Origin of the sequence: Polymorphospora sp. NPDC051019 (genome assembly GCF_040683055.1) — a bacterium.
GTDB classification, from domain to species: Bacteria; Actinomycetota; Actinomycetes; order Mycobacteriales; family Micromonosporaceae; genus Polymorphospora; species Polymorphospora lycopeni.
The window spans coordinates 57,672-230,732 of sequence record NZ_JBFBCH010000012.1; the positions used below are offsets into that span (position 1 = coordinate 57,672).

At 71.4% G+C, this 173,061-nt stretch carries 157 protein-coding genes, 2 tRNA genes, 1 other RNA gene and 2 pseudogenes (1 of these 162 cut by a window edge); 102 read left to right on the top strand and 60 right to left on the bottom strand.

Going from position 1 to position 173,061, the window contains the following annotated elements; translation table 11 throughout:
• From AB0M79_RS21395 to AB0M79_RS21425, 7 genes are all read right to left on the bottom strand, one after another.
• On the bottom strand, positions 1 to 5,835 hold the 5' end (the start) of the coding sequence (locus AB0M79_RS21395) for an amino acid adenylation domain-containing protein (RefSeq protein WP_364216323.1). Its footprint begins 7,770 nt before the window's first position; the window shows 5,835 of its 13,605 coding nt (coding positions 1-5,835); it begins with the start codon at positions 5,833 to 5,835; its stop codon lies off the left edge, out of view.
• A gap of 244 nt (positions 5,836 to 6,079) precedes the next feature.
• Complete coding sequence (locus AB0M79_RS21400; protein ID WP_364216326.1) at positions 6,080 to 6,745, bottom strand: hypothetical protein; 666 nt, start codon at positions 6,743 to 6,745, stop codon at positions 6,080 to 6,082.
• Positions 6,742 to 9,981 (bottom strand): amino acid adenylation domain-containing protein, encoded by a 3,240-nt coding sequence (locus AB0M79_RS21405; RefSeq protein WP_364216329.1) that lies wholly within the window; start codon positions 9,979 to 9,981, stop codon positions 6,742 to 6,744. The genes AB0M79_RS21400 and AB0M79_RS21405 overlap by 4 nt, the downstream gene beginning before the upstream one ends.
• A gap of 1 nt (position 9,982) precedes the next feature.
• A complete protein-coding gene (locus AB0M79_RS21410) occupies positions 9,983 to 15,448 on the bottom strand; it encodes an amino acid adenylation domain-containing protein (protein WP_364216332.1) in 5,466 nt (1,821 codons plus the stop codon).
• A 90-nt stretch (positions 15,449 to 15,538) separates the two neighbouring features.
• On the bottom strand, positions 15,539 to 16,819 hold the full coding sequence (locus AB0M79_RS21415) for an MFS transporter (protein WP_364216335.1): 1,281 nt from the start codon (positions 16,817 to 16,819) through the stop codon (positions 15,539 to 15,541).
• A gap of 113 nt (positions 16,820 to 16,932) precedes the next feature.
• Complete coding sequence (locus AB0M79_RS21420) at positions 16,933 to 18,054, bottom strand: hypothetical protein (RefSeq protein WP_364216338.1); 1,122 nt, start codon at positions 18,052 to 18,054, stop codon at positions 16,933 to 16,935.
• 3 nt (positions 18,055 to 18,057) lie between these two features.
• The gene (locus AB0M79_RS21425; RefSeq protein WP_364216341.1) at positions 18,058 to 18,594 is read right to left on the bottom strand and encodes a sigma factor-like helix-turn-helix DNA-binding protein; all 537 of its coding nucleotides are present in this window, start codon (positions 18,592 to 18,594) and stop codon (positions 18,058 to 18,060) included.
• 513 nt (positions 18,595 to 19,107) lie between these two features.
• Here AB0M79_RS21425 and AB0M79_RS21430 point away from each other — a divergent pair.
• Genes AB0M79_RS21430 through AB0M79_RS21445 form a run of 4 tightly spaced genes read left to right on the top strand, consistent with a single transcriptional unit; the run spans position 19,108 to position 23,147 of the window.
• Positions 19,108 to 19,806, top strand: a complete 699-nt coding sequence (locus tag AB0M79_RS21430) for a tryptophan 2,3-dioxygenase family protein (protein ID WP_357538785.1) — start codon at positions 19,108 to 19,110, stop codon at positions 19,804 to 19,806.
• Complete coding sequence (locus AB0M79_RS21435) at positions 19,790 to 20,968, top strand: tryptophan 2,3-dioxygenase family protein (RefSeq protein WP_364216345.1); 1,179 nt, start codon at positions 19,790 to 19,792, stop codon at positions 20,966 to 20,968. Before AB0M79_RS21430 ends, AB0M79_RS21435 begins: the two co-directional genes overlap by 17 nt.
• Complete coding sequence (locus AB0M79_RS21440) at positions 20,965 to 22,080, top strand: aminotransferase class V-fold PLP-dependent enzyme (protein ID WP_364216348.1); 1,116 nt, start codon at positions 20,965 to 20,967, stop codon at positions 22,078 to 22,080. The genes AB0M79_RS21435 and AB0M79_RS21440 overlap by 4 nt, the downstream gene beginning before the upstream one ends.
• Positions 22,077 to 23,147, top strand: a complete 1,071-nt coding sequence (locus tag AB0M79_RS21445; protein WP_364216351.1) for a methyltransferase — start codon at positions 22,077 to 22,079, stop codon at positions 23,145 to 23,147. Before AB0M79_RS21440 ends, AB0M79_RS21445 begins: the two co-directional genes overlap by 4 nt.
• A 63-nt stretch (positions 23,148 to 23,210) precedes the next feature.
• On the opposite strand, the gene AB0M79_RS21450 is transcribed toward AB0M79_RS21445, so the two are convergent.
• Entirely contained in the window at positions 23,211 to 23,456 is a 246-nt protein-coding gene (locus AB0M79_RS21450) for a hypothetical protein (protein ID WP_357513187.1), read from the bottom strand.
• A gap of 734 nt (positions 23,457 to 24,190) precedes the next feature.
• On the opposite strand from AB0M79_RS21450, the gene AB0M79_RS21455 reads away from it, so the two are divergent.
• The 9 genes from AB0M79_RS21455 (at position 24,191) to AB0M79_RS21495 (ending at position 36,032) form a co-directional block, all read left to right on the top strand.
• Positions 24,191 to 24,883: a hypothetical protein gene (locus AB0M79_RS21455; protein ID WP_364216355.1), complete on the top strand. Its 693-nt coding sequence runs from the start codon at positions 24,191 to 24,193 to the stop codon at positions 24,881 to 24,883.
• The gene (locus tag AB0M79_RS21460) at positions 24,880 to 26,817 is read left to right on the top strand and encodes an alkaline phosphatase family protein (RefSeq protein WP_364216357.1); all 1,938 of its coding nucleotides are present in this window, start codon (positions 24,880 to 24,882) and stop codon (positions 26,815 to 26,817) included. Before AB0M79_RS21455 ends, AB0M79_RS21460 begins: the two co-directional genes overlap by 4 nt.
• Positions 26,814 to 27,914, top strand: a complete 1,101-nt coding sequence (locus AB0M79_RS21465; protein WP_364216360.1) for a class I SAM-dependent methyltransferase — start codon at positions 26,814 to 26,816, stop codon at positions 27,912 to 27,914. Before AB0M79_RS21460 ends, AB0M79_RS21465 begins: the two co-directional genes overlap by 4 nt.
• Complete coding sequence (locus tag AB0M79_RS21470; RefSeq protein ID WP_364216363.1) at positions 27,899 to 29,320, top strand: alkaline phosphatase family protein; 1,422 nt, start codon at positions 27,899 to 27,901, stop codon at positions 29,318 to 29,320. The genes AB0M79_RS21465 and AB0M79_RS21470 overlap by 16 nt, the downstream gene beginning before the upstream one ends.
• Positions 29,321 to 29,390: 70 nt before the next feature.
• Positions 29,391 to 30,575: a hypothetical protein gene (locus AB0M79_RS21475; RefSeq protein ID WP_364216366.1), complete on the top strand. Its 1,185-nt coding sequence runs from the start codon at positions 29,391 to 29,393 to the stop codon at positions 30,573 to 30,575.
• A complete protein-coding gene (locus AB0M79_RS21480; RefSeq protein WP_364216369.1) occupies positions 30,572 to 33,151 on the top strand; it encodes an amino acid--tRNA ligase-related protein in 2,580 nt (859 codons plus the stop codon). The genes AB0M79_RS21475 and AB0M79_RS21480 overlap by 4 nt, the downstream gene beginning before the upstream one ends.
• Positions 33,142 to 33,639: a hypothetical protein gene (locus AB0M79_RS21485; RefSeq protein WP_364216372.1), complete on the top strand. Its 498-nt coding sequence runs from the start codon at positions 33,142 to 33,144 to the stop codon at positions 33,637 to 33,639. Before AB0M79_RS21480 ends, AB0M79_RS21485 begins: the two co-directional genes overlap by 10 nt.
• 30 nt (positions 33,640 to 33,669) lie before the next feature.
• Positions 33,670 to 34,593, top strand: a complete 924-nt coding sequence (locus tag AB0M79_RS21490; protein ID WP_364216375.1) for a hypothetical protein — start codon at positions 33,670 to 33,672, stop codon at positions 34,591 to 34,593.
• 20 nt (positions 34,594 to 34,613) lie between these two features.
• The gene (locus AB0M79_RS21495; protein ID WP_364216378.1) at positions 34,614 to 36,032 is read left to right on the top strand and encodes an FAD-binding oxidoreductase; all 1,419 of its coding nucleotides are present in this window, start codon (positions 34,614 to 34,616) and stop codon (positions 36,030 to 36,032) included.
• Between the two features lie 47 nt (positions 36,033 to 36,079).
• On the opposite strand, the gene AB0M79_RS21500 is transcribed toward AB0M79_RS21495, so the two are convergent.
• Positions 36,080 to 36,757 (bottom strand): class I SAM-dependent methyltransferase, encoded by a 678-nt coding sequence (locus AB0M79_RS21500; protein WP_364216381.1) that lies wholly within the window; start codon positions 36,755 to 36,757, stop codon positions 36,080 to 36,082.
• A 47-nt stretch (positions 36,758 to 36,804) separates the two neighbouring features.
• Between AB0M79_RS21500 and AB0M79_RS21505 the strand changes: the two genes are divergently transcribed.
• From AB0M79_RS21505 to AB0M79_RS21530, 6 genes are read left to right on the top strand one after another with little or no spacing between them, the layout of a single operon-like run.
• On the top strand, positions 36,805 to 37,677 hold the full coding sequence (locus AB0M79_RS21505) for an alpha/beta hydrolase (protein ID WP_364216384.1): 873 nt from the start codon (positions 36,805 to 36,807) through the stop codon (positions 37,675 to 37,677).
• 20 nt (positions 37,678 to 37,697) lie between these two features.
• The gene (locus tag AB0M79_RS21510) at positions 37,698 to 39,248 is read left to right on the top strand and encodes a peptide ABC transporter substrate-binding protein (RefSeq protein ID WP_364216387.1); all 1,551 of its coding nucleotides are present in this window, start codon (positions 37,698 to 37,700) and stop codon (positions 39,246 to 39,248) included.
• Positions 39,245 to 39,421: a hypothetical protein gene (locus tag AB0M79_RS21515; protein WP_364216390.1), complete on the top strand. Its 177-nt coding sequence runs from the start codon at positions 39,245 to 39,247 to the stop codon at positions 39,419 to 39,421. The genes AB0M79_RS21510 and AB0M79_RS21515 overlap by 4 nt, the downstream gene beginning before the upstream one ends.
• A 34-nt stretch (positions 39,422 to 39,455) precedes the next feature.
• The gene (locus AB0M79_RS21520) at positions 39,456 to 41,210 is read left to right on the top strand and encodes a carbamoyltransferase N-terminal domain-containing protein (protein WP_364216393.1); all 1,755 of its coding nucleotides are present in this window, start codon (positions 39,456 to 39,458) and stop codon (positions 41,208 to 41,210) included.
• The gene (locus tag AB0M79_RS21525) at positions 41,191 to 42,210 is read left to right on the top strand and encodes an SGNH/GDSL hydrolase family protein (RefSeq protein ID WP_364216396.1); all 1,020 of its coding nucleotides are present in this window, start codon (positions 41,191 to 41,193) and stop codon (positions 42,208 to 42,210) included. Before AB0M79_RS21520 ends, AB0M79_RS21525 begins: the two co-directional genes overlap by 20 nt.
• Positions 42,195 to 42,323 carry a hypothetical protein gene (locus AB0M79_RS21530; protein WP_357538766.1) on the top strand — a complete coding sequence of 43 codons (129 nt, stop codon included), beginning with the start codon at positions 42,195 to 42,197 and terminating at the stop codon, positions 42,321 to 42,323. Before AB0M79_RS21525 ends, AB0M79_RS21530 begins: the two co-directional genes overlap by 16 nt.
• Here the strand turns inward: AB0M79_RS21530 and AB0M79_RS21535 are convergent.
• From AB0M79_RS21535 to AB0M79_RS21585, 11 genes are all read right to left on the bottom strand, one after another.
• Positions 42,308 to 43,339: an NAD-dependent epimerase/dehydratase family protein gene (locus tag AB0M79_RS21535; protein WP_364216399.1), complete on the bottom strand. Its 1,032-nt coding sequence runs from the start codon at positions 43,337 to 43,339 to the stop codon at positions 42,308 to 42,310. The two genes, AB0M79_RS21530 and AB0M79_RS21535, sit on opposite strands and share 16 nt — an antisense overlap.
• A gap of 19 nt (positions 43,340 to 43,358) precedes the next feature.
• The gene (locus AB0M79_RS21540) at positions 43,359 to 45,155 is read right to left on the bottom strand and encodes an asparagine synthase-related protein (RefSeq protein WP_364216402.1); all 1,797 of its coding nucleotides are present in this window, start codon (positions 45,153 to 45,155) and stop codon (positions 43,359 to 43,361) included.
• Positions 45,152 to 45,985, bottom strand: a complete 834-nt coding sequence (locus tag AB0M79_RS21545) for a lasso peptide biosynthesis protein (RefSeq protein WP_364216405.1) — start codon at positions 45,983 to 45,985, stop codon at positions 45,152 to 45,154. The genes AB0M79_RS21540 and AB0M79_RS21545 overlap by 4 nt, the downstream gene beginning before the upstream one ends.
• A gap of 189 nt (positions 45,986 to 46,174) precedes the next feature.
• The gene (locus tag AB0M79_RS21550) at positions 46,175 to 47,143 is read right to left on the bottom strand and encodes a sulfite exporter TauE/SafE family protein (RefSeq protein WP_364216408.1); all 969 of its coding nucleotides are present in this window, start codon (positions 47,141 to 47,143) and stop codon (positions 46,175 to 46,177) included.
• A gap of 239 nt (positions 47,144 to 47,382) precedes the next feature.
• Complete coding sequence (locus tag AB0M79_RS21555) at positions 47,383 to 49,158, bottom strand: xylan 1,4-beta-xylosidase (RefSeq protein WP_364216411.1); 1,776 nt, start codon at positions 49,156 to 49,158, stop codon at positions 47,383 to 47,385.
• Entirely contained in the window at positions 49,155 to 50,687 is a 1,533-nt protein-coding gene (locus tag AB0M79_RS21560; RefSeq protein ID WP_364216414.1) for a glucoamylase family protein, read from the bottom strand. The genes AB0M79_RS21555 and AB0M79_RS21560 overlap by 4 nt, the downstream gene beginning before the upstream one ends.
• 28 nt (positions 50,688 to 50,715) lie before the next feature.
• A complete protein-coding gene (locus AB0M79_RS21565; RefSeq protein ID WP_364216417.1) occupies positions 50,716 to 51,558 on the bottom strand; it encodes a carbohydrate ABC transporter permease in 843 nt (280 codons plus the stop codon).
• A gap of 2 nt (positions 51,559 to 51,560) precedes the next feature.
• Positions 51,561 to 52,508 carry a sugar ABC transporter permease gene (locus AB0M79_RS21570; protein ID WP_364216420.1) on the bottom strand — a complete coding sequence of 316 codons (948 nt, stop codon included), beginning with the start codon at positions 52,506 to 52,508 and terminating at the stop codon, positions 51,561 to 51,563.
• A 1-nt stretch (position 52,509) separates the two neighbouring features.
• Positions 52,510 to 53,775 (bottom strand): sugar ABC transporter substrate-binding protein, encoded by a 1,266-nt coding sequence (locus AB0M79_RS21575; RefSeq protein ID WP_364216423.1) that lies wholly within the window; start codon positions 53,773 to 53,775, stop codon positions 52,510 to 52,512.
• Positions 53,772 to 54,806, bottom strand: coding sequence for a LacI family DNA-binding transcriptional regulator (locus AB0M79_RS21580; RefSeq protein WP_364216735.1), 1,035 nt, complete (start codon positions 54,804 to 54,806; stop codon positions 53,772 to 53,774). Before AB0M79_RS21580 ends, AB0M79_RS21575 begins: the two co-directional genes overlap by 4 nt.
• 84 nt (positions 54,807 to 54,890) lie before the next feature.
• Positions 54,891 to 56,378: an amidase gene (locus tag AB0M79_RS21585; protein WP_364216426.1), complete on the bottom strand. Its 1,488-nt coding sequence runs from the start codon at positions 56,376 to 56,378 to the stop codon at positions 54,891 to 54,893.
• Positions 56,379 to 56,544: 166 nt separating this feature from the next.
• Between AB0M79_RS21585 and AB0M79_RS21590 the strand changes: the two genes are divergently transcribed.
• Both AB0M79_RS21590 and AB0M79_RS21595 read left to right on the top strand, forming a co-directional pair.
• On the top strand, positions 56,545 to 58,713 hold the full coding sequence (locus AB0M79_RS21590) for a LuxR C-terminal-related transcriptional regulator (RefSeq protein ID WP_364216429.1): 2,169 nt from the start codon (positions 56,545 to 56,547) through the stop codon (positions 58,711 to 58,713).
• Positions 58,714 to 58,733: 20 nt separating this feature from the next.
• The gene (locus tag AB0M79_RS21595) at positions 58,734 to 59,276 is read left to right on the top strand and encodes a hypothetical protein (protein ID WP_364216432.1); all 543 of its coding nucleotides are present in this window, start codon (positions 58,734 to 58,736) and stop codon (positions 59,274 to 59,276) included.
• 22 nt (positions 59,277 to 59,298) lie between these two features.
• Here AB0M79_RS21595 and AB0M79_RS21600 read toward each other — a convergent pair whose 3' ends face one another.
• Together AB0M79_RS21600 and AB0M79_RS21605 are read right to left on the bottom strand one after the other, a co-directional pair.
• Positions 59,299 to 59,718, bottom strand: a complete 420-nt coding sequence (locus tag AB0M79_RS21600) for a YchJ family protein (RefSeq protein WP_364216435.1) — start codon at positions 59,716 to 59,718, stop codon at positions 59,299 to 59,301.
• Positions 59,719 to 60,076: 358 nt separating this feature from the next.
• Positions 60,077 to 61,072 carry an alpha/beta hydrolase-fold protein gene (locus tag AB0M79_RS21605; protein WP_364216438.1) on the bottom strand — a complete coding sequence of 332 codons (996 nt, stop codon included), beginning with the start codon at positions 61,070 to 61,072 and terminating at the stop codon, positions 60,077 to 60,079.
• 206 nt (positions 61,073 to 61,278) lie between these two features.
• On the opposite strand from AB0M79_RS21605, the gene AB0M79_RS21610 reads away from it, so the two are divergent.
• The gene (locus AB0M79_RS21610) at positions 61,279 to 62,154 is read left to right on the top strand and encodes a DUF6745 domain-containing protein (RefSeq protein WP_364216441.1); all 876 of its coding nucleotides are present in this window, start codon (positions 61,279 to 61,281) and stop codon (positions 62,152 to 62,154) included.
• A gap of 111 nt (positions 62,155 to 62,265) precedes the next feature.
• Here the strand turns inward: AB0M79_RS21610 and AB0M79_RS21615 are convergent, their stop codons facing one another.
• Entirely contained in the window at positions 62,266 to 63,015 is a 750-nt protein-coding gene (locus tag AB0M79_RS21615; RefSeq protein ID WP_364216444.1) for a PP2C family serine/threonine-protein phosphatase, read from the bottom strand.
• 106 nt (positions 63,016 to 63,121) lie between these two features.
• On the opposite strand from AB0M79_RS21615, the gene AB0M79_RS21620 reads away from it, so the two are divergent.
• Complete coding sequence (locus AB0M79_RS21620) at positions 63,122 to 63,280, top strand: hypothetical protein (RefSeq protein ID WP_364216447.1); 159 nt, start codon at positions 63,122 to 63,124, stop codon at positions 63,278 to 63,280.
• Positions 63,281 to 63,434: 154 nt separating this feature from the next.
• On the opposite strand, the gene AB0M79_RS21625 is transcribed toward AB0M79_RS21620, so the two are convergent.
• Positions 63,435 to 63,983, bottom strand: a complete 549-nt coding sequence (locus AB0M79_RS21625) for a hypothetical protein (RefSeq protein WP_364216450.1) — start codon at positions 63,981 to 63,983, stop codon at positions 63,435 to 63,437.
• Positions 63,983 to 66,430 (bottom strand): glycosyl hydrolase family 65 protein, encoded by a 2,448-nt coding sequence (locus AB0M79_RS21630; protein ID WP_364216453.1) that lies wholly within the window; start codon positions 66,428 to 66,430, stop codon positions 63,983 to 63,985. Before AB0M79_RS21630 ends, AB0M79_RS21625 begins: the two co-directional genes overlap by 1 nt.
• 174 nt (positions 66,431 to 66,604) lie before the next feature.
• On the opposite strand from AB0M79_RS21630, the gene AB0M79_RS21635 reads away from it, so the two are divergent.
• Positions 66,605 to 68,947, top strand: coding sequence for a flippase-like domain-containing protein (locus AB0M79_RS21635; RefSeq protein ID WP_364216456.1), 2,343 nt, complete (start codon positions 66,605 to 66,607; stop codon positions 68,945 to 68,947).
• A 9-nt stretch (positions 68,948 to 68,956) separates the two neighbouring features.
• On the opposite strand, the gene AB0M79_RS21640 is transcribed toward AB0M79_RS21635, so the two are convergent.
• On the bottom strand, positions 68,957 to 69,739 hold the full coding sequence (locus AB0M79_RS21640) for a sulfite exporter TauE/SafE family protein (RefSeq protein WP_364216459.1): 783 nt from the start codon (positions 69,737 to 69,739) through the stop codon (positions 68,957 to 68,959).
• A 113-nt stretch (positions 69,740 to 69,852) separates the two neighbouring features.
• On the opposite strand from AB0M79_RS21640, the gene AB0M79_RS21645 reads away from it, so the two are divergent.
• Positions 69,853 to 70,050 carry a hypothetical protein gene (locus AB0M79_RS21645; RefSeq protein ID WP_357538741.1) on the top strand — a complete coding sequence of 66 codons (198 nt, stop codon included), beginning with the start codon at positions 69,853 to 69,855 and terminating at the stop codon, positions 70,048 to 70,050.
• Positions 70,051 to 70,057: 7 nt separating this feature from the next.
• On the opposite strand, the gene AB0M79_RS21650 is transcribed toward AB0M79_RS21645, so the two are convergent.
• Together AB0M79_RS21650 and AB0M79_RS21655 are read right to left on the bottom strand one after the other, a co-directional pair.
• Positions 70,058 to 70,699, bottom strand: coding sequence for a lysoplasmalogenase (locus AB0M79_RS21650; protein WP_364216462.1), 642 nt, complete (start codon positions 70,697 to 70,699; stop codon positions 70,058 to 70,060).
• Positions 70,696 to 71,406 carry a GntR family transcriptional regulator gene (locus AB0M79_RS21655; protein ID WP_364216465.1) on the bottom strand — a complete coding sequence of 237 codons (711 nt, stop codon included), beginning with the start codon at positions 71,404 to 71,406 and terminating at the stop codon, positions 70,696 to 70,698. The genes AB0M79_RS21650 and AB0M79_RS21655 overlap by 4 nt, the downstream gene beginning before the upstream one ends.
• A 196-nt stretch (positions 71,407 to 71,602) precedes the next feature.
• Here AB0M79_RS21655 and AB0M79_RS21660 point away from each other — a divergent pair, with 196 nt between their 5' ends.
• The 3 genes from AB0M79_RS21660 to AB0M79_RS21670 all read left to right on the top strand — a co-directional run bounded on the left by AB0M79_RS21660 (position 71,603) and on the right by AB0M79_RS21670 (position 74,461).
• Complete coding sequence (locus AB0M79_RS21660; protein ID WP_364216473.1) at positions 71,603 to 73,153, top strand: LPXTG cell wall anchor domain-containing protein; 1,551 nt, start codon at positions 71,603 to 71,605, stop codon at positions 73,151 to 73,153.
• Positions 73,154 to 73,210: 57 nt separating this feature from the next.
• On the top strand, positions 73,211 to 73,471 hold the full coding sequence (locus tag AB0M79_RS21665; RefSeq protein ID WP_364216476.1) for a hypothetical protein: 261 nt from the start codon (positions 73,211 to 73,213) through the stop codon (positions 73,469 to 73,471).
• Between the two features lie 75 nt (positions 73,472 to 73,546).
• On the top strand, positions 73,547 to 74,461 hold the full coding sequence (locus tag AB0M79_RS21670; RefSeq protein WP_364216479.1) for a GNAT family N-acetyltransferase: 915 nt from the start codon (positions 73,547 to 73,549) through the stop codon (positions 74,459 to 74,461).
• Here AB0M79_RS21670 and AB0M79_RS21675 read toward each other — a convergent pair.
• Together AB0M79_RS21675 and AB0M79_RS21680 are read right to left on the bottom strand one after the other, a co-directional pair.
• Positions 74,458 to 77,034, bottom strand: a complete 2,577-nt coding sequence (locus tag AB0M79_RS21675) for an MXAN_6230/SCO0854 family RING domain-containing protein (protein WP_364216482.1) — start codon at positions 77,032 to 77,034, stop codon at positions 74,458 to 74,460. The genes AB0M79_RS21670 and AB0M79_RS21675 overlap by 4 nt on opposite strands.
• Before the next feature lie 206 nt (positions 77,035 to 77,240).
• A complete protein-coding gene (locus AB0M79_RS21680; protein WP_364216485.1) occupies positions 77,241 to 78,314 on the bottom strand; it encodes an alkene reductase in 1,074 nt (357 codons plus the stop codon).
• Between the two features lie 197 nt (positions 78,315 to 78,511).
• On the opposite strand from AB0M79_RS21680, the gene AB0M79_RS21685 reads away from it, so the two are divergent.
• The 3 genes from AB0M79_RS21685 to AB0M79_RS21695 all read left to right on the top strand — a co-directional run bounded on the left by AB0M79_RS21685 (position 78,512) and on the right by AB0M79_RS21695 (position 80,264).
• Complete coding sequence (locus tag AB0M79_RS21685) at positions 78,512 to 78,829, top strand: hypothetical protein (RefSeq protein ID WP_364216488.1); 318 nt, start codon at positions 78,512 to 78,514, stop codon at positions 78,827 to 78,829.
• Between the two features lie 29 nt (positions 78,830 to 78,858).
• Positions 78,859 to 79,140 carry a hypothetical protein gene (locus AB0M79_RS21690; RefSeq protein ID WP_357538731.1) on the top strand — a complete coding sequence of 94 codons (282 nt, stop codon included), beginning with the start codon at positions 78,859 to 78,861 and terminating at the stop codon, positions 79,138 to 79,140.
• Positions 79,141 to 79,214: 74 nt separating this feature from the next.
• A complete protein-coding gene (locus AB0M79_RS21695) occupies positions 79,215 to 80,264 on the top strand; it encodes an aldo/keto reductase (protein ID WP_364216491.1) in 1,050 nt (349 codons plus the stop codon).
• Here the strand turns inward: AB0M79_RS21695 and AB0M79_RS21700 are convergent.
• Both AB0M79_RS21700 and AB0M79_RS21705 read right to left on the bottom strand, forming a co-directional pair.
• Positions 80,180 to 80,599 carry a metalloregulator ArsR/SmtB family transcription factor gene (locus tag AB0M79_RS21700; protein WP_364216494.1) on the bottom strand — a complete coding sequence of 140 codons (420 nt, stop codon included), beginning with the start codon at positions 80,597 to 80,599 and terminating at the stop codon, positions 80,180 to 80,182. The genes AB0M79_RS21695 and AB0M79_RS21700 overlap by 85 nt on opposite strands.
• Positions 80,586 to 81,044 (bottom strand): hypothetical protein, encoded by a 459-nt coding sequence (locus AB0M79_RS21705; RefSeq protein WP_364216497.1) that lies wholly within the window; start codon positions 81,042 to 81,044, stop codon positions 80,586 to 80,588. The genes AB0M79_RS21700 and AB0M79_RS21705 overlap by 14 nt, the downstream gene beginning before the upstream one ends.
• Before the next feature lie 230 nt (positions 81,045 to 81,274).
• On the opposite strand from AB0M79_RS21705, the gene AB0M79_RS21710 reads away from it, so the two are divergent.
• The 3 genes from AB0M79_RS21710 to AB0M79_RS21720 all read left to right on the top strand — a co-directional run bounded on the left by AB0M79_RS21710 (position 81,275) and on the right by AB0M79_RS21720 (position 83,443).
• Positions 81,275 to 82,363, top strand: coding sequence for a lytic polysaccharide monooxygenase (locus tag AB0M79_RS21710; RefSeq protein WP_364216500.1), 1,089 nt, complete (start codon positions 81,275 to 81,277; stop codon positions 82,361 to 82,363).
• Positions 82,364 to 82,517: 154 nt separating this feature from the next.
• Entirely contained in the window at positions 82,518 to 82,922 is a 405-nt protein-coding gene (locus tag AB0M79_RS21715; protein WP_364216503.1) for a VOC family protein, read from the top strand.
• Complete coding sequence (locus AB0M79_RS21720; protein WP_364216506.1) at positions 82,919 to 83,443, top strand: DUF488 domain-containing protein; 525 nt, start codon at positions 82,919 to 82,921, stop codon at positions 83,441 to 83,443. Before AB0M79_RS21715 ends, AB0M79_RS21720 begins: the two co-directional genes overlap by 4 nt.
• Here the strand turns inward: AB0M79_RS21720 and AB0M79_RS21725 are convergent.
• Positions 83,433 to 84,275: a hypothetical protein gene (locus tag AB0M79_RS21725; RefSeq protein WP_364216509.1), complete on the bottom strand. Its 843-nt coding sequence runs from the start codon at positions 84,273 to 84,275 to the stop codon at positions 83,433 to 83,435. The genes AB0M79_RS21720 and AB0M79_RS21725 overlap by 11 nt on opposite strands.
• Before the next feature lie 173 nt (positions 84,276 to 84,448).
• Positions 84,449 to 87,538, bottom strand: coding sequence for a DUF3427 domain-containing protein (locus AB0M79_RS21730; protein ID WP_364216512.1), 3,090 nt, complete (start codon positions 87,536 to 87,538; stop codon positions 84,449 to 84,451).
• 256 nt (positions 87,539 to 87,794) lie between these two features.
• Here AB0M79_RS21730 and AB0M79_RS21735 point away from each other — a divergent pair, with 256 nt between their 5' ends.
• The 10 genes from AB0M79_RS21735 (at position 87,795) to AB0M79_RS21780 (ending at position 96,052) form a co-directional block, all read left to right on the top strand.
• Positions 87,795 to 87,929 carry a hypothetical protein gene (locus AB0M79_RS21735; RefSeq protein ID WP_364216515.1) on the top strand — a complete coding sequence of 45 codons (135 nt, stop codon included), beginning with the start codon at positions 87,795 to 87,797 and terminating at the stop codon, positions 87,927 to 87,929.
• Between the two features lie 157 nt (positions 87,930 to 88,086).
• Positions 88,087 to 89,325, top strand: coding sequence for a hypothetical protein (locus AB0M79_RS21740; protein ID WP_364216519.1), 1,239 nt, complete (start codon positions 88,087 to 88,089; stop codon positions 89,323 to 89,325).
• Positions 89,326 to 89,369: 44 nt separating this feature from the next.
• Positions 89,370 to 89,771: a hypothetical protein gene (locus AB0M79_RS21745; RefSeq protein WP_364216522.1), complete on the top strand. Its 402-nt coding sequence runs from the start codon at positions 89,370 to 89,372 to the stop codon at positions 89,769 to 89,771.
• 27 nt (positions 89,772 to 89,798) lie between these two features.
• Complete coding sequence (locus tag AB0M79_RS21750) at positions 89,799 to 90,488, top strand: transporter (RefSeq protein WP_364216525.1); 690 nt, start codon at positions 89,799 to 89,801, stop codon at positions 90,486 to 90,488.
• Positions 90,485 to 90,820 (top strand): transcriptional regulator, encoded by a 336-nt coding sequence (locus tag AB0M79_RS21755; RefSeq protein WP_364216528.1) that lies wholly within the window; start codon positions 90,485 to 90,487, stop codon positions 90,818 to 90,820. Before AB0M79_RS21750 ends, AB0M79_RS21755 begins: the two co-directional genes overlap by 4 nt.
• Positions 90,817 to 91,773: an ABC transporter ATP-binding protein gene (locus AB0M79_RS21760; RefSeq protein WP_364216531.1), complete on the top strand. Its 957-nt coding sequence runs from the start codon at positions 90,817 to 90,819 to the stop codon at positions 91,771 to 91,773. The genes AB0M79_RS21755 and AB0M79_RS21760 overlap by 4 nt, the downstream gene beginning before the upstream one ends.
• A gap of 10 nt (positions 91,774 to 91,783) precedes the next feature.
• Complete coding sequence (locus tag AB0M79_RS21765) at positions 91,784 to 92,521, top strand: ABC transporter permease (RefSeq protein WP_364216534.1); 738 nt, start codon at positions 91,784 to 91,786, stop codon at positions 92,519 to 92,521.
• 133 nt (positions 92,522 to 92,654) lie between these two features.
• On the top strand, positions 92,655 to 93,752 hold the full coding sequence (locus AB0M79_RS21770; RefSeq protein WP_364216537.1) for an LLM class flavin-dependent oxidoreductase: 1,098 nt from the start codon (positions 92,655 to 92,657) through the stop codon (positions 93,750 to 93,752).
• Positions 93,749 to 94,378, top strand: coding sequence for an FMN reductase (locus AB0M79_RS21775; protein WP_364216540.1), 630 nt, complete (start codon positions 93,749 to 93,751; stop codon positions 94,376 to 94,378). Before AB0M79_RS21770 ends, AB0M79_RS21775 begins: the two co-directional genes overlap by 4 nt.
• Positions 94,379 to 94,585: 207 nt before the next feature.
• Positions 94,586 to 96,052: a serine/threonine-protein kinase gene (locus AB0M79_RS21780; RefSeq protein ID WP_364216543.1), complete on the top strand. Its 1,467-nt coding sequence runs from the start codon at positions 94,586 to 94,588 to the stop codon at positions 96,050 to 96,052.
• Here AB0M79_RS21780 and AB0M79_RS21785 read toward each other — a convergent pair.
• The 4 genes from AB0M79_RS21785 to AB0M79_RS21800 all read right to left on the bottom strand — a co-directional run bounded on the left by AB0M79_RS21785 (position 96,030) and on the right by AB0M79_RS21800 (position 101,566).
• A complete protein-coding gene (locus tag AB0M79_RS21785; protein ID WP_364216546.1) occupies positions 96,030 to 97,247 on the bottom strand; it encodes a glycosyltransferase in 1,218 nt (405 codons plus the stop codon). The genes AB0M79_RS21780 and AB0M79_RS21785 overlap by 23 nt on opposite strands.
• Before the next feature lie 275 nt (positions 97,248 to 97,522).
• Entirely contained in the window at positions 97,523 to 99,193 is a 1,671-nt protein-coding gene (locus AB0M79_RS21790; RefSeq protein WP_364216549.1) for a DUF885 domain-containing protein, read from the bottom strand.
• Positions 99,194 to 99,256: 63 nt separating this feature from the next.
• Complete coding sequence (locus AB0M79_RS21795) at positions 99,257 to 100,330, bottom strand: PHP domain-containing protein (RefSeq protein WP_364216551.1); 1,074 nt, start codon at positions 100,328 to 100,330, stop codon at positions 99,257 to 99,259.
• A 135-nt stretch (positions 100,331 to 100,465) separates the two neighbouring features.
• Positions 100,466 to 101,566: a prephenate dehydrogenase/arogenate dehydrogenase family protein gene (locus AB0M79_RS21800; RefSeq protein ID WP_364216738.1), complete on the bottom strand. Its 1,101-nt coding sequence runs from the start codon at positions 101,564 to 101,566 to the stop codon at positions 100,466 to 100,468.
• 13 nt (positions 101,567 to 101,579) lie between these two features.
• Between AB0M79_RS21800 and AB0M79_RS21805 the strand changes: the two genes are divergently transcribed.
• Positions 101,580 to 102,782, top strand: coding sequence for a hypothetical protein (locus tag AB0M79_RS21805; RefSeq protein WP_364216554.1), 1,203 nt, complete (start codon positions 101,580 to 101,582; stop codon positions 102,780 to 102,782).
• A gap of 8 nt (positions 102,783 to 102,790) precedes the next feature.
• Here the strand turns inward: AB0M79_RS21805 and AB0M79_RS21810 are convergent, their stop codons facing one another.
• A complete protein-coding gene (locus AB0M79_RS21810; protein ID WP_364216557.1) occupies positions 102,791 to 103,561 on the bottom strand; it encodes a M23 family metallopeptidase in 771 nt (256 codons plus the stop codon).
• Between the two features lie 642 nt (positions 103,562 to 104,203).
• On the opposite strand from AB0M79_RS21810, the gene AB0M79_RS21815 reads away from it, so the two are divergent.
• From AB0M79_RS21815 to AB0M79_RS21830, 4 genes are all read left to right on the top strand, one after another.
• The gene (locus AB0M79_RS21815; RefSeq protein WP_364216740.1) at positions 104,204 to 104,521 is read left to right on the top strand and encodes a hypothetical protein; all 318 of its coding nucleotides are present in this window, start codon (positions 104,204 to 104,206) and stop codon (positions 104,519 to 104,521) included.
• Positions 104,522 to 104,635: 114 nt separating this feature from the next.
• Positions 104,636 to 104,803: a hypothetical protein gene (locus tag AB0M79_RS21820; RefSeq protein ID WP_357538710.1), complete on the top strand. Its 168-nt coding sequence runs from the start codon at positions 104,636 to 104,638 to the stop codon at positions 104,801 to 104,803.
• Positions 104,804 to 104,951: 148 nt separating this feature from the next.
• The gene (locus AB0M79_RS21825) at positions 104,952 to 105,479 is read left to right on the top strand and encodes a tRNA adenosine deaminase-associated protein (protein WP_364216560.1); all 528 of its coding nucleotides are present in this window, start codon (positions 104,952 to 104,954) and stop codon (positions 105,477 to 105,479) included.
• The gene (locus AB0M79_RS21830; RefSeq protein ID WP_364216563.1) at positions 105,476 to 106,066 is read left to right on the top strand and encodes a nucleoside deaminase; all 591 of its coding nucleotides are present in this window, start codon (positions 105,476 to 105,478) and stop codon (positions 106,064 to 106,066) included. Before AB0M79_RS21825 ends, AB0M79_RS21830 begins: the two co-directional genes overlap by 4 nt.
• Before the next feature lie 86 nt (positions 106,067 to 106,152).
• Here AB0M79_RS21830 and AB0M79_RS21835 read toward each other — a convergent pair whose 3' ends face one another.
• From AB0M79_RS21835 to AB0M79_RS21845, 3 genes are all read right to left on the bottom strand, one after another.
• Entirely contained in the window at positions 106,153 to 107,070 is a 918-nt protein-coding gene (locus AB0M79_RS21835) for a type IV toxin-antitoxin system AbiEi family antitoxin (protein WP_364216566.1), read from the bottom strand.
• Between the two features lie 199 nt (positions 107,071 to 107,269).
• Complete coding sequence (locus AB0M79_RS21840; RefSeq protein ID WP_364216569.1) at positions 107,270 to 108,415, bottom strand: HAMP domain-containing sensor histidine kinase; 1,146 nt, start codon at positions 108,413 to 108,415, stop codon at positions 107,270 to 107,272.
• Positions 108,412 to 109,068, bottom strand: coding sequence for a response regulator transcription factor (locus AB0M79_RS21845; RefSeq protein ID WP_364216572.1), 657 nt, complete (start codon positions 109,066 to 109,068; stop codon positions 108,412 to 108,414). The genes AB0M79_RS21840 and AB0M79_RS21845 overlap by 4 nt, the downstream gene beginning before the upstream one ends.
• Before the next feature lie 186 nt (positions 109,069 to 109,254).
• Here AB0M79_RS21845 and AB0M79_RS21850 point away from each other — a divergent pair, with 186 nt between their 5' ends.
• The 4 genes from AB0M79_RS21850 to AB0M79_RS21865 are packed head-to-tail and all read left to right on the top strand — an operon-like array spanning position 109,255 to position 112,770.
• Complete coding sequence (locus AB0M79_RS21850) at positions 109,255 to 109,809, top strand: hypothetical protein (protein ID WP_364216575.1); 555 nt, start codon at positions 109,255 to 109,257, stop codon at positions 109,807 to 109,809.
• Positions 109,806 to 110,861: a peptidoglycan-binding protein gene (locus AB0M79_RS21855; RefSeq protein ID WP_364216578.1), complete on the top strand. Its 1,056-nt coding sequence runs from the start codon at positions 109,806 to 109,808 to the stop codon at positions 110,859 to 110,861. The genes AB0M79_RS21850 and AB0M79_RS21855 overlap by 4 nt, the downstream gene beginning before the upstream one ends.
• A 26-nt stretch (positions 110,862 to 110,887) precedes the next feature.
• The gene (locus AB0M79_RS21860) at positions 110,888 to 111,571 is read left to right on the top strand and encodes an ABC transporter ATP-binding protein (RefSeq protein WP_364216743.1); all 684 of its coding nucleotides are present in this window, start codon (positions 110,888 to 110,890) and stop codon (positions 111,569 to 111,571) included.
• The gene (locus AB0M79_RS21865) at positions 111,568 to 112,770 is read left to right on the top strand and encodes an ABC transporter permease (protein WP_364216581.1); all 1,203 of its coding nucleotides are present in this window, start codon (positions 111,568 to 111,570) and stop codon (positions 112,768 to 112,770) included. Before AB0M79_RS21860 ends, AB0M79_RS21865 begins: the two co-directional genes overlap by 4 nt.
• Positions 112,771 to 112,909: 139 nt before the next feature.
• Here AB0M79_RS21865 and deoD read toward each other — a convergent pair whose 3' ends face one another.
• Positions 112,910 to 113,617, bottom strand: coding sequence for a purine-nucleoside phosphorylase (gene deoD, locus AB0M79_RS21870; RefSeq protein WP_364216584.1), 708 nt, complete (start codon positions 113,615 to 113,617; stop codon positions 112,910 to 112,912).
• Positions 113,618 to 113,692: 75 nt separating this feature from the next.
• Here deoD and AB0M79_RS21875 point away from each other — a divergent pair.
• From AB0M79_RS21875 to AB0M79_RS21885, 3 genes are all read left to right on the top strand, one after another.
• Positions 113,693 to 113,779, top strand: a tRNA-Ser gene (locus AB0M79_RS21875).
• A gap of 170 nt (positions 113,780 to 113,949) precedes the next feature.
• Complete coding sequence (locus AB0M79_RS21880) at positions 113,950 to 114,381, top strand: protein-tyrosine phosphatase family protein (protein WP_364216587.1); 432 nt, start codon at positions 113,950 to 113,952, stop codon at positions 114,379 to 114,381.
• Entirely contained in the window at positions 114,381 to 115,031 is a 651-nt protein-coding gene (locus AB0M79_RS21885) for an alpha-ketoglutarate-dependent dioxygenase AlkB (RefSeq protein WP_364216590.1), read from the top strand. Before AB0M79_RS21880 ends, AB0M79_RS21885 begins: the two co-directional genes overlap by 1 nt.
• A 114-nt stretch (positions 115,032 to 115,145) precedes the next feature.
• On the opposite strand, the gene AB0M79_RS21890 is transcribed toward AB0M79_RS21885, so the two are convergent.
• From AB0M79_RS21890 to AB0M79_RS21900, 3 genes are all read right to left on the bottom strand, one after another.
• The gene (locus AB0M79_RS21890; protein WP_364216593.1) at positions 115,146 to 116,108 is read right to left on the bottom strand and encodes an SDR family NAD(P)-dependent oxidoreductase; all 963 of its coding nucleotides are present in this window, start codon (positions 116,106 to 116,108) and stop codon (positions 115,146 to 115,148) included.
• Positions 116,109 to 116,155: 47 nt separating this feature from the next.
• Entirely contained in the window at positions 116,156 to 117,514 is a 1,359-nt protein-coding gene (locus AB0M79_RS21895) for a VWA domain-containing protein (protein WP_364216596.1), read from the bottom strand.
• A gap of 350 nt (positions 117,515 to 117,864) precedes the next feature.
• Positions 117,865 to 117,949: transfer RNA gene (locus AB0M79_RS21900), tRNA-Ser, on the bottom strand.
• Positions 117,950 to 118,033: 84 nt separating this feature from the next.
• Between AB0M79_RS21900 and ffs the strand changes: the two genes are divergently transcribed.
• From ffs to AB0M79_RS21945, 9 genes are all read left to right on the top strand, one after another.
• Positions 118,034 to 118,124: signal recognition particle sRNA small type (gene ffs / locus AB0M79_RS21905), an RNA gene on the top strand.
• A 95-nt stretch (positions 118,125 to 118,219) separates the two neighbouring features.
• The gene (locus AB0M79_RS21910; protein ID WP_364216599.1) at positions 118,220 to 120,667 is read left to right on the top strand and encodes a DNA polymerase III subunit gamma and tau; all 2,448 of its coding nucleotides are present in this window, start codon (positions 118,220 to 118,222) and stop codon (positions 120,665 to 120,667) included.
• Between the two features lie 107 nt (positions 120,668 to 120,774).
• A complete protein-coding gene (locus AB0M79_RS21915; RefSeq protein WP_364216746.1) occupies positions 120,775 to 121,083 on the top strand; it encodes a YbaB/EbfC family nucleoid-associated protein in 309 nt (102 codons plus the stop codon).
• A gap of 7 nt (positions 121,084 to 121,090) precedes the next feature.
• Positions 121,091 to 121,684, top strand: a complete 594-nt coding sequence (gene recR / locus AB0M79_RS21920) for a recombination mediator RecR (RefSeq protein WP_212825642.1) — start codon at positions 121,091 to 121,093, stop codon at positions 121,682 to 121,684.
• A 214-nt stretch (positions 121,685 to 121,898) separates the two neighbouring features.
• Positions 121,899 to 123,563 (top strand): ABC transporter substrate-binding protein, encoded by a 1,665-nt coding sequence (locus tag AB0M79_RS21925; RefSeq protein ID WP_364216603.1) that lies wholly within the window; start codon positions 121,899 to 121,901, stop codon positions 123,561 to 123,563.
• Positions 123,564 to 123,640: 77 nt separating this feature from the next.
• Positions 123,641 to 124,645, top strand: a complete 1,005-nt coding sequence (locus AB0M79_RS21930; protein WP_357538694.1) for an ABC transporter permease — start codon at positions 123,641 to 123,643, stop codon at positions 124,643 to 124,645.
• A complete protein-coding gene (locus AB0M79_RS21935; RefSeq protein WP_364216607.1) occupies positions 124,642 to 125,616 on the top strand; it encodes an ABC transporter permease in 975 nt (324 codons plus the stop codon). Before AB0M79_RS21930 ends, AB0M79_RS21935 begins: the two co-directional genes overlap by 4 nt.
• A gap of 10 nt (positions 125,617 to 125,626) precedes the next feature.
• Positions 125,627 to 126,664 (top strand): ABC transporter ATP-binding protein, encoded by a 1,038-nt coding sequence (locus AB0M79_RS21940; RefSeq protein ID WP_364216610.1) that lies wholly within the window; start codon positions 125,627 to 125,629, stop codon positions 126,662 to 126,664.
• Positions 126,661 to 127,758, top strand: a complete 1,098-nt coding sequence (locus AB0M79_RS21945; protein ID WP_364216613.1) for an oligopeptide/dipeptide ABC transporter ATP-binding protein — start codon at positions 126,661 to 126,663, stop codon at positions 127,756 to 127,758. Before AB0M79_RS21940 ends, AB0M79_RS21945 begins: the two co-directional genes overlap by 4 nt.
• A gap of 24 nt (positions 127,759 to 127,782) precedes the next feature.
• On the opposite strand, the gene AB0M79_RS21950 is transcribed toward AB0M79_RS21945, so the two are convergent.
• Positions 127,783 to 128,166 carry a hypothetical protein gene (locus tag AB0M79_RS21950; protein ID WP_364216616.1) on the bottom strand — a complete coding sequence of 128 codons (384 nt, stop codon included), beginning with the start codon at positions 128,164 to 128,166 and terminating at the stop codon, positions 127,783 to 127,785.
• Positions 128,163 to 128,837: an HNH endonuclease family protein gene (locus AB0M79_RS21955; protein WP_364216749.1), complete on the bottom strand. Its 675-nt coding sequence runs from the start codon at positions 128,835 to 128,837 to the stop codon at positions 128,163 to 128,165. The genes AB0M79_RS21950 and AB0M79_RS21955 overlap by 4 nt, the downstream gene beginning before the upstream one ends.
• A 114-nt stretch (positions 128,838 to 128,951) precedes the next feature.
• Here AB0M79_RS21955 and AB0M79_RS21960 point away from each other — a divergent pair.
• Together AB0M79_RS21960 and AB0M79_RS21965 are read left to right on the top strand one after the other, a co-directional pair.
• Positions 128,952 to 130,374, top strand: a pseudogene (locus AB0M79_RS21960) (DHA2 family efflux MFS transporter permease subunit); the annotation flags it as partial.
• Between the two features lie 203 nt (positions 130,375 to 130,577).
• Positions 130,578 to 131,633, top strand: a complete 1,056-nt coding sequence (locus tag AB0M79_RS21965) for a hypothetical protein (RefSeq protein WP_364216619.1) — start codon at positions 130,578 to 130,580, stop codon at positions 131,631 to 131,633.
• A 30-nt stretch (positions 131,634 to 131,663) separates the two neighbouring features.
• Here the strand turns inward: AB0M79_RS21965 and leuA are convergent, their stop codons facing one another.
• Both leuA and AB0M79_RS21975 read right to left on the bottom strand, forming a co-directional pair.
• Positions 131,664 to 133,355 carry a 2-isopropylmalate synthase gene (gene leuA, locus AB0M79_RS21970; RefSeq protein WP_364216752.1) on the bottom strand — a complete coding sequence of 564 codons (1,692 nt, stop codon included), beginning with the start codon at positions 133,353 to 133,355 and terminating at the stop codon, positions 131,664 to 131,666.
• 380 nt (positions 133,356 to 133,735) lie between these two features.
• Entirely contained in the window at positions 133,736 to 134,563 is an 828-nt protein-coding gene (locus tag AB0M79_RS21975) for a hypothetical protein (protein ID WP_364216622.1), read from the bottom strand.
• Positions 134,564 to 134,831: 268 nt separating this feature from the next.
• Here AB0M79_RS21975 and AB0M79_RS21980 point away from each other — a divergent pair, with 268 nt between their 5' ends.
• Positions 134,832 to 136,097, top strand: a complete 1,266-nt coding sequence (locus AB0M79_RS21980; protein WP_357538688.1) for an aspartate kinase — start codon at positions 134,832 to 134,834, stop codon at positions 136,095 to 136,097.
• Positions 136,098 to 136,101: 4 nt separating this feature from the next.
• A complete protein-coding gene (locus tag AB0M79_RS21985) occupies positions 136,102 to 137,163 on the top strand; it encodes an aspartate-semialdehyde dehydrogenase (RefSeq protein ID WP_357538687.1) in 1,062 nt (353 codons plus the stop codon).
• 26 nt (positions 137,164 to 137,189) lie between these two features.
• On the opposite strand, the gene AB0M79_RS21990 is transcribed toward AB0M79_RS21985, so the two are convergent.
• Positions 137,190 to 138,611 (bottom strand): diguanylate cyclase, encoded by a 1,422-nt coding sequence (locus tag AB0M79_RS21990; protein WP_364216627.1) that lies wholly within the window; start codon positions 138,609 to 138,611, stop codon positions 137,190 to 137,192.
• Between the two features lie 269 nt (positions 138,612 to 138,880).
• On the opposite strand from AB0M79_RS21990, the gene AB0M79_RS21995 reads away from it, so the two are divergent.
• The 3 genes from AB0M79_RS21995 to AB0M79_RS22005 all read left to right on the top strand — a co-directional run bounded on the left by AB0M79_RS21995 (position 138,881) and on the right by AB0M79_RS22005 (position 141,314).
• On the top strand, positions 138,881 to 139,222 hold the full coding sequence (locus AB0M79_RS21995; RefSeq protein ID WP_357538795.1) for a YciI family protein: 342 nt from the start codon (positions 138,881 to 138,883) through the stop codon (positions 139,220 to 139,222).
• 5 nt (positions 139,223 to 139,227) lie between these two features.
• Complete coding sequence (locus AB0M79_RS22000) at positions 139,228 to 140,487, top strand: DUF6596 domain-containing protein (RefSeq protein ID WP_364216630.1); 1,260 nt, start codon at positions 139,228 to 139,230, stop codon at positions 140,485 to 140,487.
• A gap of 179 nt (positions 140,488 to 140,666) precedes the next feature.
• A complete protein-coding gene (locus tag AB0M79_RS22005) occupies positions 140,667 to 141,314 on the top strand; it encodes a fibronectin type III domain-containing protein (protein WP_364216633.1) in 648 nt (215 codons plus the stop codon).
• Positions 141,315 to 141,320: 6 nt separating this feature from the next.
• Here the strand turns inward: AB0M79_RS22005 and AB0M79_RS22010 are convergent, their stop codons facing one another.
• The gene (locus tag AB0M79_RS22010; protein ID WP_364216636.1) at positions 141,321 to 142,211 is read right to left on the bottom strand and encodes a LysR family transcriptional regulator; all 891 of its coding nucleotides are present in this window, start codon (positions 142,209 to 142,211) and stop codon (positions 141,321 to 141,323) included.
• An 84-nt stretch (positions 142,212 to 142,295) separates the two neighbouring features.
• On the opposite strand from AB0M79_RS22010, the gene AB0M79_RS22015 reads away from it, so the two are divergent.
• From AB0M79_RS22015 to AB0M79_RS22035, 5 genes are all read left to right on the top strand, one after another.
• Entirely contained in the window at positions 142,296 to 142,655 is a 360-nt protein-coding gene (locus AB0M79_RS22015; RefSeq protein WP_364216639.1) for a DUF1801 domain-containing protein, read from the top strand.
• Positions 142,652 to 143,041: a VOC family protein gene (locus AB0M79_RS22020; protein WP_364216642.1), complete on the top strand. Its 390-nt coding sequence runs from the start codon at positions 142,652 to 142,654 to the stop codon at positions 143,039 to 143,041. The genes AB0M79_RS22015 and AB0M79_RS22020 overlap by 4 nt, the downstream gene beginning before the upstream one ends.
• Positions 143,042 to 143,172: 131 nt before the next feature.
• Entirely contained in the window at positions 143,173 to 143,526 is a 354-nt protein-coding gene (locus tag AB0M79_RS22025; RefSeq protein WP_357519827.1) for a winged helix-turn-helix domain-containing protein, read from the top strand.
• Between the two features lie 47 nt (positions 143,527 to 143,573).
• Positions 143,574 to 143,795, top strand: coding sequence for a hypothetical protein (locus tag AB0M79_RS22030; RefSeq protein ID WP_357519834.1), 222 nt, complete (start codon positions 143,574 to 143,576; stop codon positions 143,793 to 143,795).
• Positions 143,796 to 143,806: 11 nt separating this feature from the next.
• Positions 143,807 to 144,775, top strand: coding sequence for an NAD(P)-dependent alcohol dehydrogenase (locus AB0M79_RS22035; protein WP_364216646.1), 969 nt, complete (start codon positions 143,807 to 143,809; stop codon positions 144,773 to 144,775).
• Between the two features lie 69 nt (positions 144,776 to 144,844).
• On the opposite strand, the gene AB0M79_RS22040 is transcribed toward AB0M79_RS22035, so the two are convergent.
• Positions 144,845 to 146,131, bottom strand: coding sequence for an endonuclease/exonuclease/phosphatase family protein (locus tag AB0M79_RS22040; protein ID WP_364216649.1), 1,287 nt, complete (start codon positions 146,129 to 146,131; stop codon positions 144,845 to 144,847).
• A gap of 702 nt (positions 146,132 to 146,833) precedes the next feature.
• Between AB0M79_RS22040 and AB0M79_RS22045 the strand changes: the two genes are divergently transcribed.
• On the top strand, positions 146,834 to 147,709 hold the full coding sequence (locus tag AB0M79_RS22045) for a YDG/SRA domain-containing protein (protein WP_364216652.1): 876 nt from the start codon (positions 146,834 to 146,836) through the stop codon (positions 147,707 to 147,709).
• A gap of 115 nt (positions 147,710 to 147,824) precedes the next feature.
• On the opposite strand, the gene AB0M79_RS22050 is transcribed toward AB0M79_RS22045, so the two are convergent.
• The 5 genes from AB0M79_RS22050 to AB0M79_RS22070 all read right to left on the bottom strand — a co-directional run bounded on the left by AB0M79_RS22050 (position 147,825) and on the right by AB0M79_RS22070 (position 152,645).
• Positions 147,825 to 148,451, bottom strand: a complete 627-nt coding sequence (locus tag AB0M79_RS22050; protein WP_364216655.1) for a hypothetical protein — start codon at positions 148,449 to 148,451, stop codon at positions 147,825 to 147,827.
• Positions 148,452 to 148,526: 75 nt separating this feature from the next.
• Positions 148,527 to 149,417, bottom strand: a complete 891-nt coding sequence (locus tag AB0M79_RS22055) for a hypothetical protein (protein WP_364216658.1) — start codon at positions 149,415 to 149,417, stop codon at positions 148,527 to 148,529.
• Positions 149,418 to 149,690: 273 nt separating this feature from the next.
• The gene (locus tag AB0M79_RS22060) at positions 149,691 to 150,626 is read right to left on the bottom strand and encodes an NAD-dependent epimerase/dehydratase family protein (RefSeq protein ID WP_364216661.1); all 936 of its coding nucleotides are present in this window, start codon (positions 150,624 to 150,626) and stop codon (positions 149,691 to 149,693) included.
• A gap of 1 nt (position 150,627) precedes the next feature.
• Complete coding sequence (locus AB0M79_RS22065; RefSeq protein ID WP_364216664.1) at positions 150,628 to 152,151, bottom strand: helix-turn-helix transcriptional regulator; 1,524 nt, start codon at positions 152,149 to 152,151, stop codon at positions 150,628 to 150,630.
• Positions 152,152 to 152,282: 131 nt separating this feature from the next.
• A complete protein-coding gene (locus AB0M79_RS22070; RefSeq protein ID WP_364216667.1) occupies positions 152,283 to 152,645 on the bottom strand; it encodes a helix-turn-helix transcriptional regulator in 363 nt (120 codons plus the stop codon).
• Between the two features lie 619 nt (positions 152,646 to 153,264).
• Between AB0M79_RS22070 and AB0M79_RS22075 the strand changes: the two genes are divergently transcribed.
• The 21 genes from AB0M79_RS22075 (at position 153,265) to AB0M79_RS22175 (ending at position 169,155) form a co-directional block, all read left to right on the top strand.
• A complete protein-coding gene (locus AB0M79_RS22075; protein ID WP_364216755.1) occupies positions 153,265 to 153,510 on the top strand; it encodes a DUF6284 family protein in 246 nt (81 codons plus the stop codon).
• The gene (locus tag AB0M79_RS22080) at positions 153,510 to 153,866 is read left to right on the top strand and encodes an RRQRL motif-containing zinc-binding protein (protein WP_364216670.1); all 357 of its coding nucleotides are present in this window, start codon (positions 153,510 to 153,512) and stop codon (positions 153,864 to 153,866) included. The genes AB0M79_RS22075 and AB0M79_RS22080 overlap by 1 nt, the downstream gene beginning before the upstream one ends.
• Before the next feature lie 19 nt (positions 153,867 to 153,885).
• On the top strand, positions 153,886 to 154,224 hold the full coding sequence (locus AB0M79_RS22085) for a hypothetical protein (protein WP_364216673.1): 339 nt from the start codon (positions 153,886 to 153,888) through the stop codon (positions 154,222 to 154,224).
• A gap of 1 nt (position 154,225) precedes the next feature.
• Positions 154,226 to 154,498 (top strand): hypothetical protein, encoded by a 273-nt coding sequence (locus AB0M79_RS22090; protein WP_364216676.1) that lies wholly within the window; start codon positions 154,226 to 154,228, stop codon positions 154,496 to 154,498.
• The gene (locus tag AB0M79_RS22095; protein ID WP_364216679.1) at positions 154,498 to 155,349 is read left to right on the top strand and encodes a DUF2637 domain-containing protein; all 852 of its coding nucleotides are present in this window, start codon (positions 154,498 to 154,500) and stop codon (positions 155,347 to 155,349) included. The genes AB0M79_RS22090 and AB0M79_RS22095 overlap by 1 nt, the downstream gene beginning before the upstream one ends.
• 64 nt (positions 155,350 to 155,413) lie before the next feature.
• On the top strand, positions 155,414 to 155,710 hold the full coding sequence (locus AB0M79_RS22100) for a hypothetical protein (protein WP_364216682.1): 297 nt from the start codon (positions 155,414 to 155,416) through the stop codon (positions 155,708 to 155,710).
• A gap of 9 nt (positions 155,711 to 155,719) precedes the next feature.
• Positions 155,720 to 156,184, top strand: a complete 465-nt coding sequence (locus AB0M79_RS22105; protein WP_364216685.1) for a Pycsar system effector family protein — start codon at positions 155,720 to 155,722, stop codon at positions 156,182 to 156,184.
• Positions 156,185 to 156,209: 25 nt separating this feature from the next.
• Positions 156,210 to 156,497: a hypothetical protein gene (locus AB0M79_RS22110; protein WP_364216688.1), complete on the top strand. Its 288-nt coding sequence runs from the start codon at positions 156,210 to 156,212 to the stop codon at positions 156,495 to 156,497.
• Complete coding sequence (locus tag AB0M79_RS22115) at positions 156,494 to 157,933, top strand: hypothetical protein (RefSeq protein ID WP_364216691.1); 1,440 nt, start codon at positions 156,494 to 156,496, stop codon at positions 157,931 to 157,933. The genes AB0M79_RS22110 and AB0M79_RS22115 overlap by 4 nt, the downstream gene beginning before the upstream one ends.
• A complete protein-coding gene (locus tag AB0M79_RS22120; protein WP_364216694.1) occupies positions 157,933 to 160,134 on the top strand; it encodes a hypothetical protein in 2,202 nt (733 codons plus the stop codon). Before AB0M79_RS22115 ends, AB0M79_RS22120 begins: the two co-directional genes overlap by 1 nt.
• Positions 160,135 to 160,408: 274 nt before the next feature.
• Positions 160,409 to 161,110, top strand: coding sequence for a GGDEF domain-containing protein (locus tag AB0M79_RS22125; protein WP_364216697.1), 702 nt, complete (start codon positions 160,409 to 160,411; stop codon positions 161,108 to 161,110).
• Entirely contained in the window at positions 161,110 to 161,607 is a 498-nt protein-coding gene (locus AB0M79_RS22130) for a hypothetical protein (protein ID WP_364216758.1), read from the top strand. Before AB0M79_RS22125 ends, AB0M79_RS22130 begins: the two co-directional genes overlap by 1 nt.
• Before the next feature lie 28 nt (positions 161,608 to 161,635).
• Positions 161,636 to 162,523: a bifunctional DNA primase/polymerase gene (locus AB0M79_RS22135; RefSeq protein WP_364216700.1), complete on the top strand. Its 888-nt coding sequence runs from the start codon at positions 161,636 to 161,638 to the stop codon at positions 162,521 to 162,523.
• Positions 162,520 to 162,729 (top strand): hypothetical protein, encoded by a 210-nt coding sequence (locus AB0M79_RS22140; RefSeq protein WP_364216703.1) that lies wholly within the window; start codon positions 162,520 to 162,522, stop codon positions 162,727 to 162,729. Before AB0M79_RS22135 ends, AB0M79_RS22140 begins: the two co-directional genes overlap by 4 nt.
• Entirely contained in the window at positions 162,726 to 163,472 is a 747-nt protein-coding gene (locus tag AB0M79_RS22145) for a DUF6884 domain-containing protein (RefSeq protein WP_364216706.1), read from the top strand. Before AB0M79_RS22140 ends, AB0M79_RS22145 begins: the two co-directional genes overlap by 4 nt.
• A gap of 77 nt (positions 163,473 to 163,549) precedes the next feature.
• Entirely contained in the window at positions 163,550 to 164,722 is a 1,173-nt protein-coding gene (locus tag AB0M79_RS22150; RefSeq protein WP_364216709.1) for a DUF3631 domain-containing protein, read from the top strand.
• A gap of 268 nt (positions 164,723 to 164,990) precedes the next feature.
• Positions 164,991 to 165,164 (top strand): DUF3970 family protein, encoded by a 174-nt coding sequence (locus tag AB0M79_RS22155; protein WP_364216712.1) that lies wholly within the window; start codon positions 164,991 to 164,993, stop codon positions 165,162 to 165,164.
• Positions 165,161 to 165,523 (top strand): helix-turn-helix domain-containing protein, encoded by a 363-nt coding sequence (locus tag AB0M79_RS22160; protein WP_364216714.1) that lies wholly within the window; start codon positions 165,161 to 165,163, stop codon positions 165,521 to 165,523. The genes AB0M79_RS22155 and AB0M79_RS22160 overlap by 4 nt, the downstream gene beginning before the upstream one ends.
• A 62-nt stretch (positions 165,524 to 165,585) precedes the next feature.
• Positions 165,586 to 167,100 carry a LacI family DNA-binding transcriptional regulator gene (locus tag AB0M79_RS22165; protein ID WP_364216717.1) on the top strand — a complete coding sequence of 505 codons (1,515 nt, stop codon included), beginning with the start codon at positions 165,586 to 165,588 and terminating at the stop codon, positions 167,098 to 167,100.
• Between the two features lie 906 nt (positions 167,101 to 168,006).
• Positions 168,007 to 168,213, top strand: coding sequence for a TauD/TfdA family dioxygenase (locus AB0M79_RS22170; RefSeq protein ID WP_364216760.1), 207 nt, complete (start codon positions 168,007 to 168,009; stop codon positions 168,211 to 168,213).
• Positions 168,214 to 168,228: 15 nt separating this feature from the next.
• Positions 168,229 to 169,155, top strand: a complete 927-nt coding sequence (locus tag AB0M79_RS22175; protein WP_364216720.1) for a hypothetical protein — start codon at positions 168,229 to 168,231, stop codon at positions 169,153 to 169,155.
• A gap of 683 nt (positions 169,156 to 169,838) precedes the next feature.
• Here the strand turns inward: AB0M79_RS22175 and AB0M79_RS22180 are convergent.
• Positions 169,839 to 170,246, bottom strand: coding sequence for a kinase (locus AB0M79_RS22180; RefSeq protein WP_364216723.1), 408 nt, complete (start codon positions 170,244 to 170,246; stop codon positions 169,839 to 169,841).
• A 134-nt stretch (positions 170,247 to 170,380) separates the two neighbouring features.
• A complete protein-coding gene (locus AB0M79_RS22185) occupies positions 170,381 to 171,196 on the bottom strand; it encodes an AAA family ATPase (protein WP_364216726.1) in 816 nt (271 codons plus the stop codon).
• Between the two features lie 236 nt (positions 171,197 to 171,432).
• Between AB0M79_RS22185 and AB0M79_RS22190 the strand changes: the two genes are divergently transcribed.
• From AB0M79_RS22190 to AB0M79_RS22200, 3 genes and pseudogenes are all read left to right on the top strand, one after another.
• Positions 171,433 to 171,750, top strand: coding sequence for a hypothetical protein (locus tag AB0M79_RS22190; RefSeq protein WP_364216729.1), 318 nt, complete (start codon positions 171,433 to 171,435; stop codon positions 171,748 to 171,750).
• Positions 171,751 to 171,886: 136 nt separating this feature from the next.
• Positions 171,887 to 172,429, top strand: a complete 543-nt coding sequence (locus AB0M79_RS22195; RefSeq protein ID WP_364216732.1) for a DUF3307 domain-containing protein — start codon at positions 171,887 to 171,889, stop codon at positions 172,427 to 172,429.
• Positions 172,430 to 172,528: 99 nt separating this feature from the next.
• Positions 172,529 to 173,061: pseudogene (locus AB0M79_RS22200) on the top strand (hypothetical protein); the annotation flags it as partial.

Consider the following 173,061-nt stretch of genomic DNA (forward strand, 5'->3'; position numbering starts at 1 on the left):
CAGGTAGCCCCGCGCCACCCCCGCGCCACCGATGTGGATCTCGCCGACCACCCCGGCCGGCACCGGCTCGCCGGCCGCGTCCAGGAGATAGACCCGTACGTTCGGCAGCGGCCGGCCGATCGGCAGGCAGGCCAGCGCGGCGACGTCGGCCACGTCGGCCGGAAGCGGGTAGCAGGTGCTGTCGACGGCCGCCTCGGTCACCCCGTACGCGTTGACGATCCGCACCCGCGGCCCGCACAACGCCCGCAGCTGTACGGCGTTCGCCGCCGTCCACGCGTCGGAGCCGCAGACCACCGTCTCCAGGCCGGCGAGGCTGCCGCCGACACTGTCCAGATAGCCCATCAGCGGGTTGAGCACCGCCGGCACGAAGTCGGCGAAGTCCACGTCGTGCCGACGCAGCAGGGCGTACAGGCCGGGGCTGTCCAGCAGCAGCGGGCGCGGGCAGAGCACCAGCCGACCACCGAAGCCCAGGGCACGCACCACGTCGGCGGTGAACACGTCGAAGGAGAAGCTGGCCATCTGCAGGTGCACCAGGCCGGGACGCAGGTCGAAGAGCCGTTCCCAGGCGGCGGCGACGGCCACCAGCTGACCGTGCTCCACCATGACCCCGTTGGCGGCGCCGGACGTGCCCGAGGTGTAGATGACGTACGCCAGGTGGTGCGCCGCCAGGCCGTCGACGACCGGGACGGTCACCGGCAGGTCCGCCCAGCCGGCCGCGTCGGCGTCGAGGTCGACGACCGGAACGTCCACACCGGACAGCGCGGCGCCCAGCCGGTCCCGGGCCGCACCGTGGGTCAACGCCACGACCGGCGTGGCGTCCCGCAGCATGTGGGTCAGCCTCTCGACCGGGTATGCCGGGTCCAGCGGAAGGTAGGCGCCGCCCGCCTTGAGCACCGCCAGCAGTGCGACCACCGTGTCGAGCGAGCGTTCGAGACAGATCGCCACCAGCCGGTCCGGCCCGACCCCGCGGTCACGCAGGTGGTGTGCCAACCGGTTGGCGCGCGCGTCGAGTTCGCCGTACGTCAGCTCGTGGTCGTCGAGGACCAGGGCGACCGCGTCCGGGTTCCGCGCCGCCCGCGCCTCGAAGAGATGGTGCAGGAGCCGCTGCGGCGGATACGGCACCGCCGTCTCGTTGCCGTCGGCGAGCAGCCGGTTCCGCTCGGCGGGCGGCAGCACGTCGAGCCGGTCCACCGCCGCGTCGGGCGCCCTTTCCAGCGTTTCGACCAGGGTCTCCAGCGCCCGTTCGACCATGGCGCAGACCCGGTCGGCGGCGACCTCGGCGGTGGCGGCGACCGTCAGGATGAAGTCGTCACCGAGGTCGTCGACGTCGAGCGCCAGCGGGTAGTTGCCGCGCTCCTCGGCGGCCAGGTAGGTGAAGATGTCGGCGCCGGCCGCCGGCGTGGTGTCCGGTTTCGCCAGCACCTCCGCGTGCCGGTAGTTGAGCAGGGCGGTGAACAGCGGAGCCGGCGGCGCGACCCCGCTGCACGACTGCGCGAGCGCCAGCGGCGCGTGCTCGTGCCGGATCAGCTCGGTCAGTGCCCCGTGGGTACGCAGCACGCAGTCCGCGGCGCCGGTGTCGGCGAGCGTCACCCGCAGCGGAAGCGTGTTGATGAACGGGCCGAGCACCCGGTCGCTGCCGGCGCCGCCCTGCATCCGGCCGAACAGCACGGTGCCGAACACCACGTCCCGCCGGCCGCTGGCCCGGGCCAGCACCTGCCCCCAGGCGACGTGGAAGAGGCTGGTCACGCTGACCTGCAGGGCCTGTGCCCGGGCCCGCAACCGCACCGCCAACTCCGCGTCGACGCGTACCCGGGCGTCGCGCATGGTGCGGCCGTCGCCGTGGATGTCCAGCAGGCCGAACGGCGCGGTAGGCGCGTCGACGGTGCCGAGCATCCCGCGGAAGAAGCTCTCCTGCTCGATCCGGTCCACCCCGCGCCGGATCCGGGCCACGAAGTCGCGGAACGGCAGCGGCGCCGGCAACCGGTCGCCCAGCCCGGCCAGGTGCGCCCGGATCTCGGCGTTGAGCTGCTTGAGCGAGGTGTTGTCGTCGATGATGTGGTGGATCAGTTCGAGCGCCAGCCACCTGCCGTCGCGCGGATCGCGGGCGACCAGCAGCCGCACCAGCGGCGCCTCGTGCAGCGACAGCCGGCCGTACCGCCGGTCGAAGTGCTCGCGCAGCTCCCGGCCCGGGTCGTCGCCCGCCGGGTCGAGTTCGATCTCCTCCACCGGCAGGGTCACCCGGCGCCACACCACCTGCACCGGCTCGTTGATCCCCTGCCACACCACCGCCGTACGCAGGATGTCGTGCCGGGCGACCACGGCCTCCAGCGCGGCCCGGTAACGGTCCAGCCGCTCCCGGTCGGCGAAGGCGATGAGGCTGGTGACCAGGTACGGGTCGCCGTCGCGGGCCATCAGGTGGTGGAACAGGATCCCTTCCTGCATCGGGGCCAGCGGGTACACGTCCTGCACGTTCGGCGCCCCGCCGGGCACCGTGGCCACGATCGTGTCGATCTCCGACTGGGTCAGGTCGACCAGCGGCAGCAGGTCCGGCGTGATCCGGGCACAGCCGTCCGGGATCAGGTTGGGCGGCACCTCGACCTGGCCCGGCCCGGCCCCGACGGCGGCGGCCAGGTCGATCAGGACCGGCGCCCCGAAGAGCACCCGTACGTCGGCGTCCATGCCCTGCCGGCGCATCCGCTCCAGCACCCGCAGCGCCAGCAGCGAGTGCCCGCCCAGCGCGAAGAAGTTGTCGTGCCGGCCGACCCGTTCGATGCCCAGCACCTCGGCCCAGATCCCGGCCAGCGCGATCTCCGTCGGGCCGACCGGCTCGGCGTAGTCGCGGGAGGCGAACGCCAGCCCGTCGGGTGCGGGCAGCGCCTTGCGGTCGAGCTTGCCGTTGGCGGTCAGCGGCCACTCGGCGATCCGCACGTACGCGGCCGGGACCATGTGTTCCGGCAGGACCCCGGACAGCCGGGTACGCAGCGCGTCGGCGGTCAGCTTGCGTACCGAGGCGGTGTAGTAGCCGACCAGCCGCGTCTCGCCCGTCGCGTCCGTCGTGGCCAGCACCACCGCCTCGCGTACGCCCGGAGTGGCGGCGAGCTGTGACTCGATCTCGCCCAGTTCGATCCGGAAGCCACGGATCTTCACCTGGAAGTCGTTGCGGCCGATGTATTCCAGGCTGCCGTCGGCCCGGTGCCGGACCAGGTCACCGGTCTTGTAGAGCCGGTCGCCGGCCTCGAACGGGCTGTCGAAAAAGCGTTCCGCGGTCAGCTCGGGGCGGTTGAGGTAGCCGCGCGCGACCCCCGCCCCGCCGACGTGCAGTTCGCCGACGACGCCGTGCGGCACCGGTTCGAGCCGCTCGTCGAGCACGTAGAGCCGCAGGTCGCCGATTGGTCCGCCGATCGGGCTGACTCCCGGCCGGTCGGCGTCGGCCGCCGTCAGCGGCCGGTACGTCACGTGCACCGTGGTCTCGGTGATGCCGTACATGTTGACCAGTTCGGCGCGCCCGTTGCGGGGGTCGGCGTACCACGGCCGCAGCATCGCCGGGTCCAGCGCCTCGCCGCCGAAGACCACCGTACGCAGCGCGTGCGACCGGCCCGTCTCGGCCTGTGCCGCGATCAGGCTGCGGAACGCGCTCGGGGTCTGGTTGAGGACGGTGACGCCCTCGTCGCAGAGCAGCCGGTAGAAGTCGGCGGGCGAGCGGCTGGTCAGCCGGGGGACGACCACCAGCCGGCCGCCGTGCAGCAGCGCACCCCAGATCTCCCAGACGGAGAAGTCGAACGCGAAGGAGTGGAAGAGGCTCCACACGTCGGACGGGCCGAAGCCGAACCAGTGCGCGGTGGCCGAGAACAGCCGTACGACGTTGGCGTGCTCGACCATGACGCCCTTGGGCCGGCCGGTCGAGCCGGAGGTGTAGATGACGTACGCGAGGTTGCCCGGAGTGAGGTCGACGGCCGGGTCGGTGCACGGACGGTCCGCCCAGGCGGCGGGCTCGTCGAGGTCGATCACCGGCGCGGACGTCACGCCGTCGAGCACGGTCCGGGTCGCCGCGTGGGCGAGGACGACCGCCGGCGCGCTGTCGCCCAGCACGTACGCCAGCCGGTCGGCGGGATAGCCGGGGTCGAGTGGCACGTACGCGCCGCCGGCCTTGAGGATGGCCAGCAGGCCGACGATCATCTCGGTCGAGCGTTCCACGCAGATCGCCACCGGCTGGTCCGGACCGACGCCGTGGGCGCGCAGGTGGTGGGCGAGCTGGTTGGCGCGGCTGTTCAGCTCGCCGTAGCGCAGCGATCCGCCCTCGAACGAGACCGCCACCGCGTCGGGGGTGGCGTCGGCCTGCTCCTCGAACAGCCCGTGGACCGTCCGGCCGGCCGGATAGGCGGTCGCGTCGGCGTACGCGGCGAGCAGTTGGTGGCGCTCGTCCGGGTCGAGCAGGGCCAGTTCGGCCACCGGGCGTTCGGGGTGGTCGGCCATCTGGGTCAGGACCCGGTGCAGGTAGCGGGTGTATCGGTGGGCGGTGTCGGTGTCGAACAGTGCGGTGGCGTATTCGAGGCTGCCGGTGATCCGGCCGTCCTCTTCGGCCAGCGACAGCGTGAGGTCGAACTTGGCGCCGGCCCAGGGGGAGTGCAGGGTGGTGACCTCGATGCCGGCCAGGTCGAGGTCGTCCTCCTCGTTGTTCTGCCAGGCGAACATCACCTGGAACAGCGGTGTGTAGGCGAGGCTGCGGGTGGGGTTGACGAGTTCGACGACCTGTTCGAAGGGGAGGTCCTGGTGTTCGAGGGTGGTGAGGGAGAGGTCGCGTACGCGGTCGAGGAGTTGGGTGGTGGTGGGGTTGCCGGTGAGGTCGACGCGTAGGGCGAGGGTGTTGACGAAGAAGCCGATGAGGTCTTCGAGTTCGGCGCGGCGTCGGTTGGCGGTGGGGGTGCCGATGACCAGGTCGGTCTGGCCGGAGAGCCGGGACAGCACGATCGCCCAGCCGGTCAGCAGGGTCATGAACAGGGTGCCGCCGTGGCGGGCGCCGAGTTCGTCGAGCCGGTTGGTGAGTCCGGCGTCGAGTTCGACGGTGACCTGCGCCCCGGCGTGGTCCTGTTCGGCCGGCCGGGGGCGGTCGGTGGGGAGTTCGAGCAGGGCCGGCGCGTCGGCGAGGGCCTGTCGCCAGTAGGTCTCCTGCCGGGCGAGTACGCCGTCGGCGAGCCACTGTCGCTGCCAGGCGGCGTAGTCGGCGTACTGGATCGGCAGCGGCGGCAGCGGATCGGGCTCGTTGTCGTGGAAGGCGGCGTAGAGGGTGCCGAGTTCGTTGGTGAGCACGCCCTGCGACCAGCCGTCGGAGACGATGTGGTGCATCGTCAGCAGCAGCACGTGCCGGTCGGGGGCGAGCACGACCAGCCGGCCCCGGATCAGCGGCCCGGCCGCCAGGTCGAACGGGGCGTTGGTCTCGGCTTCCTGCAACTCGGCCAGGCGGGCCGACGCGTCAGGCAGGCCGGTGAGGTCGTCGACGTGCAGGGTGAAGCCGGTGTCGGGCGGGTCGATGTGCTGGTGGGCGTCGGCGCCGTCGGCCACGATCCGGGTGCGGAGCACCTCGTGCCGGGCGACGAGCGCGTCGAGGGCCGCGGTGAGCGCCGACCGGTCGAGCCAGCCGTCGAGCCGCAACGCCATCGGCATGTGGTAGGCCGGACCGACCCCGCCGAGGCGTTCGAGGAACCACAACCGCTGCTGCGCGAACGACAACCGCAGGGGACCGGAGCGGTCCGGCAGGGGCTCGATCTCGGTGGGGGGACGTGTCGTCCGGACCTGATCGGGAGCCGAATCACGGAACCGCTGATCGTCCGGCAACATGTGCCCCCTCGAGTTCTTGCTGGCATGCCACTACATCATGACGTTCGTAAAGGTGAATTAACATTAGTTCAACGGTCAGGCTAAGGCCAGGGTGAATGCTCTGATTCACCTCGTCGGTCGGGTTCCTGCCAAAACCTTGCCGGGCCCGTATTCCTGGGCGACTAATTTCTCCATCTACGAATAGCGAGATTAGTCAGAAAATCCCACTGAAATGGCACAGATACGCTCTGAAGCTGCCATGGGGTCAAACCGTGACCCGTCCCAGGATCTCGGCCAGCCCATCCACCAGCCGCCCCTGCTCCGCCCGGCCCGCGGCGAGATCGGCCCGGTTCGCCGCCGCCAGGACGCGGGCCCGCACCAGGGCATCCGGATACGTCTCCAGGTATGCCCGCTCGTCAGCCAATGCGAGCGCCGCCCCAATGGCATTCGCGTTTGCGATGGCATTGGCATTGGCGCACGCCTCGGCGTTGGCGCCGGTACTCAGATCTGCGTAGAACTGGGCGTACTCAACCGTCTCGTCGGCGCTGTAGCCGTTCGCGGTCGCGTACGCGCGCGCGTTGGCGTAGGCCACCGCGTGCGCGTCGGCGTACGGATAAGCGGCCCGGTACAACTCGCCCAGGACCGGACACAGCGCCTCGCTCCACTCCGCCGCCCCGACCCGCTCCCCGGCCGCCGCCCGCCGGCACAGCCCGGCGACAATCTGTTGTGGACCGTCGACATCGTCCGGTCCCGGTGCGAGCAGGAGCGCGTGCCACTCGTACACCACCCGGAACGGCATCCGGTCGCCGAGCCGGTCGAGTTCGCCACGAACCCGTCGGCCCCGGTCCGCCGCACCGGCGGAATCCTGACCGGCCTCCAACGCCGCGACCAGCGCGGCCAGCCAACGCGGCGGACCATCCACCCGGCTCACCCCTCCCACCCCGCCGGCCGCGGCCGGTCCATCGTGGCCAGCAGGTCGTCGACATCCGCGTCGGTCAACGTGTCGAGGTAGTCCGCACCACCCGTCGCGACGCCGCCGCCCGCCGGCCCCGACCCGGGCGGCGCCCCGGCCGCCGCGACCGCCGTGGCCAGCCCGGCCACGGTCGGGTCGTCGAAAAGCGTACGCACCGGCAGGTCGACCCCGTGCGCCGTCCAGATCCGCGCCATCAACTGGGTGGCCTTGACCGAATGTCCACCGAGGACGAAAAAGTTGTCCAGCACACCGGGCGGGTCGGGCAGGCCCAGCAGGTCGGCGACAAGCGCCGCCAGCTCCCGCTCCAGCGGAGTCCGCGGCGCGACCGCCGGCCCACCCGCCCCGGAACCCCAGTCCGGCTCCGGCAGCGCACGCGGGTCAAGCTTGCCCCGGGACGTACGCGGCACCTCGGGCAGCGCCACGAACGCCGCCGGCACCATGTACTCGGGTAGGAGGCGGCGGACGTACTCACGCAGCCCGGCCGGCGGCTCGGTCGCCCCGGTGACCACGTACCCGACCAGCCGTGCCCCGTCCGGGCCGGTCGACGTCGTCACGACCGCGTCGACCACCTCCGGATGGCCGCGCAGCACCGCCTCCACCTCCGCCGTCTCGACCCGGAACCCGCGTACCTTCACCTGCCGGTCGACCCGGCCGAGCGGTTCGATCCGGCCGTTGGGCAGCCAGCGGCCCAGGTCGCCGCTGCGGTAGAGCCGGCCACCGGCGGTGAACGGATCGGGCACGAACCGGTCGGCGGTCAGCCCGGGCGCGCCGGCGTAGCCCTGGCCGAGCCCGGCACCCCCGATGTAGATCTCGCCGACCACCCCCGGCGGCACCGGCCGCATCCACCGGTCCAGCAGGAAGACCCGGCTGCCGGCGATGGCCGGGCCGATGTCCAGCGGGCCCGGACCGGCGACGACCTCGGCGCCGGTCGAATACACCGTCGTCTCGGTCGGGCCGTAGCAGTTCCACAGCCGCACGTCCGGGCCGATCAGGGCGTCGGCGAGCGACTTCGGCAACGCCTCCCCGCCGCTGAGCCGCAGCCGGACCCCGGCCGGCACCCCACCGGCCGCCACCAGCATCCGCCAGGTCGTCGGCGTCGCCTGGAGCATCGTGGCGTCCGCCGAGGTCAGCAGCCGCCGCAGCCGGTTGCCGTCGATCACGTCGTCGGCACCGGCGACCACGACCGGCGCCCCGCACAACAGCGGCAGGAGCAGGTCGAGCAGGGCGATGTCGAACGCGAACGTGCTCACCGAGACGACCCGGTCGGCCGGCCCGAGCGGCACCATCTCCCGGAACGCGTGCAACAGGTGCGCGACCGCGCCCTGGGTGACCGTGACCGCCTTCGGCCGGCCGGTGGAGCCCGACGTGAACAGCACGTACGCCGCCGCCTCCGGCGGCAGCCCGCACGGCGGCGGCACCACCGGCTCCGGCCCGGTCAGCGCCGGCCCGGCCAGGTCGAGCAGCGTCACCGCCGCCTCCAGCTCGGCCAGCAGCGGCCCGGGAATCGCCGTACGGTCGGTGACGACGACCCGCACCCCGGCATCGGCGAGCATCCCGCGCAGTCGCCCCGGCGGATGGGTCGGGTCGAGCGGCAGGTACGCCGCCCCGATCCGCCACACACCGAGCAGCGCCGGCAGCGGCCGCGCCCCCCGGGGCAGCACGATCCCGACGGTGTCCTGGGCCCGTACGCCGTGCCCGACCAGTCCGGCCGCGATCCGGCTGGTCAGCTCTCGCAGCCGCGTGCCGGTGAGGGTCACGTCGTCGCCCCGGATCACGACCCGGTCGCCGGTGTCGACCGCGGCCACCAGTGCCGCCGCGGTCGCGCCCGGCGCCGGTACCGACGCCGACTCCGGCGCCGACCACACCCGGGTCACCAGATCCCGCGTCGCCGGTGCCAGGATGTCCACCTCGGACACCCGCATCTCCGGGTTCGTCGCCAGCGCGGCCAGGACCGCGCGCAGGGCGTCGGCGAACCGGTCCGCGCTCTGAGTGCTGAACAGGTCGGTGAGGTAGCGCAGCCGTACGGTCAACTCGTCCGGGCCGGCGACCGCCGCCAGTTCCAGCTCGAACTTGCCGGCGCCGTTGTGCACCAGCTCCGGGCGCCAGCGCAGGCCGCCCCGGGCCAGCGGCGGCGACGCGTCCTCGACCGTACACATCACCTGGAGCAACGGCGCCCGGGCCGGGTGCCGTCGCGGCCGGCACAGCTCGACCACCCGCGCGAACGGCAGATCCTGGTGGGCCTGGGCCCGCGCCGACGCGGTGTGCAGCCGGTCGAGAAGCCGCCCGAGCGTCGGATCCCCGTCCAACGTCGCCCGGATCGCGACCGTGTTCGCGAAGAGGCCGAGCATCCGCTCGGTCTCGATCCGGGTCCGGCCCGCCACCGGTACCCCGATCAGCAACTCGTCCACACCGCCCAGCCGGGACAGCAGCGCCGCGTACCCGGTCAGCAGCACGGCGAAGATCGTGCTGCCCCGGTCACCGGCCAGCCGCCGCAGCCCCGCCGCCAACCCGGCGTCCACGGGCACGTCCACCTCGGCGGCGGCCGGCGTCGGCCGGGCCGGGTACGGGTGGTCGACCGGCAGCGGCACCTCGGGCGGGGCACCGGCCAGCTCGGCCGACCAGAACCGCTCCGCGTCGGCGTGACCACCCGCCTCGACGTGCTCCCGCTCCCACAGCGCGAAGTCCGCGTACTGCAACTCGGGCTCCACCGACACCGCCGGCCGGCCGGCGGACAGCGCCTCGTAGTCGCCCGCGATCTCGTCGAAGAGCAGCCGGAACGACCAGCCGTCCGCGATCGCGTGGTGCGCCACCAGGCACAACACGTGCCGGTCGGGCGCCAGCCGCAGCAGCCGGGTACGCACCAGCGGGCCGCGTTCGAGGTCGAACGGCGTACGGACAAGCTCCTCGATCGCCGCCCGCGACTCCGTCCCGGCCAGCGGCTCGACCCCGAGGACGGCCGGCGGGGCGTCGTCGATCACCTGGATCGGCAGGCCGCCGTTGGCCCGGAACGTGGTCCGCAGGACCTCGTGCCGCCCGACCGCCGCCGCCCAGGCAGCACCGAGCGCCGCCACGTCCAGTGGCCCGGACAGCCACACCGCCCATCCGATGTTGTACGTCGCCCGGCCCGGATCCAGCCGGTCGAGCAGCCACATCCGCCGCTGCGCCGCCGACGCCGGAAACTCGAAGAACGCCATCTCAGCCCACCCGTCCGTCCACCGCGACGACCCGCAGTTCCGCCGTGTACCGGCCGCCGGCGCCGGTCAGCCACAACTGGTCCGGCGCCGGAAGCATCTCCACCACACCGACCACCGCGCCGTCACCGTCGTGCCGGCGGGCCCGGCGCACCGACCGGGACACCAGGTCGACCGAGGCGAGACTGGTCAGGTCGGCGTAGACCGGCTTGCGTTCACCCGCGCAGCGCAGGAACACGTGGCGGGGCAGGCCGTGCGCCGCCGCCCAGGCCCGCGCCCGCGCGAACCGGCGCGCCTCGTCCGCCGTACCGGCGAAGTCGATGTCGGCCGCCGCGAACGTCCACGCCTCCCGGCTGACCACCAGCGAGTCGACGGTGATCCGGGGGGTGTGCGCCGCCGGCGGCAGGACGCGGAAGAGCTGGGACAGTCCGGCGCCGACGACGTCGCCGAGCACGTGCATCAGGTCGACGTCGAGCCGGCCGTCGCGCGACCGTACCCGTAGGCCGGTGGACGACTCGACGAGGTCGCACTCACCGACCCGCAGGCTCTGCCGGCGGTCGTGCCCGAACGAGTCGTGCGCGAACACCAACCGGATGTCGTCCGGCCCGGCCAACCCGTTGCTCTGCCGGGTCGGGACACCGCCCTCCTGGCCGGTCTCGGCCGGATAGACGGCGCCGGCCCCGACGTCCCGCGCCATCGCCGCCCGCAACGCGTCCACCCGCGGGTGGTAGGCGACCCAGGTGGCGTACCGCAGGGTGTTGACCCCCGGGTGCAGTTCGCCGAGCACCCACTCGTCGCCGGCCAGCATCAGGTCCGGGCTGTGCTGCACCGCGGTCGGCCAGCCGGGCCGACCCGGCGGAAACGCGGCGGCCACCGCCGGGGCCAGGTCCGCCGCGGCGAGCCGGACCCGGTGCCGGTCGCCGGGCGGCAACGCCAGCACGTCGGCCCAGCGCCGGTGCAGCGCCGAGGTCAGCAGCGCGGTCATCCGGGCCGGCGGATGGAAGAGCGCCTCGCCGGCCAGCAGCCAGAAGTCGACGAGCGGAACCACGCCGGTGCGAAGCTCCGCCGCCCGGCGCCGGTAGATGTCGGTGAAAAGGCGCTGGTAGAGCGTGGCGCCGGCGGCCGTGAACCAGCGGGCACTGTCCAGCACCAGGCCGAGCGCGGCGCCGACCCCGGAAAGCTCCGCCTCCCCGATCCGGACCGTGCCGGCCCGCAGGCACTCCTCGTAGACCGGGGTACGTCCGGCGTACATCGTCCCGGCCCGGCGGGTGGCCGGAACGCCGGCCAGCCGGGTGAACGTCGCCGCCAGATCGGACATCGCGCCGGTCAGCCGGTGCGGGTCACCGGCAGCCGCCGCCAGTGCGTCCCGGGCGGCGCACAGCTCGTCCAGGGCGGCGAGCGCCGGCCCGCGTACGGCCTCGTCGGTGACCCGGGCCAGCCGGTCCCGCATCGTCCGCTCCGGCCTGGTGTCGTGCGGCGCCACCTCCGGCTGCCAGGCGATCCGGTGGGCCGCCGCCAGCGCGTCCAGCACCCCGTACACCTCCGGCGCGGACCGCAGCCCCGAACCCGGGTCGGCCAGCACCGCGGCGGCGACCCCGGCCGCGTCACGGACCCCGTCGCAGGCCCGCAGCACCGCCACCTCGGCGCCGTTCAGGGGCACCGGCGGGGCGAGCGGCACCCGCAACGCCGACCCGGCCAGCTCCAGGAAGGGCATCAGCCGGGGTACGAGCCACGGCCGCAACCCGGCCGCGTACGGCGCCAGCACCGCCGCGACCGCCCAGCCCTCGAGGTAGACGGTCCGGTCGGCCACCAGCGCCGGCGGATCCGCCCCGTCGATCCGGATGCCGGCACCGGGCTCGATCCGCGCCCAGCCGACCGGCCCGAAGAACCCGATCGTGTCGTTCTTCGCGCAGTACCGCTGCAGGTAGCTGGTGACCAGCGCCTCGTGCTGGCGGTGCTTGGTGTTGCGGCCGGCGGGGCTCGGCCCCCGGCGCAGCAGCGCGTCGATCCCGGTGGTCAGCGCGTGCGGGTTCTGCCACGCGACCGCCTCCCGGAACCCGGGGTCGCCCGCGACCGCGTGCAACGCCGCCGCGAGCCGCCCGACCGCGCGCGGGAACCCGTCCGCGTACGCCGCCTCCGCCGCCGCGAGAGCGGCCGGATCACCGGCGGCGCGGGCCGCGACCACCCGGTCCGCGGCGGCGGCGATCTCCGCGTCGCCGAGCGGGGCGAGCAGGTCGATCGGGAATCCGGCGCCCCGCAGGCACACTGTCCGCCACAGCGCCCAGCCGCCACCCAGCGCGACCAGGTCGGCCGGCAGTTCGCGCCCGGCCCGGCGCGGGACCCGCTCCCGGCGGCGCATCACCGGCCCGCCGCTCCCGCTGCCGGCCGCCGTGATCGCCGCCGCCGTCGCGGCCAGCGTCGGCGCCCGGTGGAAGTCACCCAGCCGCAGCTCGACGCCGAACGTCTCGCGCACCCGGAACATCAGCCGGGTCACCGTCAGCGAGTTGCCGCCGAGGGTGAAGAAGCTGCTCTCCCGCCCGATGCCCGCCGGGCGCCGGTCGCCGGGCAGCAGCCGCGACCACAGCTCGGCCAGCCGGTGTTCGGTCGGCGAGGCCGGGCCGGCCACCTCCGGCGCCAGGTCGGGCACCTCCGGCGCGGGCAGCGCGGCCCGGTCGACCTTCCCGTTGACGGTCAGCGGCAACCGGGCGAGGACGGTGAAGGACACCGGCACCAGATGTCCCGGCAGCCGGCCCGACACGAAGTCGCGCAGCGGGCCGTCGGCCAGGGCCGCGCCCTCGACCGGCACGACGTACGCCACCAGGTGCCGGTCGACACCGTCGCCCCGGACCCGGACCACCGCGGCGGCCACCCCCGGATGCGCCTTCAGTACCGCCTCGACCTCGCCCGGCTCGACCCGGAAGCCACGTATCTTCACCTGGTCGTCGAGCCGGCCGAGGAACTCCAGCACGCCGTCCGCCCGCCACCGGACGAGATCGCCGGTCCGGTAGAGCCGCCCGCCCGGGACCCATGGATCAGGCACGAACGACCGCGCGGTCGCCGCGGCGGCACCGAGATAGCCCCGGGCCAATCCGTCACCGCCGGTGTGCAACTCGCCGGCGAAGCCGACCGGAACCGGCCGACCGGCCGGGTCGAGCACGTACGCGGTCGTCTGTGGCACCGGACGGCCGATCGGCACCCGGTCACCGACCGGCTCCGGGCCACGCATCACGTGACAGCTCGTCATCGTCGTGTTCTCGGTCGGCCCGTACGCGTTGACCAGCGGAAGCCCGTCGCGGGCGGCCAGTACGGCCCGGACCGCGCCCGGGTCGGCCACGTCGCCGCCGGTCAGCAGTTGCCGCACGCCCGCAAGCGCCGCCACGTCCTCCTCGACCAGTCGCTGGAACAGCCCGGCGGTGAGGAACGCGACGGTGACCCCGCCGGTACGGATCAGCCCGGCCAGCGCGGGAAGGTCGACCGGATCAGGCGGTGCCACCACCGCCGTCGCACCGGTCAGGAGCGCACCCCAGATCTCCCAGGTCGACGCGTCGAACGCGATCGGGGCGAACTGGAGCAGCCGTTCGCCGGGGCCGAGGGTGGCGAAGTCGGGGCCTGAAACGAGCCGGACCACCCCACGGTGGGGGATGCCGACCGCCTTGGGTACGCCGGTCGAACCCGACGTGTGCAGCACGTGCGCCAGTTGCAGCGGATGGGTCCGTACCGGCGGCGGACCGGCCGGCACCGGTTCCCCTGACCCCGCGCCGACGTCGAGCACCCGTACGGCACCGAGGTCGGGCGGCAGGCCGGCGGTGCTGCCGGCCGTGACCAGGACCAGGCGTACGCCGGCCAGGGTGGCCGCGATCCGGGCCGGCGGACCGGTCGGGTCGACCGGCAGGTACGCGCCACCGGCCTTGAGCACGGCCAGCAGGGCCCGGATCAACGGCTCGCCCCGGGGCATCAGCACGGCGACGGGCTCCTCCGGGCCGACCCCGTGCCGGTGCAGCGTCCAGGCCAGCCGGTCGCTGTCGCGGTCCAGGTCCGCGTAGCTGACCCGGCGGTCACCGACGACCAGCGCGGCGGCGCCCGGATTCTCGGCGACCCGGGCCGCGAACACCTCCGGTACGGACGAGTCACGCGGATAGGGCCGCCTCGTCGCGTTCCAGCCGGCCCGCAGACCGGCCTCCGCGCCGGCGCCGAGGTCCAGGTCGGACAGCCGGGCGGCGGGCCGGTCCGCCAGCTCCAGCACCGTGTGCCGCAACTGCGCGACCATCTGCCGCGCCGACGCGTCCAGCAGCCGGGTGCTGTCCCAGACCGCGCCCAGCCGCAGCTCCGGCTCGTCGAACACGTGCACCGTCAGCGGATAGCCGGGCATCCGGTGTACGCGTACCGAGCCCCGTTCCGGCTCCGGACCGTCCTTCGCCAGTGCGGTGGACAGCCGCTGCCGCTCGAACACCACCAGGCTGTCCAGCAGCGGAGTGTCGGCGGTGAGACCGGCTCCCTCCAGGATGGCGGCCAGCGGGGTGAGCTGGTGCATGCGGAGCTGCCGCATGGCGCCGGCCGCGTCGGCGAGCAGCCGCCGGACCGTCGTGTCCGGAGCCGTACGCAGCCGGAACGGCACCGTGTTGATCAGCGAGCCGACGATCCGGTCGGCGTCCGGCACGCTGCCGTACCGGCAGGACCTGGTTACCGCGAACGTCACGTCGTCGACCCCGCCGTAGCCGCCGCGCAGCAGCGCCCAGGCCGCGTTGACCAGCGCGCTGACCCCGACCCCGGTGGCGGCCGCACCGGCCCGCAGCCGGTCGGACTCCGCCCGGGTCAGCACCATCTCGTGCGCCGCCGGTTCGGCGTCGACGCCGGGTGCCGCGCCGAGGTGACCGGGCAGCGCCCGGGGCGGTGGCGCCCCGGCCAGGTAGTCCTTCCAGAACGCCGCGCCGGCCGCCGGGTCGACAGCACCCCACCAGCGCACGAAGTCCGCGAACGGCGGCCGGTGCGGGTGGTCCGGCGGCCGCCCGGCCCGGCGCGCGGCGTAGCCGGCGAACACCTCGTCGAGCAGCAGCCGGGTGGACCGGCCGTCGAGGATCGCGTGGTGGAAGGTGAGTACGACGTGGTGGTCACTCAGGACGGTGACCCGCAGCAGGGGTGCCCGGCCGACGTCGAAGGGCTCGCGACGGTCGGCGGGCAGGAACGCGGCGAGCGTGCTGTCCCGCCAGCGCGGGTCGATCCCGGCCGTGGGCGCGACGACCTGCACCACGCCGTGGTCGCCGTCGACCTCGAACGCCGTACGCAGCACCGCGTGCCGCCGTACGGCGTCCTGCCAGGTCCGGGTGAACGTGTCGCGGTCCGGTGGGCCGTCCCACCTGATCGTGACCTGCTGGACGTCGACTCCGCCGGCCGGCTGCCGGAGGGTCTGCAGGATCATCCCGCGTTGGACCGCGAGGGCGGGGTACCGCTGGTGCGGGAAGCTGTCGTCCATGCGCGCCTGTTCGGGGGCCTTCGGGTCCGGGCAGCTTGGCACGTGCCTTAACGTTCGGTCAAGGGTCGTCGATGTCCCGTGGACGGACGGCTACCCGGCAGTCTCGGGAACCGGTGCCGCCGCCCGCTGCTCGGCCGTGAGCCCGTCGATCCGGGGCGTACGGGCGACCCAGCCGACCGCCGGCCGGGCGAAGACCGCACAGAGCAGGAAGATCCCCGCGATCACCCACCAGCCCCAGCCGCCGGTCTGGATCGCGAGCAGGGTCAGGCCGATCGGCGCGAAGATGTCGGCCACCGAACTGATCGTCTGGGCCGTGCCGATGTAGACCCCGCGCGACGCCTCCGGTGGAACGTCGGTCTGGAAGAACCACAGTGCCGCCGAGAACCACAGCTCGGTGGCGGTGATCAGCACCACGGCGAGGATGAGTACGGCGATCGTCCAGACGCCGCCGGTGATGCCGGACAACGCCGCCACCGGGCAGGCGATCGCGGTGACCAGGGCGGCCCGACGGAGCAGCCGGGCGGTGCCCGGCAGCGAGTCCGCGCCACGCGACGCCGGCACCTGGAGCGTGATCGCCAACACCGTGTTGAGGGCCAGCATCGCGCCGAGGATGGGCTTCGGGGCATCGGTGTGCGTGATCGCCCAGAGCGGCAGGATCTCGATGAGGATCACCGAGTGGAACATCATGATCGCGAGCAGGGCGGCGATCGAGACGTACGGGACGTCCTTGAACACCGCCAGCCGCGAGCGGCTGACCTCCTTGTCGTGGTGGACTACCGGCGCCGCCGGCAGCCGGGCCACGATGAAGGCGTTCAGCAGTGCCATCGCCGAGTTGAGCAGCACCATGGCGACGAGTGCGGCCGTGGAGTCGAAGGCCAGGACCAGGGCGCCGAGCCCGGTGCCGACGGTGAACCCGGCGTTGAGGTACGTCCGCGCGAAGGCCATGGTCCGCACCCGGTCCTTGGCCGGCAGCGCGTCGGCGGTGTAGATGGTGCGACCGGCCGTGGTGAACGAGTCGGTGGCGGCGGCCGCGACCATCAGCACGACGAAGCCCGCGAACGACGAAACCAGGGGATAGACCGCAAAGGTCAGGGCCGAGCCGATCGCCCCGATGACCCAGGCCCGCTGCCCGCCGATCCGGTCGGCGAGCGCTCCGAGCGGCAGCGAGGTGGCCACGCCGGTCAGCCCCGCGATTGAGAAGCCGGCCCCGATCTGCAGCGGGGTGAGCCCGAGGACATGGGTGAAGAACACGAGGCTGCCGGTGAGGAACGAACCGCTGCCGACGGCGAGCATGCCCGACTGGAACGCGATGACCCGCGGCAACCCCGACGGCGGCAGGAGTCTGGCTACGCTGAACCGGTTCCCACCCATGGTGCCGGTCAGACTACCCGGCGAAGCGCCCCGCCAATAGGTGTCGTCGGCCCGCCCCCGTTGTCATCGACGGGCCGACGACCCCATGCCTCACCAGCGTGGACGGTCCACCGTCATCGGCCGGCCCGGACCGTCTCCTGCCGGATCTCGTCCGGCCGGTACACGCCGTCGGCGTCGGCAGCCGGATCGACCACCGCGACCCGTACGGTCGTGTCGTCGTACCACGCCATCCCCACCGGCTGTTTCGGTACGGATTCGGCCTGCGGTGCCGACGGCCCGGCGATCACCGCGTCGGCACCGATCCCGCCGTCGGCGAGGTCGACGAGCGCGATCCGTACCTCCCCGGTCGCCTGTTGGTAGCTGACCGCCGCCCGGGCACCGTCGGGTGAGATCCGCACCTGCCCGAGCCCGGTGCAACGCAGCCCGGACAGACCGAACTCGACCGCGTCGGCGGTGCCCAGGTCGACGACCCGCAGCCGGCACGGATCCGCCCGGGTTCCGGCGAGCACCAGCCTCCCGCCGAGTACGTCGAGGCGGCCGATCGGCAAACGGTCGGGGAGGTCGCCCAGGACGGCCGCCGCCAGCAGTCGGCGCTCCCCACCGCTGTCGAGGTCGTGCTCGACGAGGCCGGCGGCCCGCCACAGGTACGCCACCCGCGCGGTCGCCGCGATGAGACGTACCTGCTCGTCTGAGGTGCCGACCGCCCTGCTCGACTCGACCACGCCACTTCCGGACACGACGACGAGCCGGGCCGGGGCGGAGCCCGCGTCCGGACCGGTGCCCACGCTCGCGGAGCCGAGCCCGACGAGCCGGCCGTCGGCCAGGGCGACGATCCGGTGCCAGCCGGCGAACTCCGGAAGCCGATGGTGGGTGATCGACGATCCCGGCAGCAGTTCGGCGATGCCGGTCGCCGGGCCGGCCGCGGACACCACGGAGATCGCGACGCCGGCTCCGCCGATCAGGAGCCGCTGGGCCGGAGCGGCGTACGCCCCGGCGGTCGTCGTCGGGCCCGCCGCCGTCGGCAGCGGCCCGTCGTCACTGCCGCGGACCGCCGTCGGCACGATCGCGACACCCACCACGACCAGGGTCCCGACCGCCGCCGCGGCCGACGTCATCCGCCGTCGGCGGCGCCGGCGCCACCGGTGTCGAATCTCCGCCGGATCACCCGCATGCATCGCGGCGACGGTCGCGGCCCGCCGTACCACTTCGGCGAGGTCGTCCGGAATCTGGCTCATCGGTCACTCCTCCAAGGCTTGCCGCAGCGTGGTCAGGGCGCGGGAGAGCCGGCTCTTGACGGTCCCCTCCGAGATCCCGAGGGTGGCCGCGGTCTCCGCGGTGGAAAGCTCCAGCAGCACCCGGCAGACCACGACACCGCGCTGTTTCAGCGGCAACCGCTCGACCGCGGCCCGGGCGGCCAGGGCGACCGGGTCGGGGCCAGCCGTCCGTGGGTGCAGCCAATCGTCGAGCCGGACCTGCTCCCGCCGGGCCTTCCGCCACCACGACGTCGCCCAGTTGAGCCCCACCCGGAACACCCAGCCACCCGGATTGTCCAGGCCACTGACCCTGCCCCAGTGCGCGTACGCCCGGGTCATCGCCTCGTCGGCGGCTTCCCGCGCGAGATCGTCGTTGCCGAGGGTCAGCGCGAGCGCCCGGTAGACCTTGCCGAGGTGGCTGCGGTAGAAGTCGGCGAACTCCCCGGTCCTGCCGGGCCGTCCGACCACCTCCGGCACCGGGTCGGTTTGGTCCGCGGCCGGGTCCGCGGCAAGGGCTTCCACACCCGGTACACGTCGGGGGCCGGGAGTCGGTTCCGATCGAACCGGTTCTCGGCGGTGCGACGGCGCGGCACGCCGGACACGCGGACGTCACCCGCGAGCGGATCGACGGCGCCGTCGGTCGGTGACCCGCTTCTCCTCGAACGGCTTGAACAGGCTGTGGGCTCGCGCCCGTACGACCGGTCGGCGTTCCGGTATCGGGGCGGGATTCTTGCCGGGGAAGCTCCGGAAACGAATGGGCCGAAAATCCGATGCTCTCTATCGGACATTCGGATGACGTCTCAGTGGTTGGACGTCCGAGGGCTGGCCGGACGGTCGACATCAGGCCACTGACCGGCCCTGACGTGGCCGTTCGAGATATTTCTCACCTGCGACATGGGCGTTACAGCCATTGATTCCAGATAATGTCTGTGGCCGATTTTCGTATTGGGGGTTGTCTGTTGATAACTGCAACGCGATGATCCTGTCTGGGCCACGGGGGTGGGGGCCCACCGGTGCCGATGGAAGGACAAATCCGTGAAGCGAGACACCCGACCTGTGCTGCCCGGGGACGGCGATACCGACTACGCGCGCTACATGCGTACCGACGTGTTACTCGACCTGCAGAGACGCCCCGAGGAGACAGTCCACCGCGACGAGCTGCTCTTCCAGGTGGTGCACCAGTCGGCGGAGCTGTGGTTCAAGCTCGCGGTCGCCGAGCTGACCGAGGCGATCGTCCGCGTCGACGCCGACGAACCCGCCCGGGCCGAATCGCACCTGGCCCGGGCCACCCTCGCGGTGCGGCTCGTCGCCGACCAGCTCGACATGTTCCGGCACCTGAGTCCGTCCGTCTTCCAGGCACTGCAACCGGCACTCGGCAACGGGTCCGGGGCCGAATCGCCGGGCTGGCGGCAGGCCCAGGCGGCGAGCCGCCAGCTCGGCCACGCGTTCCGCCGGCTGCTCACGGCACACGGCACCGACCTGCCCACGCTGTACGCCGGCAACCCCGCCGACCCGCTCTACCGCCTCGGCGAGGCGATGATCGACTGGGACGAGCAGGTGGCGCTCTGGCGGGTCCGGCACTACAAGATCGCGATCCGGGTCGGCAGCCACGGCGTCGTCGGCACCAAGGGCAGCCCGTCCGACATGCTGGCGCGGCTCATCGACTACCGGTTCTTCCCCGAGATCTGGCAGGCGCGGGCGGAAGTTGCCATGGGCGATGGTTCCCTTGCGTGAGCTGACGAACTGGCTGTCCAGCGGGGCCGACCCGGAAACCTTCCCCTATCTCGAGGTGGTCGCCGAGTTCCAGCGCACCGGCAAGCACTTCGTCGACAAGGAACTGCTCGCCCTGCTCGACCAGTGCCGGGCGGCGGCCGGGCCGGCCGGCCCGCTGCGGGCCTTCCTCGACATCGCCCTCGACAAGTGGGACGGCTGCTACGACTACCGGACCTACCTGGCGTTGCCGCTGCTCCGGATGCCCCGGGCGGACCGGGACACCAACGACCGGCTCCTCCTCCAACTGATCGCGGACGCGCTCGCCTTCGAACTGGCCGCCGAGACCGGCGACACCGACCTGTTGCCGGAGCAACGCCCCGAACCGGCCCTGGTCACCAAGCGCTACCGGCTCGGGCTGCGGGCGGCGTCGCCCGTACTGGCCCGTCTGGGGTTGCCGGCACCGCTGGGTGCCCCGCGGCCGGCCGCCGCGCTGCACGCGCTGGTGGTCGCCGACCAGAGCACCGACGAGGAACGTGACCTGCGGTTGAGCATGCTGCCGGTCTACGTCGTACACGACGAGTACATGTTCATCCGGGTGCTCCAGGCGTACGAGTGCACGTTCGCCTCGCTCGCCGCCGAACTGCGGTCGGCCGTCGCGGCGCTCGACGACGGCCTCGCCCGGCCGGCGGCCGACCATCTCGCGTACGCCCGCGACCTGCTCGACCAGGCCGGACCCCTGTTCTCGCTGATCGCGACCATGCAGCCGGACTCGTTCCGCACCTTCCGGCTCTACACCGAGGGGGCCAGCGCCATCCAGTCCCGCTCCTACAAGCTCGTCGAGGCGCTCTGCCGTACGCCGGATGAGTCCCGCCTCGAATCCCCCGCCTTCCGGTCGGTGCCGGACATCCGCGACCGGGTGCTGGCCGGACAGCCGTCGATCGAGCAGGCATACCGGGCGGCGGACCGGGCCGGCCGGCTGCCGGCCGCCGACCGGCAACCGCTCGACGAGCGGATGGCCGACTTCGCCGCGGCGCTGCTCCAGTGGCGCCAGACCCACTACCGGATCGCGACCCGGATGCTCGGCAACCGCACCGGAACCGGATACACCGAGGGCACGCCGTATCTGGCCGCCGTCCGTTCCATCCCGGTCTTCACCCAGGAAACCGGAGGCGAGCCCGAATGAGCGAGATCCGCGCCGAGTTCCCGCTCCTGGAAACCTGCGTATATCTCAACAGCAACTCGACCGGAGCGGTCCCGCGCGCCGCGGAAGCCGTCCTGGCCGGCTACTGGCAGACCCTGCGTACGTGGCGCGACGACGTCTGGGGCGGCTGGCACGAGGGCCTCGACCGGTACGCCGACGGGCTGGCGGCGTTCATCGGCGCCCCCGCCGGCAGCGTCGTCACCGACGCCAACCTGAGCACCCTCCTGGCCCGGATCGCGTCCTGTTTCGACTACCGGGCGCCCCGTAACCGGATCGTCACGACCGACCGCGAGTTTCCGACCGTCCCGTTCATCTGGCGGGCCGCGGGCCGCTACGGCGCCCAACTCGACGAGGTCGGCGACGGCGGCCCACGGATCGACCAGGACGCGCTGGAGAACCGGATCGACGAGCGGACGCTCCTGGTCTGCGTGCCGCACGCCAGTTTCTCCTCCGGCGCGACCGTCGACCTGGCCCGGCTGGTTAAGCACGCCCACGACGCCGGGGCACTGGTCGTGGTCGACGCGTTCCAGAGTGTCGGCATCATGCCGCTCGACGTCACCGCGCTCGGCGTCGACTTCGTCCTCGGCGGCTCGCACAAGTGGATGTGCGGCGTCGGCACCGCCTTCCTCTACGTACGGCCGGATCTGGCCCCCACCCTGCGACCGGCGGCGACCGGATGGCAGGCCGGCGACCGGGCACTCACGTTCCAGCCGTCGGCCGGCTTCGCCCCCGGCGCCCAGCGGTTCGCCGGCGGCACTCCGTACCCGCTCACCTCGCTGATCTCGCAGGTCGGCCTGGACCTGCTCAGCGGGGTCGGCATCGACGCCATCCGGCGACACTCGCTGGCCTGCACCGACCGGATCGTCGCCCGCGCCGAAGCGGCCGGCATCCCGGTGGTCAGCCCGGTCGAGCCGCAACACCGCGGCGGCGTCGTCTGCCTCGACGTCGCCGACGGCGAGGCGGTCAAGCGGCGGCTCGCCGCCCGCGACATGATCTGCAGCTGGCGCGGCTACCTGCGGATCGGTCCACACATCTACAACACCCTCGACGAGATCGACCGCTTCATGGACGCGCTGGAGGACGAATGTCGATGAGCACGGCACCGCTGTCCCACCGGGCGCTGATGAGCCTGCTCGCGAACGGCACCAAGGCCATGGACGTGCTGGCGACGGCCCTGGACATCGGGCTGCTCGACGCGCTGGAGAAGGGGCCGGTCAGCCTCGCCGAACTCGCCGACCGCTTCGACCTGCGACCGCTGCGGCTGTACAAGTTCCTCGACTGCCTGGAAAGTCTCGGCTTCGTGGAGCGGGAGGAGCCGACCGACGACATCGCCCAGGCCACCTACCGCGCCGACCAGGGGCTCGCGGCCGCCGCCGAGGCGGTCGTCGGGCCGAACGCCATCGAACGGGACCGCGACCGTTACCCGTGGCGGACGCTGCACGGCCGGCTCACCGAAAGCCTGCGCGGCGAGGTGAGCATCCCCGCCGACGACTTCGCCTTCCCACCGACCACGCCCGAGCAGACGGCCGCGTTCGAGCGGAGCATGGCGGTCGGGCTCGGACCGGTCGTCGAGACGTTCCACCGGCATGCCGGGCGGCTGTGGGCCGGCCGGCGCCGCCTGCTCGACATCGGCGGCGGCGACGGTACGCTCGCCGCGCGGTTGCTCGACCACACCCCGGACCTGGCCATCGACGTCTACAACCTGCCGGCGGTCGCCCCGTTGGTCGAGCAGACCCGGAGCCGGAGCGGCCACCCCGACCGGCTCGGGTTCGTGGCCGGTGACTTCCTCGCCGAGCCGCTACCGACCGGCTACGACGCGATGGCCTTCGTACGGGTACTGCACGACTGGGCGACCCCGGTGTCCCGCCGGCTGGTCGAGAAGGCGTACGCGGCCCTCCCGCCGGGCGGGTTGCTGCTGATCTGTGAGGAGTTCCGTACGCCGGACCGGCTGGCGATGCAGTTCTTCTGGACGTACTTCCAGATCGGCGCCGACAGCTCCGTCAGCCGGCTGCGGGAGGTCGACTTCTACACCGGGCTGCTGGCCGAGACGGGCTTCGACCGGATCGCCGTGCTGCCGGGCACGTGGGAGGTGGTCGTCGCGTACAAGCCCGACGACCGGACGGCGGGCGGGCCGCCCGTGGCCGGGGCGGGGCGGACGTAACCGCCCGTACGCGTTCGGGCCCGTCCGGTCGCCGACCGGGACGGGCCCGAACCGGGCGGGGGCTCACATGTTGAGCAGCAACGTGCCGATGATGGTGCCGATGACGGCGGCCGCGACGCTGGCGGCCGCCGCGTACCAGCCCAGCGGCTTGTCGCCGAGGACCGCGCCCACGACGCCGAGGACCAGGCCCAGGACGCCGAACAGGAGCGGCGACAGCAGGAGCGCGAGGCCGGCGAACACGAACGCGACGATCGTGCAGATGCGGGCGGCGGAGGTGCGGGACCGGGCGGGGCTCGTCAGGTTGGCCATTGCCGTCTCTCCTTCGAGGACACTCTTTTCGGATGCCGGCCTTCGTACCCATCCGGCCCGGGACGTACTCCTTCGACAGATCTCGATGTCCGAGGTGATCGTCGGCGCCGTCCGGTCGCCGAACTGATCGTTTGCTTTCGGGTTAACTCTCGGATACCCGCCGATCGACGGTTGACGGCGGATGGTTCCAGCATCGAGAATCGGCGTAGTTTTGACCGCACATTGACGCGGTGCCCCTGGGGAAAGCGGGGCCGCGCTCACCTTGCCGCGTTCACCTTACCGCCTTCACCTTTCCGCCGAGATGGCGTGTCGGATGCGTGTCGACCTGCTTCCGAAATGGACTGTCGCGATCTCGCCTGTCGATCCGTCGGTGGCACTGAAAAGAATCTGTGGCGTTGTCCGGATGTGCCGGCTTGAACGTGCTCTCACGGTCTGTCCGAAAAGTGACTTGATCCGCTCTGGCCTGCTGAAACTTGAGGCGGACCGCCGGGGCGACGGAGGGTGTCCGTCGGGCGCGCAGGGCTCCGGCCAGCACTTATGTCAGAAGACTGAAAGATTTGATCACTAAAACAGTGATCAATGGTTAACCGTTGCTGTGCTGCGGGTGGGGCGGTAGAGTCCAAAACCGAGGCCGGTTGCCGCGGCTTCACTTCACCTGGCTATTTACGTCCCCTCAATTGCGAGGCCCGTTCCAGAAAAGCGCCGTCCTCCGATTCTCCTGGGGGGATATGTCCATGCCGAATCCGCGCGATTCACTGGCCGGGCAGGTCGGCCACGTGGACCGCCCGGAGCAGCCCGCCGAGGTCAACGGCGACCTCACCACCGGTGTCTTCCGACGGTCGCTGCGGGGTCGTAGCCCACAGGTGAGCGCCGGTGCCTTCGTGGCGCCGACCGCCGTGCTCGCCGGTGACGTACGCGTCGCCGACGGCGCCGTCGTCCTCGACGGCGCGGTCGTCACGGCCGAATCCGCCCCGGTCGTCCTCGGCGAGGAATGCATCGTGATGGAGAACGCGGTCATCCGGGGCGCCGGACGACACCCGGTCGACATCGGCGGACGCACCCTCATCGGTCCGGGCGCGCACGTGACGGGAGCCCGGATCGGGGCCGAGTGCATGGTCGCCACCCGCGCGAGCGTGTTCAACGGTGCCCGGATCGCCGACGGCGTCCTGATCGCCGTCGGGGCGATCGTGCACGTCGGCACCGTCCTGCCGGAGGGCGCGGTGGTGCCGATGCAGCACATCGCCGTCGGCGACCCCTACCAGGTCTTCCCGCCCCAGGAGGCGAACGCGGCACACGACCTGGTCGACCGGATCGGGTTCACCGCGGTCGCCTTCGACCACGACACCTCCGGCCTCGACCTGCGGCAGTGCATGTCCTGGCTGTGCGGCGTCTACGCCCCCGCACTCCGCCGTACCCACGCGACGTGAGGAGCACCGTGTCCAAGCTGTTCCTGCTCGGTATCGACGGGCTCCCACCCGCGACCCTCCGGCGTTTCGTCGAAGAGGGGATCCTGCCCAACTGCGCGAAGCTCTTCGCCGACGCGGCGAGTCTCGACGTCATCCCCACGCTGCCGGCCCTGACCTCGCCGGGCTGGCAGACGATCGCCTCCGGCGCGCATCCGGGCACCCTCGGCGTCAGCAACATCCTGCTGCCCACGCTCGGCCGGGCACCCGACCACATCCGCAACGGTTTCGACCGGACCCTGTCCCGCGGTGAATACCTCTGGGAGGTGCTAGCCGCCGAGGGCGAGCCGGCGATCGTGATGAAGTATCCGGGCAGTTGGCCTCCGAAGGTCGAGGCGGACCACCTGATCCAGGTCGACGGTGCCGGCGGATACGCCGACATCACCTGCTCCTTCGAAGAGGTCTCCTCCACCTGCTATGCCTGCGGCTTCGAGATACCGACCTCGCAGGCCCAGGGCTGCTGCTCGGTGCCGCACGGCTACGACGACCACTGGCGGGTCGACAGCGCCACCGCCTCGGGCTGGAGCCCGGTCGTTGCCCGCGACCCGCTCAACTGGACCGGGCTTCCCGGCGGCACGACCCCCGGCTTCGAGACCGTCCTCACCCTGACCCCGGCCGGCCAGCGCCGCCGCCGGCTGCTGCACGCGCTGGCCCACACCGTCGACGGGCAACCCCGGCTGCTGGTCGGCACCACCAAGGACCACGGCGACCGGATCACCGAACTCGCCGTCGGCCAGTGGTCCGACTGGATCCACGACGAGTCCGGCCGGGGCGGCTACGCCTACCGGCTGAAGCTGCTCGAACTCGACGTCGAGCGCCGCGTGCTGCGCCTCTACCGCAGCGAGGGACACCGCACCTCCGGCTTCACCCGTCCCGCCCGGTTCGCCGACGAGTTGCTGCACGAGGTCGGACCGGTCGCGGAGTGGACCGGCACCTTCGACTTCATGAACGGCCTCATCGATCTCGACACCCAGCTCGAGATCTACGACCAGCACACCCGGTGGGTCGAGGAAACCCTGCGGCAACTCGCCGGCCGGCAGCCGTGGCGGGGCGCCTTCGTGCACTGGCACGTCGTCGAATACGCCCACCACATCGCGGGTGCGGCCCTCGACCCCGACCACCCGCGGCACGACCTCGACCAGGAGCGTTACCTGTCGTTCCTGCGGGACACCTACCGGCTCCTCGACCGGCTGGTGGGCACGGTCGCCGAACTGGTCGACGTCGACGACACCCTGGCCCTGGTCAGCGACCACGGCCACGACACCGTCCACAGCCTCTTCTTCATCAACGACTTCCTGCGTGAGCGGGGCTTTCTCGCCACCGGGCCGGACGACTCCATCGACTGGTCCCGGACCCGGGCCTACGGCCTGTTCCCGGGCCTGATCCTGGCCAACACGACCAGTCGGTGGTCCGGGGGCATCGTCGCCGAGGAAGACGTCGAGTCGCTGCGGCAGGAAATCGGCGCCGCCCTGCGGGCACTCGTCGACCCGCGGACCGGCCGGCCCGTCGTCAGCGCCGTGCTCGGCCCGACCGAGCTACGGGCCTACGGCCAGCACGGCGAGACCGCCCCGGATCTCTTCTTCGCGATGGACAAGGGATACGAACCGGCGACCCGGCTCCGGCACGACGCTCCGGCGCTGTTCGAACTGACCATCCCGGGAGCCGAACTGACCAGCGGCCACGGATCGTTCCACCCCACCTCCGCGTCGGCGGCGACGCTGGCCCTGATCCGCAACCCCGCGCTGCGGGGTGGATCGGTCGGTCGCTACCCGGTGTCGATGGTGGATCTGGCTCCGACATTCGCCGCGCTGATGGGTGTCCGGTCGCCGCAGGGCTGCGACGGCCGGCCGCTCGACTTCGACGCCTGCGGCCTGACCATTAAGGAAAGCGCGGAATGAAGTCCCAGGAGAGCCTGTTCACCGCAGCCATCGAGTCCGCACACATCTTCGACAACGCCGTCCGCGAGGTGTCCCAGACCTCCGGCCTGCTCTCGGCGCTGACCCATTTCCAGACGGTCGACGACGTCGTACGCCGGCTGGCCTTCCGGGCCGAGCGCACCGAACAGGTACGGCACCTGCTGAAGGTCCTGGTCGCCACCGGCGCCGCCGAGGAACGGCAGATCAAGGGCCAGACCGTCTACCGCGCGGTCAAGCAGCCGGCCACCGCGCTGCCGGAGCGCTACCAGCCCCGCTACGAGAACCTGACCTCGTGGTACGGCGAAGGCCACGCCGAGCTGATCCGTAACGGCAACAAGGGCATGCTCGGCGACGACCTGTCGTTCATGCGCTCGCCCGACGCCGCCATCGCGTTCAACCGCGATTTCGAGCACGCCTGGCGCACCAACCTGCAGAACCCGCTCTACGAGTTCGGCCGGATGATCGCCGTACGCGAACTCGCGTCGCGTGGCCACCGCTTCCTCGACCTGGCCTGCGGCCCCGGTTTCGGGGCGATGCGGCTGGCCGAGTTCTCCGAGCAGCCCGCCACCATCGTCTGCGTCGACAAATCGGCGGACTTCCTCGACATCGCGCGGACCAACGTCTACCCGCAGGCGTCCGTCACGTTCATCGAACGCGACCTCAACACCGGCCTGCCGCCGGTCGTGCCCGGCTCGTTCGACGGCGTGCTGTTCAACGGCGCCTTCCACTTCATGCAGGACCAGCCGGCCCGGCTGCGGGAGATCTGGCAGGCGCTACGGCCCGGCGGCGTCTTCGTGCTCGGGCACTGCTTCAGCTACAGCGGCTTCGCCGACGAGGCGATGCACGACTTCTACTTCTCGCTGCTGCGGGACAAGGCATACGTCCTGCCATGGGCCACCCTCAAGGACGTCGTCACCGAGGTCGGATTCTCGATCTTCAAGGAGCTGCACCGCGGCAGCCACAGCTACCTCATCGCCGAACGCCCTGTCGGCGCCATCGGCCCCGCGATCCAGACCGACTTCACCGACCTGGCCGCCCAGGTGAAGGTCCTCGGGGGTGATGCATGCCAAGAGCAATGATCATCGGGCTCGACTGTCTGGTGCCCGACGTGCTCGAGGCGCCGATGGACGCCCTCATGCCCACGGTCGCCGGCCTGGCCCGGCGCGGCATCGGCGGCGTACTGCGCAGCACGCTGCCGCCGATCACCGTACCGGCCTGGACCAGCATGCTGACCGGCCGCGACCCCGGCGAACTCGGCGTCTACGGCTTCCGTAACCGGCGCAGCTTCGGCTACGACGACCTCGTCATGGCCAACTCGACGTCGGTGCGCCTGCCCCGGCTGTGGGACCGGCTCACCTCGGCCGGCCGGCCGAGCATCGTCGTCGGCGTACCGCAGACCTCACCGCCACCGGCCATCGACGGCGTGCTGGTGTCCGGCTTCGAAGGGCCGATCGCCGGCGGCACCTACACCCACCCGGCCGGCCTCACCACCGAGATCGAGCAGGTGGTCGGCGAATACCTCTTCGACATCCCCGACTTCCGTTCGGCGGGCCTGCCCGACGTGCTGCGGACCGCCCGGCTGATGACCGAGCGCCGCTTCACGCTCATGCGCCACCTGGTGACCACCCGCGACTGGGACTTCGCGATGCTCCACGAGATCGCGCCCGACCGGATGCACCACTGCTTCTGGCGCTACCACGACGACCAGCACCCCGGCCACCCACCTGACTCGCCCTACCGCGACGCGATCCGCGACTACTACCGGTTCCTCGACGAGCGGGTCGCCGAACTGATCGACGCCGCCGGACCCGAGACGGCCGTGCTCGTCGCCTCCGACCACGGCGCCACCGCCATGCACGGCGGCGTCTGCGTCAACGAGATCCTTCGCGCGGCCGGGCTGCTCACCCTGCACACCGAGCCGGACGGACCCACCCCGCTGACCGCCGGCATGGTCGACTGGTCCCGCACCAAGGTCTGGGGCGAGGGCGGCTACTACGCCCGGATCTTCCTCAACATCGCCGGCCGCGAGCCGGCCGGCATCGTCCCCCGCGAGCAGGTGCCCGAACTGATCGACCAGCTCCGCGAGCTGTTCGGCGTCACCGACCTCGGTCCCGCCGGCATCCTGCGCAACGCCGTACACACCCCCGCCGAGCTGTACCGCCGGGTCCGCGGCATCCCGCCGGACCTGCTGGCCTTCTTCGGCGAGGAGAAGTGGCGGGCGATCGGCAGCGTCGGCTTCGGACAGACCTGGGTACGGACCAACGACACCGGCGTCGACGAGGCCAACCACTCGCGGAACGGGATGTTCGCCCTCGCGGCCCCCGGCCTGCAAGCCGGCGCGCCGCGCACCGCCTCCATCCTCGACGTGACCCCGACAATGCTCGACCTGCTCGGACTCGAACCCGACCCGACCCTGCCGGGGGAGAGCATGCTCGCCCACCAGCCGCTCGCGCTGGTGGCCGACCGCGGCGAGGTGGACGCATGAGCGAGCGGGGCGAGGGAATCAGCCGGCCCAGGAGCAGTCAGGCAACCGCCGAGCGGAGCGAGGTGGGTGCATGACCACGGCGGTGCAGCAGCTACGGTGCTGGGCCGAGCTGGCGGACGACCGCCCGCCCTACCAGTCCCCGCAGTGGTACACGGCGGCCGGCTGGCTGCCCCGTACCCGGCTGCTCACCGCCGGGCCGGCGGCCGTACCCGTCTGGACGCTGCACCGCGACCGGGGCCCGCACTACTTCCACGACCCCGTGGAACTGGTCACCGGCCGTCGTGAGGAACCCTTCCTGCGCGACGACCGCGAGTTGGCCGCCGCCGTACGCCGGGCCACCGCCGACGCCTCGGTACTGCTCACCATGAGCCCGTACGGCTACCGTGGCGGCGCCCTCGGCGGGCGGCACGCCAGCCCGGCCGACCTGGCCGAACTCGTGGCCCGGATGCTCGACCACGCGAGGGCGGCCGGTGCCTCGATCGTCGCCTCGCACTACCTGTTCGACGAGGACGACGACGCCTGGCTGACGGCGCTGACCGAGGCCGGCGGACTGCGCCTCGTGACCGGTGCCGACGCCGTACTCGACGTCGCCTGGCCCGACCTGGCCGGCTACTGGCACTGGCTCGGGCAGTCCCGCCGGTCGCTGCGCCGGGGCCGCAACATCCCCGACGGACGGCTCGACTGGGAGGTCACCGAGGCGGCCGGGCTGCCGGAGCCGCAGCGGGGCATCCCCGAACTCCTGCGCGGGTACGCCACCCGGTTCGACCCGGTGGCCCCCGCACCCGCCGCCCTGTTCCAGGAACTCGCCGACGGATACACCCTGCCGCGGACCGTGCTCTCGGTCCGTGAACCCGGCCGGCCCGCCCGCAGCGCCGCGGTCGTGCTCCGCCGGGCCGACACCCTCTACGCGAAGTTCTTCGGCAGCGGCGACCCACGCGCCGACTACCTGCCGCTGGCCTACCCACGACTGATCTCGTACGCGATCGACCGGGGCTTCCGGCGCATCGAGTACGGCGGCGGATCGCACCAGGCCAAGCTGATGCGCGGAGCCCGGCTCCGGCCGTGCTGGGGCGTCCTGTTCGTCCTCGACCAGCGGCTGCGGGCCGACCTCGAGGCGCTGGCCGTCCGGGTGTCGACCCGCAAACAGGCGTACTTCGCCGATCTCGTCCAGAGCTGGCAGGTCGCAACCCTGCCGGTAAATCCCGCGTTCGCGGGCAGTGGTCTTCACGGATCGTCACCAGGAGGCAGCCAATGAGTTGCAGCAGCGAGGACGCGCGCTTCGCGGTCCAGCAGGTGCCCAACGAGCGTTGGCGCCAGGCCACCGCGGCCAACCTGGCCGCCGACCATCTCAACGGCTACGACCTGTGGACGATGGCGTTCCTGGAGGGCCGTTCGGACTGGGAGGAGACGCGGGACTTCCTGCTCTCCGCCTCCCGCGACGAACTCACCGAACTGGTGGAGAAGACCCGCGGCGAAAGCCTCGCGTTCCTGGTCATGATGATGACCGGCGCCTGCAACGCCGACTGTCCCATCTGTTTCACCGACCGTCGCCGCAAGCGCGGCGAGACCACCGTCGAGCAGCGCGACCGGTTGCTGCGGGAGGCCGCCGGGCTGGGTGCCGGCTACGTCTACGTGCCGGGTGAGGGCGAGCCGACCATCGACCGCGGCTGGTGGCAGTTCCTGGAGACCTGCAAGGACACCGGCCTGGAGGCGATCGTCTTCACCAACGGGCTGATCTTCTCCGACTCGGCGACCAGCGAGAAGTACTGGGGCTGCCAGCCGGAGGAGGCCATCGAACGCCTCGCCGACTACCCGGTCTCGTTCTACGTCAAGATGTGGAGCACCGAACCCGAGCTGGTCGGCCGGATGATGGGGATCAACGCCGACAAATACCGGTTCACCGACTACGACGGCGTACGGGTGCCGCTGGGCATGGCCCGGCTGCTCGACCGCTACCCGCGCCAGCGGCTCGGCATCGAGGTCGTCGTCGAGGGCCGCAACGCCGACGAGGTCGTCGACACCATCGTCCCGTTCGCCGAGCGGCACGACCTCTCCCGCATCGTGGAGATCATCCAGCATAACGGGCGGACGCTCGGCAACCCCACGTACGACCCGACGCCGGCCCAGGTCGCCCGGGCCACGCCCCTGCTGAGCCCGACCAGCTGCACGGTCGCCACCTGCAAGGCGGTGGTCACCTCGCGCGGCTACCTCTCGCCCCGGATCGCGATCCTGGAGACGCAGTTGCCGACCGGCGCCCGGCACATCGACGACGGTTCGCTGTGGGACCTGCTGCACGGCACCGACTACCTCGTACAGCGCCGCTACGAGCAGAGCTGCCTGTGCGAGAGCGAGCCGGTGTCGCTGGCCGAGGCCGGCACCCCGACCCTGATCGGCCCGCAGAGCGTGGTGCCGCCGCAGCTCGCGGACCTGATCGACCCGATGCGGCCGACCGCGACCGCGACGGCCAACGACTTCACCAGCACCAGCACCGTCGCCGACCTTCTCGGCGGCCGGGTCGAGCACGGCACGGTCGTCCGCGTCGTCGGCCGGGCGCTGCCCGTCGGCCCCGGCCTGGTCCAGCTCGCCGACGGGCCGGACACGGTCTCGGCCAGCGGCGTCGAGGTCGCGGCGTACTCCTGGGTGGGGGTCGAGGGGACCTGGGACGGCCTGCTCGGCGCCCTGCGGGCCACCGACACCACGGTGATCAAGGAGTCGATGCGGCAGCCGATCAGCCGGGTGGTGTCGGAGTTCGCCATGGTCCGGCAGCCGGAGCTGCTGCGTTCCGTGATCGACCGCTCGGCCCTGACCGCGCTGCTGCGCAACCGGCTCACCGAACGCGGCTACCTGGAGGTGAGCACGCCGATGCTCACCGTCAACGGCGACATGGGACACGTCAGCCAGGCCCAGACCGAGCCGGTCCTCGGCCGCCGCTTCCACCTGCGCACCGACCCGGAGGAATACCTCAAGCGATACCTGACCGCCGGACTGCCGGCCGTCTTCGAGGTCTCCACGAACGTTCGCGCCGACAAGCCCGGCGACTGGCACCTGGTCGAGTTCCAGTCGGTCGAGTACTACCGGCGGCTGATGACGCTCGACGAGTCCATCGAGGTCGCCGACGAACTGGTCCGCGAGGGTCTGCGTGCGTTCGGTCCGCCGATCACCTCGTGGTCCGGGGTGATCCTGCACCCGGACCGGCCGTTCAACCGGATGCGGTACGCCGAAGCGTTCCAGAGCGTCCTAGGCGTGGACCTGTCGGCCGAGGAGTGCGCCACCGCCAACGGTCTCGCCGCGGCCCTCCGTACGGCCGGCTGCGAGATCGAGGTGCCCGAGCAACTCGTCGGGTGGCGCCGGGCCTGGCTGGAGGCGGCCTTCGACGGACACGTCCTGCCGAAGATCCGGCAACCGCTGTGGATCACCCACTTCCCGGCCGAACTCGCGGTGCAGGCCCGGCTCGACCAGGCCGACCCGCGCTACGCGCTGCGGGCCGAACTGTATCTGCCCGGCGGCCTGGAACTGGCCAACGTCTACGAGAACCTGGTCGACGGCGCCGAACTGCGGGCGCAGTACAACACCAGGCGCAGCCACCGGGTGGCCGCCGGAATGTCGCACGTGGCCACCAACGAGGCGCTGATGACCAGCGCCGAGGCCAGCATGCCGCCGATGTCCGGCGGCGCGATCGGCATCGACCGGGTGCTGATGGTGGCCCTCGGCCACGCCAGCGCCGGCGGCGGTCTGCTCTTCGGCCGGGAGGGGTTCGCCGAACTCAAGTCCGAGCACTCGGTCTGCGGCAGCGACGGCGGCTGCGGGAGCTGTGGCGGGGGATGTCGTTGACAGTCACCGTCCAACTGCTCGACACCCCCGACGCGGGTGAGGTGTTCCGTGCCGGCGCCGCACATCCCGTACTCGGTGAACTGATCGATCTGGGCACCTCGGCGGTGCTGGTGGTCGAACCCACGACCACGGTCGCGGCGGCGGTCACCGACTGCTGCGCCGCGCTCGGGCCGGACGTTTCGCTGACCCGGTCGGCCGGGCCGCTGCCGGCCGGCCTGCGCGACGACCTGGCGACCCGCAGCGGCAAGGGGGCGGTCTTTGTCGTACTGCCGCTGTCCGAGGCCGAGGCGCTGGTGGTGGCGGCCGGCCCCGACCTGCCGTCGATGGGGCCGCTGCCGTCGTGCGACCTGGAACGGTTCCGGGCGAGCCTGCGCACCGCGCTCGGCGACCCGCAGGAGGAGAGCCTTTTCACCGAACCCCACTTCGACACCGACCAGGACGAGGAGCGCCGGCTCAATGAGCGTCTTCGCCAACTCTATGGAGACTGACCGGGGCCGCCCGGCCCGGTCGGTGGGGCGGTGAACGTGCAGACCACCGAACTGGTCGGGCTGCGGATGGCGACCGTCGGTGTCCGGGAGGCGCTGGACACCGACTGGTCGGGCCACCAGTCCGACATCGACCTGATCCGGGTCGACCGGCCGGACCCCGGCGCCTGGGCCGACCTGGCCGCGGCCGGTTTCGTGGTGAAGCCGGACCGGGTCACCTGGCTCGCCGACACCGGCGCCGACGAACGCGACTTCCTGTCCCGGATCTCCCGCAAGGAGCGCGAGGGGGTGTCCAAGGCCCGCCGCGCGGTGGCCGCCGCCGAGCTGACCTGGCGGCAGGCACCGCTCGACGAGGCCGGTTGGCACGCGTTCCTCGGGCTCTACACCGACGCGGTGTCGCGGCTGCGCAACGGTCTTCCGGTGGCCGGCGCGCACTGGGCGGCCATCAGCGCCAAGCTCGACCGGTTCTTCCTGATCGGCGCCTACCGGGGCGACGACCTGCGGGGCGCGGCGATCGGCGAGTTCTGCTCCGAGGCCGCCGTCACCCGGGTCCGGTTCTCCGCCGTCGCCGGCGAGCAGCGCAACGCCAGCCTGTCCCGGGTGATCTACCTGGAGGCGGTGCGGGCCGCCCGCGAGGCCGGTTACCCCCGGGTCACCCTCGGCAACGACCCCAACCTGTACGGGCACCTGGTGATGCCCGGCCTCTTCGCGTTCAAGGCCCGTCTCGGCTTCGTCCCGGTGCCGTCCACCCTCGTCGACCCCGCCGACGGATGGGACGTGGCCGACCTGCTGCTGTCGATGAAGCCGCTCACCGACCCGGCGTTCATGCTCGGCTACCCGGCCACCGGAAAGGGACCCGACCTGGATTTCCACTTCTTCAGCCGGACCGACGACATCGACACCCGACTGTTCACCACCTGCCGGCCGGCGCCGACCCACGCGCACCGGATCGCCTAGAAAGAAACGAGGAGCATTCCATGGTCGGTATCGACTGGTCGAGCCTGGCACGGTCGCTCGACGGAGAGTTGCTGCTCGACAGCGATCCCGCGTACGAGTGGACGCGCAAACCGTTCATCGCCCGCTTCGATGAGATCCTGCCGCAGGTGGTGGTCATGTGCGCCACGCCCCAGGACGTGATCGAGGCGCTCGCGTTCGCCCGGCGCAACGACATCGACTTCGCGGTACGCAGCGGCGGCCACTGCTTCGCCGGCTACTCGTCCAGCCGGGGCATGGTCGTCAACGTCACCCCGATGGCACAGGTCAAAGTGGACGGATCACGGGTCGAGGTCGGCTCCGGCATCCGGATCGGCGCGATGACCAACGCGCTGATCGACCACGGACTCGTCGTACCCGGTGGTTCCTGCCCGTCCGTCGGCGTCGGCGGCACCACCCTCGGCGGTGGCATCGGAGTCCTCGGCCGGCTCTACGGGCTGACCCTCGACCACGTGGTCGGCGCGGAGGTGGTCCTCGCCGACGGCACCGTCGTCACCGCGGACGCCGAGCGCCACCCGGACCTCTTCTGGGCGCTGCGCGGCGCCGGCGCCGGCAACTTCGGCGTGGTCACCGCGTTGACGTTCGACGCCCGGCCGGCACCCCGGATGACCAACTTCTACATCGAGTGGGACTTCCAGGACGCGGCCGAGGTGTTGAAGGCCTGGCAGCGGTGGGCCCCGTCGGCGCCGGAGGAGATGACCGCCGGCCTCGGCTTCACCGCCATGGACGACCTCGACGAGCCGGCCGTCGCCGAACTCTTCGGGGCGATGGTCGGCACCGAGTCCGACGCGATGAAGCTGATCGGCGAACTCGTCGAGCGCTGCGGCCGGGAACCCGCCCGGGTCAACTGCCGCGAGATGGACTACCGGGAGACGGCGCTCTACCAGGCCGGCCTGCTCAGCGCGGTCAACAACCAGGTCGTGGAGACCCCGCAGGGGCAGATCGAACGGCAGGGCTGCCGGTTCACCAAGGGCGAGTTCTTCGACGGCCCGATCGCCGACGAGGCGATCGACCGGCTGGCCGAGGTCTTCGTCGCCGGCCGCACCGCCGGCGAGGTACGCGGGCTGGAGTTGGCGCCGTGGGGCGGCGGATACGCCCGTACCGACCGGCACGCGACCGCGTTCGTCCACCGGGACACCTCGTTCAGCCTCAAGCACGCCGTCATGGTGACGCCGGAGGCGTCGCAGGGGGCGAAGGAGGCGGCCTACCGGTGGGTGACCGAGTCCTGGTCGGCGGTGCACCCGTGGGGCAGCGGCCGGGTCTACCCGAACTTCCCCGACCCCGACCTGACCAACTGGGGCGACGCCTACTACGGCGAGAACTTCGCCCGGCTCAAGCGGATCAAGTCGCAGTACGACCCGCAGAACCTCTTCCGGTTCGAACAGTCGATCCCGCTGGGCTGAGGACGGCGGAACCGGCCATGGCGACGACCCCGACGACGAGGTCCCGGCTATCCGGCCGGGCGGTGCGCGAACAGATACGCCCGCTCGGTCGGCGCCTCGATGCCCGGATACGGCTGGCGCCGCATCCGGGCCCGCACCTCGAAGCCGGCTTCGGCCAGGCAGTCCGCCACGTCGTCGGGGTCGAACAGGTGGCCGTCGAACGACACCGGCCGGTCGAACCAGGTGTCGACGTGCAACTGGCCGGCGCCCACGTGGAAGGCGAGCAGCAGGATTCCACCCGGCCGCAGCACCCGGTAGAACTCGGCCAGCGCCCGGGGCAGCACCGGCCGGGGCAGGTGGATGACGGAGTAGAGCGACAGCACGCCGGCCAGGCTGCGGTCGGCGACGGCGAGCCCGAGGATCGAGCCGGCGCGGAAGTCGAGCCCCGGATGGCGTTCCCGGGCCAGGCGCACCATCTCGGGCGACAGGTCCACCCCGAACACGGGCAGGTCACGGTCGGCGAGATGGCGGGTCACCTGACCGGGGCCACAACCGAGATCGGCGACCGGGCCGTCGACGCCGGTGGCGCGTACCTGGTCGGCGAAGCCGTCGATCAGGGCCCGGTCCAGGGGCTTCTGCGCGAGTTCGTCGGCGAACTGGTCGGCGTACGGCTCGGCCACCGTGTCGTAGGCGACCCGGATCCGGTCGAGGAGCGCATCGTCGGGATCGATGTCAGGCGGGGTCACATCCGCTGACGGTACCGAAGAACCACGAACCACGCGGAAGGGATCACATGCACGAGCACACGGTCGACAGGGACGGGCGCCAGCTCCACGTGGTCGAGGACGGCCTGCCGGAGGGCTGGCCGGTCGTCGTCCACCACGGCACCCCAGGTGCGCCGCTGCTCTGGCCCACCTGGTCCGACGACGCCCGGCGGCGGGGCATCCGCCTCCTCGGGGTCGCCCGCCCCGGCTACGCCCGGTCCACCCGGCTGCCCGGGCGCTCGGTGGCCGACATCGCCGCCGACGTCGCCGCGGTCGCCGACGCGCTCGGCATCGACCGGTTCGCCACCTGGGGTGTCTCCGGCGGCGGGCCGCACGCCCTGGCCTGCGCCGCCCTGCTCCCCGGCCGGGTCACCGCCGTCGCCTCGCTCGGCGGGCTGGCCCCCTGGGACGCGCCCGGATTCGACGTACTCGACGGCATGCGCGAGGACAACGTGGCCGAACTGGTCGCCGCCCGCCAGGGAGCGGAGGCGCTCAACCCGCTGCTCCAACCGACCGCGACCGCGATGGCGACCGCCGACCGGCAGGACCTCATCGACCAGCTCGACGGGTTTCTCGACGAGGCCGACGCGCAGGTCGCCCGGACCGGGTTCGGCGGCCCTCTCGTCGACGGCATCCGGGCCGGGCTGCGGCCCGGCCTCGACGGGTGGTCCGACGACGACCTCGCCCTCGTCCGGCCCTGGGGATTCGACCTGACCGCGATCACCTGCCCGGTCGGCGTCTGGCACGGCAAACAGGACGCCATGGTTCCGGCGGCCCACGCCGACTGGCTGGCCGCGACGCTGCGGGCCGAACGGATCGACCTACCGCCGACCGACGGCCACCTCGCCGTGCTCGCCCACCGCGTCACCGACGTCCACGCCTGGCTGCTCCAGCACCAGTAAGCCCACCGGAGGGATAGACCATGACCGACGACCCGAACCGGGCCACGCTCGTCGAGGGCTGGGCGGAGGACATCGACACCTTCAACCCGGTGCTCGTGCAGGACACCTTCAGCTCCCTGGTGTCCGGGCTGTGCTTCGAAGGGCTGCTGACCTCCGACGCCGACGGCAACCTGCTGCCCGCCCTCGCGGTCGAGGTGCCCACCGTCGAGGCCGACGGGCGCACCTACCGCTTCGCGCTGCGCGACGGCCTGCGCTGGTCGGACGGGACGCCGCTGACCGCCGACGACGTGGTCTTCACCTACCGGCTGATGATCGACCCGGCGTACGGGGAGCTGCCCTCACCGCACCGCGGCGAGCTGACCCGGCACCTGGCCGACGTCTCCGCCGCCGATCCCCGCACCGTGGTCTTCCGCACCCACCGGGAGTACGCGCCGTTCCTGACCGGCCACGCCCAGCACGGCATCCTGCCCCGGCACGTCCTGCCGGAGCCCACCGCCGACGCGGTGGCGAACCTCGACGGCTACAACACCGCCCCCACGGTCGTCAGCGGCGTCTTCGCGGTCACCGAACGCACCCCGGACGAGATCCGCTTCACCCGCAACCCCAACTACCACCGGGGGCCGAGCCAGCTCGACGGGTTCGTCTACCGGATCTTCCCGACCGGCCTGGCGGTCGCCGACGCGCTACGCGCCGGCACCGTCGACGTCGGCCTGGTCGACCCGTCCCGGCTCGGCGAACTCGCCGGGGTGCCGCACCTCGACACGACCGTCATCGACCTGCCGACCGGCAACTTCTACGCCTGCCAGCTGGATCCGGCCACCCCGGCCGGCCGCATCCTCGGCGACGTCCGGGTCCGCCAGGCGCTGCTGCTGTCGGTCGACCGGGAGACGATGGTCAAGGAGGTCTACCTCGGGCAGGCGAGCGTCGCCGACTCGGTCCTGCCGCCCACCTCCTGGGCCTACGATCCGGGCGTCGAGCCGCGCTACCCCTACCAGCCGGAGCGGGCGGCGGCGCTGCTGGACGAGGCCGGCTGGCGGCCGGGGCCGGGCGGCGTACGCGAACGCGACGGCGAGCCGCTGCGGTTCGAGGTCGTCGCCGGCACCAACACGAAGGCGTGGGTCGACACCGCCCACGTCCTCGCCGAGAGCTGGCGTCGCCTCGGCGTCGACGTCGAACTGACCCTGCTCGACTTCGGCGAGCTGATGGGCAAGGTCGTGCAGCGCCGCGACTTCGGCGTCTTCCTGCTCGCCTACACCTGGGGTCAGGACCCCGACCAGTCGGAGCTGTTCTCGTCGGCGGCCATCGAGGCCGGGTTCAACTGCTCCGCCTTCACCGACCCCGAGGTCGACTCGGTGCTCGACGCCGGCCTCGGCACCGTCGACCGGGCCGAGCGGCGCCGGATCTACCACCGCTACCAGGCCCGGATGGCCGAACTCGTCCCGGCGCCGATGCTCGTCTTCCTGAAGGGCATCTACGGGATCAACCGCCGTGTGCACGGCTACCGGGTCGGCACCCACAACCAGTTCGCCGCCCGGCCGTGGATGCACCAGGTACGGGTGGTGGACCGGTGACCCGGTTGCGGCGCGGCCTGCTGCTGGTCGCGTACGGCCTGCTGGTGCCGGTCGGGGTCGTCGTACGCCTGCTCGGCGACCCGCTCGGCGTGCGCCGGCCACCGACGGGCACCAACTGGCGGCCGGCCCGGCCCGGGCCCGCCACCCTGGACGGCGCCCGCCGGCTCAACTGACCGCCGTCCCTGCGATCCGGCCCCGGAGCACAGCATGATCATCCTCGGCATCTCCGCCTTCTTCCACGACTCGGCGGCCGCGCTGCTCGTCGACGGACAGCTCGTGGCCGCGGCCGAGGAGGAGCGGTTCAGCCGGCGCAAGCACGACAACCGCTTCCCGGTCAACGCGATCCGGTTCTGCCTGGAGTCGGCCGGCCTCGGCGCGGGCGACCTCGACCACGTCGTCTTCTACGAGAAGCCGCGGCTCAAGGCCGAGCGGGCGGTGGCCACCATCCTCAGCGAGGTGCCGCACAGCTTCGGCCCGTTCGAGCGGTTCTTCACCCACGGCGGCGCCCGGCAGGCGGTCGGCGACCAGATCCGCGAGACGGTCGGCATACCCGCGTCCCGGGTGCTCTTCGTCGAACACCACCTGTCGCACGCCGCCTCGTCCTTCTTCGCCTGTCCGTTCGACGCCGCGGCCACCCTCACCATCGACGGCGTCGGCGAGTGGGCCACCACCAGCATCGGCGAGGGGCAGGCGGCCTGGGACGGCACCGGCGAGAACCGGCTCCGGCTGAAGGAGACGATGCACTTCCCGCACTCGCTCGGGATGCTCTACTCCGCCTTCACCGAGTTCCTCGGCTTCCAGGTCAACGAGGGCGAATACAAGGTGATGGGGCTGGCCGCCTACGGCCGGCCGCGCTACCGGGCCGAAATCGACCGGATCGCCCGCCAGTACGACGACGGCAGCCTCTGGCTCGACATGCGCTACTTCCGCTACCACCGCTCGGTCCGCAACGGCTTCCACCCCCGGCTCGCCGAGCTGCTCGGCATGCCGCCCTGCCCGCCCGGTGTCGAACTCGACCCGGCGGCCGAGGGCGCCGTCGGGGAGCGGGCCCGCCGCTACGCCGACGTCGCGGCCAGCGTGCAGCAGTTCACCGAGGACGCGGTGGTGGCGATGGCCCGGCGGGCGGTCGAGGTCACCGGCCACCGCCGGCTCTGCATGGCCGGCGGGGTCGCCCTCAACGGGGTGGCCAACTACCAGGTCCTGCGCCGGGCCGGGGTCGAGGAGTTGTACATCCCGCCCGCCCCCGGCGACTCCGGCGGCGCGCTCGGCGCGGCCCTGTACGCCCACCACGTCCTGCTCGGGCAGCCGCGCCGGTTCGTGATGCGGCACGCGTACTGGGGTGCCCAGGCCACCCCGGACGCGGTGACCCGGGCGCTCGACCGGGCCGGGCTGGCCTACACCACGCAGCCGGACCCGGCCGCGCTGGCCGCGACGGTCGCCGACATGCTCGCCGACGGCCTCGTCATCGGTTGGTTCCAGGGCCGCTTCGAGTGGGGGCCGCGGGCGCTGGGCAACCGCAGCATCCTGGCCGACCCGCGCGGCCCTGGCATCAAGGACCTGATCAACAAGAAGGTGAAGTTCCGCGAGCCGTTCCGCCCCTTCGCCCCGGCCATGCTGCACGACCGGGCGGCCGAATACGTCACCGGCGACGGCACCGACCAGTGGCCGACCCGGTTCATGCTCATGGTCATGCCGCTCGATGAGCGGTTCGCGGCCAGTGCCCCGGCCGTCGACCACTTCGGCACCGGCCGGATCCAGACCGTCGCACCCGAGACGAACCCGCTCTTCCACTCGGTCATCAGCGAACTGGGGCAGCGGACCGGCCTTGGCTGCGTGCTCAACACCTCGTTCAACCTGCGCGGCGAACCGATCGTCGCCACGCCCGAGGAGGCCATCTCCACCTTCGGGCGCAGTGAACTCGACGCATTGGTGATGGAGGACCGTGTCATTTCGCGATCTTGAGCGGGCGCACCGGAACAAGCGGTACGAACTCGTCCCGCAGTTCGAGCAGTACGACGCCAACGAACTGTTCCTCCGCCCGTACGTGACGTTCGTCAGCCGGCCCGGAATCGACAACCCGGTCTTCCGCACCGACCGGCTCGGCTACCGCCTGTCCGACTCCGGCCAGGGGCGGGTCGACTCCGACCGGTGGCGCGAACTCGACGGCGGGATCGTCCTCGGTGGGTCGTTCGTGTTCGGCGTCGGCGCCAGCGGCGACGGCACCACGCTGCCGTCGCGGCTGGCCCACCGCAGCGGCGTGCCCTACCTCAACCTCGGCATCTACGCCGGCAACTCGTTGCAGGAACTCGTCGCGGCCGTCCCCTTCCTGGCCGCCGCGCGGAGCGTCCTGATCTGCTCCGGGATCAACAACGTCTTCGCGTCGCTGCAGTCCCTGGGCCACAACGAGGTCTACGGGCCGCTGTTCTTCGAGGGAGCGCTCGCCACCCTGGGGCGTACCCCGATCGTCGACCTCGCCGCGGCCGTGGCCGAACCCGGTCGGGACATCCCCGACCAGCGGGCCGCCGACACCGCCGGCCAGGTGCTGCCCAGCACCGACATCGGCGACCATCTCGCCGCCCGCATGACTGCCGCGCTCGACCGGCAACTACGCGACCTGCGGATCATCGCCGGTGCGGCCCGCCCCGACGCGCGGGTGCTGTTCTGCCTCCAGCCGTTCGCCGACCCGGTGCTGCGTACCCCGACCCCGCCGGAACGGGAACTGTTCGACCTGGCCCGGGAACGGCAGGGCCCCTGGCTCACCGCCCGCGACTACGTGGCCGCCAACTGGGACGCGTACGCCGACCGGATGGCGGCCGGCTGCGCCGAACTCGGGGTCGAGTTCCTCGACCTGGCGGCCCGCCGGTTCACCGGCTGGTCGTTCTACGACCGTGTCCACATGACCGACCACGGCTACCAGCAGGCCGCCGACATCATCTGGGAGAGGTTGTGCTCGACAAGCTGATCCGTGCCGTCACCGGGGTGGTGCTGAGCCTGTCCCGGCGTAACCGCAAGCGGACCGACGACCGCCGCGAACCGCCCGACGAGAGCCGGGAGAACGTCTATCCACTGTGGTGAGCGACGCGATTCCGCCAGGCGGCCAGCAGCGCCGCCTCCCGTTCCGCCGTCAGCCACGGCTTGCGCTGGCCGGCCTCGGCGTCGAGCCGGTCGGGGGCGAGCGTGCCCAACCAGCGCCAGGTGTCCGCGACGGTCTCCTCGACCGGGCGGCAGTCGAGCAGCCCGGTCGCGAACGCCCGCGACGAGTCGACCTCGTAGCTGGCGGCCAGCCGGTCGCCCGCCGGTAGCCAGATCGGCAGCTCGCTCCACGCCCGTACCCCGTGGTCGAGGAGGAAGTCCTCGTCGACCCAGGTCAGCTCGGCGTCGCCGCCGGTGGTCGTACGGCAGGCGTCGAGCAGCCCGCGCATGGTCGTGTGACCCACCCCGGACAGCACGTTGTACGGCCCGGACAGCCCCCGCTCGCCGGCCGACAGCAGCCACGCCGCCAGGTCGCGGGAGTCGACGTACTGCAGCCCGCGGTCGGCCGGCCCCGGCGCCAGCACCTGCCCGCCCCGGGCCATCCGCAGCAGCCACCACGGCAGCCGGCCGACATACTCGTACGGCCCCAGGATCAGGCCGGTGCGGGCCAGCAGGCCACGTTCGCCGAAGGCGTCCAGGACGGCCCGCTCACCCCCGGCCTTCGCCATCGCGTACGCGTCGAAGTCGTCCCCGTCGACCGGCTGCGGGTACGGCACCAGCGGCGCGTCCTCGGCGAAGCCGGGGGAGGCCGGCCAGCGGTACACCGACAGGCTCGATACGTAGAGGTAGCGCCCGACCGACCCGGCCAGCAGTTCGGCGCTGGCGCGGACCGCGGCCGGATCGTCGCGCCAGGTGTCGACGACCAGGTCCCACCGTTCGCCGGCCAGCCGCCGCAGGTCGGCCGGGTCGGTCCGGTCGCCGGTCAGCGCCCGTACGCCGGCCGGTGGCCGGCCGCTGACGCCACGGCTCAGCACGGTCACGTCCCACGCCCGGGCCAGCGCCTCCTCCACCACCGCCCGGCCGACGAAGGCCGTACCGCCGAGCACGAGCAGCCGCATCGTCTTCTCCCGTCCGGTGCTAAGGCCGCCAGGCCCGGCACCACAACTCGACCGCGAGCAGGTTGTAGAGCGGCCAGTTCGGGCCGCGGACGAAGCCGCGCCCGGTGGCCACCAGGTCGGCGAGCGCCGACTCCGGGTCGACGAGCCCCCGCTCGGCGCACCGGCCGTCCATGATCAGTTCTCGCGCCACCGCCGCGTTGTGCCGCAGCGCCAACTGGTACATGCCGGCGTACGAGCCCTTCACGGCCGCGTCGGTCGCCGACTCCGGCAGCAGGCCGCGCACCGCCCGGCGCAGCGGCAGCCGGTCCCCGGTGTGGTCGACCAGCGCCGGCACCGGCGTACGCAGCGCGAACTCCACGACCGGCTGCGACAGCAGCGGATAGACGCTGGGCCGGTGCGGGTTGCGGTGCTCCCGGTCGACGGCGTCGCCCCAGTAGGCGGTGCCGAGGATCTGCCCGGCCCGGACGGCGGACAGCCCCGCCGCGCCCGCCGGCAGTTCGAGCGGCGTGCCCGGATCGGGCGGGGACAGCCAGGCCGGACGCGGGAAGTCGAAGTCGTTGCCGGTCAGCGCCGGCTCCCGGCGCCGTGCCCGGCGCAGCTCCCGGCCGGCCGCGGCGAGCAACTGCGGGAACGGGGTCAGGCCGTGCCGGCTCTCCCGCCAGGCCTCGACGAGCCCGAGCGGCCCCCGCCGTCGCAGATGGTCGGCGAGGTGGTCGCCACCGCCCTTGAGCACGAAGACCTGATCGCCGCCGCCACCACCGAGCGCTTCGGCCGCCGGGCCGGCCTGCTCGGCGAGCAGTTCGTTGAGCCGGGCCTCGGTGAACTGCAACTGCGGCGCGTCGGCCCGGGGCAGCGGACCCTTCGGCGGCGTGAGCGGCAGCAGGTCGGCGCCGTCGACCACCAGCAGTTCGCTGCCCAGCCGCTCGGTGACCGCTGCGGCGAGCGGGCGCTCGTCCAGCGACGCGCCGGCCGGGAAGTAGACGTACCTGGGCTGGAAGGTCTGGTCGCCGCGCAGGTCGGCGTGGACCGCCCAGGCGACCGCCGACGAGTCGAGCCCGCCGGAGAGGTCGAGGGCCACCACCGGCGCCGACCCGACCCAGGCCCGGGTGCAGGCCCGCAGCGTGTCCCGCAACGCGTCCGGATCCGGGTCGGCGCCGCCGCCCGCAGCCACCGTGGCGGCACTCCACAGCGGTTCCCGGCTCGTTTCCCGCCCGGTACGGCGCAGCAGCGTGCCCGGCGGCAGTTGCGACACCCCCTGCCACGCGGTCCGGGTGGTCGGCCCGGGGCCCTGCACCACGAACGTGCCGAGTCGGTCCCAGTCGAAGTCCGGGCGCTCGCCGAGGAGGTCGACCAGCAGCGCCATCCGGGTCGCGAACACCAGCCCGCCCGCGTACGGCACGTGGAAGCAGGGCAGGTGGCCGATCGGGTCGCGGGCCAGCAGCAGGGTGCCGTCGGGCCGGACGGCGGCGCCGGCGTAGCGGCCCCAGCGGCGCCGGGGCAGCTCCCCGTCGCCGGCCAGCCACTCCAGCGGGACCGGCTCGGCGCACCGCCGCGACAGGTCGCCGTCGCGCTCGAAGAGCCGGCCGACGAGCAGGCCACGTTGCGCCGTACCGGCGACGACGGGCACCGGCGCGTCGTCGCCGGGCAGCGGGTCACGCGCCGGAACGCCGGCCACCGGTGCGGACGGCGGTAGGCCGGCGACCAGCCAGCCGTCCCCCTCGACCGGCACCGATCCCGCCGTGCCGAGCAGTTCGCGCAGGCGGCGGGCGGGGCGCTGGTCGGGGTGCAGGTCGACGTATCCGGCGAGTTGCGTCACGCGGCCTCCCCCTCCGGTCCGACCACCAGGATCGGGGCCAGCGCCCCGGCCAGTTCCGGATCGTCGTCGAGCACCGTGCCCCGCAGTTCGACGAACGCCCGCGAGTGGAGGGGATGCTTCTGCACGCCGACGACGAGGCGGACCGGCAGCCCGACCCGCCAGGCGTGCCGGGCCAGCGCGGCGGGCGCGGCCATCGGGTGCTGGGGCCGGGACCAGAGCCGTCGTACGGCCAGGTGGGCGCGGACCAACCGGGCGGCCACCGGCAGGTCGTCGGGCCGCGCCGGACGCTCCGCCGGCCGGTCGGCGAGCAGGGCCGAAAGACCGTCCCGGCGCAGCTCGCGCTCGCATGTCAGCAGGTGCGACCGGGCGGCGAGCAGCAGCGGAAGGCCCGGCCGGGCGGCCGGTGCCGTCCGTGCCACGCCGGCCAGCGGCCGGGGAGCGTTGGTGGTCACCCCGCCGGGCCGGGCGGGGCGGGCGGGCGACCACGGCCCGGCGGCCGGTCCGCCGGTGAGCAGGCCGCGCCGGGCGAGCGCGGCGAGGACTTCGCCGTCGCGGGGGCCGGGCGCGGCCGGCGTGCCGAGCGTGGCCGAGACGACGGCGGACGCGTACGCGCCGAGGGCGACGAAGCGGTCGGTGCGCAGGTCGAGCGCGATCAGGTCCCCGTCGTAGTCGGCCCAGTGCACGCCGGGCGCGGACGACGCCGGTAGGGACCCGTCGTGGGGGTCGGGGGCGGAAGGTGTTCGGGCGGGTGCCGGGCCGACGGGGCACTCGACGAGGAGGAGCGGGCCGTCGAGTTCGAGATCGTCCTGCCGGAGTGGGCCGCTACCCACCGCGCCTCCCCGTCCGACGGTCGACAGCGATGCCGGATCGACCCGCAACGGTCGACTATCTGGCCTGGTCAGCCATTTGGCCTGGTCAGCCAGCCGATCACGCCACCGGGTCGATCAGATGATCAATTCCGTCAATGTCTACATTGAAACATCCGCCCGAGGGCGCGGCAAGGTCGCCAGGACCGGCTTTCACCGGTTGGCGGGCTCCAGCGGCCGGGTGTCCGACGTGCCGTCGTCCTCCGGCCGGGGCGCGGTGGCGGCGCCGTCCCGCGCGGCGACGGTGGCCGCCGCCAGCCGCGCCCGACGGGCCCGCAACACGATCCGTACGGACAGCACCAGCGCGGTCAGCCAGCCGGCCGCCAGCAGGACGTAGACGACCGGGCGGGCCGCCCCGGGCAGGTCGGCCGCGCCGACCAGGGTGCGCGAGTTGGTCAGCACGATGAGGCCGCCGACGGCCGCGCCGAGCAGTTGGGCCGGCACGATCCGCACCAGGTAGGCGGCGACCGGGGCGGCGATGAGCCCGCCGATCAGCAGCGCCAGGACCATCGGCAGCAGGAACCCGCCGGCGCCCAGGCCGATGAGGAAGCCGACGCTGGCGGCGACCGTGACCAGGAACTCGGCGGTGTCGACCGAGCCGATCACCTTGCGAGGTTCCATCCGGCCGGAGACCAGCAGGGCCGGGGTCGCGACCGGGCCCCAGCCACCGCCGCCGGTCGCGTCGACGAAGCCGGCGAACAGGCCGAGCGGGCCGAGGAACCGGCCGCGCAGCGGTCCGGCCGGGCGGCGGGCCGCCAGCGGTCGGGAGAAGCGGATCAGCAGGTAGGCGCCGAGCACGAAGAGGATGCCGGCCATCCACGGCTCGGCCGTCTTGGTGGAGATCGCGCTGAGGATCGTGGCCCCGGCGAAGGCGCCGACCGCGCCGGGGATCGCGATCCGGGACACCACCCGCCAGTCGACGTTGCCGAACCGCCAGTGGGCGACCCCGGAGGCGAGGTTGGTGCCGATCTCGGCGAGGTGCACCGACGCCGAGGCGGCGGCCGGGGTGACCCCGGCGACCAGCAGCAGGGACGTCGAGGTCAGGCCGTAGCCCATGCCGAGTGCGCCGTCGACGAGTTGCGCGACCAGCCCCACGAGGGCGAGGACCACCAGCTTGCGCACGATCGCCTCCGACTTTTCGGCAACTCCTATCGATTTGGTCGACAATGCGGTACGGGACGCGCCCACGTCAAGGGCTGATCGGCTGATGGGACGCCGGGGCCTTCCTGACGTGACGGTGTGTGGTGATCGTTAGTTGTTCCGCCGTTGTAGATACGGCGTGTCGTGCTGGTGGGCAGCAGATGATCACGAACGCCCTGGCGGTTGCCGAGGAAGGACCCAGGAGCGCTGCCCGGCCACGGTCAGGACAGCTCGAGGTACGCGATGCCGGGCATCGGCAGGTCGATCTCCACCGACACCGTCCCGTCCGCGTCGGCGGTCACCGTACGGGCCGGTTCGGCCTCGTCGAGGCGGTCCTCCGCGGCCAGGGCGAGCCACTGCTCGCCGGTCGGCCAGTCGGCACCACCACCGAGCGCCGCCCAGCGGGCCTCGATGTTGGCGTGCCACCCGTCGACCCGCCACACCCGTACGGTGTGCCGACCCGGCGCGACCCCGGTGAACCGTACGGTCACCAGCCGGTCGAGCCCGACCGCGCCGCGCAGCCTGGACTGGTCGAGGGTGCCGTTCCACACCAGCACCCCGGACTCGCCGGCCCACGCCTCGACCAGGCTGCCCGCCCCGTCGCCGGTCAGCGTCACCGGCCGCTCGACCTCCCCCAACCGCTCGGCCAGCTTGAGCGCCCAGAACTTCGGCTTGGCGAGGTTACCGACGGTGAGCAGGCCGAACCCGCCGTGCAACAGCCGCTCCGGCCGGCCCAGCTCCTCGAAGTGGTCGGAGGCGACCCAGGGCGCGAGCGCCGCCACCCGGCCGGCCGCCGAGCGCATGCCGCGCAGCAGGAACGTCGCCGCGAACACCGTGTCGTTGACCGGGTGGTGGTGGGTCGGGGTGACACCCCACTCGGTCCACAGCAGCGGCCGCCCGCCGGCCAGCGGCCGCAGGTCCAGCGGCGGGGTGCCGTACACGTGGGTGGAGAGGAAGTCGACCGGTGCGTCCACGGCGAGTTGCCCGTCGATCCAGCCGACCGCCGCCGAACCCGGACCGCCGACCGCGATCCCCGGGTCGACGTCCTTGACCGCACCGGCGGTCACCTCGTACAGCCGCCAGTACTCCTCGGGCGTCCCGGACCAGAACACCGACAGGTTCGCCTCGTTCCAGACCTCGAACGCCCAGTGGTCGCGGACCTCGTCCCGGCCGTACCGGTCGACCAGGTGGCTGACCAGGGACCGGACCAGGTCGGCCCAGCGGTCGAGATCCCCCGGCGGCGAGATGATCCCGGCGTACGCGAACACCGTCGGGGACGGGTCCCGGGCCAGTTCGCGGGGCATGAACCCGAGTTCGACCACCGGCCGGTAGCCGAGCGCCAGGACGGCGTCGTAGACCCGGTCGACGCCGCTGAAGTCGTACGCCCCGTCGCGGACGACTGCCAGGTCGTCGCAGAGGATGCCGTGCGCGCGTACGGTCGCCACGCCCAGCTCGTCGTGGACCCGGCGCAGCGCGTTCGACAGGTCGGTGCCGATCACCCGACCGCCGGTCAGGTCCTCGCTGAGCAGGTGACTGAGGTGCTCCGAGCCGACCATCGCCCGCCACACCCGGTCCAGCGGCGCCGAGCCGGTGCCGACCTCGACGATCACCCGGGCGTCGGCCGGCCCCGGCCCGACCCGGTCGGGGGCCGACAGTGGCCCGCTGGCGGCGACGGTGGCCAGCGCGGCGACGGCGTACCAGCCGCCCCGCCCGTCGGTGGTGTCGGCGAACGGGCCGTGCGGCACCGCGAGGACGTCGCCGCCGCCGAAGTCGACCACCTCGAAGGGGCCGTCGGCCGAGCCGGCGCGGTAGACGACGTAGCCGATGGCGTCCGGCACCGGGTCCCACGACACGGTGACCTGGTCGCGCCCGGCGACCGCCCGGACCCCGGTGGGTGCCGGCAGGTCGGCCTCGACCGTCTCGCCCGGTTCCCGGTCCTGGGCGCCACCGGCCCCCATCAGGGCCGACCAACTGGCCTGGGCGGAAGCCACGCTCACGACGCGGCCTTTCCGGTGAGCTGCGGCAACCGCTGCCCGGCCGGGACGTTGAACGTCTCCGCCGCCAGCAGCGGCCGGATGCGGCGTTCGAACTGCGGCGTCACGAAGGCCCGCTTGACCACGTCGCGGGCCAGGTGGTTGCCGAGCGCACCCATGATCATCGCCTGGTCCAGGGACAGGTGCCGCTTCGCGACCTGCCCGGTCCCGACGTTGACCGCGTCGTAGAAGCCGCCCGGGCCGTACGCGTCGAAGTCGCGCTGGAGCTTGGCCAGGTTGTCCACCACCGGCCGCTGCGCGTACGGCAGCGCCAGGAACGCCGCGTGCGGGGTCACCACGCCGTCGCCGTACTCCGGGTCGGGGCCGGCCGGGCGGCAGCCCTCGAACCCGGCGTCGTACTTCGTCGCCTGCGCGTCCGACGGGTAGCCGTCGGTGTCCATGCCCATCGCGTCGACCCCGTAGACGGCGTACCCGCCGGCCGGGTTCGACGCGGGTGAGAAGCCCCAGTAGCCGTACCCGGCGTCGTGCAGGCCGTGCTCGATCTGCGCGGCGACGGTCGCCGGATGGTTCCGGCCCCACGACCGCGGACCCCACTGCGCCTCGGGCACGAACAGGTCCGGCATCAGCGCCTCGAACATGTCCCCGCCCCAGCTCGGCACGAACGTGATGCCCCGGTAGCGGTACGACCCCTCGTAGACCTCACGGCCGAGGTGGGTGGTGGTGAAGCCCCGCGGCCGCATCTCCTGCCAGGCGTAGTCGCAGTTGTCGGGCAGCGTGCGCATCGTGTCGAAGTACGCCGTCGGCGGGATCTGCCCACTGCCGATGCCGAGGTAGGTGGCGATCCGCGGCTCGGTCACCGTGATGTCGTAGTGGTTGCAGGTGAACCAGACCCCGTTCTGCGGCACCGAGCAGCCGGGCGGCGCGGCGTCCCAGAACCCGCCCCGGATCAGCCCCCGGGGGCCGATCGGGGTGGCCGCCTCAGGGTTGAAATAGAAACCGAAGTCCATCTTCGACAGCACCCGGTCGGCCTTGCCCCGCAGCTCCGGCAGGGCGCCGCCGACCACCCGCAGTGCCGCCGCCAGCCAGCCGTTGTCCACACTCGACATGAACGGGTAGACCGGGTTGCCGTCGTCCGGCCAGACGGTGACCACCGAGCCGTCGCGCGGGTCGTACCAGTTGTAGAACATCCCGGACTCGTCGTGATGCTCCAGGGTGGCCAGCGTGTCCAGGGTCTTCGACACCCGGTCGCGGGCCTCGTTCCGGCTGATGATGCCCAGCTCGCGGGCGACCACCGCCGACCACATGTAGCCGCCGATGTTGGTCGGCGAGGTGTACGTCGACGGCGTACGCAGGTCGCCGCCGATGTTGTCGGCGACCAGCCCGGTGCCGGGGTCGGTCATGGCGACCATCGACCGCCAGGTGTCCTTCGCGTACGTACGCAGCGTCCGGTCGCCGGAGTCGGCGGCCCCGGCGGTTCCGCCGGCGGTCAGGACCAGGGTCACGGCCAGCAGGGGTACGAGCAGGCGTCTCACGGGCAGCTCCTGTCTATCCGGGTGGTGCTCACTTGAGTCCGGTGGTGGCGATCCCGCGCATGAAGTGCCGTTGCAGGACCAGGAAGACGACGAGGACTGGCAGCACGACCACGACCGCGCCGGCCAGCAGCAGGCCGAAGTCGGTGCGGTTCTGCCCGATGCTGTAGAGCGCGAGCGCGACCGGCAGCGTGTACTTGTCCTCGGTGGTGGCCACGACCAGCGGCCACAGGAAGTTGTTCCAGCTCGACAGGAACGTCAGGATGCCGAGCGTGGCCAGCGCCGGCCGGCACAGCGGCAGCACGACCTGCCAGAAGATCCGCCACTCGCCGGCGCCGTCGACCCGGGCCGCCTCGATGAGGTCGTCCGGAATGGACAGCAGGAACTGCCGCATCAGGAAGACCCCGAACGGCCCGGCCAGGTACGGCAGGATCAGACCGGCGTACGAGTTGGCCAGCCCCAGGTTGCTGACCAGCACGAACTGCGGCACGAACAGCACCATGCCGGGCACCATCAGCATGCCGAGCACGATCAGCAGCAGCGCCTTGCGGCCCGGGAAGTTCAGCTTCGCCAGCGCGTACCCGAGCAGCGAGCAGAACACCAGGTTGCCGGCGGTGACCAGCACCGCCACCAGGGTCGAGTTGAAGAAATAGGTGGGGAAGTCGAGCCGGGTGAACAGGTCCTGGAAGTTCGCCAGCGTCCACGTCTCCGGCAGCCAGGTCGGCGGCACCGCCCGGATCTCCGCCTCCGGCTTCACCGCCGCCAGCGCCATCCAGACGAACGGCCCGACCACGAAGAGCAGACCCACCACGAGTACGGCGTACAGCGAGATCCGGGCCGTCCGGTCCCGGCCGCGCAGCTGAGCGCTCGTCATCGTCAGTCCCTCTCGCCGAGCAGCCGGAACTGCAGCACCGACAGCGCCACGATCGCGACGAACAGCACGTAGCTGGCCGCCGCCGCGTAGCCGTAGTTGCCGAACCCGAACTGGTTGTAGATGTGGTAGGAGACCGACAGGGTCGACGACAGCGGCCCGCCCTGCGTCATCACGAACGGCTCCTCGAACACCTGGAGGAACCCGATGCCGGTGACGACCGCGCCGAACAGCAGCGTCGGGCGCAGCAGCGGCATGGTGACGTTGCGGAACTGCTGCCACCGGCCGGCGCCGTCCAGCGTCGCCGCCTCGTACAGGTGCTGCGGGATGCCCTGCAAGCCGGCGAGGAAGATCACCATCAGGAACCCGAAGTTGCGCCAGGCCGCCATCACGATCAGCGACGGCAGGGCCGTGCTGGTGTCGCCGAGCCAGGCCGGCCCGTCGACCCCGACCAGCCGCAGCAGGTTGTTCACCAGGCCGGCCTCCGGGTCGAGCAGGAACCGCCAGACCACGGCGATGGCGACGATGCTGGTCACCACGGGCAGGTAGAAGCCGACCCGGAAGAGCGCCCGGAACCGGATCAGTCCCGAGTTCAGCGCGCTGGCCGCGGCGAGTGCCAGCACCATCGTCAGTGGCACCCCGACCACCACGAAGACCAGCGTGTTCACCGCGGACCGGACGAACAGTTCGTCACCGAAGAGCCGGGCGTAGTTGTCCAGGCCGACGAAGTTGACCGCGAGCGGGTTCCGCAGATCGGTGGAGCGCAGGTCGGTCACGCTCATCGCCAGCGACGCGACGACCGGCAACGCCATGAAGACGAGGAACAGCGCGGTGAACGGGGTGGCGAACGCCCAGCCGGTGACCGCCCGCCGCCACCTCGGCGGGCGTTTCGCCGGGCGGTCGCCCACCTTCCGCGGCGCCGCCGCCGCGGACTTGACGTCGACGGCGGTCATCTCAGTTTCCGGTGCCGATCGAGGCCGCGCGGTCCTGGACCGTACGGGCCACCGTCGCCGGGTCCTCGCCGGACTTGGCCAGCTTCTCCACCTCGATGTCGAACGCCGCCGCGACCTGCTCCCAGGTCGGGAACGTCGGCGGCGCCTTGGCGTCGGCGAGCTGGTCGCCGAACACCTTCAGGTTGGCGTCGCCGGAGAGGCTGTCGTCCTGCCACGCGGCCCGCACCGCCGGCAGCGCGGCGGAGTCGGCGTACCACTGCACCTGGATCTCGGGGCGGCTCAGCCACTCGATGAACTTCCACGCGCCGTCGCGGTTCTTCGCGTCCTTGAACACCGCCAGGTTGCTGCCGCCGATGAACGACGTGGCGCTCTTCTTCGCCGGCATCGGCACCACCGCGAACTTGTCGGCGAAGTCCGGCCCGCCCTGCTCGTTGAGCAGCCCGACGTGCCACGGCCCGGAGACGAACGCGCCGATCTCACCGCGTACGAACGCCGGTTCGAGCGCCCCTTCGGCCAGCTCGGTCGGGGCGAGCCGCTCGGTGAAGTACGACTGGAAGTAGGCAAGGGCCTCGGTCATCTCCGGCGAGTCGAACGTGTAGCCGTTGTCGTCGGCGATGTTCGCGCCGTTCGACCAGGCGAACGGGAGCACGGTCTGCCAGCTCCCGGTCTTGCCGGGCTGCAGGTTGATGCCCCACTGCGCCCCGCTGGCCTGGATGGCCTTGGCCATCGCCTTCAGCTCGTCCCAGTTCGTGGGGCCGGTCGGGAAGCCGGCGGCCGCGGCGAGGTCCTTGCGGTAGTAGAGGACCCGGGTCTCGACGTACCACGGCACCCCGTAGGCGGTGTCGTTCACCACGGTGGTGTCCCAGGCGCCGGGGAAGAACGCGTCCGGTGCGATCAGGTCGGTCGGGGTCGGGTCGAGCGCGCCGGTCCCGGCGAACTCGCCCTGCCAGGTGGTGCCGATCATCGACAGGTCCGGGGTCTGCTTCGCCGCGATCGCGCTGGCGATCTTCTGGTGTGCCGCGTCCCACGGGACCGGGGTGACGTTCACCCGGGCATCCGGGTTCTCCGCCATGAACCGCTGCGCGAAGGCACCGAGCTTCTCGCCCTCCGTACCCATCGCCCACACGGTGATCTCGCCGGTCGCCGGGCCGTCCGCGACCGACCGGGCCTCGTCGTCGCCGCCGGCCGAATCACGACCGCAACCGGCGGTCAGGGCGACGGCCAGCGCCACCGCGACGGCCGTCACGGCGCTGTACTTCCTGGTCATTTATGAACCTCCGATGGGTGTGTGCCGCAGCTACGCCGGACGACGAGCCGGGTGGGAAGGACGCGCCGGCGGGCCGCGCTCGTACGGCCGTCGGTCCGCGCGGTGCGTTCGCCGATCCGCCGGTGCAGCCAGCGGGCGGCGACCGCGCCCAGCTCCCGCATCGGCTGCGCGACGGTGGTCAGGTGCGCGAACCGGGCCGCCATCAGGTCGTCCCAGCCGGTCACCGCCACGTCGCCGGGGATGTGGATCCGCCGCTGCTCGGCGGCGAGATGGACGCCGAGCGCGATCTCGTCGTTGGCGCAGATCACCGCGTCGGGCGGGTGGGCCAGCAGGTCGCGGGCCGCCCGTTCGCCGCTGTCGAGGTCGAGGCCGCACGGTACGGGCGGGGGCGGCACCAGGCCGCGCGTCCGCAGTGCGGCGGCGAGCCCGGCGTAGCGCCCCGCCACGTCAGGGGAGCCGGCCGGGTCGCCGAGGAACGCGAACCGGCGGTGGCCGTGCCCGAGCAGGTGCTCGGTGAGCTGGCCGGCGGTCCGCTGGTTGCGGGTCGAGATGGTGTCGACCCCGGCGACCGGGGCGCGGGCGAGCAGCACCAGGGGCAGCCCGGTCGCGGCGATGTCGCGTACGACGTCGTCACCGACGGTCTGCCCCATGATCGCCAGCCCGTCGACCCGGCCGGCGAGTTCCTGTACGGCGGCGGCCGCGTCGGCGCGCCCGTGGGTGGCCAGGATCAGCACGCTGCTGCCGACGGCCGCGGCGGCCTCCTCGTAGCCGAGGACGACCTCGGCGTAGTAGGGGCCGACCAGGTCGGGGAAGACGATGCCGTTGGCCGCGTGGCGGCCCTCGGCCAGCGCGCGGCCGGACCGGTTCGGGGTGAAGCGCAGTTCGGCGGCGGCTGCCTTGACCTTCGCCCGGGTGTCGGCGGTGACCAGGTCGGAGTCCCGCAGCGCGCGGGAGACGGTGGCGATGGACACGCCGGCCCGCTGCGCCACCTCGTAGATGGTCGACGCCTTCCCTTTTGAAAGCGCTTTCATCTTCACGGGCGATTCGTTAACCGCCCCGAAACATCGTGAAACTCATTGGAAACACAACATTCACGATGCGGCACTTCTGACTATTTACATGTTTCGCTCGCGTCGGTCAGCTGGCTGTCCCGCGATCACCGGATGCCGGTCGGCCCACGGCCGGGCCTGCTCCAGCACACTGCCGAGCCGGATCAGCAGGTCCTCCCGGCCGTACGCGGCCACGAACTGCACCCCGATCGGCAGCCCGTCGGCCGACCAGTGCAGCGGCAGCGACATCGCCGGCTGCCCGGTCGCGTTGAACGGCGACGTGAAGCTGACGTACTCGCCGGACCGCATGAACCCGGCCAGCGGCTGGCCGGGGACCGGCCGCAGCTCGCCGAGCTTCGCCGGGGGCCTCGGCAGGGTCGGGGTGAGCAGCAGGTCGTACCCGGGTTTGCGCCCGCCGTCGGTGCCGTCCCCGTCGTGGTTCCACCAGGCGGCCACCCGGCGGCACCAGGCGTGCAGCGCGTACAGCCCTTCGAGATAGGCGACGGCGGACACGTCCTTGCCGTACATGCCGAGCGCCCAGTTGTCCTGGTCGAGGTCGGCCGGGGTGAGTTCGCGGCCGATCGCCCTGCCCCAGCGCACGATGTCGAGGTACTGGAACACCGGCATCAGCACCTGCGCCTCCGGTGCCGGCGCGTCGAGCGCCGCCGGCCGGGCGATCTCCACGATGTGGCCCAGTTCCTCCAGCAGCGCGGCCGTCGACCGGACCGCCGCCACCACCTCCGGGTCGAGGGCGACCGCCGGATGGTCGACCTGGATGCCGATCCTCAACCGGCCGACGGGCGCGCCGACCTCCCGCACGTAGGGCCGCTTCGGCGTCGGCGCCGTGTACGGGTCACCGGGCGCCATCCCGCCCACCGCGTCGAGGATGCCGGCGATGTCGCGTACCGAGCGGGTGATGGCCGACTCGTGGGTCAGGCCGGCCCACGCCTCGCCGAGTTCCGGGCCGAGGGACACCCGGGCCCGGGTCGGCTTCAGCCCGACGAGGCCGTTCGCGCTGGCCGGGATCCGTACCGAACCGCCGCCGTCGTTGGCGTGCGCCGCCGGCACCATCCCGGTCGCGACGGCCACCGCCGACCCGCCGCTTGAGCCGCCGGACGAGCGGCTCAGGTCCCACGGGTTGCGGGTCGGGCCGTACGAGTCGGGCTCCGTCGTCGTCCACGCGCCGATCTCCGGAGTGTTCGTACGCCCCACCAGCACGAAGCCGGCGGCCCGCAGCTTCGACACCATCCACGTGTCGGCCGACGCCCGCCAGTCCAGGTCCTTCAGGAACCGGGTGCCGTAGTGGTAGGGGTCGCCCGCGCTCTGCTGGAACAGGTCCTTGACGGCGAAGGGCACCCCGCCGAACGGCCCGGTCGGCGCGCCCGCGGCAACCGCCCGCGCCTTCTCGAAGCTGGTGTGGATGAACGCGTTGACCTCGGGGTTCAGCTTCTCGATCCGCGCGATCGAGTGCTCGACGAGTTCGGTCGCGCTGATCTCACCGGAGCGGACCAGCTCGGCCTGCCCGGTCGCGTCGAGCCAAAAGATCTCTTCCATCGCGTCCTCCCGCCGCGGCCCGGCACCGCCGGGCCGATCTCCGCCGGCGGCCGGTCCGGTGTCGCCGTCCGCCGCGCCGCTTCTCGCAGCCTCGTCCCGGGCCGACCGGGCGACAACGGGGCGCCGGCGGATCGGCAGGACTGCCTAGGTAGTACCGCCGGCACCGGTGGCCGCCCTCGTAGGCTGGCTGTCGATGACCGGCACGCCCCATCCACGGCCGGTGCTCGAACGGCGGCTGGAGGCCGCCGCCTGGCAGCACCGGGCCACCGTCGTGCGCGCACCCGCCGGCTGGGGCAAGACGTTCGGACTCGACGCCTGGGCCGCCTCGTCGCCACGGCGCGACCGGATCGCCCGCGCCGAACTCGACCCGCCGTGCGCCGACCCGGTCATGTTCTGGACCCGGGTGGCCGAGGCACTGGCGCGGGCCGACGACCGCTTCGCCCACCTGCCCCCACCACCGGCAGGGACGGACGACCGTCAAGTGTGGATCGCCGAACTCCTCGCCACCGGCCGAAGCGCGGCGGCCGACCTCGTGCTGGCCATCGACAGCTTCGAGCGGGCCGACACCGCGACCGTCGGCGCCGAACTCGGGCAGTTCCTGCACGGCCGTACCAGGATCCGGCTCCTCCTCGCCGGCCGTACCCGCCCCCGCCTCGCCCTCGCGCGGCTGCGGGCGGCCGGCGCCCTGGCCGAGATCGGCACCGGCGACCTCGCCCTCACCGCCGACGAGGCCCGATCCCTCCTCGGCGGCCCGGCCGGACCCGAGTACGAGGACACGATCCGCCGGGCGGAGGGCTGGCCGATCGCCCTGCGGATCGCCGCCGAACACCCGCGCGAACGGCTCCGCGGCGACCACCACCACCTGTACGACTACGTCGTCGAGGAAGTGCTCGACCCGCTGCCGCCCGACGTCCGCCGCTTCCTGCTCGACACCGCCGTGCTCGACTGGCTGAGCGGCCCGCTCTGCGACGCCGTCACCGGCGGTACCGACGGCGCCGGGCAGCTCGCCCGGCTCGACCGCGAGGGCGTCTTCGTCGTACCGCTCGACCGGCGACGGGTGTGGTTCCGCTACCACCCGCTGTTCCGGGAGGCACTGCACCGGGCCGCGGCCCTCGAAGGCGCCGACTCCGTACGCGGCCACCGCCGCGCCGCCCGCTGGTTCGTCGGCCACGGCATGCCGGACCGCGCTGTCGCACACCTGCTCACGGCCGGCGACGAGGCCGACGCCGGCGAGCTGATCGCCGCCACGTACTGGCGGATGCTCGACGTCGGCCACACCGCGACCGTGCTCGACTGGATCGACCGGCTGCCGCCGCGCCACCTGCACGCCGACGCCCGGCTGCTGCTCGCCCACGCGTCGGCGAGCCTCTTCGCCGGTCGTACCGGTGACGTGCACCTCGCTCTCGCCCGCGCCGAGGCAGCGCCGGCCCGGCCGGGCGAGCTGCCCGACGGCCTGCCGTCGGTCGACGCCGGCATCGCGCTGGGCCGGGCCACCCTCAGCGCCCTGCGCGGTGACGTCGGCGAGGCGACGCGGTGGGCGCGGCGGGCGCGGGCGATGCACGGGCCGGAACACTTCACCCAGCGGGCGAACTGCGACATCATCCTCGCCGGATCGGCCTACTACGCCGGCACCGACGACGACGTCGAGTTCCGGCTGGCGGAGATCGTGGAATCGGCCACCCCGATGCGGAACACCGTCGCCGAGGTCGCCGGCCGGGCGATGCTGGCCCGGGTCCGGGCCGACCGCGCCGACCTCGACGCGGCCCGGGAACAGCTCGCCCGGGCCGCCGCCCTCGTCGGGTCCCGCCAGGCCACCGCGCCGTTCGCGGCCCGCGTACTCGCCCTCTGCCGGGCCGTGGTCGACCACCGCGGTGGTGCCGTGGACGCCGCCGCCGCGGGCTATACCGAGGCCCGTGACCTCTCGATCGCCGCCGCCGACCGGATCACCGCCCCGGACGCCGTTCTCGGTCTCGCCGAACTGGCGCTCGACGGTGGCCGCGCCGAGGACGCCCGGCGCCGGCTGGACGAGGCCGCGCTCCTCCTCGCCGAGTGCGACGACCCCGGGCACCGCCTGCGAACCCGCCGGGCGACGCTGGAAGCCCGCCGCGCGGACCGGGTCGCCGCCGACCCCACCGCCGGTGGGCTGCTCACCGTACGCCAGGGGACGATCCTCCAGGCGGTCGCCCGTGGCCTCTCCGACGCGGCCATCGCCCGGGAACTGGGAGTCAGCCCGCGTACCGTGCACGCCCACCTCCGGGCGGTCAACGCCCGGCTGAATGTCCACTCGCGGTCCGACGCCGTACGCGCCTACCGCGCGGCCGGCGGCCCCGCCTGAGCCGGCGCTACCCTGCGATGGTGGATGACGGCGACGGCGGACGGGTGGCGGCGTCCCTCGCCGACCGGCTCGACCAACTGTCCTTCGTGGACCAGACGGCCGACGGGGTGACCGCCCGGGTCATCGAGGCGGTCGCCGACTGGGCGAGCGGTCAGGGCTGGCGGGTCTACCGCCGGGCACGCAGCGTGATGCCGCTGCCGGGACCGATGTCCGGGCGGCACTCGATCGTCGACGTGGCGTGCGCCCGGCCCGACGCGCCACCGGTGGTGATCGAGGTGGACCGCACCGACCGGGCCCGTACGGCCGAGAAGCTGGTGGCCGAGGCGGCCGCCGGCCGGATCGCGATCTGGGTCCGGTGGGGCACCGGACCGTTCGGCGCACCACCAACCCCGGTGCACCTGGTGACCTGTGCGGTTACGCACCGCAACGGCCCGGTCGGGCAGGGGCGGCTCTACACCCGCCGGCCGGACACCGACCGGCCGCCGCCGGCACACTCCGGCAGCCCCGGCACCGCCGACGTGGTCGCGCTGCCGATCCCGGACACCGACCCCGAGACGTCCTGAGCCACCGGCACACTGCCCGGCGTCACGACGTCACCGCCTCCAGATAGACCCACTGCCCGTCCTCGCGGACGAAACGGCTGCGCTCGTGCAGCATGCCCGGACGTCCCGACTCCCGGTAGTGGGCGCGGAACTCCACGCCACCGGCGGTGTCGAACAGGCCGCCCCGGTCGGTGGCCAGGATCTCCAGCCTGGTCCACCGCTGTGCGGGGTCGAGGGTCAGCCGGGCCGGCCGGGTGGTCGGGTGCCAGGTCCGCAGCAGATAGGCGGTGTCGCCGACGGCGAAGGCGCTGAACCGCGACCGCATCAACTGCTCGGCCGTCGCGGCGGTCGTCTCCCGCCGGTGCAGCCGGCCACAGCAGTCGCCGTACGCCTGACCCGAGCCGCACGGACAGGTCAGGTTCGGCTCGTAGCCCGCCGCCCGGCGGGTGCCCCGTCTCGCCACCGGGCCATTGTGCCGTGTTTCCGGCCAGCCACATCCGCGGCGGTGAGAGCGCGCACAGGAGGCACGCCGTGCCTCGCGCCGTGCCGTGCGCCGATCAAGGAGAAGTCGTCCCCAAACGTGCCCGGTTTGCCGTGGATATCCCCTCGATCGGCGCGTCGCATGTCCGCTGCGGGCACCGCCAGGCGGGGTGCGCCGCATGATCGCGTTGATCGAGGAGAAAGCGTGGCAATTCCTGCCTGTTTTGCGGCGAATATCACCTTGTTCAACGCGCCCCGCCGTGCCCCGCCGCGCCCCGCCGTGCCCCGCCGTGCCGTGCCGCGGCGGGATGGGGCGCGCGCGGTGCGGCCCGGGTGGGAGGTCAGGCGGCGCGGCGTAGCCGGCCGAGCATGCCGTTGAGGTCCTGTACGAACAGTTCGTGGCGGAAGTAGTGCCCGCCGGGAACCTCGCGCCACTCGTGCGGAATCCCGGCCCGGCCGAGTGCGGCGCGGAACTCGCGCTGACCGGCCAGCACCTGGTTCTCGTTGATCGTGTCGAACCAGTTGACCGGGTCGGGCGAGGTGCCGGCGGCGAGGAAGATCCGCTTGTTGTGGTAGCTGCCGATGCGCTGCACCGGGTTGTCGGCGTTGACCCGTGCCTCGTCCCAGAACGGGGCACCGTAGACGGTGCCGCCGCCGAGATCCATCGCGGCCGACGTGATGTTGGCCCAGTGCACCACCAGGCCGAGGTCGCGGCGCAGGCTGGCGGGGCCGGAGTGGGAGCTCACCGAGCAGAAGTGGCCGTAGTACTTTGCCGCGTACTTGAGGGCGCCGAACCCGCCCATCGAGAAGCCGGCGACGGCGCGGCCGTTGTATTCGGCGAAGGTGCGGAAGTTCGAGTCGATCCAGGGCAGCAGTTGCGCGATGTGGAAGGTCTCCCAGTTGCGGGGGCCCGTGTTGGAGCTGACCGGGTTGGAGTACCAGCCGGTCGAGGCGTCCGGCATGACGACGATGATCTCCCGGCCGGCGGTCAGGTTGATGATGTTGTCCTGCATGTGGAAGGTGCGGAAGTCCGCGTTTCCGCCGTGCAGCAGGTAGAGCACGGGGTACCGCTTGCCGCTGGTGTGGTAGCCGTCCGGCAGCAGGACGTTCACCGCCGGGTCCCATGCGATCGCGTCGGTGGCGAAGCGGTAGTACTGCAGGCGGCCGCCGTTCTCGTTGCGGTCGACGATGTGTAGCCCGTGTCCGTTGCCGGCGGCGTGCACCGGGGTCGGGGCGGTGAGGGCGCCGGTGAATGCTCCGGCGGTGGCGACTCCGGCGACACCGGTCAGGAGTCGTCGGCGGCTGACGGGGTGATGGACGGCGGGGTTTCGGTCCATGGGGCTCTCCTGTCGTGGGCCGCACTGATTCGTCGGCGTCGATGGTGCTGCGGTCCGCCCAGGCTATGGGAGAAAGTTGCCCATGAGTACCCATCAATTGAAATATTTCTACACGTCGCCGGATGGTGGTTGCGTGGGCACGGGCTGGCGGGCCATCATGGCGCCATGATCGCTACCTACCGGAAGGGCGTGACCGCCCTCGCGCGGTGACCGCGCCCGCGCGGCACCAGGCCGCTCGCGATGTCATCCCGGCCAGGACGCTCGAATCGAGCATCGAACACTGGCTCGCCGCCGTGGAGATCCGGCGGGAATGGCTGGACCACGGACTCTCGACCACACCGGCCGACCGGGCCGGCGCCGAAGACCGGCTGACGGCCATCTACGCCCGGCACTTCCGACCCCGACCCCGCTTCCGCTGGGTCGACTCACCCCGCCAGGCCCTTCCGTCGCTCACCGGCCTGCCCACCCACGACGTCCTGCAACGATGGGTGATGCCCCGGCGGCCGCCGGGCGTACCCCCGCTGGCCAGCGACATCGCCGCCGGACTGTCCCGGCTGCGCGGCGCGTTGGACGACGCGGTCTCCCATCCCGACCTCGATCCATCACGGCTCCGCCGCGACAAGGGCAAGCCGTGGCCCGTACTGCCGCCGCTCGAAGCTCTCGACGCTGGTGGCCCGTTGCGGGAGGTGCTGCGGCAGGGCGTGCGGAACGCTCTGCGGACCAGCCTCGCCGACGGGTTCTACCTGCCCGTACGCGCCGCGCTTTCCGCGTACGGGCGGCTGCCGGTCGCCTGGTACGGCCAGCAGGAGGCGCACTGGATCGGCTACTACGACCTGCTCCGCCGGCTCGGCTTCGCCCGGTACCGGCCGGCCGACGCCGACCACCTCGACGACTGGGCGATACTGGCCCGGTCGTGCGGCTGGTGGTGGCCGGGCGAGGACGTGTGCGTCGTCGTCGAACGCCCGGCCGTGATCCGTACCGAGTCCGTTCCCGGCGGTTGGCACGGTCAGGTCCGGCCACGTCAGGGTGATGGCGGCCCGGTCGAGTACCGCGACGGCTGGCGGCCACTGCTGAACCGGTAGCCCGGCGGACGACGCCTGAGCAAGCACTGCCCGAACCCGGGGTGGCCGGTCCGACCGGCCGGCCACCCCGACATCCGGGCACGGTCGGCTCCGGCGCCCGAAAGATCGTCCCTAGTGGATGGCGATGACCGCTCCGGTGGCGTTGTCGTTGCCGCCGGCCCGCAGCGATTCGGCGAGCAGGGTTCCGACCGGGTTCCCGTCCCTCGTCAGCACCTCGGCGATCCGCCCGTACGGCACCTGCTCGGCGAGGCCGTCCGTACACAGGAGGTAGACGTCGCCCGGCCGCAGGGTCACGTTGAGCACGTCGGGTTCGGGCTGGTCGGGGTGGCCGACGTACCGCATCAGCCGGTAGCGGTCGGCGTGTGCCCGCGGCGAGTCGAACGGATACCAGCCGTTGACCGCCCCGAGCCAGGCCGCGGTGTGGTCGACGGTGAGCAGTTCGAGTTGACCGTCCCGTAGCCGGTAGGCCCGCGAGTCGCCGATCTGCACCAGCCAGGCGTCGTGGTCGTCGCCGACGAACGCGGTCAGCGTGCATCCGGTCAACTCGCCCAGCCGGTGTCCGGCCTCGCGGAGCCGGCGCTGGGCCTCCGCGACCGCGGCGCGCAGCGGCCCGGGGCCGGGAGCGGCCATCCCGACGAAGACGTCGACGGTGGTCCGGCCGGCGACCCGGCTCCCCTCGCCGGCACCCATGCCGTCGGCGACGACCACCAGCGGGCGGGCGTCGTCGAGGTGCAGTACGTCGAAGTTGGCCGGGTAGCGGTTGCCGACCACGGTGCCGGCGGTCATCGCCAGGCGGCGACCGGCGACCGTGAGTTCGGTGCGGCGGATCTTGATCTCTTCGATGGCGCCGAGTCTAGCCATCCGGGCGAGGGGCCGGACCGGTTTATGTCCACCGGGCGCGGGAAGGCACCGTACGGATCGCCGCGAGGGCCACCGCCGCCCCCGTGGCCGAGGGAAGGGATTCGAGATGGCCGAGCGGGAGAACCTTCACGATCTGCGAAAGCGTGCCCACGATGCGGGCATCGAGGGCAACTCGAAGATGAGCGAGCCGCAACTGCGTGACGCGCTGAAGCGGGTGGGTAGGGGCACCGACCCGATGATGGCCAAGCAGGCCGCCAAGAAGTAGATCGACCGCGTCGGTCGGGACGGGGGAGAGCCCTCGTCCCGACCGACGCGTGTGTCGGGTCAGACGCCGAGCGGTGCGGTGGGAAAGGCGGCGAGGTTGACGGCGCGGACACCGGGAAGGTCGGCGGTGGTCTCGGCGCGCAACTCGATCGCGGTCACGCCGCACTCCCTCGCGATCCCGCGCCGGTCAGCACCCCGCGGGCCAGTTGGTCGGACAGCCATTCCCGGAAGTCACCCTCGGACCAGCCGCAGCGGGTCACCAGCGCGTCGTAGTGGGCCGGGTCATTGAGAAACCAGACGACGTCGACCGCCCGCTCCACATCGGACCCCTGGCGCAGGGGCCCGAGTGACCGGACCCGCTCGACCACCATCGCCGCGCCCCGGCGCCGGTTCCGCAGCAGCGTCTCCCACACCTGCGCGACCTCCCCGTTGTCGTCGGCCGCCCGGCGTACGGCCTCGAAGATCTGGGCGGCCCGGCCGCCGATCAGGGTGCACACCCGTTCCTGGTCGGCCCGGACGAGCCGCTGCGGACCCTTCAGATCACCACCCCGTCCGGATTCGAGGGGTTCGCCGCCGAAGCCGGCGAGCCGGCGGCGGCCCGCCGGCTGCCCGACCCCGGCCCGGTCGACCCGGCCGCCCTCGGTCACGCCGCCGCCCGACACGGCGTCGAACTGCTCGGACCACCAGCCACCCGCTGACGCCACTACCCGTCGCGGTTCTCCAGCGGGACCGTCGCCTCCGCACCGGGCGCCAGCCACAACCGCCGCCCCCGCACCATGATCGGGATCGGCGGCTCGTCGCCCGGTGGGGTGCCCATCCGCACCTCCCGGTGGTCGACCGTCAGGTCGACCAGCCGCCCGCGATAACGGATCGTGCAGCGAAGGTAGTCGAGGCCCTCGGGCAGCAGCGGATCCAGCCGGAGCACGTTGTCGTGGATCTCCAGCCCGGTGTAGCACCGCTGGAGGATGTCCAGCGTCCCCGCCGTGGCACCGAGGTGGATCCCCTCCCGGGCCGAACCGTCGTGCAGATCCGCGAGGTCCGTACCCAGCGCCGCCAGCAGCATGTTCCACGACTGCCGCCGGTCGGTGCGGGCCAGCACCCAGGCGTGGGCGACCCGGCTCAGCGTCGACCCGTGCGTCGTACGGGCCAGATAGTGGTCGACGGTCGCGGGGATGCACGCCCGGTCGAAGTCGTAACCGAGGTGGCCGATCAGGTCGGCCAGCTCGTCCGCGCCCAGCAGATACAGGAGCATGAGCACGTCCGCCTGCTTCGACACCCGGTAGCGGTTGGTGCTGTCCCCCTCCGCCTGCAGAATCCACCCCAACGGTCGCAGGTCGCCGTACCGCCGCCGGTAGTGCTCCCAGTCCAGCTCGGCCAGGTCGGCGTACCCCTCGAACTGGGCCAGCATGCCGTCGGCGAGGAACGGCAACCGCAGCCGGCGCCCGACGTGGTCCCAGTGGTCGCGCTCGGGCCGCCCGACCTCCGGCTCGAACCACGGCGTCGCCCCCGGGTGCCGCTCCAGCAACGAGTACGCCTCACACGCGCGGGCCAGCGTCCACGCGACCATCACGTTGACGTACGCGGAGTTGTCGAGACCCTCGCCCGGCCGGTCCGGATAGCCGTCGTGGTATTCGTCGGGGCCCATCACCCCCCGGATGTCGAACCGGTCGTCGGCCGGGTCGTACGTCGCCGCACCGGCCCAGAACCGGGCCGTCTCCACCAGCAGGTCGATCCCGGTCGTGCCGAGGAACGACAGGTCCGCGGTGGTCTCCCAGTAGCGCCACGCGGAGTACGAGACGGCCAGGTTGACGTGGTGCTGGAGGTTCGTGTGGTCGGGTGTCCACTCCCCGGTCACCGGATTGCGCGACCGGGCCGGGCTCTCGTCCCGCCCGCTGCTGGCGCTCTGCCAGGGAAACAGCGCGCCGTCCCGGCCCAGCTCGGCCGCCTGCCGGCGGGCCCAGCCCAACCGTCGGTGCCGGTACTCCAGCAGGGCCCGGGTGAGTTCCGGCAGCCGCAGGTCGAGGAACGGGTAGACGAAGAGTTCGTCCCAGAAGATGTGACCGTGGTAGCCCTCGCCGTGCAACCCGCGCGCCGGAACGCCGGCGTCGAGATCGACCGTGTGCGGCGACAGCGTCTGCAACAGGTGGAAGGTCTGCACCCGCACCAGAAGCTGCCACGCCTGCTCGTCGCCCACGTCGAGCCGCAGCCGCTGCCACAGCCCGGCCCACACGGCGGCGTGGTCGGCGGCCAGCACCTCGAACGGCCCGGCGCCGGCGAGTTCGGTCCGCGCGGCCACCAGCGGCTCGTAGACGGCCCGGTCCCGCGACGAGAAGACGGCGACCGTCTTGTCGACCAGCACCGGCTCACCCGCCGTCAGGTCGAGCGCGGACACCTGGCTGATCTCCGCCGGCCCGCCGACCGTACGGTGCTCGATCCCGCCCCGCGACCCGGCCGACACCCGGGTCCGGGCGGCCAGCGCCACCCGCAGACGGGAGTCCGTGGTCTCGGCCACCATCCACAGCGATTCCGGGCCGTCGGTGCCGCACGTGACGTCGTCCAGGTGCCGGCCGCAGGTCCCGCGCTCGATGGGCGCGTTCGCGTTCACCACCCCGCCGTCGAGCCCCGACCGCACCTCCAGCCGCCCCGACCAGTTCTCCGTCAGGATCGTCGTGTGCAGCGCGGCCAGGTGCGGCGCCGCCATCGACACCAGACGTCGCTGCCGCAGCCGGGTCCGCCGCTGCTGCCGGTCGACGACCACCAGCTCCCGGCGGTAGATGCCACTGCGCAGGTCGAGCGCCCGATGCTCGTGCAGGCGGCGGGCCCGCCCCGGGGCGTACCAGTCACCACTGGCCGGCCGGAACGTCAGCGGCAGCCAGTTGGGCAGGTTGACGATGCTTTCGGCGGTCTCCCGGCCGTCGCCCGGCAGCCGGTTGTGGAAGCCGGCGAGATAGGTGCCCGGATAGTGCACGCCGTCGGCCGACGACTCCGGCGCCGCCCCGCGGCTGGCGAGATAGCCGTTGCCGACGGTCAGCAGCGCTTCCCGGGTGCCCTCCCCGTCCGGGTCGCCGTCGACGTACGTCAACGTCCAGGCGGCGGGCAGGTCGCTCGTGCACAGCTCGCAGCCGGGGTCGACGGGTCCGGTCCCGGCCACCAGGCACCTCCTCAGCGCACTGCCGGTTCCCGGTCACCGGCCGGGCAAACCTGGCACCACCGGCGGCGCCCGGCGCACCGGCGGGCTCGCCGATCCGGCCGTCGCGACGGCGGCGGCCACGTAGGGTCGGACCGGAGACCACACCCCGGTGGACACCCGTACGCGAGGACTGCGATGTCCCGGACCCACCGACCGTCACCGGCGCTCGTGTTCAGCCTGGCCACCTCGGCCGGCCTGCTCGCCGCACTCAGCCTGTGGGTCCGTGGCCGGACGGTCAGCCACTGGGAACGGGACCTGTTCGCGCTCCTCAACCACCTGCCGACCGCCGTCACCCCGGTGCTGGTGGTGGTCATGCAGGTCGGCTCCTACCTGGCGGTGTTCGTGGCGGCGCTCGCCGCTGCCGTGCTGCGCCGGACCGCCCTCGCCCGCGACCTGCTGGTCGCCGGCAACCTCGCGTACTGGCTCGCCGTCGCCGGCAAGCTCGCGGTGGCCCGGGAGCGACCGGCCGCCCTGCTGGCGGACGTACGGATCCACGACACCGTCACCGGCGGGCTCGGCTACCCGTCCGGGCACGTCGCGGTCGCGTCCGCGCTCGGTCTCGTCGCCGCCCGCGCCGTCCCCCGGCACCGGCGGGGGTACGTGTGGGCGGGCATCGCCCTGGTCGCGATGGCCCGCGTGCACGTCGGCGCCCACCTGCCGGCCGACGCCCTCGGCGGGTTCCTGGTCGGCTGGCTCGCCGTCTGCCTGACCCGGCTCGTCGTCGGTGACATCGGCCCGGAGCGGTCGGCGGACCGGATCCAGCGGGCACTGCGGGACCAGGGCGTCGACGTCGTCCGGCTGGAGGCGGTCGACGGCGACGCCCGGGGCTCCCGACCGTGGAAGGCCGCCACCGGCGACGGGCGGCACCTGTTCGTGAAGGTCACCGGCGGCGAACAGCGGGACGCGGACTGGCTCTACAAGCTCTACCGGCGAATCCGCTACCGCAACATCGCCGACGAGCCGCCGTACCTCACGGCGAGACAGAAGACCGAGCACGAGGCCCTGATGTCGCTGCTCGCCGAACGGGCCGGGGTGCGTACCCCCGGGGTCGTCACCATCGCGACCGGCCCGGACGGCGACGGGGTCCTGGTCCAGCCGTTCGTCGACGCCCGGTCGCTCGACGCGTCCGGCACACCACCGGCACCCGCCGCCCTCGCCGATGCCTGCCGCCAGGTCGCCCTGCTGCACCGCGCCGGACTCGCCCACCGCGACCTGCGCGCCGCCAACATCCTGCGCGACGACTCCCGGGTCCACCTCGTCGATCTCAGCTTCGGCGCCGGCAACGCCACCGCCGACCAGCGGGCCCGGGACCTCGTCGAACTGCTGGTGACCCTGGCCGGTCTGGCCGGCGCGGCACCGGCGGTCACCGCGGCCGTCGAGCAGATCGGGCCCGAGGCGGTCGCGGACAGCCTGCCCTACCTGCAACGGCCGCTGCTGTCCCGCGCCGGCCGGGGCATCCTCCACGACCACCCCGACCTGCTCACCGAAATCCACGACCGGATCGTCGAACGGTGTCCGGGCCACGACGACCGGCCGGCTCCGGTCGTCCGGGTCACCCGGCGGAGTCTCTTCCTGCTCGTCATGCTCGGCCTGCTCGTCCACTACCTGCTGCCACAGATCGGGCAGGTACGCGCCGCCCTGCACCTGATGCTGCACGCCCACCCGCTCGCCGTCGCGGCCACCCTGCTCGGCTCGGCCGGCACCTACCTGCTGAGCGCCCTGGCGCTGCGTCTCGCCGCGGCCGACCGGATCCCGCTCGGGCAGGCCGTCCTCACCCAGGTCGCCGCCTCCTTCGCCAACCGGCTCGCCCCCGGCAGCGTCGGCGGAGCCGCGCTGAGCCTGCGTTACCTGAACCGGAAGGGAATGCCGGCGGCCGAGGCGGCCACGGCCGTCGCCGTCGTCCGGGTGGCCGGCGCCGTCTCCGTCGTCGTCCTCCTGCCGCTCCTGCTGCCCTTCGCCCGGGAGCCGACCCGCAATATCGTGCACGCCGCCACGACCAAAGGACTGCCGATCCTGCTGGCCGTCCTCGCCATCCTGCTGGTGGCCGCCGCGGCGGTGGCCGTCCCCCGGTTGCGGACCCGGGGCCGCGCCGCCGTGCACCAGGTGGCCGCGGCCCTGCGCGCCCTCACCCGGGGGCACCGGCTGGTACGCCTCACCGTGGTGTCCCTGGCCCTGACGGTCCTGTACGGCGCCTGTCTCTATTTCGCGCTGCTCGCGGTCGGCCAGCCCGTGGATCTGGCGGTCGTCCCGGCCGTCGTGCTGGTGTCCGTCGTCGGCGAGGGCGTGGCGTCGGCCGCGCCCACCCCCGGCGGACTCGGTGCCACCGAGGCCGCCCTGGTGTCCGGCCTGCTGCTCTACGGAATCGCGCCGGACACCGCGGTCGCCGCCGTGCTGATCTACCGGCTGGCGACGTTCTGGCTGCCGGCCCTGCCGGGCTACGTCGCGCTGCGGATTCTGGTCCACCGGCGGCTGCTGTAGGGCGGCCCGTCAGTCGAAGAAGACCAGCCTGACGATCGCCACCGTGCCGATGACGACGATGATGGAGCGCAGGAGCCGTGGGGAGAGCCGGCGGCCGAACCTCGCCCCGGCGAAGCCGCCGAGCGTGGCACCGGCCGCGATCAGCGCGACCACCTTCCAGTCGACCGAGTGCCGGGCGACGATCATGAAGGTCGCCGCGGCCACGGCGTTCACCCCCGTCGTCAGGAGGTTCTTCACGCCGGTGATCGCCTGCAGGCTCTCGGCGGTCAGCACGCTCAGCAGGCCGACGACGAGAATCCCCTGTGCGGCACCGAAATAGCCGCCGTACATCCCGAGCACGAAGGTGCCGGCGACGACGGCGACCAGCCGTCGGGCGCTCAGCGTGCCGCTGTCGGCCGTACCCCGGCGGCGGGCGGCACGTCGCTGGAGGGCCGGCCCGGCGACGACCATCAGCAGGCCGATCCCGATGAGGACCGGCACGATCGCCTTGAACGCACTCTCCGGCAGCACCAGCAGCAACAACGCGCCCACGATCCCGCCGAGCACGGAGGCGGGGAGCAGCCACCTGAGCAGTTCCCGCTTCCCGGCGAGTTCGTGCCGGTAGCCGTACGTGCCCGAGATGCCTCCACCGACCAGGCCGATGTTGTTGGAGACGTTCGCGACCAGGGGCGGGTAGCCGAAGAGAACCAGCGTCGGGAAGGTCACCAGGGTGCCCGAACCGACCACCACGTTGATCATCCCGGCCCAGAACCCCGCGACGAAGATCGCGATCAGCTCCACGGCGTGCTCCACGGCCTGATGATTACAGGCCGGCCGTACCCGGGCGTCGTCCCGGCCCACCGAACCACCGCCAGCGGGCGGATAACCGGATGTGCCGGCAAAGCGACTTCGATACGTTGCACCGCATGACGACGATGCTGGTGCAGGTCGACCTGCGGTCGGCCGATCGCTACCTGACCTGTTGGGTCGAACCGCGGACCGCCGTCGGAGACCAGATCACCCTGCGCAACTCCGACGACCCGGCCCGGCGGTGGGACGTGCTGCGGGTCGGGGTGCCGCGCCCGGCCAGCGACATCAGGCGCGGCTGGAACAACAACATCTGATCGGGCGCTAGGCCCGGGCGGTCGTCGGCGACGGCGGCCGCCCGGCCGGCTCACCGGTGGCACCCGGGCCGGCCGCCGCCCAGCCGGTCGTGATCAACAGCAGTGCGGCGATGTAGGTGGTCATCACCAGCAGGTGGTGCCCGGGCAGCGTGATCCCCGCCGCGCCCAGCCCGATCACCAGGTCGGAGAAGAGGAAGAGGGCGCCGCCGATCGCCGTACGGCGGGAAATCCCGACCGCTGCGGCGGCCATCGCGCACAGGGCGAGGCTGTAGCCGAGGATCGGCAGCCGCAGCGGGCCGAGCGAACTCCACAGCAGAGCGTTCGCCAGCGCCCACAGCACCGCGTAGCCGAGCAGCGCCGGCAGCGGCGGCCGGCGACGCCGGACGAACGTGACCAGGAAACTGATCTGGGCGCCGAGGAAGAACGCCATTCCGGCGAGGAACGCGGTCTGGCCGGACATCAGCAACGCCACGTCACCGGCGGTCGCGAAGACGAGCCCGACGGCCACGCCGTCGAAGCGGCGCCGGGTCCACAGGTAGGCGATCAACACCGGCGCCAGGAGCGGCTTCGCCAGCCACTGCAACAGCGGCACGTCGAGCGCCACCCCGAGCAACTCGACGGCGACGACGACACCGAACAGCCACATCATGCCCGGCTCACCTGCCTCGAAGTGGCCGGATCGGCAACCGGGGCGGTGAGCAACTCCCGGGCCAGCCGTGCCGCCGACCGCCCCTGACCAGAAACAATCGACGCGGCGAGCCGGCGGTGCCGGGCGACGTCGAGCAGCTCGGCGGCGCGCCACTGCGGCGGTACCGCGCCGGCGCCGACGAGACTGTTGAAGGCCAGCAGGTAGGCGGTGTTACCGCTGCCCTCGACGATCCGTCGCCACAGCGTCGTGTTGGCCATGGCCATGCCCGGCAGATCTGGTGCCAGGTCGGCGTATCCGTCGACGGCAGCGCGCACCGCCGCCCGGGCCTGGGCCGTCCCGCGTTCGGCGCACAGGCGGGCCGCGTCGACGCCGACGCAGGCCCGTATCTCCAGCAGGTCGCGGCCCAGCGTGCCGGCCGGCAGCGCGCCACCGGATCCGGGTAGCGACAGGATCAGGTCGAGCCCGGCGTGCTCCCGCCAGTTCAGCACCCGGGTCGCCCCACCCTGGCTGACCCTGACCAGGCCGAGCTGCTGGAGCCGGCGCAGCGCCTCGCGTACGGCGTGGCGGTTGACCTCGAAGGTGGCCGCCAGGTCGCGCTCGCTGGGCAGGGCGTCGTCGGGCCGGTATCCGCCACTGACGATCGCGTCCCGCAACTGGGCGAAGACGTGATCGGAGATCGGGCCGCGTGGGACGGGAACGAGGGCCATGGACCGGGAGTGTGGCAACGGCGCCGGCAACCTGTCAACTGGTTGGACCAGTTTCCTCTCCCTGGCGCGACATTCGCAGTCGACAGTGCATCGGTCGAGTGGGCAGCCATTGTGGACCGGAGGCGGAACCAGGCGCCGGAAATGGATCTTAAACTCGACAACCTTGATCATGGCTGCTACCGGAGGATGTTCCTCGATGCACGTTAGAACCGCCCTGCGCTGGACCGCGGCGGTGGCGATGGCCGGCGCGCTCGTCGCCGCGTCCGCCATGCCCGCCGCCGCACGGGGTCCGGACGACGCTCAGCTCTCGGTCTACATGCCCGACACCACCCTCGCGACCGGCACCGACGGCAAGACGGTGTCGGCATACCTGTACGCCTCGAAGCCGGTCGTCCTGTCGTCGGCCACCATCGTCTACGACTTCTCCGATCTCGTCGGCACCGCGACGGTCCGCCCGACCCCGGGCCGGCCCAACTGCACGACGGCGAACAACCGACTCACCTGCGGAATCACCGATGGCATCCGGGTGGACGAGTCGGGAATCGGCGGTCTGACCAACGTCGTGATCCGGCCCGCCACCGGTGCGGTCAGCGGTGCCACCGGCACGCTGCGGGTGACCTTCGTGTCGCCCGGCTCGTCGTCGGGAAGCTACGCGGCCACCGTCCGCGTCGGCGAGGCGGTCGACCTGGCCATCGGGCCGGACGTCGAGGTCCAGGCCGAGCCCGGCGGGGCGTTCTCGGCCCCCATCGCGGTCACCAACCCCGGTGACACGGCGGTGGAGGGGTTCAACGTCCTCTTCTACCACGACCACGGGTTCCGGCCTGGTGAGAAGTACCGCAACTGCACCTACGTCGGGGACGTCCTGCGCTCGTGCGCGTTCGACACGACGGTCCAGCCGGGGGAGACGCTCGGCGGCACGATGTCGTACAAGGTCGGCGAGGACGCGTACGCGCCGGGCACCGACTGGGCCGAACGCCAGGTGATGACCCGGGCGGACTTCACCGACCACGCCGGATTCCTGACCCAGGTCGGGTTCGAACTCGGCGAGCCGGGCGACGGCGGCCTCCTCGAACTCGTCCGGCCCGGGGCCGCGGCCCGCAACGCCCAGACCGACATCGACGAGACCAACAACTGGTCGGTGGTGACCCTGCGGGTCACCGGGCAGAACGGTGCCGACATCGCCGCCATCGGCGACTCGGCGCGGGGAGCGGCCGGTGAGGTGGTGACCGCCGAGGTCGGGCTGGTCAACAACGGACCCGCGACCGTGGAATACGAGCGGTCCGGCGAGCCGGTCACCGCCCTCTACCTGACGGTGCCGCCCGGCAGCACCGTGGTCGAGGCGCCGCAGGAGTGCTATCCGATGAACGGCGAACGGCCCGACTACCGGCAGCCGGGCGGGACCGGGGCGGCCAAGTACTTCTGCCCGACCGGGGTCAAGCTGCCCGTGGACGAGAAGCAGATCCTCACGTTCAAGCTCCGGATCGATGAGGTGACGGCGGACGCGACCGGCGAGGTGGCGATCAACGTGCCCTGCGAATGCCCCTGGTTCCACGAGGACCTCGACCCGGCCAACGACGTCGCCAAGCTCGTTCTCAACCCGGCCGAGCCGGGCGGCGGCGGTGGTGGTGGCCTGCCGGTCACCGGTGCCACGACCGCCTGGACGGCGGCCGGCGGCGTCCTGCTGCTGCTGGCCGGCACCGCCGGGTTCGTGCTCTTCCGGCGGCGCCGGGTCCGCTTCATCGCCTGAACCGACTAACCGCAGTCGCCGCCGGCCCGTCACGGGCCGGCGGCGACTGCGTGTCATGTGACGTACGGGGTGATCAGTGCGGGAACACGCGGGGCGTACGGTGGGCGATCTCTTCGCTACCGGCAGCAGTACGGCACCTCCGACTGGGCCTGTACGGCGCCGCAGGACATCACCACCGCCACGACCATTCCGGTGTCGCTGTTCAACGGCCAGAGTGCGCGGGGCGCAGTCCACGTCCGACACACGCTGTACGGCGGCACCTATCCCACGACCGGTGGGTCCGCCCAGGACACTGTCACGGTGAACTACTCGTACTGATCCGGTCGGGCCGGGGGCGGCCCCGCCTGCGGCCGGCCGGATGAAACCAGTTGTCCGGGCTGCTAGACAAAGGCCATGACCCCAGTACGTCCCGGCACCCCCGATGACGCCGCCGCCTACCTCGACCTGCGCCGCCAGTTGGTGCCGTGGCAGGTCAACACCGTCGAGGCCGTACGCCACAACTGGCGGTCCCAACTCGGGGCCGGCCAGGGCGCCCTGTTCGCCGTCGACGACGACGCGGGTCTGGTCGGACTGGTGCGGTGCGGCCTGAACACCTGGACGTCCGAGCCCGGTGCCGCCAACGTGGCGCTCGTGGTCCGCCCGGACCGCCGTCGCCAGGGCGTCGGCTCCGCGCTGCTCGCGGCGGCCGAGGAACATCTCGCGTCGGTCGGGGCTCACCGCGTCCAGGGCTACGCCCACGGTGATCCCGAATCGCTGGACTGGGTACGCCGGCGCGGCTACCGGACCACCGCCGAGGTGCGCTACTCCGGCGCCGTCCTCGCCGATCTGCCGCCCCGGCCCACCCCGCCGCCCGGGGTGACCCTCGCCGCCTTCGCCGACCTGCCGCCCGAGACGGTCTACGTGGTCGATGCCGAGGCGACCCAGGACGAGCCGAGCGCGGTCCCACTCGACTCGCTGGGCTACGACGACTGGCTCCGCGACGCCTGGCAGAGCCCGAGCCTGCGCCACGACCTGAGCGTGGCCGTCCTGGTCGACGGCGAACCGGCCGCGTGCACCTTCGTCGATGGCGACCCGGACAGCGGCCGGGTCTCGTCGGCGGCGACCGGCACCCGGCGTGCCTACCGTGGCCGGGGCCTGGCCAAGCTCGCCAAGTCGGTCGCGCTGCACCGGGCCCGTGACGCCGGCTTCACCGTGGCGTACACCGGCAACGACGAGGTCAACCGGCCGATGCTGGCCGTCAACGAGTGGCTCGGCTACCGGGCGGTCGGCGCCGAGTGGGAGTGCGTACGCACCCTGCCGGCCGGCTAGGCGGCACCGGTCGGAGCGAGGGCCGCGAGCAGGTCACCCGCCTGCAGTTGACGTACCCGGGCCGGGTCGAGCCGGTCCGGGTACAGCGCGTACACGTCGGCCCCCACCGGCAGGTCGACGTCGGCCCGTACCAGGGCGGCGAAGTCCGGAGCGGCCTTCACCGGAGTGTCGTCGGCGGGTCCGCCGGTGACCAGCCGCTCGGCGAACGCGGCCACCGTCTCGCCGTCCCGGCGCCGGTACGTCCGCGGCGAGCCGCCGCGGACGGTCACCTGCCGGGTCCGGGCGGCCACCTGCCAGCAGGCGAGTTCCCACAGGCTGACCCGGTGCCCGGCGGTGAAGTGACGGTCGGCGGCGGCGCTGAGCCGGCCGATCGTCCGCGAGTAGCGCCCCACCGAATGCTGACCGCCGGCGACGGCCAGCGTCGAGTCGAGCCAGCGAAGCGCCGAGCGGTCCAGGTCGACGACGAGCGGGATGGCGACCCGGACGTCACCGGCCAGGTCGAACCGCTGCTCGACGGCCCGCGGCTCGAACGGCTGCCCGTGGTCACCGGGGTGGGTCATCAGGCCGGCGAACGCGTCCGTCATCGCGTCGAACGGCACGTCGTTGTAGCTCAGCACCAGCATCGTGACGTACCGGATGCCCCGCCGGCGCAGGGCGGCGATGTCCAGGTCGACGAACTCGCTGGCACCCGCCGGCGGCGGAGCCGAGGTGAGGTCGCCGCTGTGCACCGCATCCAGCTTCCCGAACCGGAGCCGGGTGTAGTCGCACCAACCGACGAAACCGCCACCGCCGTCGTAGAAGGACACCGACAGGTCGAGGTCGACCCGGGTGCCGGCCGGTTCGGTCCAGTGCAGGAAGAGGCGTAGCCGGCGCCCCGGCGGCAGCGGCTGGCCGCTGCCCCGCGGCAGCCGGACCAGCGCGGCGGACGCGGTCCGTTCGGTGAACGGCGCGACCAGGTCGACGAGCCCGCCGTCCAGCAGGGCATGGTCGACCGGCGGCAGGTTGCCGGCCCGGCGCAGCACCTCGGCGGTGAGCACCGATTCGAGGTCGACGGCGACGCCGGCATCGAGCCGGGGCCGGTGGTCCGGCTCGGTCCACAGTGTCGCGCTGCCGCCGCGCGGGAAATAGAGGCGGGGTACGGCCGGCCAACTCGCCGCCCGCAGCGCACCGATCGCGGCCAGCAGCACACCGGGGGCGACCGCGGGCGCGACCCGGTCGACGGTGTCGACCAGCTCCGCCGGATCGCCGGCCCGGTGGGCCACCGCGACGAGCCGGCGCACCAGTTCACCCGGCCGGGCGGCGAGCAGCGGTACGGCGTTCCCGGCCGGCAGCGCCGCCTCGACCCGGCCGGCCCAGCCGGTGACGGTGATCCGCTCACCGGGCCGGACCGCGAGGCCCGGATGGGCGGTGACGACCCCGGCCACGAGCCGCCCGAACGGGGTGTCGGCGTCGATCCGGGTACGCCGCAGCACGACGAACGCGGTGGCGGCGACCGGATGCCGCCCGGCTTCCTCGAACGGGTGCAGGTTCTCCGCCATCCGCAGCCAGCGGGCGCCGTGCCGGCGCAGATCCTCCACAAGGGACGCCAGTGGCAGGGCGTCGAGCCGGGACAGCAGCAGCCGCCGCAGCCGGCGGGGCAGCGACCGGCGTCGGGCCGGCGGCGTACGGAGTCCGGCGTCGGCACCGTGCAGGACGTGGAGCAGGCGCAGCACGTCGGTCGCGGTGCCGACGTACCGGTCCAGCAGATCCGGCAGCCGGTCGGCGCCCGCCGGGTCGGTGACGGCCCGGGCGACGACGGCGGCCCGGGTCTCGCGTACCGGGATGTCGGCCGGCAGCAGGTCGAACCAGGCGGGGCCGGCGTGGTCGAGCAGCGCGTCCAGGTCCGCGCGGTCGGCCGGCGACAGCGGCGTACGCCGCCCGAGCAGCGCGGCGGTCAGCTCCCCGCACGCCTGCCCGGCGTCGTCGGCCAGTTCGACGATGCGGGCCCGGCGCGGCAGCGGCGGCTGCGGCCGGTGTGCCGGCGGCGGGGTCGGCCGCAGGAAGGCGTCCTCACAGTCGACGCGGCGGTGGCAGATCGGGCAGCCGGTGTAGTCGGAACCGTCCCAGCAGGCGCCGCAGACCAGGTGGGCGCAGGGGGCCACCGGCCGGACGAGGTCGGCCGTGCCGCACAGCACACACGGCTGCCGCGGCTCCTGGAGCAGCAGGGCGAAGATGCGCCGTACGTAGAGGTCGTTGGTGTCGGCCGGGATCCGGCGCGGAAAGGACCGGAACAGCGGAATGTGAGGCACGTGGGCACCGACGGCCCGGGCCAGCCCGTCGAGCAGACCGAGCCCCAGTTCGGCGAGGCGCTCCGGCTCCTGTCCGGCGAGATACCGGCGCAGCCGCGGGCCGGGCAGGAAACCGAGCGCGACCAGGTCCGCCTCCAACGCCACCAGGCCGGCCGCGCTGTCGGTCCGGACCCGCCCCGGCCGGACCTTGGACCGCGACAGCAGCCCGGGCGCCACCAGCCCGTGCCTGAGCAGTACGTCCGCGACGGCGCTGCGGACAGCCGGCGGGGTGGCGGTGGCGGGCACGGCGCGGTCCTCCCTCGGTGCGGAGAAAAGAAGAAGGGGCGGAGATTGGATGCGCTAGATCCACTTCAAAAGTAAGAGGAGAAGGAAGCACACCCGGGAGCCGCCCCGACCGACAGCCTAGACACCGCCGTCGACCGCTGTCGTGGCCTTTACCGCCGGCCGCGCCGCACCGGGCCGGGGTTGCCGGACCCGGTACGACCGCGCGTTCAGCCCGCCAGCGTGGGGTAGTCGGTGTAGCCCTCGTGGTCGCCGCCGTACGCCGTCGAGTAGTTCGGCGTGTTGAACGGGCCGCCGACCCGCAGCCGCTCGGGCAGGTCGGGGTTGGCCAGGAACAGCGCGGCGTACGAGATCAGGTCGGCGGCACCCGACTCGACCAGCTTCAGCGCCTCCGGTCCGGTGTACGCGCCGGGGGTGTACGGGTTGAGGATCGACACCCCGTTCCACCGTTCGCGCAGGATGCCGGTCAGTTCCGTGTCCGCGCTCTCGGCGATGTGCAGGTAGGCCAGGCCGAGCGGATTCAGCGCGTCGACCAGCGTGAGGTAGGTGTCGCGGTGGTCCTCCTCGGCGATGTCGTTGAACGGGTTGGCGGGGGAGATCCGCAGCCCGACCCGGTCGGCGCCGATCGCGTCGACGGCGGCCCGGGCGACCTCGACGGTGAGCCGGGTACGACCCTCGACGCTGCCACCCCACTCGTCGTCGCGCTGGTTGGCGTTGGTCGAGAGGAACTGGTGCAGCAGGTAGCCGTTGGCACCGTGCAGTTCCACCCCGTCGAAGCCCGCCTCGACGGCGTTGCGCGCCGCGTCGGCGAACGCCCCGATCGTCTCGGCGATCTCGGTGCCGGTCAGCGGTTTCGGGGCGACGAATTCCTGCATGCCCGCCGCGCCGGTGAAGATCTTTCCGGCGGCCTTCACCGCCGACGCCCCGACCGGGTGCAGGTCCTGGTCGTAGACGGTGGGGTGACCGATCCGGCCGGCGTGCATGAGCTGCGCGAAGATCAGGCCGCCCTGTTCGTGGACGGCGTCGGTCACCGGCCGCCAGGCGCGTACCTGCTCGCTGGAGTGCAGGCCCGGGGTGTTCGGATAGCCCTGGCCGATCGCGGACGGCTGGATGCCCTCGGTGACTATCAGGCCGGCACCGGCGCGCTGGCGGTAGTAGGTCGCCATCAGCTCGGTCGGGGTGGCGCCCGGCCCGTAGGCGCGGTTGCGCGTCATCGGAGCCATCACCACCCGGTTACGGGCCGTGTAGCGGCCGATCCTGACCTCGTCGAACGCGCTGCTCATCTCTCGACTCCCGTCCCTGGTGCTCCCGCACACCGCAATGCCGGATCGAGGCGCTTTATTGCCGCCCGGACGGTGACGGGCGTCACGGTTGCCCGAAATTCATTGATGGACATGGTTGGACATGATCGCTAGGCTGACGGTCGTGGCGCCGGACCACCGACGGTCCCGCGCCGGTCGACCGGCGAGCGGAGGCGACGATGCGACGGACGGCACGGATCATCGTGGGTGGCGCGGCGGCCCTCGGGCTGACCGTCGCCGGGGCACCCGCCGCGGCCGCGAACCCGGTGGTTCCGCGGCACGCGGTCATCGTCTGCCAGACCGCCAGCTTCTACGAGAACTACGACTCCGCGGCCGGCCCGCACCGCCTCAAGCGGGTCCTGACGTACGGCAACAAGGTCGGCCACACCCCCGGCGCGCATCCGGTCTACAACGGCTGGGCGGCCACCTTTGACTTCGGCCCCAACGACTGGGGCTTCGTGCGCATCGAATGCATCGGCGGATACGACTCGTGGTGAGCCGCACCGCGGGCCGGAAGGAGGGACGCATGCGGATCGCCCGTGCGACGGCCGTGGCGGCGCTGGTCGCCGCCACCCTCGTTGCCACACCGACCGCCGCGCAGGCCGCGAACGGCCGCATCGGCGTACGCGAGACCGTCTGTGCCGAGACGCTGTTCGTCCGCACCCAGCCGATCGGCGCCTGGATGGGCACGCTCCACCGTGGACAGACCTTCCTCGTCGAGGGCCCGCGCAGCGCCGGCTACGTCTACGGGTTCGCATACGGCCACATCAACCGGCGCGGCTGGGTCCAGGACGGCTGGTTCTGCTGACTTCTTGACCTCGAGCGCGCTCGAACTCCTACGGTGACTCGTCACAGGCCCGACGACTTCCCTGGGAGCAGGTCATGCGTTACCGCGTACTCGGCGGCACCGGCATCGAGGTGAGCGTCCACTGCCTCGGCACCATGATGTTCGGCTACGTCGGCAACCCCGACCACGACGAGTGCGCCCGCATCGTGCACGCCGCCCTCGACCGGGGCATCAACTTCGTCGACACCGCCGACATGTACTCGGCGGGCGAATCCGAACAGATCGTCGGCAAGGCGCTGTGGGGCCGGCGCGACGACGTCGTACTCGCCACCAAGGTGCACTTCCAGATGGGCGAGGGGCGCAACCGCAGCGGGAACTCACGGCGCTGGATCACCAGGGCGGTCGAGGACAGCCTCCGTCGCCTCCAGACCGACTGGATCGACCTCTACCAGGTGCACCGCCCCGACCACACCACCGACATCGAGGGGACGCTCGGCGTGCTGGGCGACCTCGTCCGGCAGGGCAAGATCCGCGCCTTCGGCTGCTCGACCTTCCCCGCCGAGGAGATCGTCGAGGCGCACCACGTCGCCGAGCGTCGCGCCCTCGGTCGGTTCCGGACCGAGCAGCCGCCGTACTCGATCCTCGCCCGGGGAATCGAATCGTCGGTGCTCCCGGTCTGCCAGCGGTACGGGATGGGCGTGCTGGTCTGGAGCCCGCTCGCCTCCGGCTTCCTGTCCGGCCGCCACCGCAAGGGGCAGCCGGTCGATCTGACCAGCGGCCGGGCCGCGCTCAACCCGGCCCGGTTCGACCCCGCGATCCCGGAGAACGTCGTCAAGCTCGACGCCGTCGAGCAGCTTGCCGAACTGGCGGGCGGCCTCGGCCGCACACTGCCCGAACTGGCCGTCGCCTTCACCGTCGCACACCCCGCCGTCACCTCGGTGATCATCGGTCCGCGGACCATGGCGCAGCTCGACGGGCTGCTTGACGGCGCCTCGCTCACCCTGGACGACGCGACCCTCGACCGGATCGACGCCATCGTTCCGCCGGGCACCAACCTCTATCAGCCGGACGGCGCCTGGCGGCCGCCGGCACTGTCCGACGCCGTACGGCGCCGCCGTCCGCTGGCGGAGCGCTCCGCGGGCTGACCGGCTGGCTCCTCGGCCGCTTCCGCCATCGCCTTGATCCGGGCCAGCCGGCGGTCCCAGCCGGACGCGATCCGCTCCAGGTCCCGGCCGAGCGCGCTCAGCCGGGACCCGACCGCGGCGAACCGGACCTCCCGTCCCACCCGCTCGGCGCGGACGAGTCCGGTTCCCTGGAGTACGGCGAGGTGCTTGACGATCGCCTGCCGCGAGACCGGAAACTCGACGGCGAGGGCCGACGCGGATGCCGGCCCCTCGCCGAGCCGGACGAGGATCGCCCACCGGGTCTCGTCGGCCAGCGCGGCGAAGACCGGGGCGAGCGCCGGGTCAGCCGTCGACACCGGCGGCCAGACCTTCGAGGTGACGCTTCGCCAGGCCCAACTCGGTGACCCAGCCCTGCCGGTTCTCCTCCAGGCGCGTACGCCGTTCCCGCTCGTCGCCGGGCAACGTCGCGAAGCCGCTCTCGGCGACCTTCAGCACGACGGAGTCCGGTGACGTCTCCTCGATCCAGAACTCGACGAGGGTGGACGGGGCGTCCGGCCGGTCCGGGTCGGCGAGCCACCGGAAGGCGGCGTACCGGGGCTCGTCGAGGGCGACCGTACGGATGGCGAACGCACCGTGGACGGGGTCGTGCACGATGTCGAGATCGCCGGAGCGCTCGATCCGGTGCTCGACGATCCTGTTCTCGTTGATGTACCACCCCGGCTCCGCGATCAGGTTCCACACCCGGGCCGCCGGGGCGTCGATGCCGATCTGCCGTTCGATCCGGTCGAGTTCGTCGGTCATACGCCTGCCTCCGCATCCGTTGTTCGCGCAACCGCAGGGTTGCACAGATCTGAGCGCGTCGCAACCTGATGGCTGCAGTTGTCGGAGATGCCAGCTATTGACCTATCTCGATTTAATGTGCAAGTCTCAGGGTGGAGCCGCCGCGGGAGCCACGCGGCTGGCGCGGAGCAGGGGCAGCTCGGCGCGCCAGCGACCGTCGTCGTACCTTCCGCACGACAAAAGGGGCTTCGATGTCCACTCTCATCCGCTCACGAACCGTACGACTCGCCTGGGGCGGCCTCGCGGTCGCCGTGACCGCCGTACTGCTGCTCGTCACCGCGCTCGCCAACTCCGCCTCCGCCCACGGATCCATCGTCGATCCCGCGTCCCGTAACTACGGCTGCTGGCAACGCTGGGGCAGCGACTTCCAGAACCCCCGCATGGCCACCGAGGACCCGATGTGCTGGCAGGCCTGGCAGGCCGACCCGAACGCCATGTGGAACTGGAACGGCCTCTACCGCGACGGAGGCGGCGGCAACCACCAGGCCGCCGTCCCCGACGGGCAGCTCTGCAGCGGCGGACGCACCCAGAGCCCGCGCTACAACGCCCTGGACACCGTCGGCGCGTGGCGCACCAGCCCGATCGCCAACAACTTCCGGGTACGCCTGCTCGACCACGCCTCGCACGGCGCCGACTACATCCGGGTGTACGTCACCAAGCAGGGCTTCAACCCGCTGACCCAGCCACTCGGCTGGGGCAACCTGGAACTCGTCGGCCAGATCGGCAACACCCCGGCGTCGCAGTGGACCCAGGAAGCCACCGGGGTCTCGATCCAGGTCGCCGCCAGCGCACCCGGCCGCACCGGCCGGCACATCGTCTACACCATCTGGCAGGCCAGCCACATGGACCAGTCGTACTACCTGTGCAGTGACGTCACCTTCGGTGGCACCGGCGACCCGGACCCGACCACTCCACCGCCCACCACCGCCCCGCCCACCACTCCGCCGGCGACGACCCCGCCGCCGACCCAGCCGCCGGCCGGCGCCTGCGCCGCCAGCTACCGGGTGGTCTCCCAGTGGGCAGGTGGATTCCAGGCCGAGGTCCAGGTGACCGCCGGGAACGGCCCGATCCGCGGCTGGACCGTGGGCTGGACCCTGCCGTCCGGCCAGCAGGTCGCCTCGTCGTGGAACGCCGACCTCACGGTCACCGGCTCCTCGGTGACAGCCCGGAACGTCGCCTACAACGGCAGCCTCGGAGCGGGGGCGAGTGCGACGTTCGGTCTCCTCGGCTCCGGCACTCCCGGGTCCGTACCGACCCTGACCTGCACCGCCACCACCTGATCGATCCAGCGGCACTAGTGATCGTCTGCTGTTCAGCCGGTCGACACGCCGTACCGCAACAGCAGAGCAGCAGACGATCACGGCCGATCACCACGGACCCCCGGCTACCCGGATACGATCAGGGCTGTCATGCCGGCTGATCGGGGGTTCCACGGTGAAGTTCTCGCCCGTCGTCGTCAGCCTGCCGATCGCAGATCGCGGCGTCTCATACCGGTTCTACCGCGACGGGCTCGGTCTGGAACCCTTCGGTGAGATAGCCGAAGACGGATTTCCGGAGCCGTTGCAGTTCACCCTCAACGAGGGGCTGCGGATCATGCTCATCCCGACCGGCGGCTTCGGCTGGGTGATCGGAGACAATCAGGTCGCGGTCCCCGGACAGATTGAGTGCATCGTCGGCGTGGACCTCGAAACGCGGGCCGAGGCCGACAACTTCGTCGAGCGGGCGCGGGAGGCGGGCGCGCGGATCGTCACCGCACCCCAGTCGCAGCCGTGGGGCTACACCGGTTCGTTCGCCGACCCGGACGGCCACCTCTGGATGGTGACCGTCCTACCGTCGTGACGCGCCACACGACAGGTTTCGGTCTGGAGCCGGCGCACCACCTGACGCATGTGTGGGAGGCTGACCCCATGGTCACCCCTACCGTTGCGCGATCCGGCCTGGTCGGTGTGGGCTACGAAGGGCGCGACATTGGAGAGTTCGTCGCTGAACTGAGCGCCAATGGAGTCTCACGTCTTGTCGACGTTCGATTGACCCCGATCTCGCGCAAGCGGGGGTTCAGCAAGACCGCTTTGGCGAGTGCGCTCGGCGCGGCTGGCATTGCCTACGAGCATCGCCGGGAACTGGGGAACCCGAAGACGAACCGATCGGGGTTTGCTGGCCCAGCCGAGGAGTTGGCCCAGGCGCGAGCGGTCTACGCGGAAATCCTTGACCGACCGGAGGGACGTGCCGCGCTGGATGCCGTCGCGGCCGCGGGGCAGCGGGAGTTGGTCGCGCTGCTCTGTTTCGAGGCGGACCAGCAGCACTGTCATCGTGATGTGGTCCTGCGGGCCGTACGGGACAGGGTGGCGGCTACCGCTTAGGCGGCCAGTACACGCCGAGAACGCTGAATACGTTGACACGTTTGGCCTGGTTGCCGACGTAGAAGGCGACGTCCCGGCTCGGTGCACAGAGTTCGTGGAGAAACTTTTCTTCCAGAGCCCGCCTAAGTTGATCGTCGGAGGATCCGCGAAGATTGCGCTGGAAGGCGACGAGTTCCCAATCCAGGATGCCCTGCTCGTGGCCTCGGCAGTTCGCTTCGTGGCACCGGCATCGATAGGCCGCCCGGAACCGTGGTGCCTCAAGGGGAGTACGGTCCCGATCGTCGAGCAGATCGAGTTGGTTGACGTACGCATCGATCTTGCGTTGTTCGTCCGGGGTCCAGCCACCGTGCGGGGCGATTTTGATTCCGTCGACCCGGGCTGGCCGGATCAGGGCCAGTGATGGGGCGTCGGGTCGACCGCGCGTGGCTCGATTGAGGCTGCACATGGAGTCTTCGATGCACGGATCCAGCCAGCGCCGGCGCTTGTCCCACGGCGGTAGGTGGGTCTCGCGGGTGATCGAGTCCAGGATCGGCTTCCAACTCTCGCGGCGCGGGTCCTGCCGTGCGGGTTTGGCGTCGATAGAGATGACGTCGTACTTACGGAACTTGTCGTTGCTGGTCAGTTCCCGGTGGTTGACGGGATACAGGCGAACCCAGCCTTGCTGCAGGGGGTCGATCCTCAGTGCCGCCACGCAGACGGTCTCCCCGTACCGTTCGGATGGATTCGGGGCTGCCTTGACTGTGATGAGCAGCCGCAGCCGGGTCACCTTGTCGCTCGACGGCTTGGGGGTGTGCCCGGCGTCGCCTGGGTCGAAGAAGGACAACTGTGTCACCGGACCTCCGATCCTCAGGGCTCTCCGTGGTCGTTTGGCGACTCCGGGTAATTAGATTCTCATGGATGCATGGGACTGGCCAGACCGTTGTTGTCCCTGCCGCCGGACCGGTTTCTATCCTCGCCAGCAGGTACTTGCTGGTGCGAGGGCGCCAATGGGTGGGATTGGGCAGGTCAGCCAGCGGCTACGCGGGCGGCGTGGAAGATGTCGGCCGGCAGTGGGTGGGTGAGCTTCCACAAAATCCGCATCGGCCGGTCGCCGCTGTGCCGTACGTACGTCATCGTGCCGGCGTACAGGTACGGCGGCACGCCGAGGTCGCCGTCGCGCTCCTTGGTCTGGCGGAGGAAAAGGTGCACCTTCGAGCCGCCGTCGACATACCGCTGCCCGGTCGGCGACGCCGTCGAGGTGGTGCTCTGCGACTCCCACTGAAACAGTTCGGGGGTGATGGCCCGGTCCTGATACATCGTCGTCGGCGAGTAATGCCGCTCGGTCTTGGTCAAGGTGACAAAGAAGAGGTCGACGCCGAGCTCGGGTAGCCACTTGACGCCTTCCCGCAGCGACGACGGGTCGGCCATCCCGAACGCGGCGCAGGCCTCGTCGCGGCTGTAGCGGGCGTGTATCCGTAGCGGATTGCCACGTATCACGTCTCCGGCCGCGCGAATCGGGGCGGACCGGAGGGTGACCCGACGGATCCGGGCTTCCAGGATGTCGGCGACCTCGCGTAGTTCGAGGCATCGCTGCGGATGGGCGAGCAGGGTTGCCGGCCCATCGTCGAGCGGGATTTCCTTCTTCCATATGGCGAAGTGCGCCATCCGGGCGAGCGGCTCGTCCGGCCGACCACCGGCGGCGAGGTCTCGCAGATGGTTGAGCCGATCAAGGTCGTCCACGTGCAGTAGCCGTCCGATGGCCCGGCCGAGCAGAGCGTCGTACGGCCCCGGGGCCGTGGTGTCGAGCCCGGCGTCCCGGCGCAGCCCGGTCCACCCGCCGAGGTCCTTGTTCCGGTAGAGGTCCTCGATCTCCAGGCCGGTTTCGTCGAGAAACCTGGCGAGGGTGACGTTGCCGAGCCGGCGTAGCTCCTCGACCAGGTCGGGCCGCCGCAGCCGCAGGGCCCGGCGTACGTTGTCCAGGACGATCTGTTTTGCGACCCGGTCGAGGTGGATGTGGCAGCCGGCCGGCAGCGTCGGGAAGTCGTGCTCGACGTCGCGTTGCAGACCGCGGCGGGTGGCCCCGGTCAGCGCTCGGTAGCGCAGGTCGAAACGGAAGTCGGCGTGCTGCGCACCGATGAAGTCGAGCACCGTCAGGCAGGGTTTGTCGTCGGCGAGTCGCAGGCCACGGCCGAGTTGCTGGAGAAAGATGGTGGCGCTCTCCGTCGGGCGGAGCAGCAGGATCGTGTCGATCGACGGCAGGTCGACGCCCTCGTTGAAGAGGTCGACGGTGAAGGTCGCTCGCAGTTCACCGCGGTCGAGCAGGTTGATCGCGGCGCGGCGGTCCACCGGATCGGTACGCGAGGTGACCGCCCGCGCCGGGATGCCGGCCCGGTCGAAGCATTCGGCCATGAACTCGGCGTGCCCGATGCTGACGCAGAACCCGACCGCCCGCATTCTGCTTACATCGACGGTGTCCCGCACGGCGGTCAGTACCAGCCCGGCGCGGGCATGGTGGCCGGTGTAGAGGTTGTCGAGTTCGCTCCGGTCGTAGCCCTGCCCACGCCGCCACCGCAGCGTCGACAGGTCGACGTCGTCGTGGAAACCGAAATACTGGAACGGCGCGAGCAGTTGCCGCTCCAGCGCCTCCCACAGCCGCAGTTCGACCGCTGTACGCCCGCCGAACCACCCCCGCACGTCCTGCCCGTCGGAGCGTTCCGGCGTCGCGGTCAACCCGAGTAGTTCGCGCGGATCCAGCCCCTTCAGCAACCGCCTGTACGTCGGTGCTTCGGCGTGGTGGAACTCGTCGACGATGACCATGTCGAACTGGTCCGGGGCGATCGGTAGCCGGTGCAGGGACTGCACCGAGGCGAACACATGTTGCCACCGTTCGGGGCGTTCGCCGCCGACCAGCGTCTCGCCGAACGTTCCGTCCCGCAGCACGTGGCGGAACACCGCCCGGCTCTGCCGCAGGATCTGCTCCTGGTGCGCGACGAAGAGCAGCGAGTCGACCTTGCCGTCCTGCCGTAGGCGCCGGTAGTCGAGCGCGGCGACGACTGTCTTTCCGGTTCCCGTTGCCATTACCACGAGGTTGCGGTGTCGGTCGTGCACCGCGCGCTGCGCGGCCAGTTCCTCCAGGATCTCCCGCTGGTAGCCGTACGGGCGTACGTCCAGAGTGGTCAAGTCAATGGTTAGGTCCGTCGGACGCGGGCCCGACTCGGCGGCCAGGGCCTGCCGCAGCCGGCCCGCGTCCCGCTGCGGGTCGTACTCCTCGAACGCCGGATCGTGCCAGTACTCGTCGAAGGTCGCCTCGAACGTGTCGAGCAGCGGTTGCTGCTCGAGTTGGGAGAGCCGGACGTTCCACTCCAGCCCGTCCACGAGGGCACTCTTCGACAGGTTCGACGAGCCGACGTACGCGGTCCCGGCGCCGCTCGCCCGGCGGAACAGCCACGCCTTCGCGTGTAGGCGGGTCGTCCGGGTCTCGTACGACACCCGGATCTGCGCGCCCAGTTCGGCGAGGCGGTCCAGGGCCCGCTGGTCGGTGGCGCCCAGGTATGTCGTCGTGATGACCCGCAGCCGTCCGCCGCGTTCGATGAGTTCGTGGACGGCGTCCTCGATTAGCCGTAGCCCCTGCCACTTGATGAACGCGCACAGTAGATCGACCTCGTCGGCGGACGCCATCTCCCGGCTGATCTCGGAGCCGATCCGCGGCTGCCCCCGTCCGTTGACCAGCAGCGCGCTGGAGGCGAGCGGCACTTCGGGACGTTTCGGGAAGGTGACCGGCGTGGGTGCGGTCGGGCGGGACACGATCGCCGTCAGCACGTCGTGTGACGAGGCGACAAGATCGGCCTGGTCGGCAGCCCGGGGCAGGACGGCCGCGATCGCCTCGGCGATCCGGTTGGTCAGGGCCACCTGACCGGCCGTCCGGTCGGTACCCTGGCCAGGCACGGCCCGCAGTGCCCGGCGGGCCAGGCCGGCGATGTGCCGGGCGAGTAGTTCGTCGGCGTCGGCCGGGTCGAGCGCCTCCCGCCGAACCAGGTCGGCGTCCAACTTCGACAGTCGTGCCGCGAGTTCGTGGGTGACCACATGCTCGTACGCGCCACCGGGAAGATCCGCCACGTCCGCAACATACCGGGAAGTCCCGATGTCGAGGGGCGGCCAATCCGTCCCGCTGCCGGCCCAGTGATCGTTTGCAGCTCATATCGGGATCTGGCCGATGATGGCTTGTTAGCAGCCGATCTCAAGCGGTAAGTCCAATCAGACGCAGTGTGATTCGGCGTACCACCGCGCGTGATCAACATGTTTAGATTCCCTCCAATGACCGGGCAGGCCGGCCATCCCGGCCCATCCGGGAGGATCGAGCGAAGGAGTCACCATGACCGTTGGCGAGCTGATCAACCGGGGCGAGGCCACCCAGCTGGCGTTCAAGGGCGAGGCCGCGCAGCTGGCGCTGAAGGGCGAGCTGGCCCGGCTCGCCCTCGCCGGGGAGCTGGCTTCGGCCCTCGGCTGAACCACGGCTACCAGATAACTGGACCGTCCGCCGGCCTTCGGGCCGGCGGGCGGTCCAGTCCGTTTTCGGTGGTCCTCGCTCCTGTCGATACCGGAACGTATGCGCAGGTCAAGCGAATGTTCACCGGATTGGCACCTGGCGGGTGGACGGTGAGCCGGTGACCTCCGCGACCCGTGACCCGGCGACCTCGCCGCCGGCCGGCCTGCGGGTTACCTTCGACGGCCGGGTCCACCCGGCGGAGGAGATCGCCCACGGCGCGGCCTACGAACTGTTCAGCACTGCGCCGCAGAGCGGGTTCCTCGCCGATCACCGGCCCGACGCACCTTACCCCTTCCATCGCTTCGTGCACGCTTCGGAGATCGTCGACGTCCAGGGGGCGCTACCGACGGCGCGGGCCGGCGACCGGGAGTTTCCGCTGACGATGCCGGTCAGCCGGGCGGTGGGGTGGGAGGAGGTGCACCGCCGCAGCCAGTCGGCGAGCCACCGGGACGACCTGTTGCTGGCCGCCATCCGGCGCTCGGCGACGATCCGGCGGGGCACCCGGATGATCAAGGTGCTTTCGGAGAGTCAGCTCGCCGGCTATCTGCGCGGCTGGCAGCCGCACGGCTTCTGCTACCGCGAGTACGACGTGGCGCACCTGCGCACTCCGACCGAGCTGGCGTTGCTGCGCACCGACGGCGGCGGGGCGACCGACCAGACCGAGGCGGCGTACGTGCTGCGGTGGCGGGCGATCGGCCCCGGCGACTACGCGGTGCCGGTCCATCCCGGCCTGGTCGGGATGCCGCCCCGGGACCGGGTCGGGCCGCCGATGTCCGGCACCGGCTTCGCGCCGAGTGGCCGGCACCTGATTCCGGAGTACGTCACCGCGGACTTCGCCGACCTGCCGCTCACGGCCAACGCCACCCTGCTCGCCTACACCCCGGACGGGGCCGAGGTGACGCTCTTCAGCTACCAGCCGGAGCAGCGGGGTTGGCTGCGGATGGTCGGCTCGCGCTGGCGGCACCTGCTGGCGGCGATTCCGGGGGTGTCGCCCGACCAGGAGTACGTCTCGACCGGCGAGGCGGTTCGGTCGACCAGGCTGGTGGGCACCTACCAGGGGCACGAGCACGAGGCGGTCGCCGACCCGCCCGACGAGTTCCGGGTGCTGGCGATGACCCGGGCGGCCCGATACGCGGTGGAGAGCCTGGCCCGGCGTACGACGTACGCGACCTGGCGTGGTGCCGTGGTCCTGGTGTTGCTGCGTGAGGAGCAGTGGACCCGGGTCCGGCTCTGCCGGCCGGACGCGGACGCGGTGGCGAGGCTCGGTGCCCAGTGCTTCGAGCGGGGCGTGTACGAGGTGTGGGCGCCGACCGGTGAGCTGGCCGACGTACGGGTGGTCGACCAGTCGTACGGCTGAGCGGTCCGGCCGGGCTGTCGGTGGTGGCTGGCAGCATGCGGCCCATGCCTGCGCGAACCCTCGAAGAGATCGAACGTGTCGTCCGAGCGTCGTGGTCGGTGGAGTCCTGTGACCCGGCCGACGCCGCCAACTGGTCGCCGGAGAATCCGGCCCGTGGTCAGTGCGGTTCCACCGCTCTTGTGCTGAACGACCTGCTCGGCGGCGATCTGCTGACGGCGGAGGTGCACTACCCCGACGGCTCCCGGCAGGGCTATCACCACTGGAACCGTTTCGGCCCAGGGCTGGAGGTGGACCTGACCCTCGAACAGTTCTTCGCCACGGAAACCGTGCAGGAGCCTCGGGTCATGGCGCGGCCACCGCAGGTCGGCGAGCGGGTCCGGGAGCAGTATCGCGCCCTGCGGAAGGCGGTCTACGCAGCACTGGAGCTGGATCCGAATTCGCCATAAACAAGTTTGTGGTTTAAAGTCGTTTGCATGCGGGATGAGTTTGTCGACGACTTGCGCGACGCGCCGCCACCCGACCCGGTGGCGGCGCTGCGGCTGATCGAGCGCCAGCGGGCCGAGGCGATCCGCCGGTTCAGCCCCGATCCCCGGCTCTACCACTGGCCGTGGGGGCTGGCCTGGCTGATCGTCTTCGGGCTGTTCTTCCTCCGATACGGCCCGGGCGGGCGGACCTTCGTCGCCATGCCCGACTGGCTGCCGCTGGCGGTGCTGGCCGTGGCCATGATCGCGGTCACCGTGTTCACCGCCGTGACCAGTTCCCGCACCTACAGCCAGATCTCCGGCGAATCCGCCCGGCGTGGCGCGTGGTACGGCTACGCCTGGTTCGTCGGGTTCGCCGGTCTCTTCGCCACCCTCGCCCGGGTCACCCCGGCCCTGCCTCCGGACCTGAGGACGCTGGCCTGGTCGGCGGCGCCCGTCGCGCTCACCGGCGTCCTCTACCTCGCGGGTGGGGCGGTGTGGCTGGACCGCAACCTTTTCGTGCTCGGGGCCTGGATCTCGGGCAGCAACATCGTCGGGGTGGTCGCCGGGCCGGGCTGGCACTCCCTGGTCACGGCGCTGGCCGGCGGCGGCGGGATGCTCGTCACCGGCTGGCTCCTGCACCGCGCGGCCGTCCGCGCCACCCGCGGTCACGAACCGGACGGCGTGGGAGCATCCGGGTGAGCGGTCCCCTGCCCGAACTCGACCCGGTCATCCACGCCCAGGCCCGGCTCCGGGTCGTGGCCGCGCTGTCCACCCTGCCGGACGGCGATCGGGTCGCCTTTCCCAGGCTCCAGGACATCCTCGTGATGACCGCCGGCAACCTCTCCGTGCACCTGCGCAAGCTCGAGGACGCCGGCTACGTCAACGTCACCAAGACCCACCACGGGCGTACGCCGACGACCCTGATCTGCCTCAGCCGGCGCGGCCGGTTGGCCTTCGACGAGTACACGGCGGCCGTACGCGCCCTGATCGACCCGACGAACCGCCACGACCAGCAGCGGGAGGAAGTATGACCCTGGCCAGAGCGGTCGAGGTGAGCCGGCGGTACCAGACGGTGCGGGCCCTCGATCGGGTGTCCATGGAGATCCACGCCGGCGAACTGGTCGGCCTGCTCGGCCCGAACGGCGCCGGCAAGAGCACGTTGATCAACCTGCTGACCGGGCTTCGCCGGCCCACCGGTGGCCGCGTCGAACTCTGCGGCGGAGATCCACGCGACCCGGCCAGCCGGCGCCATCTCGGCGTCACCCCGCAGGAGACCGGCCTGCCACCGACCCTGCGGGTGCGCGAGGTCGTCGACTTCGTGGCCGCCCACTATCCCGATCCGATCCGCCGCGACGAACTGCTCGACCGGTTCGGCCTCACCGAACTCGCCAAGCGGCAGACCGGTGGGCTGTCCGGCGGCCAGAAACGGCGGCTCGCGGTGGCGCTGGCCTTCGTCGGCCGCCCGCGTGTCGTGCTGCTCGACGAACCGACGACCGGTCTCGACGTACAGGCCCGGCGCGCGCTGTGGGACGGCATCCGCTCCTTCCACGTCGAGGGCGGCGCCGTGCTGCTGAGCAGCCACTACCTGGAGGAGATCGAGGAACTGGCGCAGCGGGTCGTGGTGCTCGGCGGCGGTCGGGTGCTCGCCGACGACACCGTCGCCGCCGTCCGGGGCATGGTCGGCGTACGGCGGGTCAGCCTGACCGTCGGCGAGCTGCCGCCGCTGCCGGGCGTGGTCGGTGTGAAGCACGTCGACGGCCGTACCCATGTCCTGACCGCCGATTCCGACGCCGTCGTCCGGGCGCTGGTCACCGGCGGGGTCGACTTCAGCGACCTGGAGGTCCGCCCGACGTCGCTGGAGGAGGCGTTCCTGGCCCTCACCGGTGACGGCGGCCCGGCAGTCGACGGTGGTGTGCCGGGTGAGGCCGACGGCGGACCCGCCGGGGCCGGGCCGAAGCACGCCGTGGCCGGCGCCGACCGATAAGGAGACCGTCGTGTCACTCACTCTCGTGCATGCCCGCTACCAGCTCCTGGAGACCGTCCGGGTCCCGGTGGCGGTGATCGGCAGCGCGTTCTTCCCGGCCGCGTCGATGCTCTTCTTCGTGGTCCCGTTCGCCGGTGACGATCCGGTCGGTGCCACCTTCGCCACCGCGTCGATGGTCACCTTCGCGGTCATGGTCAGCAACCTCTTCCAGTACGGCGTCGGGGTGGCCGAGGACCGGGCGCATCCGTGGGACCCGTACACCCGGAGCCTGCCGGTCGGGCCGGTCCCGCGCTTCGCCGGACGGATCATCGCCGGCCTGGTCATGACGTTCGTCTCGCTGATCCCCGTCGTGTTGATCGCGGCGATCGGCACCGAGGCGACGATCACGGTGGGCGGGTTCCTGGCCGGGCTCGGCGCGATTCTGGTGATCGCCGTTCCGTTCACGCTGATGGGGCTCGCGATCGGGTACGGGCTGCCGAGCAAGGCGGCGCTCGCTGTCGCCCAGATCGTGTTCTTCCCGATGGCGTTCGGCGGTGGTCTGCTCTCGGCACCGGGAAACGCGCCCGGCTTCATCGAGACGATCGCGCCGTACCTGCCCAGCCGGGGCGCGGTCGAGCTGATGTGGGCCGCGGTCGGCGACTTCCCGGTCAGCACCACCTCGATGATCGCGCTGGTGGCCTGGACGGTGGCGATGGGGGCGCTGGCCGCGTGGGGTTACCGCCGCGACGAGGGCCGCCGCTTCAGTTGATCCGCCCGGTCACGTGATCAAGGGTGTGTCCCGGGCTACTACGGCTATACCGCCGGGGGCGGGAATAGCCCGCCGCCAGGTCAGGTTCAAGCGGGTAGTTCAAACTTGAACGAGATTGAGGCGGGAAGTCGACATGCAGTTCGGGATCTTCACCGTGGGAGACGTCACCACCGACCCCACCAACGGCAGCACGCCGTCGGAGCACGAGCGGATCAAGGCCATGGTCAGGATCGCGCTCAAGGCCGAAGAGGTGGGGCTCGACGTCTTCGCCACCGGCGAGCACCACAACCCGCCGTTCGTGCCCTCGTCGCCCACGACGATGCTGGGCTACCTCGCGGCGCGTACGGAGCGGATCATCCTGTCCACCGCCACGACGCTGATCACCACGAACGACCCGGTCAAGATCGCCGAAGACTACGCGATGCTCCAGCACCTCGCCGACGGGCGCGTCGACCTGATGCTCGGGCGCGGCAACACCGGGCCGGTCTACCCGTGGTTCGGCAAGGACATCCGGGCCGGCATCCCGCTGGCGATCGAGAACTACGCGCTGCTGCACAAGCTGTGGCGCGAGGACGTCGTCGACTGGGAGGGCCGGCACCGCACCCCGTTGCAGTCCTTCACGGCCACCCCCAGGCCACTCGACGCGGTGCCGCCGTTCGTCTGGCACGGCTCGATCCGCAGCCCCGAGATCGCCGAGCAGGCCGCGTACTACGGCGACGGCTTCTTCCACAACAACATCTTCTGGCCCATGGAGCACACGAAGCAGATGGTGCAGCTCTACCGCCGGCGGTTCGAGCACTACGGGCACGGCCCCGCCGACCGGGCCATCGTCGGCCTCGGCGGGCAGGTGTTCATGCGCAAGAACTCGCAGGACGCCGTCCGGGAGTTCCGGCCGTACTTCGACAACGCCCCCGTCTACGGCCACGGGCCGTCGCTGGAGGACTTCTCGACCCAGACCCCGCTGACCGTCGGCAGCCCGCAGCAGGTGATCGACCGCACCCTGACCTTCCGTGAGGACATCGGCGACTACCAGCGCCAGCTCTTCCTGATGGACCACGCCGGGCTGCCGCTGAAGACGGTGCTGGAGCAGTTGGACATCCTCGGTGAGGAGGTCGTACCGGTGCTGCGCAAGGAGTTCGCCGCGCGGCGACCGGCCCACGTGCCGGACGCGCCCACCCACGCCTCGCTGAAGGCGGCCCGGGTCGCGGCAGCGGCGGGAGCCGGGCGATGAGCGGCCGCACCCTCGCCGTGGTCTCCGCCGGGCTGCGCCAGCCGTCGTCGACCCGGCTGCTGGCCGACCAGCTCGCCGCCGCCACCGGGCGTGCGCTGCCGACCGGTACGTCGCTCGACGTGCGCCACGTCGAGCTGCGCGACCACGCCCACGCCCTGGTCGACAACATGCTGACCGGCTTCCCGTCCCCGGACCTCGGGCGGGCGCTGGACACGGTCGTCCACGCCGACGGGCTGATCGCGGTGTCACCGATCTTCAACGCGTCGTACAGCGGGTTGTTCAAGTCGTTCTTCGACGTGCTCGACGCCGAGGCGCTGGTCGGCATGCCGGTGCTGATCGCGGCCACCGGGGGCACCGCCCGCCACTCGCTGGCGCTGGAGCACGCCCTGCGGCCGCTGTTCACCTACCTGCGGGCCGTCGTCGTTTCCACCGGCGTCTTCGCCGCCACCGAGGACTTCGGCGCCGGCACGGACGGGGGCGCCAGGGGCGGCGCCGGCACCCTGGCCGGCCGGGTCGACCGGGCGGCGGCCGAACTCGCCGTCCAGCTCGAACGGCGGGACGCGCCGCGGAAGGTGGACCCGTTCGCCGAGCCGACACCGTTCGAGCAGCTGCTCGGCGGTCGGTGACCACGAGCCGACGGGTGACCGGCGTCGATGTGATGCCGGTCACCCGGGCCGGTGGTCGGTCGCGGCCGGGAGGCCGGCCATCGCTCCTGGTGGGCCGGCCGAGGTGACGTAGCCGGTCGTCCCGCCATGCGGTGGGTAACGTTGCCGGGTACCTCGGGCAGCGCACCGTATCGAGTAACCGGACGACCGGTTGGGTAGGAGCAAGACGTGTTGGCCCCCGGAGTGGTCCTCGACCAGCGCTACCGGCTCGACGCCCATCTCGCCACCGGCGGGATGGGCGACGTCTGGCGTGCCACCGACGTCCTCCTGGCCCGCACCGTCGCGGTCAAGGTGCTGCTGCCCGCGCTGCTGTCCGACCCCGGCTTCGACGCCCGGTTCCGGGCCGAGGCGCGCATGCTGGCCGCCCTCCAGCACCGGGGCGTCGTCGCCGTCTACGACTTCGGCGAGGCCGAGATCCCATCCGGCGGGCGGGCGCCCTACCTGGTCATGGAATACGTCGACGGCCAGTCACTGTCCGTACGACTCACCGAGGTCGGCCGGCTCGGTGTCGGCGAGACGCTGTCGGTCGTCGTGCAGGCGGCCCGCGCCCTCGACGCGGCACACGCCGCCGGCATCGTCCACCGGGACGTCAAGCCCGGCAACCTGCTCGTCCACGGCGACGGCACGGTGACCCTGGTCGACTTCGGGGTGGCCCGGTCGACCGCCATGACGGCGATGACCGGCACCAACGCCGTACTCGGCACCGCCCTCTACATGGCGCCGGAGCAGGCGACCAGCAAGCCGGTGTCCGGCGCCACCGACATCTACGCGCTCGGCGCGGTCGCCTACCACCTGCTCGCCGGCCGTCCGCCGTTCGACGGCGACAACCCGCTCCAGGTCGCGGTCAGCCACCTGCACGAGGACCCGCCGCCGCTGCCCGCCGACGTGCCGGCGCCGGTGGCCGCCCTCGTCGAGAAGGCACTCGCGAAGGACCCTGCCGACCGGTTCCCGACCGCCGCCGAGTTCGCCGAAGCCGCCGAACAGGTGGCGGCGACGATCGGCGACGGCACCGCGGCACCGGCGCCCACCACCACCGCGACGCTGCCGGCCGCCACCGCCGCCATGGCAGCCGTCGACGCCGACCCGGACTCCGGCGAACGCACCGCACCGATCGCCGCCGCGGCCGTACCGGTGCGGGCGGCCGGACCGAGCACCCTCACCGACCAGGAGCCGGTCCCGGTCCCGGTGGCGGGCGGCCCGCCCGGCGGCGACCGCCGCCGGCGGACCCTGCTCGGAGTCGCCGCCGCTGTCCTGCTCGCCGGTGGCGTGCTGGTCGGGGTGCTCTCCTTCGCCCCGGACGCGGCCACGCCACCGGCCGAGGGACCGACCCCGACGGCAACACCCAGCCCCACCTCGTCCGGCACGGCGGAGCCGTCCGGCGAGACGGAACCCTCGTCCGGCCGCACCGGCGGATCGGCACCGACCTCGACCGGACCCGCGCCGACCGCCAGCGCCTCACCGTCCGCGTCGCCCGAGCCCACGGCGGAGGAACCGAGCCCGGAACCGACGCCGCCGCCGACCAGTGCGCCGACTCCGCCACCGACCAGCGCCCCCACGCCGCCGCCGACCGCGCAGCCGACCGGCGGTGGCGGGGACACCGAGGCGGCCGGGATCACCCGGAGCGGTGGGCCGTGATCGCGTCGCGGTAGACGTCGAGCATCGCCGCCCCGTACCGCTGCGGGGTGTGCCGCAGCGCGCGGGTCCGGGCCAGGTCGGCCGTACGGCGGGCCAGCGCCGGATCGCGCAGCAGCCGGGTGACGGCGGCCGCCAGCCCGTCCGGGGTGGGATCGGCGAGCACCGCGGCGTCGCCGAGCGCGCCGGCGCGGTGCAGGTCGGCGTCGACGATGACACTGGGTACGCCGGCGAGCGCCGCCTCCTGGAGCACCAGCCCCTGCGTGTCGGTGCTGGACGGGAACGCGAACACCTCGGCCGTGGCGCACGCGGCGGTGACCTGGTCGGCGGGCAGTTGGCCGGTCACCACCACCCGGTCGCCGACCCCGGACGCGTCGATCAGCCGGCGCAGCCACCGCTGCTCGTAGACCGCGCCGACCAGCACCAGGCGGGCCCGCGGCTCGCTGGCGACCACCTTCGCGAACGCGGGCAGCAGCAGGTCGATGCCCTTCTCGCGGTTGACCCGCCCGACGAACAGGACCATCCGGTCGGCTTCGCCGAGGCCGTACGTGGCCCGGAACGCGGCGGCCCGGTGCGCGCCGACCGCCCGCTTCGGCACGGCCGACGGCACCACGAAGAGGCGGTGCGCCGGCACCGGCAGGTCGGTCCGGTCGAGGGCGGCCGCGGTCGGCACGACCACCGCGTCGGCGTCGCCCATCAGCAGCGCGTTGACCGTCTGGACGTGTCCCCGCCGGTCGTCGTCGTCACCGCCGGCCGGAACGGGCACGGCGGGCAGCCCCAACCGTCGGGTGTAGAGCGTCGCGATCATCCGGATCGCCGCGGTCGGGATCCGGTACGCGTCGACGTACGCCTGGAGGTCGGTGTGGTAGGTGTGCACCACCGGAAGGCCGAGCCGGCGCGCGGTCAGCACGCCGAGCAGGCCGACCGATCCCGGGGTGTGCACGTGCACCAGGTCCGGCTGCCACGCCTCGATCCGGCGCACCTGACGCAGCGTCGGCCACGGCAGCAGCCGCAGGTCGGCGACCCCGCACGGCACCGCCGGCAGGGCGAGCACGTCCGGCTGCGCCGGCTGCCGCCGATGTCCCGGCACCACGGTCAGGCACTCGTGGCCGGCCCCGCCCAGCGCGCCGGTCAGGGTGCGCAGGGAGGTTATGATTCCGTCCCGGCGGGGCAGGTAGGTGTCGGAAAAATGTGCCACCCGTAGGGTCGAGCGTGCGACGGTCGGGTGCGTGGACGGGGGCGCGACCGTGGGGCCGCGGGTCGGTACGCGCATGGCCGCCTTCCGGCAGAGTCAGGTGCGGGACGGCCGGCGTGGCTGCCCCGTTGCACTTGCCAGGAGAGCCTGCCGCCGGACGTCCCTCGGTTCAAGGGGGAGGTCCCTGACCTGACCCTGAATCCCGAAACCTGCCGGAAAGTGCTGGATGCCCACCCGTTATCAGAACAACGGGTGGACACCCGGTGATGGTTACGCGGCTAGAGGCGGGCGAGCGCCTTCCGCAGCGGGTCAAGGCCGAGCGGACCGAGGTCGAGCGCCTGCCGGTGGAACTCCTTCAGGTCGAAGTCGGCACCCTTACGGGTACGGGCCTCGTCGCGGGCCTGCAACCAGATCCGCTCGCCGACCTTGTACGCCGGCGCCTGGCCCGGCCACCCGAGGTAGCGGTGGAGTTCGAAGCGCAGGAACTCGTCGGCGACCCGGCAGTGGCCACGCATGAACTCCCAGCCCAGTTCCGGGGTCCACCGCTGCCCGGGGTGGAAGTCGAACGGGTTGTCGCGCGGGATCTCCAGCTCCAGGTGCATGCCGATGTCGACGATCACCCGGGCGGCCCGCAACGCCTGCGCGTCGAGCATGCCCAGCCTGTCGCCCGGGTCGTCGAGATAGCCGAGGTCCTCCATCAGCCGCTCGGAATACAGCGCCCAGCCCTCGCCGTGCCCGGAACACCAGCACAGCAGGCGCTGCCAGCGGTTGAGCAGTTCGGCCCGGACCTGGGTCTGGCCGACCTGGAGGTGGTGGCCGGGGACACCCTCGTGGTAGACGGTGGTCACCTCACGCCAGGTGGAGAACTCGGTGACGCCGGCCGGAACCGCCCACCACATCCGCCCCGGGCGGGAGAAGTCCTCGCTCGGGCCGGTGTAGTAGATGCCGCCGTCACTGGTCGGCGCGAGGCAGCATTCGATCCGCCGCACCTGCTCCGGGATGTCGAAGTGGGTGCCGTGCAGTTCGGCTACCGCCTTGTCGGCCAGCGCCTGCATCCAGTCGCGGAACGCCTCCTTGCCGGCGATCGTGCGGGCCGGGTCGGCGTCGAGGGCGTCGACCGCCTCGTCGATGCTCGCGCCGGGCCGGACGATGCGGGCGGCCAGGGCCCGCATCTCGTTCTCCAGCCGGGCCAGTTCCTCGAAACCCCAGGCGTACGTCTCGTCGAGGTCGACCTTCGCCCCGAGGAAGTACTGCGAGGCGAGTTCGTAGCGCTCCCGCCCGGCGGCCTGGGTCTTGCGCCCCCGCGGCGCCAGCTCCGTACGCAGGAACCGGCCGAACTCGGCGGTGGCGGCGGTGGCCGCGGCGGCGCCCCGGGCCAGTTCGGCGGAGAGTGTGGCGTCGGCCGACAGCCGGTCGGTCAGCCCGTGGAAGAAGTTGTCACCGGACGGGTCGGTCCAGGTGGCGCACTGCTTGGCGACCTCGATCATCTGGGCCCGGGCGCCGACGTGCCCGGCGTCGGCGGCGGCCCGCAGCGTTGTCTTGTACTGCTCCAGCGCGGTCGGGAACTGGTTCAGCCGGGCGGCGATGTTCGCCACCGCCTCCTCGCCCTGCGTCGGCATCAGGTCGAAGACCTGCCGGATGTTGTGCAGGCCGCTGCTGATCACGTTGATCTCGCTGGTCACCTCGCCGGCGTCGTACCGGGCCAGTTCCAGGCCGAGGCGTTCCTGCATGGCCTCCTTGGCGACCCGCTCGGACTCGGTCTCCGGCTCGGTGACGTCGAGCTCGGTGAGCGTACGCCGGGTCAGCTCGGCCTGCGCCGCGAAGCCGTCGGGGGACAGGTCGTCGAGCCGGTGGTCGTGGCCCTTCAACCCGACGTAGGTGGCTTCACACGGGTGCAGTGGTGCCCACTCGTCGACGTAGCGGTTCGCGAGGTCATCAATTCTTCCCACGCCTGCGACCCTACGGGACCGGTGGCCCCGGCCACCCGCCGTTATCGTCGATGGCCCGCCTGGTCAGGCGTCGTGCGTCGCTGCCCAGTCGACGAGTTCGCCGGCCGGCCAGGTGTTCACCACCCGCTCCGCCGGTACGCCGCACAGCGCCGCCCGTTCACAGCCGAAACGCTGCCAGTCGAGCTGCCCCGGGGCGTGCGCGTCGGTGTCGATGGCGAACAGACAGCCGGCCTCGACCGCCAGCCGGAGCAGCCGTTTCGGCGGGTCCTGCCGCTCCGGCCGGGAGTTGATCTCGACGGCCTTGCCGTGTTCGGCGCAGGCGGCGAAGACGGCGTCGGCGTCGAAGTCGCTCGGTGGTCTGGTTCGGGCCCGGTGGCCACGGTCGCCGGGTCCGGTCACCCCGGCGGGCCGGCTGGCGACCATCCGCCCGGTGCAGTGGCCGAGGATGTCCAGGTGGGGGTTGGCGATGGCGGTCAGCATCCGGCGGGTCATCCGGGCCCGGTCGTCGCGCAGTCCGCTGTGCACCGACCCGACCACCACGTCGAGCCGGGCGAGCAGTTCCTCGTCCTGGTCCAGGGAGCCGTCGGCGAGGATGTCGACCTCGATGCCGGTCAGGATCCGGAAGCCCGCCGGCAGCGCGGCGTTGATCGCCGCCACGTGGTCGAGTTGCTTGCGCAGCCGGGCGGCGGTCAGCCCACGGGCCACGGTCAGCTTCGGCGAGTGGTCGGTGAGCACCAGGTATTCGTGCCCGAGTTCGGCGGCGGCCAGCGCCATCTCCTCGATCGGCGAGCCGCCGTCGGACCAGTCGGAGTGGGTGTGGCAGTCGCCGCGCAGCGCCGCCCGCAGCGCCGCGGCCGCCTCGTCCAGGTCGGCTCCCTCGGTCGCCAGCAGCCGGCGCAGGTAGACCGGTTCCTCGCCGCGCAGTGACTCGGTGACGCACCGGGCGGTCACCTCGCCGACACCGGACAGCTCGGTCAGCGTTCCCGCCAGTGCCCGGCTCGCGAGTTCGGCGGCGGGCAGGGCGGCGAGCGCCGCGGCGGCCGACCGGAACGCCCGTACCCGGTAGGTGGCCTCGTTGGCCCGTTCGAGCAGAAACGCGATCCGGCGCAGATCCCCGACGGCATCCCGCACACCCATACCCGTCAAGGTAACCCCCGTTCCCCGGTTCCCACGCCCCCATGATCCGCGTGATCAGGGAGTAAGTCGGGCGTGTTGCCGGCGGGTCGGGGTGCAAACTCCCTGATCACGCGGATCTTGCCGAGGTGCGGCCGGTCAGTCCGGATCGACCGGCGCGGGGCGGACGCCGGTCACCGTACGGCGGTCGTCGGCGACACCGGTCACCCAGCCGCCGGCGCGACCGAGCCGGACGAGCGTCTCGACCCGGGCCGGCAGCTCCAGCGGCTTGCCGGGGACCGGCGGCCACGCGGTACGGGCCGTACAACCCGGCGTCAGCCAGGTCCGCAGGGCCGCGATCGGATCGTCGGCGTCCAGCGCACTCCGGGCGCCGGCCAGTTCGGCGAGTACGGCGGAAAGCGCCGGCCCGACCGCCGCGGCGTTGCCGCCGCACATCGCCGCGACCAGCTCCGGCCGGGTCGCGGCGACCCGCGTCCCGTCGCGGAACGAGCCGGCGGCGAGGGTGCCGGCGAGCGGGTCGGTGGCCGCGGTCGCGGCGAGCGCCGCGGCGAGCAGATGCGGTACGTGGCTCACCGCCGCCACCGCCCGGTCGTGCTCGTCCGGGATGGCCGGCACCACCCGTGCTCCCAGCCCGGTCACCAGCACGGCGAGTTCCAGCCAGTCGGACAGCGCGGTGACCCCGGGCTCCAGGCAGAGCACCCACGAGCAGCCGACGAACAGTTCCGGGTCGGCGGCGGCGAACCCGGACGTCTCGCGTCCGGCCATCGGATGGCCGCCGACGAAGCCGGCGAGCCGGTCGTGCAGCCGGTGCAGGCGCTCCCCGACGAGCCGGTGCACCGGGCCCTTGACCGAGGTCACGTCGGTGACGAGGCCGCTGAACCCGGCGTCGGCGAGCTGGTCGAGGACGCCGGCCACGGCCGGCAGCGGTACGGCGACCACGGCCAGGTCGGCGCGTGCCACCGCGTCGCGTACGGTCGCGGTGACCTGCCAGCGGGCGGCGGCCGGTGCCTTCGCGGCGGCGGTGCGGGCGGTGGCCCGGGTCGCCGGATCGGCGTCGTAGCCGAGCACCCGGTGGCCGGCGGCCGAGAGCGCCCGCAGCACCGAACCGCCGATGAGACCGAGCCCGATCACCGCAACATCCACGCGGCTGACTCTCGCACACGCGGCGGCGGTCGCGCGGTGCCGGCCCGGACCCCGGCGACCCGCCGGCCGGGTCGTGGCAGCCGGCGACCTGCGCAGTTACCGTAATTCAGTGATTTTTCCGGACACAGTTCGCGAACCTGTCCACCGGATCCGGCGCTGGGCGCTGACGACCGGCGCCGCCGCGCTCGTAGCCGCCCCGCTCCCCGCCGTAGCCGCCGCCCCACTCCCCGCCGTCGCCCCGTTCCCCGCTGCCGTCAGCGGCACCCCGGAGCGGCTGCCGACCTTCAACGGCACGGTCTGGGCCACCGCGTACGCCGGAAACACCCTCTACGTCGGCGGCGACTTCACCTCCGCCACGGCCGGCGGCAAGACGGTCGCCCGCAGCCGCCTCGCCGCCATCGACGCCCGCACCGGGGCCCTGCTCGACTGGGCGCCGCCCGCCGACGACCAGGTACGCGCCATCGCCGTCGCCGGCGGATCGGTCTACGTCGGCGGCGACTTCACCAGGCTGGCCGGCGCCGACCGCGACGGCCTCGGCCGGCTCGACGCCACGACCGGAACACTTCACGGCACGTTCCGGCACCGCCTCACCGGGCAGCCGTACGCACTCGCCGCCGCCAACGGCCGCCTCTACGCCGGCGGCACCTTCACCACCGTGAACGGCGTACCCCGGGCCCGGCTCGCCGCCTTCGACCTCGGCACCGGCGCACTGCTGGCCGGCTGGTCGGCCGGCGCCGACGCCACCGTCCGGACCGTCGTCGCCGCCAGCGGCCGGATCTACGCCGGCGGCAGCTTCCACCGCGTCAACGGCGCCGCCGGAACCGCCCGGCTCGCCGCCCTCGACCCGGCGAGTGGCGCGCTCGACACCGGCTTCCGGCCCCGGGCCAGCTACGTCACCCACGCGATCGCGGCCGGCCCGCGCGGGGTGTACGCGGCACACGGCGGACCCGGCGGGCGGGTCGTGGCGTACGACCCCACCGGCAACACCCGCTGGACGCTCACCCAGGACGGCGACCCGCAGGCGGTCACCGTCCTCGACGGCACCGTCTACCTCGGCGGCCACTTCGACAAGGTCTGCCGCTCCCCGCTGACCGGCGACCAGGGCTCCTGCGTCGACGGTTCGGACCGGCGGGTCAAGCTCGCCGCCGCGGCCGAGGCCGACGGCACCCTGCTGCCCTGGACGGCGGACGGCAACGGGATCAGCGGCGTGCACGCCATGGCCGCCAACCCCGGGCTGCGCAAGATGGTGGCAGGCGGCGCGTTCACCCAGATCAACGGCACCGCCCGGCAGCGGCTGGCCCAGTTCGGCTGATCGCCGGCTCAGGGCGTACGGGCGCAGCCCCTCTCCCGCTGCCAGCCCGCCACCTTGTCGGCCGGCACCGAGTCCCGCTTCTTCCGCCACGCGTCGAGGTACGGCGCCGGCCACACCACGCCCCGGCGTACCCACCAGTCGCCGGTGCCGGCGCACGGCGGCGAGATACCGAAGTGCAGGTGGCAGACGTTGTTGGCGTTGCCGGTTCGGCCGACCGAGCCGACCCGCTGGCCGGCGGTGACCCGTACCCCGGCGTCGATCCCGGTGGCCACCTCGACCAGGTGGGAGCCGTAGTAGCGCACCCCGTCGTCGCCGAGCAGCGACACGAACAGGCCGCCGTTGAGTGGCCCGTCGGGCTTGCGCCGGTCGTACGTGTCCGAGCGGCTGACCTCGAGCACCACCCCGTGGGTCACCGCCACGACCGGCGTGCCGCAGTCGGCGAAGATGTCGGTCGCCGGGTAGGCCGAGTGGGTCGGGTGGTAGGCGACGTTGCTTCCGCCGACCGGGAAGAAGTAGCGCCGGCCCCCGTCCGGCGGCCCGGTCGGGCCGGCAGTGGTCGGGCTGGCCGTGGTCGGGCTGGCCGCCGGGGGACTTCCGGCCGTGGGCGGCGTGGTGCCGGTGGCGCCGCCGCTCGCCCGCCAGTTCGGCCGGTCGGCGTCCGGTCCGGCCGGCGGCGCCCCGCAACCCGCGCCGAGCCCGGCCACGAGCAGGAACACCACCGGGTACGTCCGCCGCCCGCCGCTGGTCGCCTTCCACGGTGCTCGATGTCGCCAAGACATCCGGCCATCCTGGCAGAGGCGCGCCCCGCCGGCCGCGCGTGACCCCGGGCCGGAGTGTGGCCAGCCGGGTACGCTGCGGCGGAAGGCGTAGCCGCGAGCGAAGGAGCGACGGTGACGGCGGAGCAGTCCCGGCCAGACGAGGACACGGCGGGCCGGCCGGCGGCGAGCGTCCCACCCGAGCCGGAGCGCGCGGCCGGTGGCGCCGAGAAAACGGAGCCGCCGGTGAGCGCGGCGCCGGCGCCCGCGCCGGGCGATGTCCCCGGGCCCGGCCCGCTGGTCGCCGACACCTCCCCGGTGTCGCCCGCCACCCCGCCGGCAGCGCGGCCGCTCTCGCCGGCCCGGCCCACGTTTCCCGTCCCGCCGGGCTTCAGCCCGCCCGGGTTCAGCGCACCCCCACCCGGCCCCGCGGTCGCACCGCCCGGCCGGCCCGGTGGGTTCGGGACGACCGGACACCCCGCGCGACCCGGCCAGCCCGTGCCCGCCGGGTTCGGTGCCCGGCCCTACCCGCCCGGGTTCGGCGCCCGGCCGCACCCGCCGGCCGCATCCGGATTCGCCCCACCACCGCAGTCACCGGTCCCGGCGGGGTTCGCGCCGCCGCCCGACAGGTGGCAGACGCCCGGCGTAGGGCGTACGCCGTCGGGGTTGTTCCCCTCGCGGACGCCGCCCCGGCCGACCTACCGCGAGCCCCACCAGGTCCGGCCCGGGCAGCTGGCGGCCGGCCTCGGTGCCGGTGCCGTCTGGCTGGCGATGTTCGCGTTGCTCGCCGGTGACCTGCGCGGACTCGGCTGGTGGACGATCATCGCGGGTGCGGTCGCCTGGCTGGTCGCCGCCGTGCTGGCCCGGCACGGCGACCGGGGAGTCGCCGCCGGGCTGGCGGTCGCCGTGGCGGTCGGATGGGGGATCACGACCACCCTCGTCGCGCTCCGCTGGGCTGGCACGTCCAACTGGCCGCTATGGTGACTCAGTGCGCCTGAGCATGCTCGGATCGTGAGCGATCATGGGCGCTGTGTATCGACGTGCATGCGCAGCGCTACCGGCCTTGACTAGTCGGCGCTCAGTCGGCACGCTCGCGACATGGCCTGGACTGTGCAGCGGCTCGACCCCGACCGCAGCCGCCGCCGGCTTCAGCTCCTTGCCGAGCTCGCCGGTGCAAAAGCGGTACGCGAGCGCGAGCTTCCCCGTCAGGTACGCGGAGATCGACTGCGTGAGCTGATCGCCACCCGTCGCCGGCTCGCCAACTGACCGGACCTCCCGGCAAACTTCTGGCCCGTTCCGCTCCCTCTCTCGGAGCGTTGTCCGGTCACCCGCCGACCCGACCGGTTACCGTCACGCGTAACGAACAAGTCGGCGGTATATGCGGCACGCTGGCCGCAAGGCAATTGGGGGGACCGTGGCGTATTTCGCTGCTGCCGTCACGCGTGGCTCGGCCGGATGGGCCGCCGCGGAACTGGACCTCAACGGCGCATCCGACATAGAGGAGGTCGCGGAACGGCTGCGCGACATCGACCCGGACGCCGACATCTCACTGCTCTTCGTCGAGGCCGACGACACCTATCTCGCGATCCTGCGCCTCGACGCCGGGGAAGACCTGCGGATATTCGGCTCGGACTCGGCCTTCGCCGAGGAGTCCCGGCTCGGCGCGCTGCTCGTCGGCGACCTCAAGGCGCCGGCGATGGAGTTCGACGACGTGCTGACCGGCGGCGGCGCCACCGTGTCCACGACCGGCTCCGACCAGCCCGCGACCGATCCCGACGCCGACCCCGTGGGCGACGCCGACCTGCTGACCGACCTGGGTGTGCCGGCACCGCGACTGCTGGTGCTCTGCGCCCACGAGGGCATGCTCCCCGCCGACGTGACCGCCGAGGTGTGCCAGGCGATCGGGTGCGGCGACGAGGTCGAGGAGCTACGCGAAGCGTGACGGACCCCGGCGGCCCGCCCCCGTGGTCCCTCGGCGGCCGGCGGGAACGTCACGAGGCATGGATGCGCCGCGCCCTGGCGGTCGCCGTCACCAGCCCGGACCCCGTTCCCATGGACGATCCCGCCCGGTCGGTCGCGGGGCGTACCGGCGAGGTGGCCGCCGGCGAATCCGCCCGGTCGGTCGCGGGGCGTACCGGCGACGTGGCCGCCGACGTGCCGGTCGGTGCCGTCGTCTACGGGCCGGACGGCACCGAACTCGCCGTCGGCCGCAACGAACGGGAACTCACCGGCGACCCGACCGCGCATGCCGAGGTGCTCGCGCTGCGCCGGGCCGCCGCCCGGGTCGGCGCCTGGCGGCTCGACGGCTGCACCCTGGTGGTGACGCTGGAACCGTGCACGATGTGCGCGGGCGCGCTGGTACTGGCCCGGGTATCCACAGTGGTCTTCGGGGCCTGGGAGCCGAAGACGGGTGCGGTCGGTTCGCTCTGGGACGTGGTCCGCGACCGCCGCCTCAACCACCGCCCCACGGTCTACGCCGGTGTCCTGGAACCAGAGTGCGTCACCCTGCTCCGCACCTTCTTCCGCTGATCCGTCTTCCCGCTGACCCCCAAGATCCGCGTGATCAGGGACTAAATCGCGCGTGTCGCCGGCGTGCCGCGGCTAAAAGTCCCTGATCACGCGGATCTTGGGCCGGCTTCCAGGGCCTCCCGAACCGTCCGTACGACGTAGCTCGGCCGTCTCGTGTCGGCCCAGGTGAACCGGAGGACGACGAAGCCCCGCGTCAGCAGGAGATTCTGTCGCCTGCGGTCGTGGAGCAGGGCTTCCGGCGTGCTGTGGGGTGCCCGGCCGTCGGCCTCGGCCAACACACCCCGGCTCGGCCAGGCGAGATCCGCCAACGCCCGCAGTACGCCGAACTCGTCGTACACCGGGAACTGGAGCCGCTCCGGCGGCACGCCGCCGTCGACGCAGATGAGCCGGATCCGTGACTCGAGCGGGGACTGCGCCCGACCGTCGGCGTCCCCGATCGAGCGGCGGGCGCGCACCGCCCCACGATTGCCGTAGATCAACATCCGGGCGACCTCCAGGTCCAGGTCCGTCAGGGCCCCGGCCCCGAGCGCGGCGTCGAGCATCGCCACCGCCTCCGGTCGCGGCAGTCGGAGCAGCAGGTCGGCGGCGGTACGCGCCGGAGTCGTCACCCGCATCCCGGCCACCGTCGTCAGGTCGGCGGCGTCGACGACCAGTTGTCGAGTGGCGAGCCCGGGCTGGTCCAGCCGCCGCCGGTCCGCCGGCACCGACACCTGCACCGTCGGATCCGCCGGCACGACCGGCCAGCCGTGGACGGTGGCGGCGCTGTTCAGCACGGCGACGGCAGCCGGCCCCAGGGCGAGCAGCCCGGCCCGGATTCGCTGGCGCTCCGAGACGGTGCCGGGCATGGTGAGGTGGACGCCGCGGAAGATCCCGCGCCAGCGTTTCGTGGCGAGCAGCCGGGCGACGTCGGACCGGGCGAGTCCGGCTCGTAGGCATTGGGCCGACGTGATCAGCCCTTCCTGCCGGGCGGCGATCAGCAGCGCGGTTTCGTGACCGGTCGTCATGCCGGCGAAGCATCACGGATCCGGCGTCGGCCCGCCCGCCGCCGTGGACAGCCTGTGGACAACCCACCCACCTGTGGACAGCCCCCACAACCGACCCGGTTCTGCTACGCCCCGCCCCGCCCCGCCGCGCCGCCAAGATCCGCGTGATCAGGGAGTTTGAGCTGCGGCGCACCGACGACACGCCCGACTTAGTCCCTGATCACGCGGATCTTGAAGGGAGCGAGACGGTTACGGATAGGCCGCCCTCCGGGCGGGGGGTGGCTTCCACCGAGCCGTTGTGGGCGCGGGCTATCGCGCGGACGATCGACAGGCCCAGGCCGAAGCCGCGCCCACCACCGATCCGGTCGCGGTTCAGGCGGCGAAACGGCTGGAACAGGCTCTCCACCTCGTACCCGGGGACCGTCGGGCCACTGTTCGACACGGTCAGGGTGGCCCGGCCGTCCACCACCGCCGTCTCGGCCGACAGCCAGCCATCCTCCGGCACGTTGTGCCGTACGGCGTTCTCGACCAGGTTCTGGGTCAGCCGTTCGAGCAGCACCGGGTCGCCGGCCGTCGGTGCCGCCGCCAGGTCCAGTTCGACGCGTACGTCGGCCGGCCCGGCGATCTGGTCGGCCACGTGCCGGGCCACCTCGGCAAGATCCACCGGGGTACGGTCGGTCACCTCGTTCTCCGAGTCGGCGAGGGTGAGCAGCCCGTCGATCAGCCGCTCGTGCCGCTCGTTGACGGTCAGCAGCGACTCACCGAGCTGGCGTACCTCGGCCGGTGCCCCGGGCCGGGTCATCGCCAGTTCGACCAGCGCCCGGTTCAGTGCCAGCGGCGTACGCAGCTCGTGCGACGCGTTCGCCACGAACCGCCGCTGCCCGTCGAAGGCGCGATTCAGCCGTTCCAGCATCTCGTTGAAGGTGGCGGCGAGTTCGCGTACCTCGTCTTTCGGGCCGCCGAGCGCGATCCGCTCGTGCAGGCCCCGGCCGGCACCGTCGGCCCCGGCGATCCGGCGGGCGGTACCGGTGATCTCCTGGAGCGGCTGGAGTGCCCGGCCGGCGACCAGCCAGCCGATCGCGACCGCGACCACCGACACCACGACCAGCGCCAGCCCGCCCTGGGTGAGCAGCGAGTCGAGGGCGCCGTCCCGGACCACCCGCTGATAGTCGCCGACCATTGCGCCGATCGCCGCCGTGTCGAGGCCCGACGTATCCCCGGAGCCGCCGATCCACAACGACAGCCGGTTCTGCTGCAACCGGCCGGCGACCAGCGCGTAGTTGACGGCCAGCAGGACGCCGCCGGCCACGAAGAACGATCCGCCGAAGACCAGGGTCAGCCGGGCCCGGATGGTCAGCCGGTTCACGGGATCTGGTACCCGACGCCGGGCACCGTCTCGATCACCGGCGGGTCGCCGAGCTTGCGGCGCAGCTTCATCACGGTGACCCGTACGACGTTGGTGAACGGGTCGATGTGCTCGTCCCACGCCCGGTCCAGCAGTTCCTCGGCCGACACCACCGCACCGTCGGCCCGCAGCAGTTCGGCGAGCACGGCGAACTCCTTGCGGCTCAACGCGACGTACCGACCGTCCCGGTAGACCTCCCGGCGGGCCGGGTCGACCAGCACCCCGCGCCGGGAGAGCCGGGGCGGGGCCGCCGGCCGGGTGCGTCTGGTCAGGGCGTGCACCCGGGCCGACAGCTCCACCATCGCGAACGGCTTCGGCAGGTAGTCGTCGGCGCCGAGGGCCAGCCCGGCGACCCGTTCCCGGACGGCCGCCGCCGCGGTCAGCATCAGCACGCGGCTCTGCCCGCCCGAGTCGACGATCGAGCGGCACACGTCGTCGCCGTGCACCACCGGCAGGTCCCGGTCGAGCACCACCACGTCGTACGCGTGCACGCCGAGCCGGTCCAGCGCGGCCCCGCCGTCGTACACGACGTCGACGGCGAACGCCTCCCGCCGCAACCACTCCGCGATCGCGTCCGCGAGCACGCTCTCGTCCTCGACCACCAGCACCCTCATCCGACCATCCTGTCCGTGCCCGGCACCATGCCACCGTCGCGCGCCGGCCATAACGCCGTCGTTAACGTCCGTGGTTACGCCCTGGCTACCGCCCTTGCCGTCAGATGTTGCCGATGGCCGGCAACCGCTGGCATCAGACCTACGCGGCGGGACCGGGCACCGGCCGCCGGAAACCGGGGAGACACCATGCGGCGGAGGTTCACCGGCGGGCTCGTGCTGACGGCGGTGCTCGCCCTGGCCCTGACCGGCTGCGGCGGCGGTGCCACCGACGACACCGGACAGGTGGCGACCGCGGACCGCGGCGGGTCGGGCGCACCGGGCGGCCCGCCGGATTCCCCGGCCCCGACCGCCACCGTCACCGACGGGGACCGCGAGATCGCGTTCGCCCGCTGCATGCGGGAGAACGGCGTCGACGTACCCGATCCCCAGCCGGACGGCGGCCCGATCCGGCTGTCCTTCGGCGACGGCCTCGAACCCGGCAAGGTCGAGGCGGCGATGGCGAAGTGCGAGACGCTGCTGCCCGACGGCGGCGAGATCCCCGACGCCGACCCCGCCGAACTCGACCGGCTGCGGCAGTTCGCCCGCTGCATGCGTGCCGAGGGGATCGCCGACTTTCCCGACCCGGCCCCGGACGGCTCGATCCGCGGCGGCCCCGGCATCAGCCTCGACGAGCCGAAGGTCCGGGCCGCCGCCGACAAATGCCAGCGGCACGCCCCCGGCATCCTCGGCGGCGACCGGTGAACCGCCGGGCCGCCGGACTGGCGGCGGTCGCCGTCGTGGTCGCGGTCGCCGGCGGGGTCGCCGCCGTTGCCGGTCGCGGTGCACCGGACCCGGGTACGCCGCACCGGGCCGGCCTGCCGCCGGCCACCGCCGTCATCACCCGGCAGACCCTCGTCGACACCGCGAACGCCGACGGCGAACTCGGCTACGGCACCGCCCGGACCGTCAACGGTCGGCTCACCGGCACCCTGACCGCACTCGCCGAGGTCGGCGCGACGGTCCGGCGCGGGCAGGTCCTCTACCGGGTCGACGACGTACCGGTGGTGCTGCTGCACGGCCCGTTGCCGGCCTACCGGACGCTCGCCCCGGGCGTCGAAGGTGCCGACGTACGGCAGTTCGAGCGGAACCTGCGGGCGCTCGGACACACCGGGTTCACCGCCGACGACCACTACACCGGGGCGACCGCGGACGCGGTCCGCCGCTGGCAGCGCGACCTCGGTGTCGAGCCGACCGGCCGGGTCGAGCCCGGACACCTCGTGCACGCCAGGGGCGACGCCCGGATCGAGACCCACCAGGCTGCCGTCGGGGACGCCACACAACCGAACCAGCCGGTGCTCACCGTCACCGGCACCGTACGGCTCGTCACCGTCATGCTCCCCGCCGCCGCCGGACGGCTGGGCGCCGAGGGCGCCGCCGTCACCGTCACCCTGCCCGACGGCCGGACCACCACCGGCAGGATCACAGCGGTACGCACCGTCGTCACGCCGGCCAGCGACACCAACCCGACCGAGAACCGCGTCGAGGTGACCGTCACCGGCGACGACCCGGACGCCCTCGCCGGCCACGACCACGCCACCGTGACCGTCGCGTTCACCGCCTCCCGACGCGACGACGTGCTGACCGTCCCGGTCGCCGCGCTGCTCGCCCTAGCCGAGGGCGGGTACGGCGTCGAAGTCGTCGACGGCTCCACCACCCGCGTCGTCGCCGTCGAAACCGGACTGTTCGCGGCCGGCCGGGTCGAGGTGACCGGCGCCGGTCTCGCCGAGGGCCAGCGGGTGGGGATGCCGAGATGACCACACCCGTACCCGGCGGCGTCCCGGTGGTCCGGCTCGACGCGGTGACGAAGGCGTACCCGGGTGGGGTCACCGCCCTCGACGGCGTCTCGCTACGCGTCGAGCCCGGCGAACTCGTCGCCGTCACCGGCCCCTCCGGCTCCGGAAAGTCGACCATGCTGAACCTGATCGGCACCCTCGACCGGCCGTCGTCCGGCACCGTCCACATCGACGGGTACGACGTCGCCCGCCTCGCCGACCGGAAACTCTCCGCCCTGCGGGCCACCCGGATCGGCTTCGTCTTCCAGCAGTTCCACCTGGCCGGGGGCGTACCCGCGGTCGACAACGTCGCCGACGGGCTGCTCTACGCCGGCGTACGGCGCCGGGACCGGCGGGCCCGCGCCGCCGCCGCACTGCGCCGGGTCGGTCTCGGCCACCGGCTGGACCACCGGCCGCACCAGCTCTCCGGCGGTGAACGCCAGCGGGTCGCGATCGCCCGGGCCGTCGTCGGCGAACCGCCGCTGCTGCTCGCTGACGAACCGACCGGCAACCTCGACTCGGCCGCCGGCGCCGGGATCATGGCGCTGCTGCGCGGGCTGCACGCCGCGGGTACGGCCGTCGTCGTCATCACGCACGACCAGGAGATCGCGGCCAGCCTGCCCCGCCGCGTCCACATGCGCGACGGTCGGATCGTCTCCGACGTCGCCCGGCCGTCGCTGCCGCCCCGGTGAGCGGGCTCGTGCCGGCCCGGCTACGGCCAGCCGACGTCGTACGGGTCGGTGGCGCCGGGCTACGGGCCCGGCCGCTGCGGGTCTTCCTCTCCGCGCTCGGGATCGCCATCGGCATCGCCGCCATGGTCGCCGTCGTCGGCATCTCGTCGTCGTCGCGGGCCGAACTCGACCGGACCCTCGCCGCACTCGGCACCAACCTGCTCACCGTCGCCCCCGGCAACACGATCCTGGGCGAGCAGGCCCGTCTGCCGGTCGACTCGGTCGCGATGATCGGCCGGATCGGGCCGGTACGCCAGGTCGCCGCCACCGGGCAGCTCCCTGACACACCCGTCTACCGGTCGGACCGCATCCCGGCCGCCGAAACCGGCGGGATCGCCGCCCGCGCCGCCGACCTCGCCCTGCTCGACACCGTCGGCGGCCACATCGGAAGCGGCACCTGGCTGAACGCCGCGACCGCGAACCACCCCGCCGTGGTCCTCGGCACGACGGCCGCCGCCCGGCTCGGCATCGGCTCGGCCGGCCCGGACCGGCAGGTGCTCGTCGGCGGGCGCTGGTTCACCGTCGTCGGGGTGCTGTCCGCCGTACCGCTGGCTCCCGAACTCGACACCAGCGCCCTCGTCGGCTGGCCGGCCGCCGGGACGTACCTCGGCTTCGACGGCCACCCGACGACCGTCTACACCCGTACGACGGACAGCCAGGTCGAGGCGGTACGCGACGTGCTCGCCGCCACCGCCAACCCGCAAGCCCCGAACGAGGTACGCGTCTCCCGCCCGTCCGACGCGCTGGCCGCCCGGCAGGCGACCGACGCCGCGTTCACCGGACTGCTGCTCGGGCTCGGCGCGGTGGCCCTGCTCGTCGGCGGCGTCGGGGTCGCCAACACGATGGTCGTCTCGGTGCTCGAACGGCGGCCCGAGATCGGGCTCCGCCGCGCGCTCGGCGCGACCCGCGGGCAGGTACGCACCCAGTTCCTCGCCGAATCGCTGCTGCTCTCCACTCTCGGCGGGGCCGGCGGAGTGCTCCTGGGTCTGGTCGTGACCGCCGCCTACGCCCGGTGGCAGTCCTGGCCACTGGCGATTCCGCCGTGGGCGCTGGGCGGCGGCTTGACCGCCCCGCTGCTGATCGGCGCCCTCGCCGGCCTCTACCCGGCAATCCGCGCCGCCACCCTCCCCCCGACCCAAGCCCTCTCAGCTCCCGCTTGACCAGCTTTCTTGATCCGCGTGATCAGGGATTAAGTCGCGCGTGTCGTCGGCGCGTTAAGGTTCCAGGTCCCTGATCACGCGGATCTTGCGGGGGCGCCGGCGGCGCTCGGGTGGCGGGTGGGCGCGGGGCGGGGGCGGGTCAGGCGGTGATGGTGTCCAGGGCGATCTCGACCATCTGGCCGAAGGTCTGCTCGCGCTCCTGGGCCGTCGTCTTCTCGCCCCGCTTGATGTGGTCGCTCACCGTCAGCAGGGTCAGCGCCTTCGCCCGGAACCGGGCCGCGATCGTGTAGAGCGCCGCCGACTCCATCTCCACCGCCAGCACCCCGTAGTCGGCGAGCCGGTCGTAGAGGTCCGGCCGGTCGGTGTAGAAGGCGTCCGCCGCCAGCACCGGCCCGACCGTCATCTCGACGCCGCGCCGCTCGGCCACCTCGACCGACGTACGCAGCAGACCGAAGTCGGCCACCGGCGCGTAGTCGATCAGGCCGTCGAACCGTACCCGGTTCATGTTCGAGTCGGTGGCCGAGCCGTTGGCGGCGATCACGTCGCGCAGGTTCAGCTCGTCGACGATCGCCCCGCACGAGCCGACCCGGATCAGCGACTTCACGCCGTACTCGTTGATCAGCTCGTGGGCGTAGATGGATGCCGACGGCATGCCCATGCCGGAGCCCTGCACCGAAACCTCGGTGCCCTGCCAGCGGCCGGTGAAGCCGAACATCCCCCGCACCGTCGAGTAGCACTTGGCATCCTCGAGGTACGTCTCCGCGATCCACTTCGCCCGCAGCGGGTCGCCCGGCATCAGGACCCGCTCGGCGATCTCGCCCGGCTGTGCGCCGATGTGCGTACTCATGGCCATGATCCTGCCAGGTCGACGGAGGGGATACCGCCACGACAGGTCCCGGGGGCGTCAGGTAGCCTTCTCGGCGGTGGCGTGTCCGAGTGGCCTAAGGAGCACGCCTCGAAAGCGTGTGAGGGTTTACGCCCTCCGCGGGTTCAAATCCCGCCGCCACCGCTCGTACACAGGCTAGACGCCCGGCACCTCCAGCGCGGAGGACCGGGCGTTTCGCTTTTCCCTGACCGGTGATTCAGCGGTCCCGGCCGGGCGGGAAGGCGTACCCGGATGGCCGGGTAGCCGACGCGGCGGTCGCGGAACCGCCGAAACCGGCTCGCTATTGTCGGCGTGTGGTCGAGCCGTGGGATTCGAGTGACGCCGGACTGTTGCGGCTGCCGTCCGGGCGGGTGGTTCGTGGCCGTGGGCTGCTGAAACCGCTGCCCACCGGGCAGTTCCCGACCTTCGCCGTCTACCTGCTCGGCAAGCCGCCGCCGCCGGTCGACTGGGAGGCTCGTTGGTTGCACTGGCCGGACTTCCGGCTGCCGCGCGACCGGGACGAGGCCCGGGCGAGGTTCCGCGAGGCGTGGGAGCGGTCGGCGACCGACCGGGTCGAGTTGGCCTGCTCCGGTGGCCGGGGCCGGACCGGGACCGCGCTGGCCTGCCTGGCGATCATCGACGGGGTGCCGGCCGACGAGGCGGTCACCTTCGTACGCGCGCACTACTCTCCGCACGCCGTCGAGACGCCGTGGCAGAAGCGTTACGTACGACGTTTCGTCGCCTGATGTTCGACCTTCCGCACGCCGGCCGGCGGGAGATCGTACCGGGTGCGGTGCACGTGCCACGGTGGCTCGACCCGGAGACACAGCGCCGGCTGGTCGAGGCGTGCCGGGCGTGGGCGGACGGTCCGGTGCCGGCGCGGGCGGCCAAGCTGCCGGGCGGCGGCCGGATGTCGGTGCGTACGGTCTGTCTGGGCTGGCACTGGCAGCCGTACCGCTACAGCCGTACCGCCGACGACGCCGGCGGCGGGCGGGTGGCCGAGCTGCCGGACTGGCTGGCCGACCTGGGGCGGGCCGCGCTCGTGGAGGTCCGCCAGATGCCGGATCGGGGCTACCGGCCGGACACCGCACTGGTCAACTTCTACGACGACGCCGCGAAGATGGGCCTGCACCAGGATCGCGACGAGCGGTCGGACGCGCCGGTGGTGTCGCTGAGCGTCGGCGACTCGTGCCTCTTCCGGTTCGGCAACACGCAGGGCCGGAACCGCCCGTGGACCGACCTGGAGCTGGCCTCGGGTGACCTGTTCGTCTTCGGCGGGCCGGCACGGTTCGCCTATCACGGGGTGGTGCGGACCTATCCGGGTACGGCTCCGGCCGGGGTCGGCCTGGACTTCGGCCGGATCAACATCACGCTACGGGAGACCGGGCTCTCCTGAGTCTGCGCTGTTCAGCGCGTTCTCCACAGAGTTATCCACAGGGTGTGGATAGCACATGTGTACGAGCGTGGCTGGTTGTCCACAGGCTGGCCGGCCTGTGGACAACCATCGCGGTCACCGGGCCGGCGCGAACGCGTCCACCCCGGTCAACTCCGCCGACAGGGTCCAGAGCCGAGCCGCCTGCGCCGGGTCGATCGCGTAGTCGCGTACCCCTTCGCGGACGCCCTCGGGCGACGGCTCGGCGATCTCGCAGTCCTCGCAGTAGAGGCCGCCCATCCCGTCGAGCTGGGCCGACGTCGCCGCCCAGACCTGGGTCGCCGCGCCCTGTTCCGGCGTCTTGAAGCTCGGGTTCAGCGGGTTGCCGTCCGCGTCGATCCAGCCGTAGCCGACCATTTCCTCGGTCGTCAGGTGCCGCTGCAACGGGGTGAGGATGCCGCCCGGGTGCAGCGCGAACGCCCGTACCCCGAGGTCCCGGCCGAGGGCGTCGAGCTGCACGGCGAACAGGATGTTCGCGGTCTTGGCCTGCCCGTACGCCTCCCACTTGTCGTAACCGCGCTCGAACTGCGGGTCGTCCCAGCGGATCGCGGAGTTGTGGTGGCCGGTCGACGAAACCGAGACGACCCGGGCGCCGCCGTCCACGAGCGCCGGCCACAGCCGGTTGGTCAGCGCGAAATGACCGAGATGGTTGGTCGCGAACTGCGCCTCCCAGCCCGGCCCGACCCGCGTCTCCGGACAGGCCATGATGCCCGCGTTGTTGATCAGAATGTCGATTCGCCGGCCGGCGGCGAGAAAACGCTCGGCGAAACCCTTCACGCTTTCGAGGTCACCGAGGTCGAGTTCGTCGACCTCGACCCCCGCGATTCCGGCGAGCGCCTCGTGGGCGGCGTCCGGCCGCCGGGCCGGCACGACGACACGGGCCCCGGCTTTCGCCAGGGCCCGTGTCGTTTCCAACCCCAACCCCGAATACCCGCCGGTCACCACCGCCAGTTTCCCCGAAAGATCAACCCCATCGAGTACGTCGTCAGCGGTGCTCCGCGCACCGAAACCCGATCCGATCTTGTGCTGCGCTGTGGTCATGCCCCGACGCTACGACTTCGAGCGCACTGGAAGACAAGTATCTTTTCTCAGCGCAGGATGCCCTCCGCGCTGGCGGCGCGCAGCCAGGCCGGGAACTCACTGAGCAGACGGTCGTAGAGTTCCGGATCGCCGGTCCGGTCGATGTCGTCGACCGCGAAGAACCCGACGTTGTCCACCCGCCGGCCCTGCATCTGGTCGAACCGTTCGAGAATTCCGTAGTTGGCGTTGCCGAGCCCGATGAACTGCCAGAAGATCGGTTCGTCGGCGGCGGCCCGGAACTGCTTCTCGATCGCGGCGTTCTGGTAGACGCCGCCGTCGGAATAGAACAGGACGAGGGTGGGAACCGGTTCGGGATTCTGCCGTACGAAATCCCGTACCATCGCGATGACCTTCTGCTCCTCGTTACCGAACCCGAGCTTCGGCAGCGCCTTCATCCGGACGAATGCCGGAATCCAGCTCGGCATGTCGCCGATCTCCAGATCGGGAAGCCGCCCGGGGCGGGACGCGAACATCCACGACTGCATCGTTCCGTCGTCGTCCAACTGGGCGGCGACGGCCGCGGTCCGCTCGACCGCGCGGGCCATCGTGCCGTTCTTGTAGAGGGATGTCATCGACCCCGACGCGTCGAGGACCAGGAGCACCCGGGCCCGTACGTTTCCGATGCCGTGCTTGGTCAGGCTGACCGCCACCTGCTGCTTACGCAGGTTGAGCTTCTGCCGGGCTTCCGGCGGCAGCCGGTCCTCGCCCTTGGTGAACCGCACGGCCGGCTGCCCGGGCGGTGCTGCGGACGCCTGCGGCGCTGCCGGTGGCGGCGATGACACAGCCGGTGCCGCGAAGGCGGGCGCCGGTGGCGGCGCAGCGGGCGTGGGCGGCTCGCTGTCGACGCTGATCCCGAAGTTGGTCGCGAGGCCGGCCAGCCCGGAATCCCAGCCCTGCCCGACCGCCCGGAACTTCCAGGCCCCGTTACGCAGATAGAGCTCCCCGCCGACGATCGCCTTCTCGGTCGACGCGTGCATGTCCTCGAACCGCGCCACCTCGGCCCCGGAACCGACGTCGAAGATGGTCAGCCGCAGCCCACGTACCTGCTGGAAGGTGCCGTCGTGGGCGGACGCGGCGATCACCACCCGCTGGATGTCCGGTTCGACCCTCGCCAGTTCGACGGTGATGCCGTCGAACGCCTCCCCGGCCGACCCGGCGCGCTTGCCCGCGTGGGTCACGGCCCCGGACGGGTGCCGCGGCTGGTTGTAGAAGACGAAGTCACCGTCGCCGCGCACCTTGCCGCTCGCGGTCAGCAGCAGCGCTGACACGTCGATGTCGGGTACGCCCGGTCCCGCCGTCCAGCTCAGGACCGCCCGGACGTACATCGTGGACAGGGCGACGTTGGCGCCCTTGGACAGCACTGTCACGGTGCCTCCTCCGCGTCACGGTGCGTCCGAGCCTACCCGTGTTGATCAAGATTCACGCAGGTCGGGCTGGCGCGCCGGGGCGTGAAACGGAGGCAGCGGTCGGAGATGCTGACGGTCGACTCCCGCCCGACACTCGCTGTCCGTCTCGATCGTCTGCTGCTCAGGCAGTCGACACGCCGGGCCGGGAACGCGTGAATCGCAGACGATCATGGCGGCCCGAGGCGGACGCCGTCACGGCAACCCGACGGAGCGTCGGCTGCCCGCCGCCAATCGAGACCAGGACCGGGGCCACGACGAAGGGCCGGCCCTCTGCGGGACCGGCCCTTCGTCGTTTACGCTGCTCAGAAGAGCGGAGGATACGAGATTCGAACTCGTGAGGGTGTGAACCCAACACGCTTTCCAAGCGTGCGCCCTAGGCCTCTAGGCGAATCCTCCGTCGGACAGGATACAGGCTCGTCGCAGCAGCCTCACACGGCCCACCCACCGGCGGTTCCGGACGGGGCGGGGTAGAGTCGTCGGTACCTCCCGTGCGGCGTGCACCTCGTGAACCTCCCCAGGGCCGGAAGGCAGCAAGGATAAGCGAGCTCTGACGGGTGCACGGGAGGCCTTATTTTTCCTGGTCGCCGCTGATCACCGCTGCCTCGCCCCGTGTTGTGTCCGGGGCCGCCCGCCGGTGGAGAATGGCCCGGTCGAGAGGAGGCTGGGGTGGCGCTCGCGCTCTACCGCAAATACCGGCCGAGGACGTTTGCCGAGGTCATCGGCCAGGAGCATGTCACCGAGCCGCTGTCGCAGGCGTTGCGCAGCGGCCGGCTCAACCATGCCTACCTGTTCTCCGGGCCGCGTGGCTGTGGCAAGACGTCCAGCGCGCGCATCCTGGCCCGGTCGCTCAACTGTGAGCACGGCCCGACCCCGGAGCCGTGTGGCACGTGCGGCTCGTGCCGGTCGCTGGCCAACGACGGCGCCGGTTCGATCGACGTGATGGAGATCGACGCGGCCAGCCACGGTGGTGTCGACGATGCCCGTGAGCTGCGGGAGCGGGCGTTCTTCGCGCCGGCGAACAGCCGCTTCAAGATCTATGTGATCGACGAGGCGCACATGGTCTCGTCGGCGGGCTTCAACGCGCTGCTGAAGCTGGTCGAGGAGCCGCCGGACTACGTCAAGTTCATCTTCGCGACGACCGAGCCGGAGAAGGTGCTCGGCACGATCAAGTCGCGTACCCACCACTATCCGTTCCGGCTGATCCCGCCGGCGGTGCTGCGGCCCTACCTGGAGCAGTTGACCGAGGCCGAGGGGATCAAGGTCGACCCGGCGGTGTTCCCGCTGGTGGTGCGGGCCGGTGGTGGCAGCGCGCGGGACAGCCTGTCGGTGCTCGACCAGCTCATCGCGGGTGCCGGGCCGGAGGGCGTCAGCTACGCGCGGGCGGTGGCCCTGCTCGGTGTCACCGACTCGGCCTTGATCGACGAAATGTGTGACGCGCTGGCGGCGGGGGACGGTGCGGCGGCGTACGCGACCATCGACCGGGTGGCCGAGGCCGGCCATGATCCACGGCGGTTCGCCTCCGATCTGCTGGAGCGGCTGCGTGACCTGATCGTGCTGCGGCAGGTGCCGGACGCGGCCGCCAAGGGCCTGGTCGACGGGCCCGCCGACCAGGTGGAGCGGATGGCTGCCCAGGCCGAGCGGCTGGGGTCGGCGACGTTGTCCCGTTGTGCCGACATCGTGCACAACGGCCTGGTCGAGATGCGGGGCACGACCGCGCCACGCCTGCTGCTGGAGCTGATCGCCGCCCGCATGCTGCTGCCGGGTGCCGACGACGGCTCGGCCGCGCTGCTTCAGCGGGTGGAGCGGATGGAGCGCCGGCTCACCGTCGCGGGCGGTGGCGAGTTGCCGCCGGTCCAGGCCGTCGAGCCGGTACGTCCGGCGGCCGCGCCGCGGGCCGAGCCGCAACCCCAGCCGCAGCAGCCCCCGACCCCGCAGCAGCCGTCGGCGCCACAGGCGCCGCAGCAGGCCGCTTCGGCGCGTACCGAGTCCCGGCCGGCGCAGCCGGCGGCGGCCCCACGGTCCGGCCCGCCGGCCGCGGCGGTCATGCCCGATCCGGTGACGCCGGATCCGCCGGCACCGGGCACGCCCGTCGCCCCGGGCGCACTCGACGCGGCGGCGGTCCGTCGGTCGTGGGACCAGATCCTGTCGACGGTCGCGGCCCGGAGCAAGCGTGCGGCGGCGGTCGTACGGGAGGCGACGGTAAGCGAGGTCGACGGCAACACGCTGGTGCTGTCGTTCCGGCACAGCGTGCACGCCACGATGCTGACCAACTCGCCGGATCTGCTGGTCGAGGCGATCGGTCAGGTGCTGGGCGGGCGCTGGCAGATCCGGTGCGAGGTCGGCGGCGACGGTGGCCGGCCGGCCCCGACTCCGCAGCCTCGGCCCACCCCGCCGTCTCCTCCTCCGTCCGCGCCGCCCGCCGCCCCGCCACGCCCGGCGGCCGGCTCGCCCCCGGCCGGCGGGTCGACCGGTTCGGACTGGCCCGAGCCGGCCCGGCCGCCGTCGGCGGGACCGGCCCAGGCCGGTCGGGGTAGTGGTGGGTCCGACTGGCCGGAGCCGGCCCGCCCGCCGTCGGCGGTGTCGACAGCGGCTGGATCGGACTGGCCGGAGGCAGCCCGGCCGGGTGGACGACCCACGGCACCAGCACCGGCACCGTCCGGCGAGACGGATGCGCGGCCCTCCGGCACCGGCACACCACCGGCCACCAGCCCGCCCGCCGTGAACGGCGGTGGCGCCGGGGCGGGGCTCGCGGCCGCGCGGGCGGCCGCGGCGGCCGCCAACCGGGGTACGGCCGGTCGGGACGGCGTGCCCGCCGCCCAGACCGCCGCACCGGCGGCTGTCGCCGCTCCACCGGTCACACCGGCCCCGGCCGCCCAGGCCCCGGCGGCCCGTGCCGGCGCCGTCCAGACGGCGGACCCGTCCTGGGCGGGTGAGCCGCCGTACGACCCGGACTACGACGGGCCGGTGCGCGGCGGGGTGACGTACGAGGGATTCGATCCCGGTGACGAGCCGCTCGACGACGTGGTCGACGTCGCCGCGGTCCGGCAGAGCAGCGAACAGCAGGTGGTGCAGTTGCTGCACCAGACGCTCGGTGCGGAGCGGCTCGACGGCTGACCACGTGGCGTGCCGTGGCCCGTCGGCGGCGCCGACTAGGCTGAACGTCGCCCAGGCAATGACGACGTCGAAGGAGCCGTGCCGTGCGCCCCGGTGGACAGCCTAACCTGCAGCAGATGATGAAGCAGGCGCAGAAGATGCAGCAGCAGCTCGCCGCCGCGCAGGCCGAGTTGGCCGCCGCGGAGCTGACCGGCACCGCCGGAGGCGGGTTGGTCACCGTGACCATCTCCGGCGCCGGCGAGGTCAAGGCGATCAAGATCGACCCGAAGGCGGTCGACCCGGACGACGTCGAGACGCTGGAAGACCTGGTGCTGGCGGCGGTGCACAACGCCAACGACGCGGTGCGCAAGCTGACCGAGGAGAAGATGGGCCCGGTCACCGGCGGCATGGGCGGCCTCGGCCTGCCCGGCTTCTGAGCACCAGATGTACGAGGGTGCGATCCAGGATCTGATCGACGAGCTGGGTCGCCTGCCCGGCGTCGGGCCGAAGAGCGCCCAGCGGATCGCCTTTCACGTGCTGTCGGCGGATCCGGCCGACGTCAACCGCCTGTCGACCGCGTTGCGCAAGGTCAAGGAACTGGTCCGGTTCTGCACGACCTGTTACAACGTGGCCGAGGCGGAGCTGTGCCGGATCTGCCGCGACCCGCGCCGCACCGACGAGGTGCTGTGTGTGGTGGAGGAGCCCAAGGACGTGGTGGCGATCGAGCGGACCGGTGAGTTCCGCGGTCGCTACCACGTGCTCGGCGGGGCGATCAATCCGCTGGAGGGCATCGGGCCGGACAACCTGCGGATCCGGGAGCTGATGCTCCGGCTCGGTTCCGGCGCGGTCAAGGAGCTGATTCTCGCCACCGACCCCAACACCGAGGGCGAGGCGACGGCGACCTACCTGGCGCTGATGGTGAAGCCGATGGGGATCGCTGTCACCCGGTTGGCGAGTGGTCTGCCGGTCGGTGGCGACCTCGAATACGCCGACGAGATCACGCTTGGCCGGGCGTTCGAAGGGCGTCGAGCGGTCTGACGTGCGGTCGTTGATCTGACAGTTGATGTTCGGAAACAGCGGCGCAATGTAACAACTTCGCATCGTGCGTGCCAGTGGTGAGACGTAAAGACACGATCCGATACCAACCCCCAATAGGCCAGTTTCCGGGGAGTTCGAAGGACGGCTATCGTCTCGCCATCTGGTGACCCCGGGTCACCGCGTTGTCCGTACCCACAGGACGAGGTGAAGCACCATGCGTGCATCAAGGCCGAAGGTCGCGATCGCGACCGCAGCGGTCGCCGCCCTCGCGCTCTCCGGCTGTGCCGCGAGCGAGCGCGACGGAGACTCGGGCGGATCCACTAAGGACACACTGGTCTTCGGCGTCGCCGGCGACCCCAAGGTGCTCGACCCCAGCCTTGCCAGCGACGGCGAGTCGTTCCGGGTCTCCCGGCAGATCTTCGAGACCCTGGTCCGCCCCGAGGAGGGTGGCACGAAGGTCTCCGCCGGCCTGGCCGAGAGCTGGACGCCGGACGCGGCCGGCACGACGTGGACCTTCAAGCTGCGTACCGGCGTGAAGTTCCACGACGGCACCGAGTTCAACGCCGAGGCGGTCTGTTTCAACTTCAACCGCTGGTTCAACGCCAAGGGTCTGATGCAGAGCCCGGACGTGACGTCCTACTGGCAGGACATCATGGGCGGCTTCGCGGCCAATGAGGACCCCGAGCTGGGTGACAGCCTCTTCAAGTCGTGCACCGTCAAGGACCCGAGCACCGTCGACCTCGCGTTCAACCGGGTCTCCAGCAAGATCCCCGCCGCCCTGATGCTGCCGGCCTTCTCGATGCACTCGCCGAAGGCGCTCGAGCAGTACCAGGCCAGCGAGGTGACCGGCACCGCGGACGACGTGAAGTACCCGCCGTACGCGATGGAGCACCCGACCGGCACCGGCCCGTTCAAGTTCAAGGCCTGGGACATCGCCAACAAGACCGTCACCCTCGAGCGCAACGAGGACTACGCGGGCGAGAAGGCCAAGCTGAAGACGCTGATCTTCCGGACGATCTCCGACGAGAACGCCCGTAAGCAGGCGCTGCGTTCCGGTGACATCCAGGGCTACGACCTGGTCGGCCCGGCCGACGTCGGTCCACTGGGGAACGACGGCTTCAACGTGCTGACCCGCCCGGCGTTCAACATCCTCTACCTGGCGATGAACCAGAAGGGGAACCCGAAGCTCGCCGACATCCGGGTCCGGCAGGCCATCATCCACGCGCTCAACCGGCAGGCGCTGGTCGACTCGAAGCTGCCCCCGGGTGCCAAGGTCGCCACGCAGTTCATCCCGGACACCGTCGAGGGCTGGAACTCCTCGGTCGTGACGTACGACTACAACCCGGAGAAGGCCAAGCAGTTGCTGGCCGAGGCGGGCGCGTCGAACCTGACGCTGAAGTTCCACTACCCGACCGAGGTCACCCGGCCCTACATGCCGAACCCGAAGGACCTCTTCGAACTGCTCGCCGCGGACCTGCGGGCGGTCGGCATCACCATCGAGGCGATCCCGCTGAAGTGGAGCCCGGACTACCTCAACGCCACCCAGGTGGGCAGCAACCACGACCTGCACTTCCTGGGCTGGACCGGTGACTACGGCGACGCCTACAACTTCATCGGTACCTTCTTCGACCGGCCGAAGGACGAGTGGGGCTACACCAACCAGCCGCTGTTCGACCTCTTCCGCAAGGCCGACACCACGGCTGACCCCGCCGCCCGGTTCGAGATCTACAAGCAGCTCAACGCCGAGATCATGAACTTCCTGCCCGGCGTGCCGGTGTCGCACTCGCCGCCGGCGATCGTCTTCGGCAAGGACGTGACCGGTGTCAAGGCGAGCCCGCTCACGGACGAGCGGTTCTCCACCGCCGAGTTCAAGTCCTGACATAGAAAAAGGAACCGCGGGCGGGCACCGGTCCTGGTGTCCGCCCGCGGGACCCTCTGGACCCATTCGAGGCGCACGTGTTCCGGTTCATCGTCAGACGCCTGCTGCAGTTGATACCGACGCTGTTCGGGCTATCCATCCTGTTGTTCATCTGGTTGCACCGTCTGCCGGGTGGACCGGAGACCGCGATCCTCGGCGAGCGGGGCACACCCGAGTCCCGTGCCGCGATCCGGCGCAACCTCGGCCTCGACGAGCCGATCCTGATCCAGTACGGCCGCTTCATGAGGCGGATGCTCCGACTCGACCTCGGCACGTCGATCTCGACCAAGCGCGAGGTCACCACCGAGTTCCTCCAGCGGTTCCCCGGCACCGTCGAACTCGCCCTCACCGCGATGATCATCGCGATCGGTGTCGGTATCCCGCTCGGCTACCTCGCCGCCCGCAAGCGGGCCACGATCCTCGACCACGCCTCCGTGGTGGGGTCGCTGATCGGCATCTGCATCCCGGTCTTCTTCCTGGCATACGTCCTCAAGGCGATCTTCGCCGAGAACCTGGGCTGGTTCCCGTCGAGCGGCCGGCAGGACCCGACGATCGGCGCGACCCGGATCACCAACTTCTTCGTGCTCGACGGCTTGATGACAAGAGAATGGGATGCCGCCGCCGACGCGTTGTGGCATCTCGTCCTGCCCGGAATAGCCCTCGCGAGCATCCCCCTGGCGATCATCGTCCGGATCACCCGGGCGAGCGTGCTGGAGGTGCTGGGTGAAGACTTCGTCCGCACCGCCGAGGCCAAGGGCCTGACCGAGAACGTGGTCCGCCGCCGGCACGTCCTGCGCAACGCGATGCTGCCGGTCGCCACCACCATCGGTCTGCTCACCGGCGGCCTGCTGTCGGGCGCGGTGCTCACCGAGACGGTGTTCGCGTTCAGCGGCATCGGGGCGTTCATCGCCGAGTCGATCAGCCAGCGGGACTATCCGGTGCTGATGGGCTTCATCATGATCATCGCGGTGGTCTACGTGCTGGTTAACCTGATCGTCGACCTCTCCTACAGCTTTATCGATCCGAGGGTGAGGGTGCGATGAGCGGGGTGCTCACACCGGGCCGCAAGAAGATCGAGAAACTCGACCGGCTCTCCGAACTCTCCGCCCGGCGCGACGACGAACGCGGGGTGAGCCTCTGGCAGGAGGCGTTCCGGCGGCTGCGGCGCAACCCGGCCGCGATCATCGGCGCCCTCATCCTGGCCACCTTCGTGCTCGTCGCGGTCGTCGGGCCGTTCCTGGTTCCGCACGACCCGGTCGCGCAGACCTGGCGCGGCGAGGTCAGCGACGCCCGGGCGCACTACCCGGGGCCGCGCGCCGAGAACTGGTTCGGCGTCGACCACCTGGGTCGCGACGAGTTCAGCCGGATCGTGGTCGGGGCCCGGCAGACCCTGCTGGTCGGCGTCGTGTCCACCTTGATCGGTCTGGTCATCGGCGCGATCATCGGTGGCACGGCCGGTGCGGCCGCCGGTCTCGGCGGCCGGTTCGGCCGCTGGGTCGACAACGCCCTGATGCGGGTCGTCGACATGCTCCTCGCCCTGCCCAGCCTGCTGCTGGCGGTCAGCATCGCGGCCCTGCTCGGGCCGAGCCTGGTCACCGTCATGATCGCGGTCGGCACGGTGTCCGTGCCGGTCTTCGCGCGGCTGCTGCGGGGGTCGATGATCGCGCAGTCCAATACGGACTACGTGCTGGCGTCGACCTCGCTGGGGGTCAGGCGCGGCCGGATCGCGCTGACCCACATCCTGCCCAACTCGCTCGCGCCGGTCATCGTGCAGGCGACGCTGACCCTGGCCACCGCGATCATCGAGGCGGCGGCGCTGTCCTTCCTCGGCCTGGGCAACCAGGACTCGTCGATCCCGGAGTGGGGCGTGATGCTCGCCGACGCGCAGCGTTATCTCGACGCGGCGCCCCGACTGGCGATCCTGCCGGCCGTCGGCATCATCGTCACCGCGCTGGGCTTCACGTTGCTCGGTGAGGCGATGCGCGAGGCACTCGACCCCAAGCTGCGGAAGTAGGCGAGCGGCGATGGCACTGCTGGACGTGGACGGCCTGTCCGTCACCTTCTCCCGCCGGGGGCAGCGCACGGTCCGCGCCGTCGACGGCGTCTCCTTCAACGTCGACGCCGGCGAGGTCGTCGGCCTGGTCGGCGAATCCGGCTGCGGCAAGAGCGTCACCTCGCTCGCGATCATGGGACTGCTGCCCCGACAGCGTGGTGTGCAAATCGGTGGCCGGGCCGACTTCGACGGCACCGACCTGCTGAAGCTCGACGCGAAGTCGATGCGGGACGTCCGTGGCCGCGACGTCGCGATGATCTTCCAGGATCCGCTGTCGTCGCTGAACCCGGTCGTGCCGATCGGCACCCAGGTCACCGAGGTGCTCGTCCGGCACCGCGGCATGAAGGGCGACCCGGCCCGCCGGGAGGCGGCCGACCTGCTGGACCGGGTCGGCATCCCCGACCCGACCCGGCGGCTCAAGGAGTATCCGCACCAGCTCTCCGGCGGCATGCGACAGCGGGCACTGATCGCGATGGCGGTCGCCTGCCGTCCCCGGCTGCTCATCGCCGACGAGCCGACGACCGCGCTCGACGTGACGATCCAGGCGCAGATCCTCGAACTGCTCAAGGATCTCGTCCACGAGTCCGGCACCGCCCTGATCATGATCACGCATGACCTTGGGGTGGTCGCCGGCCTGTGCGACACCATCAACGTCCTCTACGCCGGCCGGGTCGTGGAGACCGCCCGGCGGCGTCCGCTCTTCGCCGAGCCGCACCACCCGTACACGGTGGGGTTGCTCGGGTCGATCCCGCGCCTCGACGCCGGCCGGGGCGAGCGCCTCACGCCGATCCCGGGATCGGTACGCGACGTACTGCCGTGGCCGGACGGGTGCGCGTTCGCGCCCCGGTGCGAACAGCGTCTCGACGCCTGCGTCGGTGAGCCGCCGGCCCTCACGCTGACCCACGACGGGCGGGCCCACCGGTGCGTCAACCCGGTGAGCGCACCGGCGAAGGTCGGCGCGTCCGGTGGGGTGCCCGCGCCGCGCGCGGAGGAGGGTAAGAAGCTGTGACCGACACGCTCGTCGAGGTCCGTGACCTCAAGGTGCACTTCCCGATCACCAAGGGCGTGCTGTTCGACCGGGTGGTCGGTCACGTCAAGGCGGTCGACGGCGTCGACCTGAAGATCACCAAGGGCCAGACGTACGGCCTGGTCGGCGAGTCGGGCTGCGGCAAGTCGACGCTCGGCCGGGCGATCCTCCAGCTCACCCCGACCACCTCCGGCGAGGTCATCTACAACGGCGAGGATCTGGCCAAGCTGCGGCCCAGCCGGCTGCGGTCGATGCGCCGGCACCTGCAAATGATCTTCCAGGACCCGATGTCCAGCCTCGACCCGCGGCAGAACGTCGAGTCGATTCTCGTCGAAGGGCTTCAGGCGCACGGCATCGGCGCCAACCGCGACGAGCGCCGGAAGATCATCGGCCAGACCCTGGACGCCGTCGGCCTGCCGAGCTGGGCACTCTCCCGCTACCCGCACGAGTTCTCCGGCGGCCAGCGCCAGCGGATCGGGATCGCCCGTGCGCTCGTACTCGGCCCCGAGCTGATCGTCGCCGACGAGCCGGTCTCGGCCCTCGACGTGTCGATCCAGGCCCAGGTCATCAACCTGCTCGACGAACTCCAGGAGGAACTGGGCCTGACCTACCTGGTCATCGCCCACGACCTCGCCGTCGTACGGCACATCTCCGACGTCGTCGGCGTCATGTACCTCGGCGCCCTGGTCGAGGAGGCGAGCAGCGACCAGCTCTACCGCGAGCCGCTGCACCCCTACACGCGGGCGCTGATGTCGGCGGTGCCGGTCCCCGACCCGGAGGTCGAGGACCGCCGCGAACGGATCCTGCTCGCCGGTGACCTGCCGTCCCCGGCCAACCCGCCGGCCGGCTGCCGGTTCCACACCCGCTGCCCGTGGGCGCAGCCGACCCGGTGCGCCACGGAGCGGCCGGTGCTGCGCGAGATCGGCGAGAGCCGGGTCGCCTGCCACTTCGCCGAGCGGATCGCCAGCGGCGAGCTACGCCCGCACGAGGTCAAGGTGCAGCTCGTACGCCCCGAGGACGAGGGCGAGACGCCCGGCGTGGTCTCCGCGCCGACCGAGCCGGGCTCGTTCGTCTGACCGGCACCGTCGGACCGGCGCCGGTCAGCCCTCGGGGCGGTCGATCAGCGCGACGGCGATCGCGTGTACGGCGTCCAGCGCGGCCGGGTCGGCAAGTGTGGCCCGGCCGCCGGTGACGACGTACCACTCGTCGGCGTCCTTGTACTGCACCCGCAGCGTGACCTGGCCGGCGTCGTACTCGGTGCGCAGGGTGAGTTCGCCGGTGACGACGCCGACCTCGTCGGTCATCACGCCGCCGGGGCCGGGCACCACGTCGGTCGTACGGCTGTCCGGGGCGCCGCCCGCCGGCCCCGTTTCCGCGGCCGGGGCCGGGGCCGTCGAGTTGGGCTCGGCGGTCGTGGGCTGGCCGGTCGTCGGGTTGCCTGTCGCGGGGGTGCCGTCCGCCCCGCCCGTTGTCGCGTCGGTCATACGCAGGTCTCCAGCATGTCTTGCAGCGCCGACTTCTCGGCGGCGGTCACCGTCAACTCCCAGTGGCTCTTCACCGTGATCCAGTCAATAGCGTAATCACACCATGCGTCCTGGTTGGTCGGTTTCCACTGTGAAGGATCCTGGTCACCCTTGGAACGGTTCGACGACGCGGACACCGCCAGGAGCTGCGGCCGGGTCAGGTCGTTGGCGAACTCACTGCGCCGGTCGTCCTCCCACTCGTCGGCGCCGCTGCGCCACGCGTTGGCCAGCGGCACCGTGTGGTCGATGTCGACGCCGGACGGGTCGTCGATGGTGCGGTTGTCGTAGACACTCGACCACGAACCGCCGACCACGTTGCACCCGTCGAGTTCGACGCCGGTGCCGTCGCGTTCCAGCACGGTGTCGCGTACGTCGCAGTTCTTGCCCGCGCTGCGCCAGTGCTTGAAGCGTTCCCGGCTGTAGCCGCGCATCGGCCGGGCGTCGGCGACCGTCAGCTCGCCGAGGAGCTTCTCGGCCGCGCCCGCGTCACCGGAGCCGGCCTGCTGGTCCGACCCGCCGATCGGGTCCTCTTCGAGTGGCACGCAACCGGCGAGCGCGCCGAGGGCTAGCGCCGCGGCCACCGAGGCGGCGAGACTGCGCAAGGTCAATGATCGGGTACGGGTCTGTCGCATACGGGAGGAAAGCACCCACCTAGCTTGCTGTCTAGATCGTCTCGCCGGCAATAACCACGGGCCGCTTCGGCGTTTCGTGCAAACAGTGACCAGACCTCCGACAGATTGGACGCCATGAGCCAGTCGTCAAACCCCGACCTGCGACTCGGCACCGCGGCCGGCCGGGGCACCCTGCTGGCGGCGGTGCTCGCCTCCGGAATGGCCTTCCTCGACAGCACGATCGTCACCGTCGCGCTGCCGAAGCTCGGTGCCGACCTCGGCGCGACCACCGCCGGGCTCCAGTGGACGGTCAACGGCTACATGCTCACACTGGCCGCGTTCGTCCTGCTCGGCGGCGCCCTCGGCGACCGGTTCGGCCGGCGGCGCGTCTTCCTGGTCGGGGTGCTGTGGTTCGCCGCCGCGTCGGTGCTGTGCGGCCTGGCGCTGTCCGTCGAGTGGCTGATCGCCGCCCGCGTCCTCCAGGGCCTCGGCGCGGCCCTGCTCACCCCCGCCTCGCTCGCCCTGCTCCAGGCCAGCTTCCAGCCGGACCATCGCGGCCGGGCGATCGGCGCCTGGTCGGGCCTGTCCGGCGTGTCGACCGCGATCGGCCCGTTCATCGGCGGCTGGCTCATCGACAGCGTCTCGTGGCGGTGGATCTTCCTGATCAACGTGCCGCTGGCGGCCGCCGTGGTCGCCGCCACGCTGCGCTGGGTGCCGGAGAGCCGGGCCGCCTCGACAGGCCGGTTCGACGTCGGCGGTGCCGTGCTCGGCGCCCTGGGGCTGGCCGGCGTCACGTACGCCCTGATCGAAGGCCCGGTTCTCGGGGTCGGCTCGGTGGCGATCTGGGGCGCCGCCGCGATCGGCGTCGGCGGGGCGACCGCGTTCGTGCTCCTGGAGCGGCGGCGCGGCGACCGGGCGATGCTGCCACCGAGGCTGTTCTCCAGCCGGCAGTTCTCCGCGCTCAACATCTACACCGTCGCGGTGTACGCGGCGCTGAGCGGGCAGGGCTTCTTCTTCGCCGTGCACCTGCAGAACGTCGCCGGCTACACGGCGTTGGAGACCGGGATCGCCACGCTTCCGATGACGCTGCTGCTGCTCGTCGGCTCGGCCCGGGCCGGCGCCCTCGCGACCCGGATCGGCCCCCGGCTGCCCCTGACGGTCGGCCCGGCCGTCGCCGCCGTCGGCATCCTGCTGCTGCGGCCGATCGGCCCCGGCGCCGACTACTGGGTCCACGTACTGCCCGGGGTGCTGCTTTTCGGCGCCGGCCTCACCCTGCTGGTCGCGCCGCTGACCGCGTCGGTGCTCGGTGCGGTCGAGGACCGCTACGCCGGGGTGGCGAGCGGGGTCAACAACGCCGCCGCGCGGGCCGCCGGGCTCCTCGCCGTGGCGGCCCTGCCGCTGCTGGTCGGGCTCTCCGGCACGGCGTACGAGGTGCCGGCGGAGCTGGCCGCCGCCTACCGGTCGGCGATGGTGTGGTGCGCGGGGCTGATGCTCGCCGGGGCCGTACTGGCCGCGATCTTCGTCCGCCGGCCGACCGGGACCACCACCGGTCCGTCCCCCGGCGGTCCGACCGGCTAGCGGTTCCCGACCGTACGGCGGGGTGGCGCAACACCGCCAAGCCGATCTCCACCACGCCCGTGACGTGCGTGAATCCGTTCCGTTTGAAGGGATGGAATCGCAGCCGCGGGGGCTGCGTAACTGTCGCCATTGGTCAGCCGGTCCTGCGAGACGCGACAGCCGCGATGGAGAGCGGTGGTCGAGATGGGAACTGACAAACCTGTAGAAACCGGAGCCGATCACCCGACCGACGACGCCACCGTGGTGCTGAACCCGGTCGGCGCCGAAGACCCGCCGGCCGCCGCCGGTGGGAGATCGGGTGGCCGGCACCGGGCCGTACCGCCGACCCGGGATCGAGGCCGGCGGCGCCGGACGCTCGTCATCGCCACGGTCGCCTCGATCGTGGCGCTGGGCGCCACCGCCGTCCTGGTGCCGATGGCGTTCGCCCGGCTCGGCGATCCGGAGAGCGGTGAGCGGCCGACGGTGCCCTCGGGTAGCCCGACGCCAGCCCCGAGCGCCTCGCCGCAACCGTCCGGGCTCGTCCCCGGCCCGGTCGAGACCATTGTGGACGGCCGGTTCTCGTGGGCCCTGCTCGACCGCTCCAGCGGTGTGCTGACCGGCTCGTCGAATGTCGGCGACACGGTCGAGGGCGGGGGGATGCTGCGGGTCTGGGTGGTCGCCGACTACCTGCGACACGCCGCCGAGCGGGGCGGCCGGCCGGAGCCGTACCGCCTGGAGCAGGCCAGCCGGGCGATCCGCGACGGTGACGACGACGCCACCCAGGCGCTCTACGAGGCGGCCGGCGGGGCGACCCAGAGCCACCGCATGATCCCGGTGTGCGCACTGGTGGAGACGCAGGTGGACGACGGTGGCTGGCGACGGACCCGGATCTCTGCCGGCGACTCGGTACGGCTCGGCGACTGCGTCGCCGACGGCCGGGCCGCCGGTCCGAAGTGGACAAAATGGGTGCTGGACGAGATGGCCGAGGTCAACGGCGAGGCGTCCGACAAGGGCGAGCTGACCGGGATCGGCTGGGGCATCGTCGACGGGCTCCCACCGACGGTCACCGACCTGGGCGTCGGCTTCACCAACGGCTTCGTCCGGGCCGACTCCCGATGGCAGGTCAACTGCCTGGCGGCGGCCGACGGCTGGGTGCTCGCCGTACTCGTCAGCTATCCCGACACCCGGAAGCTGTCGTACGGCGCCGGTATCTGCGCCAGCGTCGCCGCCGAGCTCGCCCCGCCCCAGCCGGTCAACTGAACGGCCGGGGCGGGGCGGCCCGCGGAAAGCTCAGCCGCGGGAGCGGTTGACCGCGCTGGTGACCGCCTTCACCGACGCGGTCACGATGTTGGCGTCCAGCCCGACGCCCCACACCGTCCGGCCGTCGACCTCGCACTCGACGTACGCGGCGGCCTGGGCGTCGCCACCGGAGGACATCGCGTGCTCGTGGTAGTCGAGCACCCGCACGTGCACCCCCAGGGCCTGCAGCGCGTTGACGTACGCGTCGATCGGGCCGTTGCCGACCGCGGCCAGCGGCCGGCGGTTGCCGCCGAAGTGCACCTCGGCCAGCATCTCGACCTTGCCGTCGACGGTGGCCGTCGAGTACTCGGCGAGTTCGACCGCCGGGAACCGCTGGTGGTCGACCAGGTATTCGGTGGCGAAGATCTCATACATCCGGGCCGGCTCGACCTCGCCGCCGGCGGCGTCGGTGACCTGCTGGACCACGCCGGAGAACTCGATCTGGAGCCGGCGCGGCAGGTCCAGGTGGTGCTCCTCCTTCATGATGTAGGCCACACCGCCCTTGCCGGACTGCGAGTTGACCCGGATGACCGCCTCGTAGTTGCGGCCCACGTCCTTCGGGTCGATCGGCAGGTACGGCACGCCCCACGTGTACTCGTCGACGGCGACCCCGGCCTCCTGCGCGTCGGCGGCCAGCGCGTCGAAGCCCTTCTTGATCGCGTCCTGGTGCGAGCCGGAGAACGCGGTGTAGACCAGGTCGCCGGCGTACGGGTGCCGCTCGTGCACCGGGAGCTGGTTGCAGTACTCGACGGTGCGCTTGATCTCGTCGATGCGGGAGAAGTCGATCTCCGGGTCGATGCCCTGCGAGAACAGGTTGAGGCCGAGCGTGACCAGGTCGACGTTGCCGGTGCGCTCGCCGTTGCCGAACAGGCAGCCCTCGACCCGGTCCGCGCCGGCCAGCAGGCCCAGTTCGGCGGCGGCGACCGCGGTGCCCCGGTCGTTGTGCGGGTGCAGGCTGAGGATCACCGAGTCGCGGCGGGGCAGGTTGCGGTGCATCCACTCGATCGAGTCGGCGTAGACGTTCGGCGTGGCCATCTCGACGGTCGCCGGCAGGTTGACGATCAGCGGGCGGTCCGGCGTCGGGTCGATCACGTCGATGACCGCCGCGCAGACCTCCAGCGCGTAGTCCAGCTCGGTGCCGGTGTACGACTCCGGCGAGTACTCGTAGAAGATCTCGGTGTCCGGGGTGTGGATCTCGGCGTACTTCTGGCACAGCCGGGCGCCCTGGGTCGCGATGTCGGTGATGCCGGCGCGGTCCAGGCCGAAGACCACCCGCCGCTGCAGCGTCGAGGTCGAGTTGTAGAAGTGCACGATCGCCTGCTTCGCGCCGCGCAGCGACTCGAAGGTCCGTTCGATCAGGTGCTCGCGGCACTGGGTCAGCACCTGGATCGTCACGTCGTCCGGAATCAGGTCCTGCTCGATGAGCTGGCGGACGAAGTCGAAGTCGGTCTGGCTGGCCGCCGGGAAGCCGACCTCGATCTCCTTGTAGCCCATCTCGACCAGCAGGTTGAACATGCGGCGCTTGCGTTCGGGCGACATCGGGTCGATCAGTGCCTGGTTGCCGTCGCGCAGGTCGACCGCGCACCAGCGTGGCGCGACCTCGGTGCGCCGGGCCGGCCACTGCCGGTCGGGCAGCTCGACGGAGAACTGGCGGTGGTAGGACTCGTAGCGGCCGTACGGCATCCGGCTGGCCTGCTGGCGGGCGATCGGGTCCGGGCCGGGGGCGGCGGCCGGACCACCGGGTACGGCGGACTGGTCGGTGGACGCGGTGCTGGGTGCGGCGTTGTCTGACATGACGGAAATGCTCCTGTGGTCAGGGTGACGTCAGCGCGGGAAAAGTCTGGCTGATGCGATCCGGCGCGTCGATGCCCGGATCGGAAAGAACGTGCTCAGGCGGCGCGCGTCAACTCCGCGGCGAGGTGCCGGCCCGGTGGGCCTCGCCGCGGCGACCAAGGAGAAGAGCCTGCCACATAACACTGGTCACCCTACGTGATCGATTGGCGTTGGCAAGCCCGACCCGGGGTTTGAGACGAAACTCCCAGGTGGCGGTACGGCCGGGGTGGTCAGGCGGACGGCGTCGGCGACGGGGTGCCGGTGGGCGTCGCGGTCGGGGTCGGCGGCGGTGGCGGCGACGCCATGCCCAGCGGCTCACCCGCGACCACCGGGCCCGGCAGCGTGACCGTCGGCGGTGCGGCCACCGGCTCACCGGCGAGGATCAGGGTGCCGAACGCGACCTTCGCCCCGGTCAGCGTGCCGTCCTGCGCGTAGCAGTAGATCCCCACGTCGAGCGGTGCCCGCAGCGAGGCGGACGTCGACTCGACCGCGAAGCAGGTGCCACGGCTGCCGGGCAGCGGCTGGGCGGCGGTCACCGACAGGGCGGCCCGCCGGTCGGTGAGCACCCGGGCCCAGCTCACCAGCGGGTGCTGGACCAGTGGATCGGTGCCGGCCGCGAACCGTCCGTCCGGGTCGCCGACCCGCACGCAGGTCGGCGCGACCTGCCGGGTCACCGACGGCAGCGCGCACTGGAAGAGCCCGTCAGCGGTACGCGCCACCGAGACGTCGGCGGTGCCGCCGAGCGCGCCGCCGGGGATGTCGACCCGCCAACTGCCGTCGGGGGCGGCGGTGAAGGCGACCGTACGGTCCTCGCGGTCGGCGGCCGACAGCGTGTAGAACGCCGACAGGTGGCGGTCCTGCGCCGCGGCCGCGAGGCCGGCGAGCTGGGACCGGGCCGGTGTCTGGTCCGCCTCGGTGGCGCTCGGGCTCGGTGCCGGCGTCGGGTCGGACGCCGGGGCGTCGGAGCCGCAGCCGGTGACCATGGCCGCCGCGGCGGTGGTCAGCACGCCGAGCAGACCGGATCGGATGGCGGGACGCGAGGCAGCTCCGGGGCGCACGCGCCCATTCTCATCGCCGTCGGTGCGCCGGGTGTGCACCGGGGTCGGGTTGTCGGTCGGCGTGTCGCGCCCCACGGCCGGATGGTGGGATCGCGTGTCCACGCCGTCACAGCCCGCCGGTACCCTGATGGCGGCTTGCGTGCCCAGCGTGGGGTTCGTGGGCGAGGTGAATCGTCATCAGGTTCGACGTCTAGGGTCGACGAGGGTCGCCGGGCACCGGCCGCAGGCGCCGGCACAGCCCCGGGCACCCCGGAAGGAGTGGACTGCCGTGGCACTGGTGGTGCAGAAATACGGCGGCTCCTCCGTCGCCACCGCCGAGCGCATCAAGCGCGTCGCCGAGCGCATCGTGGCCGCCCGCAAGGCCGGCGACGACGTGGTGGCCGTGGTCTCGGCGATGGGCGACACCACCGACGAGCTGCTCGACCTGGCCCACCAGGTGAGCCCGCTGCCACCCGGCCGCGAGCTGGACATGCTGCTGACCGCCGGTGAGCGGATCTCGATGGCCCTGCTGGCGATGGCGATCCACAACCTCGGCTACGAGGCGCGGTCCTACACCGGGTCGCAGGCCGGCGTGCTCACCACGTCGGTGCACGGCCGGGCCCGGATCATCGACGTGACGCCGGGCCGCCTCCAGGGTGCCCTCGACGAGGGCGCGATCGCGATCGTCGCGGGTTTCCAGGGCGTCTCCCAGGACACCAAGGACATCACCACGCTCGGCCGGGGTGGCTCCGACACCACAGCCGTCGCGCTGGCCGCGGCACTCAACGCCGACATGTGCGAGATCTACACCGACGTCGACGGCGTCTTCACCGCCGATCCGCGGATCGTGCCCAACGCCCGGCACATCAAGCAGATCACCTACGAGGAAATGCTCGAACTCGCGGCCTGCGGCGCCAAGGTGCTGCACCTGCGCAGCGTCGAATACGCCCGCCGGGCCAGCCTGCCCATCCACGTCCGGTCGTCCTACTCGACGAACACCGGCACGATGGTCACCGGATCGATGGAGGACCTTTCCGTGGAACAAGCACTGATCACCGGGGTCGCCCACGACCGGAGCGAGGCCAAGATCACGATCGTGGCCGTGCCGGACGAGCCGGGCGCCGCCGCCCAGATCTTCGAGACCGTCGCCGGCGCCGAGATCAACATCGACATGATCGTGCAGAACGTGTCGACCGAGGGCACCGGCCGCACCGACATCTCGTTCACCCTCCCCAAGGCCGACGGCCCCACCGCCATGGCCGCGCTCAACAAGATCCAGGAGTCGGTCAAGTTCAAGGGCCTGCTCTACGACGACCACGTCGGCAAGGTCTCGCTGATCGGTGCCGGCATGCGCTCGCACCCCGGTGTGGCCGCCAGCTTCTTCGCCGCCCTCGGTGAGGCCGGCGTCAACATCGAGATGATCTCCACCTCGGAGATCCGGGTGTCCGTGGTCTGCCGTGACACCGACCTCGACAGTGCCGTGCGCGCCGTGCACGAGGCGTTCGACCTCGGCGGCTCCGAAGAAGCCGTGGTCTACGCCGGAACCGGCCGGTAACGACATGTCCCGGCTGCCCACCCTCGCGGTCGTCGGGGCGACCGGCGCCGTCGGCACCGTCATGCTGGAGCTGCTCTCCGCCCGCAAGAACCACTGGGGCGAGATCCGGCTCATCGCCTCCGCGCGCTCCGTCGGCCGCAAGCTGGCCTGCCGAGGCGAGGAGCTGACGGTCCGGGAGCTGTCCGCGGAGGCGTTCGACGGCGTCGACGTCGCCATGTTCGACGTACCCGACGAGGTGTCCGCGCAGTGGGCACCGATCGCCGTCGAGCGCGGTGCGATCGCCGTCGACAACTCCGGCGCCTTCCGGATGGACCGCGACGTCCCGCTCGTCGTTCCCGAGATCAACCCCGAGCAGGTACGCAACCGGCCCAAGGGCATCATCGCCAACGCCAACTGCACCACGCTCGCGATGATCGTGGCGATCGCCCCGCTGCACCGTGAATACGCGCTGCGCGAGCTGGTCCTCGCCTCCTACCAGGCGGTCTCCGGCGCGGGGCAGGTCGGCGTCGACACCCTGCACGACCAGCTCTCCAAGGTCGCCGGCGACCGGGCGCTGGGCAGCCGGCCCGGCAACGTACGGCAGGCCGTCGGCGACGACCTCGGCCCGTTCCCCGCCCCGCTCGCCCTCAACGTGGTGCCGTGGGCCGGTTCGCTCGCCGACGCGGGCTGGTCGACCGAGGAACTCAAGATGCGCAACGAGACGCGCAAGATCCTCGGCCTGCCCGACCTGAAGGTCTCCGCCACCTGCGTACGGGTGCCGGTGGTCACCGGCCACTCGGTGGCCGTGCACGCCGTCTTCGGCAGCGAGGTCGACGCCGAGGGCGCCCGCGAGGCACTGCGCAACGCGCCCGGCGTCATCCTCGTCGACGACCCCGCCGAGGGCGAGTTCCCGATGCCGATAGACGCGGTCGGCACCGACCCGTCCTGGGTGGGCCGGATCCGCCGCTCGATGGACGACCCGCGCGCCCTCGACCTGTTCGTCACCGGCGACAACCTGCGCAAGGGCGCCGCACTCAACACCGCCCAGATCGCCGAACTGCTGGCCCCCGAGTTCGCCGCCCGCTGACCCCGCGCCGACTGCCGGCGGAGTGATCAGTCCGGGGCGAGGCGTACGCCGTCACCGCCGCCGCGCTTCACCGTGTAGAGGGCGGCGTCGGCCCGGCGCAGCGTCAGGTCCGACGACTCGCCCGCCCGCTGCACCGCCACCCCGACGCTGACCGTCCGGCCGAGGGCCCGTGCCGCGCCGGCCAGCCGCCCGGCGATCCCGACCGCCTCCTGTGCCGCCGACACCTCGACCACCGCCACGAACTCGTCGCCACCGATCCGGTACAGCTCGTCGCCGTGCCGGAGCGCCCGCTCCAACGCCCGGGCCAGACCGACCAGCACGCGGTCGCCGGCCTGGTGCCCGTACGTGTCGTTGATGGTCTTGAAGTTGTCCACGTCGACGGCCAGCAGCGCGGTGCGGCCCGGAGTGGCGGCGGCGATGCGCTCACCGAACGGCCCGTGGTGCGGCAGCCCGGTCAACGGGTCGGAGATGGCCTGTTCGTGCAGTTTGTGGAGGCTGCGTAGCCGGTCCAGGCAGCTCCACGCCTGCGCGGCGAGCAGTTCCATCAGGTTGACCGTCGTCGGGTCCGGCCGCGACGCCACCTCGTCGGCGACCAGCAGCACCCCGCCCGCGTCCGGCGGCCCCACCGGCACCGAGATCAGCGTGCACACGTCGGCGTCGACCAGGACCTCGTAGCCCCGCGTCGTCGGCGGCCCGGTCTCACCCAGCGTGTACGACGCCCCGTGCCGGTGCGCGCGCGACACGAGTTCGCCCAGTTCGGCGGCGCTCGCCGCGGCCAGCCGCTCGCGCAGCCGCGACTCCAACGGGCCCGGCCGGGCGGTCGGTGGCGCCAACCCGGGCCCGTCCGGACCGGTCAGCAACAGCACCGCCGCCGCGAGCCCGGCCACGTCCCGGGCGGCGTCGATCGAGACCCGCGCCAGCGCCCGCTCCGAGGCGGCCGAGGTCATCGCGCCCGCGTACCGGAGCAGTTTCTCGCTCCGGCTCTCGGCCGGCGGCCCGCCGAGCCGGTCGACGTGCGCGCCGAGGTCCGCCGCGACCCGCTCGGCGAGCGTCCGCCACGCGTCGATGTCGACGGGCCCGGACCATTCCAGGTTGAGTACGCCGATCGGCCGGCCGGACCGGTCCACGACCGGCGCGCAGATCTCGACCGCGACCGGCGGCCCGAGCGCGATGTAGTCGGGGTCGGCGGTGACGTCGGTCACCGTCTGCGTCCTGCCGGCGGCGTACGCGCGGCCGGAGACCCCGGTGCCGGGCAGCACCGACGCGAACACCTGCCACGAGCCGGTCGCCGCGACACAGCGCAGCCGGTCGTGGACGTGCAGCAGGACCGCGACCATCACGTCGCTGTGGGCGGCGATCGTCGCCGCGGCGGCCTGGCACGCCCCGGCGACGGTCGTCGCCCTGGTCAGGCGTGCCGCGAGGTCGGCGGTCACTCGTTCGGGGTGCAAGCGCGGGTCGCCGCCTTCTGACGGATGCGGGCGGCGTCGGTGCTCCGGACGCCGGACCGATTTTACTGAGCGTCGCCTCTCGAACGCGTTGCGTTGCGTACGGCTCGCCGTGGCCGGATCGACGGGTCCGGCGGGGCACGCCTGTCGTCGGACACCGGTCGTACGAAAAAATCCTGGCCGGCGATGTCGATCCCGCCGTACCCCGTTCGTCGTCATGCTGTACGGCAAGCCCGCCGTACCCGTACGACAGGAGACGGACCGTGAAGTACATGCTGCTCATCCACCCCGCGCCGGACGCCGACCCGAACGACTTCGGCTGCACCCCGGCCGACTGGATCGCCTTCGACAAGGCCGTGAACGAGGCGGGGATCTTCGTCTCGGGCGAGGAGTTGCAGGACCTCGTCACCGCCACCACGGTCCGGGTCAGCCAGACCGGCGAGCGCACGATCACCGACGGCCCGTTCGCCGAGACCCGGGAACTGCTCGGCGGCTTCTACGTCATCGACGTACCGAACCTCGACGTCGCCCTCGACTGGGCGGCCCGCTGCCCCGGATCGCGCGGCGGCGGCGGCGTCGAGGTGCGGCCGGTCGCCGACTTCCCCCAGGGCTGACGGCGATGGACGAGCGGGCAGCCGGCGCGGTGGAGGCGGTCTTCCGTGAGGAACGCGGCCGGCTGCTCGCCTCCCTCGTCCACCGCTTCGGCGACCTCGACCTGGCCGAGGACGTCGCCTCCGAGGCGATCGAGGCCGCCCTCGAACACTGGCCCCGGCAGGGCGTGCCGGCCAGGCCCGGGGCCTGGCTGCTCACCACGGCGCGGCGCAAGGCCGTCGACCGGCTGCGGCGCGACCAGGCGTATGCGGCCCGCCTCGCCGTGCTCCAGGCCGAGGCGGACCGGGCCGGACCGGTCGCACCCGCGGACCCCGACGGTGACCTGCCCGACGAGCGGCTGAGCCTCTTCTTCACCTGCGCCCACCCGGCGCTGCCCGCCGAGGACCGTGGCGCGCTGACCCTGCGCTGCCTCGCCGGGCTGACGACGCCCGAGGTGGCACGGGCCTACCTGGTGCCGGTGCCGACGATGGCGCAGCGGATCGTCCGGGCGAAGAAGAAGATCCGGGACGCCCGGATCCCGTTCCGGGTACCCGGCGCCGACGAACTGCCGGGCCGGTTGCCGGGCGTTCTCCAGGTCGTCTATTCGATCTTCACCGAGGGGTACGCGGCCAGCACCGGCCCGCGACTGCAGCGGCTCGACCTCGCCGAGGAGGCCATCCGGCTGGCCCGGATCCTGCGCCGGCTGCTGCCCGCCGAGCGCGAGGTGACCGGACTGCTCGCGCTGATGCTGCTGATCCACGCCCGCCGGGACGCCCGCACCGGCCCGGACGGCGAGATCGTCCTCCTCGACGAGCAGGACCGCGGCCGCTGGGACCGGGCCATGATCGAGGAGGGGCGGCAGTTGGTGGTGGCCGCCCTGACCGGCGGCCCACCCGGTCCGTACGGCGTGCAGGCCGCGATCGCCGCCCTGCACGACGAGGCCGCGGACGTGGCCACCACGGACTGGCCACAGGTGGTGGCTCTGTACGACGTACTGCTGGTCCTGTCGCCGTCGCCGGTCGTCGCGCTGAACCGGGCCGCGGCGGTGGCGATGCGGGACGGCCCGGCGGCCGGCCTCGCGCTGCTCGACGAGTTGGCGGACGAACCCCGGCTGCGGGCATACCACCCGTACGCGGCGGCACGGGGTGACCTGCTGTGCCGGCTGGGCCGGTTCGGCGAGGCCGCGGCGGCGTACCGGGCGGCGCTGGACCTGGCCGGCACCGAGCCCGAACGCGCCCACCTGAGTCGCCGGCTCGAAGCGGCCGAACTGTCCGCTTCGGACGGTTGATGCCTCGGGCCGGTTGTCCCGGCCCGCAAATGGTGCGACGGGCCTCGTGGTCCTGTTCCCGAAGCAGCATCGTATCGGCGAACATGGATTCGTTTCGCTGGTATTCCGAGAACGGGGCTCCCATGCGCATTGCACGATGGCCGTCTACCGCGCCCGGCGGCGCCGTACGTCGAACGGCGATGGTGGCGGCAACGGTGCTGCTGGCGCTCGGCGCCGGCGGAACGGCGTACGCCGCCACCGACACCGAGGCGCCGACCGCCCCCGGGCCGGTGACGATCGCCGGCATCACCACCACGACGATCGAACTGACCTGGGTCGCGGCCACCGACAACGTCGGCGTGACCAGATACGACGTCAGCCACTTCTCGACCGACGTCGTCTTCATGCGCAACACCACCACGAACTCCATCACGATCACCGGACTGCGCCCGTCGAGCACCCACCGGTTCGCAGTCCGCGCCCGGGACGCGGCCGGCAACTTCTCGCCGTCGACCCCGATGCTGGTCGTGACCATGCCGCCCGGCGACAACCAACCACCGACCGCCCCCGGTGCCCCGGTGCCGTACACCGTCGCCGACACCCTGGTGATCCTCACCTGGCCGCGATCCACCGACAACGTCTACGTGGCCCTGTACGAGGTCCTCATGGTCAGCGCCCCCGGCAGTCCGGTCGTCGCGACCGCACCGCAGCATCCGCCGACCGGCACCACCGCCCGGGTCACCGGGCTCACCCCCGGTACGACGTACAGCTTCGCGGTCCGGGCGCGCGACGACGCCGGCAACATCTCCGCCCTGTCGGCGCCGGTCACCGTCACCACGACCGGCTGACCGGTCTCAGCCGGCCGATGGATTGGCGTCGACGGCAGCACGGACGAACTCGCGTACCCGCTCGGTGGTGTTCGCTTCCAGCCAGACCGGCCCGCGCCGGATCGGCGGCGCGTCGTGGATCGGCACGTACGCGATGTCCGGCCGGGGATGGTATTGGCGGGTGTGCGCCCCGACCGGGAGCACGCCCCGGCCCAGCGCCACCAGGGAGAGCATCTCGGAGAACGTGTTACCCGCCGGCCCCTTCGGCACCGGCCGGCCCGACGGCGTGTGTTCGGGCGTACGGTCGCGCTTGAACTCCGCCGACGTCACCGCCGGATACTGCACCACCGGGTGCTCGGCGAGCACCTCCAGCGACACCGCTCCGGTGACGGCCAGCGGATGGCCGGCCGCCACCGCCAGGACCCGCTCCTCGGTGAGCAGGACCGGCCCGTTGGCCATGCCGTCGAACGGGAACGAGGCGATCAGGACGTCGACCGAGCCGTCGAGCAGGCTCGCCCGGGTGTTCAGCAGCGGCGCCTCGCGTACGTCGACCTCGCAGTCCGGGTGCCGCTCGCTGAACAGGGCGACGGCCCGCAGCAGCAGCGGCGCGCCCCACTCGCCGACGAACGCCACCCGCAGCTGTCCGGTCACGCCCCGGCCGGCGTCGACGGCCCGGCGGACCGCCTCGTCCATCCCGGCCACGAGGGGGGCCAGGTCGTCGGCGAGCCGCCGGCCGATCGGGGTGAGCTGGACGACCCGGCTGGTGCGTTCGAAGAGCGGGGCGCCGATCCGGCGCTCCAGCTTCTTGACGACGTGACTGACCCGCCCGGTGGTCACCCGCAACCGCTCGGCGGTGCGTCCGAAGTGCAGCTCCTCGGCGAGCGTCAGGAACGTCTCCAGTTCGTACCGCTCCAGCATCGGATCCTCATCGTTGAATCTGAGTAAACGATCGTAGCGCGATCGTGGCTTGGTCCGGGCCGTGGACCGACGGATCGTGAAGGCATGACGACAGCGACGATCACCGACTACCTGACCAGCCTCGCCCCGCTCCGCGAGGTCGGCGAGAAGCTCCGACCGGTCATCGAAGCGGCCCTGCCCGACGCCAACGGCGCGATGTGGCACGGCCATCCGGTGTGGGGCGCCGGCGACAAGCCGGGCAAGAACCCGATCTGCCTCGTCAAGGCGTACTCGTCGTACGTCACCTTCGGGCTGTGGCGGGGGCAGGAGATCACGGACGCGTCGGGTCGGCTCGTCGCCGGTGCCCGGCAGATGGCGTCGGTCAAGCTCCGTACCGTCGACGAGATCGACCCGGCGCTGTTCGCCGACTGGCTGCGCCAGGCCCGCGACCTGGAGGCGAGGTGAGCGCCGTGCGGGTCACCGGCTTCGACCACCTGGTCCTCAACGTCTCCGACGTCGAGCGCTCACTCGACTTCTACTGCGGTCTTCTCGGCCTGGCACCGGTTCGCGTCGACGAGTGGCGGGCCGGAAAGGTCCCGTTCCCCTCCGTACGGGTCACCCCGGAAACGATCATTGACCTGGTACGCCGTGGCCGTGACGGGTCGAACGTCGACCACCTCTGCCTGGTGGTGGCACCGCTGGACTGGCAGGAGGTCATCGACTCCGGCACCTTCACGGTGCTGGAGGGACCGGTCGGCCGGTTCGGCGCGCGGGGTGACGCGACCTCGGTCTACGTCGCCGATCCGGACGGCAACAGCGTCGAGCTGCGCTGGTATCCCCAGGACGCCTGAACGACGACTCCCCGAACCCTTCGACGGTCCCAGATCCGACCGACGCGCGACGCCGGGCCACGCTTGTGGCCCGGCGTCGCGCGTTGGTACGCTTTCACGTGTAAGGAATTCTTTACATGCGAAGGAGGGGCATGACAGTGGCCCAGCCGACCGGTGACCAGCTGGTCGAGATGCTGGCCGCGCTGGCCAACCCACTGCGGCTGCGGATCATGGCGAAGCTGGCTGGCGGCCGTGACTACGTGAGTCACCTGGCCCGGGAGATCGGGATCAGCCGCCCCCTGCTGCACATGCACCTGCAACGGCTGGAAACAGCCGGCCTGATCGTCGGCAGCCTCGAACTCTCCGAGGACGGCAAGGCCATGAAGTACTACCAGGTCGCCGAGTTCGACGTGCACCTGACCGCATCGACCCTCGTCGAGGCGGCCGAGACCCTCACCAGATCGGACCCGGTGCCGGGTCCCGCACCGAAGGAGACCCCCCGATGACAGACACCTGGACCTGGCCCGAAGCGATCCTCGTGCTCGGCGTGCTGATGTTCGTCTTCCTGATCCTCGTCGGCGCCGCGGCCACCGTGCTCGAGCACCGCAAAGCCAAGATCGCGACGCAGCAGGACGAACAGCTGCGACAGCTCGTGAGCCGCTACGAACAACTGGCCGAGCGCACCCTGGACGCCCAGCAGCGGACGGCCGCCGACGTTTCCGAACTCCGGTCGAGGACCGCCTCGATCGAACAGATCCTCCGCACCGTCGAGTAGGGGAGACCGCCATGAGGGCAATCGCGCAGGACCGGTACGGGCCGCCGGAGGTGCTGGAACTCCGGGAGATCGACCGGCCGGCGGTCCGGGAAGACCAGGTGCTCGTACGCGTGCGCGCCGCCGGTGTCCACCGCGGCGATCGGATCCTGATGACCGGCCGGCCGTACGCCGTCCGCATCGCCGGACCGCGCGCGCCGATGAACCGGGTCCGAGGTACGGAGTTCGCCGGCGAGGTGAGAGCGGTCGGCGCCGACGTGACCGAGTTCCAGCCCGGCGACGAGGTGCTCGGCTGGGGCACAGGGACGTTCGCCGAGTTCGTCTCCGTACCCACTACGAACCTGGTGCCGAAGCCGGCGGCGCTCACCTTCGAGCAGGCCGCGGCGGTGCCGATCTCCGGGATGACCGCGTACCAGGGCCTGAGCGGCCGGACCCGGCCGCAGCCGGGACAGCAGGTCCTGGTCATCGGTGCGGCCGGCGGCGTCGGGACGTTCGCCGTCCAGATCGCCAAGGCGTACGGAGCGGAGGTGACCGGCGTGTGCAGCACCAGCAAGGCGGAGATGATCCGCTCGCTCGGCGCCGACCACGCCATCGACTACACCCGCGAGGATCTCGCCCGGAGCGGACGCCGGTACGACGTCATCCTCGACATGATCGGCGACCGGCCGATCCCGCAGCTCCGCCGGCTCCTGAACCCGGCCGGAACGCTCGTGCTGGTCGGATCGGAGAACGGCGGCCCGGTGCTGGGCGGATTCGAGCGCAATCTGGCCACGATGCTCGTCGCACCGTTCCTCCGGCGGCGCCGGGTGCGGCCGCTCACGTCGATCAGCCGCAAACCGGACCTTCTCGGGCTCGTCGAACTCGTCGAGGCCGGCAAGCTGACGCCGGTCGTCGACCGGACCTATCCGCTCGACCGCACCGCCGACGCCTTCCGCTACCTCGCAGACCAGCACGCGCGGGGCAAGGTGGTCATCACCGTGTGAAGCCGCTGGAGCACCGAACCCGGGCGGCGGCGACGGCCCGCCGGTCCGGGGCCGGACCCGGCCCCGGACCTAAGACGCGGCGCTACCGGCCGACGCGCAGATCGAGCCAGACCAGCCGGTGGTCGGAACTGGGGAACGGGAACGTGCCGGTGAGCCGCGCCAGCGGATCACTCGCGACCGGCCAGAACACCCCACCATCCCGTACGACCAGCCCGCGCGACGGCAGGACGTAGTCGGCGCGTACGTTGCCCGGACCCGGGACGTCGGCGAAGTCGGCGGTGTCGTACTTCGGGTTGCTGCGGTGGGTGGTGTTGGCGCCGCCCTGCAGCACGCTCGCCTCGACGGCCCCACGGCCCCACGGCTCGACGGGGTGAACCCGGCGTTGACCCACCGGTGCTCCAAGAGCTGCTGCGCGGCCCCCGGGATGCTGTCACCGTCGCGCGGGTCGGAGTTCAGATCGCCGGCGATCACGAACTTCGAGCCGGGCCGCAGCCCGCCCCGACGCCCCTGGTCGTCGTAGATGTAGCGGCCACTGCCCGGACGTACGTAGTCCGCCCAGAACCGGATCTCGTCGAAGTTGCGTCGCCCGTTGCGGTCCTCCGGGCCGTCGAAGACCGGCGGGGTCGGGTGGCTGACCAGGAAGTGCACGGTCCGCTTGCCGATCCTGACCGGCAGGTCCCAGTGGCTCTTCGACGACAGCCGGAAGACCGCCAGTTCCTCGGGCGAGTACCAGTCGGCCGGCGCCGGGGTGGCCGGATCGTCGGGCAGCAGGGCGCCCGGCATGTCCTTCCACAGGAAGTTCTGGAAGGTACGCGCGCCGCCCAGGTCGATCGGATACCGCGAGTAGACGACCATGCCGTACTGGCCCGGGAAGTCACCGAAGCCGAGCGCGTCGTCGCCGTACCCGGGGGTGCCCGGCTGGGTGACGACCTGGCCGTTGTTGTTCAGGTCGAAGCCGGAGGCGACGCCGGTGTTGCTCGGTGCGATGAACCGGTGCGGGTAGCGGATCGGCTTCGCGCCGTTCTGGCCCACCGACAGGTAGTTGTCCTGGAACAGCCGGGCCGCGACCGGGTCGAAGTCGAACTCGTTGATCAGCAGCACGTCCGGCCGGTTGCGCTGGACGATCTCGGCGATCGTGCGGGCCTGCGCGTTCCCCGGCGTCGACAGGTCGGACCGCAGGGTGCCGGCGGCGCTCCGGTTGAGCGAGGCGTTGAACGTGGCGAACCGCACGTCCTCGCCCTTGCCGTGTGCGGCGGCCGGGGCCGCCACCGAGGGCAGCGCGGCGAGCATGACCGCCGTGGCGAGCAATCCGCCACGTACCGCGATCCGTCGGGATCGCCTGACGGCTGACGACATCCGTCCTCCTTGCCGTGTCGTCCGGCCGGGAGCATCCGGGCCGGGCTGTCGGGTCCACGCCGGCCCGTGCCCGGCGTCGAGGTGCGCCCATGTGTCTATCGGTGGGCACCGACAACCCGGTGGCCGTGGTGTGAACACTGAGGTTCGTTGATCGACGTACGGCTGGCAAGGGCAGGCGGCGGAGGCGCCCACCGCAGAAACCACGAGAGGGCATATCCGTCGAGCGGATATGCCCTCTCACCTGGTCGGGGTGGCCGGATTTGAACCGACGACCTCTTCGTCCCGAATTACGTCCGACAACCCGTTGGACCTCTTCGTTGAGCTCCATGTGCAGGTCAGCCCATGGGCCTGCGTTGGTCCGCGCGCGGTGTTGATGCTGCTACTCCCAAGATCGTCTCCCAGGCTTCTCCCCACCTCAGCGGGACGGTGTGAGTCTCTGCGAGGTGCAGCGCGAGACGCCCGACCCACGACACCCGACGCTGACATGTTGGCCATCGTCTGTGCGACGCCCACGCTTTCGAGGTCTACAATCACGCATCTGCGATAGTCCCGTAGTGGCTGTGACCAGGCATTACACTCGCGGCCGGACGGGCGCGTACGTTGCCGGACCAAGGTGAATGAGACTAGAACCGAGTCGACGCAGGAACTGGCCGCCCCTCTCGTCGCCTGCCCACCGTCGGCCCCTTGCCCTATCGTGCCGCCATGGCTTCCACACGGACGTACGGCGAGATCCCCGGCTACCCACCTGGTACGACTTTCCGCAATCGGAGCGAGCTCGCCAAAAGTGGTGTGCACCGGCCAACCCAGGGCGGGATCTGCGGCGGTGCCGACGGTGCGGAGTCGATCGTGGTCTCTGGCGGCTACATCGATGATGAGGACTACGGTACCGAGATCGTCTATACAGGCCAGGGTGGCAACGACCCTGGCACTAAGCGGCAGATCGCCGACCAGCCACTGACCCTCGGGAACCTCGGGCTCGCGCGCAGCCGGATCGAAGGCAACCCGATCCGTGTCGTCCGAGGTGCGGCCGGCGACCCCGACCACTCACCCAAGGCCGGCTTGCGCTACGACGGACTGTTCCGGGTGGTCGACCACTGGCGCGACACCGGCAAGGACGGCTTCAAGATCTGGCGGTACCGCCTGGTAGCCCTAGAGAGCGCCGACCCACCACCGCCTAGCGCTGCCGGCGACCTCGAAGGCCAGCCAGCCCAACGCACACCAGCCACCATCCAACGCCTGGCCAGAAGTACCGCCGTCGCCAACGGCGTGAAGCACCTACACAGTCACAGGTGTCAGGTGTGCGGGCTCCAACTACAGACGCCAGCCGGACCGTACGCAGAGGCCGCACACATCCGCGCGCTGGGGAGACCCCACAACGGTCCCGACGTGGCCAGTAACGTCCTCTGCCTCTGCCCCAACCACCACGTCCTATTCGACACTGGCGCGATCTATGTTGATCAAACCGGCATTGTGCGGCACGCCCAAACAGATGCCGACCTAGGGACACTCCGGACGGTAGCCGCCCACCGAGTGGACTGGTCGCAACTGGCCTACCACCGAGAACACCACAAGCCGTAGCCGTTGGCATGCTTTCCCTCTAGCAACGGCGGCATACGTTGATATCCCCAGTTGAGGGGACTAGATCTGAGGTGCAATCTAGTCCCCTCACGCCTGCTCAAGGCTGTTTCAGGGGCTAGTCCTCGTCAAAAGCAACTCCAGTATCCTGCGGCACCCTTGCCCGCCGGGACGCCTGTCGAGTAGTTGCCTGTGCTCGCTGCACCCTCAACGTCTCGTGATCCTGCCGGTCCACTGAGAGCATGATCAGCTCAAACAGAAAAATAAGCCGAGCAAACTTAACGATGGTCAGAGCGAACGCGACTTCAAAGAGCCAGTTCGATCCTTTTGGTGACGAGCCGCCATCGATTGCCATGCTTGTGATACACAGGACCGCAGAAATCATTAGCCATTTAGTTATGCTCAGCCAATTCTTGCGTATTTCCCTGCCATGCGTAGCACGCAGCGCAGATATCAATGGACCGGAGGAGCTCCCGTACTGCGCAATAGCAGTCCCAGTAAACCCGGCGATAAGTGCCGTGATGCCAGCGCCCGCAGCGTAGACATCAGTGCGCTGCCCCGAGTCCGCCCACGCTAGAACATTGCCAATTCCGACGCCATAGACGATCAAAAGATGGACGCCCACAATAGTCGCAACCAGCGGCAGATCGATCGATGGATGTTCCGACCAATGGTCGAATGCTCGCCGCCACAGTCGAACAATCCTGTAAGAGAAGAAAGATCCGACTCTCTGGTGCAAGGTCATTCGAGGCCCGCCTACTCTCATGCTTGACACCTCCTGGAGTGAGGGTAGCCGAGGGGTGCGACAAAACTCAGTGCATCAGTGATCGTAAAGGTCATCTTTCAGGCGATCGACGGCGCGATAGATTGCATCGATTGCGGACGTCATCTTGACCGGGTTCCCTTCTCGGTCAGTAATAGTGATCGACTCCTTCCTGGCAATTCGATGCCGAAGATAGTCGATATCTTCACCGTAAGCCTTACCGTCGTCTCGGTAGTTTACGATCTTGACAACCGCCGACCTAAACTCATCATGCGACACATCTTTCGCAATCTTGTGGAGCTTAAGGCGCTCGCGCTCTCGCCCCCGCTTTAGTCCACCCTCGACTTTAAGTACAAGCTCAACCGAGATGTTATTCATGTCTTCAGACAGGACCCTCTTCAGGTTGCCAAGCATTCCAACACTCTGAAGATTGTTCAGCTGATTACTCTCGTATTGCACCCGCAGCACGGATGCCTCAGCCGCACCCTTGATCTTGGAAAGTGCATCATCCGACAAGACTGGGACGATACTCACCCCGCCATCGACAAGGCAATGAAGATTCATCCATGCCTGTAATGAAGAGACGCGAGGCGAGGACTGACTGCCAAGCACGAAGCCGATCTTGTTGGTCCCAGGTATGAAGTGAATAATCGAGAACTCAACCCAAGGCTTGCCAGAATCGGACTCAATATCGTAGATGTCGCCCGTATTCGTGTCGTACGACGAGACATTGTCCAGCAATCTAGCAAGAATCAGATGGTCGGTATCCTGATACGGGTATATTTGACCCCAGTGGTCGATTCCGTTAATGCGATGCCTCCGCTGATCGGCCGACTCTAGCGCAATTTCCGCCAGGTGCTCAGCCCAAGGAATCGGTTCACCGAAGGGGGCTTCATCTTTATCGCGGATCTCGAAAAATACTACCATTCTTTTCCGAGTCGACGCCATGACTACTCCCCCTATTTGCGGCAGTGCGCACACAGAATAAATGCGACCCCCGCAGGGGTCGCCACATACTTATTTACTCTATTGTGACCATGATCACAAGTGGACTGTCCAAAATGCGACATAGTTCCTCACCTAAAAGTGTCGCAAGAAGGGCGTAGGCCCGACCGGGGCCCCAAGGGTTCGGGCTACCGGGTGTGTGGAAGCTGCACTCTTCACTGCCTCAGGTGGAGGACAAGATAGGGTGCGGCGGAATACCTTGCCGCCATAACCTAGTCACCGCCAGGCGCCCCAGGCATCTGCAAGAATGTGTGACAGATTCGATCGGCTCGGTTTCCATTCGAGTTGTGCGCGCACCCGGCCAATGTCTGCCGTAAGTTGCTGAGGCTCCGCTTTGGGTGGGTTTCGCTCAACTGTGACTACTCTTCCAGTAACTTGCTCCGCCATGGCGATAATCTCAGCCATACTGACCCCGACCCCAGAGCCAATATTGAAGAGATGATAGCTGCCGGGCGTGCAGCACGAAATAGCTATTCGGATTGCTTCGGCAGCATCCGCAACATGTACGAAGTCGCGTATGGCTGTTCCGTCACCGTTTAGAGTGATGTGGGATAGTTGACCAGTAATGGCGCGGAAGATGTTGGGAATGATACGAGCTGGATCGGTATCGCCAACCCCGTTGGCAGCTCCCGCGATGTTAAAGGGCCGTACGGTTACTGCGCCGATTGCTCCGGTGGCGGCGTAGGCGGCTACGAGCTGCTCGGCGGCGAGTTTGGATGCGGCGTACGGGCTTTCGGGGTGTGGGTCGAGGTCTTCGGAGAGGGCTCCGGTGTGGTGGGAGCCGTAGACGATGTTGGTGGAGGCGAAGACTAGTGATGCGGGCGGGCGCTGGTCGCGGACGGCGTCGAGGGCCATGAGTAGGTTCAGGGTGCCGCCGGTGTTGACGTCGAAGTAGGTCAGCGGGTCGGCGTGGGAGTCCCGGCCGCTGGTCAGCGCGGCGAGGTGTACGACGCCGTCGTACTCCCCTGTCTTGACGATGTCGGCGACCCGGTCGCGGTCGCGGATGTCGCCGGTGACCAGGTCGGCGCCGGCCGGTGGTGTCGCGTCGGCCCGGCCGCGGGTCAAGACGGTGACCTGGTGGCCGGCAGCGAGCATGTCGACGGTAACGGCGTGGCCGAGGAAGCCGAGTCCGCCGGTGACCAGTACGTGCACGTCAGTTCCTCCCCAGGACGGTCCTGCGATGCTCCCACGCCAGTTGCAGGCACCCGGCCGCGGCCGGGGCGAGGCGTCCGCTGGCAGTCAACTCTTCGATGTTGTGCCAGGTGAACGGCAGTGCCGAGGTGGGTTTGAGTCGACCGGTCTTGACGACGGTGCCCTCGGTGTTGGTGCTGACCATGTCAGCGAACAGCCGGTCGTAGGCCGGACCGTCGAAGACAGCCACGGTCAGGATCTCGCCCCACAGGGTCAGGGCGTCGAGCGCGACGCCGAGGCAGTACACCCGGACCTCGCCGGCCTGGTAGACGCGGTCGAGTGAGGCAAGGGGTTCGGTGCGGTAGTCGGCGGGTTGGCCGTCGCCGCCGTGTTCGGAGTTGCCGAGGAATTCCTCGCTGTACTCGCGGACGATGTTGCGCCACAGGTCGAAGTCGGCTGTCTGGGCTGCGGGCAGGATGCTCGACGGCTGGAAGACGCCGGCCGGCATGATGTGTAGCATCCCGCCGGCTACCGCGACGTTGCCGGCGGCACGGTTGTGCAGGACGAAGGTGACGCCGTCGTCGTCGGCCCGCAGGGTCAGGGTGTTGATCGATGGCACGGTTGGCCGGCGGTGCGGGGTGAACGGGTCGCCGACCAGTCGCCGGAACGTGAGGTTGCGCCAGGTCGCGGGCACGATGCCGCTGCCGTCGCCGGCCACGTGGAAGCTGGCCATCTCGTGGGCCAGGGCCTCGGAGACGTCGACCCCACCGAAGTAGGTGCCGGTGCCGAAGGTCAGAGCCTGTTCCGGGTTGGTCCAGTCGACGCCGGTGAGGTACCAGGAGAGCCGGTTGTCGAACAGCCGCGGCTGCTCGACGTCGCGTAGGGCGAGGCTGTAGCGCTGGTGGCGCTGGCCGGTGAAGTCGAGCGGACGTACGCCGGCCGCCGCATCCTCTGATCCGGTGATCTCAGGTGGCGTGCTGCCATTGGGCGACAGGCCGATTCCGAACTGAGTCAGGTCCACGGGGGATGCCGGCAGCCAGGCGGGGGCGGCTATCAGACCGGTGTCGCCGACGCGGTTCTCCGGCTCATACAGGTGGGCCGCTTGACGGGCGAGCGGGACGCGGTGGTTGTTCAGGGCTCGGCGGATCGCGCGCCATTCCGTTTGGCTGGCCTCGACCTGGGGGCGGGGCCTGGTGTCTACGTCGTAGATGGCGAATCCTCCGGGAGTGTCCGTCTCTGACGTGTCGGGTGTGGCCGGGGTGACCCGTTGCCGGGTCAGGCCGAGGTCTTGTAGGGATACCTCGAAGTGCTCGGCGAGGAGCTGGCGGTAGAGCGCTGACGGATGGGTGATGCCCCGCTCCCACCGGCTGATCTGGTTCGCGGTCACTGCCAACCGCTTGCCGCGTTGGTTGCCGAGGCGGTTCAGGGCGTCGGCGACGTCCTGCTGTGTCTGGCCAGCCGCGTCACGCAGGTTGTAGAGCGCGAGATTCGGCGTGGCGTCACTCGCCCGTGCCGGCACGGCCATCACCCCCTCGGCTTCGGCCACGTGGAGCGCCGTGGTCCGTCGTGCCTACTCGGTGCCTACCGGGTGCACCTGTCTGACGTGCGAAGACCGTTCGATCGTGAGTCGTCAACTGGTGTCCTTGATGCATGAACGACACGAGACAGAGGCAACCGCTACCGGGCCTTGCCGTCGTCCGCAATGCGGTTGACGGCGTCGGCCAGGCGGCGAACCTCGCCGTGGAGTTCGTCAAGCCGGGCCAGCACGATCGACAGGTCGCTCTCCGAGGTGGTTGGACCGCCACCGGCGGGCGGCGCCCCTCCGGTCAGCCGGGCTTGCAGGTATCCATCCGGCCAGCCAAGCGCCTGGGAGATCGCGGCGAGCGTACGCGCGGACCTTTTCCGTGTGGCCTTGGCATGCTGCAACTCCCGGAGCGTGGCCACCGACACGCCGGACCGGTCGGCCAACTCCTTCTGCGACAAGGGCAGTTCAGTCATGCGGTCGTTGATCGCGTTGGCCACGGCCTGCCAGTTCTCCACCCTGCGCCTCCACCTCATCTGACCTGACGCCGTTGATCGTAGCCCTCCTATGGCTTGACTACGCACGATCTGAGCGCTAATTTTAGCGCTGAAACAAGCGCTGGTGACTCCACAGCCGGCGGAGGTGGCTTCGGCTGCGCCGCTCGTGAATCTGCTGGAAGCCGTGGCGCATGGCTCCACTTGAGAACTGCACAGAGGTCCGGGACGCAGGGAGATCCGTCTTCCTCATTGGTCCCGATGCATGCGATCTAGGGGTGGCAGGCGAGCGTCGGCCGTTGACTTGTCCGGCCGCAAGACTTGTCCGCTTTTAGGGGTTTGGCCCCTTGCTTGCCCAACCGAGGGTCGCCCGCGTGCTGTCGCACGCCGTGTTCGTCGTCCGGGAGCGCGGCCGGTGTTGGCCGCGCCCCGGTTGCTTGTCCGACCTGACTTGAGCTGGAGAGAGGTGAGCTGTCATGTCCGTGAGCATCGCCGCCGCCGTGCGGATTACGACCAAGAGCAGCGCCGTGTGGCGTGACTGCGGCCGGTGTGGCCGCCTCGCTCCGCTGGCCCCCGATGAGCGTCGGTGCCGGTCTTGCCGGCAGCCGTCGCGCTCTCGCCGTACCGGAAGGAACCGCACGAAGTGAACCCCGAACTGGACGGCCCGACCGCCGCCGACCTGGCCGCGATCGAGGCGGAGTGGCCGCTGATCGCGGCCGAACTGGACTTGGTCGACGCAGAGATTGCCCATATCTACGCCACCGACCGCGGTGGTCCGACCGTGCTGGACTGGCGGCGCGTGCGTCGGGCCGAGGCCCGAGTCACCCGGACCGCCGTGGAGCTGGGCGGCCGGGCGACAACCCGCGTTGACGTGGGTCGCGCGGCCTGATGGCCCGCACCCGCGCCGCGTTCTACGACCCAGATGGCGTCCGTTACGGCCTCCCTACCTTCTGGTGGAGGGGTGCCCCGCCCGGTTACGCCACCCGGCGCCAACTGCGTGCCGCCGGGCTGCGTCCTGGTGGTCAGCCGATTGCCGGCCAGGTCATGTGGCGCGGTGTTGGCGGTGACCGCGTCGCCTACCTGTACCGGGTCGACCTGGCCCGGCCGAAGCGCACCGCCACCCCGGCCCAGCGCGCCGCGGTCGACAAGGCGCTACGGGCTCGCCGTACCTGCTCGACCTGCGGCGAAGTCCGTTGGTACTACATCCCGCGCTCGCTCGGCGAGTGCCTCGATTGCGCCCCCTGACCGAAGGAGTTCCAGAGCAATGACCGAACGTAAGAGCCGGCGGGCCGTGTTCGCCGAACTGCTGCTGCTGGCCAACCCGACCAGCATGCGAGTGTTCAGCGACGGCAAGCACCTGAGCATCGACTTCGACTCCATCGCCGATCTGAAGTCCTGGCTGTTCCTGGCCGGACTCAACTCGGACGACCTGCTGTCCGGCGAGCACTCTCACACCGACGACGACGGCCGCCCCTACCGTCGGATGAACGCCTACCCGACCTGGCACGGCTGGGAGATCTACGCCTCGGCCCGCGACTACACCGACCCCGGCCCGCTCGGCACCGACACGGTAGACAAGTTGGCCGCCGTAGCGGGTGCCTGACATGGCCGCCACCCGCCGCCGGTTGTTGCCGGGCTGCGGCCTGCCGGCCGGCATCCGAGTGCAGGCGTACCAGCGTGGCCTGCTCGGTTACCAGTACCCCGCCCACACCATCTACGCCTGCCCGGACTGCGCCGACGCGTTCGACGTGATCTTTCGGCGTAACGGCCGGGTGGTCCGGTCCGAGGTGCCGCCGGTCAAGCGGTGCGGCACCGGGTTCGGCTGTTCCCGGCCGCGTGGACAGACATGGATTGAACTTCACCCCCGGGAGTCCTGATGACTACTCCAACCCTGAGTGCCTACCCGCCCGCCATCGAGGATCTGATGCCGGCCGCCCGCGAGTTGGCGGAACGGCTGGGCACGTTGCCGTCGCAGCGTCGAATCAAGGCCGAGTTCCACGTCGGTCGTGACAAGGCCAACGCGATCCTTGACGGCCTTCGGGTGGACCTGGCCCCGCCCGCCGCGCCGGTCGCGGTGCCCACCGTCGAGCCCACCCCGGACGCACCGGACTCGGTCGCGGCCCCGGCGTCGGATGACGGGATCACCCTGGTTCCGGAGATCACCACCGACCGGCCGACGCCGGAAGTATCCGCGCTGCCCACACCCGTCGTAGAACCGCTTCCGAAGATCGTCACAGATGCGGCCGAGGTGGTTCCGGCCGGTGGCGAGCAGGCCCGTCGCCGGTCGATCCCGGGCCGCGTCTGGGCCTACATCGGGGTTGCGCTGGGCGGGGTGGTGTCGATCGCGGCGAACGTCGCGCACACCTATCTGCCGAAGCCGCCGCCGGGTGCACCCGATGGCTGGACCGCCCCTGTCGACTGGTCCCCGCCGCTGCTGGCGGTGGCGTTCTCCGTGTTCTGGCCGATCGCGTTGTTCGTCGCGGTCGAGATCCTGACCCGCATCACGTGGGGTGACGGGTTCTGGTCGATGGTCGTGCGGGTCGTCGGTGTCCTGCCGGTCGCCCTGGTCGCCGCCGTCGTGTCGTACCGGCACCTGTCCGGCCTGCTCGACCACTTCGGCGAAGACGACCTGACCGTAGCGATCGGCCCGCTGGCCATCGACGGACTCATGGTCATGGCCTCGGCCGCCCTGATGGCCACCAACCGCAAGCGCACCAAGACCTCCTAACCCCACCCCACAGCACACCCCAACACCCGCCTCCGCACCACAACCGACTCCGGAAGGAACCCTCGTGAAGCGCACCGACCCGAACCCGTACCGCTACTTCGTCACCTTCGCCGCCCCGGGTGGCCTGATCGGCAACAGCGAGATCCGTCTCCACTACCCGATTCGCAGTCAGGAGGACATCAACGTCATCGGCCAGATGTTGGCCGAGTCCGGCTACCACAACGCCGTCGTGACCGGCTGGCAGCGCTTCGAGACGGTCCCGGTACCGAGCGGCTGTAGCCCCGCCCGGCGGCACGGCCCTGTGGCCTCGCAAACCCGTGCCGTGCCGCCGGCCGCCCGAACCCCCATATGGAAGGAGTAGGCGCCTGTGATGGTGCCAGAACCCATCGCGGCCAGTCTCGCCCAGACCCGCGGCGAGTTGGCGCGTGTCGACGCCAAGGCCGGCATCCTCCTCGCCATCTCCGGTACCGCGCTGACGGTCGGGTTGGCGGTCGTGACCCGCGCCGACCTGCCCACCCTCGCCGCACTCGCCGGCTGGGTGACCGTTGCCGTGATCGGTGCGGCGGTCGCGCTGCTGACCCTCGCGGTACGGCCGTCGCTGGCCGGTAACCACGGCTTCGTCTACTACGCCACCTGCGAACCCGGTGACGTGCTGGCCGACACGGTCAAGGCAACGGACCTGACCGAAGGCGTCCGCGCCGCCCGTGAACTGGTGTGGCTCAGCCGCGCCGCCCTGACCAAGTTCCGCCGCGTCCAGGTCGCGGTCGATCTGCTGCTGTCCGGCCTGGCAGGCACCGCCGCCACCGCCGTCCTGACCGCTGTCTCCACCTACTGAGCATCCCCTGATCAGGAGGTCTTTCATGCGTGCTGATGTTTTCGATGTGTCGCGGGTGGGCGGCCGGATCGGTGACCGCCCCGAACGCCACCCCAACCCCGACCCGATCCCGGTAGCCGCGGACCGTAACGGAACGCGGGTGGCGGTCGTCGGTGGCCTAGCCGTGGGCATGCCGCTGCTGGTCTTCGGCGCCGGCTACGCGGTGGCCCGCTGGTCGCCGCCGCTGGTCGGTCTGCTGCTGGTCGCCGTCGCCTTGCTGGTCGGGCTGATCGCAGCGGCGGTGGCGCGGGCTGGTCGGGAAACGACGCCGTGACCACGGCAACCGTGACGCCCGACGTCGACCAGCCGCCCCCGGTCGAGCCGGACCAACCCGACACCGAGGCGGCGCCGGCCGTCGATCCCCTCGACGCGTCCACTGAGGACATTGCCGGGGGCGGGGGCATCTCTGAGAAAGACGACCAGGACACCGCCGACCAGGAACCGCAAGGCTTCCCCGGTGGGGCAGTGCTGGCGAGTCTGGCCGATGCCGCCGCCGTAACCGGTGGGGCGGTATGGGCCGGTGTCGGCGGGTGGGGCGTCGCTGCGATCGCCGCGGGCGCCGCCGCCGCTGCGGCCGGTCACGCCCTGTCGTCCCGGGCCGAAGCCGCCCGCAAGAAGCGCTCGGCAGGCGGCGGGCGGCCCGCGGCCAGCCGACCGAATTCCGGCCGTGGACTAACCACGGGCGGCCGGGGCACTGGCGCGGGTCGCCGGCCGGCTGGCGCGGGCGCCTCGGGCGCCGGAACCGGGCGGGGCGCCGGTCGGGGTGGGCTGTTGGGTCGAGCCGCCGACGCGATGGGCGGCAAGAGCCGCAAGTCCAAGTCCGATAAGGGTGGCCGGTCAAAGACCGGTGGCGCCGGTGCGGGTCGCCGCCCAGGTGGCTGGCTCGCCGCCGCTGGCAAGGGCCTGGCCTGGCCGGGCGGCAAGACCAACGGCGGGGGCAAGAGCAAGAGCGACAAGACCAAGGGCGGCGGCAAGTCCGGCGGTGGTGGAACGAAGCGGCGGGGTGCTGACTGGTTGCGGCTGGCCAAGTCCGCGGGCAAGGCCATCACCAACGCCGGAAAGAACGCCACGACCGGCGGTAAGCCCGCCGGGAAGCCGCCTGTCGACAAGAGCAAGTCCAGCGGCAAGGACCAGGGCACGCCGCGTCCCGACAAGCGCTCCCGGACCGGCGCGGACCCACGCGGCACGGCCGCGAAGGTGGCTGACGCGATACGTGCCCTGCCGAACGCGGCTGAGGCGATTCGGCAGGCAGACGCCAACCGGGCACGCCGCAACGACCGTGCCGCGATCGGCTCTGGCGGCAGCAACGGCGCTGCCGCCGGTGGTAGGAGTTCCGGCCCGAAAGGCGGGCCGGCCAGTAGTGGAGGTGCACGGATGGGGCAGTTCCCCCTTCCCGGCGCGGCCAGCGAGTTTCGGGCCGCCGCGTCCCGGTACGAGCCGGATGACATGTACGAGTTCGGTCAGCACCTACAGCAGATGCCCGCGGCGATGATGGACATCGCCGAGGGCTTGAAGGCCATGGCGCTGCGGGCGCACTCCGAGCGCCCGGTAGACCCGCGGGTGATCGAGGCCCTGGCCGCGCTGTATCAGGTGCAGGTGGCCACGATCGCCGCCGCCGAAACGATCCCCGCGATTTTCAACCGTGTTCACGAGCGTGACCTGGCGCGTAAGCAGGCGCCGCGGACGAACGAGACGGAGTGGAACGTCTGATGACGTCGAAGCCATCGGTGGGGCCGGCTCCGGCCGGCCCCGCCCCCGCTTTCCCCGCAACCCCCAACCCGGCCCCCGAAGCGCTTACGAAGGTGGCGCGGCCCCGGTCGAAGGGCTGGGTTGCCTACGCCCTGTCGACGTGGCACTGGCGCCACCCGCACCCGGCGTGGGCTGCGGCCAACGCCGCCGGGGCCACCCTCGGCGCGACCGCGATCGCCGCCGCCGCCGGGATTCCCGGCCCGTTCGCCGCGATCGGCGGCGCCCTCGGCGCCGCGGGTGCGGTCGCGTCGGGCATGGTCGAGAACCAGCCGGGTCGGCGGCTGGTGTGGCGCGGCTGCTGCTGGTTCATCCCCGGCATGTGGTCGTGCACGACCCTGATGGCCGACGCGGTGTGGTCGCCGTGGGCACTCGGCGCCCTCGCCGCCGGCACGGCCGGAGCCGCGACCGCCGCCACGGCGATCAAGGCCACCCGCAAGCGGCGCGCAACCGCTGAAGCGGCGCGGGCCGCCGCCGCGGACGCCGACGCCCGCCGGAACCGCCTCGCCGCGATCTGGGAAGCCCGGATCGCGCGAGTGACCTCGGTCAAGGCCACCATCCGCAACCTGTCGACCTGGCCCACCCGTACCGGCTTCACCCTCGATGCGGACCTGCCGCCGGGTGGGGCGACGTGGCGCGACATCGCCCGGCACACCGATGGCCTGGCCACCGACGCCCGCCTCCCACACGGCTGTGAGGTCACCGTCGAGCCGGGCCACAACCGCGGCGCCGTCCTACTCCACGTCTCCGTCGTCAACGCCCTGGAGCAGGACTACTACCTCGACGACTACACCCCACTGTCGATCAACAACCCGCTGTCCATGGGCCGCCTCCGCAACGGCGAGTCCGCGGACATCAACCTGCGGTACGCATGCGGCGTGCTGGTCGGACAGACCGACAGCGGCAAGACCAACCAACTCCAGACCATCAACACGCAGCTCGTCCGCTGCATGGACGCGATCGTCTGGCAGATCGACCTCGCCGGGGGCGGCCTGTCCCGCCCGTGGGTAACCCCCTACATCGAAGGACGGGCGCCGCGGCCGGCCGTGGACTGGGTAGCCACGGACATCGGCGAGGCGGAACTGATGTGCAAGGCCGCGATCGAGATCATCAACGGCCGCAAGCCGGCCTACCGGGACCGGATGCGGGCCGCGAACGACGACAAGATCCCGGTCGGTGCGGACGTGCCGGAAATCGTGATCGTGGTGGACGAGATCAAGACCGTGCCGCCGCACGTGGTCAACATGCTCGCCCAGATCTCCGACACCGGCCGCGCCGCCGGGGTCCGCACCCTGTGCTGCGCCCTGCGGGCCACCGACGACTACCTGCCCATCGCCATCAAAGAACAGGCGCGGGTGCGGATCGGGATGCGGGTCAGTGAGGAGAAGGAACTCAACTACCTGTACGGGTGGAAGTACAACATCGACACCGAAGCCGCCCCCTACCAGGGCTGCGGCTTCGTCCTGTCGGGCAAGCCGGGCGAGGCGGCACCGCTGCCGTTCAAGGGCTACCGCACCGACCCCGGCCGCATCGACGCCGCCGCCGTCGCCACCGCCGGATGGCGCCCCGACCTCGACCCCATCAGTCAGGACCTGGCGGACAAGGTCGCCGTCCGCGGCTCCCGCGCTTACACCGACCGATGGGCACGGGTGATGCCGAAGCTGTTCACCGACGACATCACCATCCCCGCCCAGAAGCGACCCGCACCCACCCACACCCCGCCGACCAGCACGACCCCGGCCAGCAACGCGGCGCCGGCCGTGGGCGGGGATGCCGAGGACCTGTTCGCACCGATCCCCGGGGACACCGTCGCCGCCGCCCTCCAGCGGCTCACCGACATCACCGGACGAAGCGCCACCGAACTCGGCATCACCACGACCGCGACCGCGGTCGCGGACGACCCGGCACCCGAACTCCTCACCCGCGCCCTGGCCGTCACCGAGGCGGCGGGCGGGCGCATCCACAGCGGCCCACTGGCCGAGCAACTCGGCATCGACGTCGCGGAACTCGGCACGGAACTCGGCCGCATCCTGCGCGACGTAGGCGTCGAGCGACACAACGCCAGCGGCCGGGTACGGGTCGGAGAGACGTCCAAACCCGGATACCTGGCCGACACGCTCCGTGAAGCCGTCGACGCCTACCGGGCCGGCAAGCAGGCCGCCTGACCCCTGCCACAAACCCGTGTGGGAGTCCCACGACACCGCCTGGCACAACCGTGGGACTCCCACACCGCGTACCACCCCCCGTGCCACCCGATGACCTGCATGTGTCACCCGTGCCACTCCCACAACCAACAGGGGGGTTCCGGCCCGTTTCCCGGCCGGAACCCCCCTTGCCTGGCACGCCTGGCACACCTCCCACACGCCCCCACGCTGGCCGCTGGTCGGCGCGATCCCGCACACCCATCCACGGTTACCCACCGTCACGAAGGAGGCTTGCGTGACTCCGCTCGGACGCCACTCGATCACCGCCGCCGCCCTCGCCCTGGCCGCCACCGGCGGCTACCTGACCGCCCGCCGCACCCTGACCGCGCAGATCACCGCCGCCCGCCATGACGCCACCCACGACTCGCTCACCGGGGCCTACAACCGGGCCGGCCTGACCGCCGCGGCGCCCGACCTGATCGCCGCCGCCGGGCGGGCACGCCGGCCGGTCGTGGTCGCGCTGGTTGACCTGGTCGGCTTCAAGGCAGTCAACGACAGGCACGGCCACGACGCCGGGGACCACATCCTCACCACCGTCGCCGGACGCCTGGCCGGCATCGCCGGACCCGCCGGGATCGCCGCGCGTCTCGGTGGTGACGAATTCGCGCTAGTCACTACCGGTCCGGCGGCACGGCTGGCCGACGCCGAACGCTGGTTGGCCGGCTGGCTGCCGCACATTCACGGCCGGCTCACCACCCCGGTCACCTGGCACCACGGCGACCCCCTGGCGGTCGGGGCGACCATCGGCGCGACCCTCGCCACCACCGACCAGCCCCTCAGCGCGTGGCTGACCGCCGCCGACCGCGCCATGTACGCCGCCCGCGACCAGCGCACCACCACCGCCACCGCCGCACCGACCATCCCGCCCGCCGTCCGGCGGCGGGAGATGGCCCGACCCACCAGCCGACTGGCCACCGCCTACCCCCGGGCCGCGTGATGGCCCGGCCGGCAACCATCGGCCAAACCCTCACCCACGCCGCCGCCTACATCGAACGGCACGGCTGGACCCGCGACCACCGGCTCTACGACGCCCACGACAACTGCCAGCGCAACTGCCCGGTCCACCGAAGCGGCATGTACCCCGCCTCGATCATCGGCGCCATCCGGGCCGCCCTGGTCGGTCGGCCGAAGTGGTTCATGACCAGCACCCCGCCCGGCATGACCGAGGCATACGCGGCGACCCTCGATCACCTCAACCACCACCTGACCAGCTACGGCGCCGCGCGAATGCGCGCCCCGGTCATCCCCTGGTCACACGCCCCCGGCCGCACCCCGGCACAGGTCACCACCGCGCTACGCGCCGCCGCCACCACCGCACCCCGCGCCCCGTTCACCGGCCCCGCCGGGCTGGCACCGGTCGTCCCGCTCCAATCACGAACAAGCCGATCGGACCGACCTTCGGCCGGGCTGTTCAACCTGCCCGACACCGCCTGACCTCCCGGCCGTCCGGAACGGAGAACCCATGCCTGACCTGCTCGCCGCCGCCCTCGCCTACGCCGAACAGGGGTGGCCGGTATTCATGCTCGGCCGGTCGAAACGACCGGTCGCCAACTGCCGCAACTGCCCACCCGACCAACCCGACCACGACCGCGAAGCCTGCCCCTGCCTGACCTGCCACAACTTCTACGCCGCCACCACCGACCCCGACCGGATCGCCGCGATCATCGCCGCCGTCCCATACGGCCAACTCGCCCTGCGTACCGGGGCCGCATCGGGAACCGTGGTCGTCGACGTCGACCCCGCCCACGGCGGCGCAACGACCCTCGCTGGCTTGATCCGCGACGGCCTGTGCCCCCGCACAGCGCGAGTCCTTACCGGCTCCGGCGGATTGCACCTGTACTACCGCCACCCCGGACACCACGTGCAGTGCAGCCAGGGCAAACCCGGCCAGGGCTTGGGACCGGGCATCGACGTCAAAGCCGATGGCGGATACGTCGTCCTGCCCCCATCGATCCACCCCCGCACCGGACGCCCCTATCAGTGCGTCGCGGGCTGGGACATGCAGGAGATGCCCCCGCCCCTGATCGCAGCGTGCAACCGGCCCGCACCCGCCGCCTCGGTGACCGCCCCGACCAGCCCGACACCGACACAACGGGCGGGGGGCATCTCCCACCCCGCCCGACTACTCGCCGTCCTACTCGACCGGGTCACCGAGGCGCCGGAAGGCACCCGCCGAACCACCCTCTACGGCGCCGCCCGAGGCGTCGCCCGGATGGTCACCGCCGCCGCCATCGACAAGGACGACGGGATCGCGGTACTGACCGACGCCGGACGCCGGGCGGGCCAGTCCGACCGCGACATCCGCGCCGCGATCATCGGCGCGTTCCGGGCCGAAGGAGTTGCCGTATGACGACGAAGCCGCGTCACCGCTGGCAGCGCCGCGACCCCCACAACGCCCACTGCATCACGTGCGGCATCTGGGCACAGAAGCGACCCCATCCGTACAGCCGCCGCTGGTGGACCGAATGGCGCCTGCCAGACGGCACCTACCGCGACAACTACAACGGCGGCCCAACCCCACCCTGCCAGGTCGACACCGAGGGGGCACCGGCGTGAACCGCGACAACCGGGGTTGTCGCCCCGCGCACCAGCTCGACACCGCCGCCGGCCACGTCACCGACATCGCCGCCCGCGTCGCCACGGCCCGAACCCCGTCCGAAGCCCTCACCGCCCTCACCGAACTGGAAGCCGCCTGCCGGCAGGCACGCGAGTGGATCGCCGTTGACCTGGTCTTGGTCGGCGGGTGGTCGTACGCCGACATCGGTCGGGTGCTGGGCGTGTCGCGGCAGGCGGCGTGCAAGGCATACGCCGACCCCGTCAACCAACGTATGCGCCGCACCGTTCGTGGCCGTGACGACCACATCGTGATCGTCCCGTGCGGACACGCGAAACGCGACCACCCCACGGCGGCCGGGGACATGTACACCGGCAGCTACCACCAGGCATGCCGCCGCGCCGCCAACGCCATCGGCGGGCAGACGTTCATCCTGTCCGCCCGCCACGGCTTCCTGCACCCGGCTACCCGAGTCGAGCCGTACGACCTGCGGATGGGCCAACCCGGCGCCGTCACCGTGCCCGCACTGCGCGCCCAAGCGCGTGCGTTGGGAATCGACACCGCCGGAACCGTCACCGTGCTCGCCGGCCGCGACTACGCCGACCCCGTCACCGCCATCTGGCCCCACGCCCACCGACCACTCGACAACGCCCGAGGAATCGGCCAGCAAATGGCACGGCTGGCCGAGCTGGCGCGCACACCGACAGCCCCGGTTGTCACCCATACCCAAGGAGCCGCCGAATGACGACCCCACCCGACAGCGACCAGCCCGTAGACGGCGCGGCGATCCTCGATCAGCTTTACGCCTGCCTGACCAGGTACGTGATCCTGCCCAGCGCGGAAGCGGTTGATGCCGTGGTGTTGTGGGTCGCCGCGACGCACGCCCAACCTGCGTGGGCGCACGCGCCCCGGCTGGTCATCCGGGCGCCGGAGAAGCGGTGCGGCAAGTCGCGGCTGCTCGACGTGGTCGAAGCGACCTGCTTCGCGCCACTGATCACCGTCAACGCGAGTCCGGCGGCGGTGTATCGGGCCATCGGCACCGACGACCCGCCCACGTTGCTGGTCGATGAGGCGGACACGATTTTCGGCGCCGCCGCCGAGGGCAACGAGGACCTACGCGGCCTGCTCAACGCGGGGCACCAGCGCAACCGGCCCGCGTTGCGCTGGGACAACAGCACCCACAGCCTGGAAAAGATCCCCACCTTCTCCATGGCCGCCCTCGCCGGCATCGGCGCCATGCCCGACACCATCGAAGACCGCGCCGTCGTCATCCGCATGCGCCGCCGCGCCCCCGGCGAAAAGGTGGCGCCGTACCGGCACCGCCGCGACAGCCCCGCCCTACGCACCGTTGCCCGCCAACTCACCACCTGGCTACGCGCCAACCTGCGTGAACTGGAAGCCGCCGAACCGGCCATGCCGGTCGAAGACCGGGCCGCGGACACCTGGGAACCCCTGGTAGCCGTAGCCGACCTGGCCGGCGGTGACTGGCCCGAACGAGCACGCCGCGCCTGCGGAACGCTGACCGCGGAGCGGGACGGAGCGACAGTGCCATCCGATCGGATCCGGCTACTGGTCGACTGCCGCACTGCGTTCCAGACCGCCGGGGTAATCGACAACCAGGGCCGCCCCGCGATCCCCAGCAGCGTCCTGCTCGACAAGCTGTGCACCGACCCCGAAGCGCCATGGGCCGAGTACGGCAAGAGCGGCACCGGTCTGACCGCGATGAAGCTCGGCCAACTGCTGGCTGAGTACGAGATCACATCGGCGAACATTCGGTTCGGGGCGCCGTATGGGCAGGTCAAGGGCTACCACGAAGCCGACTTCACTGACGCGTGGAACCGGTATTGCTCCGCTCCTGACACCGACCCGGTGGGGGAGCCGTCCCAGCCGTCCCAGCCGTCCCCGCCCAGCTCAACCTCGGGACGGGTCATACCCCTGGGACGGCTCAAGCCGTCCCACACCGACCAACCCCACATCACCGCTGGGACGGCTTAAGCCGTCCCAGCCACCAAGCCGTCCCGGCCCTGACCAGGCGTGGGACGGCTGGGACGGCTGGGACGGCTACCCCCCACCCCACTAACCGCCAACCGCGCCCCAAACCGGCCCGCTGAGAACGCCGTAGACCAAATGACCCATGCCGCCATACCGGCAACCCCGGGATCTTGCCCCTAGGGCGCTCTCAGCGGGCCGCTCACAGCCCGACCACCGACCCAACCTGGCCGCCCACAACCAACCCGCCAACCGCACCCGAAAGGCCACCAGCGTGCGAATCAGGCTCCACGGCACCGAAGCCGAGATAGCCGCCGCCCTGACCGCACTCACCAAAATCTTCAACATCCGCTACATCAGCCGTCGCCACCCCGACCGCGCACCCTCCACCTTGGAACGGATCTACCTCGACGCTGCACCCCGCGCTAGCAAGGAGGCTCGTCAGTGAAGCCGCACGACCTGAAACTCCGGCGCGACAAGACCAACGGCCAGTCTGCGCTGCTTCACCGGCCGGCGGAGGTTGCCAAGATACTTCGCTGTTCGGAATGGTGGGTGAAGGAGCAGGCGCGAAAGGAGCGCATTCCGTTTGCCTGGATTGGTGGGAGCTATCGATTCACCGATGAGCACATAGTGGAGATAGTTCGCCTCTTCGAGAGGCGGCCCGCTAGCGGCGCCTTGCCGAGTCGAGAAGCTTCGGTACCGGGTCCCAATCGATCAGAAAGTAGCTCGCCGCCGCCGGCCCAACTGAGGGCGCGTCGACCGCGCCGGTCGCGCAATGTTGATGGGCGATCGTCTCTAGCGGCCTAGTCGATTTCGTGTGCCGCCCGACGGCTTGTCGGGCGGCACCGCTATTTCGTAAGGAGATTGGTTTGGGGTATGCCGAAAAGCGCGGTAACTACTGGCGCGGTCGGTACAAGCTAGAACCTGGAAAGTACGGAACGGTCAGCAATGACGACGGCGAGACGATCCGTTATCGCACCAAGCGTGAAGCGGAACGCGCGGCCAACGAGGCAGAGGCCAAGGTGCGCGACGGTCGGCGACCCAACCGCGTTGAATCTCGGATAACCTTCGGGCAGTACGTGAGCCGGTGGTATGCGGCTCAGGACTTGGCTGCGTCCACCTTGCAGAACTACAAGCGGCATATCGAGGAACACTTGCTGCCCACGTTCGAGAACTCCGCGATTGCCGACATCAGCGCTATGGACGTCGCAGCTTGGGACAAGGCAGAGCGGGCGCTCGGCTATGCCGAGTCGAGTATCAAGACATGGCGTGCGACCCTTCACCTCATCCTCGCTGACGCGGTAGAAGAAGAGCTTCGGGACTCCAACCCTGCCGCTCGTCGCCGTGGCCGAGGTAAGCGCGCCGGCCGATCCCGCAATCGCGGTCCAGAGAAGGCGGTGACGGACTCGCTTGGAATCCTGTTGCTTGCCGAGCGAGCCGCACTTCTATCAGGCCGCGACGACGAATTCGTAGCGGTGGTTCTCAAGGGGTATACGGGGATGCGTTGGGGAGAGCTTGTTGGGCTAGAAACTCAATATGTACGTTCTGTCGGCTTGCGGGTCGAGTGGCAGCTCTACGAACTCGACACGGGCGAACTGCACCGGTGTCCACCCAAGGACGACTCCCACCGCACAATCGACCTACCGCCCTGGCTCTTCGGCTTAGTCTCGGATCACATCGCTCGCACTCGACCGACCGCATGTCCCTGCCACGGGCTCAAATACGTGTTCGGTGGCTACCGGGCCGCCAACGGTGCGGCGCGACGACCGGGACCGAAGCTGGCCGACGTTGCACGCCGCGCGGCGGTTTCGATCGGGACCGCTTCCGCCGTCTTGAACCGCCCGGATACGGTACCCGAGACGACGTGCACCAAGGTTCAGGCTGCGGCGACTGACCTCGGCTACGTCCGGGGAAATGGCGCGTCCGGAGAACTCGCGGCCCACTGGCGGCGCAATAGCTTCGCCACCTGGCTGTTCCACCCGGCGGCGACAGGTTGGTATCCGAAGAAGGCACCGCAGGATGCGCGTCCGGTACCGGTGCTTGCTGACCCGTGGCCCGGCGTGCCCGTACGTGGGCGCAACGGTGCCGGCCGCGCTGATTCCTGCTGGCTGCCGGTCGCGCCCCGCCTGACGCCCCATGGCCTCAGGCATACCCACAAGACGGCCATGGTCGAGCTAGGTACCCCGCCACCTCTGATGGACGACCGGATGGGGCACGAAGACGGTTCAGTGCAGGCTCGCTACTCGCACGTCACGACTGAGATGCGACAGCGGCTCATGGCGGGGCTGACCGGCCTATGGGAAGCATCACTCTCAACCCGTCGGGAGATGGCTCTCGGCTCGCCCGTGGCGGTGCTCGACCGACTGTTGAAGGGCCGCGCGTAGGGCCGACTGGGAGACGCTTTTCCAAGATCTTCTCCCAGATTTCTCCCAAGGACATTCGGGAGAGACGAGTCAGGGCCGGTTTCCGTGGAGGAAACCGGCCCTGAACTGGCCTTGCCTTGGTCGGGGTGGCCGGATTTGAACCGACGACCTCTTCGTCCCGAAGGAATGATCACGGAGTTTCGACCTGCTTACGCATGGGCGCCTACCTGCGGAAACGGTCCGTCAAGGTCCGTGGATGTCCACCGCATGACGCTGCCGTTGTCCCTCACTTCGTCACCCGCAACGGCGGCAACCCCTCGCTTGTAAGCTCTGCGGGATCCGTCCGTGCACGTCTCTGACGTCGGCGCTAATCCGGCGCTCTCCACCTCCGACCATCCCCGTCCAGCCCTGTTGCTGTCGACAGCAGTAGGGGGCTGCTTGGCGCCTCCGGGATTCACCCTCGCGTCCCAAGCGAGTAACGTGACCGTCATGTCCAGCCCAGCGCTCGCCGATCACCATGCGTCGATCACAGCGGACTTAGCCGATCACGGGTACGCGGTCGTTGACGACTGCGACACCGAGACGGCCGAACACATTGCCCGACAGCTGGGCTCAGTAAGGACTGACTGGCAGACACTGATTCCAAAACCGGAAGATGCAGCCCAACCGTGGACCCTTTCCCAACGTTATGGATTGGGTCAGTTCCCGTGGCACATAGACGGGGCTGTTTCATCTACGCCGCCGAGACTATTCGTACTACATTGCTCGACAATGTCAGATGCTGTGGAACCGACAGAACTCCTTGACTTCGCGCATGAAACCAGTCGTCCCATAGCGCGCCTGTTGTCCAAGGTGGTCCTACAGGCAAAAGATCGAATGGGTCGAACTAAATACCTTCCGGCCATTCTGTATTCAGACGGTAAGCCCATGCTGCGCTGGGACCCAAGAACCTGCAAGGTCGCACGTCGCGAATGGCAGCAGGTTGCGGAAATTATCGAGGCGACTCCACCGACTTCTGACGTGGCTTGGCAGCCAGGTCGCGTCGCATTTATTGACAACAGGAGAAACCTTCACCGTCGCCCTCCAATCAAGGCGGCCGGAACCCGTAAGCTGAGACGACTCTACGTTTATTAGAACAAGGAACATCGCATGTGGGACTACGAAGATTTCGTCGCCAAGGCCAAGCTTTACTTCAATCGTGCAGCCAATCATAACGAAGACGACGACGAGTTCGCGCTATGGCTCCTGCTTGGCCTTGAATTCCTCCTTCGGGCCCCGCTCTCGCAGATACACCCCTCACTGATAGCGGCATCTGAGGGAAACAGCCTTCTGCACGCGGTAGGAATCACCAAGGCAGATGCCCACCCTCGATCAATCACGACGAGGACCGTAGTGGATCGTCTCAAGTTCGTTATCGAAGGCTTCGGGGACGATCGGCAGCGTGACGCCATATTCCTGGCCAACCTGCGCAATCAGGAACTGCATTCCGCCGATGCCGCTCTGGCCAATATTCCAGAGGAGCAATGGCTACCCCGATTCCTGGCGGTCGTCAATTCACTTTGTGAGCATCTCAAAATGCCTGTCTCCGACGTCCTAGATGCCGACATCGTTGCCCACGCCGAGAGGCTAAGTATCGAAGTAGATCGTGCAGTTCAGCGCGCCGTGCGCACGTTGATCGAGAACTCCAAGTACATGTATGAGCATCTAACAGAACCGGAGCGAGAAGCTCGGATCAGGGCTGCAACACACACGCCCACTGGCTACAAGCGGGTCATACCTCACGCAGTCGCATGCCCTGCCTGCGGCAACGAAACGCCACTTCAGCTAACTCCTGGCCGCACGACAAAGAGCAAATACGACGAGGACAACGGCGAGATAGTGCATAGCGTCATACATCTCGCAACTGGCCTCTCATGCAACATCTGCGGCCTGGTCCTAGATGACACCGCAAAGGTCATTGCAGCTGGAATTCCACGACTGCGCACCATCGAGTACTCTGAGGATCGCTACGAAGGCTGGGAAGACAATGTAGACACAAGCGCACTGTATGGTGGTGAAGATTATGGCGACGAATAATTGATTCGACGCCTATGCAACTAAACTCAAAAGGGGATCGCCGCCAAAATGTTCCCCATATTTACCTTAAGCACATAGTCCACTTGCCCTTGGGTCCTCAACAGCAAGCACCGTTTCGAAAGAGAAGCCTTCTTGCCATCCCGTCTGCCGTCGGCCCGCCCACCGTGGGAGCGGGCCGCCGTCCCGGCCCGCCATGACAAGCGGACCTTGACGGCTCGTACGGACGCTGGCGGGTCGGGGTGGTGGTCTGCTCGGCTTGCCCGGGTCGATGGCGGGCGGGATGGCACCACCGCAACCACCCATGGACCGCGCCCCGCCGACGGCGGCCGGGGCATCCCGGAGCCCGAGCGCCCCCGCCGGAGGCGCAGTAACCGCAACCCCGTACGGCCCGGCCCCGCTCGTCGACGCCGGCCGGGTCGTCGGGCGCGTCGGCCTGGTCCCGGTCGTGGCCGGCTGCCGGCCGGCGCACCCCAACCGCTCGGAAACCTGGTGCCGTCGTCGCGGCCCGGTTGGGCTTTTCGCTTCCGCGCCAGCCGTCGGGCGTGTTGCGTGGCCGGAGTCGGAGCGCCAGCGAAGCGACGGACGCGCGCCCAGACGGCGGCGCGTGCGGCCCGTCTCGGGCCGCCTTGAAGACGTACAGAAACTTTGCACGTCTCCGGACCGGCAGCCGGCCCCTCTGCTGGTCATACCGCTGAGGCGTCGCGGCGTCGCACCACCTGATTGATGAGCTTCGCCGCGCTGACCGGAGGAGTCTCGGACGTGTCGATTGTCAGGTTGACGGTGGTGATCGACTCAGTCTCGTCCCATGCCCTGAGTCGGGCCCAACTGTCGCCAGTCTGCCTTTGGACGATTCGGCGTTCGGCTACGTCTCGGGGGCAGGTGAGAGCGACCACCGTCCACCGCACGTTAGGAAATGCCTGCCGTACTGCGTCGATTGCCTCGACTTGGCCGAGGTGCAGAACCGGGATTCCCTCTCCAAGCTCCTGACGAACGCCAGGGGCGTCGACAACGTACGTCGCCTCATACCGCCGGTTCTCCCACACCACCTCGCCTGCGGATCGAAGCTCCGCTAGCTCTTTCAGGGTGGTCATCCGGTAGCCCTCGGTACGTCCAGGGCCGACCTTCAAACGTCGGAACTGTCGGTACCGGTGGTCGAGCTTGCGCAGAGCTGCGGTTACCGTGTCCTTCCCTGATGCCGGCGGACCATAAAGGATTACGCCTTGCATCAGTGGAGTTCCAACCCCATCAGTGACTTTGCCAGTGCTTCGGCTTGGTCCTGCAACGGCTTGGCTGATACGCAGTTGTCAATGACGGTGTGTTCGATCGCCGGCCGAAAGTTTGTATCAATGCGACTGAGGTAGCCTGGCCAATCAGTGAGCTTTACCGCATCTCGTGCCGCTCCACGCCTACGCAGATAGAGATTCATCGTGTCCGGGTCACAGTACACCCAGACCACGCTTAGCGTGGCTCCCAGACTTGCAAACCGCGCTCTCGTTCGGTCCAACCACTGCGGGTCTTGAAACTCGGCAATGAAGGGAGCGGTCACTATGACGCTGTTGCCGCATTGCACGTTTTCTTCCGCCGCACTACTCAGTGCCTCGTACTCCCGAGGTCGAACACGCCTTAGGTAGACATCTGACTCCCGGTCATGCGGCGACTGTCCCAGGATCTCCAACGCGGCTTCGACGACGGGCCGAGTCAACGTGTCCTTGTCGAGCATCGGCCATCCAGTTGCGCGGGCGAGGATTCGGCCCAGCTCGGTCTTGCCGCTCCCTGCGTACCCACCGATTAGCGCCACACGGGGCCTCGGTAGGCGCACCGGGCCACGGCGCGCCTGGTTCGGCGCGCGCACAACTCGCTTTGAACGGGACCTGCTCTCAATGAAGCCTTCCGCCTCCAGCAACTTCATCGCTGAGGTGATGGTGAAGGCGCTGGTGCTCCACTCAGCTGCCATCTCACGACTCGACGGCAGTACGTCGCCGTCCCGCCTGATGCCGGCCGCAATCTCGTTGCGGATATGCCGGGCGATCTGCTGATGCACGGACTCGCCCCGGACCAGCCTGGGGCGCGACGACGCTGGGTCAGTTTTTTCGGTAGAGGCGTCCACTACCAGAGCCTACCAGTCACCTAACAGGTGAACTTTGGGCATCACTGCACGTCAGGCGGCAGTTTCAGATGGTGAGCACCTACCAGTTGCTATGTGAGCCAATCAACTGTTAGGTTCATCGCATCGAGCAGTCGTCCGCAGGGGACGCGCTCAGACGCAGGAGGTAGCTCGTGAAGCTGTACGTGGACACGACCGGCAAGCAGGTCACGGTGTCGAAGGGCACCGAGCCGAAGAACGACCAGAACGGTAACCAGCGTTCCGAGAAGGGGACGGGCCGGCTGATGTGGGCGACCCAGGTCTTCGTGCTCGACGAGACCGGGGGCGAGGTCATCACCATCACCACGGCGGGTGAGAAGCCGAACGTGACGGTGGGGCAGCTCGTCTCCGTCGAGCAGTTGGAGGCCATTCCGTGGGCGACCAACGGGCGTAACGGCGTCGCGTTCCGTGCGGTGTCGCTGAAGCCGATGTCGGGTGCTTCGGGCAAGTAGCAAGTCCTTCGCACATCTCGTGCTGCACATTGCCGCATGTGTCCGTGGCATCTGACAGCGACCTGAACCGTCGCTGACCGATCGATCAACCGCATGCCAGTCCGGGAACGTTGCTGGTTCCCATGTTTCCGGCCTGGTGACCACGTCCGGTGGTCACACCCCGTTCACGGCGCGGGGTCGGTACTGGCTCCCTTACCTGCCGGCCCCGTGCCTTTCACTTTTTCCAGCCCCTTTGTTGGGAGGACTCGTCATGTCCGTTTCCGCGCTGGTTTTCGCCGTTGTCGCTGCGACTCTGTACGCCGGGCATCAGCTCGCTGACCACGTTCTCGGTCAGAGTGACGCCCAGGCGTCGAACAAGGCCGCTTCGGGTTGGGGTGGCTGGCGCCACCTGCTCGGCCACGTCGGCGCGTACCACCTGGTCCTCGTCGTGATGATGGTCATCACCGTCGTGGTCCTGGACCTTCCGGTCACCGTGGTCGGCATGGTCGCCGGCCTGTCGTTCTCGGCGGTCACGCACGCCGTGTTGGACCGGCGTTGGCCGGTTCGCTGGATTCTCCAGCACACCGGATCGGCGGACTTCGCTGACCGGCAGTCCCCGATCTGCGGGATGTACCTGGCCGATCAGGCCCTGCACTACGGATGCCTGTGGGTGTCCGCGCTGCTGATCGCAGCTCTGTGAACCCGATGAAGAAATGAAGCACGGGGTCGGTACTGGCTCCCATACCTGCCGACCCCGCGCTTTCCAACCCCATCCAGCCCTTTTCAGGGAGGACGTGTCATGTCCAAGTCTACCCGTCCGTTCGGACGCAAGTCGTCCCCGACTGTGACCGTCATCGAAGCGAAGGTGCAGCGCTCTTCTGCGCGGAACGCCCGTATCGCGTTCGTGGTCACCGCCCTGGTCGTCGCTCTGCTGTCGGCCACCATCGCCGCGGAATCGTGGCACGCGATCCTCGCCGGCCTGTTCGGCATCGTCTGCGGCCTGCTGGCCGGCTTCGTTGTCGGCACCCTGGTCCGCGTCTGGCCGGTCATCCGGCTCATCTGGTGGTGGCTACCGGAGATCACCGCCGGCTTCGGTCTCGTCTACGGCTGGGTCGCACTGACCACCCACACCAGCCTCCTCGTCACCCTCGCGGTGATGGCCGTCGTCATCGGTGTCCCGGCCGCCATCGGCCCGGTACGCCGTTTCCTGACCGACTGGGTCTGGTGCCTGATCGTGCGGCACCGGCTTCGGGTCTGCTTCTCGCAGTTCATCATCGCCAACCAGTCCGGCACCCTGCCGCTGATCCTGCTCGCCCGTCCGACCCCGGTCGG

Bases quoted from the DNA above. Each gene is read 5' to 3' on its own strand.
- AB0M79_RS21890 (WP_364216593.1), bottom strand. From the start codon at position 116,108: ATGACCACAGCGCAGCACAAGATCGGATCGGGTTTCGGTGCGCGGAGC.
- AB0M79_RS21775 (WP_364216540.1), top strand. From the start codon at position 93,749: ATGAGCGGCCGCACCCTCGCCGTGGTCTCCGCCGGGCTGCGCCAGCCG.
- AB0M79_RS21510 (WP_364216387.1), top strand. From the start codon at position 37,698: ATGACCGACGACCCGAACCGGGCCACGCTCGTCGAGGGCTGGGCGGAG.
- AB0M79_RS22175 (WP_364216720.1), top strand. From the start codon at position 168,229: ATGTGGGACTACGAAGATTTCGTCGCCAAGGCCAAGCTTTACTTCAAT.
- AB0M79_RS21440 (WP_364216348.1), top strand. From the start codon at position 20,965: ATGAGCGAGATCCGCGCCGAGTTCCCGCTCCTGGAAACCTGCGTATAT.
- AB0M79_RS22055 (WP_364216658.1), bottom strand. From the start codon at position 149,417: ATGGCGTCGACTCGGAAAAGAATGGTAGTATTTTTCGAGATCCGCGAT.
- AB0M79_RS21575 (WP_364216423.1), bottom strand. From the start codon at position 53,775: ATGACCAGGAAGTACAGCGCCGTGACGGCCGTCGCGGTGGCGCTGGCC.
- AB0M79_RS21745 (WP_364216522.1), top strand. From the start codon at position 89,370: ATGCCTGCGCGAACCCTCGAAGAGATCGAACGTGTCGTCCGAGCGTCG.
- AB0M79_RS21925 (WP_364216603.1), top strand. From the start codon at position 121,899: ATGCGTGCATCAAGGCCGAAGGTCGCGATCGCGACCGCAGCGGTCGCC.
- AB0M79_RS21695 (WP_364216491.1), top strand. From the start codon at position 79,215: ATGCGTTACCGCGTACTCGGCGGCACCGGCATCGAGGTGAGCGTCCAC.
- AB0M79_RS21415 (WP_364216335.1), bottom strand. From the start codon at position 16,819: ATGGGTGGGAACCGGTTCAGCGTAGCCAGACTCCTGCCGCCGTCGGGG.
- AB0M79_RS21795 (WP_364216551.1), bottom strand. From the start codon at position 100,330: ATGGGTGTGCGGGATGCCGTCGGGGATCTGCGCCGGATCGCGTTTCTG.
- AB0M79_RS21810 (WP_364216557.1), bottom strand. From the start codon at position 103,561: ATGTCTTGGCGACATCGAGCACCGTGGAAGGCGACCAGCGGCGGGCGG.
- AB0M79_RS21450 (WP_357513187.1), bottom strand. From the start codon at position 23,456: ATGGCCAACCTGACGAGCCCCGCCCGGTCCCGCACCTCCGCCGCCCGC.
- AB0M79_RS22085 (WP_364216673.1), top strand. From the start codon at position 153,886: ATGACCGAACGTAAGAGCCGGCGGGCCGTGTTCGCCGAACTGCTGCTG.
- AB0M79_RS21485 (WP_364216372.1), top strand. From the start codon at position 33,142: ATGTCGTTGACAGTCACCGTCCAACTGCTCGACACCCCCGACGCGGGT.
- AB0M79_RS22025 (WP_357519827.1), top strand. From the start codon at position 143,173: ATGACAGTGGCCCAGCCGACCGGTGACCAGCTGGTCGAGATGCTGGCC.
- AB0M79_RS22090 (WP_364216676.1), top strand. From the start codon at position 154,226: ATGGCCGCCACCCGCCGCCGGTTGTTGCCGGGCTGCGGCCTGCCGGCC.
- AB0M79_RS21505 (WP_364216384.1), top strand. From the start codon at position 36,805: ATGCACGAGCACACGGTCGACAGGGACGGGCGCCAGCTCCACGTGGTC.
- AB0M79_RS21820 (WP_357538710.1), top strand. From the start codon at position 104,636: ATGGCCTGGACTGTGCAGCGGCTCGACCCCGACCGCAGCCGCCGCCGG.
- AB0M79_RS21660 (WP_364216473.1), top strand. From the start codon at position 71,603: ATGCACGTTAGAACCGCCCTGCGCTGGACCGCGGCGGTGGCGATGGCC.
- AB0M79_RS22130 (WP_364216758.1), top strand. From the start codon at position 161,110: ATGGCCCGGCCGGCAACCATCGGCCAAACCCTCACCCACGCCGCCGCC.
- AB0M79_RS21620 (WP_364216447.1), top strand. From the start codon at position 63,122: ATGGCCGAGCGGGAGAACCTTCACGATCTGCGAAAGCGTGCCCACGAT.
- AB0M79_RS21985 (WP_357538687.1), top strand. From the start codon at position 136,102: ATGTCCCGGCTGCCCACCCTCGCGGTCGTCGGGGCGACCGGCGCCGTC.
- AB0M79_RS21650 (WP_364216462.1), bottom strand. From the start codon at position 70,699: ATGATGTGGCTGTTCGGTGTCGTCGTCGCCGTCGAGTTGCTCGGGGTG.
- AB0M79_RS21635 (WP_364216456.1), top strand. From the start codon at position 66,605: ATGTCCCGGACCCACCGACCGTCACCGGCGCTCGTGTTCAGCCTGGCC.
- AB0M79_RS21935 (WP_364216607.1), top strand. From the start codon at position 124,642: ATGAGCGGGGTGCTCACACCGGGCCGCAAGAAGATCGAGAAACTCGAC.
- AB0M79_RS21475 (WP_364216366.1), top strand. From the start codon at position 29,391: ATGACCACGGCGGTGCAGCAGCTACGGTGCTGGGCCGAGCTGGCGGAC.
- AB0M79_RS22030 (WP_357519834.1), top strand. From the start codon at position 143,574: ATGTTCGTCTTCCTGATCCTCGTCGGCGCCGCGGCCACCGTGCTCGAG.
- AB0M79_RS22095 (WP_364216679.1), top strand. From the start codon at position 154,498: ATGACTACTCCAACCCTGAGTGCCTACCCGCCCGCCATCGAGGATCTG.
- AB0M79_RS21615 (WP_364216444.1), bottom strand. From the start codon at position 63,015: ATGGCTAGACTCGGCGCCATCGAAGAGATCAAGATCCGCCGCACCGAA.
- AB0M79_RS22080 (WP_364216670.1), top strand. From the start codon at position 153,510: ATGGCCCGCACCCGCGCCGCGTTCTACGACCCAGATGGCGTCCGTTAC.
- AB0M79_RS22135 (WP_364216700.1), top strand. From the start codon at position 161,636: ATGCCTGACCTGCTCGCCGCCGCCCTCGCCTACGCCGAACAGGGGTGG.
- AB0M79_RS21405 (WP_364216329.1), bottom strand. From the start codon at position 9,981: ATGGCGTTCTTCGAGTTTCCGGCGTCGGCGGCGCAGCGGCGGATGTGG.
- AB0M79_RS22040 (WP_364216649.1), bottom strand. From the start codon at position 146,131: ATGTCGTCAGCCGTCAGGCGATCCCGACGGATCGCGGTACGTGGCGGA.
- AB0M79_RS21885 (WP_364216590.1), top strand. From the start codon at position 114,381: ATGTTCGACCTTCCGCACGCCGGCCGGCGGGAGATCGTACCGGGTGCG.
- AB0M79_RS22170 (WP_364216760.1), top strand. From the start codon at position 168,007: ATGCTGCGCTGGGACCCAAGAACCTGCAAGGTCGCACGTCGCGAATGG.
- AB0M79_RS21710 (WP_364216500.1), top strand. From the start codon at position 81,275: ATGTCCACTCTCATCCGCTCACGAACCGTACGACTCGCCTGGGGCGGC.
- AB0M79_RS21955 (WP_364216749.1), bottom strand. From the start codon at position 128,837: ATGCGACAGACCCGTACCCGATCATTGACCTTGCGCAGTCTCGCCGCC.
- AB0M79_RS21835 (WP_364216566.1), bottom strand. From the start codon at position 107,070: ATGACGACCGGTCACGAAACCGCGCTGCTGATCGCCGCCCGGCAGGAA.
- AB0M79_RS21735 (WP_364216515.1), top strand. From the start codon at position 87,795: ATGACCGTTGGCGAGCTGATCAACCGGGGCGAGGCCACCCAGCTGGCG.
- AB0M79_RS21520 (WP_364216393.1), top strand. From the start codon at position 39,456: ATGATCATCCTCGGCATCTCCGCCTTCTTCCACGACTCGGCGGCCGCG.
- AB0M79_RS21845 (WP_364216572.1), bottom strand. From the start codon at position 109,068: ATGAGGGTGCTGGTGGTCGAGGACGAGAGCGTGCTCGCGGACGCGATC.
- AB0M79_RS21535 (WP_364216399.1), bottom strand. From the start codon at position 43,339: ATGCGGCTGCTCGTGCTCGGCGGTACGGCCTTCGTCGGCCGGGCGGTG.
- AB0M79_RS21685 (WP_364216488.1), top strand. From the start codon at position 78,512: ATGCGACGGACGGCACGGATCATCGTGGGTGGCGCGGCGGCCCTCGGG.
- AB0M79_RS22140 (WP_364216703.1), top strand. From the start codon at position 162,520: ATGACGACGAAGCCGCGTCACCGCTGGCAGCGCCGCGACCCCCACAAC.
- AB0M79_RS21950 (WP_364216616.1), bottom strand. From the start codon at position 128,166: ATGACCGACGCGACAACGGGCGGGGCGGACGGCACCCCCGCGACAGGC.
- AB0M79_RS21470 (WP_364216363.1), top strand. From the start codon at position 27,899: ATGCCAAGAGCAATGATCATCGGGCTCGACTGTCTGGTGCCCGACGTG.
- AB0M79_RS21760 (WP_364216531.1), top strand. From the start codon at position 90,817: ATGACCCTGGCCAGAGCGGTCGAGGTGAGCCGGCGGTACCAGACGGTG.
- AB0M79_RS21750 (WP_364216525.1), top strand. From the start codon at position 89,799: ATGCGGGATGAGTTTGTCGACGACTTGCGCGACGCGCCGCCACCCGAC.
- AB0M79_RS21645 (WP_357538741.1), top strand. From the start codon at position 69,853: ATGACGACGATGCTGGTGCAGGTCGACCTGCGGTCGGCCGATCGCTAC.
- AB0M79_RS21435 (WP_364216345.1), top strand. From the start codon at position 19,790: ATGGTTCCCTTGCGTGAGCTGACGAACTGGCTGTCCAGCGGGGCCGAC.
- AB0M79_RS21585 (WP_364216426.1), bottom strand. From the start codon at position 56,378: ATGGAAGAGATCTTTTGGCTCGACGCGACCGGGCAGGCCGAGCTGGTC.
- AB0M79_RS21995 (WP_357538795.1), top strand. From the start codon at position 138,881: ATGCTGCTCATCCACCCCGCGCCGGACGCCGACCCGAACGACTTCGGC.
- AB0M79_RS21420 (WP_364216338.1), bottom strand. From the start codon at position 18,054: ATGAGCCAGATTCCGGACGACCTCGCCGAAGTGGTACGGCGGGCCGCG.
- AB0M79_RS21850 (WP_364216575.1), top strand. From the start codon at position 109,255: ATGCGGCGGAGGTTCACCGGCGGGCTCGTGCTGACGGCGGTGCTCGCC.
- AB0M79_RS22035 (WP_364216646.1), top strand. From the start codon at position 143,807: ATGAGGGCAATCGCGCAGGACCGGTACGGGCCGCCGGAGGTGCTGGAA.
- AB0M79_RS21705 (WP_364216497.1), bottom strand. From the start codon at position 81,044: ATGACCGACGAACTCGACCGGATCGAACGGCAGATCGGCATCGACGCC.
- AB0M79_RS22105 (WP_364216685.1), top strand. From the start codon at position 155,720: ATGGTGCCAGAACCCATCGCGGCCAGTCTCGCCCAGACCCGCGGCGAG.
- leuA (WP_364216752.1), bottom strand. From the start codon at position 133,355: ATGCCGTACGGCCGCTACGAGTCCTACCACCGCCAGTTCTCCGTCGAG.
- AB0M79_RS22045 (WP_364216652.1), top strand. From the start codon at position 146,834: ATGGCTTCCACACGGACGTACGGCGAGATCCCCGGCTACCCACCTGGT.
- AB0M79_RS21655 (WP_364216465.1), bottom strand. From the start codon at position 71,406: ATGGCCCTCGTTCCCGTCCCACGCGGCCCGATCTCCGATCACGTCTTC.
- recR (WP_212825642.1), top strand. From the start codon at position 121,091: ATGTACGAGGGTGCGATCCAGGATCTGATCGACGAGCTGGGTCGCCTG.
- AB0M79_RS21965 (WP_364216619.1), top strand. From the start codon at position 130,578: ATGGGAACTGACAAACCTGTAGAAACCGGAGCCGATCACCCGACCGAC.
- AB0M79_RS21465 (WP_364216360.1), top strand. From the start codon at position 26,814: ATGAAGTCCCAGGAGAGCCTGTTCACCGCAGCCATCGAGTCCGCACAC.
- AB0M79_RS22010 (WP_364216636.1), bottom strand. From the start codon at position 142,211: ATGCTGGAGCGGTACGAACTGGAGACGTTCCTGACGCTCGCCGAGGAG.
- AB0M79_RS22005 (WP_364216633.1), top strand. From the start codon at position 140,667: ATGGTGGCGGCAACGGTGCTGCTGGCGCTCGGCGCCGGCGGAACGGCG.
- AB0M79_RS21570 (WP_364216420.1), bottom strand. From the start codon at position 52,508: ATGACCGCCGTCGACGTCAAGTCCGCGGCGGCGGCGCCGCGGAAGGTG.
- AB0M79_RS21670 (WP_364216479.1), top strand. From the start codon at position 73,547: ATGACCCCAGTACGTCCCGGCACCCCCGATGACGCCGCCGCCTACCTC.
- deoD (WP_364216584.1), bottom strand. From the start codon at position 113,617: ATGAGTACGCACATCGGCGCACAGCCGGGCGAGATCGCCGAGCGGGTC.
- AB0M79_RS21445 (WP_364216351.1), top strand. From the start codon at position 22,077: ATGAGCACGGCACCGCTGTCCCACCGGGCGCTGATGAGCCTGCTCGCG.
- AB0M79_RS21565 (WP_364216417.1), bottom strand. From the start codon at position 51,558: ATGACGAGCGCTCAGCTGCGCGGCCGGGACCGGACGGCCCGGATCTCG.
- AB0M79_RS22000 (WP_364216630.1), top strand. From the start codon at position 139,228: ATGGACGAGCGGGCAGCCGGCGCGGTGGAGGCGGTCTTCCGTGAGGAA.
- AB0M79_RS21455 (WP_364216355.1), top strand. From the start codon at position 24,191: ATGCCGAATCCGCGCGATTCACTGGCCGGGCAGGTCGGCCACGTGGAC.
- AB0M79_RS21770 (WP_364216537.1), top strand. From the start codon at position 92,655: ATGCAGTTCGGGATCTTCACCGTGGGAGACGTCACCACCGACCCCACC.
- AB0M79_RS22110 (WP_364216688.1), top strand. From the start codon at position 156,210: ATGCGTGCTGATGTTTTCGATGTGTCGCGGGTGGGCGGCCGGATCGGT.
- AB0M79_RS22015 (WP_364216639.1), top strand. From the start codon at position 142,296: ATGACGACAGCGACGATCACCGACTACCTGACCAGCCTCGCCCCGCTC.
- AB0M79_RS21605 (WP_364216438.1), bottom strand. From the start codon at position 61,072: ATGGACCGAAACCCCGCCGTCCATCACCCCGTCAGCCGCCGACGACTC.
- AB0M79_RS22120 (WP_364216694.1), top strand. From the start codon at position 157,933: ATGACGTCGAAGCCATCGGTGGGGCCGGCTCCGGCCGGCCCCGCCCCC.
- AB0M79_RS21410 (WP_364216332.1), bottom strand. From the start codon at position 15,448: ATGGACGACAGCTTCCCGCACCAGCGGTACCCCGCCCTCGCGGTCCAA.
- AB0M79_RS21495 (WP_364216378.1), top strand. From the start codon at position 34,614: ATGGTCGGTATCGACTGGTCGAGCCTGGCACGGTCGCTCGACGGAGAG.
- AB0M79_RS21940 (WP_364216610.1), top strand. From the start codon at position 125,627: ATGGCACTGCTGGACGTGGACGGCCTGTCCGTCACCTTCTCCCGCCGG.
- AB0M79_RS21580 (WP_364216735.1), bottom strand. From the start codon at position 54,806: ATGAAAGCGCTTTCAAAAGGGAAGGCGTCGACCATCTACGAGGTGGCG.
- AB0M79_RS22180 (WP_364216723.1), bottom strand. From the start codon at position 170,246: ATGACCACCCTGAAAGAGCTAGCGGAGCTTCGATCCGCAGGCGAGGTG.
- AB0M79_RS22050 (WP_364216655.1), bottom strand. From the start codon at position 148,451: ATGACCTTGCACCAGAGAGTCGGATCTTTCTTCTCTTACAGGATTGTT.
- AB0M79_RS21690 (WP_357538731.1), top strand. From the start codon at position 78,859: ATGCGGATCGCCCGTGCGACGGCCGTGGCGGCGCTGGTCGCCGCCACC.
- AB0M79_RS21480 (WP_364216369.1), top strand. From the start codon at position 30,572: ATGAGTTGCAGCAGCGAGGACGCGCGCTTCGCGGTCCAGCAGGTGCCC.
- AB0M79_RS21680 (WP_364216485.1), bottom strand. From the start codon at position 78,314: ATGAGCAGCGCGTTCGACGAGGTCAGGATCGGCCGCTACACGGCCCGT.